Below are 223,519 nucleotides of genomic sequence, written 5' to 3' on the forward strand. Positions count from 1 at the left end.
CAACAATTAATCATTATTAACCCTCAATCAAAACAGTTATGAAAAGAAAACCATCTTTTTCAAAACGCTGCTTAGGGACAATGTTGACGGCCGTATTGTTTTTACTGGCCACAACCGGGGCATGGGCGCAGGATATAGCTGCCCTTTCCCCTTCCTTAGTAAACAAAACCAACCTTGCTGCGGGAAGCGATCTGAAAACAACTTCCCTGCAGGAGTTTATGAATGAATTTAAAAAAACGTATCAAAACATTTATTACAGCTATGAATCAAACACCCTCAAATCGGTAAGCGTAAATTACGATGTGCTGGATGCTTCCAAACAAAGCAATCCCGACATTGCACTGAACAAAGTGCTTTCTACTGCTGGTTTGGTGTTTGAAAAAGTGAAAGAAGTATATGTAATAAAAGAAGCAACACAAAAAAAGAAAGAAGAAAATTTTGCAATTAGTGCTTCGGTGATCACCGCCGCTGCTGATGCCGCTGATTTTTCCGTAAGAGGCAGGATAAGTGATGAAAATGGCAGCGTAGCCGGCGCAACGGTAACAGAAAAGGGTACCGGCAATGTTACTACAACAAATAGTAATGGTGAGTTTGCAATAACTGTAAGCAGTGCCAATGCTGTGTTGGTAATAAGCCATGTTAGCTATGATACAAGGGAAGTTGCTGTATCTGGCAAAGCAGTGCTGGACATTACGCTTGATGCATCAAGCAGGGAATTAGAGCAGGTGGTAGTAACTTCTCTCGGTATAAAAAGGGAGAAAAGAGCGCTGGGGTACAGCATTTCTTCTGTTGAAGCTAAAGATATGGAAACCGGTGGCGCCTCCAATGTATTGAAATCAGTGGAAGGTAAAGTTACGGGAGTACAAATGAACAGCGTTACATCCTCACCCACCTCTTCTGTAATGTTCAACATACGCGGGGCTACCTCATTGAAAGGTATAATGGGGGCAAGTAATATTAACAACGAAACCCAACCCCTGATCGTGCTGAATGGCGTACAGTTGGGTTCCAACACCGTTGGAGCCACCGCAGGTATTGATGCAGGCAACTTTATATCCTCCCTTAACCCCAACGACATTGAGAGCATCTCTGTGCTGAAAGGGGCCAGCGCTGCAGCGCTTTACGGATCCCAGGCAGGTAATGGCGTGATCCTGATCACCACCAAATCGGGTGCGGGAGCTAAAAAAGGGCTCGGTATTTCGGTAAGTAGCGCTACTTCTTTCGACCAGGCTTATAGTGCCCCTCCGGTGCAAAGAAGATTTTTCCAGGGCGATGAAGACGGAAGCGCATTAACCGAAGATAAAAAGGGACTCGGCTGGGCAATAGATGACAAGGTGAACAACAACGAACCTGTGTGGAGGTGGAATATCCTTACACAGGAATGGGAAGAATCGGTGCTGGAAGCCCGCGGAGATAAAAATCCGCTACTGGCTTTCCTGAGAACAGGGGTGATGACCGACAATAACGTAGCGGTAACCGGCAACTACGAAAAGGGTAACTACCGGCTCAACCTCGGCAACCTCGTACACAATGCCGTAATACCTGGCAACAAAACAACCCGGAACAGCGTTTCCTTTGATGCTAAATACAATATAAACGACAGGCTTTCAGTTACTTCTCAGGCATCATGGTCTCATACCTTTGTGCCCAACCAGTCGCACGTTCAGGATAAAAGAGAAGACAACCCACTGGCTCATGCCATGTCTATGCCCATCAATATGCCCAAAATGTCGGAATGGGAAAAGGCTGACCCCTGGATCACCGACTGGGAAGGACAATACCAGAACACGCCTTATTTAAAGGGACCGGGAGAAGATCGCCTGAGGTATAATGCAGTTGGCAAAAACGGACCTTACTTTGCTGCTGAAAACATTATCAGAACCTATACCAAAGACGTATTTTTCGGAAAGGTACAATTGGATTATAAAATAGGTGAGCCATTCCTGCTCACTTTGCGCTCAGGCATCAGCCATGAAAACTTTGCGTTTGAAAGAAAAAGCCCATGGGATGCAGAACGCAGGCCGCAAGGCATATACGAACAACAGCACAGCAACAATCTTAATGTAAGAAATGACCTGTTGCTTTCTTACAACAAGCGTTTTCTTGGCAGCAGGCTGTCGCTTGATGCTTTAGGCGGCTTTTCCTATAACTATGGCGAAAGCAACAATTCCGGGTTTGGCGGCGAAATACTGGCAACTCCCAACTCCTTTAGCTATAGTTCATTGCCTGCGGCAGTAAGGCAGGCTGCCTATTTCAACAGGGGTTACCCCGGTCGCAACTACGGCGCTTATGCCACTGCCAGCATCGGATGGCAAAATATGGTTTACTTAGAGTTGTCGGGCCGTAACGACTGGGTAGGTATACTGGGCCATGAAAAGGATAACCATTTCTACCCCGGTGCATCCTTAAGCTGGATAGCATCTGAAACCTTTGATATGGGTAACGTATTTAACTTCCTCAAACTGAGAGGAGGGTATGCAGAAACCGGATATGGTATTGGACGACCTGTTAACCAGGACAGCTACGGTATTTCAGGAAATACATGGAACGGCGTTGCTATGGGAACCATCGGCGGTGACCCTGTTGACGCGAATATTAAGCCCGAGCTGAACGTAACCAAAGAAGCAGGTATAGACTTCAGAGCGCTTGATAACCGTATATCGGGAGAATTTACCGTTTATTCTAAAAATCATATCAACCAGATCCAGACCCTGCCGGTGGTAACGTCTTCAGGATTTGGCTCGATACTTACCAATATGGGTGCGGTGAAATCAACCGGTCTGGAAGCAGCCTTAACGGTAACGCCTGTACGCACCAAAAACTGGGTGGTAAACCTCACCGGTAACATCAGTACTTTCAAATCTGTTATTGATGACCTGGACCCACGCTTCTCAGAGAGATTCTATAACTATGACGGAGCTTCCTATTTGGCTTTGTTCAAAGGTTCACGCGTAGGAGACATGTATGCACGGCAACCGATTGGCTATATCCAAAGCGGCAAATACCAAGGAATGATGCTGACCGGTATTGACGGTATTATTGAGGAAGCTGTCACCACTACAGACTATATCAAAAAGAACGGGTACTTAGGCAATATGAATCCCAAAGCCATCTATGGGTTTGTTGCGGATGCCAGGTACAAAAACTTCCGGCTCAATGTTGTTGCCAGCATGAGAGTGGGTGGTATATTTATTTCCGAAACGCAGAAGATCATGATTGACGATGGTATGGCAGACATTATGGCGCTCTATGGCGACAAATACAACGAGTACTGGACAGGCGGTCGTTTCGCCGGTGGCTTGCCCAGTATGCCGAATCCCGATGATATGTTCACAGAGCCGGGCTTTGAAAACTACAGGGAAAAAATGCAGGAACTCATGACCATGTACAATGGCGACCCGCGCTACTTCGGCTACTGGAACGCGGTATTTATCAACCCTGCCGTTGACCAGTCTCAAATGACCCCGGAAGAAAAGCTGAGCCTCTCGGATGGGGATTATATCAGGAATGGAGATGATCCTGCCAGAACCCTCTTTATGAACCCTTATAACATGGAAGGACAGGAGTTATGGTCCGGCGCCCAGTTCAGAACGCATGACGCTACTTCCTTCAAGATCAAGGAGATCAATCTCACCTATTCCCTTGATAGGTCGCTGGCGCAGCGGTTGCGTTGTCAGGATGTTTCTCTTACCGTTTTCGCCAAGAACGTAATGTTCTGGGCAAAAAACAAAATGAATGAAGATCCGGAAACGGCTTTCTACGATGGTGTGAGAGGTATGGGTGTAGCAGACTTCGGATTACCTCCAATCCGCACTATGGGCGTAAGATTGAATGTTAGTTTTTAGGAGTAATCAAATTAATTTGTAAAAATATTATGACGATGAAAACAATAAGATATATCATGCTTGGATCGCTGCTACTTGCCGGCGTATCCTGCAGTAAGGATCAACTGCGAATGGACGAACGGGAAACGTCATTCAACGTTAATTACTTCACCTATTCACGATACCAGCTTACTACGGCTATTGTAGATGTTGCATACCAATATGGCAAAGGAGTAATTGACGAGCCGGTTGAAGAAGCAAACCTCTATTTTTTGGAATGTTACAACGGTGGTTCGCAGGCAGCTACGCTCTACACCAACGCCGCCCAGAACTGGGATTACCAGGGCAGCAATCCTTATACACAGCAGTTGAGAACGCTTGGAGCGGTCACAAAACTGGCAACCGATGAAAATAACATGGCGAATGTAGCAGTCGCTAATATCCTGAAATGTGTTGTAGGCGGATCTGTTACCGAAAAATACGGAGATATCCCCTTCAGCGAAGCTATGCAGGGAAGATCCGGTGATCTGTTTCCCAAATTCGATTCCCAGAAAGAAGTATATGAGCAAATGTTTACCCTGCTGGATGATGCGGTTTCTATTTTGTCGGATGCCGGCAGCAAAGGATTGCCAGCCGAACACGATGTTTTGTTCAATGGAGACAGATCCAAATGGATAAAATTTGCCAATTCTCTGAAGTTCAGGCTCATGGTACATTCCTATGAGGCATTCAAAAAAGCCGGCAGGGACCTGAGCGGCGAAATGCAGGCGATTGCCAGTGGCAACAACTATATGTCTGCTGTAGCCGATAATGCAGGGCTTGAGTTTTCGGGCGTTAGCGAGCGGGAATCGTGGTACCTGCAAACAACCTGGGGAACCGGGAACAACTTTACTGAGCAGAAGCCTTCCAAGTATTTGATTGACCAGATGGTAGCCCTCGATGACCCGCGTATGTATGTGATCTTTGCCCCGGCGCTTTCCCCAATATCAGCTAAAGCCACGGAATCCAGCGAAGACATCAAGATAAATGGCTATACTTATAATATCACTTATTACCCTTCTTCACTGTATGAACCCTCGGAAATAGTAGCATCCGGAAGAGACCTGGATGGTAATGTTATATCAGTGCCCTATCCCCTGGATGCAAAATGGGTAGGAGCTCCGAACCCGATAAACGTTCAGACACAGTATGCAAGCTCCACCAGCCTTCCCGGAACCAACAGCTTTTATGACAACCGCCGGATTACAGGACTTTCAAGGCTGGTAGCAGGCACCAACGGCCCCAGCCTCAAAGGAGTGATGATGGAAGCAAGTGAAATGATGTTCCTTCTTGCTGAAGCACGTCAGAAAGGATGGATATCGGCGGGAAACACTAAAGATTACTATGAAAATGGTATAAAACTGTCGTTCGAAAGGTGGCAGATTGAGAACGGAACGAAACCGGCGACCCAAATTGGTTCAGACAAGATAGTGGATAATTTCAGTACCTACTACGCAAAACCTGCTGTAGCATTGGATGGCTCTGCTGCCGATCTTGATAAAATCGCTATCCAGAAATGGCTGTCTATGCTTATGACCAATCACACAGAAGCATATACTGACTATAGGAGAACCGGTAAGCCTGCGTTTGTCGGCAAAATCGTTACGTCATTTTCTACATACGAATACCCCATGCGGTATCTGTATCCGCTGGATGAATCGAGCAACAATAAAGAACAATACGATGCTGCCGTATCCGCAATGGGAGGCAAGGATATAGCCTCTGTTAAGATGTGGATATTACAATAGAGATATTAAAGTATAATTTTTAATAAACCTGCAAGGCTTGCCCAAATAACCTTGCAGGTTTTCTTTTGATTTAATGTTTATGAAAAAAACTGAAGTTTGATGAAGATGAGGAGATTTGAAATTTAAAATTTGAGATCCGCCATATGAATCAAAGCCAATTGCTGATTGCTGACCGCTGATAGCCAGTTACGATTCTTTTCAGATGCGGTCTGACCCTCCTTACGTTGGGTACCGGCCACATCTTTTACATTCATACAATATGAAAAATAAATTATTCTTTTTCTGTTTATTATTCAATGGCATTTTACCATGTACCGCTCATGCCCAGCTATTGTATACACCGGCCAGCATGAAAGACACGGCTTTCTGGCAGGAATATCACGAAGCATACCGCATAGGAAAAAAGCCGGGTGACAATGAAATAAGAAGCATTACTGTTGATCATGAATCGAATGTGTGGGCTGCCACTGCCGAAGGAATATATATGAAAAAGCCCGGAACATCTGCATGGATAAACATGATTACCGGTGATGATAACGGCCCTGCATATGTTGTAACAACAGATGATGAAAAGGCAGTATGGTTAGGAACATGGAATGGTGTTTATTTTTATAAAAACAACACACTAAAAAAAATATCCGGTACAACAGGACCCATTTCTGCATTATGCGCTGCAAAAAATGAGTTGTATGCTTTTGGTCCGAAAGGCGTATGGGTATATAGCCGGAACCAGCTCTTCAAAAAGGATTATGCTATCGCCCGTTCTATACGGAATGCCGTTGCAGGTGCTGACAATAGTATATGGGTAGCCAGTGATGTGGGATTATATCATATAGGCAACAAACAACTGCTGCATTTTAAAGATAGCAGCGCATTACTCAGCGCTTATACAAAGGGGTTAGCATTCGACAATAAACAACAGCTATGGGCAGGTGGTCTCGGTGGTGTAACCATCATCCAAAATAATAAAAAAGTACAGGCACTTCAGCCTTCCAATGGTATGCCTTCCATTTATGTTAACTGCCTGGAGCATTCACCCGATGGAAGTATGTGGGTCGGAACAGACGCGGGTATAGTGCGTTATGCGCCGGATGGCTCACACACATTGCGTTTCAGCAGACGCTGGTTGTTGGATGATAAAGTAAATGATATTGCTTTTGATAAAGAAGGCAATGCATGGGTGGCTACGCCCAAAGGGGTAAGCGCTGTTAAGAAAAGAAAAATGACCCTGGCACAAAAACAGGATTTCTTTTATGACATTACCATGAAGCGGCATGTTCGTGAACCATGGATAGTAGGCCCTGCCCGTTTAAAAGACCCGGAAGATGTGAATAGCTGGCAACCGGAAGATGATGACAACGATGGGGAGTTCACGGCCAATTATTTGGCCATGGAAAGTTTTCGTTATGCGGCAACCAAAAGTAAGGATGCCAAAGATAAAGCAAAGAAGGCCTTTGATTTTTTGAAGCTGTTGCAAACCATAACCGGCACTGATGGCTTTTTTGCCAGAACAATAGTGCCGGTAAGCTGGGGAAATAATGTGCATGACCCTAACAGGAAATATACAGAAAGAGAACTGGCGGAAGAACTGGTGAAAGAGCCACGGTTTAAACCCGTTGAAACGCGGTGGCGAAAATCGAAAGATGGCAAATGGCTGTGGAAAGGCGATACCAGCAGCGATGAATGGTGCGGGCATATGATGGGCTATTATTTTTATTACGAACTGGTGGCCGATGATAAAGAAAAACAAATCATTCGTGAACACGTTGCCCGTCTTGTTGATCATTTGATCACTCACAATTTTAACATGGCAGATATTGACGGTACCCATACCCGCTGGTCTGTATGGAGCCCGGATAAACTCAACCGCGATCCTGAATGGACACCCGATCAGCATCAAAACTCAATGGAGCTATTGGCTTTTTTAAAACTAGCCTATTACATGACCGGGAACGCCAAATACCAGGATCATTATCTGCGGCTGATCAGGGAAGAAAACTACCTGGGAAACATGGCAAAGGTTCCTGAACAAAATCCTGCTTTTTTTATTTATTTTGATGTGATACTCCAGGCCTACCTCTACCCTGTTCTGATTGGCTGTGAAAAGGATCCTGCATTGCTGGCCTTTTACGAAAACCATATGGATAACTGGATGGAAAAACGTAAGGGCGATAAAAGTCCGCTGATCAATTTTCTGTATTGTTATGCACGCAACAAAAAGCTGGAACTGATCTCCTCTGTTGAGTTTCTGAAAGATACACCGCTTGATCTTGTGAACTGGAGATTTGATCACAGCAAAAGAGAAGATGTAAAGATGGTGCGCGAACCTGTGCTGGATGATCTGCAGGTGAATGAATTGCCCCCGGCCAGCATTCGCACTGCAGTGCGGTGGGACAAAAATCCCTGGTCCGCTATAAATGGCCATCCCGATATAGAAAGAGAACCAGTGTTTTGGCTGCTGCCTTACTGAATGGGACGCTATTTGAAAATGATTGAATGAGGTTATAAGAGGCAGGTTACAGGGCACAGGGTGCCGAAAGAATGGGCCAGATTGTGGGTAAAAAAAGGGGAACCTCCTGCATAATTTATTGTATTTTCTTTAGATTGTGATTGCTATAACCCTGTTTGAAAAGATAAAAAACTTGCCATGCAAATCGGTCAGTACCTCTGTGCGTTTGTTATTTTCGCATCCGCTTTATTAACTTCCTACCGCAATGAACATACTGTTTCATTAACCGGCAACAAGGTAAAGCACGGAGCTGTTATCAGGCATCAGTCGTACACGGAAATACCCGATGTACAGTATGGCGATGCTGATAACGATTTCCAACTCCTTGATGCCTATTTACCGGATGAGCACAACAGCAATACCAAAGTGATCGTATATATTCATGGTGGAAGCTGGGTGCAGGGCGATAAAGCCGAATTTCCAAAACCATTGATCGAAGAACTCGTAGGTAACCGAAAATATGCTTTGGCATCCTTAAATTACCGTTTGGTGAAAGATGGGAAAAATATCTTTCCTGCGCAAATAGAAGATATACAAAAAGCATTGGCATTTATTTCAGCAAATGCGGGTGAAAATAAATATGATGGTAATGGTTTTGCATTAATAGGCGCCAGTGCCGGCGCTCACCTGGCCATGTTATACGCGTATGGATACGATCGTTTGAAGCAAGTAAAAACTATTGTGGATATTTTTGGACCTACAGACCTGTCGGATGAAGCAGTGCGTAAACCGGGAATGGAAAGCAATGATATTATTATCAATTTCCTTGGAACACCCGATACTGCTGCAAAGATTGTAAAACAGGCCAGTCCTTATTTTCATCTCACGCAAAAAACCGGCGTACCTACCATTTTATTTCATGGCACGGCCGATGAACTGGTTCCGGTTGGCCAGTCTGAGAAATTGTACAAAAAATTGCAACAATTAGGTATTCCATCGCAAATAAAATTATATCCCGGTGAAAAACATGAATTACGGACACCTATAGCCGCAGATGTATTCTCCGGCATGATTGGCTGGCTGGAGAAGTATTATCCTGCGGGGATACAAGAGGGTGAGTAGTGAGAAGTCAGTAGTGAGTGGCTGATTGGTTATTGCGCTGCATAAGATGTTACCGGATAACCGGGAGGATAATTCACTTTTGCTAAAAACAATCCATGGCCGGGCACTGCAAAATTTGCTTTTGTACAATCCCTGTCCTCAATAATTTTACGAAAAGCATCTATGCTTATTTTACCCCTGCCTGCCTGTAGCATTGTGCCAACCAGTCCTCTTACCATACCTCTCAAAAAACGATTGGCTTTTACATGGTAGACGATATGATCATTCACCACTTTCCACCGGCTTTCCTGCACCTGGCATATAAAATTCTTCACCTGCGTATTGCGTTTGGAAAAACTTGTAAAATCCGTGTACTGTAATATTACTGATGCCGCCTGTTGTAACAGATCAAAATCAATTGTATAGGGGAAATAATATGCCCTGTCGCGCAGGAAGGGGTTTTTAGTTTTGTATACAAAATACATATACTCCCTGCTTATAGCATCGAACCTGCAATGTGCGTTTGCCTGAACGGGAATAATGCGGTTTATTACAATAACGGGGGGGAGTATGGCATTGAGATTATAGATATAGTGCTCCGGTATGGGCTGATCAAAGTCGAAATGAAAAAAATTCTGCAATGCATTTACTTCAGCATCTGTTCGCGATGACCCGGTAAGTAATATATCCTGTTTAAAAAGAACAGTCATCGCCTTTTGAATCTCCGATTGTATGGTAACCGCATTTTCCTGTATCTGAAAACCGGCATACCCTGCTCCTTTATATGCTATTTCAATAAAATATCGTTTCATTCATACTCAATTAAACCGGGTAACCGCAAAACTAAAAGAAAGAGCCAAGAACACAATAACAAATCGGCAGTTGGGCCGAAGCCCTAAAAGAAGCACCAAGAACCAAAAAGCAAGAGCCAAACCTGTCCGCCGTGGCGGATAAATCTCAAACACAAAATCCGAAAGCGGAATGCAATCTCAACGTTCAAATAAAACAGCTATTGCACACACTACTAAAAAATGAGAAACCAGCAGCGAAATAAGGCTGAAACTACTAGTAAAAAAGCTCAACAAGACTCCCGGCCGCGGCGAACAAATTGCCAATGACACACCATGCTGTTGGCTCTTTTTCAACTATTTGGTAAAGTATGATTTTCACATGAGTCACGTATGAAACTGAAATGAGACATTTCAGGACATTTATTGTTCGACCCTTTCAGGGTCGTAATACTTTTTATCGCATAGTTATAAACGTTTAGACCCTTTTAGGGTCAATGCAAGTCCTTATGTGTAAAGTAGTCGGCACTCCGCAATGTCAATGCCGTTTAACCATACTTTTACTGCAGCTTTTCCGTTTCATAAAAGCATTACGTAAAGGGATGTTTCCATTGCGAAATACAGGTTTAAAGCCGGATTTGATATATTTTAATATTTCTTTATGGCTGTCGCTGCCAGGGAGTAGTATATTTGTGTGCGTATTTAAAATCATTCTTATGAAAATCAATAAAGTTCTTCTTTATTTAACCACAGTTCTATTTCTTTTTATTTCAGCTTCCGTTCAGGCTCAACTGCTCAAAAAAGTGCTGGGCGATAAAAAGGACTCCTCATCCTCAACAAATATTCTCAACAATGTTTTAGGTAAAGGCGGTACTTTAAGTACTGACGATATTGCAGCCGGACTTAAAGAGGCATTGTCTGTTGGCGCCGAAAAAGCAGGCAAAAACCTGTCTTCTATTGATGGATATTTTGCCAACGCTGCTATTAAAATATTAATGCCTGAAGAAGCTAAAAAAGCAGAGCAAAAACTGCGGGCCATTGGATTGGGTAAACAGGTAGATGAAGCCATACTTTCCATGAACCGCGCCGCAGAAGATGCAGCTAAATCTGCCACCCCTATTTTTGTAAATGCCATTAAACAAATGAGCATACAGGATGCGGCAGGCATATTAAAGGGAGGCGATTTTGCGGCAACCGATTACCTGAAAGACAAAACCACTTCGGCACTTACTGCATCTTTTCGTCCCGTAATAGAAAAATCGCTCGAAAAAGTAGATGCTACCAAATACTGGAATACTGTATTTACTGCTTATAATAAGTTTTCAGCCAACAAAATCAATCCCGATCTTCCGGCATATGTTACAGAAAAGGCATTAAGCGGAATTTTTTACCAGGTAGCACAGGAAGAGCAGCAGATCAGGAAAAACCCTGTGGCAAGAACATCCGAAATACTCAAAAAAGTATTTGATACAAATTAAGCATTACTGTTTTATAAGGCGCCGTTCGGATCTCCTGTTAATTTTTCTCAATAATAAATGCTGCCGGAACAGGCCTTTGTTTTTTATCCGACGGGCTTATCGTTTCCTTACCATTCACAAGCATACAACTGCTGCCACCGCCATCTAAGTTGAGGGCTTCCAGGCAACCTAATTCTTTAAACAGTTTTGCCTCCTGTATTAATGATGCACCTTCAGCAATTCCTTTATTCCGTCCTTCTATTACCAGAATAATGAGCTTATAGTTTTTGGTGTAGCCCATGCCTGTGCGGGGGTGCTTATCATCAATAGCCTTGCCTGCAAATTTTAATTCCTCGTTATTCGTGATTTTTATTTCCCCATCCTGCAACAATACAGGACCTCCTCCCACAGCCGTTCTCATTTTCCATTTCACAGCGCCTGAATCAAGAATATTCACCGCATTTATTCCGGGTTTATAAAAGTTACTTGAATCAGCGAATGCATTTACCGGGTTTTGTAAAGCCATCACTTTTCCCTTTATGCTATCGGTATACAACCAGGCGATATCCGCCTTCCTGCGCTTGGAGATGCCGATAGCGCTACCGAATGTATGCAGGTAAGTAAAACCATCCTTCCGCTTCCTGGAATGCGCATCATAGCTTACCAACTTCCCGGCCTTGATTACCGGGTTGAGATTTTGATTGGTAGCAAAAGAAAAAAAAGTACAATTAACAACTACAACAGGATTATTATTTTTGGTGTAGAATTGTTGTGGGGTCAGTCTTCTTTTATGAGTTGTATCTGAAGTAAAATTCAATCTCCTGTCTTTAAGATCAGCTTCTACATAATAAGCGATATTGGGTTTGCCATCCAGCGGGTCTGTTGTTTTATAAACATGTACAGATGCCGGCAGAATCCCAAACAGGGAATCCACATTGATCCATTTTATTTGAGCCTGTAATTTAAATGCTATAAAAGCAAGGTAGACAATAAAGCATATTCTTTTCATAGAATGCAGGCATTGTTGTTCACGAAAATTCTCCCGCCGTGCCATCGTCATATCCTATCACTATCCGGGTAGCCATTTTCACAAAAAGGCCATTTTCTACAACGCCGGGTGTATTATTGATTTGCTGTTGCAATACAGCAGGATCAGGAATGGGACCGAATTGACAATCCAGTATATAATTTCCATTATCGGTTATAAATGGCTTCGCTTCTTTTTGCCGCAGTGTTGTTTGGCAACCTAACAATGCCAGGTGCCTGGCGGTATGCTGCCAGCCAAATGGAATAATCTCGACCGGCAGCGGAAATTGCCCAAGCATTTCCACCATCTTGCTTCCATCTGCTATAACAATAAAAGTTTTACTACCTGCGGCTACAATTTTTTCTCTTAATAATGCTCCTCCCCCTCCTTTAATAAGGTTGAGCCTGCGATCTATTTCGTCTGCACCGTCAATATCTATATCAATATGGTCAACAGCATCCATTTCACTGACCTTTATGCCGCATTCCAACGCTAATCTTTCTGTTTCACCAGAAGTTGCTATTGCAGTAATCCGCATACCCTGTTTCACTTTTTCTCCCAGGTACTGAATAGCCCAGTAAGCTGTAGAGCCAGTGCCCAATCCAACTATCATTCCATCCTTAATGTACTGCACAGCCTTATGAGCCGCTGCCTGTTTAGCATTCATATTATTTAAGTTTCCGGTAATATAAATTCCGTGCTTCCACCATCATACCCGGGTTATGGCACTGGATTGCAAATTTTCCTTTTTTATATTCACTATCGCTATAACTCATTACCAACTGATCCTTCACCCAAATGTTTATACTGTCACCTATCGCCCTCACCTTCATCGGGAACCATTCTCCATCTTTGGTGAGCAACGCTGTAGCTTTACCGGTAGGCTTTCCGGGCTTCCACAGCCAACCAGTATACGCTTCCTGGCTATTGCATATTTGTGCTTCGTATCCACGTGGAAAGCCATTGGGGTCATTTTCCGGTTCATTGGCCCGTATATATAAACCGCTGTTGGCGCCTTTACCCTGGTCGGTTATCCGGAATTCGCCTTTCACTTCCAAATTTTCAACTACAGGTGCGGCATACAGGTGTCCCCGTCCGTTTTGCCCGATGATCACTCCGTCCCTCACCTTCCACATTGCATCACCTCTCACTATCCATCCGCCAAGATCTTTTCCATTAAAAAGTGAGATCCATTTGGGTTGTATTGCCCATGAGCCGGCAATAAAAACCATGCAAAGCATTATCAGACCGGTAAAACGATTTTTCATTATTTATTTTATTTTATCTGGTTATAGCATGATAATGATATGAGATAAATTTTACAGCTATATACCGGAATTTGGTCTGAAAATTTCATTCCTGCACAACCTGTTAAGCCGCCAGGTATTTTACAATAATGCCTGTTATTACGGATATGGAAAAGCTGATCAGCGATCCGATTAAAACATATTCGGTTTTCTCTTCCTGCTTGTCTTTTTCACTAAAGCGGAGCAATCCCTTTGCCGTAATTAAAAGACCAATCGCTGCATATTGGTTTTGCAGCAGAAAAGTTAGAATAAGGATACGTTCTAAAATGCCAATCCACTTGCCTGCATTAGCAAGCCCGGCACTGCGGGGCAACTGGTCACTCCATTTACGGGTCATTTGCCCGATCATAATACCTGCCGGGAAACTCAAAGATACATAGGCTGTTGTTACGAGCCAGAAACGATCGTTGCTGCCGGTTGCCTGTAACCATTCTTTTACATCTGCAATGGTGTAAAAAGTATAATACCAGCAGGCTATAATAACCAGCAGGTGCATTAACTGGTCTGCCAAGAAATACAATACGGTTTGTGGGCGATATGATTTCCAGCCATCAATAAGAGTATGCGATATAAAGATGGCCAGGGCAAAATACCAATAGTGAAAGCCTGTAAAAACCAGTGCCAATGCAGCAGCTATCAAAGTATGCAGGTAGAGCCACGGAGATAAAAAATGCCTGGCACAACGGTCATTAACCCATTTCCGGGGTTGCAGTACAAAGTCTGCCAGCAGGTGCGACAGGATCAGTTTTATCAGCCAGATTGTGCTCATGCCAGGTTAAATTGAGTAATCACTTGATTGTATTCGTACAGTAGCTTTTCTATTTCCGCCCACCCTGCCGACTGCGCATGTTTGTTGATGGTAGACTGTTTTATTTTTAGCTTCTTTGATACCTCTGTCTGGGTTTGTTCTTTCAAAAGCTCCAGTACAACTTCGGCCTGCCTTGAGGTTAGCCGTTTCAGAATATAATCCGTGAAATATGCAATAACCCTGAAGGCAACGTTTGCGTTTTCATTTGCCGACTGAATCCATAAACGCTGATCATCCTTTAACTGTTCAAACATTCTTCCCGATAAAACGAATGCTTCACTGTTGGCCGTTCGCAAAGTTTGCACAGTTCTAATCGCTTTGCCTATTCCTATGCTGATGCGCACATCGTATATACCGGAAAAACCTTTGGCAGCAGTTCTTAACCGGATGGCTAATTTTAATACTGCTGAAATATCTTTAGTGTACACCTGGAAACTGTCACCGCGGTAGAATTCGAATTTGTAATTTTTTAAAACAGCGCTGAGCCGTGCTACCAGCTTCTTCCCCATAGCGGTTCCGGCAACTGTGGAGTTAACAATATCAGCGGTTATAACGGCGGCAAGAGGCATACGCAATTCTTTTAATTTCAAATATAGCCTAAAAAGGCGATATTATTAAATTATAGCCTAAAAAGGCTATATTTTTAAATTATAGCTTAAAAAGGCTATAATTACAATTTACAGGATGAAATTAGCGTAACAGGAAATATCATCTGCCTTTCTGTGCGCAGCACTCCTACTGTGCTTTTGCATTCTAATCTTCCAGCCCCCATACTTTTCCTTTCATAACGGCGGGCACTCCTTCGCTCAGCCATTGTGCAGGACGATGTCCTTTCAACTGCCAGTCAAAAAACTGCTGCTCCCTTATTTGCAAATCTTTTCTGTTCTTTCTTTCCATTACATTATGCGCCTCACCATTGTAATTGAGCAGCCATACAGGTTTATTCAAACGCCGCAAGCCTGTAAATAATTCAATCCCCTGGTACCAGGGTACGGCTCCGTCATTATCATTGTGCATGATCACCAATGGAGTAGTTACCTTTGGCAGGTAAAACAAGGGCGAATTTTCTATATACAATTGCGGCTTTTGCCATAAGGTAGCGCCTATGCGACTTTGGGTTTTTTCATATTGAAACTGCCTGTTCATGCCGGTTGACCAGCGGATACCACCATAAGCGCTCGTCATATTACCAACAGGAGCTCCGGCCCATGCAGCTTTGAATAATTTGGTTTGGGTAATAACATAAGCCGTTTGATAACCGCCCCAGCTTTGTCCCTGTATTCCTATCCGGGTACTGTCTGCCCATCCTTTTTTAATCAATGCCCTTGCACCGCTTACAATATAATTATAGGCGCTTTTGCCCGGGTGACCGGTTGTATACGAAATATCCGGAACAAAAACAATATAGCCCCTGCTCACAAAAAAAGAAATATTCAAACGGCTGGGGGTAGGCGCCGGGGGAATATACTGGTACAATCCATCGCTAAGCTTTTCATAGAAATAACAGATGGCAGGATATTTTTTCTTCGGATCAAAGTCCTCAGGTTTATACACAATGCCTGTTGCCCGTTTGCCGTTATAGGCTTTCCATTTAAATAACTCCGCAGTGCCCCAGTTATAATTTGCCTGCTGCGGATTAATAGCACTTAACCTGGCTTCCTGCTGCCATCCTGCATTTACATACAGATCAGGCGGGTGCACATAGCTCTCCTTTGTATAAATATAAATACTGCTATCCTTTGCTTTAGCTATCCTGTTGCTATTAATGGCAAAAGCTCCGTTTACAACAGTAACAGGTTTTGCAGTGCTCAATACCTTATATGTAGCTATACCAGCATGTTTATTATCATCAGCAAACATATGCAGGAGTATCTCCTGCGAAGGCGTAATGAATTTTTTTTCGGGATCGGTACGAACATACCTGTACGTTACTTTATTTTTACGCCCTTCACCTGCCGTGATATTAAGAGGAGCAACAACCCTGTCGGGATCCAATTGCCAGATGTCAAATTTGTCGTATACCAGGACAGACAGATCACTTTGCGTCCAGGCCATTACGCCATAAGAAGATGGATCAGTTGGCATATCAAAATCCTCATCGTATAATTTTGTACGGATCTCTGAAGAAATATTCTTTGTTTTACCGTTTCGCCAGGTAAAATACTGGTGTGCTTTTGCATCATACCACAGCACATACTTACCAGCAGGTGATACAGTAACATACCCCGAAAGATTTTTTTTAATTAACTTCCGGGTTCCGTCTTCCGGCTGTATGATATAAATATCTTTCAGGGTTCTTCCTTCCCATTGCAGCGCAGCACGTTTACCCGTATCCGTAATACCCACAAAGAAATCGCTGTCACCCTCATTCCCGGATATAATATCTTCAACTTCCCGGTCTGCAAGCTGAACGAATTTTTTATTATCCAGGTCAATCATTGCAGTGTAGCTTTTTTTAACATCCTTATCCAGGTTCTTCAATTGTATGGATTGCAGGTAGTCGTCTTTATAATTCCAGATATCAACTTTCACCAGGTCAATATCTATAAGGGATGTATCTTTTGGCGGTTGAACAGGCGCAGATCCTGCAAAGAGCCGTTTCCCCGACTTACTGAAATGCACACCCGCATGCTCACTTACACTCCAGCCTACAGGCATGCCGGCAATATTTTTATCGGCGATCACTACAGCACTGTCATAACCATTTTGCCAATACCACAGCTTGTACATTTTTTGAAGTGCCTTAGCGCTGCTATCTCTTTCAGCAACAAAAGCCAACTGGTACCCCTGTTCATCAATAGCGTAATTGCGAAAATCATTCCCTCCTTTCATAATCGTATCAAACCGGCCTTCAACTGTTCTGAAAATACATACTGCAGCTTTGCGCAAACTGTCTTTTTTTGAAGTTGTCGTTTCTGTTATTAAAATATTTCCGGTTTTGCTCCATACATATTCACTTACAAAATCCAGGGTTTGCTCTATACTATCCCGCAGATTAAAAATAACCAATGCTGTGCCTTCCTCCTTTTTTTCTCCCGAACCAGGTTCGTCCTCAGCCTCGTTATAAGCAAATGCAGGATTGTTTAATAAAATCATCTCATCATCATTTTTAATAACAGGCGGATTAGTGATCCGCTGTCTTTTCTTTGCCTGTTCGGCGGTAGGTTCTGCAACAGATCTTTTTAATGAATCTATCTGCTTCGCTAATGAATCGGGTGCAGCTTTCCTTTTGGAAGTATCCGCTATTGGTTTTTCCATTTGCCAGGCTATCCACTGTGCATTTTTCTCAGGTACTTTATACGATTTAACCCGGGCAGCTCTCACAACTATGCCCTTACCCAATTCCACGATAACCAATGAATCTTTAGGAAACTGATCGGGTGTTTTCTTTTGTATACGGGCCTGCCTTATGGCGGCATAAGGCGGTTTTATTTTAAAAACAGCATACCTGCTGTCTTCCGTAATGGTAATATTATAACCCCTGGCAATCGTTTCCCTGTATTTTGAATCAGCAGATTGTATAACAAGCGTTCCATCTCCTTCCTGAACTTCAATTGTATACACAATCCATCTGCCGTCATTGCTTATCTCTCTTTCACCAATGGATTGCCAGCTATCATATACCGTATGATCAAGAGGTTTTTTATTTTGTGCATTTACCTTTACTGCCAGCAGTATGATTATAATAAAAAATACCTTTCTCATATTCTTTTATATTTTTCTGATCAGTTCGCAAGATAAGATTAAACTTCTTTTATACCTTCCTGTGGTATAGCCTCCGGGTTTGTAAAACCACTGTTAACAGTATCAATGATAATCCATAATAAAAACCACTGCTCAAATACGCATTCTCATTATACACAATAAAGGCGAGTATAATACCATATACCGGCTCAAGATTATAACTGAGATTTACGGTAAAGGGAGATATTTTTTTTAATGCCTGAAGCGACAGGTTAAAGGCAAGGACGGTACAAAACCAACTCAACACCAGCAGCCAAAAAAAATCTCCGGCTGTAGGCAGGATATGATCTTTTGGAAAAGAACTGATATAAAAAGGCATGCCTAAAGTTAATACAATAAGCCCGCCCGAGAGCTCATAAAAAGTAAGACTTTGCGGAGATATGTGTTCAATTAATTTTTTATTGAACACAGGAAATAAGGCGGCAAATAAAGAAGAGATGATGCCCAGCAGTATTCCAAACTTATACTGTTTATCGAAATGAAAAATCAACCAGATTCCTGCAATGGTCAATGCGCCAAACAGCACTTCAATCCAATCCATTTTTTTACGCAATATCAGAGGTTCAAAAAAAGCAGAAAAAAAACCAATAGCAGAAAAACATATTAAAGCAACAGAAACATTGGCATATTTAACACTGCCATAAAAAAACACCCAGTGTAACGCAACAACAGCGCCTGTTCCCAGTATCCGGAAATGGAGAGAAAGCGTAACTTTCTGCAAATGGCCCGTAAATAAGAAAATTATTGCCAGGGTGCATGAAGTGATAAAAAGCCGCCACCATACAAGCAATCCTTCGTTTAGCGTAATAAGCCGGCCCAGTATGCCTGTAAAGCCCGCCAGGAATACAGCTGCATGTAAAGACAATAAAGCCTTCTTCATTAAAAAATTCAAATTAATTGTATACACCGGAAAGCGCACTTTTGTATCATGCACTATACTGTATGATTAAGCAGCACAGGTTTTAACTTAATACTTCAGCGCGGAGCGTTGATGCGGGAATAAAACTATTACGTACTTTTCTGCGGTAATTTTTAAACATACTTTGCCACTGTATCTTAAGCACTCCCAATATACCTTCCTTTACAATATTCTTATTCATTTTTGAAGTACCGAATTTGCGGTCAACAAAAGTGATAGGTATTTCAATAACTTTAAAGCCAAGTTTCCAGGCGGCAAATTTCATTTCTATCTGGAAAGCATACCCTACAAAATTGATCTGATCAAAATTAATGGTTTCCAGCACTTCTTTTCTGTAGCAAATAAACCCTGCGGTAGGATCTTTAACCGGCATCCAGGTTAATATGCGTGTATACAATGCTCCACCTTTGGAAAGTACATTCCTGTAGCGGCTCCAGTTTACTGTTTTACCTCCTTTTACATACCGCGAACCCACAACAACATCGGCTTTGTGCGCACATGCCTGGTACAATCGTTCGAGGTCTTTCGGATTATGAGAAAAATCGGCATCCATTTCAAATACATACCTGTATCCCCTGTCTATCGCCCATCTAAATCCATAAATATAGGCAGTGCCTAACCCCTGTTTACCTTCACGTACCTGCAGAAATAACTGACCGGGATATTCTTTTTGTATTTCCCGTACCAAACCGGCAGTGCCATCGGGGGAGTTATCATCAACAACCAGCACATGAAAATTCAGATCCATTCCTAAAATAGCATGAAGAATGGGTTTTATATTTTCACTTTCATTATAAGTAGGTATGACCACCAGCTTTTCCAACAGATATCGTATTTTTTGTACTATAAAATTACTTTATACTCTTTTTTTTAAAATGATTTTACGCTTTCTTTAACAAGGTTCGGTTAAGTATTTCTGTAAGCTTTTGCTTGGTATGCATAGGAAAATCCCCCTTCATCATCCAGTCGTAATACTGGGGTTCGGCTTTAAGGACTTCGGTTACAGGCTTGCCCTTATGTTTTCCGAAATTAAAGATTTCTACTCCATTTTCCATAATAAAACGCCGGGCGAAATCCACAATTTGTTCCTGCCCTGTAAATTTAATAATAGATTCTACCGTTGCACCCGCCTGGGGGTATCTTTGCAATTGTGATTCCAGTATTTCAAAAGTTGCCATAGCATCAACCTCTGCACTATGCGCATTATCAAGATTCTTCTCACAATAAAATTTATACGCGGCACTTAATGTGCGGGGCTCCATCATATGATAAAGCTTTTGTACATCCAGCAAATGCCGGCTGGTAACATCAAATTCCAGGCCTGAACGCAAAAATTCTTCTACCAGCATAGGAATGTCAAAACGATTGGAATTGTATCCGGCCAAATCGCAATTGTCTAAAAACTGGCGTATTTCATTGGCTATCTGCTTGAAGGAAGGTGCATCCTTAACCATATCATCGGTAATGCCATGCACATCGGAAGAGGCTTTAGGAACCGGCATTTGAGGATTAACCAGTTTCCTCTTCACCACCCGGCTACCATCTGGTTGCACTTTTACAATAGCTAACTCAACAATACGATCAACAGCAAGGTTAATACCGGTTGTTTCCAGGTCAATAACAGCTAACGGACGGGCTAATTGTAATGGCATAGCGTGAACAATAATTATTTAATGTGGCAAAATAGCTAAAAATATAATACTATTGGCCTTCTGTTAACATAAGTCAAACAATTCTGTGTCCAAAGAAAAGCAATTTATAAAATTTGTTTATTCAGCTTAATGTTTGTTTATTTGCACGTCTCTTTACGTGTATTCTGCGTATTTCCAATTCCCCCTTTGAAGAATAACATTATCTCCTACTCCTACGGGCGCCATGCTTGGAAAATGTTATTGTTTTACCTAAAAACTTCAAAAATGAAAAAAGTTTTCGCTATCGCTCTGCTCGTTATCACCCTGGGGGCCGCTTTGGCTTCATGCACCTCCTCAAGAGGCGGATGTAAAGCTACACAAGGAATGGTTGGTTACAAATAAGTTTTTGCCTCAAATATTATTTTATAAAGGTTATCATTGCGATAACCTTTTTTACTTTAGCCTCAATGCAGTTAACAGAAATTAATATAGAACGACTACCGAACAATCAGGTCCCGTAATAAATTACCCTCCTCACATGAGTTGTATCACATAAAAACACCCCGGTTTATTGGCCGGGGTGTTTTTTATCTTCAAAAGTTATATTAGTTATAGTGCAGTTTAAGGTCTACACGACGATTTTTAGCGCGGCCTGCAGCCGTTTTATTATCTGCAACCGGCTGATCCTGGCCAAAACCTGCGGATATAAGACGCGCTGGATCAACACCTCCCTTTGCAGTTAAATAATCCACTACAGACTGGGCTCTCTGCTCGCTCAAAATCTGGTTCTTATCCGGTTTACCGGTATTATCTGTATGTCCCTCCACATCTAATTTAAGATTGGGATCTTCATTAAGAATTTTTGCAACTTCATTCAATGATTTGAATGATTTTGACAACAGTTTAGAGCTGCCTGTAGCAAAAAATACATTTTTCGCTGCCACATCAATACGTTTTTTCACTTCTTCTTTTATTTCGGGACAACCCTGGTTGCTGGCAGGTCCTGCAAGAGCGGGACATTTATCTTCTTCATCATTTACGCCATCACTATCCGTATCCGGAATGGGGCAGCCCTGGTATTTAGCAACCCCTGCTTCATTGGGGCATTTATCTTCTTCATCATGTATTCCATCGCTATCGGTATCGGGTATGGGACAACCATCGTATTTTTCAAGACCCTTTACTTCAGGACATTTATCATTCTTATCTTCAATGCCATCACCGTCTTTATCAGGGCAGCCTTTGAACTGAGCCAGTCCTGCAACATCGGGACAAGCATCAAGTGAATCAACAATACCGTCATTGTCTGTATCGGCTGGTGGCGGAGGAGGAGGAATTACTTTAGGCTCTTTTTTCTCAAACAAAGAACCTGCAACGCCTAAACTGTAAAACAAATGATTGGCAGTAGTACCGGTAGTTACGGCAACACGGTATTGCGCATTAAAATTAATAAAAGCCTGGTCTAATAAATTAACCTGTACACCCAGCCCCAGTGGCACATAAGCACCCCAGTAGCCATTCCATTGCGAGCCACCGATGCCGGCCGTTAAATACGGCGTAACCCAATATCTGTCGCTCAGCAATTTGGCATTGATATTGGCATCCAATTCGGCAAGCAACTTATCATTGCCGCCTTGTGGCTTATCGGGCACCGGATAGTCTGTGAAAGTACCGCCTAAGCGGGCCATAAAATCAAAATGATCGGTAAGTCCCTGAAAATAAGACAGCGCTAAACCGGGACTCATGCGCCCTGTTTTATACCATTGTTTGTCTTTTAAAACCTGGTTAAGTGAAGTGTTCTTTAAATCTTGTGCAGTTTGAAAATCATGAAAGGTAAATGAAAAGCCAAATGCCGGTTTCTTTTTGTAAGGATTTTTTATGGCATTTTCCTGGGCGAAAGCAGTGCTGAGTATGCATACTGCCAATAAGCTTAATAACGGTTTTCTCATAAAATGTAATTTGATTAAAAGTTATGCAAAGGTATAAGGATGATTAATAACGATCCAAATTATTTGCCCTGTTTGTCCTACTGTTCATCAGCCTTTTATGGCTTTTTAATGACCTCAACTTTTACTCTGGTAAGCCCCTTTTTTATAAATCCTAATTTTTTTGCAGCGGCTTTTGAAACATCAATAATCCGTTTGTTTTTAGGATGCATGCGGTCGGTAATTTGAACTATGACGGTTTTTTTATTTGAAAGGTTGCTTACTTTTATCCAGGTTCCCAAAGCGAAACGATTACCCGCTGCCGTCAGTTTATGCTGATCATACTTTCTTCCGTTAGCCATTAATCTTCCCTGGAATTTATCTGCATAAAAACTGGCTACCCCCTGCTGAACTGCAGGATATTTACTGGCTTTCTTTGCCGGAGAACGCTGAGCCGTTGTATATGTACAGATACAAAAGAGAGCGATAAATAATAACAGGAATTGTTTCATTACAACCGGTTTTCTGGTGGCAGAACAAGAATATTCTGCAAAATTGAGACCACAATCTTTTTCACTTCTCTCCTTTCCCTACTTCTGGTGGTCATTCATATACATAAAATAAATAACCGGGTCCATCAATTGATTTACCCGGATATTCACTTAAAATACAGCAGCTATAACGTTAACAGGTTGTATTTATTGCTGAACCAGTTTTGCCTTGCAATCTTGTCTTCGGCATAAACGTCATCAAAAAAAACGACTTTTCCCTCCCTTGCTTCGCAGGTAAAGTAGCGAATAAATATGGGTATTTTACGGGAGAAATTAACGGTATGTTTTTCTTTTCTAGCCATCCATGCAGTAAGGGTATCGGGCTTGTAACGGACGCTGTCATTCTTTACCAGGTAATCAGATAACTTTTGCCACTGCTGCACCCGCACACATCCGTGACTGAGCGCCCTGTTTGTTTTTGAAAAAAGCCAGCGGGCATTCGTATCATGCAAATACACGCTATACTTATTTCTGAAATTAAATTTAATTATACCCAATGAATTGTCATCTCCTTCCCGTTGTTTCAATAAATAAGGGAAATATTTTTTATTCAGCCTGAACCAGTTAATACTGTCGGGTGCTATTATACTGTCGTTTTTGTCAACTACCATCAGGTTTTGTTCATCAAGGTATCCCACATCTTCACGAATTTTAGGCAGCATTTCCTTAAATATAATACTAAAAGGTACCGTCCATTGAGGAAAAACAATAAAATTGGTAAGTGTACTGGTAAGTAGCGGGGTTCTTGTCTGAGACCGGCCAACAATTATTTTTGATTCGAGTTTTAAGGTATCTGTATCCCATAAACGCAACCGGTACGAAGGAATATTTACCCACACATACCGTACCGGCATGGTATCCGGCAATTGCTTGTACCGGTCTAAATTAATGGCAATGGTCTTAAATTTTTCCTGGTCGTTATTGTTGAGTGATTTAACTACCATTGGCCCGGCTTTGCCATCCACCTTCAGATCATTTTGTGCCTGGTATGCTTTTACTGCGGCGGTTAATTCTGCAGTATCCGCAGGCCGGTTATTAAATGCCAGGAACCCACCTTCAAATAAGCGGGTTTGCAGGTTTTTAATAAACGCCAGTGAATCGGACGGAATTTCAAAAGGATAAGACAGGTAAGTGAAATTCGTTCTGTTCATTGAATCAAGAAAGTTTTTCAATGCTGCCTTTAATTGAACATATCCTTCATGCCTGGGCTCAAGTTCCTGAAGCAGTGGCGTTAATTCTTTTTTATCGTGAACGTTTTTTAACAGCGATACATAGAAAGAATCTGTAAGCACGGTATCCTTCCTGAGCGTAACGCTGTCTGCGTCCAGTCTTCCCAATTTTATGTCTTTGGCTATTTGCATAAATGCATCGGTAAATAAAAGATCGGCACGTGCCCACATAGCCGCATCAAACATGGCAAGAGAATCCGTTTTTAGTTTATGATAAACGAGGTTTAACTGACTGAAATGATAATCGGAAGGAAACAAACCATAGTTTTCACTATGCCCGATAAAAGTATACAATGAATCGGCCATCCGCAACCATTCTTCACGGTTGCTCCAGGTGCGCAGTGAATCGCGTGTATTATACCAGGCTTTAACAGCCGGCAGCACATTAAATGATGTGCTGTCATTTAACTTTCCATTATTCTCTGAGGCAAAAGCAATACCAGCAACAATATTTTCATTGGTCTTTTTATTCAAATTTTCAGGCTGACGAACAATTTCTACAGTTTTAGGCTTTTGCGAAGTTTCATTACAGGAAAATAATAATACTGCCGGCAGGAATATCCAGCATATATATATACAACACTTCTTTATCATAAGTCCGGGTGAATTGAAATGAAGGCGCTTTAGTTTGATCACAGCCTGAATGTAAATTGCAGAATAATGTCTGAAATAACAAAAGCCGTTAATTATTATTATATGCAGGTCTGTCTCTTTTTGATGTGATTTCATAATTAGCATTAATCAATCTGCAAAGATAAACCCATTAATTTAACGGGCAGAGCAGATAAAAAGGGGCATTTCAAATTGTCGCACTGCTTTGCTTCTTGTGGGCGGTGAGGACCTGCCTGCCGATAGGCAAGCACCACCCACGGCGGGCCGCCCCGGCTGGTGTCCCCACCAGCCGGCAACAGACACTGGTTCTGAGCAGATAAAATACGGAGATTTCCAAAAAGTATTGTTAGTTTGCTTAAATTCATCAGGTATTTATTTTTATGAGTGAAGGCTGGCTGGCACAAAAAAACATAGTAATTATTGGTGGAACAACCGGTATGGGATTATCGGCTGCCAAAGCTTTTGTTGCGCAGGGTGCCCGCGTAATAGTAGCAGGCAGGAACCAGCAAACATGCGATGATGCGGAGCAACAACTGAAAGGCAAAGGGATTGCCATTTGTGCCGATGCTATTGATCCGTCTACCGCTGCAAATGCCATTCATATTTGCGAACAACAATTCGGTACATTTCACGGATTATATCATATAGCCGGCGGCAGTGGCCGCAAAATGGGTGATGGTCCCTTACATGAGCTAACACTGGAAGGATGGAACAAAACATTTGAGCTAAACCTCACTTCACTCATGCTCTCTAACCAGGCCGCTGTAAAATGGTTTCTGCAGCACAACACCGGTGGCGCCATTCTTAACATGAGTTCGGTATTGGGAGTCTCCCCTTCTCCTGTTCATTTTGCAACACATGCATATGCAGCCAGCAAATCGGCTGTAACAGGTTTTACGAAATCTATAGCAGCTTATTATGCAAAAGATAATATCCGTATCAATACCATAGCCCCGGCACTTGTAGAAACACCCATGGCGCAGAGAGCAGCCAAAAACAATGCTATCCTTTCATTTATCAAAACAAAGCAGCCATTAGATGGAGGAAGAATAGGCCGTCCTGAAGATACAGACGGGCTGGCCTGCTATTTTATGTCGGATTATGCAAAGTTTACTACCGGGCAGGTGGTATATGTTGACGGGGGATGGACAGTAAGCGAAGGTCAGATTTGAATACTTTTTTAAATAATAATACTATGCAGTCAATCGGCATTGACATGGGAGGCACCAATATCAAAGGCGTACTGATAACCGAAGATGGCATCATCCTGCATGAAATGCAATACAAGACCAACGAAAAGGAAGCCTTTCACTGGAAAGGAGTGGTAGCCGACATGCTGCATAGCCTTCAACAAAAATCGGTCAGCAAAAATACGCCTGTAGGTTTATCTGCACCGGGATTGGCAGGCAGCAACAATGATTGCATAAAACTAATGCCCGGCCGGCTGGAAGGTCTGGAAAATTTTGTTTGGACTGATTATCTCAAAACGCAAACATGGGTGCTCAATGATGCGCATGCCGCTTTAATGGCAGAGGCAAAATTTGGCGCGGGCAAAGGATGCAGTCATGTTATTTTATTAACACTGGGCACGGGTGTAGGCGGAGGCATTATGATAAACGGCGAATTACATCAGGGCTTATTAAACAGGGCGGGGCATATGGGTCATGTAATGCTAAACGCAGACAGCGATGGATGTGATGTTACCAATATGCCGGCCAGCCTTGAAGATGCAATAGGCAATTGCACCATAGAACAACGGAGCTTCGGAAAATTTTCTTCAACCTATGAACTGGTTCAGGCATATAAAGGAGGCGATACCTTTGCAACGTATGTATGGCTGCATTCTATAAAACGATTAGCTGTAGCACTTTGTTCATTTATCAATATTGTTTCTCCTGATATTATTATTCTTGGCGGAGGCATAGCACAGGCAGGTGATGATCTATTCAAGCCTCTTGACGGGTTTATGAATATCTTTGAATGGCATCATTCGGGTGTGCGCACGCCTGTTGTGCAGGCCGTATTTGATGAATATTCCGGCGCCGTGGGAGCCGCTAGTTTTGCTTTACACAAATCATTACCACATTAAATTTTTATCATGAATGTTATCTGGGATTATCTGCAACACTCCCGAAAAATTATTGAAACCGTTGAAGCGCAGCAGAAAAGTATACAACAAGCTGCGCAATGGTTTGCAGAAAGTATTTTGCAGGGCAGGATGGTGCATGTATTCGGTTCGGGACACAGCCGCATTATGGTGGAAGAAATGTGGCCGCGTTATGGATCATTTCCAGGGTTTAATCCTATAGTAGAGCTATCGCTCACCTTTCACAATCTGGTGGTTGGCTCCAATGGTCAGCGGCAGGCCATGTTTCTTGAAAATGTAGAAGGGTTTGCAGAAAGGATTTTGCGAAACTTTGATATAAAGGAAAGCGATAGTGCGCTCATCATTTCATCCGGCGGATGTAATATTGTACCTATTGAAATGGCGGAACTATTTCAGCAAAAAAAAGTGAAGGTAACGGCGATCCTTACCCAAAAACACGCCGATGTTTCTTCCAGCAAAAGAAAAGATGGAAAAAAATTGGGTGATTTTGCAGACCTGGTTTTGGATACAGGTGCACCTGCCGGTGATGCCATGATCCGGATCCCCGGACTGGAAACACCCGTTGCACCAGGCTCAACAGTAGGTGGTATTTTACTCATAAATTCCATTAAAGCAGAAACAGCCAGGCTGCTAACCGAAGCGGGAAAACCTCCAAAAGTATTATCGGCCGCATGTGTAGTAGGCGCAGAAAAAGCAAAGGAGTTGTTTGAGAGCGCTTATGACGAACATGCACATCGCCTTGCCGGTTTATATAAAAATGTAGGAAATTAAATACAATACAATAATATGCATACACCCATACGTACAACGGTAATTGGCAGTTATCCTTTCCCGGGATGGCTGGAATTTGCAGCGCAGCACTTAAATGAATTTGGACCCGCAGATATAGAAGAAGCAATTGAAGATGCCGTTATTGCCGCTATACATGATCAAACAACGGCCGGGCTTGACGTAATTACTGACGGGGAACAGACAAGGCTTGATTTCAATTTATCTTTTTATGGCTATATCAAAGGGATATCGCCAGATGAAAGCGAAACGAGGCGTTTTGGACCTGCCGCACACGACCAGAGGGGAAAACACCGGATCACCGAAACACTTTCCGCACCAAAAGGATTGGGCGTGGTGAAAGAATTTTTACGTTTAAAAAAATTAGCTCCGCAGGGACCTGTGCTAAAAGCCAGCATACCGGGGCCGTATACTTTAAGCGGAAGATTATTGCCAAACAATGAATACAAAGACCGGTACGCGATAACCGAAGCCCTCCTTCCATTTATACAAAAGGAGTTAGAAGATTTAGTAGCAGCAGGATGCACTGAAATTACAGTAGATGAACCATCCATGAGCTGCTATGCGTATAAAGAAGACACCAAAAGGTTTGCGGCTATATTCAACAAAACAGTTGAGCCTGTGGCAGGCAAATGCAATCTTTCCACGCATTTATGCTTTGGCAACTTTAAAGGAAGACCCGTAGGCTACAGGAGTATCAAACCGATGATACCGGATTTTCTGGAGCTTAAAGTAAATGAAATACATATTGAAATGGCGAACCGCGAATTTGCGGAGATAGAATTACTCGAAACTTTTTCCAAACGAATGAATGTTGCAGTGGGGATTATTGATGTAAAGAATTACTATATTGAAACCCCGGAAGATGTGGTGGAAAGAATTAAAAGATGCCTGCAATATATTCCCGCGGAAAAACTATCTGTAGCTCCCGACTGCGGATTGAGCCAAACTGCAAGATGGGCTTCAAGACAAAAATTAATTAACATGGTGAAGGGCGCGAAAATGGTGAGGGCTGTGATTTGAGACCTGCCTGCCGGCAGGTAGGTTTGAGATTTGAAATTAGGTATGATGATACAGGCTGTTATAAAAGACGATGCTTTTATTGCGCAGGTGCAGCAGTATGAAAATGATAAAAAATATTTTCACCTGTGGTGGCTGGGGCAAAGCGGCTACCTGCTGCTATGGCAGGGAAAGAAGCTATTGATTGATCCCTATCTTTCGGATTCCCTCACAAAAAAATATGCAGACACCCCTAAGCCGCATACTCGAATGAGTGAGCGGGTGGTGAACCCTGAATTATTAAAAAACATTTCCATTGTAAGTTCCAGCCATAACCACACTGATCACTTAGATGCGGAAACATTAATACCTGTTATTAAAAATAATCCCGGCATCAGCTTCATTATTCCCGAAGCCAACAGAAGTTTTGTTGCCGGCAGAACACAAACGCCGGAAGCATTTCCTTTAGGGCTAAATGAAGGAAAGCATATAACCTCTGGTGATTTTACTTTTCATGGTATTGCTGCTGCCCACAATGCCGTTGACCGGAATGAAAAAGGAGAATGCCTTTATATGGGGTACATTATACAGTTTGGCAATTATACCATTTACCATAGCGGCGATACGCTTTGGTATGCAGGACTGGAAAAAATACTGCGCCCATTTCAAATAAACCTGGCATTGCTTCCCATTAACGGAAATGATCCGGCAAGAGGCGTTGCAGGCAATCTTAATGTGCAGGAAGCTGCAGATTTAGCTAAAGCTGCGGGCGTACAACATGTTATTCCCTGTCATTATGATATGTTTACTTTCAACACTGCAAACCCGGTTGATTTTGCTGCTAAAGCCGAAGCGGTTCAGCAGGCCTATACTATTTTACCTATTGGAGGACATTGGAACAGCGAAGTTTTATAAGCATTAAAAATGCAATCTGTATTATTTCAATTCAGTTGCATGATCTATAAAGAAACAGTGCTCGTGCCGCTTCATTCCAATATGCGGATAATAATGTACAGCAGCAGGAGCCGCCAGCAAAATCAGTTTTGCCTTAGGCGCTTCTAATTGTGTGCGCCGTATCAATTCCTTTCCTATGCCTTTATGCTGGTAATCCTTATCAACAGCGAGGTCTGATAGATAGGTACAAAATGAAAAATCGGTTAATGAACGGGCTACACCAACAATTTTGCCATTATCCCTTGCCGTTAGTATAAGGTTCCCGTGCGCAAGCATACCGGCAATACGTTCGGGATCATTAACCGGCCTGCGCTCCCCAAGTGTGGATCGTTGCAATACCTGTACAAACGCTTCCGCACTTAAATCATTTTCAACCTGGTAGCTTATCATTGCGATTTGTTTAAAAGATATACCTATAGGTGATATGCTTTTTAGAAAAAGTAGCGCCTGTTGCCTCATGCAGCGCAATCATTTTGGTATTAAAATCACCAACCCACGATAATTCCAGCTCTTTATACTGTTGCAGCGGCAAAACATATTCCTTTAGCTTGATGATCATGGCAGCTTCCAATCCATGCTTTTGAAATTTTGCTTTGGTTCCCATAATAATGGCCCGCATCCGCTTATTCTTACGACTCCATTTGTTCACCAGGAACTTTAGTTTGCCCAACAACCCCAGCTTGCCATTCAAATTGCTGATCAGTTCATTGGTGTCGGGAACAATAACCACCAGCGATGCCGGTTCCCCGTTTACATAAGCAAACCAGATCAGTTTTTCGTCCATAATGATCTTTATCTTTTCAAATGTTTCCCGGATAGTAATGTCTGTTATGGGAGTAAAGTTTTCAAAATCTTTCCATGCATCGTTGTATATCTCTTTAAAATCATTAGCAAAGCGCTGAAACTCATTTTTCTTCAGGTGTTCAAAATTATATCCCGGTTTTTTCACCACCCATTCTGCAATCTTGGTAAAGCGCTCAGGAAAAGGTTTATATATTTCTATTGAATTGGAAATTTGCTCATACAGGGGCTCAAAGCCATAGCGCTCAAACAATCTTTTGTAATAAGGCGGATGATAGTTCATACCATAATATGGTACGGCAAAACCTTCTACCAGCAGTCCCCACCACATATCATTCTCCCCAAAATTTACCGGGCCATCCATCGCCTTCATTCCATTTCCGGCAAGCCAGGCTTTAGCCGTATCAAATAACAGGTCGGCAGCATCCTGGTTATCGGTGCATTCAAAAAAACCACAGCCCCCTGTGGTTAGTTCAGACAGGTATGCTTTTTTATTATTAACGAAAGCGGCTATGCGGCCAATTACCCTTCCATCTTTGTCTTTCAATACCCATCGTATACATTTACCGTTTTGATGATAATTGTTTTTGCGGGGATCGAACACCGATTCAATATCGTTGTTTAAAGGACAAACCCAGTTGGGATCATTTTTATATATTTTTCTGGGAAGATCAAGAAAGGATTTTCTTGTGGCGGCACTGTTAACTTCTATAATTTCCATATGTATTACGCTTAGCTACTGCATTTCTACAAAATAACATAAAAAAAGGATTGAAGCCACATATCCTTATTTTTGCAGTCTTTTAAAATGTGGGGTCATGTCCGTTACATCAAGTATTCAGCAGGCTGTTGTTAAAGCATTGGCGCAAATATATAACCATGCATTTAGTGCAAGGGATTTCCAGATCAATCAAACCAAACCTGAGTTTGAAGGCGATTATACCGTTGTTTTATTCAGCTTGTTAAAACCGCTAAAACAATCGCCTGATGCCTTGGGAAAAGGTCTGGGCGAACATTTAATACAAACATATCCCTCCTTATTTTCTTCCTTTAATGTGATCAAAGGTTTTTTGAATCTCACTATCACCGATGGTTACTGGGGCGCCGTGCTGAACGATCATTACATGAATACTGCATATGGCAAAAATGAAAAGAAAGGAAAAACAATCGTGGTGGAATACTCTTCACCCAATACCAATAAACCCCTGCATCTCGGGCACCTGCGCAATAATTTTTTGGGATGGAGTGTATCGGAAATTTTAAAAGCGGATGGATACGATGTGGTTAAAACATGCATTGCCAACGACAGGGGCATACATATATGCAAAAGCATGGTTGCCTGGCAAAAATTTGCCAACGGAGCCACCCCCGAAAGTACCGGCACAAAAGGAGATCATTTTGTTGGAGATTATTATGTACAGTTTGGAACGGAATTTAAAAAAGAAGTAAAGACTTTAACAGCCGCCGGGATGAGCGAAGAAGCCGCGGAAAAAGAAGCGCCTATTATGAAAGCGGCCCAGCAAATGCTGGTAGACTGGGAAGCAGGAAAGCCTGATGTGATTGCATTATGGAAAGAAATGAATAACTGGGTATACGCAGGCTTTGATATTACGTATAAAAGAATTGGCAGCGATTTCGATAAAATGTATTACGAGAGTGATACCTATTTACTCGGGAAAAAATTAGTGGAAGAAGGATTACAAAAGGGCATATTCTTTAAAAAAGAAGACAACAGTGTGTGGGTTGACCTGACTGCCGAAGGCCTTGACGAAAAGATAGTACAACGAAAAGACGGAACAGCGGTTTATATTACGCAGGACATAGGGTTAGCTGTTAATAAATACGAAGCCTACCAATACGATCAGAGCATTTATGTAGTGGGCGATGAACAGAATTATCACTTTAAGGTACTGAAACTGATATGTGAAAAACTGGGCTTACCTTCCGAAGGCATTTACCATCTCAGCTATGGTATGGTGGAGCTGCCTTCGGGGCGCATGAAAACGAGGGAAGGAACAGTGGTTGATGCGGATGATATTATTGATGAGATGATAAAAGTGGCGGCGCAGAAAACGGAGGAATTGGGCAAAGTAAAAGATTTTACTGCCGGGGAGCTCGGTAACCTCTATAATACGATTGGACTTGGCGCATTGAAATTTTTTATTCTGCGGGTTGATCCCAGAAAAAGAATGGTCTTCAACCCGGAGGAGAGCATAGACTTTCATGGCTTCACAGCTTCCTTTGTGCAATTTTCGCATGCCAGGGCAAAAGCCATTCTCAGGAATGAACAACCCGATAACAATTTTACACTGCAACACAACGAAGCCCTGCTGCCTTTAGAAAAGGAACTGATCATTTTATTGGAAAGATACCCGGCTGTTATACAACAGGCGGCGTTTGAACACAATCCCTCCGTAATAGTGAACTATTGCTACGAGCTTGCAAAAACATTCAATTCCTTTGTAACGGAACACCGTGTGCTGAAGGCCGAAACGGATAATAAAAAACAATTGCGCCTGCGCATCTGCCGGATGACTGCTAATGTTATTGCCTCGGGTATGGCACTTGTAGGAATTGAAGTACCGGAGAGAATGTGAAAATTTGAAAATGAAAAATACATTTTGATTACGCCAGACACCTGTGCCTCCATGTTCCAAAAAACGCTTTTAAGCCGGAAGACCCATGTCTTGACCTGATACCTCATACCTGAAACCTCATCCCCGTCCCCGTTCCCGTTCCGGCTGCCTGCGCATTTGTTCATCTACAGAAATAGGGCCGCTGCCGCTTACCAAAAAAAAGATCAGCAATGCCAAAACCAGTATGGACAGCCAAAGCCCCTCATTAGGCGACAAAAAACCCGCGTCTGCATTAACAAAAAAAACAGCTCCTAATAAGATAGGCATCTGCACTAAGCAGGCAAGACGGGTAAGCAGCCCAAAAGCAATCAATGCCCCGCCCACGATATGCGCGAACACTACATAATGCGCCAACACGCCAAGCGACATGGAACCGAAAAATTCGCTTTTAGCCATGAGGGCGCTCAACTGATCCATATTATTGATAAATTCCACACCGCGTATAAAAAGAAATATACCCAGCAACATACGGATGAAATCAAGCCATTTGGGGTGATGGGTGTCTCCCCATCTTTCCATACTGTGAAGGAAGTTCATATGGCAAAGTTTTAGATGAAGAAAGGAGTGAATACAAAATACAAAATTCTTCGGGAATATTATATAGATGATTGGCGGGACAGAGTCCCGGGAGAACATAATTGATACGCAGTCCGGAGAGACTGCGTATAGCGGAAATTATGATACATAGAAACATATAGCAATTGCCGGAAATGGAAATTTACAACTGTTTAACAGGCAGTATTGATAACAACAGCTACAACATATCTTATAATCAAATCGTTTATTAGAAGTATTTACAACCGGCTTTTACGAACTTGTAAGAATATTCTGCAAATCATAAATAAGACATCGTCTTCCGCAAAAAACCTGGAAGCATTGGTATACCTGAAATGAAAGCCCTTTTTTTATCACTGGCTACTTGTTTTTGGATACTTTTTACCGAAAAGGCTATTACGATGCCGGTATGGTGCTGCAGGCCAGTGAAAATATTATTACGCGTGACGGTTCCACGGTAATAACAGGCAGATATACCAACACAGGTGATGGCAAAATAGCTTTATTCATAACTAAGCTCAATCCGTTTGGTGCCGTTGTATGGAGCAAAAAAATAACAAATGGATCATATAATGCCAGCATAGCAATTAAGGGTGTAAAAGAAATGAGCAACGGGAACCTTGTTCTTATATACTCCTACCTGGAAAACACTACCACTCTAAGTATGCATATTATCCTGTTGAATGCGGCAGGCAACCTATCGTGGGCAAAAAAGCTTCCCTTTGCCCACGATAGCTTTCTGAACGCCCAAATGACCGTTACCGATAATAATGACATTATAATAGCCGCTACTATAGTTGTAGAAGAATGGCCATATCCAGGGAACTGGGTACCCCTGATCATCAAAATGGATAATAACGGCAATATAGTATACAACAGGTGGTTTGCCGGCAACACCTGCAGCCAGCGGCTTTAGCAGCTATCTATGGCAGGATGGCTCAACCGGCAGCAGTATGATAATACAAACACCGGAAAAATACAAAGTAACGGTGAGCAACCTGCATGGCTGCACTGCATCCGACAGCATAATCATTACAAAAATAGCACAGACACCCGCCGGCTTCGTGCCTGCAGATACTGCTATCTGTGCATCGGATCCATTTATCATACATCCGCTTAAATTATTCAATGAACATGTGTGGAGTACTGGCGCTTCAGCAAACAGCATTACGGTACAAACGCCGGGAATATACCGGCTACAGGTAAAAGATAATGACGTGTGCATTGGCCGGGATTCTATTGGCATATTTACCAAAGATTGCAGCATCCGTTTTTTTGTTCCCGATACGTTTACCCCAAACAATGATGGCATCAATGATTCTTTTAAGCCGCTGATCAGCGGACGCATAAGCGATTATGAGTTTACCGTGTATAATATTTACGGGCAGATCGTTTTCAACAGCCGCAGAATCAATGATGGCTGGAACGGAATGTACAGGAACCTGCCTCAAAATGCCGGAACCTATGTTTGGATATGCCGGTATAAAGCAACAAACGAAGCAGCCCATCTTTCCAAAGGATCTGTTCTGCTGATGCGGTAGTGGGCAAGTTACAGGTTACAGGGTGCAGGTTTCAAGGAGGCCTCCGTGGTATGTACACCATTTTACTGTGTTTTAAAGCGAAGCACGTGTTTTTCATTTCCACATTTTCAAATTTTCAAATCAAATTAGCTCATTTCGCCAGCTTACTGTTCCTGTACCCATACAAAAAATAAATGGCTAACCCCAATCCCATCCACACAAAAAACCACAGCCAGCTAACGGCGGGTATTTCAATCATGAGGTATAAACAAAACAACACACCCAGGATGGGAATAAGCGAATATTTTCGGATAATCGTTAGTAAAGTGAGTATCAGCGCAATAACAATAAAAAGCAGGAAAAGCACTTCCTGATAATTTTCGTGTCCCAGGTTTTGTACAGCGTCCGCCATACGCTGCCGGAACAGGTAAATAAATACAGCCAGTAATGCGGGTACAATATATCTTCCATTAATATACGGCAACTTAAACCCTGTGTCGGTGGCCGGTCTTGGAGGCAATAGCAATACTCCGCCCGATACCAGCACAAAAGCAAACAGGGTACCTATACTGGTTAAATCGGTAACTACACCCGAAGCAATGAACAATGAAGGTATGCCTACAATAATACCGGTAACTATAGTGGCGAATGATGGTGTTTGATATTTGGGATGAATGGTCTGAAATTTTTTAGGCAATAATCCATCGCGGCTCATGCTCATCCATATACGCGGCTGACCGAGTTGAAACACAAGCAACACGCTGGTAGTGGCTACTACGGCGCTTACCGAAACGATCTTTTCTATCCATGGTGCACGTTGCTCAAAAACAAATGCCAGCGGATCATTAATATCCTTAAAGTTGGAATAATTTTCAATACCCGTTAGTACCAGCGCGATAAGAATATACAATACTGTACAAATGATCAAAGAATAGATCATGCCCCTGGGCATATCGCGCTGCGGATTCCTGCATTCTTCCGCCGTGGTAGAAATAGCATCGAAGCCTATATAGGCATAAAACACAGCGGATACTCCTTTTAACACCCCTTCGAAACCATTGGGCAAAAAGGGCCGCCAGTTATTGGTATCTACAAAAAAAGCGCCTGCTACTATAACAAAGATGATGACAGCAATTTTAAAGATCACCATAAAGTTGGCCATGCGCTTGCTTTCCTTCATGCCTATATAAGCCAGCCAGGTAATAAGCCCTACGATAATAAAAGCGGGCAGGTTAAAAAATAATTTACCGTTTCCAAATGAGGGTGCATTGTTCCAGGCATCTACTGCAAACTGGTATTTACTGTTGTCTGCAGCAGATAACGATCCGCCTGCCAGCGCCCGTGTGGCTTCCGTGTAAGCGCTTTGAGCCGTAGCAGGATCAACCAGCATCCAGTCGGGCAAATGAATATGAAAAAGATGTACAAGAAGATTGTTGAAATACCCGCTCCATGATATGGCCACCACTACGTTACCTATGGCATATTCCAGTATCAGCGCCCAGCCTATTACCCACGCGATGATCTCCCCGAACGTAACATACGAGTATGTATAAGCGCTGCCGGCAACGGGAACACGGCTGGCAAACTCCGCATAGCATAAGGCCGAAAAACCACAGGTAACTGCAGTAATAATAAATAGTACAGATATACCGGGACCACCATTAAAGGCAGCATTGCCGATGGTAGAGAAAATACCGGCGCCCACAACCGCGGCGATGCCCAAAAAGGTAAGATCACGTACCCCCAGTACTTTTTTCAACCCACGATTATGCTCGTCCGCGTCCCTTGCCTGCGCGTCTTCAATAATTTTATTTATAGATTTTTTTCTGAAAAGCGGGTGACCCATACGGATGTGTTTTGGTTATTTCAATCCTCCAAAATAATTTAAAATCGGGTAAGGGAGAGGAAAAATAACAAGAACCAAATGACAAGAACCAAGAAAAACCCGAAAATTAAATTCGAAGTCGGAAGCACGAAATCCGAAGAAAAGCACGAAGAATAAAAATTACAAGAATACCAAACGACAAGAACCAAAAAAAATTCTCCACGGTCTGACGCTCCTTTGGTCGCGTACTGACCGCACATTTCAATGTTCCCTCTGCACCAAAAACAACGCAAGTTCCTGCAATGGTTGTTTGCGACTGCTTATAACAGCGGTATCTTCTAAGTGCTGTAAAGCCAGGCTCAGGTACTTGTCTTTCAAATTTTTTGCCCATACATCTACTTCACAATCCTTGAAAATTTGTAACACGCTATCCACTTTGTCAGGAGGATTTTCTTTCATTAAACGCAACAATTCCTTTTTCTGAACCGGGGTTGCTGCTTCAAGCGCCTGTATGGTAAGAAAGGTTTTTTTATTGGCCATGATATCGCCACCCGGCTGTTTGCCAAATTTTTCAGGATCGCCAAACGCATCTAAATAATCGTCCTGCAACTGGAAAGCGATACCCAGGTTTTTGCCAAAGGCATATAAATGATCCTGGTTGCCTTCACCGCTTCCACCCAGCATAGCGCCCATTTGTAAGCTGGCTGCCAGCAATACCGATGTTTTTAAAGTAACCATATGCATGTATTCTTCCAGCGTTACTTCCTGCCTTTCTTCAAAGTCCATATCCAGCTGCTGCCCTTCACACACTTCCCTGGCGGTTTTATTAAACAGGTGCATGATCTTAGGCAGGTGAAGCGGGGTTATCTTGCTCAGGTAATCATAAGCCGCCACTATCATTACATCACCGGCGAGCAAAGCAGTAGACTCGTTGTACTTTACATGAACCGTTTGCATCCCGCGCCTGAGCGGCGCTTTATCCATAATATCATCGTGAATGAGTGTAAAGTTGTGAAATAGTTCTACAGCATGGGCCACATGCCACGCATCGGGTTGAATAGCATCGAACAATTCATTACCCATCAGGCATATCACCGGACGGATTCTTTTTCCACCAATAGACAGAAAATATTCCGCCGGCTGGTATAAGGAAGGCAGTGTTCCAGGAAAATGCCTGGTATTGAATTTATCAGAAAATTGTTTTGCCAGCGTTTCAAATGAAAACATAATGTTGTTTAATAAACCCGAAGCCGGGAATTCGAAATCCGAAGGAAATACAAAGCACCAGGCCTGTCCGCCGTGGCGGAAACCAAATCACAGGAACCAAATAAATCTCAAATCCGAAATCGTAAATCCCAAATCCGAAGGAGGGTGCACTCCTGTAACCTGAAACCTGAGACCTCAAATCTATCTCCTTCTCTTCCTTCCCTCTTTATTTTTATGCGATTTTATTTTTTCGGTATGATCTCCGTTATCGCCCTCCATATCTCCGGGCTTTAATATCCACTCGTAATCCAATTGCCTTTTTCCCAAATCCGCCGATATGGCTTTTATCCAAACTTTGTCTCCCATTCTGAATGTTCTGCCGCTCCTTCTTCCGGTAAGGCAGTATTCTGTTTCTATCAACCGGAAATCATCATAATCCAGCAGACTTTGAATGCTTACGAGGCCTTCGCATTTATGCTGAACCGTTTCTACCCAAAAACCAAAAGCAGCCACACCACTGATCACACCTTCAAATTCTTCACCCAGGTATTGCTGCATAAATTCAACCTGCTTGTATTTATTAGCCGCCCTTTCCGCTTCCATGGCCGCCCTTTCCCGTGCACTGCTGTGCAGACATTTTTCTCCCATTTTTTTATCCACTTTCGGATGCCCGTCAAGCACTTCCTGCAAAATGCGATGCACTATTATATCGGGGTACCGGCGAATGGGCGAAGTAAAATGACAATAGTTTTCAAAGCCTAAACCATAATGTCCTATATTTTCGGGTGTGTATGCCGCTTTGGCCATTGTACGTATTCCTAATTGTTCAAGCACATGCTGCTCGGGCTTTCCCTGTACTTCTGCAAGCATTTTATTAAATGAAGCAGCTATGCCGGCCGGCGTTTTGGTATCGAAGCGATGTCCGAATTTTTTAGCGAATTCCACAAATGGTAAAAGCTTTTCTTCATCCGGCGTATCGTGCACCCGGTATGGAAACGGAAGCGGCTGTTTATTGACCTTTATTTTTCCAACCTGCTCCGCTACGGTTCTGTTGGCCAGCAACATAAACTCTTCAATTAGCTGATGCGCCTCTTTGCTTTCTTTAACTACTATACCTACCGGCTTTCCATTTTCATCCAATGTAAACCGCACTTCCTGCGAGGAAAAATTAATAGCGCCATTTTTAAACCGTTGTTTACGGAATTTTTGCGCCAGCTCATTCAGCCATATTATTTCATCTTTGTATATACCTTCTTTGGTTTCAATGATCTGCTGCGCTTCTTCGTATGTAAAGCGATGATTGGAATGAATAACCGTTCTGCCCAACCAGAAATCTTTGATCTCTCCTTTGGCTGTAATTTCAAAAATAGCGGAGAACGTTAATTTGTCTTCATCCGGACGAAGGCTGCATAATACATTGGAGATGTGCTCCGGCAGCATGGGCAATACCCTGTCGGGCAAATATACCGAAGTAGCCCTGTTGTATGCATTTTCATTGAGCACTGTACCTGGTTCAACATAATGACTTACATCTGCAATATGAACGCCAACTTCATATTGTCCGTTTTTTAATTTCCTGAAGCTGATGGCATCGTCAAAATCTTTAGCGTCTGCAGGGTCAATGGTAAAGGTGAGTATATCCCGTACATCTTTGCGCTTTTTAATTTCTGAATCGCCAATAGTATCCGGCATCCTTGCAGCCTCTTCCATTGCGTCATCATCAAATTCAAGTGTAAAGCCGGCGTCAACCAATATTTGCTTCATCGCCATATCGTTCTCATCTGCAGCGTTCAAAACACTTACTACTTCACCATTGGGGCTTTTGGCTTTCCTGTCCCACTCGGTTATGCGCACCACTACTCTGTCGCCATCTTTGGCGCCATTGAATTTGCCGGCCGGTATATACATATCAGGCGTTCCCTTTGCTTTATCCGGAATAAAAAAAGCAAAGTCAACATTCATTTCCAAACGGCCGATAAATTCAGATTGTTTTCGTTCAACCACGTCCGTTACTTCGCCTTCCATTTTTCCGGTTCGCGGATTATGCCTGGTAACATTCACTCTAACCTTATCGCCATGGAGGGCGCGGTTAAAATCCTGCGGACGTACGAAAATATCTTTTTCCTGGTTTTCAACTATTACATATCCAATGCCCGAACGGGTAACATCCAGGGTTCCTTCATAAGTATGTGTTTGAGGTTTAGCTTTTGTTTTCCTGTTGTTCTTATGTTTCATAAGTGCAATTAAGATTTTATTTTAAAATCCTGTATAAATTTTTCGATTAAAAAATTGAATCGTTGCGATTCGTTAAATAAAAAATACGTTTCAATAGGCTGCACATACACCGGCATATCTTTCAGCTCCGCAGCAAATTTCACCAATCGTACCGCATCTTTTTCGGTTACAAGGATCATTTTATCCGCTGCTTTAATTTTTTCAAATCTCTGCCGGATCTCTTTCAGATCATCAATAGTAAAAATATAATGATCCCGGTAATATATAGCATCATAACTGGCGCTCTCTTCCTGAATGTATTGTTTTAATGGACCGGGATTGGCGATGCCACAGGCCAGCAATACTTCCGTTTCTTTAGACATGCGTTTGATAGCCCTTGAAATAATATGATAGGGTGCGCCGTACCGGATGCCGGTAAAAAAAAGGTGCTGCCGGGCTAAGGGCTGTATTTCCGATGTGACCTTTTCCTTTTCAGCGCTGCCAAAATTATCGCTGCATTTGGTAACAATTATAATATTGGCTCTTTTATAGCTGCTCCTGCTATCGCGTAAATCGCCGGTAGGCAAAAACATATCCCTTGTAAAAAGATTATTGTAATCGGTAAGCAAAATATTAAGTCCCGCTTTTACCGTCCGGTGCTGCAAAGCATCATCAAGTATAATAACATCCGTTTCGGGCCGGTCGAACAACAATTGTGGAATAGCGATAGCCCGCTCTTCACCTGCCGCCACCGTAACTTCGGGAAATTTAATATGAAACTGCATAGGCTCATCACCAATATCAAGCGCCGTGGTTTTATCATCGGCCAGCACATAACCCCTCGTTTTGCGTTTATAGCCGCGGCTGAGGGTTGCCGTTTTATAGCGGTGAACCAGCAGTCTTAACAGGTATTCCACCATAGGCGACTTACCTGTGCCACCCACTGAAATGTTACCGATGCATATTACAGGGAAATTAAATTCTATGGATTGAATGATCTCATTATCATATAAATAATTCCTCACCTTAACGGCAGTTCCGTATAAAAAGGCAAATGGGAACAATAACACTCTAAACGACCTGAGCCAGACGGAACTAAAATTCATATACCTTTTGTGGTGTTACACAATAGGTTAAAGGTATATCAAATTCGTCAGTATCTTCTATAAGCGGTTCCGCCTCAAAAAAAGACAAACCTACTTTAATTACATCTTTACGGCATTGTGCCAGGAACCTGTCGTAAAACCCTTTTCCATAGCCCACCCTGTTGCCCCGTTCATCAAAAGCAAGCAGTGGAACCAACACCAGGTCAATATTGCTGCTGGCTACCCGATTACCTCCTGCAGGCTCCATAATGTGATGTACATTTTTTACCAAAACAGTATGTTCATCGTACAGGTAATGGATCATAGCGCTTCCTTCAGGATTGGTTTTGGGAACAACAATATTCAAACCCGGATTGGAAAATTTCAAAAATTCCATAACAGGATAGGTATCCACTTCCTTTTGTATATCCATGGGGAGGTATGTATGCAGGTAATGCAGGAAAGGCAGCGGCAATTGCTGAAACTGAATCATTATAAGGTCCTGCATTTTATCCGTCTCTGTTTCGCCCAGCAGGGTTCGTTTTTGTTTGTAGATATTCCGAAGCTCTTTTTTGGTCATACTAGTTTTATGTGTGGTGCAAGTTGCAAGGTTCAAGTTACAGGGAAATGCACCTGAAACCTGAAACCTGTAACCTGCAACTCATGCCTCACTATTTATGAAAATTGAAAATACCGTTGTGCCGTAACTTCTGGCGGTTTTGAAGTGAGGATGTTTTTCATAATTATTCCTGGGTGTATGTTCCAGCACAAACCATCCTTTTTGAAACAACAGGCCATTTTTAAACACTTCAGCCGGCAGATCATCAATATTGCCTAAGGCGTAGGGCGGACCTGCAAAAATAAAATCAAACTGCTCATTGCATTGCCGCATGAATGCAAAAACGTCCATTTTAACGACCTGTATATTTTCAAACCCGAATGATTCAATATTTTTAGCAATAAATGCATGCATCTTAGGGTCTTTCTCCACTACCGTAAGTGATTTTGCGCCTCTTGAAGCCAGTTCATAGCTGATGTTCCCGGTTCCGCCAAAAAGATCAAGCGTTTTTAAAATGCTGATATCGAGGTTATTTTCAATGATATTGAACAAGCCTTCTTTTGCAATATCGGTAGTAGGACGCGTATAAGGCATTTTAGCCGGCGGGTTAAATCTTCTTCCCCCCGCTGTGCCGCTAATTATTCGCATAAAGCGGTATTGAATAAGGAAGTGAAAAAATGAAGTGGATATTCGTTAAACGCTTCATTGTATTTAAAATCCGCAGGACGTTCATCTAACTCAATATTCAGAAAATACTTTTGTAGCTCTGAATATACAGATGAATGGTCATCCAAAAGCCCAGATACCGTAAGTATGATCTGTTCACAATCTGCATTAAACTGCCGGCATGCATTCAGCAAATGCCAGGTTACATCTTCTGCCGTTTCATATTCAAAAGTTTGCATTATTTGCAGTTCACCGTTCCGGAACAATGCAAAAAGAAGCTTATTCGGATAAAAGATCAGGGTGGCTTCATCGCCTTCTGTCTTTTTGCTGATCTGCTCTTTTCTTCTCAATACTACGGTATAAGCGTGGTAAAAATGTCCTTTGGGAAAATGTGCTCCCAATAATTGATGCAATGCCACGGGTACCCGGTACACATTGTATAAATTCCAGCCAGGCAGTTTATCGGTGAGTATTTCGCCCTTATCCAGATCGCCATAGATAAGATCAATGGAGGCTTTATTCAAATTTTCATCATAAACCTGCCCGGGAACCAATATACTTTCGGGAAAATAATATACTACAGTTACCCTGTTATACGACCGTGCAAGCCATTCATTATGATAGATCAGCTCTTTACAATGATTGAAAGCATTGTATTTGTCAAGATTAACATATTGCAATGCAATAAATTCATGCTTATTATTGTCCAAAATGCCAAAAAGGAGATGATCCGCGGCTACTTCAACGTATAAATTACATTGGGCGGCATCTTCTATTTCCGTAACCGGCACCTGTATTTGGTATGCAACATTCACGCTTATGATTTATTGCCGCAATAATAACACATTTTACAGTATATTTCCTTGTTTTCCGCTTTGCGACAATATTCTTATCAGCAAAAATCGTAACTTCGCAAATAGTATAAAACATTTATTATGATCACTGTTTCGGCTTCTGCAAAAGACTATCTGGACCGGTTGATGGCAGAAGAAAAAAAAGAAGAAGAAACCTTTGTAAGGGTAGGTGTAAAAGGGGGAGGATGCTCCGGGCTTGAATATAACCTGCATTTCGACAACCAAAGAAAAGCCGGTGATGAATTATATGAAGACAAAGGTATTAAGATAGTTGTTGATATGAAGAGTCTTTTATATCTCTACGGCACCGAGTTAGATTATTCAGGCGGCCTAAACGGAAAGGGTTTGGTGTTTAAAAATCCGAATGCCAGCAGAACCTGTAGCTGTGGGGAAAGTTTTTCGGTATAGTTTTTTGGTAGTCTGGGATAATACATTATAATTATGGCTAATAACAGTGCTGACATATTAGAGGAATATAGTGACAAAGAGTATGAATTTGGCTTTGTAACGGATATTGAGATGGATATAGCCCCCAGGGGATTAAATGAAGACACCATACATTTTATATCCGCTAAAAAAAAGGAACCTCAATGGTTGCTTGACTGGCGTTTAAAGGCCTACCAGTCATTTTTAAAACAGCCTGAGCCGCACTGGCAGAATTTTGAACTCCCAAAGATTGATTTTCAGAATATATCCTATTATGCCGCCCCCAAATCCAAGGCAAAGTACAAGGATATGAATGAAGTTGATCCTGAACTGATCGCTACATTCGAAAAACTGGGTATCCCTCTTTCAGAACAAAAAATATTAGCTGGTGTGGCTGTTGACGCAGTTTTTGACAGTGTTTCCGTAGCCACCACTTTTAAGGAGACTTTAAAAGAGCAGGGCATCATCTTTTCATCCATAAGTGAAGCGGTTAAGGAACATCCCGAATTGATACAAAAATATCTGGGTTCGGTTGTACCCCATTCCGATAATATATATGCCGCTTTGAACGCGGCCGTTTTTTCCGACGGATCCTTTGTATATATTCCCAAAGGTGTTCGTTGTCCCATGGAATTGTCTACTTATTTCAGGATCAACTCTGAAAATACCGGGCAGTTTGAACGCACGCTCATCATTGCCGATGAAGGCAGCTATGTAAGTTACTTAGAAGGCTGCACGGCGCCGAAGCGCGATGAAAACCAGATGCATGCGGCCGTAGTTGAGCTTGTAGCGCTTGAAAACGCGGAAATTAAATATAGTACAGTACAAAACTGGTATCCCGGCGATAAGGAAGGCAAAGGCGGCATCTACAATTTTGTAACCAAACGGGGAGTTTGCAGGGGCGCTCATGCCAAGATATCGTGGACGCAGGTAGAAACCGGATCGGCCATTACGTGGAAATATCCCAGTGTAATTTTGCAGGGCGATTATTCAAGTGGCGAATTTTATTCGGTTGCCGTTACTAAAAATAAACAGATTGCCGATACAGGTACCAAAATGTACCATATTGGTAAGGGCACCAAAAGCAGGATCATTTCTAAAGGCATTTCAGCAGGACAGGGACAGAATAGCTACCGCGGACTGGTGCAGGTAGGCAGTAAGGCAGAAAATGCAAGAAACTTTACCCAATGCGATTCTTTATTGATCGGAGACCGTTGTGGCGCTCATACTTTCCCATATATCGAATCCAAAAACAAATCCGCTACTATTGAGCATGAAGCCACCACTTCAAAAATTGGGGAAGACCAGATATTTTACCTGAACCAGCGGGGAATAGATACTGAAAAAGCAGTAGCGCTTATTGTTAATGGCTATGCCAAGGAAGTACTGAACCAGTTACCCATGGAGTTTGCTGTGGAGGCACAAAAGCTTTTATCCATTACACTGGAAGGAAGTGTGGGATAGAGAGTGGTAAGTAGTGAGTAGTAAGTGGTGAGAGGTGAGAGGTGGAAGAAAAAAAGATTCTTTGTTCTAATTAAAATATAATTAATTAACGAATTCAGTTCCCAAAGGGGTTATTAAACAAAATAAGAAATACAGCAATATATCATGTTAAGCATAAAAAATCTACAGGCGAAGGTTGAGGATAAACAGATTTTAAAAGGGATTAACCTGCAGGTAAATGCGGGTGAAGTGCATGCGATTATGGGACCAAATGGTTCAGGCAAAAGTTCTCTTGCCTCCGTGCTAACCGGTAGAGAAAATTTTGAAGTTACGGGTGGAGAAGTACTGTTTGATGGCAAAGACCTGCTGGAATTTTCTCCGGAAGACAGGGCCCGGGAGGGCTTGTTCCTTGCTTTTCAATACCCGATCGAGATACCGGGCGTTTCCAATATTAACTTTTTACGAACCGCTTTAAATGAAATAAGGGCTTATCATAACGAGCCGCCTTTAGAAGCGAAAGAGTTTCTCCGGTTAACAAGGGAAAAGCAGAAACTGGTGGAATTTGACGCCAAGCTCACCAACCGCTCTTTAAATGAAGGTTTTTCCGGCGGCGAAAAAAAGCGGAATGAAATATTCCAGTTGGCCATGCTCAATCCTAAATTGTCCATCCTTGATGAAACGGATTCCGGACTGGATATTGATGCTTTGCGCATTGTATCCAACGGCGTAAATAAATTGCGCTCCGAAAAGAATGCTTTTATTGTAATTACGCACTACCAGCGTTTATTAGAATATATTGTTCCCGATTTTGTGCACGTATTATACGATGGCAGGATTGTTAAATCGGGTACCAAAGAATTAGCGCTGGAACTGGAAGAAAAAGGCTACGACTGGATTAAAGAACCCGTTACCACGGCATCGGTTTGATGAATAACGCAACTTCGAAATGATTACTACTACATCACTATACGACCAGTTTATTACTTTATACAGGGAAAAAGAAACAACGCAGGATAATGATTGGTTAAAAGATTTACGTGAAACCGCGTTTGAAGCATTTTCCGGTAAAGGCTTTCCTACAACTAAGCTCGAAGATTGGCGGTTTACCAATGTGTCTCCTTTTTTAAAGGAAGATTTTCGCCTTCAGCCCGGTGCAGCCTCTTTACACGGGCTGCACAATGCGGCGCATATACCTTTGCTGGATGCTTATGAAGTGGTTTTAAAAAATGGAATGCTGAATGAAGATGTAAGGATTCCGGGTGTAAAAATCTCACCCCTTCGCACTGCATTGAAAAACGAAAACCTTCAGTCTTATTTTGGCAGGTATATAAATACCGAAAAGCATTCCTTCGCGGCATTAAATACAGCTTTATTTGAAAATGGTATAGTTATAGAAGCAGATAAAAATATTATTTGCGATAAGCCCGTTCATATCACTCATGTATACAATGCGGAAGAAGCCGTTTTTATTCAGCCAAGAATTTTGATCATCGCTCATAAGAGCAGCAAGATCCAGATCGTTGAATCGGTAGTAGTGATTGGTGATAAGCCTTTATTTATAAACAATGTAACGGAATGCTATGTTGCGGAAAATGCCCAGGTAGATCAATACAACCTGCAAATTGCCCCCTCTAATACACATCTTGTTAATTTTAACCAGACTGTGCAGCAAAGCAACAGCCTGTTTAATAATTACACCTATAGCCTGCCCGATGCAGTATTTGTGCGCAACAATCTTCATCTTGATCTGAACGGCACCAATACAGAAAGTCATTTGTATGGATTGTACCTCGCAGGTGGTAACCAGTTAACAGACAATCACACGGTAGTGAACCATTTGTTTCCCAACTGCCTCAGTAATGAATTGTATAAAGGGGTGTTGTTAGACAATGCAAGGGCGGTCTTCAGCGGCAGAATTTACGTTCATCAGGATGCTCAAAAAACAAATGCTTTTCAGCAGAATAATAATATACTGCTGAGCAATAAAGCGGTGGTGGATTCAAAACCGCAATTAGAAATTTTTGCGGATGATGTAAAATGCAGTCATGGCTCTACTGTGGGCAGCCTCAACAAAGAAGCGTTATTTTATTTACAGTCGAGGGGCATTGGTGAAACTGCTGCAAGAAATTTGCTGGTGAGGGCATTTGCGTTTGATGTTACCAATAAAATTCAGATCCCTGCCGTGAGAGAATATGTTGAAAAACTGATCACCCGTAAAATGGCAGAAGCGTATGACTAACAGTGAGCCGATAACAGACAGTGTACTGGATATTGAAAAGATCAGGAAAGATTTTCCAATACTGCAAACAAAGGTTTACGGCAAACCATTAATATATTTAGACAATGCGGCTACCACGCAAAAACCACGCACTGTTCTGCAATCGCTTGAAACCTATTATACCCAATACAACAGCAATGTGCACCGCGGTGTTCACTTCTTAAGCCAGCAGGCTACTGAAGCCTATGAAGAAGCGCGAAAAAAAATAGCGGCTTATATCAATGCACGTTTTGATCACGAAATTATTTTTACAAAAGGTACTACCAATGGCATTAACCTGGTCGCTTCTTCTTTTGGAAAGAAATTTTTGAAAGCGGGGGATGAAGTGCTGATCTCTGCCATGGAGCATCATTCCAATATCGTTCCCTGGCAATTGATCTGCGAAGAAAAGGGAGCCACCTTAAAAGTGATCCCTATTAATGAGCAGGGCGAATTAAAAATGGATGCTTTTGATGAGTTGCTGAACAGTAAGGTAAAAATAGTAGCCGTTACCTATGTTTCTAACAGCTTGGGTACGGTAAATCCTGTATTTGAAATGATACAGAAAGCGCATGCGCTGAACATACCCGTGCTTATAGACGGGGCGCAGGCCATCCAGCATATCCCAATAGATATACAGCAATTGGATGCTGACTTTTTCGCTTTTTCGGGACATAAAATTTACGGACCAACCGGGGTAGGCGTTTTATACGGAAAAGAAAAATGGCTCAATGAAATGCCTCCTTATGAAGGTGGTGGCGACATGATCAAAAATGTAACTTTCGCTAAAACCACTTATAACGAACTGCCTTTTAAATTTGAAGCGGGCACACCCGATATTTCGGGCGGCATTGCATTAGGCGCTGCAATAGATTATGTTCAGCAAATAGGTGCCGCCACCATTCAGCAGGCCGAAGAAGAAGTAGTAGCCTATGCCTTCGACCGGCTTTCTGCAATATCTTCCCTGCGCTTTATTGGAGATGCCAAGCACCGTTCAGGCGCCATTTCTTTCTTGGTGGGCAATATACATCCCTTCGACCTGGGTGAAATATTAGACAAGCAGTCTATCGCAGTACGAACTGGGCACCATTGCACGCAACCGCTCATGGATTTCTTCCATATTCCGGGCACAGTAAGAGCTTCGTTTGCATTTTATAATACAAAGGCCGAGGTGGATGAGCTGGTGAAGGGCATTGAAAAGGCCAAACGCATGCTGGAATAATTGCTATCTTTTTCTCTCCGCTAAAATCACTTGAAAGTTCGGAACTTTGCAGTAAGGAGCAAATGTACAATGACTATAAAAGAACAACAGGATACGATTATAGAAGAATTCAGTTTTTTTACAGACTGGACGGAAAAATATGAATACATTATTCAGTTGGGCAAAGACCTGCCATTGATTGATGAACAGTATAAGAAAGAAGAAAATCTTATCAAGGGCTGCCAGAGTAAAGTATGGCTGCATGCCGAACACAGGGATGGAAAAATATTTTTTACTGCGGATAGCGATGCAATAATCACCAAAGGGTTGGTAAGCATGGTAGTGCGGGTATTATCGGGGCAATCGCCGGCAGCTATTGCTGATGCTGAAATATATTTTGTTGACGCCATTGGTTTAAAAAGCCATTTATCGCTTACCCGTTCCAACGGGCTGCTGTCTATGCTGAAGCAGATGAAGATGTATGGAGTGGCGTTGAAGGCGAGAGGGATTTGAAATTTAAGATTTCCGATCTAAGCATATCCTGCATTAATAAAAAGATAAGGAGTTGAAGCATATCAAATCTCAAATTTTAAATTTCAAATTCAATCATGCTCTACGATAAAATAGAAGAAGTTTTAAGAACGGTATATGATCCCGAGATCCCTGTGAACATCATGGACCTGGGACTGGTATATGAGCTGCAGGCTGATGAAAATGGTAAAGTAAAAATCATTATGACCCTTACTGCACCCGGCTGCCCCGTTGCAGGCGATATTGTGGCAGAAGTACAGCAAAAAACAGAAGCCATTGAAGGCGTAACCGATGTGTATGTGCACCTTACTTTTGACCCGCCATGGAACAGGGAAATGATGACAGAAGAGGCCAAGCTGGAACTGGGATTTTTGTAGTGAGTAGTGAGTTGACCTGGCAGTTTCGACGCGCATTTTTTCTTGCTTCCGAATAATTCGTTTTTATTTCCGGGATATAATCCCGGAAGAAAACACAACAGTTACAAAGAGTCTGCTTCATACAGTAACGCTTCCCCGATGATCATAGATTTCGCATATCCTCCTCCATACGGGGTATTTTTTCCACGGATTGAATATCGTTTGTTAAGAATAGATTAGGTGTACGCTTGTGCATTCATAAGCGGGATTGTAATTCATTCATTTCATCTCTGGCACTTTTTTGGTATAACCATTAGCATAAAAAACTGATTTATAATTAAACAGAACTTATATGAAAAAGATATTTTTTTTCGTTGCTATTGCCGTTGCTGTCGTTGCCTGCAATAACAATTCCGGGGATGCAGCAATGAGCGGCGATGATACGGCTACACTGCAAACGCCGCCGGCAGATCATACGCATATAGATATGGATGCCACCGCAACGTACCAGGCCGAAGAAGGTGATGTGAGGTGGCAGAACGAAAAATTACTCGCTTATAAAAACGGAACCTGGGTAGAAGCTGAAAAAAATATTACGCTGGATGATGGTACAGTAATTACAGTAAAAGGTGATGCCAGGAAAGAGGGTAAGACCATCACGCTTAAAGAAGGGGAATCTGTAAAAAAGACCGGCCGTTTTTTTGATAAAGCAGGAAAGGCTGTTTCCAACGCATGGGATGCTACGAAGGAAGCTGTAAAAGATGCAGGGGAAGCTGTGAAAGAAGGTGCGAATAAAGCTGGGAAAAAAGCCAAAGAACTGGTTGACTCCGTTAAAAATTAATTTTCCCGTCATTACATATTACCGCCAATTGATCGAAAGGTAGAATTTATGTTTCACGTTATGCGCGGCGACTTCGCCGCTCATTTTTTTATTATCGCCTCCCGGCGATTGAAGTATTTAACTTTTGTTTTTGGGGATGCAGTCCTGGAAGCACATAGCAGGTATTTTGCAGATGCTGCGGTAAAATGAACCGGAATTTATTACTAAAATATAATAATAGCCCATATGTTGCGTTGAAACAAAACGGGTACCTCATTTAATTGCCCTAACACTGCACATTACACAATTTGCACAACCCTCATCTATATTATGAAAAAAATTTTCCTCATCATCGCCTGTATATCAGCCACTATTGTTTTCGGACAAAGTAAAAAATTTCAGTTTAAAACAGGTACTGAATATGGTTTACCCAAAAAAGCAGAAGATCTTTCTTTTTTTGGAAACGACAAGGACGGGATTGTAAATCTCTCTTTAAAAAAAGAAGCGCTTTATATTACACGCTTCAATCCCAAAAACCTGGCACAAACCGGTGAAAAGGTAATTGCGCTATCTGATGCTACCAAAAACATGAACAGTGAAATAGTTGCAGATTTTAACAACAATTATTTTTGGCTGAGAAGCGACTGGGATAAGAATACTCAAAAAGAAATATTATATGCCACTTCAATAGATGTAAAAAATGGCAGGATAAGCGATCTCAACCAGAAAATAATTGAAACACCCAAATTGGCCGGCGATGCCGTGATGACTGGTTTATACAGGTATAAGAAAGTAAATAAATTCGATTTCAATTTTGATGCGGATCATACTAAATTATTGGTAAGCTACAGGATTGCACCTGAATCAAAAAAAGATAAAAACAGCTTTGACAAAATAGGTATTCATGTTTTTGATGAAACACTTCATAAAATATGGGGGAACGAATTTATCATGCCTTATACGGAGGCAAGAATGGACAATGCGGACTTTTCTATTGATTCAAAAGGAAACGCCTACCTGCTGGCGAAAGTATATGACTCCGATGCAAGAAAGGAAACAGACAAAGCCACAGGCAATCCGGCATATCACTTAGAAGTATTTAAGTTCACTAAAGATAATAAGCAGGTTATACATGCAACTGTTTCTATTGATGCGTATTTTATCCGGGAATCAACGCTTATTGAAAACGCACTGCATGATATGATCATAGCCTGCACATACAGCAAAAACGCGAAAAACAAAGGAACGGAAGGTATTTTTCTGGGCATACTCAATACAGAAGGAAAAGTTGACGGCTACATGAAAGGCCATTATAAATTTCCCGTGTCGGAACTGGAAAAATTTGAATCGGCCCGCAAACGCAGAAAAATGGAAAAAAAGGATGATTATGAGATCCCAAACTTAACGGTAAGAGATGTGGCGGTTGAAAAGGACGGCAGTGTGTTTTTAGCTTGTGAGGAATATTACATTCTGCAAAAATCCAGGATGGATGGAAACGGCCGTTTTACCTATTATACTACCTTTCACTATGAAGATATACTGGCCACCAAAATAGATGCTTCCGGAAATTTTCAATGGATAAAGAAAATACCCAAACGGCAGGAAGGCAGCAGAGGTAGGGGAACGATGGGTTTTAAACTGATCAGCGATGCTACAGGATATTATTTTTTATACCTTGATAATTTAAAGAATTTGCATCTTGAGGAAGATGACACGCCGGCTAAACATGTTGATGGACTGGGCGGACAGGTGTTTGTAAGCAAGGTGGATCATAACGGAAACATATCCAAAGAACTGGTGTTTAACACGAGGGAAGAAGATATTATGATCTTCCCTTCCGAGTTCACTAAAATCAATGGCAAGCAATTTATTGGCAGGGCAAAGCTTAAGAAAACACTTTTTAAACCGCTGCTTATTACGGTTAATTAGTTATTGTTTCCTGACTCAGAGCTTTTGCACAAATCTTAAGAGAGGTTTCTTTCTCCGCGGTGTCTCCCCACGAGGCCTGTGCTTTTGACGGGGACGCTGCTGTATGTTATTATTACCACCTCGGTGTCAAATCAATATCCTGTAACAGCATATAATCTGTTACTTCAGAAATACACGATTTAATGTTTATTTAATCACCCATCGCCATCCGTAATATTCCCGCAGCATCGTCTGCCTCCCAATGGCTTTGCACGACAGACACTGCGGAGAATCAAATATAAAGCTATTACTTTCCGAAGGCTATCAACAGTCTCAGTACTTAGCCGGCAACAGGAATCGTTAAAAATCAAATCTCATAATTCTCCATTTGTCAACCGAAACTTTAAGCTGCACCTGTTGAGTTGATGGTATAGGTTTTCCATTGATCTTTTTCGGAGTCCATTCAGGACCTTCTTTCAAATATTTGGTTATCAGATTGGCAATGTAGGGGATGTTATCTTCAATGAGAACAAAGTCTTTTAAATTGCCGGTTTCATCTACCGTAAACTGAACGTTTACAGTACCCTGCCTATTCTGGATGGAGTCCTTATAAAACTTGTCTGCATTAATCAGGCGACTTAGATAGTTTGCCCGTTCCCGCTCCCCGCCAGGGAATGAAGCGTTTACCGTATCCCGTCTCTCCGCGTTAACAAGTTGGGAAACGGAAAACTTATTTTTTTCGGCTTTTGCGGCAAACGCAATTACCAGTAACACGGCAAGCGGTAATAACAGTCTAACGCCTTGCAAATGCGAATCGTTCTTTTTCTGATGAGTAATCATGGCTAATCTTCTTTTTTTAGATGATGCAAAAAAATGACTAACAATATAATTAAACTGGTTGTTGAAAGCAGTTGTTAACAGTAGAAGGGGAAAGTTCTTCCGTTTGCCCGTTTTTCACCGCTTTCTTTCTCCGCACTGTCTCCCCACAGGACTTTGTACGTTTGCCGGGGACGGTGCAATGCGCTATTATTACCCTCTTTGTCAAAATCAATATCCTGCAACAGCAATGCTGTTGCTTCCTAAATATACGATTTTATGTTTATTTAATCATCCGCCGCCATCCGTAATATTCCCGCACGTTGTCTGCTTCCCACTGGCTTTGCGTGACAGACACTGCGGAGAATCAAGCTGTTTAGTTTCATGCCATAATGTTTTCAATCCACTTTCGCAAAACGGAATGAATATACAAAAGGCTCCAGTATTATTCCGGGTGAAAGTTCAGCAGGAGTAGTCCGCTGAACTTTTATCACCACTGTTTTATTGTTTACCAGGTGCAGCGTAACAGATGCGCGGATAGACTTATTAGAACCCTCATTCATTATGGTATCGCCCGACTTTCCTATACCCGGCTGATCTTCTTTTAAAATTTTATAGCGTTGTGTGGCAACTGCAATATCCTCTGCGGTAATTTTCATTTCCTCCTGTAATTTACACGACGCGCAGCCGGCAAACCCATTAAATATGCTTAAAAAAGCAGTGTCGTTTGTTTTAGGATAATAGAACTGAATATAGCTTTTGATCTTCACCTTTTCTTCATCCAGTTCATCTATTTTCAGGTATCCCCTATGCGAGGCGGCCTTGGGTTCCACATCAACTAATTGCCAGTCTCCTCCAAAAGTTTCATTTAAGTTTACTCTTTTTCTTTCTGCTGTTTTATTGCCAGTTCCGGGCTTTATCGTTTTTTTTTCTGCCTCTTCTGTACCACGCGTTTCACTTTTTGCCGGCATTTTGGAATCAATATCCACTACATCTTCTTCACCTGTAGTTGTATCATTCGCATTTACTATTTTATCAGAACTGCCATTTACCGCTTCTTTATTTTTTGCTGAATACATAACAACCGCAGCTATTGCAATAACAAGAAAAGTAATGATTAATATAAGTGATGAAGTTTTTGTAAAAAATGATCTGGCATTTTTTTGTTGCACTTTGCTTTCTCCTGGTTGGAAAAATTCAGTAGCCGCACTACCATTTAATTCTCTTATTAAATGGGTAAGCCCTGCATTATAATCTTTTGTAAAATCTACATGCTGTAACCGTTGCAGCCTGAAAGGCGTTTTGCTGTCATGAAGAATAACCGGTATAACCTTTTTATCCTGATCCAGTGCGTAATACACTTCATCCAGCACATTATTGGAGATTACTGATTTTTCCGTTTCTATAAACAATAAGCAATCACAGGTTTCTAATGCTTTTTCTATTTCAAGGTCCCATTCGGAGCCTGCCCTGATATCCTGCTGATCAATCCATACATTAAAGCCCTCTTTCTTAAGATCGAGTGCAAGCCGCAAAGCAAAGTCCGAGCCATCGGCCCTGGAATAACTAAAGAAGATTTTTTTTAGCTCCATGGAAAAGGTATGTTACCTGAAAATACAGTTTAAAATTCAAAATTTAAATACCGAAGTCTGAAATCCGAAGCGAAATGCAATATCAAATATTAAATCTCAAATCATTCCCTTCCAAAACGATTTTGTGCAACGAAAGCATAACAATAAATCAAAAATCATAAAATCTCAAATCGGGAAATTCCCCGTCTCACTTTCTTCTCTCAACTTTTCACCTTTCACTTCTCTCCTTTCCCCTTTCCCCTTCCATACCTCGCCCCTTCTCCCCGCTTAGGTATCGTTCTCAAAATAAAATCGCACAGGTGCTGATTGCTCGTAGCCAGGTCTTCCTTGCGCAGGTACATCATGTGCCCGCTGCGGTAACCTTCCCATGTCATACGGCTTTGCAACTTACCGCCCGGGTCCATTTGCCACATATTGTATTTGGCATTGAAATAATCGCAGGCGCCATCGTAATAGCCGCTTTGCACCAGCAGGTGCAGATAGGGATTTTGCGCCATCGCCTGGCGGAGGTTTTCGCCGGTTTTGTTATTTTCATTGTCCCATGGAAATACATTGCCGAACATATTGTAAGGCAGGTCTGTTTTATAATTCAACTCATCGCGCAGGTAGATGTTGATGGCGGGGGTAAAGGCATGCAGCCATGCTGTTAGCTCGGCATTGTAATCCGGACGTTCACCACCATCTTTTTTATCTACGCCAAGATAGCGGGAGTCTAATCGTCCTACGGTATAACCTTTATCCCTCAATAATTCTTTCCAGAAAAAATTAGTGGAAATAGAAAGATTATTTTGCAGCACCGCTTTTTCACTCAGCCCGGAATAACGGACTACCTTAGCCGCTATTTGTTTTCTCCCGGCTTCACTAAGCGTACCGCCTTTTGCCAGCGCCGGCAAATATTCATTAATGGTAAAAGCTTCCACTTCGGGCAGCACAGCGCTAAGATCTTTTTGCTGTAAATCGGCGGGCAGCACTTTGTGATACCAGGCTGTTGCAGCGTAATAGGGCAGCAACAGCGCGGCGTCCATCACTCCTCCCCTTTCAATGCCCAGGTCGGTTGGCGAAACCAGTATCACGCCATTCAGGTATATCCATTGTGCATTCTGCAGTTCCAGCGCCAGTCCCGATACCCTTGTAGTGCCATAACTTTCACCAATCAGGTATTTGGGAGAAGCCCAGCGTTTGTACCGGCTGATGAAAGTACTGATCCATTCCGCCAGGTATTTGATATCGGCATTAACACCAAAAAATTTTGTCTTTGGTATATCCTTGTTCACAGCTCTTGAAAAACCGGTATTCACCGGGTCTACATATACAATATCCGCAACATCTAATATAGAATACGGGTTATCCCGCATGCCATAAGGCTGAACGGGGTACCCTTCGTCATCTATTTGAAGTATCCGCGGGCCTGTATAGCCGATCTCCATCCATACAGAGGGCGTACCCGGTCCGCCGTTGAATGAAATGACCAGCGGACGGGATGATCGGTCGTTCACATCAGATCTTTCGTAGTATGTGTAAAACACGCCGGCAAGTGGTTTTCCATTCTCATCCCATACGGGAATCGTGCCTGCGATAACGGTATAGGGCACGCGCTGACTTTTAATGGTTATCGCATTTTTTACAGTAACGGCAGAATCTATATTAAGCTTACGCACCAAAGCTTCCGTTTCCTTAGCTGATGGCGATGAAGGGACTTCAGGCTGCTTATTGTTTTGCTTTTGAGAAAATAGCGCCGGTAAAAATCCGAAGAACAGCAGGGCGAGCAAACATGTTTTTTTCATGCCAGGTAGATTTAAGCGTTAAAAACCGCTGTGCTTAAAAGTATTAAATAAAAATTTATTTTTGAAAAGTTAAGGCTATCCTTCGGGAAGTATAATATTTATTTTTTGTTTCAATTCCATGAATGATAATAACGATGTGTACAGCATCCCCGCCCGTTTCCGGCGTGTAGAAAACCTGCATATTTTATTATGGTTGCTTAAAGATATTTGCTGGGCTTTAGATTTTCACATCATGGGCATGATCATGATCATACCCACGCTTACCGTTGCTATTACCATTACCTGGCAAACGCGCAAGCTCATTGCAGAACTTTTACACAACCTGGCAGTGGTGCTATGGATAACGGCAAATTGCCTGTGGATGACAGGAGAATTTTATGGCTGGGATGAAGGTGCATGGGGCGCCCGCCACCTGGCACTTATTCCGTTTGGCATGGGCTTGTGTATACTGGTTTATTATTATTTCTTTTTAGGTCACAAAAAAAGCTTTAGAAAGAAAATGATATTAAAAGCGGGTGAACTGGCGAGGGAGGAAAAGATATAAAGAATGCAAATACAAAGAACCAAATTATAAGAACCAAATAAAACCTGTCTGCAGTGGCGGATAAAATAGCGAAAGCCCAAAGCCTGAAATCCGAAATTCGAAGCAATACAAAGAAATAAGAACCAAATTATATACAGATGGTTCGTTCCTGCCAATGACAAGCAAAATCCGGAACACAACGCTAAACTACAAATCACAGTCCACAAATCCTGCTATCCTGCTTAAATGATTTACCTTTGCAGTCCTTAAAAAAGCACAGGAATGTACAGGACACACACATGCGGGGCATTAAGCATACAGGATACCGGAAAAACAGTAACACTTGCCGGCTGGGTACAAACCATCAGGAAGTTCGGCGCCATTACCTTTATTGACCTGCGCGACCGCTATGGCATTACGCAATTATTATTCGGCGAAGAACTGAACCGGCAACTGGAAGAACATCCCCTGGGCCGGGAATTTGTTTTGCAGGCAAAAGGAGTTGTTGTGGAACGCAGCAATAAAAATCCTAATCTTTCTACCGGTGAAATTGAAATTAATATACTTTCATTTACCGTTCTTAACCAATCGGCGACGCCACCTTTTACCATACAGGACGATACCGATGGTGGCGATGATCTTCGCATGAGATACAGGTACCTGGATCTGCGCCGCAATGCGGTTAAACGCAATCTCGAACTACGTTATGCTGTGAGCCGTTCTGCCAGGAACTACCTGCACGAGAACAGCTTTATGGATATTGAAACTCCATTCCTTATCAAATCAACGCCCGAAGGAGCCAGAGATTTTGTAGTGCCTTCGCGCATGAATACCGGGCAGTTTTACGCATTGCCACAAAGTCCGCAAACTTTTAAGCAATTGCTTATGGTAAGCGGTTACGACCGGTATTACCAGGTGGTGAAATGTTTCAGGGATGAAGACCTGCGGGCAGACCGTCAGCCGGAGTTTACACAAATTGATTGCGAGATGAGCTTCGTGGATCAGGAAGATATACTCAACATGTTTGAAGGACTGATCAAGCGGATTTTTAAAGATATAAAAGGCATTGATTATACGGAACCGGTGGAAAGGATGACCTGGGAAGATGCGATGTGGGATTACGGTAACGATAAACCCGATATCCGTTTTGGAATGCAGGTGGCCAATTTGAAAGTGCCGCCGCATGTATATCTCAGCAGGCAGCAAACGATTCCTAAAACGCCTGTTGGCGAAGGCGGTTTTAAAGTATTCGATGAGGCCGAAACCCTTGTAGCTATTTCCGTACCGGGTTGCAGCGAATATTCCCGCAAACAAACAGATGAGCTAACGGAATGGGTTAAACGCCCACAAATTGGCATGAAAGGGCTGGCGTTTATAAAATGCAATGCAGATGGAAGCTTTAAGAGCAGTATAGATAAATTTTATACCGGGGAACAATTAAAACTTATCGCTACAGCGGTTAAGGCCAATGCCGGCGACCTGGTTTTAATTCTTGCCGGACCCGAAGAAAGAACCCGGAAAGCCATCAGTGAGCTGAGATTGGAAATGGGTAAACGCCTCGGCTTTAGAAAAGACAATGAATTTAAACTGCTGTGGGTGCTCGATTTCCCATTGTTTGAATATGCAGCCGATGATAACCGCTGGGTAGCGCGGCATCATCCGTTTACCTCACCCCGGCCTTCCGATATTGACACTATGATCGCCCATTCGCCGGCCATTGAAGATGCCGCAAAATACCTTGAGCACCCCTATGCGAATATCAAAGCCAATGCATATGATATGGTTTTGAACGGAAATGAAATTGGTGGCGGATCCATCAGGATCTTTCAAAGGGGATTACAGGAAAAAATGTTTGCCGCACTGGGCATGAGCAGGGAAGAATCGCTGCACAAGTTCGGTTTTTTATTAGGCGCTTTCGAATATGGCGCTCCGCCTCACGGTGGTATTGCGTTCGGGTTCGACCGCCTCTGTGCCATACTGGGTGGCAGCGAGAGCATCCGCGATTTTATCGCTTTCCCCAAAAACAACAGCGGAAGAGATATGATGCTGGATGCCCCATCTACTATTGATGAAAAACAATTAGAAGAATTAGCTATTCAATTAAAGACCATAGATCAAACATCACTTTAATACCAACATGAAAAAAGCTTTAAAAATATCGAATATACTATCCTGGATCAACCTCATCATTGGAGGGATACTGGTGCTTGGCGGTTTACTGAGCATGCTGATGACCCCCAATGCTTCCATTTTGCTGGTATCTATTGTGCTGACCGGGTCTATTGTATTACACAGTTATGCCGCATTGCAATTGCGTAAAAGTATTGTACACCCCGAAATTCCTTTAAATAAACAAACGCCTACAGGCATAAAGCTTATTGGCTTCATGGCTTTATTTTTCGCCGTACTCAATATCGGCAATGCAGTGGTTATCATTCAAAATGCGGCAGAAGTAGTAAAGCAGGTTCAGCTTCCGTTTAAACCCGAAGGTGTAGATCTTGTTGCCGCCATTCGGGGTGCAGGCATTTTTTCGTTGCTCTTTAGCATAGGCATTGCCGTTAATGTATTGCTGAGCATAAGGTTGCTGAGATGTTACCTGGCATCAAATCAGGAGGAGTAACCTAATACCCATACACAGCTATTATAACGGCTGCTCTCAGCTCTCCAAAAAAATGGTTGTCCTAAACTTTTTCGGCTATTCCACGGAAAGAAGCTATTATGCTATTGTGATTTCATGTATCTCATCGACAAAGTTAAACATGGTATAAATTATCCCCCTCCCCCCACGTTCAAATGAATATACCCGGCATTTATTTTCAGCACGCCCGTCTTTCTGCAAAATAAGGGGAAAAAAATTTTTAAAACCCATTTTGTTTAAATATTTTTATAAAAATTTAAACAAAAGAAATGGACTTGTTTTCTATTTCCCAGCTTGCACAATTTTCGGGAATTAAGCCACATACCATCAGAATGTGGGAACAACGTTATAATGCTCTGAAGCCTGATCGTTCTGAAGGAAACACAAGATATTATGACAATGTACAACTGAGGAGGTTGCTGAATATTGTTAGTTTGCAGCAACAAAGGTATAAAGTCTCAGAGTTATGCGCAATGTCCGATAAGCAAATTTATAAACTGATAGGCGATCTGCCCGATAACACGGACAACAATAAGGCAGATGACTATTTTATCTCCCAGCTTATAGCAGCAGGCATGAGCTACGATGAAATACATTTTGAAAAAACATTTTCTCATTGCCTCCTCAAGTATGGAATGAAAGAAGCCTACACAAAAGTGATATACCCGATGCTGGTACGGCTAGGACTCTTGTGGACAAAGGATTCAATACCTCCTGCGCAGGAACATTATATCAGCAATTTACTGCGTCAAAAGTTTTTTACAGCAATTGATGCACTGCCCCCAGCAAAGTCCGGATCGGATTGCTGGCTATTGTATTTACCAGAAAATGAATTTCATGAAATAGGTTTATTACATGCTTTCTACCTGATCAGGCTTTCGGGTTCAAAGGCCATTTACCTGGGAGCTAATTTGCCAGTTGACTCCCTGAATGAAGCCGTGGATCAATTTTCGCCGGAGCATTTGCTTCTCTTCCTGGTACATAACAATTTGCCCCGTGATACGGAAGATTACCTCAATGAGATAGCCCGTCGTTTTACATCGAAAAAAATATTTGTAGCCTGCCAACACAAAATCATCACCCAGGTTAAAACGCCAAAAAATGTTCAATGGCTGGCTTCTGTTGCAGATCTTGAACAGCAACTGGCAAGTAATAGTGTTATAAATTAGTAACCAAAATATAAACAACGATTCATGTCCAAAATTGCAGTCATTGGCTCAGGATTTTCAGGTTTAAGCGCAGCCGCTTATTTATCAGCCTCGGGTCATGAAGTGCATGTGTTTGAAAAAAATGAAACAGCCGGTGGCAGGGCACGGCAATTGAAAACAGATAACGGCTATCTTTTTGATATGGGTCCGAGCTGGTACTGGATGCCGGATATATTTGAAAGTTTTTTCAATGATTTCGGATACAGGGTTGAGGAACTTTATAAATTAACATTACTTGATCCTTCTTTTGATATTGTTTTTTCCGGGCAGCAAACACTAACCATTCCTGCAAACTATAGTGCATTATGCGACCTGTTTGAATCCATAGAGAACGGAAGTGCACGCAGGCTGGAAACATTTATGCAGGAAGCACGGTATAAGTATGAAACGGGAATGCGAAAGCTGGCGTATATGCCAGGTTTATCGCCTCTGGAATTTGCCGATCCCCAATTAATAAAAGGAGCAATGCGTTTGCAGCTATTTTCCAGCTTCAGCAAACACGTACGCAAATATTTTTCGAATCCCAAATTGATTGCCTTAATGGAATTTCCCGTGTTGTTTTTGGGTGCAATGCCCGGGCAAACGCCGGCTTTGTACAGTTTGATGAATTATGCGGGCTTACAATTAGGAACATGGTATCCCCAGGGTGGATTCGGGAAAGTTATCGCAGCCATGGTGCAGGTGTGCCAAAAACAGTCCGTCTACTTTCATTTCAATAGCCCGGTTGAAAAAATTGTGGTTGAAGACAATCTTGTCCGGGGCGTTATTATAAAGGGAACGGAAAATGCGTTTGATGCAATAATAGGCTCAGCCGATTACCACCATATTGAAAGCGCGTTACTCCCTGTATCGCACCGGAATTATACGGAAGCCTACTGGGGTAAAAGAACGCTTGCTCCTTCCTGCCTCATTTATTATGTTGGTGTTAGTAAAAAAATAACATTGTTGCAGCATCATACTTTATTCTTTGAAGAGCCGCTTTTACAGCATGCTGAAGACATTTACAAATATCCAAAATGGCCGGTAAAGCCCCTGTTTTATGTATGCTGCCCATCCAGGACAGATAATGAAGTGGCGCCTTACGGGCATGAGAATTTATTTCTTTTAATGCCATTGGCTCCTGCACTGGAAGATAATAATATCCTGCGGGAAAAGTATTTTGAAATAATGATGCAACGCCTCGAAAAGCAAACCGGCGAGGACATAATGTCATACATTGATTACAAAAAAAGCTATTGCCTCAGCGATTTCATTACTGATTTTAATGCCTATAAAGGCAATGCGTACGGACTGGCCAACACATTAATGCAAACGGCTATATTGAAACCCAGCATCCGGAATAAAAAAATAAAAAACCTCCTGTATGCAGGGCAGCTCACTGTTCCGGGTCCCGGCGTTCCGCCTTCTCTTATTTCCGGAAAAATTGCAGCAGAACAGTTACTAAAATACCTCAAAAAACAAAAGTATGAAGCCGCTATTTGATCATTTGTCCGCCCAGGTAAGCAAAATGACTACCCGCACCTATAGTACCAGTTTTTCATTGGGTATCTACTTTTTGAATAACAGGCTACACAATGGTATTTATTCCATATATGGCTTTGTAAGAGTTGCCGATGAAATAGTAGATAGTTTTGAAGGATACGACAAGCAATCCCTGCTTCAAAAATTCAGGCAGGAAACCAATGAAGCGATAGTAAACCGGATATCGGTTAATCCTATTTTAAATGCTTTCCAGGATACGGTTCATCGGTACAACATAAAACCTGAATTGATTGAAACTTTTTTTTGCAGTATGGAAATGGATTTGGAAAAAATACAGTATACCCCTGAAAAGTACCGGCAATATATTTTGGGTTCTGCAGAGGTAGTGGGTTTAATGTGCCTGCAGGTATTTACCGGCGGAGACAGAAAAATGTATGACGAATTGAAATTATATGCCATGAAACTGGGAGCAGCATTTCAGAAAGTAAATTTTTTAAGGGATATGAAAGACGATTACCAGTTGCTGGAAAGAAGCTACTTCCCTGAGGTAGATATGACAGCCTTTAGCGGAACCCAAAAAAAACAAATTGAAAGAGAAATTGAGCAGGATTTTAAAATAGCCTTAACCGGCATTAAAAAACTCCCCGCTTCCTCCAGGGGCGGCGTTTACCTCGCATATGTATATTACCGGTCTTTATTTAATAAAATAAAAAAATTGCCCCCTCAAAAGATATTCACGGAAAGGATAAGAATTAATAATGGAAAAAAAATTGGCATATTGCTTAATAGCATGCTACAATATAAAATGCATTGGATATAAAGCGGATTATGAACTTATACCGGCTGTAAGCGCCGATATTGCTAACCCCAACCTGAATAGCTTGCTAAAGCGTTAAACAATGAATCCATTTATTTATAGAACAGAACAGTTTTTGCCTGTAGACATCGGCACTGCGTGGGATTTCTTTTCATCGCCCCAAAACCTTGCAGTGATAACACCTCCCGAACTTCACTTTAAAATGCTAACCGTTCCCACTCATAACGGGATTTACGAAGGAATGATTATTGATTATACGATAAGGCCTTTTTTTGGTATTATGCTGCGCTGGACAACTGAAATATGCCAGGTTAGAAAACCGATGATGTTCACCGACAAACAACTAAGGGGACCGTATACTTGCTGGGAACATACACATACCTTTATTAAACAGGAGAATGGCATACTAATGACAGATGAAATCAAGTATAGTTTACCTTTTGGAATACTGGGCCGAATAGCTCATCTGCTGACAGTGAGAAAACAAATTGAAAATATCTTTGCGTACAGAAAGAACGTTTTAAACAAATTATTTACGAATCATGGAAACAGTAATCGCTAAAATACTGATGGTTGTGATTGCCTTTTCCGGTATGGAAACCGTTGCATGGTTTACCCATAAATACATTATGCACAAATTCCTATGGAGTTTACACAAGGATCATCATAAAAAAGAATCATCGGGCTTTTTTGAACACAATGATTTCTTCTTCCTCATCTTTGCATTACCGGGCATAGCCGGCCTTTTTTGGGGTGTTATATATCATTTTAACTTTCTTTTCTGGTGCGGACTTGGCATTAGTTTATATGGCATGGCCTATTTCCTGGTTCATGACGTTTTTATTCACCAACGTTTTAAAATTTTCCGGAATACCGATAATTCTTATTTAAGGGCAATACGCAGAGCCCATAAAATGCACCACAAGCACCTGGGTAAAGAAGACGGGGAAAGTTTTGGGATGCTGTTCATACCATTTAAATACTTCCGGAGTTCCAAAACAAAAAGTGCATCATGAAATCTCTTTACCTGCTGGTTAATTTCTTCTCGGTTATTATACCCCTGCTGTTTTCCTTTCACCCGAGAATAAAATTCTATAAAAACTGGAAGGCCTTTTTTTATGCAAGTATTCCCGTATCTATAATTTTTATAGTATGGGACGTTATTTTTACGCATTACGGAGTTTGGGATTTTAATCCGCGGTATGTTACAGGAATATTTCTTTTAAAACTGCCTCTTGAAGAAATGCTTTTTTTTATCTGTATTCCTTTCTCCTGTGTATTTACCTATTATTGCTTTAACCGATTTTATAATCTTGCCTGGAACAAGAAAGTAGAATTCTTTTTCTGTATATTTTTCTCACTGTTCCTGGTAGTAGCAGCGTATATATTTAAGGAGAAATTGTACACTTTTGTTACTTTTATAAGCACAGCATTTGTTTGTATCCTTTTAAAGTTCGTATGCAGGGTTACCTGGTTTGGAAAAGCCGTAAGCGTATATGCAATCCTTTTAATTCCATTTTTTGTAGTTAATGGGATCCTTACCGGAACTGGATTAGAAGAGCCCGTTGTACGCTATAATGATTCAGAAAACCTGGGACTTCGTGTCTTTACTATACCTATAGAAGATGCTTTTTTTGGATTGGAGCTCATGCTGGCTTACCTGCTTTTTTACATACGGCTGGAAAAGAAAAACGAAGAAGGCGCAGAAGAAACCAATTACAGAACGGTTAAAATGAAAAACATATGACTGCAAAACAATTAAGCATATGCAACGCCGCAGCACTTATTGTCACCATATTCATCAATTACCTTTCCAATACAGGTATAGTCAATAATAACACGATGAAGGATGTATCGGACCGCTATCAAAATCACTTTACGCCTGCCGGATATGCGTTTTCGATATGGGGCCTGATATACCTTGCCTTACTTGCCTTTGTTATTTATGGGCTTGCCGGCACCTTCAAAAAAAAATCAACCGATAGCGGTTTTGTTACTCAAATTGACTGGTGGTTTGTTATTTCCTGCATGGCTAACTGCTTTTGGATTTTTGCATGGCTCTATGACTATACCGGATTATCCGTATTGATCATGATCATACTCCTGGTAGCTTTATTTAGAATCGTTATTGCAACGAACGTGAAAAGGGAACGGAGCACGTTTAAAAAATCATTGTTCGTCTGGTTACCTTTTTCTTTATACTCCGGGTGGATCACCGTTGCATTGATCGCCAATATCGCTGCTTACTTAATCAAAATAAAATGGAATGGCTTCGGAATTACGGAAGTTAACTGGACTATTATCATGATATGTGCCGCCGTGATCATTAATCTTTTTATGACGTGGAGCCGAAGGATGTGGGAATATGCTTTGGTGGGCGTATGGGCACTGGCAGCCATTGCAATAAATAACCAGAGCAGCAGCACACCGGTAGTGCAAACCGCTTTTATTGCATCAGGTATACTATTGGTAAGTTGTATACTGCAGGCATTAAAGCCCCAAAAAGTTGTGCATGATAAATAGTGCTCTCCCGGACGGTATTAAAACTCCAATCAATATATGCTGGCTGCGAAGGGATTTACGGCTGAATGACAACAGGGCGCTGTATCATGCCTTAAAGAGCTCATTCCCTGTATTGCCCGTGTTTATTTTTGATACCCATATCCTCAATCATCTTTCTGATAAAAAGGATAAACGCATTGTATTCATACATGAGACCATTGAGCAAATAAATACCGTGTTAAATGAAAATGGCGCGTCTCTCCTGGTGCTGCATTATGAACCACTGACAGCTTTTAAAAATATCTGCTCCGCACTTGATGTCAGGGAAGTATTTGCCAATCATGATTATGAGCCTTATGCCATTAAAAGAGATGCAGCAATACAACAATTTCTGTTACAAAAAAAAATCCTCTTCCATACATACAAAGACCAGGTAATTTTTGAAAGATCGGAAGTAATGAAACCTGACGGCACGCCTTACACGATTTTTACTCCTTATTCAAAAAAGTGGAAACAAAAGTATGCGGAACAAAAAAACATTATTTACCCAAGTGATAAATATTTACACCGACTCTTAAAAACTAAACCGCTTGCTATCCCTTCTTTGAAAGAAATCGGTTTTGAAAAAATAAATATTCACATCCCTCCTTTGAATATACAGGAATCCACTATAGCACACTATCATAAAACCCGCAATTTGCCTGCAATTAATGGAACAAGCTATGCAGGTATTCATTTGCGTTTTGGAACGGTAAGTGTACGTCAACTGGTAGAACTTGCTTACCGGTTTAACGAACAATGGCTGAACGAACTGATATGGAGAGAATTTTTTATGATGATCATTTTTAATTTTCCTTATGTTGTAAACGGGAGTTTTAAAAAGAAATATGACCATATTCAATGGCGAAACAATGAAGCTGAATTTGAACTTTGGTGCAAAGGCAAAACGGGTTATGCCCTTGTAGATGCAGGTATGCGCCAACTGAATGCTACCGGCTGGATGCATAACAGGGTTCGGATGATTGCGGCCGGCTTTTTAACCAAACATCTGCTCATTGACTGGCGCTGGGGCGAGGCGTATTTTGCTGAGAAACTGATAGACTATGAACTTGCTTCAAATAACGGTAACTGGCAATGGGCGGCAGGCAGCGGGTGCGATGCGGCACCATATTTCCGGATATTTAATCCGGCAGCACAAGCCCAAAAGTTTGACCCGCAACTGGCTTATATTAAAACATGGATAAAAGATTTCAAACCTGGTTATCTGCCTCCAATCGTAGCGCATGAATTTGCACGAAAGAGGGCACTGGAAGTGTATAAAAAATCGGTTAAGGAAATATAAATTACGGGCAATATTTAATGGGGTATTACACCCCCCCTTTGCATTACATATTAACCGTAGCGCCAAGCCAGGCCATCATTCCGGCCCCCAGCGGTATTGCCTCTTCATCAATATTAAAAGTGGGTGTATGCACACCTGAAATAATTCCTTTTGAAATGTTACCGGCTCCCAAACGATAAAAACAACCGGGTATTACCTGCGAGTAATAACCAAAATCTTCAGCTCCCATACGCAGTTCCGATTCTTCCACATTTTCTGCACCTGCATATGCAGCGGCAGCGGCTTCAGCTATACTATTCAGATGTTCATTGTTATAAACCGTAGGATATCCCACATCTATGAGCAGATCAATTTCGGCTCCCATGCTGTGTACCAGTTCGGTAGATAACTTACGTATAAGGTCATGCGCTTTAAAGCGCCATATTTCATCCATCGCCCTGAAAGTTCCCATCAGCTTTACTTCGCTGGGTATTACATTGGTAGTGTGCCCTCCATGAAAAGAAGTAATGGATAACACCGAGGGCGAAAAGGGATTGCGGTTGCGGCTAACGATTTGCTGTAAGGCAACAATCAGTTGCGATGCAACCAATATGGTATCCACGGTCTCCTGCGGTGCGGCGGCATGACCTCCTTTGCTTTTTATGGTAATGTAAATTTCATCGGCGCTGGCCATGATCTTTCCGCCCCTGAAACGAAATTTTCCAATTTCAAGCTGGGGATGTACATGCAGTCCTAAAATAGCAGATGGACGGGGGTTTTCCAGCGCACCTTCCTTAATCAAAAGACTGGCGCCGCCCGGATTCTTTTCTTCACCCGGCTGGAAAATGAGCTTAATGGTTCCCTCCCACTCCTCTTTTAATTCATTCAATATGCGTGCAGCGCCCAACAGGCAGGTAGTATGCACATCATGCCCGCAGGCATGCATTATACCCACATTCTTTGATTTATAGGGCACATCATTTTCTTCTGTAATGGGAAGCGCATCCATATCCGCTCTCAGTGCAATTACTCTTTTTTCAGGATTCTTTCCTTTCAGTAAACCAATTACACCGGTGGTTGCTTTTATGGTATAGGGAATGCCCATGGCATCCAACTGTTGCTGCACCAATTTGGAGGTTTCAAATTCCTTATAGCTCAATTCGGGATGGGCATGTAAATGATGCCGTATTTGAACTAAATCGGCAGCGTACTGTGATGCAAGTCGCTTTATCTTATCTTTTAGCATGCGCCAAAGATACGAAGGAAAAGAAATCTCTATCTTCTTACCGTCATTTCGAAGGAGTAAATCAATGCTCTTCTTTTTACCTCTTTTTAACGACTGAGAAATCTGTTGGGCGGTAGTGCTAATGCCAGGCAGATTTCTCCTTCGCTTTTAATGATTACAAAACACAATCTTCATGTTGCTTCAGTTCCTTATTTATCCATCTGAAATTCAAACGCATCATAGGGCGCTGTACGCCAGGCGAACTGTTGTGTAGTAGGCGATATGGCAAAGAAGGGAGAAAATGTTTTTACTTTAACCGTTTTGCCATCAGGTAAAAATTCGAGTATCCGCAACCAGCCATCACCACCATTTCCATACCAGCCGCCGCCCATCGCCTGGGCATTAAATACCATCTGGTTTACTTTTTTTCCGGCCGCATTTTTATCTGTCCTGAATCCTACATGTCCTTTAGCGTTATTGGGTTCTCCTATGTGCCCCGAAAATACCAACTGAATATTGGTGGAAGGCTGTACCAATTTGTGCCAGATGGCCGCTCCGTAATTGCCATCTGTTATATTATAGTTCTCTTTTTCAATTTGCTCGTTAGCAGAACTAAGATAAGAATGCGTAAGGATAATGCCCGTATGATCTTTGTATTTCTCCATTGCGGTTACCTTTTTCGCCCATGCAATGATGGTATCCCGGGGAGCGAATTCGAGCGTAAGCAATAAAAACCTTCTGCCCTGCGGAGATGTGAATTCGAAAGCGGCATTTTCCATAGTGGGTATTCCCTCCGCATTGAGCCCGGCTTCGCGGATCAATTTTTGCGTTTTAAAATTCTTGTCAACAGGGAAATAGGTATTATAGTTTGAACGCCGTACGCTGATATTGCTATAGCCATAATCATGATTACCCGCCGCAAGCACATAAGGTACTTTACCATCCAGCCTGCCAAATGCACGGGCCACAGAAGCCCACTGCCTTCTGCTCGGTTGATTAACGGTTTTACCATCGGGGTTTATCATTTCATTCTGCTCTACAAGATCACCGGTACACATCACCAATTGTATGTTCAGCCTGTCAATATTTTCGCTTATCCACGCTGTCATTAATTCAAATAGTGGCTGGTTGCGCTCAAACTTCTGGTAGGTTTGCGGATCGGGTAGCATAATGATTGACCAGGAATTGGAATCACTGAGGGCCGGTGGAGTATATTTTTGCTGCTGGGCTACAGCATGGGTTAAACACAATATTGCAACAACAATGCTGCAAAAGAATTTCACATTGTTTCGTTTCATCCGTAGTTTGATTTAGTATTGATAAGAATCTGAAAGATATAATTTCTTTTTTCTTTTTTGCTTGCCAAAAAAGAAACAAAAAAAGGTACACGAAAATCCAGCCTGCCACCTGTCCGGATGAACCGTTCGGACGGGGCTGGCAGGGATTACTGCCCGTTTTCGTGCTTGTTCCCTGATGCAGCCTTAGTACTACTGTGACTTCAACAATAGCAAGTTTATTTCAGGCATCTGGTTCAACCTGCTAACCCAAATCGTCCCTTCAAGTGTTATTGAAAAATACAAAGGGTAAATTGAGATGCAGGACTGCGGCAAGGTTGGTAGTGCTATGTCAAACGTGAAACGTGAGAAGTGAAACACTTCTTTCACTTTTATCCTCTCACTTTTCACGATAATATACAGACATAATTTGCTTGGCTTAACAGTAGTAACAATTGTTGAAACAAAATCACTATTTATAAAACAATTTCACGACTTAAACGTCAAATATTATTTTTTTACTAATGCACTCTTGTTACGCTGGTATAATTGATATAGCTGTATTTACCCAGCATTGTTCTTTCCATCATTAACTTATACTTTACCTGTTTCAATTTTGATTCTGTCAAAATGATCTCTTTTTTGGGTGTCATTGGCTTTATATTATTGTTCCGAAGCAATTCATACATTACCCTGCCCTGCATTTGTGCTGGGGCAGTTATATTATGAATGTGCAAAACAGTAGGTACAATATCAATATTGGAAGTGGGCAAATTGCTTTCAAAGGCAGGCTTAAAGAATGGCCCGTATGCTATTAAAGGAATATGTATTTCATAGGGACTTGAACCGCCATGCCCTGCCACGCCTCCGGCAAAATCCGTTCCCGCATATCCCAAACTGTTTTTATTGTTGTTCCAGTTTTCGGTAACAAGAATATCAGCGGCCCGTTGAGGATGATTCCAGTGAATGGATTCAAAGGACAGGGTTCCTTTTATTGCGCCTTTCATTGATCCTGGTTTGACAGCTTTTGTAAAAATAGCGCCTACCCATTCCTGTTCCTGCAATGCTTCAACAATCTTTTGAATCAGCACAGGGTTATGCGCTTTTACATACAAAGCGCCATCGGCTAATATGATATCATCAGAGTCTTTACTCTTTTTGAATCCCTTTTGTATTAAAAAATCTGTAAAGCCCTGCTTTCCCGTGTGGGTTACAAAACCATGATCGGCTGTAACAATAATATTAAAAACAGGCTCCAATCCCCTTGCCCGGATAGTATCCAGTATTCTGCCAAACTGGGCATCTACTGCTTTTAAAGCGGTTATCGTAATAGGTACGCCAATGCCATGCTCATGCGCGGTGCCATCGGGATCGGAAAACCAAATAGCGCTTACTAACGGCCCATTGGCAACCAGTGTATACCTGCACAAGGCATCTGTGATCCATTGATGCCGCGCAGTATTGGGTGTAGCATCTTCAGGCGGTGATCCTATGGATGCAGTAAGCCCGGCTTTAAAAGCTTCCGGAAGTATAAGATCCGGATTGATTATGGCGCCATTAATCGTATGATTTTGCAGGAATGCCTGTCCTGTTGTGCCCGAACTGTATACGAACATTTTTTCACCTTCTGCCCGCAGCACTTCGCCCAGTGAAGGGGCAGTAAGCAATTTACCGGAAGTAGTATCCATAATATGCCTGAGGTTACCGGCGTTCCCTGTACTTAAACTTTTTTGGGCATTTACCGCCGGCAGATATATCGCATTACCCATTAAACCATGTGCTGCCGGGTAAGAACCTGTAGCATAAGAAGCGGCATTTACTCTTGTAACGGTAGGGAATACACTATGATTATCTTTACCATAGGCCGCTTTTTTTCTGAATGCATACAAATGAGGCATCCACTCCGGTTTAATATAATCCGGCCGCAAACCATCAAATACTACAATAAGGGTGTGTATTGCTGAAGTGTCCTTTTCAGCCACTGACGCTTGTTCTGCATGTGCATTAGTCGAAAAAGAAAAGATGAGTCCCCAAAAGGATAGTTGAAATATGGATTTCATTTTTTAAAAGATTCATTTATAGGCACCGGTAACACATTTTATGGCGGCATCATTACGTCGCAATCCGTTCCTCCTCCGGTTTTCATAGCAACTTCCGGCTTATACAAAATCTGTAAAACTAAATGTAAACAGATCCTAAGATAAGGTTATTTTTATACACAGTCCAATGCCGGTGCATAAAGAATATGCGAAGTAAAGGGGATTAAAGTTAAATCCGAAGTCGGATGCCGCACGTGCGGATAAAAGCCAAATATAAAATTCGAAGCTAAATGCAGTCTCAACTATCGCTGTTCGTGGCGTCCCTGATTGTCGTCAGGAAGGTTCGCCACGAATGATTACAATATCGCCTCCGGGCAATAATACATGAGTGGTCCGCAACGGCAAAGTTTAAATTACAATCGCCCGGAGGCGATAATAAGCAAGTGCCAGGCGAGGACGCCTGGCACAGTTTATGTGAGTGGTGAACGCCTATGAATTAACAAACCCTGGTTTAAAAGGTAATTTCACCCGAACTTTGGTACGATCAAAAAAATATACATATTAAATTATCCCACAACACAATGAAAAATCTTTATTTGCTTTTATTCTTCTTCTTTCTTAGTTCTTATCAGATACCGGTTAAAAAAGAAATTGCAGATCCTGCCAGTTACCTGGATACTGTAAAAACAGCGCTTCAAAAAGAATGGCCAAATAACCGCACGATTAACCTTGTTTTTCACGGGCATTCTGTTCCGGCCGGGTATTTTAAAACACCTGTTGTTAATACACTCGAAGCATATCCCTGCCAGGTGCTGAAGGCGCTCAAGACTGCTTATCCTTACGCAGTTATCAATATTATAAATACTTCCATTGGCGGAGAAAATTCCGAAAGTGGTGCAAAAAGATTTGCAACAGATGTACTGATCCATAAGCCGGATGTGCTGTTTATAGATTATGCATTGAATGACCGGGGCATGGGTTTGGACAAAGCGAAAGCATCCTGGGAAGCAATGATCAGGCAGGCACTGGAAAAAAATATAAAAATCATACTGCTAACGCCATCGCCCGATACAAGCGTTCATATTACTGAGCCCGGCAATGTACTGGAAAAACATGCGCTTCAGATAAAATCCATGGCAAAAAAATACGGCATAGGTCTGGCAGACAGCTATGCCGCATTTAAACAGGTTGTCAATTCAGGTAATAACCTTGATGCTTATATGTCGCAGATCAATCATCCCAATGAAAAAGGACATGCGTTGATCGCGGAAGCGATATTGAAATACTTTCTTAATTGATTACCGCTTTAATCATTACCGGCTGATGGTCGGAAGGGTAACGCTGATCTTTGGCATCGGTAAGTACGCCATACTTCAATACTAAAGAAATTTAACTATCCTTCCTCAATTATCCTTTTGATTTTTTCCAGTTCAATAACATCTATCTGGTCTTTAGGTCGGTTAACAGCTTTCTTATTAGCTATGAGCTGGTTAATATGCAGGAAAGGAATTTTCACATCATCTATAGCTGCAATAGCAGCCATTTCCAGGCTTTCATCAAAGCTGTATTCTTCCAGGCCTTTCATATTAATAATAATATCCAGGCGCAGTCCATTCAATAAATGAAAATCAGTCCAGCCCGGAACAAACTGTATTCTGTCCAACATGAAATAATCGCCCATCCCGCATGCCATAAATGCTGCCCTTAATCTTTGCCGGTTCAGCGCCGTATCTTCGAGCCATATATCTATATCTCCGGTAAACCGGTGATAGCCATGCAGGTTAGCAGCGTAACCACCTACCATTATATATCTGACAGCTTTGTTTTGCAGTGCTCTCCAAAAATTCAGTATTACTTTATCAAATATGTCCACAAAATTTATTTACTCATATACGGCTTATGTGTTATTGCCGCTTTTCGCATCGTTAACTGTATTTTATACAAACGTGTAGCCATTAAAAACCGCTCTTTATAAGAGCGCTTCAGGGCTTCTCTCAAAAGATCATCTCCGGCCTTTTCATATCCGGATACAGGTTCCTTGTTTTTTTTCCCGGCCATTACTTGCTGATTTAATCACAAATGCTGAATGCAATTTAGGAAAAAATATAGCGGTAAGCAATACACTACAACCCCGGTTATCTGTTTATATTTCAGGCTCTGACTGGCATATCGCATAGACCAGCCCTTTGAGACAGCCTCCTAATATCAATTGATTACCGCTTTAATCATTACCGGCTGATGGTCGGAAGGGTAACGCTGATCTTTGGCATCGGTAAGTACGCCATACTTCAATACTTTTATACCCTTGCTTACAAAAATATAATCAATGCGATTCTTCATAGGCGCGGTAAACTTAAAAGAATTGAACGTTCCAACGGGTCCATAAGGAGGATCCTGTGTTACTTTATAGGAATCGTTTAGTATGGTTTGCATTGCCTGGATCTGCTCTGTTTCCGGGGTGGAGTTAAAATCGCCCACACATATCGCCGGTGCATTTTTTGCGATCTCCTGTATTTTTTTAACCATCAGCTTGCCCGATTCCTGGCGTGCTACAACACCCTGGTGATCGAAATGAACACTGAAGAAATAAAATGTTTTTTTGGTTTGCAGATCCTGGAATTTGCCCCAGGAGCAAATACGGTTACAGCATTTGGCATCCCAGCCTTTGCCGGGCTTATCAGGCGTTTCGCTCAGCCAGAAATCGCCGGAATCAAGTAATTTAAACCTGTCTTTTTTATAAAAAATAGCCGAATGTTCGCCGGCTTCTTTACCGTCGTCGCGCCCATGCCCCGTACGTGCATATGCTTCCATTTCCGAAATACCATTCATCTGATCTATCAATCCTTCCTGTGTCCCAAAAATATCAAACTCGTGAAACCGGATCAGGGCTTTTACATTTTCCTTCCTGTTCGGCCAGGCATTTAAACTGTCGTGGGAGTTATTATAACGAATATTATAGGTGGCGATAACTACCGGAGTATTTTTTTGAGCAATAGCGGATTGAATACAAATGCAAACAAGCAAGGTTAAAACGATTCTTTTCATCTTGATTTATTATTTTTTTTAAGAAAAGTAACCACCTGTTTGGGATGGTTACTATTGCTAAGTTAATTATAATGTGTCGCATTGCTTTGTCAGAGGCTGTATTTGCCTTCGTTGAGAAAAAGTTCAATTTGTCTCATTGGTTTGCTTCTGTGAAAAATCACAATACACGAACAATTTGTATGAAACTTGAATAACCTTTGGGGCGCTATGCGGTCTGACGCTCCTTGCGTTGCGTACCGGGCGCATTTCAAATCTCAAATCTCAAATTAAACCGTTTGCTATTCCCACCCCGGATTCTGGCCCAATGCAGGATTCATGGTCCGGTCGGCTTCAGGTATCGGATACAAATACTTTTTATCTAACCATTCTCTTACTCCGGGATTCCATATTACCTCACCTGATGTGCCGTTGGAAAGCTGTATCCGGCCTGCTACAGATGAGGGGCTTACGTCTACAAAAGCAATGGTGGGATTGGAGCCTGCAGGCTTCGTACCCTGGTAAAACACAACATCATTAATTCCGTCCTCATTCAGATCGTATTCACCCAGAGCGGGCACATAAATGCCATTCATAGGAGCGTCCTGGAACAGTTCTCCGATATGCCATCTTTTTAAGTCATCCGGCCGAAGCCCTTCAAAAACCAGTTCAACGGCGCGTTCCCGCATCACTTCTAATAAAACCGGGTCGGTAAATTTGCCTTTATAATAATCCACCAGGTAGGGATCTGCAGTTGAAGGCATTGTGGTGAGCGTTGGCCCTGTAATCCCGGCACGTTTACGCAATGCGCCGATTGTAGCAGTCCAGTCAGCATCGGTCATCGTTCCCAGTTCCGCCATCGCCTCGGCTTTGTTCAATAACACTTCAGCCCAACGCATAATGATATGCGCGTTATCGTTGCGGCTTTCATCATCATAAGGAAATCGCTCATCATAGCACCATTTTATAGGCTGATAACCGGTAACGGTTTGGTTAAAATTAGGAGGCGCGATAACGGGAACCGCATTTTCAGTCCGCTGATAATCACCCAGGCGGATGGTTTGTTTCAATCGCAGGTCACGGTTTTTCACTTCATCGTCAAAAGTTGTTGTTTTATAACCGGGATCATCGGTAAAAGGCACACCATCTAACTTAAGGTAGGTGTTTACAAAATGACGCGTGAGGCTCGGCCGGCTTCCGTAAGTAGGGCTTATGAAGCGACGGTTTGCCGAGCTAAATACCTGCAAACTGGCGTCCAGCGTCACAGCCAGGATGGTTTCATCAGCATAAGGGTTTTTCGTTATAAACAGTTCCCGGTAAGAACGCTCGTCCGTAGCTGCTTTATGCAGTGTGAACCCCGTAATATCATTGGCAGCGTTCACCACCTCCTGGTACCATGTACCGGCAGTACCCTGCATATTGTAGCTGGTATAGTATTTCCGTAATGATGCTTCGTAAAGGCATATACGCGTTTTATATGCTCTGGCTACGTTTTGAGTAATCCGTGTGCTGGAGGGATCCGCGGTGAGTGTGATGTTTTCGATGGCATAATCCAGGTCGGCCAGCACCTTATCCATCACATCAAAACGACTGGTACGGGGGCCTTTCAGTGTAGCGCTATCACTTACTTCTATTGTTTTGTCAATCCATGGCACATCGCCAAAACGCTGAACCTTATCAAAATAAAACAACGCACGAAAAAAGCGGGCCAGCCCAAGATAGTGTTCTTTCCCTGGTACCGTGCCTTTTTCGGCATTTTCAATAAAATAGTTGATGTTACGCAGACTGCTCCAGCTCCATCCGGAACTCGTTACGGGGCTTAATGCTCCCGCGGCCAGAAAATCGTCCACGCCATTGCGGGCTACCAGGTCCGACACATCATCGCCCTGGAACACTCCTACATCCGTATTTGGCAGGATGTCATAAAAAGAATTGGTATACAGTTCCATACCGCTTGTTGATCCAAAGATCGCCTGGTTACTGGCGGTCGCAACAGGAAGCTCTTCCAGGTCACAGGCCGCAAACGACATAAAGCCGAATGCTACTGACAGATAATAAAATAATTTCTTCATAATATTTTATACTATAAGATTAAAAATTTACGGTTAACCCTAAAGAAAGCACTTTTAGCATCGGATAGTTATAGCCGTCTCCGCTGGTACCGCCACTCAAATCACGGTCTGAACCATATATATTGGTTACATCTGTATCCTTTGTCCATTTGTACATAGGCGACCAGGTCCACAGGTTTTCTGCAGAAAAATAGACTTTGATATCGGTGGCATGTATCCCCGATACCAGGCTGTTTGGCAAAGTATAGCCTACCTGCAGGTTGCGTAAACGGATATAAGCAGCATTTTGCAGAAAGCGGTCATTGGGTATATTCAATGCCCTGCCGGTTCCCTGCGCAATATAGCCTACCAGCCTGGGCAGGTAGGCATCAAAGTTCTGGAGATCTTCCCTGAACATGTTATCCTGCTGCCAGCGCGGGTACGAATTATAAGGGCGGTTGTACTGGCCCCAGAAACGCGCTTCGGGAGAAGGATAGTAATCCTGCTTCAGCACACCCTGGAAGAAAACGGATAAGAAAATACCGTTCCAGTCACCATTGAGATTGAATCCATATGTATAGCGCGGTTCTTTATTGCCGATAATGGATTTATCGCCGGAATTACCCACCCGGTTCAGCCCCTGGTAAATCTGGTCATCCCCATCTAAGTTTTTAAACTTGATATCCCCTACATAGTTTTTCCGGGTATTGGTATTGGGAATATTCTTCTGTGTAGGAGATTTAGCAATCTCTTCTTCGGAACGAAATAAGCCTTCTACCTGGTAACCCCAAATGTCCCCTACACGCTGACCTACATAATAATCTGTAAGATTCATTTCGGGGTTGTTGTATTTTGTAATGATAGACCGGGAGTCGGCCATGGTAATGCGGGCATCATAATTAAACTGCTTATCAGCCAGCATAAAATTATCCATCCATTTAACGGATATTTCCCACCCGGTCGTTTTCAAATCGGCGTAGTTGCCTTTTGGAACGGAGGTTCCATAAATAGCCGGAACTGTAGGTCCATTGGTAAACATATCGCTTGTCCAGCGCCGGTACAGGTCGCCCACAAACTGCAACCTGTTATCCAGGCTTGAAAAATCCAACCCGATATTGCCCGTAGTAGATGATTCCCAGGTAAGACCGGCAGGAACAACATTGGGCTGACCGGTTCGCTGCGGGCGAATCCCGTTAAGGATGCGGCCTGACTGGGAGATAGAAAAGTTTTCGGTAAACGAATACGGGTTTATGTTCCCGTTACCCAACGACCCGTATGAAGCACGAAGCTTTACATTCGACAATACCTTTGGGTTTACCTTCCAGAAAGATTCCTGTGAAATGCGCCAGCCAACAGACGCCGATGGGAAAAACGCCCATTGTTCGTTGGAAGGGAATTTGGAGGAACCATCATAACGACCACTTATTTCGACAAGGTAACGTCCTTTAAAATCATAATTCACGCGAAAAAAGCCGCCGGCAATAGCCCATTTCTGGTAACCGCCACTTGTTATAATACTTTGTCCCAACGCCAGGCTAATGTCATCTGCATCTTCATAAACAATACCATTACGCCGTGCCGTCAGGTTTTTATACAGCGACTGCTCATAGTTATAGCCCACCAAAAAATTGAAGTTGTGCGCATCGCTAAAAGATTTTATATAATTGGCATACACGTTGGTAGCAATATATTCGGTAGTCTCCCGGCGCTCCTGTATATCATTGGTATTGGTGCCGGTGTATCCAATCACTCCTTCATAGCGGCTGTACGGTACCTGAACCCGGTTTTGTTGCGATCCCAGGTCGGTGCTCTGAAAAGTGAAATCACTGCGCAATGTGAGGCTTTTTTCAAAAAACTCAGCTTTGGCCGATGCCCTGTTCTTCAGGAAACGCTGCGCGTTATCAATCCCGTTCCTGCCAATGTATTGATCACCTACTGTGTAAGCGGCCGGAAAGGATAATGTTCCATCCGGGTTCAATAAGGGCGCCAGGGGATGTCCTTCATCGGCTATATTTCTCCAGATACCGCTGCCTTCACCCACATTCAAAGGCTGGTGGTAATTCATCCTGGAATACTCTGTATTATTTTCTACCTGCAGCCATTCTGTAAGGCGAACACTTCCTTTGGCCCGCAGGTTATACATGCTATATTTATCCGAATTGTACCGGAAAAGCCCATCCTGGCCATTATAGCGGCCGCTTACATAGAATGTCGTTTTATCGTTACCACCAGACAAGGTAAGGTTGTGATCCTGTGCAAAAAACTGCTTTTTATACAATTCCCTGTACCAATCCGTACTATAGTAATACTCGTATTGACCAGTTGATGGATTTACTTCAATCCTTGGTAAGGAAGGATCTTCCCAGCGCCTCTTTATTTCGGCAAGATAGGCTTGTGAGAATGGTAAAGTTTTATTTACTGCTGTGGGTGTATTGCCATTGTCATTCCACCTCGACCATGCATCACTGAATCCCTGTGCCCAGGGATAAGAATCGGTAATATTGTCGGGTACAGCAGTAGGCGATTTTACCGAAACATTGGTTATATAGCTGATGGAAGTTTTGCCCTTAGACGCAGATTTGGTGGTAATAAGCACCACTCCAAAAGCCGCACGGGCTCCGTAAATGGAAGCCGAAGAAGCGTCTTTCAATACGGAAATGCTTTCAATATCATTGGGGTTCAGCATCCGCGGATCTCCTTCTACCCCATCAATCAAAATCAAAGCACTACCACCCTGCCCAATGCTTGTGGTACCCCTGATATTGAAATCAGGTGATTGTGTTGGTTTTCCATCCAGCATCCGGATATTCAGGTTAGGCACAGCCCCTACTAAGGCCTGGGAAATATTGCTTACAGGCCGGTTTTTTAATGTTTCAGGCGTTACCTGGTCTACAGCTCCCGTTAAATTTATTTTTTTCTGGGTGCCATATCCTACCACTACTACTTCTTCCATTTTGGCATCTACAGGCTTCAGCACAACATCAAATGAGCTGCGCCCGGCTATAGACATTTCTTCTTTAATGTATCCCACGTATGTAAATTCAAGGATACTGTTTTCCGGTACGGAAAGGCGGAAGAAACCATTGATATCCGTTTTGGTAGCTGCTCCGCCGCCTTTCACCTGCACGGTTACTCCCGGCAGGTACTCACCGGCGCTGCTCATAACCCGCCCGCTTACATCTGCATTGGGCGCCTGCGCATTTTCGTGAATCGGTGGAATCAAGGTTCCGTCTTCATTATGTGCGCCGGGAACGGGAAATTTTAAAACATCCTTCCGGATCACGATCTTATTGTTTGAAACAATATAATACAGCATGTAGGGCTGCAGTAATTCGGAGAGAAATTCGCCCAGCGATGTTTTTTTTGCCGTGATATTAACCCTGTCGGCGGGATCAATAATGTTAGTGGCATAAAAGAACTGTATATCATTTTGTCGTCCAATCCTTTCCAACGCGTCAAACAAGGTTTCATTTTTGAGTGAAATGGAAATTTTTTTGTTGAGGATTTCCTGCCCCCTGGCATTTTTTGCCGACAATGACATAATGGAACCGCATATAAAAGTTATGGCAAGGAGAGAGAGGCGCATAAGCTTGAGTATTACAGGTATAGTCCTGCCTATACAATTTTTTTGCATATTTTTACTGAGTTATATGTTAGAGATGCGTAGTGTCCGTTGGCTTTCCACAACTTTCGGGCTACTACAATTTTTGGTAATACGTATAATTTTATGCCCGGATATTTGCAGTATCCGGGTTTTATTTATACTAAGTAGGGTGGCTATGTAATTGTTTCATAAGCATGTTACAGGTTTATTAAAAATGATAATTTGATTGGTGATGCCGGTGGTGTATTTCAGCAGCTTTATTCAGGGCATCCTTTGCCATTAATAAGAAACTCATTATTGTTTTTCCGGAGGCTGCCATTTACCGCGATAGCAACGGGCTCTAATATACCCTGAAGGTCATCGGTAACATAAAAATTTGCCGTAACCTTACATTCCTTTATCGCTTCGGCAACCTGAATATCTGCTCCAAAGTACTCCTGCAGATCATCTATCAGTTTCTGCAACCTCTCATTTTTATATACAAACTCACCTTTTTTTCGTTTCAGCATATTGGGCGCAGCAACAGTATCCGCATCTTCTTTAATAAACCTGTCGGTGTTTTTATCAAACACAGCCTTTTGATTGGCAGCTATTTCTATGTTATCCGTTTTATTTTTCAACGCACCCAGGTTGCTGATCTTTACCTTACCTGTTACCACCATTACCGCAATGTTTTTCTGGTTGTGATAAGCCTGAATATTGAATGAAGTGCCCAGCACTTTTGTCTGAATATTATCACTCGTTATAATAAATGGATGACTGGCATCGTGCGCCACTTCAAAAAAAGCTTCTCCCGAAAGCTTTACTTCCCTTGTATCGCCTTCAAAAACAGAAGGATATTCAAGCAATGTAGAAGGGCTTAACCAAACCTGCGTACCATCGGGCAACTGAATGGTTTTTCTTTGCGCCGTTCCCGTATTCACCTCAATTGTCTGCGTATTTTCAACTTGTTTAGCCAATTCATCTTTCCCATCAAATTTGTAATTAACCAGGTAAGCCGCCAGCATACATACTATTACTGAAGCGGCAGCAATGCTTATCCGCCGCAGCCTGTATCTTTTACTCGCCACAGGTATATACATGCCGGGATTGTCTTCCTTTCCCAAAATGGACTGCAAAATAGTTTCACCGGAATCTACAGGCAGTTCCATTTCTCCATGGGTTTCAGCTATCATACTGTTGATTAATGATTTTACTGCTTCATCATTATCTTCCTGCTTTACCAACCGCATCAGTTCCTCTTTGTCCATTGGCGTATATTCCTTATTTATATACTTATGAAATAAATACGCTAACCTGGAACTGGGCATATAATTTTTTAAAAATTAAAATATGGGTTAAACAGACTGCATTTCTTTAAGAGACTCTTTTATTGCAAAAAAGGGTTAGTGTCGCCGCAATTTTATTACAAAAAATAAAAAGCAATCAATGCCATTGCGGGACTATCCATATGAGCAAGACAATAAGCGCGGATATTTTTCATGGCTTTGGCAAGGTGTATTTTCACGGTTTCCGGGGAGAGGTTTAAAAATGCCGCAACCTCTTCTTTTTTATACCCCTTTTCTTTAATGAGATGATATACCTTATTTTGCTGAGGCGGCAGGGCATGCAATGCCTTTTTTATAATCGTTTCCGTTTCTTTTAATAATATTCTTTCTTCTGCATCATTGGTAAAAAAATAAGCCGGGTCAATCTCACTGATCCCGCGGCAGGCACTTACAGCCTTGCGCTTAAATAATGTAAACATGTGATTGCGGGCAACAGTGTAAAACCAGGCACTAAAATGTTCTACGCCGGGAAGGTCCTTTCTTTTTATCCACAATTTCATGAATATTTCCTGCACTGCTTCTTCGGCCATGGCAGGCGATTCCGTGAGCTTATATGCTATCGTGTAAATTTTATTTTTATAATAATTGAACAGGCAGGTAAAAGCATCCGCATCGTTATGGGCAATACGTAAGAGCAATTCTCTTTCATTATGTAAACAAGCAGTCAGCAATCTGTTGGAATTTTGGGGTGAAGCAAAAAAACATTGCTGTAATCCTGTACAATATTAACAAACAATACATTGCTTTTGCCAGATTTTATTTTTTCTGTTTGGTCTGCAAATATATCAGCCCAATGTTAATACAATATTATTTAGCAAAAGAAAACATGTAACAGGTTGAAGTCACACAAACAAACCCCATTCATCTTCATATTCATCTTTTCTAAATGTGGCCACCCATGTTTTAAACAACTCGCGGAAGATATCCATTTCCCGTTCAATAGCTGCCGCATATTCTTCTTCGCCTGCGCCCACCATTGCAGTAAAATTAACCTGCTCCATTAATTCGCGGCAGTTATTGCGAATGATGGAAGCGTTTTCCATTTTCGATACATACTCATCAATACCTGCAGCACCTATAATTTTAGGCGCTACAATAAACAGGTTTTGCCAGATGAGCTCTTTATTTTTTTCGGCGTGATCGTATTCTTTTGAATCCTGCAGGGTTTCACAATACGATTCAACAAGCAAAAAAATATCTCTCCATTTGTTGTATAAATTTTTCGCCGCTTCAAGCTGGGTAGCCATTTTCCACTCCTCTCCTTCATACCGGCGTTGCAGCATGCGGTGATCATCCCATTCGGGCAAACTATGCATGTCGGTAATATCCATATACCACTATTACTGAAGTTAGATCATTTGATCGCTGATGCCGTAAATCTAAAAATCAGAAAATCAAAAATACTATAGAAATATCTCCGCAATCTCTTTCCAGCTATTAACTCTTTCATATCCTTTTTCACCGGTATTGTGCGCCGCGCTGTATAAATAGGGCTTGCCCTTAAAATGAACAAGGTTACGCGTATGATCATCAATCATATAATCGCCTGCAATCATGCGTTTATCCCCGCAAAATACCACTTGCCGCCAGGTTAAAAAAGGCAGGTGCTCATTCAGCCAGTCTAATTTGTCGTTTAAAGAATTGGGGAATTCCATTGCTGCTGATACAATAAATACCTCGTATCGCTCATTCAGTTGTTTTATCACTTCCACGCATCCCTCCATTACAGGCAGGTTTCTGAAAAATCCACGGCTGTACAGTCTTTCCCGTATAACCATTATGTGCTGCTCAGGAAAACCGGTCTGCCACGATCCTTTCATTTTAGTATAATCCACTTCCAGGCCATATTCCTTTTTATACCAGGTAATCATTGCACCCATTGTATCGCACATCACTTCATCCATGTCAATAATTATTCTTTCCATATTTATGCTGCTATAAGATACAAATTAGTTTACCTATATTCAACTTTTACCATTCAGTTCCTCTTTCAAAAATATGCCGGTATAGCTTTCGCCGCATTCAATCAATGCTTCCGGCGTTCCTTCAAACAATATTCGCCCACCCCCGTTGCCGCCTTCTGGACCAAGATCAATAATGTGATCAGCAACCTTAATTACATCGAGATTGTGTTCAATAACCAGCACGGTGTTGCCCCTGTCAACCAGTTTATTCAATACAACAAGCAGATGCCGGATATCTTCAAAATGCAATCCTGTGGTGGGTTCATCTAAAATGTAAAAGGTTTTGCCGGTATCTCTTTTTGCGAGTTCGGTTGAAAGCTTAACCCTTTGCGCCTCACCGCCACTGAGCGTAACCGCATTTTGTCCTAAAGTTATATACCCCAGCCCCACCTCCTGCAACACTTTTATTTTACGGTACAGGTAAGGCACGTTCTGAAAAAATTCAACCGCTTCATCTACCGTCATATCCAGCACATCACTGATGGATTTGCCTTTATAGCGTATTTCCAGGGTTTCCCTGTTGTACCGTTTACCCTGGCATTTTTCACAGGGCACATACACATCCGGTAAAAAATTCATTTCAATTACCCGCATACCGCCGCCTTCGCACACATCGCACCTGCCGCTTTTTACATTAAAAGAAAAACGCCCCGGATTGTAACCCCGTATTTTGGCTTCCGGCACCGAAGCAAATAACTGGCGGACCTCTGTAAAGAACCCGCAGTAGGTAGCCGGATTGCTTCGCGGCGTTCTGCCTATAGGCGACTGGTCAATTTCAATTACCTTATCAATATGCTCCAGTCCTTTTACAGATGCATACTGGAGTGGTTGCATTCTTGAACCATAGGCATGCTTACTCAGAATCGGATATAAAGTTTCATTGATAAGCGTTGATTTCCCACTGCCGCTCACCCCTGTTACCACAATAAATTTCGCCAGCGGAAGCTTTACATTCACGTTTTGCAGGTTATTGCCATTCGCGCCTTTTAACTCGAGTGTTTTTCCATTGCCCCGCCTGCGTTCCTCCGGAATTTTAATATACCGGTGACCGTTAAGATAGGAAGAGGTTAATGTATCTAACTTTAGTAATGCTGAAGGTATGCCCTGCGCAACTATTTTTCCGCCGTGAAAACCTGCCCGGGGGCCTATATCTACCAGGTAATCTGCTGCCAGCATAATGTCTTTATCATGCTCCACCACCAGCACGCTGTTGCCAATATCGCGCAGGTTTTTTAAAGCCACAATCAGCCGGTGATTGTCGCGCTGGTGCAATCCAATAGAAGGCTCATCTAATATATAAGTTATGCCCTGCAACTGCGACCCAATCTGTGTAGCCAGCCTTATCCTTTGCGATTCGCCCCCGCTCAGCGTGCGTGAAGGACGGCTGAGCGTAAGATAAGTGAGACCTACATCCAATAGGAAACCCAGCCTTTCCCTTATTTCCTTTACCACGTCTTTGGCAATGGCATTTTGTTTATTAGACAACCTTTCTTCAATTCCTTCAAACCATTGCACCAAAGCATCCAGGTTGAATTCACATAATTCCGCAATGTTTTTGTCATCTACTTTAAACCAAAGACTTTCTTTTTTAAGGCGGGCTCCATTACAGGCATCACAGCTTTTCAATTCCATGAATTTTTCTGCCCATTGCTGTATGCTTTCACTTGCGCTGCCGGTAAACCATCTTTTTAACTGGTTAACAATGCCTTCAAATGTTGTCGCATATACCTGTCCGTTACCACTGGTATCATCAAAATTAAGATTCATTTCCACGGGGCCGGCTTCGTCTCCGTATAGCAGCAGGTTCATTGCTTTTTCCGGCAGATCTTTTACCGGCTTATCAAGACTGAATTTATTTTTTTTAGCGAGTTGCTGCACCTGCTTAAAAACAAAGGCTTCTCTTTCTTCGCCCAAAGGAGCAATAGCGCCTTCATTAATACTACGGTTATGATCAGGTATTACTTCATTCATATTTACCTGGTATACCGAACCCAATCCTTTACATACCGGGCATGCTCCGTATGGAGAATTAAAAGAAAAACTATTGGGGGATGGTTCTTCATAAGAAATGCCCGTGTCTTCGCACATGAGCATTTTAGAATAGGAAGCTTCCGGCGCTGATGTTTTTGAGCCTGCATCATTAACGGGACTTACAAACAGCAGGTCTTTTCCCAAACGCAATGCCTGCTGTACACTCTGGCTGATGCGTACTTTAAATTCATCATCTGCTTTCAACCGGTCAATCACCACTTCTATATCATGAATTTTATAACGGTCAACCTGCATTTTAGGAGCCAGATCCTTTATTTCACCATCCACTCTTACTTTTAGAAATCCTTTTTTGCGTATTTCTTCAAACAGTTCACGATAATGTCCTTTGCGTCCCCGTACCAATGGAGCCAGGATAGAAATTTTTTGTCCTTTGAAACGCTTAAAAATGTTTTCCACGATCTCCTCCTCACTCCATTTTACCATTCTTTTACCGGTATTGTAAGAATAGGCTTCTCCTACCCTTGCATACAGCAATCGCAGGAAATCGTATACTTCTGTTACTGTACCTACGGTGGAGCGGGGATTTTTATTGGTGGTTTTTTGCTCAATAGAAATAACAGGCGACAATCCCGTGATCTTATCTACATCGGGTCTTTCCATATCGCCGATAAACTGCCTGGCATAAGCGCCAAAGGTTTCCATATACCGGCGTTGCCCCTCGGCATAAATGGTATCAAATGCCAGCGATGATTTGCCGCTTCCACTGATGCCTGTAATAACCACCAGTTGATTTTTAGGAATGCTGATATCTATATTTTTGAGGTTATGCACCCTTGCGCCAAATACCTCTATATATTCATGCTCTGATGCCGCAGTATCAATAGCAGGTACTGCTTTTTGCTTTGCTTTTGCCATAAAAGATAGCGAAGATACTAAAAAAAGTAGCAAATCCCCTCACCTTCTTTTCTTCTCCACAGCGGAGGCACGGTACAGCAGAACAGTTCCGAACATTTTATTCTACCACATCAGCTTTAGAATATATCCTTGACCTTATCCTTACGTTATTTACATTTCCACACCAGCTTTCCGTTCGCCAAGATAAGCCCCGCCGGAATGATTCTTCCGCACGCACGGATGACACCCGTCGGACGGAGTATGGTATCCGGAAGGAGCTGGCAAGTCTGCACATTTATCGTACTTCCACATTCTCAAATTTCAAATCTTAAATCTTAAATTCTCTCATCTCATCATCTTGAACACCACTGCATGCTTACCACTCCACTTATTTCTAACCAGCGAAGGAATTTCAATGATCGTATTGCCGTTTTCTACTTTCCATTTGAGCTTTGCGCCACTGCCCAGTAAACTGATCTTAGCTTTGGCGGGGGCTTCAAATTTTTGCAAAGTCACTTGTGCCGGAAGTGCAACATCATCTTTATCTGATAAGTAAAAAGCGTATTGCGTTTTTTCATCATCAGCCTGGGTAAAATGTATATTGCCCGATTCATATGGCGCTAATGGTTTGGAGCCATGTATCGCTTCGCCATTTATTTTCATCCATTCGCCAATTTCCTTTAATCGTGCATAGGCTACCGGATCCCAGTCGCCATCCGGGCCGGGACCAATATTTAACAATAGGTTCCCACCACGCGATACGATCTGTATAAGCATGTGGATGATTTTGTGCGCAGACTTATATTCATCGTTGGGCACATAGCTCCAGGAGTTGCCCATGGTTATACAGCTCTCCCATGGATAGGGCAATAATTGATGTGGTACTTCCTGCTCGGGCGTAGTGTAATTTTCATAAGGACCTGTTACGGTTCTGTCTACAATTAATAAACCGGGCTGATAGCTTCTTGCCATTTCAGCGATCCGTTTCATATCTATATCCTGGTTGGTTTTTATTCCCCGCTGCCATTCTACTGTGGTATCCACTGTAGACAGTGGTCTCACCCAACCGCCATCTAACCAAAGGATATCCACTTTACCATATTCGCTCATCAGTTCTTTGATCTGGTTATAGGTAAAGTTTTTAAAAGATTCCCATCGCTTAGGATATTTGGTGGGTTCATAATTTACATTTCTGTCTTTGGGCGGAAAATAAGGCCACCAGTAATCTTTGCTGTGCCAGTCGGGCTTGGAGAAATAAGCGCCGATGGCAAAACCCTGTTTCCTGAATGCATTAAAAATTTCTTTGGTTACATTGCTTTTCGGGTTTTTTGAAAAGGGCGTTTTACTGTCTGTAATCTTATAATCGGTTTCTTTGGTATCGAACATACTAAAACCATCGTGGTGCTTGGTGGTGAAGATCATGTATTTCATACCTGCATCTTTGGCAGCGTTCACCCATTTTTGCGGATTGAATTTTACAGGATTAAAAGTGGTTTGCAGGTTTTCATATGCTTTCACATATTCAAAATAATTTTCAGCGTATGGTCCTCTCCGTTGTGTCCATCCTTCATCTTCCGGACAAATGCTCCAGCTCTCCACAATGCCCCACTGGCTGTAGGTTCCCCAGTGCATAAACAAGCCGAATTTCATATCCTGCCAGCGGGCAATGCTATTCAGCACAGCGGTATCGGTTGGCTGAACATATTTTTTGTGCTGGGCGGTTGCCGAAATATAACCGGCAAATAATACAACAGTAAATAAAAAATATCTCATCTCGTATATGTTGTTTAAAATGGAGGGAAATCGGTAGCGGTCAAAGATAAAATTAAAAAGGACAAGACCGCAAATTCCAACATATAGATAGATTTACATAGAGTTGGGTTTACTTTTTCTCTTAACACATAGGATCATAGGCACATAGGTACACATAGTTTTTCTTATTCTTTCTATTGTGTTCCTGTATTTCTACTGTGTCTATGTGTTTTTCCCTTCTTTGCAGGACGCATTTTCAGGAATAATATTTTATATTGCGTTTTCATTAAAAATTATCATAACCCATGAGCAGTCAGAAAAGAAGAACATTCCTTAAACTTTCGGGTATGGCAGTTACCGCAGGCGCTTTGCCATTCAATATTATCAATGCAACGCCTGCTTATAAAAAGATGAATGCGGATACGCTTAAAGTAGGGTTAATCGGCTGTGGCGGACGCGGTAGCGGAGCAGCCAGCCAGGCTTTAACTGCCGATCCCAATGTAGTGCTGCACGCTATGGGAGATATATTTAGTGACCAGTTGGAAAAATCACTTAACAATCTCAAAGAAATACATGCCGATAAAGCAAATGTTAGTCCTGAACACCAGTACATAGGATTTGACGCCTACAAAAAAGTACTGGCATCGGGTGTAGATGTAGTGATATTGGCTACGCCTCCGGGGTTCCGTCCTTTGCATCTTGAAGCCGCTGTAGAAGCTGGTAAACATATTTTTTGTGAGAAACCGGCTGCTGTTGATGCACCTGGTATAAGAAGGATACTGGCAGCCGCCAAAAAAGCAAAAGAAAAAAACGTGAGTATTGTTTCAGGATTTTGCTGGCGTTTTCATGAACCTAAAAGAGCCACTTTCGGAAAAATTGTTGATGGCGCCATCGGGGAAGTATCGGCCGTGTACAATACATATAATACAGGCGCCACCTACAGAAGCTGGAAACCCGAAAATCCACAGCTTCAATCGGCTGAATGGCAGTTAAGGAATTGGCCCTTTTTCAACTGGCTTTCGGGTGATCATATTGTAGAACAGGCGGTACATAGCGTAGATATGATGAGTTGGGCTTTTGGCGACAAATTGCCTTTAAATGCCATAGGCACCGGTGGACGCCAGGTGAGAACGGCTCCGCAATACGGGCATATCTTCGATCATTTTGCCATTACATACGAATATCCCGGTGATGCAAGAGGATATCATTTCAGCCGCCAGCAGGCAGGATGCCAGGGCGGTTACGCTGCAGAAGCCTGGGGTAGTAAAGGCCGGGCCGTTGCAGATGTTTCACGTAACCTGCATGAAATAAAAACAGGAAAAAAAGTGTGGACATACAATGGCCAACAAAATGATATGTACCAAACGGAGCACAATGAATTATTCGCCGCCATACGAAAAGGCAATACCATCAGCCAGGGAGAATCCCTTGCCCATAGTTCCATGCTTGCTATTATGGGCAGAATGGCCGCCTATACCGGTAAAAAAATTACATGGGAGGACGCATTGAATTCAACCGAACAGTTAGGGCCACCTGCAGATACGTATAGCTTCGACCTGGCAATTCCTGTAGCTGAAGTAGCTATGCCAGGCATCACCCCATTCAAATAATGTTTATGCAAAGAAGAAATTTTATCAAAAACACCGCATTGTTTGCGGCTGCAACAACGATTGGCGTTCCTTCCATAGCAGAACCCAAAGCCCTGAAGCCTAAAATTAAAAAAAGCCTTAAGATTGAAATGGTGAAAGAAGGCAACACCATAATGGACAAATTTAGGCTGCTGAAAGAACTGGGTTATGATGGTGTGGAATTGAGCTCACCACACAAATTTGACCATCGCGAAATATTAGAAGCAAAACAAAAAACAGGATTGGAAATTCCGGGGGTTGTAAATTCCCAGCATTGGAAATTACCCTTGTCGCATCCGGATCCTGCAATCCGGAAACAATGTTCTGATTCGGTTATTGAATCCCTGAATGATTGCAAAATGTATGGCGGCACAACCGTGTTGCTTGTAGCCGGTGTTGTAAATGAAAAGATCAGTTATGCCGATGCTTATAAACGCACCCAGGAAGAAATAAAGAAATTATTGCCGCATGCCGAAAAAACCGGTATTAAAATAGCCATTGAAAATGTATGGAATAATTTCCTGATCAGTCCCATTGAAGCGGCACGTTATGTAGATGAGATCAACCATCCTTTGCTGGGCTGGTATTTTGATATTGGCAATATATTGCGCTATGGCTGGCCCGAACACTGGATTGAAACGTTAGATAAACGCATTATGAAATTAGATGTGAAAGAATACAGCCGCAAAAAACAAAATGATGAGGGGCTGTGGAAAGGTTTTGATGTGGAGCTGATGGAAGGCGACAACAACTGGCCCGTAATCATAGAATCCCTTGAAAAAATTGGTTACAATGGCTGGGCTTCCGCAGAAGTGCCGGGCGGGGACAGGGAAAGGCTTAAAGTGATCATTGACCGGATGAATAAGATATTTGGTTGAGATTAAAATCCGGTCGGCACCCGAGGCAGGAGGGTCAGACCTCTTTTCAAAAAGCACCAAAAGACAAATTACAAGAAACAAATAAATCTCAAATCCAAAATCCGGTAGAAGCTATCGGCCGTCAGCTATCAGCAGTACAAAGCAGGAGTATTCCTCCTATGGTTAGTAGTTACTCACCTGGTGCCTGACTGCTGATAGCTGATCGCTCTTTAATGAAAGAACAAATATCCCACAGCGATGGCGGTAATAACCCCGGCAAGATCGGCCAGTAACATTACAGGAATAGCGTACCTTGTATTTTTGATAGCAACCGCTCCGAAATAAACCGCCACCACATAAAAAGTGGTATCGCTGGTGCCCTGAAATATGCTGGAGAGCCTTCCAATAAACGAATCGGCGCCATGGGTATTCATCGCATCCACCATCATACCCCTGGCACCGGCACCACTCAACGGCTTCATGAATGCCGTAGGCAGCGCCTCCACGAAATCAGTATTCATACCCAGGAGCGTAAACAAATGACGAAACCCTTCTGTAATATAGCCAAATACACCTGAGTTGCGCAGTACGCTTATAGCTACCAGCATGGCAATAAGATAGGGAATAATGCGGACAGCAATTTCAAATCCTCCTTTAGCGCCCTCCACAAAAGCATCAAACATATTTATTTTCTTTCTCCACCCACCCAATAAAAAAGCAAGGAAGATCAGTAAAATAATTCCACTGCTTAAGGTAGAAGAAAATAGTTCAAGACTGCTTTGACTAAGCGTGGTAAGATACCATACAAGCGCTGCTATTAAAGCAGATATCCCTCCTATCCAGGCCAATATCACCGGCTGAAACAAACGGATCTTCTGCCGGAAAGACACGATCAGCAATGCCGCCATCGTTGCCGCAAACGTTACGATCATACAGGGAACAAATATATCGGTTGGATTGGCGGCAGGCACTTTTACGGAAGCACGCATGGCCATTACACTTACCGGTATTAATGTTAGCCCGCTGGCATGCAAAATTAAAAACATGAGCTGCGAATTGCTGGCTGTCTCTTTATTGGGATTAAGTTCCTGCAAACTTTCCATCGCCTTAATTCCGAAAGGTGTGGCGGCATTATCCAATCCGAGCAGGTTGGCCGAAAAGTTCATCATCATATGCCCCGTGGCCGGATGGTTTTTGGGTACTTCCGGAAACAGCTTTGAGAAAAAAGGAGCCACCAGCCGGGAAAGAAAATTTATAGCTCCTGCCTTTTCACCAATCTTCATAAAGCCCAGGAACAGCGACATAATACCCACCAATTTCAGGGAAATATCAAAACCATCATTGGCCGATTTGAATATTCCATCAACCAGCAACTTAAGGATTTCCATGTCTCCTAAAAAGGCCCACTTGATGAAGGCAATGACAAAAGCCAGCAGAAAAAAGGCCATCCATATGTAACTCAACGCCATAGTTGAAGATAAATGGTAAAATGTAAATAGCAAAAAATGATATAACGTGGCTGCAGGGTACAGGTTACAGGTTACATGGAGGAAAGTGAAATTGCATTAGGCTTTGTATTGAAATTTCTTTGGTTCTTGTTATTTGTCATTTGGTTCTTTTCATCCGATTTAGAGCTTTCAGCTTCGGATTTGAAATTTCCCTCCGGAATGCTACCTTTGCCGCCTTTAAAAAAGGCTGAAGCCAAACAAGCGGCCTTGCAATTAAAAATCAAACATGGCATTACAAGCAGGTATCGTAGGGTTGCCCAATGTGGGAAAGTCAACTTTGTTCAACGCATTAAGCAGCGCCAAAGCTCAGGCTGCCAATTTTCCTTTTTGCACCATTGAACCCAATGTGGGTGTAATTACGGTTCCCGATGAAAGACTGATAGAACTCGAAAAATTGGTAAAACCACAGCGGGTAGTGCCCACTACTGTTGAAATTGTAGATATAGCCGGGCTGGTAAAAGGCGCCAGCAAAGGAGAAGGATTGGGTAACCAGTTCCTGGGCAATATCCGTAATACAGATGCCATCATTCATGTGCTGCGCTGCTTCGATGATGATAATGTGATACATGTGGACGGCAATGTAAACCCTGTAAGAGATAAGGAGATTATTGATACCGAACTGCAGTTAAAGGACCTTGATAGTGTAGAGAAAAAAATAAGCCGTACTGAAAAAATTTCCCGCACCAGCGGAGATAAGGAACAGGTAAGAGGACTGGAAATTTTGCAGCAATTAAAACAACACCTGGAACAGGGTAAAAACGCAAGATCATTTAACGTAAGTAAAGAAGATAAGGAAAAATTTATTGCCGATACTTTTCTGCTCACACTTAAGCCCGTTATTTACGTTTGTAATGTAGATGAGAAAAGTGTAATAACAGGAAATAAACATACGGCGGCTGTGCAGGATATGGTAAAAGATGAAAATGCCGAAATATTGTATGTTAGTGCTGCCATTGAAAGCGAAATAGCAGTAATGGAAAGTTATGACGACAGGCAGATGTTCCTGGAAGATCTTGGACTGCATGAAAGTGGGGTTACAAGGCTCATCCGCTCTACCTATCATTTACTGCACCTTATTACTTATTTTACAGCAGGCGTACAGGAAGTAAGAGCGTGGACCATTACCAGGGGCATGCTGGCGCCGCAGGCTGCCGGTGTAATACATACCGATTTCGAAAAAGGCTTTATCCGTGCTGAAGTGATCAAATACAATGACTTTATCCAGTACAAATCGGAGGCGGCCTGCCGCGATGCCGGCAAATTAGCCGTCCAGGGAAAAGATTATGTAGTAGAAGACGGGGATATCATGCACTTCAGGTTTAATGTATGATGAGAAAGTGGTAAACAGTAAGTAGTGAGTGGTAAGTTTAGTTGCGTTTGCGTTCATTATCGCTCTGCCTGATGGTTTCCAGCAAGGCGGAAAGTTCTTTTACGAGCGATGGTTTTTTTACAGCAAGATTATTCTTTTCACCAATATCGTTTGAAAGATCATACAATTGCGGCTGCATGGCATTGCCCAGTTCAATATTCACATCATTATTTTTCGCAGCTCCGGATTTGGGTTCGATATATTTCCAATGGCCCTTTACAACAGAAAGCGCATTGGCCTGTTCAACAATATAAGGCCTGCCTTTTTTAGACTTACCGAGTAAAGCTCCAAGCATATCAAAACTATCTGTTGCCTCATCTTCTGCCAGCGATTGCTTCGTAAGCGCCGCAAAGGAAGCCAGCATATCAACCTGGCTGAACAAGGCATCTGATACTGTTCCTGCAGCTATAGCAGCCGGCCATCTCACTATAAGCGGCACCCTTGTTCCGGCCTCAAAGGCACTGTATTTTCCACCCCGCAAATTCCCGGAAGGGCGATGTTTGCCCAATTTCTCAACAGCGTTGTCCTGGTAACCGTCATCCACTACCGGCCCGTTATCGCTACTGAAAATTACAATGGTGTTCTCCGATAAACCCAGGCTGTCGAGCGTTCGGGTAACCTGCCCTACTGTAGCATCTAATTGCAGGATCACATCGCCCCTGTCGCCCATGCTGCTTTGCCCCGCAAACCTGCTGTGCGGCGTTCGCGGCACATGGACATCATGCGTTGTTAACAGCAGGAAAAAGGGCCTGGACTGGTGCTGAATAATAAATTGCTTTGAATGGGATGCCAGCTCATCTGCTATGTCTTCATCTTTCCATAAGGCGTTTTTGCCGCCGGTCATATAGCCGATACGGCTGATGCCGTTTATGATCGTTTGATCATGGCCGTGAGAAGGCTTCAGCTTCAGCAGTTCAGGGTGATCTTTACCCGTAGGCCAGTCTCCCACCTTTTCTTTATAGCTCACCTGTATCGGATCCGCCGGGTCAAGTCCTGCCACGTAATGATTTTCTACATACACGCAGGGAACCCTGTCAACCGTGGCGGGTAAAATAAAAGAATAGTCGAATCCAATTTCCCTGGGACCAGGTTTTATTTCACCATTCCAGTCCGGGCCTTCAGGACCTCCCAGTCCTAAATGCCATTTACCTATAATGGCTGTTTGATAACCCGCTCTCTTAAGAACAGCGGGAAGTGTAATCTTATCAACCGGTATAATCAGCGAAGCATTGCCCGGCGCTATGCCGGTTCCTTTTTTCCGCCAGGCATAGGTACCGGTCATCAATGAAAACCTGGAAGGCGTGCAGGTAGCGGAAGTGGCATGCGCATTGGTAAAACGAAGCCCTTGTTTGGCCAGCTTGTCAATATTGGGTGTCTGAATTTGCGTAGCGCCATAACAACTCAGGTCACCATAACCCAGGTCATCGGCATAAATCAATACAATATTAGGATTCTGCTGGGCAAATATGCTCTTCAATAAAAACACTGCTGCTACAAGGAGAATGCCTTTTTTCATCTGTTGTTGTCTTTATACGGAGAAGAAATATTTAATTTAATGATACAACAGCGGCCGTTCTTCTGCCTTCCCCTTTTATACCTGTAAGATCATCCCCCAATTCTTTTCTATACCGGTCAGCTATCGTACTCAGTTGTTCTACCACTTCAGGATGTTGTGTTTTTACATCCAATGTTTCGCCAGGGTCTGTACGCAGGTCGTACAAAGCCAGGTGAACAGAATCGCTGGCATATTTGCCCGGCCAGCCATCGGTGCCCATTACCGTTTTTTTATAGGTTTGTGAAATGCACGGAAAAACCAGTTTCCATTGTCCCGCTCTAATACCCTTCAAATTATTCGCATCGTAGTAGTATGCAAATTCATTCCTTGGATTGGCTTCATTATTATGCCGCAGCAAGGGCAGGATATTTACACCGTCAATTTTACCGGCCGGTTGTTTGGTCTTACATATATCCGCAATAGTGGGCAGCAGGTCAATGGTGGAAGCAATATTGTTACAAATGGTTCCGGCAGGTATAACTGCGGGCCAACGCATGATGCAGGGTACTCTTTGTCCGCCCTCCCATGCGGTTCCTTTGCCTTCCCGCAACCCGGCCGTATTGCCGGCATGATTACCAAAAGTGAGCCAGGGGCCATTATCACTGGTAAAAACAACCAGGGTATTCTTTGCCAATCCCTGTTCATCAAGGGTACGCATGATTTCGCCAACGGACCAGTCTATTTCTTCTATCATATCGCCAAATAATCCTGCTCCGCTTTTCCCTTTAAACGCCGGGGATGCGGCAATGGGCACATGCGGCATGGAGTGTGCAAAATAGAGGAAAAAGGGGCGGGTTTTGTTTTGCTTTATAAATCGTATAGCCCTTTCCGTATACAAACCGGTTAACTCCGCCTGGTCATCTGATGTTTTAATTTCCCTGATCTTTTTATTGCCATCCATAAGGGGTAAAGGAGGAAAGCGGGATTTACGATTAGCCGTATCCGTTATTGGCTTTCCATCATAGTTTACCGGCCACATATCGTTGGAGTAAGGAAGTCCAAGCCATTCATCAAAACCCTGCTGCAGTGGAAAGAAGGGTTCTTTTTGCCCCAGGTGCCATTTGCCCACGATACCTGTTCTGTATCCCTTTGCTTTCAACAATTCTGCGATCGTTTCTTCTTCGGGATTGAGCGCTATCTTACTCCAGGGAAAGAGGGCGCCGTGAATGCCGATCCTGTTGGGATAGCAACCCGTAAGCAATGCAGCTCTTGAAGCGCTGCAAACCGCCTGGGCCGCATAGAAGTTGGTAAAGCGCATACCCTGCACCGAGAGTTTATTAATATGGGGTGTATGATATGGGAATCCACCATAGCATTCAAGATCACCATAGCCCATATCGTCCATAAAGATGATAATGATGTTTGGCTGCGCATTATTGTGCTGCGCTAAACCGGAAAATGGCCGGAATATGAATACAAAGGAAAGCAGGAGGAACAGAAATTTCAACAACCGGGAATTGAACAATTGCTTATTCATACAATATTGATTCTGGTTAAAAAATTCATTTTCTGCAACATTAACCTAAATCAAAAATACTGAAAGCAGGTTGCGAATGTTTGAATAATACTTATAAAAATAAACCCCGACGCCATTTATCTGAGGCACCGGGGCTTTTTTTAGTGTGTGTTTTTTAAATAACGCAGCAGCTTAGAAAACATTGTATGCAAAGTTCACATAATATAATCCCCCTATTTCAGGGTTACCAAATCCATTCATATAATATTTGTTCAACACATTGGTAGCGCCCAGCTTAACCAGCGAACCGATAGCCGGAAACCGGTAACCTATCATAGCATCCATGGTAAAAAAAGAAGGAACCGTACCGGTTGCAAAATCGCCTTCCCATAAGAAATCTGTTTGCCAGCGCCCGGTAATATTAAATACCACGCGTTTACTTTTTCCAAACCCGGCATGTCCCACACCAAAATTGATACGGTGATCGGGCGTATTAAAATTGGCAATGAAATCGGCAGGTACATCACCCAGTTCATCGTGAAAATAATTGGCAAAAGCAGAAAGTCCGCTGCTTAAACGGTAATCCAGACCTATGCCATAACCTGATGTTTTTACTTTAATGGGATCAATTTTTACATCGCCTCCACCTGATGAAGACATGGTAGCCGCATTTTCTACAATGGAATAGATCTGGTTTTGCTGGGGAGAGACCTGTCTTGCTACCAATGTTCTTCCTATAAAATTGTCGTACTGGCCTGTATAATAATATACATCAACCAATAATTTTTTTGCTATCAGCCCTTTATACCCTATTTCATAGGAAGCAACACTTTCCGGTTTTAATTCCCGGGGATTGTAGTTACCCAGCGGCTGCGCGTTATTATCCAAACGTACTGAAGTTTGAGCGTTCAGGTTGGGACCAGGTTTGCCTCCCGGCAGGGTAGCATCGTGTATCCAGGGTAATCCGCCAATCAAAAATTGTCCGCCGCCTATTTCCAGGTTGATGTATTGCTGTTGTGTGGAAGGAAAGCGGTAAGCGGTTTGATAGCTCAGGCGAACATTGTGATCATCTGCCAATTTCACTACAGCCGAAGCCCTTGGAGTGAACCGTCCTTTGAAATTATCGTTCTTATCGTAGCGTCCCGAGACGCTTAAGGTTAAACGATCGTTGATCAACTTTTTGGTAAGCTGGCCGTAAGCGCCGTATTCATTAATAGCAATTGGTCCTTCATAGTCAATGAACAAGGTGCCTTTTGAATTCAATACATACTGTTTCCATGATGCGCCAATCACCAGCTCAACAAATGGAATCACCTCTTTAAAATTATATTGCCCTTCTGTCATCCACAGATCGCTGCGGTCTAAAAATAATCCACCTGTGGGTATAGGAGTAGAGCGTACCTGGTCGAACAATTGTTTAAACTGCGCAGAGCCTGCTGCCGGGCGGCCCTGATCGGCAAAGGCCCGTGCGGCAGCATGTGCGGCGGTTTCATCGGCTCCTGCTCCCCTCGCCTGCACAAAAGCAGCCACATATTCGGGGAACCATTGTGTGCTGGGCTTCCATGCTTCATTTAAACGACGGGCGGTTATGGTAGCATTATAGGCTTCGCCCGCGTCTTCCTGTGTGGTATAACCGCGTACGAACCAGCTTTTACTCCGCAGTTCCAGCTTATACTGTCCTATTTTAGCATCTTTCAGAGAATACCTGTCGCTTCCGGTATATACAGTACTCCCGGTTCCGAAATAGCCGGTAAGCGAAGCTTCAAGGTTTGAGGTAATTTTATAATGCAGGCTTCCCGTTAATTTAAAATTTACGGTGTTGGGATTTACCATATCGCTTTCCGCGTAACCCGTACGCGATGCGCTGGCTTCCGGAATAATATCATTTCTTAAGCCAAAATAAAAAGGAACCATGTTGGTAACCGGGCCCTGCAAGGCTTCCGGCAGGGTCCCGATAAAACCTCCGATTTGAGCCGGTGTTGCATTGGGAGGCAATACCGCATTCATGATCTCAACAATATCTACCGTGCCACCTGTTGCCGCCAGCACGCCCTGCTGTGTTTGACCCTGTACCAACTGCGCAAGACTCTTCATGCTAAATCCATTATCCCGCATATTGGTTTCATCGCCATATACATTTATACCATCGTAATTGGGATCTGTTTGCCGGTTACCAGGTAATGTTTTGCGGGTAAGCCGGTCATAATCCTGCGTACTATTGGCAATCCAGTCTTTGGCCTGTACCAACTGAAAGCCCACTTTAAAGGCGAATTTATTATTAAAGGCTTTAGCCCAGCGTGCCGACCAGTCGTTATACCAACCGGGATCACTGCGCTGGCTTTTGTCTACATGATTCATCCCGGTTTTGACCTGAAAACTCAGTCCCTGGTATTTAAAAGGATCTTTACTATTGATAAGCAATGTGCCGTTCACACCTCCTGATCCGTATAATGCCGATGAAGCACCGGGTAACAATTCCATATTGTCAACATCCAGTTCAGTAAGCCCTGTAAAATTCCCTACGGGAAAATTAAGTCCCGGCGCCTGGTTATCCATCCCATCAACCAACTGGTTAAGCCGGGTATTACCGGAGAAGTTAAATCCGCGGGTACTCGGTGTTTTAAAAGTGAGCGATGAGGTAGTAACGTCAACGCCCTTTAACTGAGCTACCATGTCGTAATAGCTGGTGGCGGGTGTATTGCGGATATTGGCCGCGCTTAGTCTTTCAATGGTTACAGGCGACTCCATAGCTTTTGTAGCTGTTCGGGTGGCCGCAACCACTATCTCTTCACCGAGTACGGAGGAAGGTGTAAGTTCCGCTTCAACAGGATCTGTTCCTGTAACCTGCAGTTCTTTTGTTTCGAAACCAATAGATGAAAAAACCAGGGTTAGCGGCAATGGTTGGCTGGTGGTTAATTTAAAATTACCCCTCGAATCGGTAAAAGTACCTTCGGTAGTTCCTTTAATGATTACAGAAACGGCACTTACAAATTCCTTGCTGTTATTATTCCTGACACTGCCAGAAACAATAACGTTTTGTGAAAAAGAAGGAAGTGTGTAAAACAATAATGACAAAGCAGTTACGTAGCGGTAAGTTTTTTTCATAATAAGCAAATTGGTGAAAGATGTTATTAGCAAATTAACGATTGTTAGTAGATATCAAAAACTTTACCGGCTTTTTTAACTAACAGTTTTCCGCCTATCTGTATACCATTATGGATTACGCGGGGATATATTTAGAAGCCTGCGTTTCCATGTTCGTTCCCTGTATCGTGGTAACAAAAGCAATGACGAGTTGTTATAATAAAAACAAACAGGCTTTATTTAAATTAGTCTTCTAAAAATTTCTTTTTGTTAAAAAACTTTTCTATGTTTAATACCGGTTTAAATCTGTGCCCACTTTAATTCTGCTTACTTTACTCCACAAGTATAGTACCCATATTTAAAATCCAATTATTAAAATCTTATCCCAAAGCATTTTTTAATCATTCTGCTGCATAGCATATCTATGCAAATCCAGTTATCCCCATTGCTTACACCATCCTCCAATATCCAATATGCAATGTATGACCAGTCTGCAGGAAAGATTAGTATACAGCAAACTTTACAAAACTGATCCAATATATTTTGAAACCACATGGTGCTTAAGACCGAAGTAGCGGATTTTTCAGACAATCTATTATCCATCTAATAAATTCTCTATGAAAAGTTTTTCTGGGAATACCGTTATTATACCCACTCCCGGGTATTGCAGCCGGAAGTTTGGCCGGGCTAAAACTTTATTAATCATCGCTATTCTATTCTTTTCTCCCGGTATATATGCATCCCACAATTATCCCCTGTCTTTACCGGAACAAGACCTGAACTGGCAATTGGATAAAACGGTTAATGGCGTGGAATTTTTCTATGCCCTGTCTGCATGTAAAGGCAGCGATGCCGTATTTCTGAAATTGAATAATAAGAACAAATACCCGGTTGAAGTATCCTGGAAGGAAACTTTTCAAACACAGGTAGAAAAAGATGCTAAAGGAAACGGAGACAAGAAAAAAATGATTATTCAGTCAGGCGAAACATTTGAAACGGACTGCATTAACCCAATTCATAAAGAATTGGTTGTTCTTGCTTCGAAAGCCGTTCCCACATATGTAGCAGTAATTTCTAAATTCAGTTATAAAGACGTTGCCGTGACTAATGCCAACTAAAAATTTCATAACCAACAATCCCAACATGTATGAAACAATTTCACTTCCTGCCATCTTTGAAAAAAGTCTTTTTGCCATTTTGGCTTTCTCTCTTCTTAAGCACTTTTTTCATCGTTGCCAATGCCCAGGCACCCGACAGTAAGGGTAAGGATTTCTGGCTTACATTTCCGGGCAACTATAGCCCCGGGGCACTCTCTTTTTTTATTAGCGGGGATGAAAGCACAACAGGCACTGTTTCCGCTCCCGGAACGGGTTTTAGTGCAAACTTTACAGTTACACCCGGGGTGGTGACCACCGTTAATTTACCCACCGGAACACTCGAGCTTAACTCCTCGAACGTGATAGAAAACAAAGGTATTCATATTGTTGCGGGGAAGGAAGTTACGGTGTATGGACTGAACAGGTATACTGCAACTACGGATGCCTACCTGGCTTTACCAACGGATATTTTAGGTACATCTTATATTAACCTGGGATATAAAAACACCAATATAGTTAACAGTACCCAGTTTGGCATTGTGGCTGCACAAAATGCTACCACGGTTACCATTACCCCTACGGTTACTACCAGCGGAAGACCCGCAGGCGTACCGTATAACATTATACTCAACCAGGGACAAACCTACCTTTTACGAAATACAGATGCAGCTCCACAGGATCTTTCCGGCACGCTGATTACCTCCAATAAACCCATTGCTGTGTTTGGGGGCATGCAGTGCGCTAATATTCCCATGGGATATGTAGCCTGCGATCATATTATAGAGCAACTCCCCCCAGCCACTGCATGGGGCAAAAACTTTATTTCTGTTCCTTTAAAAACACGTACTAAAGGAGATACTTTCCGTTTCCTGGCATCGGCCAATGGTACTACGGTTGAAGTGAATGGTTCTATTGTTGCCACCTTAAACAAAGGGCAGCTATTTGAAACTATTCTTACTGTTGCATCCCAGATCAAATCCAACAATCCCATCCTGGTTGCACAGTATTCCAATAGCAGCAGCTTTGACGGCGTTACATCAGATCCTTTTATGATGCTGATAACCCCCTATGAACAGTTTCTCGGAAACTATACTTTTTCCACTCCCGCATCGGGCTTTAGCGGCAATTATGTAAATGTAGTGGCGCCGGCTGCAGCAGTGGGAACATTAAAGTTAGATGGTGTGGTTATACCAGCCGCATCATTTTCACCTATTGGAACTACCGGGTTCAGGGGAGCACAATTGAATATCTCCCTGGGTTCGCATACGATCAATGGTTCAAATCTTCCTTTCGGAATTTTTGTTTATGGATACGACAGCTACGACTCCTACGGGTATCCGGGTGGTCAATCCCTGGCTCCTGTAGCCAGTGTAACCAATTTAAGTGTTACCCCATTAACCGGTACCGGCGCTGTGGGCACCGAACATTGTCTTGAAGCTTTGGTAAGGGATCAGTTCAATAATCCACTGGTAGGCGTTCGCGTAGACTTTACAATCACAGGCGCTAACCCGGGCAGTACGGGCTTTGCCAATACCAACGCAAGCGGAATAGCTAAATTCTGCTATACCGGTGCCAATGCAGGCGATGATAATATAGTTGCCTCCGTAGGGACCATTTCTGCACCCGCTAAATTTACCTGGACAAAAACCGCAAGCAACATATACTATTCCAAAGCGGCCGGCAATTTGCATGATGTGCTTACATGGGGCGTAAACCTCGATGGAAGTGGCGCCAACCCAACCGATTTCGGCGATGGTAAGATATTTAACCTCGCTAATCGTTCCGGATCCTACACTATGACCGGCAACTGGACGGTATACGGCACGCTCAATAATCCATCGGGCAGCCAGTTAAAAATCAACGGGTATACTTTATCAATTACTACTTTAACCGGTGCAGGAACCTTAACGGGCTCCACCACGTCAAATCTTTCTATTATCGGCACCAATGGCGGCAGCCCCGGTAACCTGAACTTTACAGCAGGCGCCGGCAGCAGCCTAAAAATGTTAACGCTGAACCGTACCGGAACCGGCGCTTCTGCAACTATTGGTACCGCATTAAATATTTATGATGTACTGATGGTTACAAACGGAGTACTCAATACAGCCAATAAACTTACGCTCAAGAGCAATGCAACCAACACAGCAAGGGTTGCGCCTGTAGGCGGAAGCATTAACGGTAATGTTACTGTTGAACGCTATATACCTGCACGCAGGGCATGGCGGCTCATGAACGCTCCGGTAGGCGGCACGCAAACCATCAACCAGGCTTGGCAGGAAGGTGTAACAACTGCATCCCCCAACTCCAATCCTAATCCGGGATATGGAACATTCATAACCGTGGGATCGGTTGCCAATGGTTTTGATCAGAATATCCTTGGTCAAAGCACATCATCACTGAAAAGCTTTACCTCCGCAGGTGCATTGCAGGCTGTTACCAGTACAAAAACGGCAACAGTTGCCAATAAGCCTTATTTTCTGTTTGTAAGAGGAGACAGAAGCATTACGATGAAAGACAATACAGTTCCGGCCAACAATACAACACTCCGTGCGAACGGGCCATTGCTGACCGGTAACCAAACCATACCTGTTGGTGCCACAGGATTTACAGCCGTTGCCAACCCATTTGCTTCGCCCATCAATTTTGCAACCATTAGCAGAACGAATGTGAAGAACAGCTTTTATGTATGGGATCCAAAAATGGGTGGCACTTATGGTGTAGGCGCTTATGTAAATATCAGTTACAATGGTACAGGTTATGATGTGACACCGGCTTCGGTTAGTCCCGAAAGTCAGTATATCCAGAGTGGTCAGGCTTTCCTGGTACAATCTACCGGTGCAGCCGGAAGCATCATGATCAAAGAATCCGACAAGTCGGCCACGCCTGCTCAGAATGTTTTCCGAAAAGCTGATGGTACGGATGCTCCGCTGTTTGCTCCTGCCAGAAACGCGCAGGGATTAAGGATCAACCTGCAAACCATCAATGATGCCGGAACAAATATCTTAGATGAAGTGTTCACTTCTTACAGCCGGAATTTCTCCGGTACTATTGATGATATGGATGCCATTAAGATGCCAAATGAGCTTGAAAACCTGGCCATCGTAAGGCAGGGTCAATCGCTGATGGTTGACAGAAGGTCGCCGATAAGTGACAACGGCGATACGCTTTATCTTAATCTTTCCAATACAACGCAAAGAAGTTATATCCTGGAGTTCAATCCCATTGATCTTACAGATGTGGTTTCGGCTACTATTGAAGACAATTACCTGCATACTTCCACAACGATCAATACATCTGAAATATCGCAGGTATACTTCCAGGTCAATTCCGATGCGGCATCTGCAAGCTGCGACAGGTTTAAAGTAGTTCTTTTAACGAAGAAATCAATTGCCAACGCCGGTATATCGGGCAGATCACTGATCAAAGCCTACCCCAACCCGGTCATCAATGGAAACGTGAACCTGCAGTTTGAAAATTCAGCAGCAGGAATGTACAGGGTAGAATTGCTGAACAGCGCAGGACAGGTTGTATTGCGCAGGAATATTCAGCATGCTGGTGGCAGCCTGAGCCAGAAACTTGACCTGGAAAGAAGATTACCTGCCGGTATTTACCAGTTAAGGATAACCGGAAAAGATACGCGTACCACTATTAAACTTTTGAACAAATAAAATCTGTAACCACTTTTTTAATTCTTATAAAACGTTTATTATGAAACTAAAACCCCTTTTGACAACTGCAGTTTTGACCATTGTATGCTTTGTAATGTATATCCCCTCGTTGTTGGCCCAGCTACCGGGCGATCCGGGAACGGATCCTGATGAAATACCCATTGACGGGGGGCTAAGCCTGCTGATTGCAGCCGGAGTTGCCTACGGAGCGAAGAAAGCATACGACAAAAGGAAAAAGGAACCTAAAGCACAAAATGATCTGAAAAAAGTTGAATAAAGCAGTAGCGCTCTGTTGATATATTAAATGCCGGTTACTTTGGAGGGTTGTCGCCCAGCATACTCTTCAAAGTAACTGGCTATTATAGCGTTTACCCTATCATTCACTGAAACCACTGAACACAATGTTAGTTTTTATCAAATCCGTAAGTAAGGAAATAAACCACTATTTTGATCTCTCCTTTCTTTTGAAGTTCATTGCCTTGTTTGCATTGTTCTATTACACCAATATGTTTTTTGTTGACCTTACCCTGCCCGAAAAAAGATACAATGCCTGGTTTGTTGACCATTTGAATTATATCAACTGGATCACCGGGAGCATTATGCACACTGCCAACCTGATGACACAGGCAGTTGGATTGGATACCCATGTTGTTAACACCAGGTATCTTGTAGTGCCCGGCGGGCACAGCCTTTTTATGAACTGGCAGTGCGTAGGGCTGGGCATATTCAGCTTTTGGGCCGCATTTGTGCTTGCCAACGGCATGAGCTGGAAGAAAAAGATCAAATGGGGCGTTGGGGGATTTCTGGCCATTTGGTTCCTTAACTGCTGCCGCACTGCCCTGCTGATGATCGCGCTTGAAAACAACTGGAAAGAATGGAAACAGGGCTGGAAACACGGGCGAACACTTGACCACCACGACCTGTTCAATTACGGCTGCTATATTGTGCTACTGGGCATGATCTGGTTCTTCTACAAAAAGTTTAAAAACAAGGAATCTGGCGAAGATGAAGGTAAAATAGGGTGATGACGGTTTGCGATTTAACTTCGCAGTTGGACATATCGAGCCTGCAGTTTATTTTCGCGTATGGGCAAATTTTTGTTTCCGCAACAAACCGCTTTTTACAAAGGCAAAGTACGTGATGTATATACCATTGGCAATGGCCTCCTGGTTATGATTGCCAGTGACCGTATTTCCGCATTTGATGTTATTCTTCCCCGTGCTATACCCTATAAGGGACAGGTACTGAATCAAATTGCTGCCCGCATGCTGGAAGCAACAGCCGATATTTGTCCGAACTGGCTGCTGGCGGTACCTGCACCCAATGTTGCTATAGGTAAAAAATGCATTCCTTTTAAATTAGAGATGGTCGTCAGAGGCCACCTGGTAGGACATGCCTGGCGCACATACAGCAGTGGCGAAAGAACACTATGCGGCGTGAAACTACCTGAAGGATTAAAAGAAAACGATCCGTTTCCTTCCCCCATCATAACGCCGGCAACAAAGGCTGAGCAGGGGCACGATGAAGATATATCCAAAGAAGAAATTATTGCCAAAGGGCTGGCAACCGAAGAAGACTGGAATACGCTCTCTTCCTATACCTTGCAATTGTTTGAAAGAGGTAAAGCCATCGCCGCCAAACAGGGACTGATACTGGCAGATACGAAATATGAATTTGGCAAGACGGGCGATACCATATGCTTAATGGATGAGATACATACCCCCGATTCATCCAGATATTTTTACGCCGATGGATTTGAGCAAAGACAGCAAAAAGGAGAACGCCAGAAACAACTGAGTAAAGAATTTGTGCGGGAATGGCTGATTGCCAATAACTTTATGGGCAAAGAAGGACAAACCGTTCCGGATATGAGTGATGAATGGGTACAAACCATCAGCAACAGGTATATTGAATTATTTGAAAAAGTAACCGGCGAAAAGTTTAAACCGGAAATGTTGAGTGAGGAAGAAACCTACAACCGGGTTGTAAAGGGACTGGAAGAACTAAATATGTGATCATTATGCAAATAAAATCAACCGCATTAACTATTTTATTATCCGCTTTATTTTTTACCGGCATGACACAATCCAACCCATTGCATTATCTTATTACCGGCACTTATACCGGTGGCAAAAGTGAAGGTATTTATGTATTTGAATTTAACAGTAAGGATGGAAGTTTTAAAGTAGTCAGTCATATTAAAAGCTCAAACCCGTCTTTCCTGGCAGTTTCTCCCGATGAAAAATTTGTTTACGCCACAAATGAAAACGGGAACAATGATAACGGTGGTGAAGTGAGCGCTTTTTCATTCGATAAAAAAACAGGCAGGCTCACGGCGATCAACAAACAATTGTCGGGCGGCGATGCACCCTGCTATATCCAGGCAGACAAAACCGGCAAATGGGTAATTGCAGGCAATTACAGCAGCGGAACGCTTTCCGTATTCCCTGTAAGCGCTTCCGGCAAACTGGGCGATGCCACTACTACCATACAGCACAGGGGTTCCGGTGTAAACAAAGAAAGGCAGTCAAAGCCGCATGTGCATTGCACCATACTTTCGAAGGACAACAAATGGTTATTTGTGCCCGACCTGGGTATTGATAAGGTAATGATCTATGCTTTCGATTCAAACACGGGGAAATTAAAACCCGCCCTTCAGCCCTTTGCTAAAATAAAGGACGGTGGCGGACCCAGACATCTCACATTTCATCCTAACAATAAGTACGCCTACCTGATTGAAGAAATGGGTGGCGCGGTAGATGCATTCCAATACAACAACGGGAAACTAAAACCCATACAGCATATTGCTTCAGTACAGGACAATGACACGGGTTTTATCGGCAGCGCTGATATACATGTATCGGCAGACGGAAAATTTTTGTACGCTTCCAACCGGGGCGGGTTCAATACCATTGCTATCTATGCCATTAACCAGGAGAACGGAACCCTTACTTTGGCCGGGCACCAGTCATCCCTCGGAGAAATTCCCCGGAATTTCACGATAGATCCATCGGGCAATTATTTATTAGCCGCCAACCAGGAAAGCGACAATATTGTGATCTTTAAAAGGGACAAGCAAACAGGATTGCTAACAGATACGGGTAAGCGCATTGAAGTGGGCAAACCGGTTTGTTTAAAATGGGTTGGAAAGGATTAAAGCGGTTACAAGTTACAAGTTGCAGGTTACAGGGTACAAGTTGCAGGGTGCAGGAAGATGTTTCAAGTTACAGGGTACGGGGTGTGCAGGGTGCAGGTTTCAAGGTACAGGGTGTGCAGGGTACAAGTTTCAAGGTACAGGGTGTGCAGGGTGCAGGTTTCAAGGTACAGGTTGCAGGGTGTAAGGACGTGTTGCAAGGTGCAGGGAAATACACAATACAACCAAAATGTTTGTTTTGTATTTTTATTGAAATATTTAACCATGAAAAATTATCATGATCTGCAGATATATGCAGAATCAAAACAATTGGCAATTGACATTCATAAGATCACGTTGACGTTACCCAAATTTGAATTGTATGAGGAAGGCTCTCAAATAAGGCGTTCTTCAAAATCCGTAACATCAACAATAGTAGAAGGCTACGGCAGAAGAAAATATAAAGCAGATTTTCTTAAATACCTTATATACGCTCATGCCGAATGTGATGAGACCATGATTCATTTAGATTTTCTTTTTGAAACGCATTCATTAATGGATAAAGATGTTTACGATGAATTAAAAAGCCGTTATGAAGCTTTGAGCAAAAAGATAAACAGGTATACGCAATGGGCTATCCAAAATCTTAATGAATTTCCCCGAACTCTGAAACCTGTAACCTGTAACCTTACCCTCTCTCCCACAGCCTGGGTCTGAGCCTTGCTTTGGCTTTATTAAAAATATGCTGTCCCTTATCTATCCCTTTGCGCAATTGTTTTTGTTCCTCTAAGGGAAGCTGGTAAACCGTGCTGCATTCCACGCTGCAGCAGCCACGATATTTTTCTGCGCATTCTTTGCATTGAATAAAAAGCAGGTGGCAGGCCTCATTTTTACAATTGGTATGGGTATCGCAGGGTTTTCCGCATTGATGGCAATGGGCGATAACATCTTCGGTTATGCGTTCGCCCAAACGGTCATCAAACACGAAATTCTTCCCGGTGAATTTACTTTCTAAGTTGCGCTCTTTTATCTCTCTTGCGTAATTAATGATACCGCCTTCGAGGTGAAATACATTTTCAAAGCCGTTGTGCAGCATATAAGCGCTTGCCTTTTCGCAGCGGATGCCCCCGGTGCAATACATGATGATGTTCTTGTTTTTATAAGGTTGCATCATTTCAACTGCCATAGGCAATTGTTCCCTGAATGTATCGCTGGGCACCTCTATCGCATTTTCAAAATGACCCACTTCATATTCGTAATGATTGCGCATATCAATAATGATGGTATCCGGATCCTCCGCCAAAATATTCAGCTTTTCTGCATCCACATATTTCCCTTTTTTGCTCATATCAAAAGCGGGATCATTAATACCATCCGCTACGATCTTTTCCCTGATCTTTATTTTTAATACCCAGAAAGATTTTCCGTCATCATCCACGGCAATATTCAAACGCATATCTTCCAAACCCGTTACGGAATACAGATAAGTACGAAATGCGTCAAAATGCGACTGCGGAACACTTACCTGCGCATTAATGCCCTCGTGAGCCACATATATGCGGCCAAATACTTTTAAAGCATCCAATGCCTTATACAATTCATCCCTGAAATGCTGCGGGTCATTTACTGTAAAATACCTGTAAAATGAAAGAGTAGTGCGGGGTTCTGTTTCCCGGAGCATAAGCTCCTTCAGTTCCTTTTGTGAAATGCGATTGTGTAATACTGCCATAATATTGAAATTTTATGCCCGGGCTATAGCTCAGGACGGGTCGTTTGCATGACGAACAAAATTTCTTAAACGGCGCAAAGATAGGGAGAGTTTGGGAGTTTGGGGTTTCCAGTTCCAGGTTACAGGATACAAGTTGCAGGGTACAAGTTATAGCTGCAATCAGCTATCAGCCTTCAGCAGTCTGCCAAAGTGTACTAACAAGGGCTATCAAGACACTATTCATTCTTCTCACCTTTCTCATTTCACGGCTCTCGTTTCACCTTTCTCGTTTCATTTCTCACTCTTACCACACACTTACCACTTACTTCTTACCACTTACTACTCTCTTCACTCAATTTCCTCCCAATGCTCCCCTGAAACCAATGCGAAGCCCGGAACTCTGAAATCCCTGGTTGCCTAAACCCCATATATAATCAATCCTTATAATTTTAAGAATGTTTTCTATACCGCCAAATGCCTCATAATAATAATTGTTTTTATTCACTACAAAAGCGTTGGCTCCCCCAACAAGATGCAGGTTGAGTGTTTTAATGAAAGGTATTTTATTGGTGAGGAACCCGTTAAAATGATGCTCAACATTTAATGTAGCATACAACCTTTCGGTAGTAGAGCGGGCATAATAGGGCGCCAATTGAAAACTATTCAGGTATTCCGTTGCTACAAGCATCCGGTTACCATTGAAATGCTGATAATCGGGTATCTCCAGTCTGCGGTTATTAAAAAAGCCACCTACCGAAATATTATAATCAAACATGCCGGCCAGCCTTACATTAATATCATCCTTTACAGAAAATTTCCAGCGATCGTAATCCACATCGCTGCCCAGTACGCCATTTATCCCTTTAGCATAACTTAGGGTGAACATTGGATATTTGGAACCCAGGTTAATTTTACGTTCAGGCAACTGTACGTACTTTGTGCCGGGCCGGTAACTTACAGTAAATGCCGCGAACAAAGCCTGGTGTCGCTGAAAATTTTCTGAAACCAGTTCTATTGGGTAATTGGGTGTTCGCTTGCTGAGGTTTTTAGCGTTGCCCCAATAGGTATCATCGGTATTTGACAGTGGGATCCTGTCCTGGTAACTGATATTCGCTTTAATGGTAGTGCCCTCTCCCACTCCTCTTGTAAATACGATCTCTGCAAATTTTGCTTCATAAATTTTCAAATAATTACTTCCAAACAAAAGGGTATTGTATGTATTTACAATCGGCTTAACCGGATTGTCATTATTGATTTGAAATATCTTTTTACCGCCGGCAACCGCAATCGAATTGATACGCCCTTTTCCGAAAGTATACCGGGCAGCCATATCGGCGTTAAAGTGCTGGTTGGTAAATCCGTACCGCAGTGTAGGTGTAACAGAAACAGACCGGTTCTCTGTAAAATTCCTGGAATACGTTGGTCCTAAATTGATATTAAATCCTTCCACCGTATTAAAATTGGTTACTTCGATCAATGGCGGATAACTGAACGATGATTTTTTACTTTGCCTGTTGAATGTTTGTCCGAAAATTAAAATACCCAGGGGGGTAAACCTGTTTTTTCTCCTGTCAACAGAATCAAGGTATTTAGGATCGCGCCGTACGATTTCGAGACTATCTTTTTTCAGGTAATCCATTATTTCATCGTCCAAAAGCGGTATTGGCCGAACGGTATCCCAGTAAGCACGGGGCTTTTTATTGGATCCCGTATCGTATTTTAAAATGATATTATTGAAGAAATTTTTATCAAATTCAGGATCAAGTCTGTAATCCGAATAAACAGTAACGAAACTACCTTTGGCGTCAAAACCAAACATTTTAACTGCGGGATACACTACCTGGCTGTGGATCATCCATACATCTTTGGTAACAGGCACATACAGGTGTTCAATACGCAATGTGTCGGCCAGTTCCATTTGCGATTTTTTGGTAAGCATCAGATCCACGCTATGGATCCGCCATTCATCCTCAACAATATTGATATAACCGCTGAACAAAGGCTCATAACTTCGTTTGGGCGTAACCTTTATGTGATTGATCAGTCGCCCGTTTTCGGTAAAGCTCCCCATGAATTTGTAGTGGTAAAAATTCAGGGCATTTTCGGCAATGGGTGATATGAAGCCCCGCGGATTGAGGGCGTTGCTGATCTGTATATTGTTGTCATAAAAAGTTACATACCTCGGGCTGCCGAATCCAAAACCCTCTGCCTGGCCGCTTACTCTTGTTGAAGCAACTTCTACTTTTTCTTTTTCCGGCTTTTGAAAAGAATAGGTAGCTATGGTTTCGGAGAGGTAGATCATTTTATTTTTGCTGGTGTCTCCGTCTGAAAAGTCAACCTTCTGTCCAAAGATCGTTTCAGGATAATCCTGGAGCCTGAGCTGTCCTTTAATATATACCTGGCACTGAAAAGCATCCACCTGGTTTTTATAAAAAGATCGTTTTTTTATTGCCTGCCGGATAATTTCATAGGCCGGATCTTCCACATTATCCCCTATCACTATTTCCTTTAACATGAGTTCCTGCAAAAGAAGGATAAAATCAACTTTCAATCCCTGCCCCTGTATGGTTATTTCCTTTTCCTGCATTTTATATCCAACATGCATGCATTGGAGCGTGTAGTTTCCGGGAGGAAGATTCAATATATATTTACCGTCATTATTAGCGGTAGTTCCTATTACACCACCCTTAACAACCACCGAAGCAAATGGAAGAAGATTCCCTTTATTGTCTTTTACGGTTCCAGTAACAGGAACAGCAAGCGCAAATAAACGGAAACCGGCAAGGAGAACGATAAGCAGCAAATATCTTTTCATGCAACAACATTACCCTAACGAAAATAAGGCTTTGTAAGTAAATGCAATCACAAACCATTAGAATAAGCGGCGAAGCAACGAGCCGCTAAGTGCTGCAAATGCTGCTACTACCGCTCCAATTAATGCCGTTAACCCGATCAGCAAAAAAGGGCTGTCGGCTTTTATTACCAATACAGAAATTTTATGGGCAAGCAGATCATCGTTGGCTGTACTGATCCACCAGGCCAATCCTCCCCACAGCAACAGGAGAGAAACAAACCCGGTTATAAACGCCATGTATGGTTTTTGAAAAATGATCATCGGAATTAAAAAAGATACTACGGCAATACTCCACCAGGGAAGGTACAGGCAGGCAACAAAACTAAGCAATGCGGTTAGTACAATGGAAACTATAAATTTCATGTTGTTGATTGTTGGTTGATTTGTAGTTGACTGGTAGCTCTGAGCCGTCAGCTTTCGGCTTTCAGCTTGAGCGTACTAACGATTGCCTGATAACTCATTGATGCATTCACTATTCACTACCCAGCGGTCTGACGCTCCTTCGTCGCGTACCGACCGCACTGTTTCACCATCCACTTCTCACCATTCACTCACGGCCAAACTCCATTTTCCACACCAGTTTATCTCCTTCCTGTTCGCCTCTTTTCATAAACCATGCCTTGTAATATTCACCTGCCGCCCATTTATCTACAAACGAGTCGTAATAAGGACTGCCGGGATTGCCCGATTGTCCGCCGGGGTATACAACATAAGCCGCTGTTTCGTTTGTTAGCTCAACTACCATACGCCAACTGGGACCGTGATTGTGTTGCATGGCATTAATAATATGCGCACCGCCGCCTACAGGCAAACCCGTTCTGGCAAAGGGCATCATAGCCGCGCCCAGCAAATGATAGATGGATGTATTTTTATTGGCGCCCCAGGTTAGCTGATTGATAGCGCTGAGCGAATCCGCAGTTTTTGCAGCCTGCTGATATGCGCTTGTTATTACATCTGCAATGGTTTCATGTTCAGGTGTATTGATATTATCAATGTATTTAAAAGCCGTATCGCGGAGCAAAGCCTCCGTTAATGTTTTTTCGGACGGACGCAGTGCTGTAACACCGGCTTTTTCAAATTCATCATCCCATACCTGCTTTTCAAGATTATCGTACCACAATTTAAAAATAGTAGCTCCTCTTTCGTTGATATTGTTGTAGAGCGACCACCCGTTTACGATATCAAGATATTTCCTTTCATTTTCATTCAAAAGACTATCCTTAATATATTTGAGCAGTAAGGGTCTTGTAGTTTCCGCAAATACATTGTAGTTGTCATTTTGAAGTTTCATCATATCGTCTGCTGTAATGCCATGCATAGCATTCAATTTCCGGTTAATGGCTATGCCCCTGTACAAATCGTAATAACCGGGAATAAAATAAGGATAGGTACTGTCGGCCGGACGCTGGTTGGCGCTGCTCACGAATCCTCTTTCGGGGTTGAGGATATGCGGATTTTCATCCATGGGAATAAACCCCTGCCACATATAACTGCTGTCTTCTCCGGGCATAACATATATGCCCTGCCGGTTCCAGCGGGCAGGTAGAGCGCCCTGGTGCCAGATGGCGATATCGCCGGATTTGGATGCAAAAACGACATTGTGCGCTGGGTTGGTGAAATACTGCAATGCATTTTTATAATCACTGTAATTGTTGGCACGGTTCAAATAATACCACATCAGCAATTCATTCGAAGGATCATGTGCTTTCCAGCGTATGGCAAGAGCGGCACCGGGTTCATCGGCTGAAGGATAACTGTTATCATATGCAACAGGACCAAAGATGGAATACGCTACCGTATCATACACCACAGGTTTGCCTTTCACTTTAATTTCTTCTATCCTCAAATTGCTGTTCTTCCAGCTACTGTCGAACCAGTACTGGGTTTTGGTTTCATCTTTAAACCGTATAGCATAATAATCCATTACATCTCTTTCTGAACTCGTAAAGCCAAATGCGATACTGTCATTGAATCCTATAATAATGCCGGGCGCGCCGGGAAAACTTACACCGTAAGCATTCATGGTGGGCGTCGTTACCTGCATTTCGTACCAGATAGCAGGAAAAGAGAGATCAAGATGAGGATCATTGCAAAGTATAGGAGCGCCGCTTTGTGTTCGCGAGCCACTTACCGCCCAGTTGTTGCTGCCATTGGCAGGATTGGGCTTTTTGATTTCCTGTACTGTGCCGGTAGCTTTACTTTTATTGAGATACAAAGAGTCTGAAGCTACGGGTGCGGCGGGAGTTACCGTTGGCGCCGGAAAAACCGTTTCTTTGGGAATAACGGGATCTAACGAATCATCTACCTGCGGAAAAAGAATACGCAATGCTTCATCACCAAAAAAAGCTTTGGCTTTTGTTAAAGGCAGATCATCCGAAAAACCCGAAAGGGTTTGGGCCATCTGTTTTACAAAAAGAGCCGTTTTGAGATTATTCCATTTTTCCGGTCTATACCCTAATAATTTGTATTCTACAGGCAGCCTGCTTTCGGGTAGTGACGCAATATATGCGTTTACTCCTGCCGTATAGTTATCTACCTGCGCTTTGGTAATGGGATTGGCTTCCATTTCCTTCAGCATATTTTCTGCTGCATATACCATTCCCAGCCTTCTTCTGCCTTTATCGTACTGTAACGCCTTTTCACCCACGATCTCACTAATACGGCCAGCCGCTGCATAGGTTTGAAATTCCATCTGCCATAAACGGAAACGGGCATGCAGATATCCCTGTATAAAACAGGCATCATCATCATTATCTGAAACAATATGGGGCACCAAACGATCATCAATGTATACGGTGGATTTACCTTTAAGCTGTGGAAATTGAAGATCATCATTAAAATCCTGCCCCAAAGGTTCCGCGTTTTGCCATATTCCATGCTGGGGGCTTAAAAAACTGCCCAGCGGAACCGGAAGCCAGGTGCGGGTGCCCAGGGCAACGATCAGCACAATAGTGACGATAAAAGAAATGCAGAAAAAGACAATTCTCATGGTTTAAAATTACAGGGTTGGGGCGAAAATCAGTAAATTATTTATGCTATGAATAAAGTATGAATCCGGGGAAAGAACCAAATCGCAAATAACAAGAAACAAATAAATTCAAATAACAAATCCGAAGCGGAGAATACCGAAATCCGAAGATCAATACAATTTAAAATTTCAGATCTCAAACTAAAAGGCAGGGTGGTTTAAAATCCATATCTCGCCACTATCCAAAATCTAACCCTGAAACTTGTAACATGAGACCTGAAACCTAAGGCCTTGATCCGAAACAGATTCAATTTTAAATCTCTTAATTTTATCCCATGAATGAAGCGGATGTAAAAAATATTCTGGGTCTGCAATTGCCTACCGATCCGCGATGGGTGGATCTGGCAAGTATGAGTCTTGAAAATATACTAACAGATCACGCTTATTGCGAGCAAAAAGCGGCTACTACCTGTATAACCCTCATTCAGCGTTATTCCGATAAAGAAAAATTGGTTACCGAACTAGCTCCCATTGTTACGGAAGAATGGGGGCATTTCAGATTGGTGTTGTCCGAATTGCAGAAACGTGGACTGGCTTTGGGCAAACAGCGCAAAGACATATATGTAAACAAACTGCTTGAATTTCAGAAAAAAGGCGGCAGTCCTGAAGAACGGTTTTTGGATCAACTGCTCACCATGGCCCTGATAGAAGCAAGAAGCTGCGAACGTTTCAAGCGGCTTAGTGAGGGATTAGATGATGCCTACCTGCGCAAATTCTACCGCCGCTTTATGGAAAGCGAGGCAGGGCATTATACTTTGTTCATTGACCTTGCAGAAACCTATATAGACAAGGAAAAAGTGAGAAAGCGCTGGGCGGAATGGTTAGATTATGAAGCCGAAATAATGCAAGGCGCCGAAGTACGGGGCGACAGGATACATTAGCAATGTCAAAACCTGTTAGGTTTTGCTCAATAATTTAGCAATTCGTATATTTGAGTTCTGAACCAACTTTATAATGGAATTTCTTATATACCTGCTTACAGGATTGTTCATTGGAGGATTGATTGGATATTTCGTTTTTAAATCAACAATCCAAAAAAACCATATCCCCAAACCCGATTTTGAAAATCTCCGGCAACAGTTTACCGAACTCCAGGTTGATCATGCCAAACGAATCAGCAAAGAAGAGTTGAATCAGCAATATATTTCCAAAACATTATTTGAATCGGTGAACGCAACCCTGTCCGCCACAAAAAATGAATTAACAAAAAAACAGGAAGAAGCCGCAACACAACAGGAAACTATTGTAAAGCTAACAGGCGAATCTGAACAAAAACTCTCCAAAGCAGCAATTGAAAAAAACTACGTAGCTAAAGAAAGTTTTGATATCATCAGCCGCAAATTGTATTCGGCGGAAGCGGAATTAATATCAAAAGAACAAACCATACTCAGTTTGCATACCCGGCTTACCGGACTGGAACAAAAAGAGGAACACCTGAATGAAAAATTAGACCTTTTTAAAACTGAGATCGAATCGCTCCACAACCTTTCAAAAGAACAGTTCAGGAACCTGGCTACGGATATTATGAAAGAAAAAAAAGCCGAGTTTGTGCAGGAAAATAAAAAAGAGCTGTCGTTTGTAATTGACCCTTTCAAAAATGATCTGAAAGCATTTAAAGAAAAAGTAGAAGCCACGCGAAAAGAAGACATTCATGATTTAACCTCCCTGAAAAAAGAATTAGAACTGTTGCAGCAATTAAATACGCAACTAAGCGATGACGCGAAAAATTTAACCTCCGCATTAAAATCGGAAGTAAAAATGCAGGGTAACTGGGGAGAAGACAGGTTGAATATGATATTAGAAGCGGAAGGCCTGCAAAAGTACATTGACTATACCAGGGAAGAAATGTACAGGGATACCGATGCGGAAATAAATCGCAAACCCGATTTTATTTTAAACCTTCCCAACGGAAAACATCTGATCATTGACAGCAAGGTTTCATTAACCGCCTACGTTAATTATTTTAATGCTTCGGACCCTGAAGAGAAAAAAATATATTTAAAACAACATTTGCGAAGCGTAAACGATCATATTGAAAAGCTGGCAGACAAAACCTACCAGTCGCTCGCCGGGCTTACCACACCAGACTATGTATTTATGTTCATGCCCGTAGAACCGGCCTTAACGCTGGCTATAAATCAAAGCCCGGAAGTAATCAATAATGCTTTAAAACGAAAGATCGTTTTAATTACACCCACTACTTTAATCGCCACGCTTAAAGTGGTAAAAATAATCTGGCAAAAAGAAAACCAGGTTAAAAATGTGGAAGGAATATTTAAGCAATGCGGCGCTTTATACGATAAATTTGTGGGCTTTGCCGAAGACATGATAAAAATCAAAGCAAAACTAAAAGACACTTCCGATACCTGTGATGATGCCATGAATAAGCTGAAGGACGGCAAAAAAAGAGGCGATACCATCATTGGCCGGCTTGAAAATATTAAGAGATTAGAAGCAACAACCAATAAAACCATTCCACAGGCGCTCTTAACGGAAATTGAATTGCTGGAGGATGATGATGTTAAACTATTGGATTAGATAAAGTTAAAAGCCTGAGAAAAAATGCTTTAAAAAAATCAAACCAACTTCCTGTCCTTTTTTATACAAGTCTCCCCCGGGCGCAGTACCTTAGCGCCACGTAGCAGGAGCATAATCGCTATCTCAAATCTTTTTTCAGTTGCGGTACTAAAAAATGCCCACCTTCCATAAACCAATAACCCAACAAAAACCGCTATAAATCTGACCTGATAATTAATTGAAATTCATTTTACTATCACTACGCTATCAGAAAACTGTTTTGAATGAAGGTTACATATTATCTTTTAATTGCAACAACTTTAGTAAGTCAATACGGTTATACCCAGGACTGGAAAATATTTCCCTACAAGCCTGCCGGAAGTGCAATATCCTTTCCAAAGGATGAAGGGCGGCACGGTTCGGAACCCATTGAATGGTGGTATAATTCGGGGCAGCTTAAAGGCGCCACTTCAGGCAAAACCTATAGCTATATGCTAACTTACTTTTACTATCCGGCAAGCACTTTTGATGGTTTCAGAATACTCAATATTACGGACGATGCTACAGGAAAGTTTTATGAAGAATCAAGGCCGCTTAATTATACCACCTTATCTGCCACACACCTTGATATTGAGGCATTGGTTTATGGCAGAACCAAAGAAAGTTGGAGTAATAAGGTAGATGGGAATGGAAAATTAATCCCATTTGAATATACAATCAAAGCATCGTCGGCGGCTGGCGGATTGAATTTGGAGTGTAAAAGTTTAAAACGCCCGTTACTACCCGGCAATGATGGCTACCTTGATCAGGGCACTGATAACTACACCTACTATTATTCTCAAACCAGCAACGCTGTTACCGGAAAATTGACCCTGAATGGAGTTACCGAAGACGTAACCGGAACGTGCTGGATTGACAGGCAATATGGAAATTTCAACCCGCTTACCGGGGAAAAATACGAATGGTTTCAATTGCAATTATCAAATGGGATGGATATAAATCTATGGAATATTTTCACTGTTCAAAATACTATTCCCGATAATGAAAGGTACCGGATATTGGCAGCTTACGTTGATGAATCTACACAATACACTATTAGTGATTTTAAAATTGAGCGCCTGGCCTTTAACTGGATGGACGATAGTGCCATGTGCTATTCGGCGAAATGGAGGCTTACCTCTTCAAAAAACAACCTTGACTTAACCATCACATCAAAAAATGATGATAGTGAAATTACATTGCCTTTTAGATTTTTTGAGGGAGCCACCACCGTTTCCGGAACGGTGAACGGGCAGGCAGTTACGGGAGTTGGCTTTGCGGAACTGTTACATTCTTATGAACATCCCACACTCACCATCGAAAAGCCCGCGGGCGAGACATTTGACCCTACTTTGCCCATTTCGTGGCAATTGCTGAATCCCGATGCGGGGCGACCGGTTGCCTATGATATTGAATACAGCGTAGATGACAAGACAACGTTTACGCCAATTGTACAGGGAGTAAAGGATACTTTTTATTTATGGAATAATTCCTCCCTTTCTGACGGTGATAATATTTGGTTTAAAATTACCGCTAAGTCAACAGACGGAAAACTGAAGGGCGTTGCCATTAGTACATCTCCCTCGGCGGTAATGCCGGGAAATGCTGATAGCTTCAACATAAAAGTGTTCCCCAATCCTGTAAGAGACAATTTGTTTTTAAAATCCGGCTTGCCGGCGAATGGTACACAAGGTAAAATCATTGATGTAAACGGGCGCGTGGTTCGCGTAATACCAGGCAATTTAATTTCAAATAAGATTGACGTAGGTTTTTTACAACCAGGAATATACTTTCTCAAAATAGATTTGCCAGGAAAGCCCGTAGTATTGAAATTTATAAAAAAGTAGCTTTTCTCTTCCACATATTAAATCCTTTGAGCCCGTATTAATTTATCTTTGTTCCTGTTTATGCACTACCAGTACCAGTTAAAAATTTCAAACCACCCATATGTCAATAACCAAAGAGAGTGAATTTACGGGCATGCAAAAAATCAGCAATGCTGTTGCCGTAACTTTAAACAAAATGAGGGCGTATGCTAAGCCCGGTATAACAACAAAGCAGTTGGATGATTATGGCGGATCAATATTAAATGCGCTTGGAGCCAAATCGGCGCCTAAGCTCACTTATGGTTTCCCCGGGTGGACATGCATCAGCATCAATCATGAAATTGCCCATGGACTTCCTTCTCAAAATAAAATTCTCCGGGAGGGCGATCTTATCAATATTGATGTTTCGGCCGAACTGGATGGCTTTTGGGCCGATAACGGCGGGTCATTTGTACTGGCACAGGATTTGCACAACCACCTCCCACTGGTAAATACTTCAAAGCGCATCCTTTATAAAGCCATACAGCATATAAAAAGCGGGGTACGGATTGCTGAAATAGGGCGGCTTATAGAAACCGAAGCAAAGCAATCGGGATACAAAGTGATCAGGAACCTCGCGGGGCATGGAACAGGAAGAAGTTTACACGAAGCGCCCAAAGAAATTTTAAACTGTTATAACAAATTTAATACTGCACGCTTCAAAAAAAATTCCGTTGTTGCCATTGAAACTTTCATTGCTACCGGTTCAACCATAGCCCAAACAGCAAGGGATGGCTGGACTTTGACGGGAAACAAAGGCGGCTTTGTAGCGCAGCATGAACATACGATTGTAGTTACAGATCATGCGCCTGTAATTCTTACGGCAATGAATGGTATATGGAATTGAGTGTCTGAAATGATATGCCTCTCTTTAATATAAAACGGTCGGCACCCGATGATGGAGGGTTAGACCGTTTTAATTGTGTTCGGCAGTGAATACAATTTTAAATATCAGCCATTCGTTTTTATTGCATCAACCATTATTTTCATTTCATCTACCAGCTTATCCGCATTTCCATCAAAGCCAACAATTTTAAAACGGATATTTCCATTTCTGTCTATCAGGAATTTTGCAGGAATGCCATCAACGGCATAATTCTCAATTACCTTATCATCAGTATCCAGCAGAACCTGGAAATTATATTTATTCTCTTTAATAAATTTAACTGCTTTCTGCTTCATTTCCTCAGGCTTTAAACCTTCACGGGTATCCACAAAAAGAAATTTTACTCCGTTGTCATTCTTAAATGAATTTTGCGCGGTTTGCATACCAGGAAAAGAGGCTCTGCACGGCCCGCACCATGTAGCCCAAAAATCTATTATAATAATTTTCCCCTTCATTGCTTCAAGAGAAACAGTATTGCCTGCAAGGTCTTTCAATGCAAACTTTGGCGCAGGTTCTTTTATCATTTGTTTCTGAAATTCTTCTTTCAGTTTGGCGAGATAGTTTTCCTGCAACTTATTCATATAATTTACAAATCCTGCCTCAGACTTATTGTTAGCCAGATAATTTTTTTTGAGCATTGCTTTTATGGCCGGCGAACTTTTCCCTTCCTTTACTGTTTCTTCCAGTTCCTGTTTTACTGCATCTTTACCTTTTACCGCTTCTTTAAAAACGAGATAGCGTTCTATTATTTCAAAATTCTTTCTGCCTGTTTTCTCCAGGGCTTCTTCCTGCACTTTGAAGGCTTTTTCTTTGTTGTTCAATTTCCATAGAATAAGCGCATAAGTGTCCAGGTAATTGCCGTAACCATACTCAAGATTCTTATTGTACTCCTGGTTTGTATAAAAAGTTGGTTTTGCAGAGGGTTCTTTTAGTTCTCTTCTCATATATTCAAGAGACTTTTCTGATAATTCTTTTGCAAACAGCAGGCTATCGCCTTTTCCTTCCAAACCTTTTCCTGTAAGCCCCCATGCCGCTTCGTTACAGGCTGCAGCGATGGATGTATTTTGCTTAACATTGGCAAGATATTTATTAAAATCGGCCCACTTTTTTGCTACCCCTGCGCTTAAAGCCAAATTTCCATATAAGCTGCTCAATGTATTTTCGTATGATTTTATGTCGGCTTCATTCTGAGCGGGAAACTCTTTTTTCAATTCCTCAAATAACTGCAATCGCTTTTGTGGATCTTTCTCTTCAAACACCTGCCGCATCTTTTGGTTTTTCGCAGTAATACCTCCAGGGTATTTTTGCACTATCTCCTTTTTTATTTTTTCCGCATTCTCAGTATCCTTTAAAGCAACGTATATTGATTGTATTGCCTGGTAGTCTTCTTCAGTTTTATCCGTCTTTTCAATCAATTCCCGAATAAAGGCATTAGCCTTTTGACTACCATTCTCTTTATCTGTGGCCAGTAAACTGCTGGCATACCGGGCTCCGTATTCAGTCCTCAACCCAGGATTCTTTTTGAATTCCTTTTCCAGCAAAAGAAGATTGGTTTCCGGCTTTACTTTCATTTGGAGCAAAAAGCCACCCAAATTGTTTAAGCTAAAGAGCCCGGCTCTTGCTTCTTTAACCGGTTCGCCATTCTGCTTTAATATTAATGAATAACCTTGCTCTTTATTATTATCAATAATTTCATCATGCTTAAAACCAACAAGTACAGCTTTAGTTGTATCATTGGTTGGTATCGTTCCTTTCCATTTATCTCCATCCTTAGTTAGCATCAGTTCAACAACGCGTATCCGTCCATCAAAAATGTAAACAGCAGGGGTAACTTCTTTTGCTTCAGCTAATGGAGTGCCTGCAGGATTGTATTCAAATTCAATAACACTGCCGGGTGCTGCATCTGCAGGAGTAAAAACAAGATTATTATTTTGTGCGAAGGCAAGTAAATTAAGGAATAGCAGAGCCGGCGTGAGGAACAATCGCAGTTTCATAAATGAGTGTTTTAATTTTTTAAGGAGATTACAGGCGGATATCTATAGTAGATGTTTTAAACTCAGTTTTCCATACAAATGTTGTGAATTTAATTTACAACTACAAATTTAGTTATAACAATGATTGATCTCAATTCTGCTTTTATTTATACATTTAGCTTCAGTTAGCCGCATATTTCTGATCCCCATATGACACTGTATTTAACGTTACCACATCACAAACCTGAAACTGATCACCAACATGCCCACATCATCTCCAAAAGCAACCACCGGCAAAACCGCTGTAACGGCAAGGCAGTTTATAGACCAACTGTTTGCATTGCCGGTAAAACCGGGCGCAGACAACTCAAGGTTTTTTAAGGGTGATGACAAAAAGAACAAGACTTTAAAGGTTCGTATGGCGGATATTTTCGGGCTGGCAAAGCAATTTACGCCAATGCCGCTCAACGAGATCGGAAAGCTGCTCGACAGTAACTATTACGAGGCAAGATTAGGCGCCATAAGCATCATGGACTTCCAGGCAAGAGACAAAAAAGTTTCGGAGGAGCAGAAAAAAGCATTGTACAACCTGTACATCTCCCGGCACAACAGGATCAATAACTGGGACCTGGTAGACCGCAGCGCACCTTTTGTTGTGGGCGGCTATTTGTTCAACAAATCACGGGCGCCACTTTACAAACTTGCCAGATCAAAAAACATATGGGAACGCCGGACTTCCATAGTAGCCACCTGGTTTTTTATTCGCCAAAACGACACGGAAGATACTTTCAAAATCGCCAGGTTGCTGGTTCACGACAAAGAAGACCTGATCAATAAAGCGGTGGGAAGCTGGATCCGCGAAGCGGGAAAGCGCGACAAACAAAAACTGCTCGCCTTCCTGGATGAGTTTGCCGCCACCATGCCACGGGTAACCCTGCGTTACGCTATTGAAAAACTGGACAAGAAGCAAAAAGCTATTTGCATGAATGCGGCTAAATAAACCGGGATTATTCCACCTACTGTCTTCACCAGATGGAGATGTCTATTGTACCGTATGATGAAATTGCTACGCAAAAAAATTCTCCAAATATTTCTTTTTAAAAAAAAGAATGAATAGATTTAATAACAATTTCAATCCGTCCTGTCAAACATCCCATACGCTTGAATTTCACTTCCTCTTTCATTATCTGTTGCCCCGTGTATTATTGGTTAACAATTATTCATACGCCTCTTCAAGTCTTGTGAAAGCTTTACATATTATTATCCAATTCTGAAAACCCGACATTTAAAATTAAAGCGTTGTATTTATGTGATCTGTAGAACAGTTCTATGGAGTTCCTTTTGAATACCCCAGGGAGGAAATGTATAGCAGAGGGATATCCGTTTATAAGCGTTTACAAGTACTTGTAAGTGTTTAAGATAATTATGAAGTATGAAAGTGTTGCGCAAATCAAAGTGTTGGCAACAATTAAGCATAGTAGGATATAGAAAACTAAAAACACATGCTCACGGGAAAATAATTAAATATTTATTTAAAATTTTGACCCATGTTAGATCAAATAACAATTCAGGAATTTTCGCAAACCTTAAGTCAACCATTAATTATGCCTTTCGATGCAGGGTATGATGAAGGTCGTTCTGTCTGGAATGGAATGGTTGACAAACGACCAGCAATGATATCAAATTGCAAAAATGCAGATGATATAAAAAAGTGCTTGAATTTTGCTCAACACCATGATTTATTGGTCTCCATTAAAGGAGGGGGACATAATGTTGCAGGAAAGGCAGTTTGCGATGGGGGGCTAATGATTAATCTTTCGCAAATGAATACTGTCATTGTTGATCCGGTTAAAAGAACAGTCAGGGTTGAATCGGGAGCGACAATTGGTGAGCTGGACAGGGAAACTCAAAAATTCGGTTTGGCCACTCCGGTTGGTATTGTTTCAAAAACCGGAATAGCAGGTCTGACTTTGGGAGGGGGCTTGGGCTATTTGGGGCGTAAACACGGCCTTACTATTGACAATTTAATATCCGTAGAACTGGTTACTGCTAAAGGTGATTTAATCTCTGCAAATGAAACTGAAAATCCTGATCTGTTTTGGGCACTTCGCGGTGGTGGAGGAAATTTTGGAGTGGTTACCTCTTTTGAGTTCAAACTTCATGAATTAGGTCCGGAAATCATGGCTGCACAGGTATTTTATCCTATTGAAGATGCGAAACAGGTGCTTAAGTTTTATAGGGAGTTTACATCAAATGCGGCAGATGAACTTGTAGGAAATGCTTACGTTTTAAGAGTTCCACCCGCAGATCCGTTCCCGGAAGCGCTTCAGGGAAAAATAGCAATCGCACTCGTGGTATGCTATGCAGGTAGTTTGGATGATGGTAAAACGGCTCTGGAACCACTTGAAAATTTTGGAAATCCAATTCTTCGGGTAATAATGCCCATGTCATTTTTAGCACTACAAACAATTTTTGATCAGGGTGGCCCCAAGGGAGTGCGATCTTACTGGAAAACACATTATATAGATCATGTTTCAGACGAAGCAATAGATGTTTTTGTTAATCACACCACTCATATCCCAGGACCACTTTCAGTTGTTGGATTTGAATCGTTTGGAGGTGCGATCAATCGGGTAGAAGAAAATGCTACAGCCTTCCCTCATAGAAGTGCCTCTTATGTTTTTGGGATATATTCAGGTTGGACAAAGGCTGAGAATGACGAAAAAATCATCAGTTGGACTCGTGAATTATATGATAAAATGACAGCTTTTGCTTCTGGTGGTGAATACAGTAATTACCTTGATCATGATGATAGCGATAAGATAAGAGCTTCATTTGGTTCAAATTATTCGCGCCTGCAACATGTTAAATATAAATATGACCCTAATAACTTCTTTAAAATTAATCAAAATATTATACCAAACCCTGATTTATGAGTGTACTAAAAATGGATTAATAATGTCTTAAATGATTGAGAATTTTATTAATGAAAGTGAAAGCTGTGGCTTTTAAAGAGGTGTTGCAAACAATTGCATTAGCATGGCTGTCAATATCCCGGCGTAACAAAAAACACACCCTTCATCTACTATTATCGTTATTGCTCTACAAAAGGGTGTCAATAAAAATATATGGGTTTTCTTTGCCTTGTAATGAAAAGTTCATCATGAAAAAGGCTAAATTATTATCCGCGGCGGTCTTCGTGTTCTATAGTGTTGCATGTAGTCAAACCGAACACAATGTGCAGGCAATGCCGGTAATTTTCGTTGCCAGTACGCCCTGCACTGTCGGAACCCGGCCATTGCCCGGGATGAGCTTGACAGGAAAATGTGAACTGATAAAATGGAAGCTGCAAATTTTCGGTATTGCGGGAAGTAACAGCACACGCACTTATATACTCGATTGTGATTATGGTATGGCAAAACAAGGCACCCGCGGACTGGTAGATGGCGGAACACATTTGCACCGGGACGGAAAATGGGCAATGCAAACCGGTATGCCAGGGAATCCCACTGCTGTAATTTTCTGTCTTGATCCCGGTAAGCCAAAAGAATCTGTGTACCTGCTCAAATTGTCTGATGAATTGCTTCATCTGCTCGACAGTGACAGGCAACTGATGACAGGAACAGCCGCGTGGAGTTATACCTTAAACAAATTGCCATGAAAATATTTTATACCATATCATTGGGGGCGGTGCTTCTATTGATAGTCAATACACAGTTGAGTGCCCAAACTGCAGCCAAAGACAACATCATATCAGAAAGCATCACTTTCAAAGATCCGCCAACAGGCGCAGATATCTATGGCATATTCGAAGGAAGAACACCCTGCAGTCCCATCAGTAAGCAACTGGGTGCAACTGTTGCCCCGGACTGCGATCATTTGAAATGGCAGGTTATTTTATACCGGGATACCCTAACCTTGGCACCCACAGCATTTACACTTACTACTGAGCTTTTTGATCGCCGTCCACTGAAAGGAAAATGGGAAATCGCAGAGGATAAAGAAAATACAGCAGGTACTTTATTAGTCCTTTATTATTCTCCAAACAGAAAGCCGCTCTACCTGTTAAAGGGAGATGATAATGTACTTTTTATTCTCAACGACAACAGGCAAATGCTCACCGGGAATGAGGATTTTAGCTATACATTGAACAGGGTAAAAAAGGTAAGGCGGCTTTCTAATCCCTGACTGATTGTTCACTGCCCCTGGTGCTCGTGTGTTGGCTATTAATTCATAAAATAAAGCGCTGCGGTGTTCATAATCCGTATAGTTGCTCACCGATTGCCACTTTAATAATTTTCCTATTCGCCGGGTTCTCGCTCCACACACAATAGCTTGGCTGTGAAAACCGATGAAACAAAAAAAAGCCAGGCTTATAAACAAACAATCAACTTTTATTTATACATTCAACTTCGGGTTTTGGCAGACCGGATTTCAAATATCTCACCTGATCAAAGTTGTGACGCTGGGCGAAGGCTGGACAACTTCTTTGAATTGAAGTTTATCTGTTTAAACAATGTATAATGTCAATGCAAACAACCCACACTTCCCCAAAAAAGTATGCACGACTGGGTGGTATCCTTTATTTAATTAATATCGTTTTTGGATTCTTTGCCATTGCTTATGTGGAAAGTAAAATAATGGTTGGCAATGATCCTGCAGCAACGGCAAATAATATCATTGCGCATAATTTCTTATACAGGCTTGGCATAGTTGCACACATAATCATTCTTCTTACCAACGTTCCGCTTGCCCTGATTTTTTACCGTTTATTCCGGATTGTAAATAAAAACGCCACGCTGCTTGTGATATTTTTTACATTGGTTGGGACTGCCATTGAATCAGGCAATTTGTTGAATCAATTTGAGCCCCTGCTTCTCTTAAGGAATGGTTTGCCGGCCGGTTCATTCAACCGGGAACAAATACACGAGTCGGTATATACCCTGTTGCGTTTGAAAACGGTGGGATTTCACCTGTCCCTTGTTTTTTATGGATTTTATGGACTCTCAGCAGGTTATTTGATTTTCAGATCTGCATTTCTTCCCAAAGTTATAGGCATTTTTCTGGCAATTGGCGGTCTCTGTTATATTACGTATAGCTTTACAAGTTTTTTAGTTCCAAAGTTCGCAGCTTCATTGGTGCCCTATATACAAATTCCGTCAGGGCTTGCCGAATTAACCTTTTGTTTATGGCTGCTTATAGCTGGTGTGAATTCAAAAAAATGGAAAGAGCAGGAACAAACTGCTATATCCTGATTTAAAGACTTCGCACAATATTTATGACCCTCCGGACCTTTATTAAAAGCCATGCCGACAGCCGTGAGACCGGCGATGAAAGAAAACCTGTTATATCATGCTCCCGCATCTTTGTAATGCGATGGTATAAAATGATTGTGGACGTTAACTCATAAAATGAAGTTCTACTAATTCATCTTCAGCACTTTCTGTGTTATCGTTTTATCGGTGTACAGCAATTGCACGATGTATATACCCGAAGCCATGTGGCTTAGATTAATGGGTATATAATTCAATGCCGTGGAAGCGGTGTATTGCGCCTTCCATATCAACTGACCGGTGCTGCTGTATACAGCCACGCCTCTTAAGGAGGATGAAGCGGGATAATGCTGTATGGTTAACAGGCCTGTTGTAGGATTGGGTGCAATCAGATATCCTTTCTCTTTTAAATGCTGCGACAAGCTGCGGGTATAAATATTGATGTCGTCTATATATACATTGTTGCCATAGCCGTTAATGTTGCGAAACTGCACGATAATATTATCATACCGTCCCTTTACAAAAGCCGTGATATCGGCGGTATCCGCTACCCATTCATCCGCTGTGGGAATATATTCTGCCGTTGTAAAATCCGGACGCGTTTTTAAGTCTGCCCCTCCTTTTTTATATACCGATGTAAAGGTTTGGCCACAATCGGATGAAAACAAAATTTCCAGCGTATCGGAATTGATACTGCTGTATTGCGCTGCCGCCCGCCAGAATGCAATCTTAACCGAATCGGCAGTAAGCGGTATAGCCAGTTGTGGCGTAACGAGCATAGTGCTTTTCCCGAACAACTGGTAATTATAGTTATCAAACTTTACAGATGCCGTACCGGAACGCGCAGCATTGGTTGCCCGCACAGGATTGTATTCTATAACGTCGCTGTTATTGGCTATTCCCCAGCCCTGTGGCGGAAAAACAGTGGACTCAAATCCATGCACCAATGGTTCATTCGCATTGCCAACAACAGAAAAAACCATGGTTGCCGTATCATTAAAAGGCTGCTGGTCTGCCGCTCCGTTAGGAAGTGTAGTATAAATTTTTACGGAATGATACCCGGCGGTGGCTGCGATGGCATTACCCGGCAGGGTTGTTTCCTGCAAAGAAGGAAGATTAAGGTTCAGGTTGGTAACAACAGGCTCACCACCATCTATAGCCACATTGAGCCTGATGCTGGTTAAAGGCGAAGCGCCTACGTTGCGGATGGTTAAGCGGGGAATAATATTTGCAGCGCAACGGATACCGGCGTTTGAAGGCGATACAACAGCCAGCGCCTTTACATCATTATTGTACAACACAGGCGGTACACAACCATTTGAGCTCATCAGTTGCATACGGTCCGAAAAAGTACTTAACGCGGTTTCCATACGGTCGGCCTGCCCTGCGGTAAACAGGCACATGGCAGCATCATCCGTGTAATCCATAAAATTCATGAACATTATACCAGGAGCTGTACCGGTACAGGCATCGGTTAAAGGATAAGACGGTGTGCCATATGTGCATGTGTTCTGGTTGGGAGTATCATCCACAAAATCTGAGTCAGCACAGGAAGCCTGGCATTCATTAGAACCCCAGGTATGCGAAAGATTAAAGAAATGACCTATTTCATGTGTGGCGGTACGACCTTTATTGAATGGCGCCGCTGCCGACCCAATGGTTCCAAAAGCATGATAGGCAGTTACCAGTCCCACATCCGAAGCTGACAGCCCGGGTAAGCCGGGCATAAAAGAGTAACCCAGGTCGTTGTCTCCCATCTTACACACCCATATGTTCAGGTACCTGTTTACATCCCAGGCATCCACCCCACCCATTGTGGTGTATTTAACGGGATCGCTATCGCCGGGAATAGATATGGTAGAAGAAGTTTTTCGCGTAATACCGCTGGAAGGTTCGTTGGAGGGGCTGCGCTGGGCAAGACAAAAACGAATATTACCTTTACCGAATAAAGATTTAAATGCGGCCGGAATCTTCACTGAATCCGCATTTTCGCCGGCGTAATCCGCATTCAGTACATCCAACTGGCTCTGTACCTGTTCGTCTGTTACCAATGACGGATCATCCATTACAATATGCACCACCACGGGTATGGTAACGATGGCGTTTAAACGCTGCTGTGCAGGGTTATCTTTTTTTGCACGCCTGAATGCTTCATATTTTTGCTGGAATGCCTGTTGGCTTTGGTCGAACGCCACTTTATCGCGGGGATATTTCTGAAAATATTTTTCCATCACGGAACCTGTAACACAACGCACCGGCCGGGACGGCTGGTTTTGCGCAAAAACATTTGAAGCGATGCAGAAACACAGGCTAATTGCAATAAAACGTAACGAAAAAATTGCGTTCACAAAAGAAAAGTTTAATAATACATTCTCCAAATGTATTGCAAGTGCGGATAAAAAAAATGCTTTCCTCAATTTTGCATTATTTAAGCAGGAAAAATATAGTGCAGACCTGTCAAACTATACGTATTATACAATCATTTGGTTTGAATGAACTGAACCTAATATACCATTAGTACGTATTCATCGCTAAAACAGCATTCCCGCTATACAACCGCACATCAGGCAGGCTATGGTTCCTCCTATTAAAGCTTTTATTCCCAATTCGGTAAGGTTCTTACGCTGGTTGGGCGCCAACTGGCTGATGCCCCCGATCTGTATGCCTATAGACGCAAAATTGGCAAAGCCGCAAAGCGCATAAGTTACAATAAGCAAAGATTTCGGATTGGTGATCACATTGTTTTGTTTCATTTCGGCAAGAGAAACATAGGCATAAAACTCGTTCAGGATCGTTTTTTCACCCAGCAACTGTCCTATAGCAACCATATCTGCTTTTGCAACACCGATAAGCCAGGCAACGGGTGCGAAAATATAGCCTAACAGCATATTCAATGAAAGGGCTTCATACCTGCCCTGTGTAGCCAGGCTGATCTCTTCATTAAGATGCGTAATGCCTCCCAGCCAGCCTAACAATGCATTTGCCACCCACATCATAGCTGTAAATACCACCAGCATGGCGCCTACATTTACCGCCAGCTTTAATCCATCGGTTGTTCCTATGGAAATGGCATCTAAAAAATTATCTCCTAATTTTTCCTTTGGTATGGTAAGATCTTTGGCTATGAGCCGGTGATCGGATTGAGGAAAAAGGATCTTTGAACAAACGATAGCCGCAGGGGCGCTCATAATAGACTGGCTGAGCATATGCAAGGCAAAATAATGCTGCTGTGCCACGTCATTCCCACCAAGAAAGCCTACATAGGCCGCCAATACGCTGCCAGCAGTGTTGGCCATCCCTCCTACCATAATGCACAGCATTTCACTGCGCGTCATCTTTTCCAGGTATGGACGGATCATCAGCGGCGCTTCTGTTTGTCCCAAGAAAATATTAGCGGCGGTAGACAAACTTTCGGACCCGGAAATATTCATCTTGTTTAACAGGTAAGCAAATACATATACTATTTTTTGTAAGATGCCCAAGTAATAGAGGATGGAAGAAAGTGCGGCAAAAAAAATGATATTGGGCAACACCTGCACGGCGAATATATAGCCCCAGCTTTGCTTGTCGCTTGCCAGGCTACCGAACAAAAACTCCGTGCCTTTATGACTCAGGTTGATGAGTTCTACAAAAGCGTAAGAAATATTTTCTAAAATAACTTTGAAAATACCGGGGTTACAAACCCTGGTGTAAATAGAAATGGTAAGTATGGCCAGCGAACATAAAACAGACCATTTTAATATTTCAATAGTACGGGAAGCGAGCCATTTGATGATAAAAGCGAGCACAATAATACTGAGCAAAACAGCCATGCCACTATTGGCGAATGTACCATTCCGGATCATCCCGAAAAAGAAAATGCATTGCCAGGCTATGGCCAACACAATACTCAGTCCATCAAAAGCAATAACGGTATTGTTTTTTTGTACTCTTATAATCCTGTTGATGATGATATATGATAAGATTATTCCAAAAAATACCCAGAAAACAGGCTGCCCCGCAATTTTTGTATTGAGCACTCCCATGGCAAACATCAACTGGGCAAAAATACCCATGCCTACTAATTTCCAGTTAATGGCTCTTTTGTTATTGCTGAGGAGATAACAAACAAGGATCAGGAAAATCATCCCTAATGTTCCCCTGCTGATATTTTCAAGCTGCAATGACATAGAGCCGTTTTGGTGCTAAAAATTTTATGCAACAATATACAACAATGTGGAAAGGGGAACCTCAAAAAATAAATGACTCTCTGCTTTTTGGAACAATAAAAACCTTATACTGGTTTATGCCGCAAATTCCATTGTCCTGCGTGGGCAAGATGATTTTTGTATACAACAGTTTGCTGTACAGGACAAAGCCGCCACGGATACCCGAATAAATCTTTCTTCGGTTAGTCTTCCATTCGTGTATCCGTGGCTATCTTTTTCTAAAAAATATCAGGATTATAATATCCCGTTCAGGATAATTTTTGCAACAGGAATAATTTGTTGTACAGAATGCCCGCCTTAACGGACATCCACCCGGACCGACACGCCTGCCTGAACTGCCGAACGATAGGCAGGGACCGGGGGGAGGCACGAAATATTAATTGGGCTTCGGTAAACCTACACCAATTCGTGCATTCGTGGCGTATAAATCGAATAGCCGGAACCTACAACCATGTCTCACCCCTGACACACAAAAAAAGCAGGCGTTTCCACCTGCTCTTAAAGCTCACACTAAGAAATATTATCCGATATGTTGTTCTATTTTTTTAACAAAATTAGCTTTAGGCTGAGCCCCTACTAATTTATCTACTACTTTACCGCCTTTTACAAATAAAATAGCGGGAATAGAAGTAACCCCATAATTAATGGATAACTGCGGATTATGGTCTACATTCACTTTGCCCACATTTATCTTTCCGGTATATTCTTTACTTAATTCTTCAATAACCGGACCGATTGCACGGCAGGGACCACACCACTCCGCCCAAAAATCAACAACAGAAAGTTTATCAGAATCCAAAACCTTTTCCTGGAAGTTCGTGTCTGTAAATTCGAGTGCCATAGTAACTTAATTTTATTTATAGTTTATTGTTTATTGTTCACTGCATATTGGATACAATAAGCATGCAAATTTAAGTCCATTACGCCAAATAAGTTGATATGTCATTATCCACACATGTGCATTAGACAATTTGGCTTTTTATTATTTTTCTAAAGTGGTCACTTTCACTTCCATATCAGGATTGGCTTCAAGGAAAGCAGCCATTTCGTCATTCATTTCAAAGCTTTTTTCTAATGTGTACATGCTTACTTTCCAGTTTAGCCTCGGTTCTGCTAATATAAATTTGATACCCGATTTGCCGGGAAATGTCTTTACATTATGATCTATAAAAGCTACCACTTCGTCTTTTAACAATTTGGGGTGCAGTTCAACCTGCAGTTGCCGCGTTAACAATCTTTTCACAGTTTCCAGCAGCATTACGCTGCTCAGCTTAAATTCAAAATCTGTTGTACTGTTCCATCGTGCTTTAAAATTTCCCGTGGCAAAAAGTACATTGCCCAAACTGAAGTGATCTTTAAAACGCACATAATCTTCTCCAAAAAGCGCCAGTTCGGTTTTACCGGAATAATCTTCTATGGAAAAAACACCAAATTGTTTTCCATTACGCGTAGTGCGGTGCTGTGCATCGGAAACCAATCCTGCTATCCGGAATTGCCGGAAAGGATTGGGATGGATCAGCAAGGTTTCTTTAAATTCTATAAACTCCGAAATGGTAGTGATACCATAATGTTTCATTTCAAATCTAAAATGATCTAAAGGGTGACCGCTTAAAAAAATGCCTGTAATGCTTTTTTCATGATCCAGCCATTCCGTTAAAGTCCAGGGTGCGCAATCCGGTAATTTTGGCGGCATTACATCAGGCATCTGCAAATCACCAAATAAGGTATTGGTAGTGTTAACCGACTGGCTCTGATAAATATTGCCAAATTTGATGATCTTCTCCAGTCCCGTGGAAGTATCACCCTGCGGGGTATAAAAATACTGCGCCCTGTGCATATCGGTAAAGCAATCGAATGCACCTGAATAAGCCAGGCATTCCAATGATTTTTTATTTACCATTCGCTGGTTAACCCGTTTTACCAGGTCGAATATGGATTTGTAAGGACCTTTTTTCCGTTCTTCAATAATGCCTTCTATAGCCGCCTCTCCTACTCCTTTCAATCCTCCCAGTCCAAAGCGTATTTCACCCTTTGCATTAACGGCAAAACCTTTCTGCGATTCATTGATATCGGGGCCAAGCACTTTCAGTCCCATGCGCTTGCATTCTTCCATGAAGAAGGTTATTTTTTCAATAGCGCCGGCATGATTCAATACCGCAGCCATGTACTCCGATGGGTAATGTGCTTTTAAATAAGCGGTTTGATATGCCACGAAAGCATAACAGGTAGAATGTGATTTATTGAATGCATACTGTGCAAAAGCTTCCCAGTCTGTCCATATTTTTTCCAGTACTTTTGCATCGTGTCCTTTTGCGGTAGCGCCTTTAATAAACTGCGCCTTCATTTTATCCAGTACAGATTTTTGTTTTTTCCCCATGGCCTTGCGCAGCACATCTGCATCGCCCTTGCTAAACCCACCCAACTTTTGAGAGAGCAGCATCACCTGTTCCTGGTATACAGTAATACCATAGGTATCCGATAATATTTCCTCCATTTCCGGCAGGTCATAGGTAATAGGCTCACGCCCGTGCTTACGGTCAATAAAATCGGGGATATAGGCCAAAGGACCGGGCCGGTATAACGCGTTCATTGCAATGAGGTCGCCAAATTTGTCCGGTTTCAGTTCACGCAGGTATTTTTGCATACCCACGCTTTCAAACTGGAAGGTTCCGTTGGTGTCGCCGTGCTGATATAACTGGTATGTTTTTTCATCGTCTAACGGAATGGTATCGAGGTCAATTTCAAGCCCATGATTTTGTTTGATGAGCTGCAATGCTGTTTTAAGAATGCTTAGCGTTTTTAATCCCAAAAAGTCCATCTTAATTACTCCGGCTTCCTCAATTACGCTTCCTTCAATTTGGGTAACCCACAAATCAGAATCTTTGGCAATGGCCACCGGTAATAATTCCATTAAATCTTTGGGGGCTATAATAATGCCCGCCGCATGTATGCCCGTATTGCGTACAGAGCCCTCTAATATTTCGGCCTCATGCAATACCTTCGAGTGCATATCGGTGCCATTGTAGAACTGGCGCAATTTCTTTACATTTTCAAGGTCATCCGCCGACAGTCCTTCCTTTTCTTCCAGCGACTTCTCCCCGTCTTTTATATTAAGCGGTGCATGCAACACCCGTTTTAATACAATGCCCGGCCTGTCGGGCACCAGTTTGGCCAATGCATTGGAGTCGGCCAAAGGCAGATCCATTACCCGTGCCACATCCTTGATGCTCATTTTAGCGGCCATGGTACCATAGGTGATGATCTGCGCTACCTGGTTTTTTCCGTATTTGCCAACAACATAATCAATCACTTTCTGCCTGCCTTCATCGTCAAAATCCGTATCAATATCGGGCATGCTTTTGCGGTCGGGGTTAAGGAACCTTTCAAACAGCAGGTTATATTTTATAGGATCAATATTGGTAATGCCTATGCAATAAGCCACTACCGAGCCCGCTGCCGAACCACGGCCGGGACCAACAAAAACGCCAATATCCCGGCCTGCTTTAATAAAATCGCTCACGATCAGGAAGTAGCCTGCAAAGCCCATGGATTTGATGGTGAACAATTCAAAATTGAGCCGTTCTTCAATTTCCGCCGTTAACGGATCATACCGTTTATGAGCACCCTCATAAGTAATGTGTTTCAGGTATTCCCATTGGTTAAGGTTATTATCGGCATGTACCTGGAATGCTTTTGGTATGGGAAAATTGGGGAGCAGGATATCCCGTTTCAGGTCCAGCAGTTCTATCTTATCCACAATTTCGCCCGTATTATATATTGCATCGGGCAGGTCATGGAATACCTGTTTCATTTCCTGCGTGGTCTTAAAATAAAACTGGTCGTTAGGAAAGGCGAACCGTTTGTTTTTTACAGCAATATCATCATCCGAAAATTCACGCAAAGCCGGTGTAGCCTGCTTTTCGCCGGTATTGATGCACAACAGAATGTCATGTGCATTAAAATCCTTCTGGTCTACATAATGAGAATCGTTGGAAGCGATAACCTTAACGTTGTATTTTTTGGCATATTTCAGCAATACGGCATTCACTTTTTCCTGATCGGGTATGCCATGCCGTTGTAGCTCCACATAATAGTCCTGCTGAAAAATATTCAGCCACCATTTAAATTCATTTTCCCCTTCCTCCTCTCCTTTCTTTAAAATGGTTTGCGGCACCAGGGCGCCGAGGCAGCAGGTTGTGGCAATGAGCCCCTCATGGTATTTATGGATAAGCTCTTTATCAATACGCGGGTATTTGCTGTACAGGCCTTCAATAAATCCCAGCGATGTGAGTTTAATAAGATTGCGGTACCCGGTTTCATTTTTGGCCAATAATATCTGGTGATGCCGCGGGTCTTTTTCTTCCTTTGAAAATACTTTGCGGTGCCTGGTTTCTGTAATATAAAATTCACAACCCACAACGGGTTTTACTTTTAAGGGGCTTTTTTTATCATCGGGGTTCACTTTATGCTTATAGGCTTCGGCCACAAAAGCAAATACGCCAAACATATTACCATGGTCGGTAATGGCCAGGGCCGGCATTTCATCTTTAATTGCCTTCTGGTATAAACTACTTATGGATGCCGCACCATCCAGTAAGGAATATTGTGTGTGAACGTGAAGATGGGAAAACTGGCTCATTGGGCAAATTTCGTAAAGTTGGGGCAACATTTAGCTTTGCATTTTCCACATGTATATAAAATTGCGGATACCGCATTGCGATTTTGTTTATCACTATGATTAATGAAATGCTAATATCATTTTTTAAAAGCTGCTAATAGCTTGCTGGTCTGGTTTTTGTGTACTATTTTGCAAAATTAAAAATCACACGGTTTTGCGTTATCTTCTATTTCTCGCGGGGATTGCTTTTGTTGGCAGCAGTTGCAGCAGTTTAAAATCCACATCCAGGTCTTCGCATGGGGCTTCCCGTGATAATACAAAGCATACATCTCCAAAGTTCCTTAATGATATTGCTATTGGCAGCGATCCGTCTCCTGCTACCGGGCGCAGTGATGAAGCAGTTCCACACATGCCGGAAAATTATAAATCACCCCGGGTATATATGTTCCCTGCTTTTAATATTGAACAGGGCGGACCACTGCAATTCAAGTATGCCATAAAAATGAATGTGGAGGTAGAGCGGCTGGCGAACAGGGATCTGTATAAATTTATTGAAAGCTGGTGGGGCACGCCTTACCGCATGGGAGGTTCCACACAAAAGGGAGTAGATTGCTCCGCTTTTACGCAAACCTTGATGTCGGTGATTTACGGGCTGCAAATTCCGCGAACTGCCAGTGAACAAAAAGCATTCAGTACTGTTGTGGATGAGGATGAACTCCGGGAGGGTGACCTTGTTTTTTTTAATACCCGCGGACGTGGCGTGAGCCATGTAGGCATTTACCTGCTGGATAATCAATTTGTACATGCCTCCTCTTCAGGTGGCGTGATGATCAGTAATTTGAACGACAATTACTGGCACAAAAGATTTATGAATGCGGGCCGGGTAGTAGACGAACAAACTGCCGCAGCGGTTTCCCTGAAAAGCAGGTAAAATTTCAGCACTTCGTCATTTGATGCTACATTACAATTGCTTTGTTCTTATATAAAAATTCCTGTCCGCACTAAACTCATTTTCCTCTCCCTTTTTTATTTTTATCGTCTTCCATTTTTGTGTTGGGCTGATCCATTTTTCACCGCCAAAATTTATTTTCAAAGGCATATTAAACCCTTTCACACAATCTGTCCAGCGATAACTCAATTTATTGCCGCTTATTTTATATTCCAGTACCGGTATTTGTGTTGTTCGCACATACTGGTCAAATACTTTTGAAAAATCAATACCGGATGTTTTACTGATGTATTCTTCCACCTGCTTTCCGGTAACCGTTTGATGGTAGAAAGTTTCATTCATACCCCGAAGCAACATCCTGAATGATGAATCATTGTTTATGATCTGCCGGATCATATGCACCAGGTTGCCTCCCTTATAATACATATCACCCGATCCTTCCTGGTTAACCCCATAGGGACCTTCAATGGGTTTGTCATTTTGAATTTTTTTTCTTGTCCCGATAACATACGCGTTGCCCGCGTCGGTACCATATTCGCAGCCGGTAAAAATCGTTTCGGAATAATTGGTAAATCCTTCGTGTACCCACATGTCGGCCACATCTTTGGTAGTAATATTATTGCCAAACCATTCATGACCGCTTTCATGCACGATAATAAAATCCCACTTCAATCCCCACCCTGTTCCGGAAAGATCTGTTCCTTTATACCCGTTGGCAAATCCGTTGCCGTAGGCTACTGCGCTCTGGTGCTCCATTCCCAGGTGGGGTGCTTCTATTAATTTATACCCGTCTTCATAAAAAGGATAAGGCCCAAACCAATGCTCAAAGCAATGCAGCATCTGTATAACCTGTTTAAATTGCAGTTTCGCTTTTTCCAAGTTGTAATCCAGCACCCAAAAATCACAATCCAGCCGCCCCTTTTCTCCCATGTAATCCTCATGCCAGTGTGCATATTTTCCAATGTAGGGAGTGATGTTGTAATTGTTGATGGGGTTCCTGACCGCCCACGTGTAAGTGGCAGTACCATCTCCGTTTTTTATTTCGCTTCTTAATCTGCCATTAGCTATTGCCGTTAGTGTATCCGGTACAGTCATGCTTAAGGAAGCACTGTCGGGCTCATCGCTTTGGTGATCCTTGCAGGGATACCACACACTGGCGCCCAACCCCTGACAGGCCACGCTGATCCAGGGATTGCCATTGTCGTCCTTGCTCCAGATCATTCCCCCGTCCCACGGCGGGTGTAAGGCCGGGCGCGGTATGCCATGATAATACACCGTAACCTTATTTATTTCCTGTTCGTTTTGAGTGGATGGTACTGCAACGAAATAAGCGTTCTCTTCCCTGCGGAAAGAAAGGTTTTCATTATTGTATAGTACACTGTCAATATCTAATCCCAACTGCAGGTCTATCTGCATTTCTTTTGCGGCAGCCGATACTATTTTATAGGAAATGATATTATACCCGGAGATGCTTCTTTTGGAAAAATCGAAATTCACGCTCAAACTGTAATGGGTAACATCCCACCATGCCCGCTCCGGCGTTATTGTTCCACGTAAAGTATCGGCATGGGTAAACTCCTGCTTTTGATGCAGCGGCTGGGCCCGGGAGGTGAATGATAAGAAGTGGAAAATCAAAAGTGAAAGAATAAAACGATATGGTATTTTTTTCACGCCGGTTTATTTTAAAAGCTAAATTTAGGACGTTTTAAGAACTATGGAGTTTAAATTACATTAATGAAGATATACAAAGTGGCAAGTGGTAAGTGGTATGCGATAAGTAGGCCGTTTGTTGCTATAAAGCTGTTTATTATTATTGCATCGGGTTGTATGCTGGTTTCCTGCGCCGGCCGGAAAGAGGCGGATAAAAAAATATTTCACTATAATCAACCCGAAGGTATCAGCTCCCTTGATCCTGCTTTTGCCAAAAACCAGGCTATTATGTGGGGCGTACACCAGTTGTTCAATACATTGGTGGAAGTAGATGAAAAACTGCACATCAGGCCTTCTTTGTGTAAGCGATGGATCATGTCGGATGACAGGCTTACCTATACCTTTATTTTACGGGATGATGTTTATTTCCACGATAATGCCGTTTTTCCGGGTGGCAAAGGCCGCAAAATGATTGCCGCTGACGTTGCCTATAGCCTGCACCGCATCATCAATACAACTACCGCATCGCCCGGCGCCTGGATATTTAATAACAGGATAAATAAGGCTGAGGGATTTACGGCATTAAATGACACTACTTTTCAATTAAAGCTCATCCGGCCCTTTCACCCCATATTGGGCATTCTCAGTATGCAGTATTGTTCTGTTGTACCCCATGAAGCGATAGAAAAATATGGAGCCGCTTTTCGCAGCAACCCCTGTGGCACAGGGCCATTCAGGTTCACACGATGGGAAGAAGGGCAGGTATTGCTGCTGGCAAAAAATGAAAAATATTTTGAGCGTGACAGCGCGGGTAACCGCCTGCCCTACTTAGATGGAATCAAGGTTTCCTTTTTAGACAATAAAGCCACTGAATTTCTTGAATTCACCCAGGGCCGCCTGGATTTTATTAATGATATTGATGCATCCTTTAAAGATGAAGTGCTCACCAAAAAAGGAGAGTTGAGAAAAGAGTGGAAGGGAAAAGTTGTATTGAGTAAACATAATTTTTTAAATACCGAATACCTGGGTATACTGGCAGATACCACGAATGAGCTGGTTAAAAACCATCCGCTTAAAATAAAAGCGGTGCGCCAGGCGATCAATTATGGATTCGACAGAAATAAGATGATCATGTACCTGCGCAATTCCCTTGGTACACCTGCAGAAAGCGGGTTTGTGCCGGCAGGACTGCCTTCATACGACAGCTCAAAAGTGAAAGGCTATTATTATGATGTTGCCAAAGCAAGACAATTATTGAAGGATGCAGGCTTTGCCGAGGGCAGAGGCTTACCTGAAATTAAACTGCTGACCATTCCGGTATATGCTGAACTGGGAAGCTTTGTAGCCAAACAACTCGAAGACATTGGCGTGAAAGTTCAGGTAGAAGTAGTACAGAAAAGTTTATTGCTGGAGCAAACCGCTAAATCGCAGGCCCTGTTCTTCCGGGGTAGCTGGATGGCAGATTATCCGGATGCTGAAAATTATCTCAGCGTGTTTTACGGCAAAAATCCAGCGCCTCCCAACTATACCCGTTATAAAAACACGGCATACGACAATTTGTACGAAAAAGTCTTACTGGAAGAGAATGATTCCATACGATATAATATGTACAGGCAAATGGATAAAATGATCATCGCCGATGCTCCTATCGTTCCTTTATGGTATGATATGGTGATCCGGCTAATACATCCCTATGTAAAAGGTTTCCGGCCCAATAGCTTAAACCTGCTCGAATTAAGAACAGTACAGATCAAAAAGTAAAAGAGAAACAATAACTTTATGAAACAGGACACATGTGGTTAGGTGATGTCCTGTATATGATCACTATCCTAAACAGATCTGCGTTATGAGAAATCTATTATTACGCTCACTGGCATTTATCGTTTTATGCAATACCTTTTGTTACACTGCCACAGCCCAGCAATTGGATGGATACCGGTATAATCCTTCTTTTCAGCCTCAACAGCATACCGTTGTAAACAAAATACAATTCAATGGCTATACCAATCACTGGCGGGATGATTATAAAAAATGGGTGCGTTACGGCAACCTGTTCAAAATGAGCGTGCCGGATGTATCATCCACCATTATTCAAAGCAAGATTGATATAGCCGAAGAGTTGCATGTACCCGGGTTGTGGATGCAGGAAGGGTTTATGCATGCCCTGCTCGCTTCCAGTTACACTACGCTTGAAAATCCTTCCGCCACACAGGCCGACCAGGCGATGGCACAGGGCAATGTGCTGATTTTTACAGACTCGGTGTATGATGTAGCTGATCAATTCCATAAGATTCCTGCACAGGATACCATATGGGGTGAAAAACTAAAGAGCCACCAGTATAAAGCAAAAGACTTTGAAAAGATCAATGCTTATTATCTTGAAAAAGACAACAGGAAAGTATTTGTTGTTGCCGGCCAAAACAAAACCTCAACCAAACGCTTAAAAGAACTTATAGCCAATACTGTTAGCATCGTACAGCAATACGATCTGCACAAGGGATGGTTTGGTGCTGAAACCTTATTAAAAAGCGTAACCTGTACGCCCGGTCATCCGTTAGAAGTGATAGGAAAAGGGATGAATGAGGGCAACGACTGGTTTGTGTTTGATGGTTATATGGATTTTTTGATGAAAGATGAACTGGAAGGGTGGATCAAAAAGGCGAACATTCCCGTGGTGGCCGATGTTGGCTTTTCGCCTATATACGGATGCAGCGATTACCGCGGTTTACAGGTCCAGGATATGGGCGGCAAAGAAGCATGGATCAAATATGCACAACAAAAAGGCGGCTATGTTTTTCGCCCGGTATATGCACCGCAAAGCGATGCCTGGCATTATGATGGCTATATAGCCAGTGCAGGAAACAAAGAGCAAATTGACAATGAAAACGTTCCTTTTATTTCTACCACGGGGCCGCTGATCGGCGATGCACTATCCAGTATGGTATTATTCGTAAAAAAAGGGGAAGCCTTTACCAAAGAAAAAATGTGGGAAGCCATTTTGCAAAGGCGGGCGGTAGCTGTGCTGGATGAAGGTAAGATGATGGGACCAGCCCGCTTCAGAAATGCATTGCAAATGCTTTTATTAGACCGCGTTTTCACTGAAGACTATTTTGGCGACCGGATTGATCTGCAGGCTAACACCGAAGGATATACGTTGCAGGTAACGGTTTCCAACAACTATGATCATTCCGTATCGGGCATGCTTAACATTCAGCTTCCTCCGGAAATTACCGGGGATGAACCGATGATGGCTTCAGCCATCGCCTTGCCGGCGAACAGCACAAAAACCATTACACTTAAAATACGGCCCACTGCAGCGGGCATGGACAAAACCAATCCCATTGCCATAGCTTATAAATGGAACAATAAAACAAAACGTACGCTGGCGATACTGGATCTGCCGCCGGCCATTTCGGTAAACCGCTTGTTGTATGGCCATGCACCTGTAGTTCAATACCCGGTAACGGTTCATAATTTTTCGGCGGAGGCTTCATTCCCTGTGCAGGTGCAGGTGTTTGAAAAAGGCAAAACCGGCAAAGCCGTTTTTTCCGCTACCCAAAAAATAAACACTGCTCCCGGAACCTGGCAGGAAATTGTTTTTGACCTGAAACTGGCTTCCGGAGATTATGATGTTAAAACATCCACGTTAAACGTTGCTTATACCAGCCAGTTAGGCGTTGGGAAAAAAGAGGGACATGCTTATGCATATGAACTTGACCTTAACGCGGATAACGTAAAAGAATACCGCCTCGAAAACGACAGCGTGCAGGTAACGCTCCTGGCAACAGGCGCCCGGATAATTGAATATATTGTAAAAAGCAGGAAAGACAATGTGCTCTTTAAACTATGGCCCGACAAACCGGAGGATGATAAACGTCCTTTCAGGAAATATGGTTTTTATCCCTATGGAGGCTTTGAAGATTTTTTGGGGCAGGCCAGCATGGAAACACACCAGGTATATGATGCAAAACTGGTGAAAAAGGAAGGCGATTATGTGCAGGTGATCATGACGGCGGATTATTTTGGGAACAGGCTACAGAAAACATTTACACTATATAGCAATTCGCCTTTATTAGAAGTGCGTTTTGCTTTGAACTTCATCAATCCTGAAGCGAATGTAATAGGTCCCCAGCCTATTTTGGAACTTGGTAAAACACATGGAACGGAAGATGTTTTTATTGCTCCGGATAAAGACAGCATGCTGCATGTAAGAATGCGTCCGGAAGAATATTTTGGCAGGGTGATCAACTTAAAAGAAGGATGGAATGCCGGGTATGATACCAAAGAAGACATTGGTTTTGTTGGCGCTTATCCTGTTACCCAGCCTTTATTCCTGCACATGTGGATGAACCATCCCAGCAATGGAGAATCGCGTTATTATTATACCGAATTTCAGCCCTGGGTGCCCATCATTCAAAAAACAACCATGTATTTTACCTATTATCTCTGGGGCGCCGGCGGCGGATGGGAAGAAAGTGTAAAAGCATTAAGAAAAAGAAATTTAATTACCGAACGATAATCATTCAAAACCAATGAAACGTTTACTGCTGAAAATAATATTAACCGTTGCTTTATTGCCCGGCATATGTACCGTAGCAAATGCGCAGGCCCTGAAGCTTACGAATCTTGAATTAAATTATCCCAATCCCGCTATTCCTTATTATCACATTAAAGCGGATATCAATCTGCCTTCCGCATCTATGATTGAAGTGGAAATGACGGTAAACGGAAAAACTTTGCGGTATACGGATCTTCGGTCCGAACACGATCTGGGTGATCTTAACCATCCACATCTCACCAACCGTCCTCCATCCGGGTCCGGACTTTCGCAGGACAATGTTTTATACCTGACCCCATCTGTTATTGGTTGGGTAAAGTGGAATCCCGGCCAGCAATACGATGTGAAGCTAACGGTTCGAATGAAAAAAACTTTGCAGCATGCTAAAAACGATGTATTGCTCACCGTTAGTAAAAAAGTAACTGCGCCCTCAGCGGCTGTATATGATACCGCATGGAAAAAATACAAATCGGTGGTGCTGAGTGAAACGGCGGGTATAGACAGGAAAGCTGAGCCGGTAGAATTGCTCCTCCCCTTTTACCCCGATGAAGTACATGATCTGAAAAGGGAGATCCGCGTGGCTGCTTTTGATCCGCAAACGCACAGCGTTACCGAAGTACCATCGCAGGTATATGATATACAGGAATATTTGGTTGAAGATGATCTGGCACCGGGAAAGGATGGCAAGCCTACCCGCGATGTACCCGTATGGATGCCGACCGTTACGGCAAGGGTAGCTTTTTTAGCCGATGTACCAGCCAGGAACAGCCGCGTATTTTTTGTGTTTTATGATAACAAAGACGCCATGGTGAAAACGTATGCCACCGATCTGCGGGTGCAGGGAGAAGCGCCCGGTTTGCAAATAGATAATGATTATTTATCGGTTGCATTACATCCCAAATCGGGCCATTTTGACCAGCTCACCTTAAAAAGCAAGCCGCAATTTCCCTTTTATCACCGCAAAGAAACCAATGGGGCCATTCACTGGAACCCTGAAATATATACCCCGCCCGTACCATGGACACATACTTCGGACTGGGATCCGCCGCAGCATGTGCAATCCTTAACCGGGCCCGTTATTGCCTTCAGTGATGTATGGGGAAATTTGCGTGAAATTCCCCAGGTCGACGCCTCCGTTAGGTATGAATTTTTTCCCGGCAAACCCTATTTCATCAGCACTACCAATTTACGGATCAATGAAACGGTGCAAAGTCTTGCGTTGCGCAATGCCGAAATTGTTTTTAAACGTGAACTCATTACACATGCCGCCTGGTATGATGTGGTACGCGATTCGGTTATTGAATATGATGTAACCAAAATGCCCGATCTTACTGATGTAAAAATGCAGGATGATGTGCCATGGATCAGCTTTTATAACAAAGAAACGGGTGTGGGTTTTGCCGGCATACAACTCAATTATTCCAATGCAGGACTGGAAAACAGGACAAGATTATTAAATCCATTCTTTTACATCACCGGCGGGCCCTGGATTTACTGGGCAAGAGCATTATCATTGAGCTTTCTGTCATCGAACATGCAGCAAATGATCCCCGTAATGAAGGGTAATTTCTTTACTGAAAGATGGGCGTACCTGCTGTATGAAACAGAAAAAGGCGCCCAACCTTATGCACCTGTACTGAGCTGGCAAAAAACGCTTACACATCCCTTGCGCATACAGTTGGTAGAGGAAGTGGATGATCGTGTATCCAAAAGCGTTACTGAATTGTATATCGAAAAGGGCAAGACCGGCTGGGAAGGAAGAGAAACGGGGAGACATTGATCAATTTGAAAATTTGAAAATGTGGGAATTTAAAAATGTAGCAGTTTGCACGCAACAAAAGGAGCGTCAGACCGCGGATGAATGTGAGAAATGTGGAAATGCGAAAAATGTGGAAGATATAATATAAAGCACCAGGAAATCACAAAAACAAACCCGTCCTCCGTGTCGGATAAATCTCAAACCCAGCGACCGGCACAGGATATCATCATTCAGCCGTCAGCTATGAATACACTTAACCTGTGAACTGAAACTTGTAACCTGTAACCTGAAACATCTCCTAATCTTTTACTTTTTTTATGAAAATATACATATTGTTCCTGCTCCTCTTTTCCTGTCATAATATATTTGGACAGGAATTTGCCCATGGCCCTGATCCCTTGCCGGTGAAACCTTGTACAGATTTTGCAATAACCGGTAAAGGAGAAAATGCTGAATGGCAAAAAACCAACTGGATAAACCTTCATCAAATAGATGAGGGAAAAAAATATGAAACGAAATATAAAATCCTTTACTCTGTAAAAGGGATATATGTATTGTTCAGCGGAGAAGACGAAAAAATAACCAGCACATTTGAAAACGATTTCGATAACCTTTTTAATGCCGATGTATTTGAAGTATTCTTTCATCCGGATCCCTCAACACCCTTATACTTTGAATACGAGATCAGCCCCCTGAACAAGGAGCTTGTATTGTTAATTCCCAATTTAAAGGGCGGGGCCTACGGCTGGACGCCCTGGCATTATAGCGGAGAACGAAAAGTAAAGAAGAACGTGCACTTAGAAGGAGGACAGATGCAACCTGGCGCGGTTATCCGTTCATGGAGCGCAGAATTGTTTTTCCCCTACTCCCTCCTCAGCCCTTTAAGCAATATTCCGCCTGAAAGCGGCACGATATGGAACGCCAATTTTTGCAGGCTGGATTATGACAGTGGCAGCATGATCAAATGGTCATGGTCGCCGGTTGAACGGTCTTTTCATGAATTTAAAAAATTTCGTTCTATTCGCTTTGAATAATGCCTATAGGCTATGCTTCAATATTCCAAAAAGCCTTACATTTGCAACCGCTTCAAAAGCAAGCGGATGCCCAGGTGGCGAAACTGGTAGACGCACTACTTTGAGGTGGTAGCGCTGGAAACGGCGTGCTGGTTCGAATCCAGTCTTGGGCACAAAAGTGGGCAAATCGAAAAATGACTCGGTTTGTCCATTTTTATTTTGGCTGAAACCCTTATCCAGACTGTATATTAGCTCAACTGCTTCGTTCAGTCTAGCGGTTCGATATTGGAATCCGTCAAAAACGAGTTTTTCAGGATATATCGAACCAATTATCTCCCGCTTGCCCTTATTATCGGCTTTTTCGTATAGCATGTCAATGATATTGGTTTACGCTTTTATTATCCCTAAAGGAATCGGCAAGAATCTTTACGATTGCGTCCCGGTCATTATTTTGGGCTCGTTTCATATTCTGGCATAGAAAGAAATATAAAATATTGACTACAAGTAATGTACCGGTTTTACCGCTAACTGTGGTCTAATAAAACCACGAAAAGACCTCCCGTTAAGGGTTTTGGCTTAACGGAACTCATATAAGAAAGTTCTTGGAGGCTCTTTAAAAATGGTTTGATAAATTGCCATGGTAGTCTCACATAGTGCTTTTTGCCACAAATAACGCCAGGTAACAAGAATTAACCCTGCTAATTCGTGTAATTTGTGGCAGCAAAAAACGACACTGGGATTCAGCATTCTATTTTTAGACAGCTTCTTACAGAAAGAAAGGATAACAAAAGCTCTAGTTAAATGTATTCATCAGCTTTATCTCATTCCGGTATAAGATGATCTTGCCGTCATTTTCTAATTGCTTTAACAAACGGGATATTACCACCCTTGATGTAGCCAATTCATCTGCTATAAGGTAATGAGATGCTTTTATAACACTGGAGCCGGTAAGGCGTTGTTTTTCTTTCAGGTAATGAATGAGGCGTTCGTCTAATTTATGAAAGGCAATACTTTCAATAGATTTTAGCAACTCTAAAAAACGTCCATTAAAACTACGCATGATGTAGTTTTTCCAGCTTGTATATTTGCATAGCCATTCTTCAAGCTTAATATGCGGTATCGCAAGCAACTCAACATCATCTTCAGCAATCGCTCTTACTTCACTTTTTTTTGCTTCCACACAGCAGCTATAGGCCATGGAACAGCTTTCATTGCTGGATAGATAATACAGCAAAATTTCTTTGCCATTTTCATCCATTCTAAATACTTTGACGGTGCCTTTTATAATCAATGGCATCATACGGATATACTTACCATAATCCATAATAATGTCGCCTTCCTTAAAAAATTTATATTCACCAAATTGATGCATTTCCTTTACCAGGGCTGGTTCAAATATTGCATCAAAAGTTGAGGGAGTAGTCATGATTTTTAAAAACGGTAATTAAAAATATAATTTGGCCGCACGATATAAACCTTACTAAAATAGACTTATTGATATTGTAAGTTTAGTTATAAGTAAGGATTTACTACCATTCAAAGCGCTGTACCAACCCGTTCAAGGGTATTTGTAAAGATACGCCATATATCGGCGTTAACTGGAATGTTAGCCAAGCTTTATATATCACCTGAAAAATGATTTCTCCCGTGAAGTTGTACCATAGGAGCCCGATGATGCGCTCAGCAAAATTTCAAATCCGGAAAGCAACCTCCCGTGTTAACTGTTTAGCTTATCAAACATTAAATAGTTTATATGCTAACAAGACTTCCCTTTTTCTACACCCGCTGCGTCCAGTATCTTTTCCAGCGGGCAAAACTTTGTAAAAGAAGACTGTAATAAATTAACCCCAACAAATACACCCAGCCAAAGCCATTTGATACTTACATACATGGCAAGTGCAATACTCACTAAAACAATAGTGCCTGCAACAGCACGAACAATTCTTTCTCTCATGATTATTAAAATTTAAGTTTAGTAATTTGATTTTTCTACGGGTACAATAAATGCCCTGACCGGAAAATTGATTTCACTTTGCTCATTGTATTTTTTGATCAGCTCAATTCCGTTCTCTGCATTTTCATTGGCAGTGAAACTGAACATCATCATAGAATCAAATTTTTCTTTGCCGGCAGCAAACCATTCTTCCAAAAGATCAGGTGACTGGCTATCTTTGAATCCAATTACATCTGTTGCGCTGAAGACATGAATATTAGCCTCTTTGAATATTTTAGTAACATCATCCTGGTATTCTTTTAAACAGGTTACAATGAAAAGTTTCATAACTATAGATTTAGGTTATTTTTTTAGGGTATTTTTTACGTATCATTTTATAATACAATAGCGGCACAACCAATAAAGTGAGAAATGTTGAAGTGATCGTTCCACCCATCAATGAAATAGCAAGTCCCTGGAATATTGGATCGAACAAAATAATAATCGCACCCAATGCTACTGCCCCGGCAGTTAATAAAATTGGTGTTGTACGAACTGCCCCTGCTTCTATGATAGCCTGTTTTAACGGAATACCTTCTCTTAAACGGATATTGATAAAGTCAATGAGCAATACCGAGTTTCGGACCATCACACCTGCCAATGCTATAAATCCAATCATTGATGTAGCGGTGAAATAAGCACCCAGCATCCAGTGGCCTAACACTATTCCGATTAATGATAATGGTATAGCAGCCAGCATTACCAACGGCACAGTAAAGTTTTGAAACCAGCCCACTATCAATATGTAGATTAGTAAAATAACCACTCCAAATGCAATTCCCAGATCCCTGAATACTTCAAAAGTGATCTGCCACTCGCCATCCCATTTCAGAGTATAGTTGTCTTCCAATTCTGGTTGATGTGTATATTCTTCTTTTAAAGAGAAGCCTTTTGGAACAGTTATGTTTTTTAAGCTGTCAGAAATGCTTGCAATAGCATAAGAAGGACTTTCAAGTTTGCCCGACATATCGGCCAGTACATACACTACTTCTTTTTGATTCTTACGATAAATATTTTTCTGTTTGATTTGCCTGGTTACAGTCACCACATCCCTGATGGGAACACTATTGCCTTGCATTCCGGTGATTCTTAAATCAAGTATATCATCTATATTGGCTTTGTCAGCATCACTTAACTGCAATTTTATAATGGTCTGACTGAAGGATGCAGGTTCATATACATTGCCTACCGGCATGCCCGAAAGGGCAGCATTGATTGTGGCTGTCACCTGTGCAGTAGCAACACCGTGACGCATTGACTTTTCTTTATCCACCTCAAAGTGGTATTCAGGCTGGTCATCTTCTACCATCCAGTCAGCATCTACCACATCTGCTGTTTTATTAAAAAGCGTTTTTACCTGCTTCGCAATTTTTATCTGCTCATTATAATCCGGGCCATAAATTTCTGCAACCAGTGTAGATAATACTGGTGGCCCTGGTGGCACTTCCACGATCTTTGCGTTGGCATTGTATTTTTTAGCAATTGCCTGGATAGGGGCACGCATTTTTTTGGCAATATCATGACTTTGAATACTGCGATCTTTTTTATCAACAAGGTTTATTTGTATGTCCGCCACATTATCGCCTCTGCGTAGATCATAATGCCTCACCAAGCCATTAAAACTAATTGGCGCTGACGTGCCAATATAGACCTGGTAGTTTTCCACCAATGGCTGAGCTGCAACATAACCCGCTATATCTTTTGCAACGGCTTGTGTTTTTTCCAGTGTAGTTCCTTCGGGCATATCAATTACTACCTGGAATTCATTCTTATTATCGAAGGGTAGCATTTTTAAGGCCACTGACTTAGTGTAGAATAGCATCATTGATCCTAACAGTATCACAACTATACTGAGAATAAATGTCCAGCGTTTCCAGCGTGTTTCCAGCATGGGGTTAATGAAGGCACGATAAATTTTATAGATACGGCCTTCTTCCAGAGCATGCACTTTACTTTCTTTATGAGCGCCGCCTTTCTTTTCTTTTTCACGAAGAAATATATAACCGAGATAAGGAGTAAGTGTTAATGCAACTATCAATGATAACATCATGGCAATGGATGCTCCAATCGGCATCGGACTCATGTACGGGCCCATCATTCCGGATACAAATGCCATTGGCAATACCGCCGCAACCACAGTTAACGTTGCAAGTATTGTAGGATTGCCTACTTCATTGATCGCATAGATAGCAGCCTGCAGCGGCGGCAGTTTTTTCATCTTAAAATGCCGGTGCATATTCTCCGCAATGATGATAGAGTCATCTACCACAATACCCGTAATAAATACTAGTGCAAAAAGGGTAATACGGTTTAAAGTATAATCCATCATGTAATAACTGAACAGTGTAAGTGCAAACGTTACAGGTACAGATAAGAATACGACAAGACCACCACGCCAGCCCATGGCGAGCATTACAAATAACGTAACCACCACTATTGAAATAAACAAATGAAACAACAGTTCCGAAACTTTATCCGATGCAGTTTCCCCATAGTTTCTGCTAACAGTCAATTGTACCTCACTGGGCAGTAATTCTTTTTTAAGGTGCTCAACTTTATTAATGATTTGTTCTGACAGTTTCATTGCATCTGCACCTTTCTTTTTAGCAACGCTTAAAGTAATGGCAGGGTAATTTGATTTGAAAGCATTCGCTTTTGAAGTATCTGCATTGCCATAACCAAACAGTACATACTGACTGGCTGTTTCAGGCCCTTCTTCAACCTTTGCTATTTGTTTTAAGTAAACAGGTTGTTGCTGATTGATACCAATCACAAGATTGGCCACATCATCGGAGGTTGTAAGAAAGTTTCCTGTTTCAACAGAAAATGCGGTATCCTGCTGTAATAAGTTGCCAGCCTGAACCTGTACATTACTGCCCTGTATTTGTTTGCTGATGGATAAAAAATCAACATGGTTTTCTGCCATTTTGTTTTTATCCAGCAAAACTTTTACTTCCCGGCTTCTGCCACCTAAAATATTAATGTCCGCAACGTCGGGTATCTTCTTTACTTCATTCGTCAGTGCCTGTGCAATTTGTTTCAACTGGTAGTCATCATACTTTTCACTCCACAGTGTTAAGCCTAATACGGGTACATCATCAATTGCTCTTGTTTTTATCAATGGTAGTGTAACACCCTGCGGCATTTTATCCATGTTTTTCATCAACTCACTGAACAATTTTACCAAAGAACGCTCCACATCTTCGCCCACTTTAAACTGAACAATCAGCATAGCCTGCCCTTTCATGGAAGTAGAATACACATACTCCACACCCTTCACATTGGAGATCATTTTTTCCATAGGTGCCGCTACTTTTGTTTCCACATCTTTGGGTTCAGCACCAGGGTAGCCGATAAAAATATCCGCCATCGGAACTTTTATCTGCGGTTCTTCTTCCCGTGGAATTAAAAAAGTGCTGTAACCACCAATCAGCAAAAAGGCAATCATTAACAGTATCGTTAATTTAGATTGTAAGAAACCTTTGGCTATATTTCCTGAAAGACCGTTTTTCATTGTGTGTATTAATTCGTTTATAATCTTCGTGGCAGTAGTTGAAATCTTCCTTCGCTGCTTATTTAATTTTTATTGGAATACCATTGTATAATTTTCCGTCCGCAGTTACAACAAACTGTTCATTTTTTTCCAGGCCACTCAATACTTCTACTTTATCGCCGAAAGTTTTTCCTAAACGCACCCACCGGAGCAAGGCAGTGTTATTACTGCCGATAGTGTATAAACCAGTTAACTGGTCTCTATGCTCAATGCTGGAAACCGGCACCATTACCGAGTTTCCTGTTGTTGTAACAGCTACCGGTTCTTTTACAGGGATCGAAACTGTTGCGTACATACCGGCATACAACCCCTTTTTATCTGCATCAGCAATATTTACTTTTATGATATACTGGCCACCTGTAAATTGTGACGATGGATTGATTTGAACAACAGTGCCTTTAATTGTTTTATCAATTGATTTGATAGTTACAAATGCTTCTGCGCCCTGGTGAATTTGATTGATGATATTTTCCGGCACGGATGCACTTACCTGGTAGCTTCCACTTTGTTCGATAGTTAATATCGGCATACCCGGATTTGCCATACTTCCGGCATCTGCTAATTTTTGTGTTACAATTCCGGAGAAAGGCGCAGTTAAGCTGGTGTAACCCAGGCTTGCATTTACTTCATTCCGCATCTGTCTTGCACCTTCTAATCTTGATTTCGCTGAGTTATATTGGAGTGTAACATTGTCCAACTCTTTTGCAGTAGCACTTTGTTGTTTATATAAAGTAGTAAACCGCTCATAATCCTTTTGCGCACTGTTCAAAGCAGCCTGCGCCTCAGAAATCATTGCATCAGTTTGCCCTCTTTTTGCTATCATATCCTGGTTACTGATAGTAGCCAGTAACTGGCCTTTACTTACATGATCGCCCACTTTTACTTTCAGCATTGTTATAAAACCCATCACTCTTGTGCTGATATTTGCGGTTTGCGATGCTTCAATTTGTCCGCTTACATTTATTCCCTGTTGACCTGTACCGGATGGAGTAGCAACTGTTACCATTACTGCTGCATCTGTGTTTGCAATAGCAACTTCTTCTTTGTTAGAAGAACAGGCGCTGAAAACAATCAGTCCGATACCTGCAAATATTTGTGAAGTCGTTTTTAAATTAATCATCTTGCTTGTATTTAAAGTAGTTTATTTATTAGTTGAAGTGGTTAGTAATTGTAAATATGCTTTGGTAACATTGGTTGTAAAAAGTGCCTGCGCCAAAGCAAATTTTTGTTGCGAAAGTTGTGTGGCTGCCTGTAACACGTCGGTAGTATTTACAAGACCCTGTTGAAAGCGATTTTGTAAAATTTGTAAAGCTTCAGTAGCCTGTTCGATAGACAACTTTTGCTGCTTAATATCAAATTGAGCGTCCGCAAGATCACGGTAAGCTTTGTTTATTTCTAATTGACTTTGCTCTTTTTGCTGCGTTAGTTGTTCAGACAATTTATTGCGTTCTAATTTTTGTGTCGCAATCTTATTCTTAGTGCTGTTTCCTTTAAAAATATCCCATGATAATTGCACGCCTGCCAAATAAGCATTAGCACTAAAGCCAAGCATCCGGTTATCATTTAACTGGTAACTTCCAAATGCGTTTAGCTTTGGATAATAACTCATTTTATTGGATTGAATCATCAGGTCAGATGCTTCAATCGCTTTTTGCATGGCTACAAAATCTGATCTTGAAGCAGCAATCTTTGTAATCGTATCGCTTGCTAAACTTTCTGCTTGCATAGCATTATCTACTTTATAAATAAACCCATCTCCCTGCCCCATCAGCAGGCTGAGGTAATCAGATGCATTACGGATATTACTGTTGGCTTTTGCAAGATTGGTTTCCACTGTTGTTACTTGTACCTGTACGTTCAATACATCGGATTTTTGAATTAATCCCTGCTTAAAATGGTTATCTGTAAATGTGTAAACAGATCTAGTTGTTTGCAATGCATCTTCTAAAACTTTCACTGCATCATAGGTCAGTTGGAGTTGCAGGTAAGCTTTTTGTACTTCAAAAGTTAGATACTCCTTGGTACGTTGTGTTTTGTATTGATATAATTCAGTTTGTTTTGCTGCCGCTTTTCTTTTGTATAACAAATCCATATTTACCAGGGGCTGCTGTACTTCCAGCTTTGTTGTAAAATCGCCGGTTGCTCCGGGGCTGTTTAACAATGCAGGATTGAAATCATTTTGAGTGATTGATTTTTGCTGCAGTTTAAATCCAAAAGCATTGAGTGGGTTATTGGTGCTCATGGCAGTGTAAGAAAACCCTACCTGCGGCAAATAGATAGCTTCTGTTTGCTTATAATTGGATGCTGCTATACTTTCATCCAGCTTAGCCAGTTGAACGGCTTTGTTGTTATTTAGTGTAGCTTTAATGGCCTCATTTAGGCTTAAATGTTTTGTACTGTCCTGAGCTAAGGCGACTGACATGATACTGTTTAGAATGAGGGCTACCCCAACAACCTTTAAAACGAAATTTCTTCTTCTGTTCATTAGCTTTTTTATTTGTAGCAAAACTAACTGCATAAAAAAGGTTGAACTGTAACATTTGTAACTTACCACAGAGCTAATTCCTTTCTCGTCAACATGTAACAGGCGTTCGCCTTTCTTAGGATCCTGTACACCTTTTTGTATTTGTCCTTTTTTTTCATGCTGCAACTATTTTTGACTGATAAGTATTGTATCAGGAAGTAAAGGTTAGTTTATCATATCTGTGAAGTATTACACAATAGAAGAAATGACTTGTATCATTCACACATTTGAATAACCGTATTGCCTATTAGAAGAATATTACAAGAAACACAGGCAAAAGATTACAAATCAAAATAATTGCCGGCCCAAGCGTAGGTTATTCTTGAAAATATTTCATTAGCTGAAAGCCGCCAAACAGCATAGAATTAGTGGAAATAAAAAAGTACTGTTCCGATATCGAATATCAAAACAGTACTCATTCAATCAATCTCTTGGTTAATTAATTTACATACTGGTTCACATTATTCCATGTACCGCCATTTATCACATTGGTAAAACCATTTTGCTCCAATATGGATTTTGCCTGGCTGCTTCTGCCACCACTAAGACAAAAAACAATAATGTTTTTCTTGTTTTTGAATTTAGCTAACTGCGTTGGTATAGTATTCAAAGGAATATTAACCGATCCTTTTACATGACCTCCGGCAAATTCTGCGGGATTTCTTACATCTACTAAAAATGCACCTTCATCTATTGCGGCTTTAATATCTACTTTGTGGCCACTACCGAATAATTGCTGTAAAATGTTCATAGTTATATTTTTATATTGTGAATTTTTTGATTACTCCAACCAATCCTGCTTTCGGTACCACCCCGCTTTGTCTCCACAGCGGTTTGCCGTTTTTAAAAAGTATCAGTGTAGGCACACCCTGTACCTGGTATTCCTGTGCAGCCTGCGGGCTTTTGTCCACATCTACTTTGATGATGGTCACCGCATCCCCAACTTCTCTTTTTACATCTTTAAGAATAGGTGCCATCATTTTGCAAGGGCCGCACCACTCTGCAAAAAAATCAACCAGTACCGGCTTATCTGAATTTATGATCTCGTTAAATGTCATTTTCCAATCTATTTTTTGTTTTAAATGATTCTCTTCTATTCTCTTTTTTAAACATACCAAACAACAATGTACCCATGATGGCTCCGTAAATTGTACTGTTGATTGGTTTGGATGTAATCAAGCAAGTGCCGGTTGCACAGCCAATTTGATGATAGTATACATATCCTGCAATAGCTCCGACAAATGCACCTACAATATAGAGCAGGTTGTTTTTACACCACTTCTTCATAATTGATATCTTTTGTAGTTTCAGAATTTCTTTTTGGAGGAGCCGTAGCACAACCCCCAACCCCACAACAACCAATATTAAATACGGGCATGATGGTAAATAATAGTCCTAAAATTCCCATTGTCCAGTCTTTTACAATTACAGATTGAACTATGATAAAAATTCCTAAGCCCAATCTCAAAAACCTCATAAAATTCCAGTTGCTGAATATTGCCTGTTTCATAAATTTATTTTATTGTATTGTACCTGCCTACAGCGCAGCTTACAAATGATTTTGCTTTACTTATTAAATTGTTACTTCCTTTTTCAGGATAGCCGAGAGCAGCCAGTTTCACCGCAAGGTCATTTCTTTCAATTGTAACGCCAGATACACATACTTTATCTTCAGCTTTATCAATTTCTACTGCCGTAACCCCTTTTAGTTTAAGTAAGGCTGTCTTAATGCTATTCATACAGCCGCCACATTTTATGTTTTCTACAAATATTTCATGTGTTGTCATTACTAATCATTTAATAGTGTAAAATTAGGATTTGTACGATTCCTCTTTGGTAACAAAGGTTACAAATGAAAACGTCTGAAATATTATATAACCCGGTTTCCTAACGAGGAAATTAACATCGTTAATTTCCGGGAATGTTGCAAGCTATTTGATCGCTGGTTTTTGTTTGGTAACATTTGATACTTACTACTATGATTATAATCGGTTATAGAATTTCATTAACCATTGGAGAAAAAAAAGTCTTGTAATGACTGTTACCTCACTTACATAAAACAGCCTGTGTGTAAATCACCGGCCGCCATGTCTCTTCGTTAGAGTAAAATCAATTGGTAACTTATATCACTTAATGATGGTATAGTTAAGTACAAGGAAATTTACATGTTAAAGGCAGCAATACATTTATATGCTATCAATAAGATAAACGATCAGGAAAACACTTACTAAAAAAATAAATGCAGTAGTAACAGTAATAAGTATGGAGGAATGTTTGTAATAACCAAGTGTTATCTGTTTTTCAGAACGCCTGTAACGGATATACGAAAGTACTGCAGTAACAGTGCCTACAGCGACTAAAATTATTCCTACGATGCCAGAGTACCCCTTTGAAGGAATTACATTTTCCTTTCCGAGTATCACGGAAGGGTATTGTTCAGCCGTCTTTTGCCATATTTCAGCTAAAGAATAAATTTTCTTCTGCGCATGAGCATCAAGGCTTAGTATCAGGCACCAAAAGGTGGCTGATATAATTATTTTATATCTCATTTTTATTTTGTAAAATGTAAAATCATTTACCTGAAAAGGCGATTAAGCCATCAGATATTAGGAGTAGTGTGAAAAAGAAAAAGTAATCAGATTAGGAGGCTGCGATGCTGAAGGAAGGGGGAACAGGAGAATGATAAAAATGGGAAACTACATTGTAACTTAGTCTGGTAGTGTTTAAAAAAGACTGGATATAGTATCCGGTATGATTGGAATTATTTGATGTGTGAGCGGGAGGATCTACTTGCTTGTGCTGAGATTTATCATCTTGAAAAAGAGATACTTTATTTTTAGCTGAATAACAATTACTATAGCTGCCAAATAGATGTTTGGAATATTGGGTACTACTTGTTTGATTAGATTTGGAGGGGATAGATGTTTGCGAAACAGAATTATTTATAAATAAACGTTTCAGCGGACAGGAAACAACCAATACCAAAATAGCCAGTGCAAACAGGGATGCACTGCACATTTTATTTTGATAAATAGTATTTCTTTTTGTTAGCATTTTTTCAAAACTAACTTTTAGCGTTAATATCCTATCGATTATTTTGACAATTATAAGTTAATAAAAGCTTCCAACACCATAATTGCACAAAAATAAATGGCTTGAAATTATAATATGACATCTTCTTCTTTGGATACTTTTGTTGCTTTCAAAATTTGCGTGTAAAGAAATTAACTAAAAAGAGAAGGCAACCTTTTACAGTTGCCTCCTGGTTTCCATCATGCTTGAATACACTTTATTGAACCTTAAAGCAGACGCTTTTTTTATGCTGTCATTACTTTACTCTGGCACACAAAATCTGTTTTAGGAATTGCTGTTTCGCTGATGGCTTTAAAGCCGCCTCCTATTTCAGTAAAATTTCTGTAACCTCTTGCCTGAAGAATAGATGCTGCCATCATGCTCCGGTACCCCCCTTCACAATGAAGAAAAAAATGTTCTTGGGGGTTTATATCTTTTATCCATTCATTAATAGCAGCAAGGGGCCTGTTATAAGATTCGTCAACATGCTCTGCAGCATACTCAGTTTCTTTACGAACATCAAAAACTTTGTCTTCACCTATTATCAGATCTTTTGCAAATTGCTCGGCAGATATTCTATCAACTACATCTGCCTCTTTACCTTCCGTCAGCCAGGCTTCAAAGCCGCCCTTTAAATGTCCCAATATATTATCAAAGCCTACACGGCTTAAACGGGTTACAGCTTCTTCTTCAAATCCTTCATCAGTAACCAATAACAAGGGTTGTTTTACATCTACAATTAATGCACCAACCCAGGGCGCAAAATCTCCATTCAATCCAATATTCACGGATTGCGGAATAAAGCCTTTATAAAAATCTGTATTGGCTCTTGTATCTAAAATTAATGCGCCGGTATTTTCTGCGGCTACCTCAAATTCATCAGGTGTTAAAGCCCTCATGCCATTATTTAAAACTGTTTCAAAACTTTCGTACCCCTTTTTATTCATGGCTACATTCAATCCAAAATATGCAGGTGGTGGAAGCAAGCCATCGGTTACTGCTTTTACAAAGGCTTCTTTATCCGGTTGATTTAATGCATAGTTCATTCTTTTTTGATTGCCCAATCTATCAACCGTTTCTTTCATCATGTTTTTACCACAGGCACTACCTGCACCGTGTGCAGGATATACTATTACATCATCAGCCAAAGGCATTATTCTGGTCATTAAACTTTCATATAATAAACCAGCCAATTCTTCCTGTGTCATATGTACAGCTTTCTGTGCCAGGTCAGGACGACCAACATCTCCGAGGAATAATGTATCCCCACTGAATATGCAGTAATCTTTTCCAGTGCCATCCTTCAGTAAATAGGTAGTGCTTTCCATGGTATGCCCTGGCGTGTGCAATACTTTAATGGTAACATCACCAATTTTAAATATCTGATTATCTTTTGCGACGATAGCTTCATATTCAGGACTTGCATTGGGACCGTACACAATTACGGCTCCGGTCTTTTTACTCAAATCAACATGGCCACTTACAAAATCGGCATGAAAGTGTGTTTCAAAAACATACTTTAATTTAACGCCATCCTTTTGCAACCTTTTTATATATGGCTCTGTTTCACGAAGCGGATCAATGATGGCAGCTTCGCCATTGGAGCTGATGTAATAGGCACCTTGTGCTAAACATCCGGTATAAATTTGTTCTACGTTCATACAATCGTTTTTAATTTTATCAATTGCACAAATATGCTTAGAGTTTTTGACCAGTTGGGTAACATTTGTTGCATTGAAGTTTGCTTTTTACAAACCCATCGTTTGGATCATCGTCTTGAAAACAAACAGTATTATGAACAGTTGGATATAAGGTTAAAAATGATTGGGGAGTATAAGGAGCTTTTATCAACGTTAAACAATACAACACTACTGAACAAGGCCCTTTCATTGGGACAAATAACCATTATTCAATATTTCTACGATGAAAGTTTCTATTTCGCAGCTTATGATAAATACCTGCAGACAAAATGAGAATATCAGCAGGCGGTGGCAAGGTTGTATAAGTTTCAGTTGTAGTACAAACCTGGTTAAATAACAATTAATCATTTTACATTTTCAACCACGTACTTTAAGAATTCATGATTTATGAACTTGCCTGCATACTGAATAAACAATCAATTGTGTCGGTAGCTATGTGCACCCGATGCCAATGATCCTTGTTTTTGGATATATTAACCCCTAATACAAAATAATTAGTGATCACCAATGGGAAATGAGATGCAAAAAATAATGTACATTTAGTAAGTATAGTTTCACAGCAATTACAAATATTAAAAATCCTGCCATGCTTTACGAATAAACACGGCAGGAATAAATTGTAAACCAACCTTTTTAGGATTGTAACCGGTAAACAAATTCATCAAGAATAATTTCTGTAACTCCATCGTGCTTTACCACTCTTAATTTTGTTGGATACCAGCTTGTTTTCTGAACCCTGGCTGGCTGGGGAATACTCCTTATATAATTAGTGTTATTCTTTAAAAACTCCAGCGTTATCATTGGTTCGTAAAAGTTGACTTTACCATCATATGAGCCATAGATAAAGGTTTGGGTAAAAGGCTGACCATTGAACTCTCCTGAAGTAGGATCAACCCAATGCGCACCCATTTGCGGGACGCCGCCCCCGGCATTAAAATACGCAGGTGGCAAATAAGCCGCAGCCGGAGCGTTATCAAATTTATCTTTTGCCATTTCATATGCAGGGATAGCAGCAACTTCCTGTGCTGTCATCATATAAAAATGAAAATCAAAATGCGGTTTTCCATATACAGGCTCAGGTTCATGACCGATCGGATTCCAGCCCATTCCTACATGATTAAACGGAATTATACTTGCTTTAGGATGAAATTTTAAGACCCAGTTATTTTCCGTATTGCCGTGGTCATGCTCACCCTCATCACCATTCCCAACAGGCACACTATTGAGCGCTGCATCTGTCAAACTAATGGCTAAACGTAAAGGATCCCCTTTTTTATCCAATTGTATCCATGTCGATGCTTTCCCATTATGCACCTGAACTTCAGGCCCTTTAAAGATTCCACTTTTTTCATTGTCTTTATCTTTTTTACAGGAACTGAATAAAGCAATTAATGCTAAAGAAGCGATTAAAAATTTTTTCATGATTAATGTTTTACTGATTTTTTGATAAAACAAAGATGGTTTAATCACCTACTTTTAGAAATGGAATAGTAAACGAATTGGTTAAAATGATGAATGAAATGCTTCTATCCAAGGGAAAAGTTATGTGAGAATACTTAATACCGCAATGATTCAAACCTTGCAGCTTATTATATCTTCAGCTATGGGATTATCAACAGTACCCATTCAGCACAGAAGATAATGTAGCCACCAATCCCAAGAACACCATCTCGTGTCCTCCCGGCAGCAGTAAATTAGACACTGCCAAAAGAGAGCAAATAACAGGCATGAAAGGTGCAGAGAAAAATGGCGAATATAAAATAACTGTACCTCAGAATGATCTGAATATAGCATGGCATTCCCGTAAGCCTGGTTCACGATGTTGACGGAATATTTCCGCCGCTGCTACAAACATGCCGCTTTGCATCATCAACTGAGCTATGCCAATGCTGCGCAGAAAGGTGGATTTACCGCCCTGATTTGCGCCGGTAATAATCGCGAGCCTGCGGTGTTTGATTTCCACCGCTTATAGATCATAGTAAGACATGGGTATTGGGAGTTGTGCAGTACCTGCAAGCTTCCCCCGTTTCATTATCTTGCCTATATTACCTCAGATAAGTTATAAAGAAGTGGGAGCTTAATTGTTAAGGATTAATTTTCCATACAGCTTCTGCACCCGCTTTTCTTTCATCGGTTGCACGAACAACCAAAGTATCTCCATTTTTAAGGTCACCGAAAATTTCAATACCTTTTTCTGTACTCATGCCCTGGCGTACATCCACCCATTCTGTCTTACCATTTCTGACAGCTATCACGAATTTCCTTTCCTGGTTAGTAGCAATTGTACCCGGTGCCACCACAAAGGAGGGCGCATCTCTTTGTAAATTAAGTTTTACATACGCAAAGCTCCCGGCTTTGAGCTGATTGTTCTTATTCACGAAGAGATACTCCCAGATTTCGGTCCTGTTTTTCGGATCAATTGCACCACTTTTTCTGACAAACTGTGCTGCAAAACTTTTGTTAGGATTACTTTGAACGCTAAACTGAACTTCCTTACCGGCAGTCCCGGTGGACACATACAATTCGGGAACCGCTACCCGCAATCTTAGGGTCCTTGTATGCTGCACCGTAAATATCGGGACCGTTTGACCAACCAATGCACCTCTATCAGCATTCCGGGCCGTCACAATACCATCGAAGGGCGCAGTAATTAAAAGATAACCGGCTACTTCATTATAAGATTGGGCAAGACTTTTGGCACTCTCATACGCAGCACTATCCGCCAGTTTCTGGTTACGGCTTTTCTCCAGGTCAACAGGGGCAACGATGCCCGCCGATTTTGCCTGAGAGGCGTTGTATAACCGATCGTAAACATCTTTACTTGACTGGTATCTCGCCTTTGCAGAAAAAAGCGCGGATTTGTATTCGGCCGACTTTGTTCTTATTTCAGGTGCATCCAGCACAGCCAGCGTTTGCCCTTTCCTTACTTCGTCACCGATATCTACCCGCATTTCTTTAACATATGCCTCAACTTTTGCTGTCAGGTCTGCTGTTTCGTAAGGCAATAACTCAGCCGGAAGTTCGATGGACTTACTCACATCGGAGCTTGTTAGAACAAACACGGGAACGGTATCTCTTACCTCTCCGGCAGTCTCTGTATTTTTTGAGTTTTTCTTTTCTGTACAGGCTGTAAAGAATAGTATAACTAATGAAAATTGGGCTATTGATTTTGTCATCTTATTGTTTTCGGCTAATTTTTATTCAATAATTCCGGATCATCGGGATCCAGCGATATTACTTTAAACTTTCGGTTTCCCGCTGCCCATTGATATACTGCCGGCAAGAAGAATAACACGCTTATGGTGGAAGTGATCAGCCCTCCAATAACCGCTATGCCAAGCGGTGCGATCTGTCCTCCCCCTAATGCCATTGGGATCATGCCGGCGATCATTGCCATACTGGTCATCAGGATTGGACGGAGGCGTGTTTCGGCAGAAAGCAAATGGGGATTTTGCGTGTTGCCACTTTTCCGAAGAACCTCTGCATTGGTTACAAACAACACGGCATTGGCAATGGCAACGCCTATCGCCATGATCGTTCCCATATAGGACTGAATATTCATGGACTGACCAGTGAGCAGCAATAACATTAAAGCGCCTGCAATAACGGCCGGTATAACAGCCAACATAACCGCGGCAATCCGAAACGATTGGAAAAATACTGCCATCAGCAGAAAAATGACCACCATTGCTACCAATAACCCAAACTGTAAACTGCTTAGCGTTTGAGAAAGTAGTTCTGATTGTCCCCTTAATAATATTTTAGCACCCCTGGGCAACTCAGATCGTATGCTTTCAACAATTTTTTCAGTTTGCTTGAAAGCCGATCCCAGATCTTTGTCGTGAACATTTGCAGTGACTGTAATATATCGTTGCTGGTTTAACCGGTCATACTCCCCAGGCATAGTGATCATTTTCCAGGATGCCACTTCGTTTAACAGGTGCGAATTACCGTTACCTGTACTTACAGGTATCATTTCTATCTGTGAAGTAGAATTCATCCGGTATTCCGGATATTGGACCTGGACAATATAGGCCGTTCCGGTCGTTTTATCGAGCCAGTAACCAGGCGACATAAAACGTGTGCTCGATGTTGCAGCAACTATAGAGCGTGTAATCTGTTCAGCGGTTAAATTAAGCTGTCCGGCTTTAACTCTGTCCACATCTATTTTTATAGCAGGATAGTCCAGTGGGGTTGCAATTTGTACATCACGCATGTACGGCAATGCGGACAATTCATTAACTATTTTTTTGGCAGTAACTTTTCCCTGTTCCAGATTTTTATTCACTACTGCAATCTCTACCGGATTGGTTGTTCCCATATTTAACACCTGGCTGGCAATGTCACCGGGTTCAAAAGAAATTATTGCATTGGGCAGTTCCTTTTTTACCTGCGCCCTGAGTTGTTCCTTAAAATCTTCTATCGGTATTGATCCGCTGCGTAGCTTTATTTTTGTTACACTTTCATGTGGGCCACCTGTCCATAAATATATATAGTTGACCGGAAAACTGGATGGTTGTGTGCCCACAAAAGCAGAGGTAATTTCTACATTCTCTTTGCCTGCTATTTTCGAAGATAATTGCAGCAATTTTCTCGTGGCATCTTCAGTTCTTTCCAATCTTGTTCCAACCGGCAGCCTCAACCTCACCTCTGTCTGCCCGGTATCAACTGTCGGAAACAGTTCTGTACCGATGCTGATAAAAAATAAGACAACCAGGCCAATGGACAGGGCAGAAAACAATAAGGTAACAAGGGCTGTCTTACGGGACAGCCGAACTATAGCGCCTTTATATCTTTTTTTTAATCGTTCAAAAAGATTATTGGAATGGGTGTTAGCAAGATGGTTTTTCATCATCCAGTTACTTATTACAGGAACAAAGGTTTGAGATAACAGGAAGGAAGCAATCATCGCGAAACCAACAGCTAATGACAGTGGCATAAACATGGCCCGGGGAACTCCATTCATAAATAAGGAAGGAACAAACACCGCGAGGATGCTCAGCAGGATCAATAATTTTGGGGTGGCGACTTCTTTACAGGCATCAGCTATTGCCTGGCGCTTTTCTTTCCCCATTTCCAGGTGCCGGTGTATATTTTCTATCGTAACTGTTGCTTCGTCCACTAAAATTCCTACCGACAAGGCCAACCCTCCAAGGGTCATGATATTAATGGTTTGACCGAAAAGATATAATACCGTAGCTGAAGTCAGTAACGCTAACGGGATCGTCATGACCACTATTAAAGCGCCTCTCTTGTCCCCTAAGAAAAGCAATACCATCAGGCCCGTTAAAACTGCGCCTAATCCACCTTCAAATAATAAACTTTTTAAAGCACTGACTACATATCCGGATTGGTCAAACTCATAAGATACTTTAATATCTTCCGGTATTGCAGCCTGCATATCGGGTAAGGAAGCTTTTACCAATTTAACAACGTCCCAGGTCGAAGCGTCGGCCCGTTTTGTTACCGGAATGTACACGGAGCGTTTTCCATTAACCAGTGCATAACTGGTAGTAACATCAGATCCAATACTGACGGTTGCAATATCTTTTACAAATACTGATGTGCCGCTTCCTTTTTGCAGGGGTGTATTTTCCAGGTCCTGCAAATTTTCGATCACACTATTCTGAGGCGTTAGGTACGTGCTGTCTCCAATCCTGACATTGCCCGCAGGAGATATGGTGTTGGAAGTAGCTAAAGACTGCATCACCTGCTCGGGAGAAAGTTGGTAATTCCGGATTTTATCAGGATCTATATTAACAATAACGGTTTTGTTATTTCCACCGAAAGGCGGCGGGGCGGATACTCCGGGCAGTGTAGAAAACATCGGTCTCACTCTGAACAACGCCAAATCGGAGATTTCGCCCAATGATTTGGTTTCCGAACTGAATACCAGTTGACCTACCGGTACACTCCCGGCATCAAAGCGGGTGATGAAGGGAGGAACAGTGCCCGGAGGCATGAATGCCCTGGAGCGATTCACATAACCAACAACCTCTGCCATGGCCTGCGCCATGTCGGTACCTTCATTAAATTCGATCTTGATAATGGCGGCGCCCTGTATGGATTTGGAGTCAACATATTTTACACCGGTTATATACAAAAAATGATATTCGTAATAGGAAGTAACAAAGCCCTCCATTTGTTCTGGTGAAAGCCCGCCATAAGGCTGGGCCACATATACTGTAGGTAAGCCCAACGTGGGAAATATATCTATTTTACTGTTGCGAATGGAGAGATAGGAAAAAAAAGCAATCCCCATAACCGCCACAAGAACAGTTATTGGATGCCTGAGTGCTGATACAATAAGTTTCATGTTGTTTTCTAACGATTAAAAAATAAATTCAAATCTCCTTTCGCAACACTGATTTCAAGCAACGAACGCTGTAAGATCAATTGTGCGCCTGCATTGTTTATTTCGGCCTGCTGCAGTTCATACTGGGATTGTGCCAGGCGTGTAAAATCTACCAACCCAGCCTCGTAACTCAATTTTAAACTATTAAAAGCATCTGAAGCACTTTTCTGGCGTATGGCCATCTTTTTAGTTACTGCCAAATTTGATAGGTATTGCTGTATGGCCATATCAACCTGTTTATTCAGATCCAGTTCAATTTGATTTATGCGGTATTCATCTGCTTTTAGCAATTGCTCATATTGTTTTTTCCTGGCATTCAGTTGATAAAATTGAAGCAGAGGAAAACTTAACTGGATGCCGATGCCTATGTTGTTTCTGTTAAGGTTAAATCCCTCCGGTTTGTTAATATTTCCTGTCGCATCAATTCCTGAGCCTCTACGATACACATTTCCCCAAATATCCAGTTTGGGCCGCCATGACATATTAACTTCTTTCAATTGGGCAGCAGTAACATCTTTTTGTGCTGCTGCTGTCAGATAAAACGGATGGCCAGAAATATTTATGGCTGTATCTATCTCCGTGTTGCGGCTATCAAGACTATCAAACACGGTGTCAATAAGAATGATGTTATAATCTTTGTTTTTGCTTCCAATAAGTGCAGACAATTCGATTATTTTTTGCTTATAGTTATTTTCACTTTGCAACAGGTCAATTTCTGCCTGAGCTATGGAACTTTGAATTTGAAGGGTGTCTATTCCCGGCTTTAAGCCATTCTTCGCCAGGATCAATGACTGTTCCAAATTGCTTTGATACCTGCTGATATTGGATTTATTGCTGGCGATAATTTGCTGAAAGTAAACAGCCTCTATATAGGCGTTAACCGCCGCAAACTCATATTTGAACGATTCTTCGTTGTAGTCTGCATTAGCTAGTTTATATTGTGATGTCGCCCTTTGTATAGCTGAGCTTCGCTGTCCGAATGTAATCGGGTGCCAGGTTACAAATGCAGTTGCCGCCGATCCCGGTACGAAATTAATATCGTTATTTGCAGAGGGCGGCCCGCTGATAGGCATGATCAACCCGGGATAGCTCATACCTGTGATATTATTGAACGTTGCCAGATTAGCCTGGTAGGCAACAGACACATCGGGCATTAAACTTCTTTTCTCATAATCAATTAATGATTTGCTTGCCTCTGTGTTCGCTTTAGCCACATGGAGTGCAGGCAGATTAGTTCGTACAAGTAAAGGAATGTCATTTAATGACAATCGTTGCTGGGTATGCCCTTCAATGGGAATAAAGAAATTGACTATAAATAGACAAATTACACACCGTATTCTTAATACCGTTTTATTCATCGAAATGTGTTCGTTTTACAATCCGACTAAAATATAACTATCGGATTCACATTCGCGGTATATTTGAAAATAGTGTGGCACTAACAATGAGCCATTCTAAACAATCGGGGAGTGAAAGTGGTGAACCGTTTAAAGTATTTAATAAAGTGAGAGGAGTCGTTAAAATTAAGGTTAAATGCAATTTCCGCAATGGTATTATCTGTATAGATTAAATGTCTTTTTGCCTCACTGATTATAAACTCTGATAAAACGTCCGTTGCAGATATATTGCCGGATTTCCGGCATGCTGCGTTCAGGTTTTGAGGTGAGGTATTTAACTGTGCTGCATAATAAGCAACATTGTTTCTCGGCGCTGTCTCCTGGCTAAGTAATTCCCGGTATAAGCTGTAAAGATTTGCGTCTTGATGAAAGCTGACGCTGGAAGGCGTTTCCTCTTGCAATAATTTGGCTAATAACGATTTTAACAATCCTTCAATTACAGCCTGAGAGAAAACGTGGTCAACAAAGCTTTCAATTGTTAACAATTGAAATAAATTATCAATAGTATCAGGTTGTTTCAGCCGGATTGCAGAAACCCTGCTCAATTTGTATAATAATGTCTTTATTTCTTTATCCAGACTTCTATCAACAAAACTCTTTTTAATAATAAGTACATGTCCTGCCGGTTCCGAAGTCAAATCCCAAAAATGGACCTGTTCTTTTCTTACAAAAAACACGGTAGGTGGTTTTACTTCGAAGTTTTGCGAATCTATAGAGTGTATCCCGCTTCCCTGAGTAAGAAAAATGATTTCAAAATAACTCTTATGCTTATGGGGCGCAGTAGTTCGCACGCCTTTTTTAAAAGGAGCTATTTTTAACGATTTACCCGTCTCCATTTTGTCCTTAATAGCAATTGCACTATTCATTTCTTCCTGATCATTTCTAATTCAGCTACCATCATAACTTCAAATATACCATAAAAATCGCCTTTTGCGGTGCTAAATTTGTATGACGGCTGCGAAAATCTCATTGAAAATGATACCCATACTGCGTATTGCCATTGGCCAGTATTTAATAATCAGGATGAAGATATTGAAAAGGAATTGGGTATTTATGACCTGGATCAATTTACACCCAAAATATAGAACCCTGTAGTGGGATTGAAGTATTGATAAAATAAAAAAAGATTATGGAATACGCAAATAGTAATAATCCGCTCGGGCATACGGCTAATTTGAAAAGCAAACTTTCCGAGCTTATAGAACATTTACGCAAGGATATTTTAATGGTGGACGATATAGCAGCCAAATCGCTATTTGAAGTTTCTGCTGAAGTGCTGGTTGGCCTTCATAAAGCGTTTACACATTATGAAGAGGGAAAAGAAGATGCCTGGAAAAAATAATGCATGATTTAAGTCGAAGATGGCAGCGCTTCTTTCAAATGACTATTTCACCTGCCTGATCGTCTTCTTTTCGGAGTTAACTGCTTATGTAATCTCCACGTTGCCCGGAGGCGGGGGCATTGCTACTTCATTTAATTCCGCTTTTGGTATAAACTTTCTGACTGAATAGTTCACTTTACGACATAGATTTAAAATTAAGGCTTTCTGACGCAAACTCCCCCTTAAACTGTCACATCTGCCACCTTTAAACCTCGCCGTTTGTATTCATCTTTGTGACGTCAATTAATTATTAAACCATAAAATTTTAGAACATGTCAACTAACAACGTAAAGCTGCACAGAGTGTTTGCAGCACCACCGGAAAAAGTATTCAGGGCCTTTACTGATGCAGACGCATATGCTTCATGGCTGCCACCTTATGGGTTTGTTGCCAAAGTACATGAGATGAATGTAAAAGAAGGAGGCGTTTACAAAATGTCTTTCATCAATTTCTCAACCGGGAATGGCCATTCATTTGGAGGGGAATTTTTAGAAATCAAACCCAATGAATTGATAAAATATTCAGACAGGTTCGACGACCCAAATCTTCCCGGTGAAATGATTACTACCATAAAACTCAGAGCGGTATCATGTGGTACAGAATTAATCGCAACTCAGGAGGGAATCCCTTCCGCAATACCGGAAGAGATGTGTTATTTGGGATGGCAGGAATCATTAGAAAAATTAAAAAAACTGGTGGAACCGAATATACCTGATGCGTAGGATAAGCGATGATGCAGTGCTTTAATTAGCTGACTTAAAAGCAATGGCCGACATTGACATTAAAGAAACACCCCGCTATTAAACAGAATAAGGACACAACAATTCAATAAAAATTTCAAAATTTAAAACAATGTCAAAACAAGTATTTATCAATCTGCCGGTAACGGATTTAAAAAAATCTATGGCTTTTTATGAAGCAACCGGATTTACCAACAATCCGCAGTTTACAGATGAAACCGCTGCCTGTATGGTATGGAGCGATGCCATCTTTGTAATGCTGCTTACACATGATAAGCTCAAACAATTTACAGCTAAGGCTATTATTGACGCCAAACAAACCGTTGGAGTAATTAATGCACTCTCGCTGGAGAGCAATGAAGAGGTGAATTCTTTTCTTGAAAAAGCAGTAAAAGCAGGAGGCCGGGAATATGCCGAAGCGAAAGACTACGGCTTTATGCAGCAGCGATGTGTGGAAGATCCGGACGGGCACAATTGGGAAGTGCTGTATATGGACATGAGCAAATTTCCGGGCTAAAACATTCATTCTTTTAAAACATACGAAAATGGCAAAGCAAAAAATAACGCCCTGTTTGTGGATAGAAAAAGATGCTAAAAAAGCAGCACAATACTATCTGTCCATTTTTAAAAACGGCAAACTAAAATCATATAAAGCCTATAAAAATTCAGGTACTCCCAGTGGCGATTTTGATATGGCAACTATGCACTTATTGGGAATGGATTTTCAGATACTGGCTGCCGGGCCGCTGTTCAAATTCAACGAAGCTGTGTCGTTTGTCGTTACTTGTAAAGACCAGGCAGAGGTGGATTACTATTGGAAGGCCCTCACCGCTAAAGGCGGCAGCGAAGGCCCCTGCGGCTGGCTGAAAGATAAGTACGGACTTTCCTGGCAGATAGTGCCGGAGCAGTATTTCAAACTGGAATCGCACAAAAACAAGGCGAAACAGGAATATGCATTCAAGGCATTAATGAAAATGAAAAAAATAATCATTTCCGATTTGGAAGAAAAACAATTGAAGGTTTAAAATACGATAATGAAAAAATGTATCCTGCATGCTGAATTACGAAATGAAAATAGGGTACTGATGGCTTCTGATATGGTTAGCGAAACAGGGCTGTTAAAAGGCAATGCTGTTTCCCCGCTGCTTAATTGTAAAAGTGAAAAAGAAATAAAAGCGTGTTACAAAAAGCTTTCAACAGGCGGTGAGCAGACACACCCTTGAAAGGAATGGCAAGAGTACAATTCCTGCAAGTCATAAATGAGCCCCGGCTTGTTTAACAATCAGCCTCCATTACGCACCTGTTTGCCAACAGGCAAGCAATTAAAAATTTTAAAGCCATGCGTAAATTAAAATTACAAATGACCGTATCGCCTGATGGCAAATGGGACCAGGGCATGTGGGATTTTTGCACAGAGCACCTCAGCAATGCAGACTGTATATTGCATGGCAGGAAAAGCAAATCATAAAAACCTCATAAGCATGGACAAGAAATCATTAAAACAAAACATTGAAAATGCTTTTGCCAATTTTAAAGCAGCTATAAACCAACATCAGGATATAAATATAAAGAGAGCCGATGGTGGATGGAGTGTAGGAGAAATTGCCGGCCATATTGTAAAAAGCACTGGTGTTAATTTTGGAGCAACTCAAAATACAGACCGGCGCTATGACCAGCACGCTGCTGCTGTTAAAGAATTGTTTTTAAATTTTCAAGTGAAGTTCCCGGCTAATCCCATGTTACACCCTGATGCAAAACAATATTCAAGTGATGAACTATTTTCTTCCATAAATAAGAATCTGGAAGCCGTTCTTAAAATGATAGACAATGATGACCTCACAAGAACATGTATTGACATTGCGTTGCCTGTTTGGGGCACGCTTACAAAATATGAATGGCTGATTTTAATGGAAAACCATATCATCCGGCATACTCATCAGGTAGCTGATTTTAATAAATAATATAATTAATATCATTTACTATGGGAACAAATCCAAAACTCAAATTCAGCACAGTTCTGCTTACCGCAGGCAAAACGGCGACAGGGATAAAAATTCCTGATGAAATAATTGAAAAGTTAAATGGAGGAAAGAAGCCATTGGTAAAAGTAACCATCAACAATTTTACCTACCGCAGTGCGGTGGCGGTAATGGGCGGTGCTTACATGGTAGGCGTTAATGCCGAAAACCGTGAGGCTGCAAAAGTAAAAGGCGGGGATAAAATTGATGTAACCATTGAGCTTGATACAGAGGAAAGAACAGTGGAAGTTACTGCCGGATTTCAACAAGCTTTAAATAGAAATGCAACGGCAAAGAAAATATTTGAAACATTTTCCAACAGTAAGAAGAAGGCATTGACAGCCCCCATTGCCAATGCTAAGACAGAAGCAACAAGGAACCGGAATATTGATAAAGCGATGAAGGCATTAACCGGATAATAATGAGATTCAAATTTTATATGCTTTTCGACTTACCGGCATTTCATTCACCGGCAATGTACATTGACATGTAATGGTGGTTAACAGCACCAAAATTGAAGTAAGAATAAAAATAAAAGAGAAGAATACACTGCAGGGTTTTTCAATTGCACTGCATAGCATCCTTTATATGCTTAAACAAATTTTCCAATCTGATAGGCCTTTCAGGAACAAAAATCATACAAAACAGGAAACCTTAACTTGCATCGTCTGTGAGTAATATAGTTATTTGAAACTTTTTTAAAGCTTGATGTTATTAAAATCCTGTTATATGAGATTCAGTTTATTAGTCATTACAACAATTATTGGAGCGTCATTTACAAGCTGTGAAGACGGAAAAAAACAAGACATCACTTCCGAAGTAATAATAGGCAACGGTCAGATGCCAAACGCAACAAATGATATTACCGGTAATTTTCATATCGTTTTTGGCAGTGGTGACAGTATCATGTATGCTGCGTCAACAGATCACGGAAAATCGTTTTCTCCTCCAGCCTTAGTTTCAGTTTTACCAGGGCTTGCCGCTTCGCATATGCGCGGGCCGCAAATTGCTGCCACATCAAATGGATTAACTATCATCGCCTGCAATAAGGAAGGTGATATTTTTTCATATAATATGACAGATTCAGGTAACTGGATAAAATCCGCCAGGGTAAATGATACAGATACAGTAGCAAAAGAACAATTGATGGCGCTAAGCGGTGACGGGGAAAATATTTATGCTGTATGGCTCGACCTGCGGGATAAGCATAATAAAATAGTTGGTGCAGGATCAAATGATGGCGGCAAAAGCTGGTCAAAAAATGTGATGATCTACGCTTCTCCGGATACAACAGTTTGTGAGTGTTGCAAGCCTTCCGTGGTTATAGAGGGAAATAATGTTCATGTTATGTTTCGTAACTGGTTAAATGGAAACCGGGATTTATATTTAATTCAATCCAGTGATGGAGGGCTTACTTTCAGCAATGCGCAAAAATTAGGGAAGGGAAGCTGGGCTTTAAATGGTTGTCCTATGGATGGCGGCGGTCTGGTAATACAGAATAACAAAGTACAAACGGTCTGGAACAGAAAAGGGAAGATATATGCCTGTGAACCGGGGAAGCCTGAGCAGGAAATCGGGGAAGGAAAGAATTGCACTTTGGAAACAGCAGATGGGAAAAATGTGTATGCCTGGATAGAAAAGGGACAGGTTACATGCCTGTTACCACAGAGCGGGAAAAAAACATTGGGCAAAGGTACTACTCCGCTCCTGAAAGCTATAGGGAATAAGCAGGTTTTGTGTGTTTGGGAAAATGAAAATGAAATATACTCATCAATTTTAAGCTTGTAAATTCAATAAAACTGTATCTCTATAAAAACATGGTTTGCAGCCGCTGTATAACGGCGGTAAAGCAGGAACTGGAAAATCATTGAGAAGATTAAAAATATTATCATAAAAACTACCCATTATTTTGAATTGGAGGATCATCAACGATTTTCGGAATTATTAACCGATACAATACCGATCAGGAGCATGTTGAAATATTTACCAATCAGTTTTACTTTCTAAAAAGCAACGCCTACGTTTGCCTTGAACCTGATGGAAGAAAGAGTCAACCTTTTATACTCAGTTTTACAAGTCTTTTTATTGTTGGTAGCTCCTTAACTGAACTTAATCCTTACTTTTATTCAAAGCATCGGTTTCGGTATTTGTAATTTATATGAGACAACTAATCCCACTTTGCATTGTATTATACCTGCTTGTTTCATGTACAGCTAAAAAGCAAAATGACACAACCCAATTTGAAGAGCCACCTGTTTCCGGGCGCTCCGGGAAAGAGCTGGCTGTAGCGCATTGCAGCCGGTGTCACGGCTTTGTGAGCCCTGAATTGTTAACAAAAACCATTTGGAAAGAAGATGTGCTTCCGGCCATGGGATACCGGATGGGCATATACAGCAGCGGAATAAGACCCGACAGTTTGTTTGATGCCGGCATAAGCGGCAATATGGTACGTGATGCCAATATCTATCCCGAAAACCCGGTGCTGGCAAAGGAGGATTGGCGTAAAATAGAACAATATTTTATGGAGCATGCGCCCGATACCATTCCGCCCCCGCTTCGCAAAAGTCCAATCCGGATGGGACTGCAGCATTTCAAATACAAAGAAGCGTCCTTCTCTCATCGCCCCTCGCTCACCACTATGGTCAAGATTCTTCCTGGTAACAGGGGTATCGCATATGGTGATGGAAAAAGCAGGCGGAATGTTTTAACTTTTCTAAGCCCCGATCTTAAAGAAAACTACAGCATACCGCTGCAATCAACGCCTCTTCAGTTTGATGAAAAATCAAACGAGCTGTACCTCACAACTACCGACAACGGAATTTTTCCAACGGATGCTCCCTGGGGTTCTGTGCAGCGATGGGTAAAAAATGGATCGCAGCCAGGATATAAACCCGGAAACATCGTTATTCCAAATTTACAGCGGCCGGTTTGTATAGCATACGGCGATTTGAATAAAGATGGATTTGAAGATGTTGTGGCCTGTGAATTTGGCAACCAAACCGGGCAATTGGCCTGGTATGAAAATAATGGGAAAGGAGGGTATAACAAAAGGATCCTGCGCGACAAACCCGGTGCGATCACCGCCATTATCAAGGATGCCAATAACGATGGGTTACCTGATATTTATGTGCTCATGGCGCAGGGTGATGAGGGTGTTTTCTTTTATGAAAATCAGGGATCGGGTAAGTTTAAGGAAAAGCGACTGTTATCCTTCCTGCCCCTCAATGGATCTCAATATATTGCACTGGCGGATTTTAATAAAGACGGGTTTGATGATATCGTATACGTTTGTGGAGACAATGCCGATAAAACACCGGTATTAAAGAATTATCACGGTATTTATATTTTTTTGAACGATGGGAAATCCAACTTTAGGCAATCGTATTTCTACCAGATGAATGGCGCTTATAAAGCGATGGTACGGGATTATGACATGGATGGCGACCTGGATATAGCTGCTATTTCTTTTTTCCCCGACTATCTTCGCTATCCGGAAGAAAGTTTTATCTATTTGAAAAATAAGGGGAATTTAAAATTTGATGACTATTCATTTCCCGAAGCGCCCGGGGGAAGATGGATCGTAATGGATGCGGGCGACATGGACGCTGATGGGGATATTGATCTTGTTCTGGGTTCTTTTGTGTATTTTTTACCGCAGGGTGACACCACCGGACTGGGTAAAAAATGGCTGCTTACCGGTCCTTCTGTTGTTCTTTTGGAAAACACGATCCGATAGTGCTGGGTGAAACGTGAGAAGAGAGAGGTGAATGGTGAGAGGTGAAGTACCCGGTTATTACCACCAGGCAATGTATATCCGGCAATGGAGCAATCGTAAAAATACAAGAGATTATCAGTTTGTCGTATTTCTATTACAAAACAAAAACATCTTATTCTATTTTTCTTACAGCCCATGTGTCTTTCCTTTGAGGAATCCAATCATCCAAAAAACCAATTCTTATGTCCTTAACCGTAGCTCAATTTTCCGCACTGTCTGAAGTTCAACAACTCGAACTCATTGTTAAATGCGCCGTAATACTCGGCGAGAGAAGAGATAATATTTTTGAATATATTCTCTATGATATTGATGGTTTGTATGTAGAAGAAATACGTGGAATTCATTATTCCGACTGGTATCAATATACTGCCATTGACAACATGGACCTCGTGCTCCCATACACAGAAGAAATACAGGTGGTTTTTGAATAATCTTTTACCTACTGTAAAATCAATGTTTCATTCAGGCGCAGGTCTCACAGCCCCGGCTCCCCCGCTTTGCCAGACCTGTGCTTAATACAATTTGCTTTTGTTCATATATCGTCAGTAACCATTGCGTTGTTGACGATTTGTCTTTTCAAGATTAGCAAATAGCAGGCGCTGGCCTCAACTACCTGTTGCTGCCGTAAAACCAACGCCAACATTCTATCGCAGGTCTCGTCGCTCCGGGCTCCGTCGCTTAGCCAGACCTATCTTTATTAGGGCCTCCGTAATTAATTGATGATATCAACATGATACTTTTTATTATTTTGCGATTGCTAAAAAAACAATATGAACCGGTATATAATCCTTATTTCAACTTTAAGCCTTTTTTACGTTAACGCATATGGGCAAAATTTTTCCGGGAAGATACAGTATACAAACACGTTCACAGACCTGAAGAATAACGACATCACAGACCGTATGTCTTCTTTTTTTGGAAAGGAAACACACTACTTTATTAACGATAGCAATTATAAGGCGTACAATCAAAATAGCAGGCTTGCGTATCTTTATAATAGTTCCACCAACACATACTATTCATCCGGCGCCGGTAATAGTAAAATGAATAAAACAGATGCTTCAATCAAAACAACTAAACAATACAGCACCAAAATGCTTCCGGAAAAGATAACTATATGTGGTTATGAATGTATTTCCATGGAAGAAAACACAGAATCCTCGACAACGGTTTATTTTTTCAGTCCACTTGTCCGCGTAGATAAAACCAGTTATGCCAAACATAATTTTGGGAACTGGAATGCTTATCTGGCAGCCACTAACGGTGCACTACCATTAAAATACATATATACCGATAAAAAAAATGGCTATATATGGACCTGTACTGCTCGTGAAATAAAAGGACAGCTATTTACGCAAAGCGATTTTGATATTGACCGCGAAAGCGCGGCACAGCAGGACAATATCCCGCAGGCTGATTGGTTGGTATACAGCGCAAAAGACTGGAAGGTCAATTTTCCGGACGCTCCCGTTCAATCCACAAAAACAATTCCGACTGCTATCGGAGATCAAACTATGCACATATATATGTACCAGGTACCTCAGAACGCAATAAAGGATAACATGGTGTATTCCGTTATACAAACGATGCTTCCTGACAGTCTTGTAAATCCCGTTAAGACGGCTTTTCTGGAAGATTTTTTTCGAAATTCGGTGGATGGCGCAGGGAAAAATGTGCAGGGAAAATTATCATCTGAGTCCTCTATCAGCTATAATTCCTACCCTGGAAGGGAAATTAAGATAGCGTTTCACAATGATGCCGCAATAATCAATGCGCGTATTTACCTTGTGAAAAATTCAATATATTTCCTGCAGGCGATCTGTGAAAAAAGCCAGGATAATAACGAGTCTGCAAAAATATTTATGGAATCATTCGCACTAAAGAATTAGTGTCGTTCCTCACATTCGGCACAGGTCTTGCAACCCCGGCTCCGCCGTTTTGCCAGTCCTGTGCTTAATTGCAATTTACCCTTGCTCATTTAATCGTGTAGTCATTCTTCAATCTCCATGGCTTTTTCAAGAAGTTCATCCCGTCCTTCCCTTATACCTTTTATAGTAGGATTGATTTTTATATCCGGCACTATCCCCACACGTTGTGTTTCCCTCCCGCCGGGATAGTAAACTCCAATGCTGCTTATTCTTGTCCTCACTACTCCCGGTAAATATATTTCAGCTATGTTCCCGTCACAACCACCCGTGGTACCACCTATTACAATTGCCCCGGGGAATGCCCGGAACGCCATAACATTATACTCCCCCGCACTTTGCGTTTTTTCGTTCACCAAAATGATCAGCTTGCCCTGGTAGCCATTCATATTGTCCCTGCCGATTAACATGCTGCTGTCACGAAATTCAAATCTCCCTGGATACTTAATATCCACACCAGTGAACCTGGCAAAAGGCATTGGCTTCCAAAACAGCAGGTTTGCCAGATTATAGTATAAAAACATATCGTTGGGATAAGCCCGGTAATCAAGGATTAATTTTTTTGAAGACAGTATCTTCTCTTTGATCTTAACCAGGTTCACGCTTTGAAAACTGCCCATATCCATGTATGCAATATCGGGAGATAACATTTTAAATGAGGTGTCCTTCTCGGCCGACTCCATCATCCTGAACAGGGTTGGCTGGTCTACGCATCTGATGGTAGCAGTATTACTGTGGCCATTGCGTTGGTATTCGACCGTCAGTACAGTATCGTTAGATTTGAAAATTTGGTATGTCAGTGCATATAATTTGAACTGCCGGTTTGAGCCTGAAACAAACCGGGATTTTGTTTCTATGATTTTCGAAATGTCTTCTCCATTTATCCGTTTAATGATATCTCCTGTTTGTAATCCGGATTGTTCAAAGATTTGTTTATCAAAATAACCTGTCAAAATGATTTCGTTTTCCACAAAAGAGAAATTCAGGGGAGCCGTATTGCGGCCAAAGTACGCCTCCAAAACCGGATAGGATCCCCATATTCTCGCATGACCATCTCTGACCTGATCAAAAAGGGACATCAACACAAGTTTATATTCGATCTCATCTCTGGCATCTATTATTTCAGGAATAAAATCAGCCAATACGGTATCCCAATTTTGGTCTAATAAATATTTATACGGATAAAAATACTCAACAATATTCCAGTACCTGAACAAAGACAATAATCTAAGCCCCACGTCCGGATAACTCACAGTTGAGTATGTGTCCTCGTTTTGAAAGATAGGTGCACCGGAAATAGAATCCAGTCTTACATAATAGTTCCTGCCCGTTCTTCTGCTGCTTCGTATTGCCTCAAGCTCCGCAGATAATTTTTTGTCAATATCACTTTGAAACCAGCCAAAATCCGGCTCAAGCTTTACTTTCCTGCCAGGATTTAAGTATGGTCTTTCCTTTATCGCTTCGTATTCAAATTTCTTAACCCATGCTGCCAGTGAATCCTGACATGCAGATATACTTTCACTTTTACAGGCTACTGTCAGTATTGGGAATAATTCGTAATCCCAATTGTAATGTCCCTCTGCAACAGCAGGATGATAGTATTTCAGAAAGCCCCATACTTTGGCAACCATTGCAAGATTTTGAATTTTCTCTGGTGACAGGTCTTCAATTTTGCTTATACCGGAGGTTGCGCCAGTCTTTTTCCCATCGCTATTTTGTATTCTCGCCTGTCGTAGTCCCGGAATGGGTTTGCCGTCCAGGAATAATTCAAATTCGTCTACCCATAACTTTCCCTTGCCGGTCAGTATTGCTCCAATATATATTTCACGGGCATTTTTCGGGAAGGGCAATTTTATAGAATAGGTAGACCAATCCCGCGTTCCCTGGATATTTTTCTGTAGCATATTATCAAAAGCCAGGACTTTATGTTGTCTGTAAAGATGTTCCTGACCGGGAATATTGGAAAAAGAATTCCGTCCATCAATTCTCAATAATAAGCCGGCAGCCCCTCCTTTAACTTCCTGCATTTTCATTTTTGCTCTTAGCTCCAATGCTTTGCCTGAAAAACCAGTAACCGGAATTTCTGTGCCTACGCAACCAAATACACTCAACGAGTCGGCACTATTATTACTTCCATCTATCAAAAATGAATATTTGCCTTTGTAAGACACCAGGGAGTCTCTCTTTAGGATAAACTGTCCATGATTTAGATTACCGGTTTCAAACCAATAATTTGGAAATGGGTCATTTCGTTTTTGCTTCTCAAATCCCAGATTAGTCTTTTGTGCCTTTTTGCTAATACAGGCAGGTGTGTGAGCAATAAATAAACTGTACATTATGGCTATCAGAAGATTTCGACCAGACATAAGCTTTGGTTTTGATTGATGAAAGTATGTCCATAATGAGTATGCAATAAAAATACATCGGGCCTATTGATTCGTAGCTACCACTCATAAAACATATAATAAACACCGGCCAGCTTTCCTCCCTCCCACCCCAATCCACTATATTTGTTCCACAATGCTGCTGTATGAAACGATCCATCAAACGCCTTGTTGCTTTTGTCTTTTTATTTCTGGCACTAAATAATACAACCGCGCAAAGCATTCCTGACTCTCTTGCTCAAAAAATAGACAAGCTTTTCAGCCAGTGGAACAATCCCAACACACCCGGCTGTGCAATTGGCGTGGTACGGAACGATTCGCTGATCTACGCCAAAGGGTATGGTATGGCCAATCTTGAGTATGGTATCCCCATAACGCCCGAAACTATTTTTCATATGGCTTCGGTATCCAAACAGTTTACGGCCTACAGCATCGTGCTGCTCGCCAGGCAGGGAAAGCTGCGGTTAGATGATGACATTCATCAATACCTGCCCTGGTTTCCTGACCTCAAAGAAAAGATCACGATTCGTCACCTGCTCAATCATACCAGCGGCATCCGCGATCAATGGCAGTTGCTCGCCATTGCAGGTACCCGTTTAGACGATGTGATTACCCAGGATCATATTGTAAAAATATTAAGCAAACAGCAGGCATTGAATTTTAAGCCGGGAGAAAAATACAGTTATTCCAACAGCGGGTTTACCATGCTGGCGGAAATTGTGAAAGCAGTTACAGGTCAATCTCTACGCAGGTTTACAGACTCCGCTATCTTTAAACCACTGGGCATGAAGCAAACGCATTTTCACGATGACTATACCGAGATCGAGAAGAACCGTGCTTACTCTTACCAGCGGAAAAATCTCTTTACATTCTCCAACAGTGTGCTCTCCTATTCCAATGCAGGCGCCACCAGTTTGTTTACCAATATCAACGACCTTTCAAAATGGGTGATGAACTTTTATACGCCTGTTGCGGGCACAGCCGCGGATATTGATCAACTGGTGCAGAAAGGAAAGCTGAACAATGGTGTGGAACTAAACTATGCGCTGGGCATTAGTTCCGATACATACAAGGGCTATAAACAATATTCACACTCCGGCGGGGATGCAGGGTTCAGAACATATCTTACCGTATTGCCGGAACTGAAAATGGGTTTTATGGTGTTCAGCAACCTGGCAGAAGTAAACACATATGAAAAGACTTACCAGTTGGTTGATCTGTTTATCAAAGACACATCAGCTAAAGTAAATGCAGACATAAGGATGGACAGCAGCCGCGCTATTATAAAAGATGAAGGGCGTGCAAAAAATTTCACCGGTGATTTTATTTCCGAAGATGGCGCGCAGTTCAGCTTTGTGCTGCGCAACCGCAAATTGTACTGGGAGCGTTATGGGAACTCGGATCTGCTGTACCCCGGGTTGAAAGACAGCTTTACTGTAGCCAGATCACCGGAGATAAAATTCGTATTCAGTACAACACCTGGTAAAAGCGTGCTGGTAAATCAATATTGGCCCGACAATAAACGATTGCTGGTAAAATATGCTACAGACAGTATTCAAACGGATAATCAACTGCAGATGTACGCAGGCCTGTATTACTGTCCGGAACTGGATTGTAAGTATACCATCGTTGCAAAAGATCATGAACTAATATTAACCAGCAATAAGTATAACGACAGCAAGCTGAAGCTGGTGGGAAAAGACCATCTTTTTACCGATTACTGGTGGATGAGGCATTTAAAAACGATCTCAGGTAACAATAAGAAAATAATTGGTTTCGAGGTAAACGATGGCAGGATCATGCACCTGCGGTTCAATAAAATACAGTAAGGAACAATCACCGATCCCTGCTTTTGACCCAGGGTAAAGATTTATATTTTGAACGGCACATTGAAATCTTGCTTCACATGACTAAAAAAAGTGCGGGTATTCTTTTGTATCGCTTCCATAATAAGGTGCCGGAAGTATTGATCGTACATCCCGGGGGGCCTTTCTGGGCAAAGAAAGATTTGGGTTCATGGTCAATCCCCAAAGGAGAGCTTGGCCCGGATGAAATTCCATTGGATGCAGCAAAAAGGGAACTGGAAGAAGAAACAGGAATAGAAGCAGCAGGAGATTTTATTGAATTAACGCCGGTTAAACAAAAAAGCGGAAAGCTGGTTTATGCATGGGCATTGCATAAGGATATAGATCCGGCTATCATAAGGAGCAACAATTTTGAAATGGAGTGGCCTCCAAAGTCGGGTAATAAAAAAGCATTCCCTGAGATAGATGCAGCAGCATGGTTTAACATGGATGAAGCCAAAAAGAAAATGATCAATGAACAGGCTCCCTTAATTGATGAACTGAAAGCTAAACTTGATGCTATGGGATAAAGTAATTTGTCTTTTTTCTTCCGGGTTGACTCTCCTTTGATTCATTCTCATTCTCAAATTAACAGGGGCCTATCTAAACCCAAAGCTTGCAGAGAACGGCACATTGATTATCTTCCTGCTGAGCTTTGCATTGAGCATCTGGTTAAATATAAGGGACCGCTATCATCGCAAAAAACAATGAAAAGGAGGGTATGACAAATTGCGCGGGTGTATTTCAATTTGTCAAATAAAAGCATGGCTCCGGCAGAAGAAAATAGATCTAATCAAAACATTTAATCCGGAGATGAAATTCCTGATTAATGAATTGTATGACAAATGGCCTCCGCCGGTTTTGTTTCACCGAAAGAGTTATGATTTCCAACGCAATGAATTGATTGGTGCGGAGATAGACCCTTCCCTACCTGCCGGCAGGCAGGCCGCGGTCAGGGTGACAAGCAATAGTGGATGGTTGAGCTGTAGTACCAAAGCTGAACCATATTCCCTTGTTTGTCATGCATCTAAAGGGATAAGCATCTGTGCACCATATTCCGTTCTGTTCACTATGGATCACATCCTTCTCTGCCTGCTCTTTAGTCGTAACCGCCCACACGAAGCAAAGCAGTGCGGCAATCCGAACTTTTCTCACCGAAGGCAAATGCACCCAATTACAGCATTAGCAAAGAAAAGAAAGCGGTAGATTACATACAGAAAAGTTGAAATTATTATGCATAGCCTTTTAAAAATTATTTTCACCTGCTTTTTGTTTATCTCCTGCAAACAACCCGGCGGCTTACCCGTTAAGCAACAGGATCTTCAGCGTGTTAAACAGATGGCTGATCTGCCCCAACCCCTTGAAATCATAGATTATCAAAAACTGGCCCTGAAATTTGATAGCACAGTATATGATTTTAATGCCAATGGAAAATTTTGGCCCCTGGTGTGGAAAGACAGCAGTGAAAAGAATTTCCCCCAAACGGTGGTTGGCCTGTATACGGCCATAGGTGATGTGCGGCAGGGGCCGGCCAACAACAAAGGCATGTTTCATGAAGCGCTGGCAACAATGGGGGCTGTTATGAGCGCCACATTGGTGGGTATTGACAAGAGCGATCAGCAGGGCCTCAATTATGCGGGCATGCTGAAAAATTATTTTAACCAGGAAACCGGTTGGGATATTATGATGAACAACACCTGCCCCGAAGTGGCGCTCCTGGGCGGAGGATACGGCCGTGACTGGTGGTACGATGTATATCCCAATGTGCTGTTCTACGCTATTTATGACCAGTATCCCAATGAACCGGGGTTTACAGCAATAGCAAAGCGTATTGCAGAAAAATTTTACGCAGCCGATTCCATTCTGGACGGAAATTATAACTGGTCTTATTTCGATTATGGTAAAATGATGCCCATGAAAAACAATATCTGTGCACAACCGGATGCAGCAGCAGGTCATGCATGGGTATTGTACGCAGCATATAAAAAATTTGGTGATGAGCGCTATTTAAAAGGGGCAATGAGCGCATTGAAAGCATTGCAATCCCAATCGTTAAACCCTACCTATGAACTGCTGATGCCTTTTGGCGCCTATTTATCTGCAAGAATAAATGCGGAGCAGGGAAAGCAATATGATGTAAATAAAATGCTGGGCTGGACCTTCGACGGCACCCCCCTTTGCAGGGAAGGCTGGGGCGTTTTAACAGGCAACTGGAATGGCATGGATATATCCGGCATTGTGGGCAGTACTGTTGACCATGGAGGCTATGGCTTTTTAATGAACACCTATGATGCTGCATGGCCCCTGGTACCTTTAGTACGCTATGATCAGTCGTATGCAAATGCTATTGGTAAGTGGATGCTGAATGCCGCCAATGCGGCAAGATTTTTTTATCCGCAGTATATGCCCGATGAGCATGAAACCATTCCGCAACTGGACGATGTTACCAAAGGTGTGATCGGGTATGAAGGTATGATCCGCAAATCATCTTACCCGCAATATGAAAATATACCTGCGCCTGTTGCGCAGGGCGACGGACCACTATGGGTACCCGGCAAAAATCCACCGGAATCGCAGTTCAGTGTTTATGGAAGCGCCCATGCGGGCATATTCGGCAGTATTATCCGTGCTACCAATGTTCCCGGCATTTTACAATTAAATGTGCTGTCCACAGATTTTTATCACGATAAGGCTTATCCCTCTTATTTATACTATAATCCCTATGCTGAAGATAAACTGGTTTTAATAAACATAGAGGGTAAAAGTGTTGATCTGTACAATACCGTGTCGGCACAGTTTATTGCCCGAAATGTTTCATCTTCCGTACAAATAAAACTTCCTGCGCAGCAGGCAGCCCTCATCGTTAGTGTACCCACGGGCGGTAAAATCAGTTATGAAGAACAGAAAATGAGTGTAAATGGTGTTGTTGTGGACTATAGATATCGTCAAAAGTGAGAAGATAAAGCCCGCCCCCGTCCGACTGGTGTCATCCGGGCGGGCGGCTGAACACCGTTCGGACGCAGGGTCAAAGAAGTGTTTCACGTTTTGGCATAGCAACTGTACATTGAATTTGGGGTTATAGAACATCCATCATATTATTTTTTATACCCATGCTTAACACTGCGTGAATATTGCCATGTTCCGCCCGCTCTTTACCCGGAACCGAGGCTAAAAAAGGCATAAAAAAGGGGCAGCATAAAAATGCACCCCGTTTTTAAAATCCAATATCCTATGAAAAACCTGAACAAATGTATCCTGCTATTTTGAAAGCAAAGAGGGTTTGTCGTTCTTTTTAGTAATCGGTATTATTCTCCGTGTAATTAGCAGAAAAACGGGTATCATTTTCTTTGCCCTGGTCAGAATTTGGAGAAAAGCTCCATGAATTCCTGCCGGCGGCTGCGGGAAAGCGTAATGTTATCGTCATTATCCATAACAATATACCCTCCCTCTCCCCGGATAAACTTTTTTACATGATTGATATTGATGAGAAAAGAACTGTGTACGCGGTAAAAATCAGCACCTCCCAGCGTTTCGTCCAATTCTTTGAGCACTCTTGATACCATGATCTTTCGGCCGCCGGTAAGGATTACATTGGTATAATTGCTTTCGGCTTTGCAATAAATGATCTCCCCCGTAGCTACAAATATTAATCCATCGCCAGCCGTAAGTGCAATGCGGGATGGTGTTAATTTTGGAGACTGGTTAATATGCTGTAGCAAGAGGGCAAACTGCTCCCTGCTTGGAATAGCCTTTTTTTCTTCTACCCTGTGTATAGTGGCCTTAAGATCATCCGGGTCAACCGGCTTTAATAAATAATTCAGCGCAGCGTACTTGAAGGCTTTTATTGCAAACTGGTCATAGGCGGTACAGAACACTACATCAAAAGATAAATTTTTAACCTGCTCCAACATGTCAAAGCCATTCATCCGGGGCATTTCAATATCAAGGAATACTACATCGGGCTTATGTTTGTAAATGGCTTCAATACCCTTTTCGGCTGTATTGCACAGGGCCACGGTCTCCGCCTGCGGGCAATAGGTTTTGAGCAGCCACTCCATCATTTCAAGCGCATTTGTTTCATCATCTACCAGCACACATTTTATCATATCATATATTTTTTAAGTTTCATCTACAGGAATATTCAGGATCACTTTTGTTCCCATTGCTTCACCATGCTCGTTTTTCATGTCTTCAATTCCAACCGAAGCATCAAACCCTGCCTGCCGGCTCAGCAACACCAGCCTGCTTTCCGTGAGCTGCATACCCAGTGATTTTCTTGAAGACGCCGTTTTACTTTTCAATTCCTTTGCTTTCTCCCTCCCTACTCCATTATCCTCAATGATACATTGCAGTATATCATTTCCTTTACGGCTGATATGAACAGATAAACAGCCTTCTGTTGTTTTATGCAAGAGCCCGTGCCAGATGGCATTTTCAACATAGGGCTGTATAATCAGCGGTGGTACATATATGCTTTCGGGATACACTTCTTCCGTAAAACTAATATCACAGGTGAACTTTTTTTCAAACCGGATGCTTTCCATTTCAATATATAGCCTTAATGCTTCCAGTTCACTGGCCAAGGTAATAGACTTGTTATTGGAATTATCTAATATCAATCGTATAAGGCGGGCAAACCTGGTGAGGTACAATGATGCTGTTGCCTGGTCGCTTTTTACAATGTAGCGGTTAATGGAGTTAAGACAGTTAAAAATAAAATGAGGATTCATTTGGGCCCGTAAAGCCTGCATTTCAGCATCTGCCATTTTTTGCCTTGTATCCATAAGAATGGATTCGGCTCTGGCCTTTTCGCTATCGGCTTTTGTTTTTATAATTTTATTGGCGCATAGTGAAGCAATGGTGGTAAGTATAGACAAATGTTTTTGCGTAAAAAACCCTTTTTTAGAATGCCCGCAATATATAACCCCCCATACTTTTTCATCGGTAATAATGGGAACGGCAATTTCTGAAAAATAAGTGCCGACATTATCCTTATAACGGGGATCCTTGGTTGTATCATAAACAATTTCAGCCCGGCCTCCTGCAGCCACAGCAGCGGCAATTCCTTTTCCTGTTGTTATCTCAACGGGTTGGCTTGTTGCAGCGTCTGTCTTGTGTGCCGCTTTTTGCCTTAATACATTCTGCATCCTGTCTGTAGTGTAAATAATACATTCTTCAAAGTGAAGCCTGCTTATGGCATTTTTAACGATGTCACGGAGAATAGCGCCTATATCGTTTGTTTCATAAATACTGGATGAAAAATAATTGATTGCCTGCGCTGCTTCAAGCTCATCTTTATGGCTGTTTATTTTGCGCCTGTGATTTAAAATCACCCTTGCTGCTATTGCCGCCGCCAGCAGCACACACAATGCAATAAACCACCAGGTCATCCAGAAGGGGTTCAGTATCTGGAAAGCCAGTGTGTTGTTTGCTTTTTTCCAGTCAACCTGGTTCAGGCTCGCTTCCATTTCAAGTAGATACTTTCCCGGCGCCAGCGATGAAAAACGAACAATATTACCATTGCCAATTTCTTTCCATTCTGTATCCAGCCCATCTAATTTATACCGGTATCTCACTTTTTCGGGATTATTGAAATATACGGCTGCAAATACTACCCCCATTGACCTGTCTGAATAATTGATGGGCCCCAAAGTATCAAACGCATACATGGAATAGTCCATGTTGCCGATCCTCGCTTTGCTGATATACGCTTCAAATGACTGGTAAGGAGCAGAGAATGTTTCGGGCTGCCAGTAATTAATGCCGTTCAATCCCCCAAAATACAGGATGCCTTCCCGGTCCCTGAACCAGCTATTGCTGTTAAAGCCATAGCCCTGGATATTATCCGAGCGGTCAAAAAGATTCAATTTTGAAGTATTGGGATCAAAGCGGTAAATGCCATTTTCGGAGCTGGCCCAAATGATTCCGTTCCTGTCCTGGTAAACTGTATATAAACCTATATTGTCGAAAACAGTGGTAAATTTTTTAGTGGTTACTTTTCCGTTATTATAATGGAGGGTGTACAAACCTTTGGTACTTGAAAACAATAGTCCGTTATCCTGCATTATAAAACCACTGAAGCCATGGGTTATTACGTTGCTTGTAAAATCCTCGGGTACTTCCAGCAGGTAATTCAGTGATGCATCAAAACAGTATACACCCGTTGTGGTTGCAATCCATACTGTTCCATCCGTTCCCTGGGCGCAAAAGCTCGCAGATGCATTGCGGATTGCCGGATGATTAAGCCGGCGTAACCGGTATGTTTTTCCATCCAGTACATATACAGCATCCCGTGCAACAATAACATGATCGCCATTGAGAAGTGTTATAATATCATTTACAAAATCTCTCTCGCTTATCCGCCGGGTTTCATACGTGTCGTACTCCGGCCGCCTGTATTTTTGTGTTTTGATATCAAACAGCCACAACCCCTTATTAGTAGGACCAAGTATCAGGTATCTTCCGTCATACACCATTCCTCTTATAGACTCATGGCTTAACCTGCTGTTATCATCCTTTGCGGGTGGAAAAAGAATCCACTTGCTTTCGGTTTTTTGCCAGCATGCAAAACCATAGCCGGTGGCTATCCACAGATCGCCTCTCTCATCCTGTACGATCTTCCGGACATCATTAATGTTGGCAGATATTTCATCATTCATCTGCCTTATCTTAATCAGCCCCATTGGCTGGTTCCTGAAAGCAAAACGCGCAATTCCATCTGTTGTGGCTATCCATGCATAACCTTCCGTTTCATCGTAAAAAATAAAACTGGCATATTCATTGGTAGCCACTTTTCTGCCATTCAGAAAAAAATTCTGCTTTAAAAATTGTTTTTTTGCCGCATTGTATTCAAATATACCATCGGATGAAGCCACCAGAAAACGGGAAGGAGAAATGGCTGCCATGCTTCTTAAGCTAAAGGAACCCCGCATACCATTACCGAGTGTGGCAGTGGTAATTTTTTTTGTTGAAAACTGGTACCATTGCGCCATAGCATACCTTGTGCTCACAAGCGCACTGTCTTCACTCACGGGATAAATACCGTAAATCCGCCCCCCGGCCAGACTGTCTGTTTTACCCGTTTTAAAATGATAGCGATAAATAAACTCATTATTGTGTACGAACAATACATTTTTGTACAGCACACAAACATCAGTCTCCAGATCAGTGACCGGCTGCGGCAAATTTTCAATTATGGTAAACTGCTGCGTGGAATGGTTGAATTGAAAAAAGCCCTTATTGGTAAGCAACCAGGTACTCCCATCCGGCAATTCAGTAACAGGCCCCATTTTAAGTCCTTTTTTTCCGCCTTCAATGGCCACCGGGTTAAAGGTTCCTGTTTTTTCTGAAAAAAGAAATACCTCTTTATCTGAGCAAACCCAAATATGACCTTTCTTATCGCAGAGCATACTGTTCACCCTGGGAGAAGGCCGGAAGTTTTGCACTTCTTTCCCGTCAAAGCTCTGAACCTGCGACCGGTATAAGATCCAAAGCATCCCTTTTTGATCCTTGTCCATAGATGTTATGGCATCGGGGCGGATGCCACTCGGGTAATCAAAAATCTGGAGATGATACTCTGGCAATTGTGCTTTTGCCACAACAAAAAAAAGCAAAAGGACTATCGCAACACACACGCTTCGGGTATTAGTGCTCGTTATCAAATTATTGCTGTATTAGTCTTTAAAGAAACAAATCGCAGGTTTTCCAACTCCGAAAAGTAAATGTTTGTTATGTAACCTGCAATATTTTTTAGTATTTAACCTGTTTATTGAGTAATCCGGCAGTTTATAAATTCGCAGTACCATTAATTGTAATGGTTTTTCCTGCACTACGGGGTCCAGCTTCATTTTGTCGCCACAAATTCCTCCTTCATCTACCCAATTCCCTGCAGCATGCATATGAAGCGTAGTTTGCAGCCATACCGGTTCCCTTACCCTGTTTTAAAATAATTTAGTTGAACTTTGAACCAGAGCAATGACACAAAAGAATTCACCATATTTTATTCCCGGCATACATATTTTTATATGGGCAGTGCTGCTGGCCATACCTGCCATTATGTTTTCCGGCGAAACCGTTATAGGATTACCTGAAAACTTTTTCCTGCTCACGAATATCTACAATATAGGATTGTTTTACCTCAACGCGTATATCCTATACCCCCGCCTGTTCAACCGGAAATACTGGTGGTTGTATATGCTTTCCATTGCAGGCTTGCTTGCTTTTTCATATTATGCAAAGCTGTTCCTGTTAAACCTTAGTCCCGGCTTTCAATTAACAGAACAAAATATACGGGTGATCTTTTTCCCGCCCGTTCCTTTTTTCATCGCCAGTTTTATTTTTCGCCTGGTGAGTAACCGCATCCGGTTTGAAAAATTAGAAAAAGAAAGAAGAGCGGAACGGCTTAGCTCCGAACTAAAGTTTTTACGCTCCCAGGTAAGTCCTCATTTTTTGTTCAATATGATGGCCAATATGGTTGCACTGGCACGTCAAAAATCGGACCTGCTGGAACCGGCATTAATAAAACTGTCCGACCTGTTGCGCTATATGCTTTATGATTCCAATGAAGAAAAATTTCCGGTAAGCAAAGAAATTGACCTGCTTAAAAATTATATTGATCTGCAGCAATTGCGTTTTGGCGAAGATGTGGATGTGAAGCTGGAAATAAAAAACGAATGCCCCGATTGCCTTATTGAGCCCCTGCTGCTGATCCCGTTCATTGAAAATGCGTTTAAACACGGTATTGGTATGGTAAAAGATCCTTTCATTTCCATACAACTTGAAGTAAAAGCAAAGCAATTGCTTTTTAAGATAATAAATAACTATAACAGCAATAATTTCTCGAAAGATAAAAACTCCGGAATTGGCATGGTAAATGTAAAAAACAGGCTGGAGCTGTTGTATAGCGGAAAATATAAGCTCCAAATCACAGATCAGGACGGGATATATGCTGCTCAATTAAATCTTATGTTGCTATGATGAACTGTATTGCAGTTGATGATGAAAGATTGGTATTGGATCTTTTGGCCGACAATATCCAAAAAGTACCTTTCCTGCACCTGGTGCAACGCTGCAAAAATGCCATGGAAGCAGCAGACGTGCTGCATAAAGAACAGGTGGATCTCATTTTCCTGGATATACAAATGCCCGGACTCAACGGGCTGCAATTCATTCAGTCGCTGCAACAGCCACCCATGGTAATTTTTGTAACTGCCTATAAAGAACATGCTCTGGAAGGGTTTAATCTTAATGCAGTTGATTATCTTTTAAAACCCGTTTCTTTCGAAAGATTTTTAAAAGCATGCAACAAAGCTTACGAACTGTTTAACCTTCAGCAAAAGCCAGCAGCAAGGGAAAACCTGCCAGACTATTTCTTCGTTCATGTAGAATACAACCAGGTAAAAGTGAATATCCCCGATATATTGTACATAGAGGGAATGAAAGATTATGTAAAAATATTTCTTGCTTCAGCTTCCCGGCCCATCATCACCAAAATGAGCATGAAGGCGCTGGAAGAAAAATTATCGCGCTACCGTTTCGCCCGTACGCATAAATCCTATATCGTATCTGCCGACAAAATAACCGCTGTTAAACGCGATCTCATCTGCATTGATAAAATTGAATTACCTCTCAGCGAAAGCTATAAAGCCAATGTAGAAAAAATCCTCCCGCTCTGAAGTCTTCGCATTCTCCCAACATATCTATTCATATTCCCGGCTCATAGATTCATGAACATGCTGCGCAGTATCGTCAAATATTTTTGTGGTACAAAACACATGTATCATGAAATCATTCAGCAAAAAACTGGTAACCCCTGCCCTGCTGTTAGCCCTAATGGTGATGCAGGCAAATGCCCAAAGCATCATTACCGGAAAGGTGGTCAATAAAAAGGATGAGCCCATTGTTGCAGCCACCATTGGCATCAAAGGATCCGGCGCAGGCGTAAAAGCCGATTCATTGGGGAACTTTCGTTTATCCACTGCAGAAAAAGGCAACCAAATACTGCAGGTGTCATCTGTTGGATATGCCGCCAAAGAAACGGGCATATTCATTATGGATTCTGTTTTGCATTTGCGCATTGTTTTAAAAGATGAAGCCAAAGCAATGGGTGAAGTGGTAATAATCAGTGCCGGCGCATTTGAAGCGAGTGATAAAGCCAAAGGCGCTTCCCTCACTCCTATGGATGCAGTAACCGTTGCAGGCAGTGGTGGCGATATAGCCAATGCATTGCGTTCCCTGCCCGGCGCACAGCAAATTGGCGAGAAAGAAGGATTATACGTGCGCGGTGGAACCGGTGAAGAAACCAAGCAGTTTGTTGACGGGTTGCTGCTAAAACAGCCCAATTTTTCAAGCATCCCCGGTTTGCCGCAACCTGCCCGGCTTAATCCCTTTTTATTCAGGGGCATCCTGTTCAGCTCAGGTGGTTATTCGGCATTGTACGGACAGGCATTGAGCAGTGCGCTGATATTGGAGACCATAGATCTTCCTGAAGAATCATCCATTGGACTTCATCTTTTTCCGCAAAGTATTGGCGTTGGTTTGCAGCAGTTGGCCAAAAACAAAAAAAGCAGCTATGGCATCAATACCAGCTATAGCAATTTAAAAGCCTATCATTCGGTGATCACACAAAAACCAGACTTTTTTCATGGACCTGAAACCTTTAGTGCAGATGCCAATTTTAGAATAAAGACAAGCGAAGCGGGTATGCTTAAATTTTATACCAACTACGGGTACAGCCATACCGGTATGAGAAACCCGGATATTGACAGCAGCGACCTGCTTTCTTTATACGAATTAAAAGGAAGGAACTGGTACAACAATCTTTCTTACAGGGAATCGCTTGGAAAGCAGTGGAAAATAGATGCAGCAATAGGCTATAATTATTACAGGGATGCTGTTAACACGGCATTGCAAAACGCTAGTAAAGAAAACATCAGTCTGACCGGATACCCGTTTGCTGAGAAAAACACATTCACACATAACCAGTCCCATTTTGCCCAGGGCAGGCTGGTGTTAACTAAGGGATGGCGTTATAAACAGGCAGTACGTTTCGGAGCGGAATATTTCTACAGCAAAGACAGCTACCTTTTTAATGATTCCGCCGCCCTGCTGAAAGACAATATAGCAGCCGCATTTGCAGAGGCAGATATCCGGTTAACGCACAGTATAGCAGCAAGGGCCGGACTTAGAGCAGAACATTCTGCACTGCTGGATCAAACCACGCTGGCGCCACGCATCAGTTTGGCCTACCGGCTGGGCAAAGGAGCGCAATTCAATATGGCCTATGGCATTTTTTATCAGAAACCGGAGAATATGTATGTGCAGTATTCGGGTGAAACCCATTTCACCAGGGCCACGCATTATATCATCAACTTTCAAAAAAAGGCAGGCAACCGTTTGTTAAGGATTGAAGCCTATTATAAAAAATACAAAGACCTTATTACAACAATACCCCAAATTAAAAATGAAGGAGATGGTTATGCAGGAGGCATTGAATTGTTCTGGAGAGATAAGAAAACCTTTAAAGGATTCGACTATTGGGTGAGCTATACGTATTTAGATACAAAGCGCAGGTACTTAGATTATCCGTATGCGTTACGACCCAATTTTACTACACCCCATTCCGCTTTTGTGGCCATCAAGAAATTCTTTCCCGGCATCAGTTTCAATGCAAATCTTTCCTATACCATTGCTACAGGAAGACCTTATTACAATATTCAAACCAGCGATGGGCACAGCGTTATACAAGACGAGGGACATACCAATACCTATAATGCCATGAACCTCAGTTTTGCTTATATGTTTTCCATTTTCCCCAAATGGAAGCACAGGGATTTCTCGGGGATCGGCTTCGGCATCAACAATGTATTTGGCAGCCGGCAGGTTTTTGACTACCGCTATAGTTACAACGGCGTAAATAAAACACCCGTAACACAACCCGCTGCCAGGAGCTTTTATATAGGTCTGTTCATGAGCTTCGGCGTTGACAGAACAGAGGATTTTATTGACCAGAATTTGTAAACCACATCTTAAAACAAAAAATACAAAACAATGAAAAAAGCAATGCTATCAGCAGTAACCGTATTGCTGCTGCTCCTAACCGCAACAGCACAGGATGCATACAGGCAGCAACTGCAATCGGCAGTATCGCAATTGGATAAAGCCGAAGCGCCAGGCGATTACCAGCAATTGGCCAGACAGTTTGTACAGCTTGCAGAAACGCAAAAAACAGATTGGCTTCCTTATTATTATGCAGCCTTTTGCAATGCCAAAACCGGCTGGCTGTATGAAAATGATGGGGAGAAAATTGAGCCATTTGCCAGCAAAGCCGATGAACAAATTAAAAAATCAATTGCGTTGCTGGATACAGCAAACCGCAAAAAGGAATTGTCGGAAATATATTGCGTGCTCAGTATGATCAATAAGGCAAAGGTGTTTATCAATCCTCAAACTTTCGGTCCCAAATACGGACCGGCCGGCGCACATTATATTCAACTGGCAAAAAAAGCGAATGCGAATAATCCCCGGGCCATTTACTTAGAAGGATGGGATAAATATTACGCACCCAAAATGTGGGGTGGCGATAAAAAGGCAGCGAAAGCAATGCTGGAACAATCGCTTCAGCTATTGAATAACAATAAAGTGGATGCAGATGCTACTCCACACTGGGGTAAGAAGGAAGTAGCCGCTTTACTGGGCAGGTACAAGTAAACCATTTTATTAACATTAAAATCTATCATTATGTTTTTTGGAATCATTTTAACCAGGATATTGTTTGTAGCCTGTATGGTGTTTATTATCGGTTATGTATTTGGCTCTTTTTCAAAAAAGAGAACACTTACCACTATTACCAGGATAGCTACCATATTAATCATTGTGCTGTTTATTGCGGCCAATGCATTCATGATGTGTTCCGGCGGAGCGCGGCATGGCAACTGGAGGCACGAACATTACAATGGTCACTACCAGCCCGCTGATACTATAAGATAAGGAAGAAAATCTGAAGACCACCATATGATCTTTGCATCTTGTTCAGCAGGTTAAATAGTGAGCTATGTTCACAATAAAAGCTGTCTCAAAACAAATGGGGCAGCTTTTTCTGTATCCTTTCAGGAATATTAACAGGTTCCGGGTCCTTCACTTTTATGGAGGAAAAGTACACCCATCCAATAAAAAAAAGTTGCAGCGGTACCCGGTACCACAAATAACGTAACCCATCCCCGTTAAACGTTGCGGTTTCCATATTTACGTTGTGCATGGCGGCATAGATGTTTACAGGAAGTATAAAAATAAAAAAAACGATCAGCAACCACCCGGTCAGTACCCTGAATTTTGGTAATTGCAGGCCGATTGCAGCCGCTATTTCTACAAATCCTGTAAAATACACCAGCTCCGTTTTGAAAGGAATAACTGCAGGCATCATCATCGCCATACCTTTGGTGAACATAAAATGACCGATGGCTGTAAGCACCAGCATTGCCGACATGCCGATCCTGGCCGACAAAGCAAATTTATATTCCTTCCGGGTAAGCTTTATAATAAAAAGCGATAATACAAACACCGTGAGCAAAGTGATTTCGATTTCCATATCTTTTTTCTGCAAAGCTCTGCAACTAAAGAAGAAGAAACAATGAACCCGGGTTAATAAATTCGTTTGCGGATCCTGCTTAAGGCCTGGGGAGTAACACCAATATAAGATGCGAGATATTTTAAAGGGATTTGCTGAATTAAACGGGTCTTTTCGGTAAACAATTTTAAATACCGTTGTTCTGCTGTATCGCTTAACAGCGAAAGCTCCCTTTTAAAACTATCTAAGTACAAATGTTCTCCTGCATGTCTTCCAATAAAATTCCCAATTTCCGTTTGCTGGTAAATTTCCTGGAGGTCATTATACGTTATACGCCACAGCGTAGTGGCTGTAAGCGTTTCAATATGATACACAGAGGGCGTTTGTGTGAGAAAAGAATCATAGCCGCTTACAAATTCGTTGGCGAAAGCAAAATAAAAAGTCAGATCATTTTCTTCTTTTGGCATATAGAAACGTATAATGCCCTTTTCTACAAAGGAAAGATGGCTTTCTGTTTTGCCGGCTTTTAAAAGCAAATGGCGTTTGGGAAACTCCTGCTGAATAAGCCTGGAAGAAAAAAACAGCCAGTCTTTGTCTGTAAGAGCGGTTATGCTTTCAAAGTATTTTCTGATCTGTTCCATTTGCTGCTTTGTATTTTAAGTACTAAAATTATTGTATATGAAACGGACATGCTGTATTCAGTATACAAAATATTGTAAAAACCTTTCGTGAGTCTGGTCAATGATGAACACAGATGCTTCCCTGCCTGGCGGTAGGCAAGCTTCGTTAGCATGACAGGCAAGGGAATAAGGGTTCAGCTTTTGCACTACTGTTCAACCACCCACTATTGCTTGTCACCCTGACCGCGGCCTGCCTGCCGGCAGGCAGGGAAGGGTCCATCTTCGCTGCAATCGTTGCAGATGCTTGCTTCGCCGCCGCAACAAACAATACTAACAATTCTTATGTAATTTAGCGCCAGCAAACAAATACAGCAACTGCCGGATACGCGAAAAAACACAGCCCATGCGAACAAGATCAATGTTGAACCGTGTTCTTTTTATTGCACTTATTACAATGAGCCTCATCTCCTGCCGGGAGGGAAAAACCAAACAGGTTGCCGCCATCGTACCCGACATCGGCGCCATGAAGATCAGCGGCGCCATTTCCTGTACAAAAGGACTAACACCCGGCGACAGCACCATCTTCATGAATGGCGGTGGCACGGCTTTTATAACAACAGTGGAAAATGAAATACCGGCTGATCCTGAAAAAATTGCAGGCATGGCATATATCCCCGGCGGAACATTCAGCATGGGCGGCGTAAACCCCGTGGGCATCACCGAAGGGGGACACGAAGCCATGGACGACGCCCGGCCCATACACCAGGTATACGTTGATCCTTTTTACATGGATGAAACGGAAGTAACCAACAAGCAGTTCGCGGACTTTGTAAAAGCAACCGGTTATATTACGGTGGCGGAACAAAAACCCACAAAGGAAGAATTTCCAGGCGCACCGGAAGAAGCGCTTGTTGCCGGCGCGGTGGTATTCACGCCTCCCGCGCATGAAGTGCCATTGAACAATCACCTGCAATGGTGGCAATATGTACACGAAGCCAACTGGCGTCACCCATCGGGACCTAACAGTAATATTACCGGGAAAGAAAACTATCCCGTAGTGCAGATCGCTTATGAAGATGCGGCGGCTTATGCAAAATGGGCGGGCAAGCGCTTACCCACGGAAGCCGAATGGGAATTTGCCGCCCGGGCAGGCAAACCAGGCAACCTCTATACCTGGGGCAATGAAATGAAGGATGCCGGTAAATGGCAGGCCAATACTTTCCAGGGACAATTTCCCAATGCGGATATCGCCGGTGATGGCTTCGCGGGCATTGCACCGGTTAAACAATTCGCGCCCAACGGCTATGGTTTATACGATGTAGCCGGCAATGTGTGGGAGTGGTGCAGCGACTGGTACCGCCCCGATTATTACGCCGGACTTGCAAAAGCAGGCGTTGTTAAAAATCCCAAAGGACCCGACTCATCCTTCGATCCTGCCGAACCCGGCCAGCAGAAAAAAGTACAGCGTGGCGGCTCGTATTTATGCACCGATCAATATTGCACAAGGTACATGGTAGGCACCCGCGGCAAGGGCGAATGGCGCTCCGCCACCAACCATATCGGGTTCAGGTGTGTGAAGGATGTGGAGGGAGAATAGCTTTGAGCTGTCAGCGGTCAGCGATCGGCTGTCAGCAATACCTCTCACCTTTCAACCTTTCACCTTTGACCTCTGACCGCTCCCTTGTACTTCCTTTCCGCTATGCGGCAAATCTGTTAAGCCCGAAGCCGGATCCCGCACGTGCGGGACTAAATCCGAAGGGAAGCACCAAGCCTGTCCGCCGTGGCGGAAACCAAATCACAAAAGACAAACCTGCGGAATATCAAATGCAAATCCGAAGACTAAAATTCGAAATCAGAAGACAAATGCAACCATAAACCACAAACTATAAACAACAAATTAAAATCCGCGTCCTCACCTTTCACCTCTCACCTTTCACCTCTTTACAATTTAATTTTAACACCGCCATTTATTACAAATCCATCTACCGGAGCATAAATGTCTCTAAAAACCGGATTGGTAACGGAGCCTGTGTAAATGGTGTCAAACCTGGTTTGCCGGGTATCAAGGAAGTTTTCAAAGTTTATGAATACAGAAAATTTCTTCCATAGCTTTTCTGCCATCAAACCATTTATCCAGTAAGGCTTTCCTGTTGCGCCATCGCTCAACCTTTGCGGACTGAAATAATAGGCTTCCAAACCAATCTTTAGTTTGTCTTCCTGCTCATACATTAATACATTATTCAACCTGTGCTTTGCCGTTAATGGAAACCAGCTTCTGGTATTGCTGAAGTAACTGTTCACATCTGCATAAGTATAGCCAATGAACAACTTAAAATCGCCGTAAGTGAACCGCAGGTTTGTTTCCATTCCTTTGGTATCTATATAACCATCTGCATTTACAAATTCATAATTGCTGCCTGCCGTATTGGTTAACACCAATGGCTTATTCAGTCTTGTATAAAAGAATAGCTGGTTGATGCTAAAACCTACATCACCAAAATTTGTTCTGTAGTTAAAATCAAGATTACCACCTGCTGACCTTTCGTTGTTTGCTGATTGCCCGTTGATGGGCAGAATGTTTTGAAACTGTACTTTCTCCGCATCTTCATTAAATACAGTAGGTGTTTTATAACCTAAGCCGCCGCCTAACCTTGCCGTTAGTTTTGGAGTTGCTTTTAGCATGGCTGAAAATCTTGGCAATAATTCAAAACCATATTGCTTTACATAGTCGCCTCTTAAACCTGTTTCCAAAGTAAATTTGCCTGTTGGCGACCAGGTGTTTTGCACAAATGCACCAAAGGTATTGTAGTGATAATTTCTTAATGGGTTGGTGTGGTGCCTTTGTTCGCTGAAATCATCGGTTAAGAAATTCACTCCGGCTATCCAGAATGTCTTTTCGCCTTTTGTATTAAAGTTGAGCTCCGAATAAGAAGATTTTTGCACGCCCTCAAAAATGCTGGCAGGCACCGTAATTAACCTGTTGAAGTTTGAATAACTGCTTTTAAACTGAAGATTGCTGTTATCACTTAATTTATGCCGTATATCTGCCTGGCCTGTAAAACGACCGGTATTGTTCTTTTCAAAATAACCTGTTGTTCCGTGCCTGATATAATCCATGCTGCCGCCTGTACGGTCTTCTGTAACGTAGCTAAAACCAATATTGGCATTTGTCTTTTCACCATAAATAAATAGCCTGGGATTAATGGTGTATCGCTCAAACTCCGGAATAGCGGTCAATCCAATATCTGCCGGGTCGTAAGCACGGCCTGTGTTCCTGGAACCGAAAACAGTTAGTCCGGTGTTCCTGAATTTTTGACTGTAAAAACCACTAAGGTCCAAGCCCCTGGCTGATGTGGCATTTGCCATAAAACTCAATTCCCTTTCGGCTGTGGGTGTTTTAGAAACGAGGTTTACCAAACCGGCTATCGCCCCGCCACCGTATAATGTAGATGATGAACCTTTAATTACTTCAACCTGCCTCAGATCAAGAGGGGCAATCTGCATTAAACTTAATCCGCCCGAAAAGCCTGAATAAAGCGGGAAACCGTCTCTTAATATCTGGGTGTACCGGCCATCAAGTCCCTGTATGCGGATGCTGGAATTATAAGAAGTGGCTGAAGTTTGCTGTGTTTGAATACCCGTACTTTCGTTCAGCAGCATTCTTATGTCGCCCGGCTTCATGTTTCCTTTCTCTGTTAGTTCTTCGCCGGAGATCACTTCCACCCGTGTTGGAATATTGGCAATGGTTCTGCTTATACGGGTTGCTGTAATTATTATTTCTTCTTCGTGTTCCTCCCCTTCTTCCAAAAGCACCTCAAATGTTGTGTTGCCGGGCTGCGGCACCTCAACGGTTACTTCCTGTTCTTCCAAATCCACATACGACACTTTAACCTGGTACCTGCCTGCTGCAATGTTTGTAAAGATTGCAATGCCTGCACTATCTGCAACTGCTGTTTTGTTTAATGAAACGATGGTAGCTGTAGCGCCTGCAAGGGGTATCTTTTCTTCGCTGCTTTTAATCAATAATGTAATGGTATGCTGCGCATAAATAGTGAACGCACATAACACTGCTATGCTTAGCAATAGTATTTTCTTCATATTGTGTAAACGGTAATGTGATCAATAAATCCTGCCTGTCCTGAAGCTGTTAACCTGCACGCGGGGGCTGAAAGAGACTGGAATAATACCCTGATTTGAAAGAGAAACAATATTCGCTATACGCCGGTGAATTATTAAATGCAACCGGTTCAAAAGACGTGCTTATCGTATTAAGGGTAAAGCCTGGTGCGGATGAACAAATAGAAAATGGCGAACAGTTGCTACAGTCCTTTTTATGATCTGAACCGGCACTGCCTGCTGTACTTTGCTCTTCCTCACAATTGTCAAAAAAGGAGCAGGGAACGACTGCGCTGAACAAAATATAAATAGCTAATATGCAGGCTATACAATTTTTCACCAGGCGCAAAGGTAATCAAATTGATGGATGGAAACGATGTGATGCAAGTTCCGGCTCTTTCGCAAGTTGGCTTTTGCGGGATTTCATTCCTTCAGCGGCGCTATCGCAACAGACCGGAATACCACCTTGCCAAACTTCGCATACAACCACAAAAAATGGCCTTTGTGGTTTATAACACGGTTTACAATACAGCGGCGATCGTTAATGCTTACGTCAATAATATCATCCTTCATCACAATGTCGAGTTTGACCTTACCGCCCAATCCCTCAACCGCAGTAATTCGTGTATCCGCAAGCGTTACCGATGATTCGTTTGCCGATACAGCCAGCTTATACCCTTCTCCCGCATCTTCATTGGCGCGCAGGTACAATCCATATTCATCATAATTGCCCGATGGTTCAATCTCCATTGTGATCCTGCAGTTAACCGGTACATCTTTTATAAAAGAACCGGTTAATCCGTATGTAGCATTAAATGTATAGCTGTCGCCCGACCGGGAAACCCATTCATTTTTACTCAGCACAAAAGGGATCTCCGCTCCCGTGGCAGGGATCATTTCGGGAACGAACTTTGTACACAGCGTGCCGTCTTCCTGCTGAATGATTTCACGTAAAACCGTATTCCCTCCAAATATCTCATGTCCTTCGTCTTCATTGTCTTTGCGGGAGGGTACCCAGCCTGCGGCTATCCGTCTTCCGTTTACAAAGGCTGCGGTCTTTACCACGTTCGACCATTGTTCTTTAAAAACCTGTGACGCCGGGTATTGCCATGGACCATACGGCTGCCCCGACATTACATAGTAAGTGTCGGAGCCTGTGCTGTACAGCAGGTAATACCACCCGTTCCGGTAAAAATAATCCGGGCACTCCGGTACATCGCTCATGCCGGTAATGACGGGTGCTTTTACTTCCCATTTTTTCAGATCTTTGGAAACCATGTGCACCAATGCGCCATTATTATGGAAGCTACTGTTTTCTACAGCACTTGATACAAACAAATGAAAATTACCTGCGCTGTCTATGGATACTTTTGCATCGCGGAAATGGCGTTTGCTGTATCCCGGCGCATAGGTATAAAAAGGGTTAGGCTGTTGTTTTTTAAAATGAATGCCGTCTTTACTAACGGCATAGCTTAGTTGTTCGCTCCATTCGCCCGAAGAGTCTATCAGCCGGGTAGCATAAAACGCGTAAAATGTATTGTTGTAATACACTACAGACCCGGTGCAGATGGATTTTTCCCAGTCTTCGTCAATACCAAGCACAACAGGATACTGCTTCCAGGTTTTAAGGTCTTTGCTGGTGCTCAGCACCCATTGGTGACCACCCATTCCGTTCAACGCAGAATGATGCCCCGAATCGAGCAGCCAGTACAGGTAAAAAGTGCTGTCGTGGTAAAACGGGATGCAATCACCAACAAACAGATTGCCCTCCGGCTTAAAATAATTCATGGCGTTGGTAGCCTGTGCCGAAGGATCATAGTTAAGGTGAAATGTTGTTTTTTTGGATGGCTGCGCGTGAACGTATAGCATCATTGCACAACATGCGGTAAAAACGGTCAATCTTTTCATTGTAATAAATAAGTGCCTCAATTTACACATTATTAAGCCCGAAATCACAAATCCTAAATCCGAAGGAAACCCACCCAGCTCTGGGCTATGAGCCATCAGCTTTCAGCTTAAGCATACTAACGATGATCTGATTCCTTCTCACTTTTTACTTTTCACATTTCTCGCCTCTCACGTTTCACCCCTCATCATTCACTATTCACTATTCCCTTATACGGCACAAGAAACCATCGCTCTCTTCCCACTCCTCATTCTTTGGCCAAAATGGGGGCAACTCCATAAAATTAGCGGCACAAAAAATTCCTTTTAATAGCTCTTTCATTGTTCGTTCTGCGGACGCAACGAAAGCTTAATTATTAGGTAGGCATATTATATTTTGTCGGCATCTTTAATCTTTAAAAAGTTAACTGGTATGGTCAATTCATTAGATTGCTCGATTGATTTTTTTCGTTCTTCATCATAAACAAGAAACGAAAGATACATAAGTGCAGAACGACTTAATTTTAGAAGCTTAAATGTTTTGTCATAAAATAATTGACGGTCTATTTCAAAAGTTTCTGTTTTTTTAGTCCAAGTTTCATTAAACGAGTTAATAATTTTGAAAGATTTGTGCTCAATAAAATTTCTGATTGTTGCAATTTCTTTGGCATCTGGGTCTATCGTAGTGTCAAATTCTTTTTCATGAAGATCTTTACTCAACCAAAATAACCCTCTCATTGCCCAATTTTTGGTCGTCAATAGTTTTGTATTTAATCCTTTGTTTTTGTCAAGATTATTATACCATACAGTTCTGAAACTTACACGATTCTTATCTAAACCGAGATTGAGATAAATATTTATAAAGTAGGAAATTTTGTCAAATATTGAATAACAAACTCTAAATGCGATTTTAATTTTTTCTAAAGTAAAAGAGTAGTCTGAATAATCTAACGTGTCCATTAGTACAACTTCTTTGTCAGAAAAATGAGGTTTGGGGCTATTTACACTTTCATAAAAAAGAAACCTGACACTTACAAATTCTTGCTTTAATTGATTAAACATACTATGAAAAAATAGCTTGTCATCAGATTTCAATATCATTGTAGGAATAAATAGATAGTCGTGTGCAACGACACTTTCGGTTAAAATATCATTTAATGGGTTTATAAATAATTTATTTTCCGCACTCCATTTTTTATAGTTTATTTCTTTTTTGTCTAATTTTTTATAAAAGTCTTTATACTTTTTGAAATCATTTAATTCTTTTAATGGATATGCACTTTCAATTTGTTTAACCATTCCAGCAAACGCATATTTAGCTTCGTTATAAACTTGATTTGAAGCAATTGCGTTTAAAAGGTCTTTCCTCGCATATTGCATAAAAATAAATTGCTGTGTTGCGTCAAAGACCACTCTTGCGTAGTAGTATAAACCAAATCCTCGATTGCCAATTGCCATTTCAAAATTTTGATCTATTTCTAAACACTGGTTAAAGTATTCTTGAGCTTCTGAAAATCTTCCTATATGACTAAATAAATTTCCTAGATTGGTTTGTATTTGACACTTTTTAAAGTTATCATTTGTATCCTTTAGCAACCTGTTGGCAATCCGCAAATGAATAATTTGCTTTTCTAATTCAGGTGTTTCTAGCGGAAATTCTTCATCAGGAAATTTTATTCGTTGAATGTAAGACCAAACATTGGCTAAAAAATAGTTCAAAATTCCTATTTCTCGTTGATTAAATCTGGCGTTGTCGATTAAGGTAGAGAGTATGTCAATTGATTCTTCAAGCTTCAACAAATTATTTTCTTCACGAGCCGCTTCAATAATTTCTCCAATTGTTTCAAGGATGTCAATCGGCCTTCTTTCGTCAAAATTCATTAAGTTCATTGATTGAAACGTTGTTTGAAATGCTTTCACCTAACGGACAGGGCTTTCCACTATGTTGATATTTCGTGATTCGTCCGATCCGAAGTTGGGTAAAGTTAATGCAGTGGATTATATTGTATGGCTGAAATTTATTCGTTCAGTTCGGACTACCGATATTAGCGCAAGAATGAGGTAAGGCACAGTGCCCGGCCTTCTTGTGCTATATTTATGAATTATATTTTAAATCAATTAATCCTTTCGATCCGCAAAAATTACGGGCGCTACTGTACTTCCAATCTTCGTTTAAGTACTATGCACTGGTCCAAAAATGCTGAAAATGGAATGATACGGGTTGATTGCCGGGTTATAGTAGTGCGGATTGAAACTATTTCAAACCTATCCATTTTTTATTAAAACGGTAGTTTTTTTAGTATTTGGCGTGTTTTGCAATGCGGATGGCGGATTAGTTTCGTTCGCTGTTCAAAAACTTCTTTTGATAAAATTACAGCAAGCGTAAAGTCAAGATAATAGCGTTCCGTCCCGCCGGGTATACAACAACTGATTATTTAGCTAAAGTACAAGTCATAGATATTTGCCGATTGCATTTCATCTGCCAGAACAAAAGCTAAAACAAAGAACCAAAAGTTAAAGAACGTTTTCCGTCCGCCTTTATGCCTGCCTGTTATAGGATGTCTATTGTTGTCCCGCACTTAAAATTAATACAGCAGCCAGGTTTACGCCAAATGCAATGCCCCAATTCCTCCAAACTTTACCTTGCTTAATTTTCTTAGCCTTGTGCGTGTATCCATCATAGTAGTCGGACATTTTCATCAAATCAGGATTGGGATAATTTAGGTTTTTGTCGTTAGGTGGTGTTGAAGAGCAAGCTATTGCTGGTATTAGCCCAAGAAGTGGGGATACCAGCCCTGTAATTAAAGTTCCCGTTGCAGCACCTTTATATCCTTTGTAATATTGCGTTGCATCAGTTTGTCCCTGTATAAACAAATCTTTGCTTGATTTAGCTATAGATGAAGAAATATTTTCGGGCTCTTTATCATTGTTAAATATATCCTTCGTCCCATTTTCATAACGGATCATCAAGACATCTTTTTTGGATATAATGAAAATCGGGCCATCCAGATTATCAAATTTTTTATACCTAATTTCATTTGCGCTTATTTCTAAAACCTTCGCCTGAATATCATCACCCGATTTTTTAGTTATTAGATCTTGCGAAAAACTAAGTGTCAGTGTAAAAATAATTGTCAGTGTTGTAAGGATAATCTTCTTCATTGTTTTTCTAAGTTTAATTTTTCCCATACTTGTTTGGCTTGGGGATTCGCCCCGTTTTTTGAAATGGTTCCTGGTCTCCATGTATGATTATAAAAAGTTAATGTGAGATCTTAAATGCTGTCACGACAAGCAGAAAGAATTGACAGATGGCTTTCTTAAATAACGATTTGCTTCTTTCTAGCCCTGAGCTTGTCAACCTTAAGACCGCTTTGAGCCCATGCATAATTTTAAACTTTTTTTATACGGTACAAGAAACCTTCGCTCTTTTCCTACGCCTCATTCTTGCGCCAAAACGAGGCTTTAGTCGACAATACTGTGTACTTTCTGAAAAAGGTCTGTCAGTATTTGAATTTTGTTAAGTTCTTTCGCTGTTATTACATCTGCTAATTCAGTTGCAAATTCTGGTTTCTTATAAATTTTTTTATGATGAGTGATGTGTTGCTTACTTGCCTTGAAAAATCCCTTTGAAAGTTTTGGACATGTGGCTCTTAAATTCTTAATATGCCCACTAGTCCACTTACCCTTCGTCGGTCTTTCGTAAAGTCGATTAAAGACATCTCGAATTACTGAATCTGGAAATATGTCTTCAAACTCTTGTATGCCTGCAAAAAATACATTTGAAGTTAAGAATGCTCCACCAAATCCAATTTCGTTTAGTTTGTCTACAGTTACATTGGCTCCACAGTTCGGGTTTTGAGTATCCGTATCAAGTAGCATAACTGTTACGTCTTTCTTATTCCTATGCAATAGTTTTAGAAAATTATACCAAGCTCCATTCGAATTCAAGTTTATGAGTACAATTCCGCTTTCAGAAAGTGTCCTATTAAATAGCTTTTTGTAAATTTTGGGGATAGCTGATTCTTCACTTTCTCCCTCAACTAACAAAAAGCACTTTTCATAGAATATACTGCTGTTTTTGATTCCGCCAATAATCGAAATTTGATTTAAGAAGTTTATTATATCCTGGTCACCATCAGAATGCAAATAGTCAACGCTCGACACTCCTGTATTTTGAATTACTTGAATTATTGAGTTAGAAGGTGCTCTGTCAATCATAGCAATTGAATGAGTTGCGATTATAGACTGAACATTTGAATTTGTGTCGTTTGAAACGTCTGTTATTGCATTAAACATTTTTCGTTGAGCATCGTAATGCAAATTAGCATCAGGTTCGTCATATGCCCTAAAAACAGCTCTGCTATTCACCAAGCCAGACTGAACTTCTTTATCCCACTCTAATATTGAAAGAAATAAACGTTTTTTTGAGCCTTCCCCTTTTTGGTCAATTAGTTTGAAACCAGTGCCTTCATCTAGTTCCAAGCCCTGAAAATCTAATCCCCTAGAAAAGTCTATGTCGAGTCTACCCTGAATTTTCAGAACATTTGGATTGTATAATTTAATTTTTGCGAGCAGTTTCTCTTCAATATCTTTATTGAGATTTCGAAAGACTTTTTCTTTCAACCTTTTTATTGAAGACAACTTTAAATTTCCAGATTCGTCGTAAAAATGCGAAGAATAGATATTGTCCAATGTTTTTTTAACTAAGGCTTGTGGATTCCCATAAATATGACTTCCATAGTATTGGTAAATGGGAAGGTGGCTTTGTATATCATTAAAGTTTATCTCTACTTCTGCTGTAGATTTAGGTATTGTCTCCCAATTTTCCTCAATATATTTTTTAAGTGCAGCTCGTCTTTCTTCTTGATTGGGAAGTTCATCAATGCTCAATTCTTCAAGTAGTTGTTTAGTATTTTCAGCATTTAAAGTCTGGTATTGTTCTAAGTTATTATTTTGAAAGACGGGCTTTAGAACAAAGGTTTTAAACGCTTCTTGCTTTTTATACTTTTTTTTGACAGAAAGATTATTTCCAATTAGGTAAGTCTTTAAACTATTTGCATCATCTTTTTGAGTTACCTCAAACTTTGCTTTGATTTCGAACTCATCAACTGAAATGTTATTCAGAGAAAAGTACTCTTCTAAGCTTGGATTTTGTTTTGTTAGAAGTAATTCAATAGCTCGCAAGATTGATGATTTTCCAGAATCATTTTCGCCTATCAAAACAGATATGTTTTGGATTGGAATAACAGTATTGTTTTGAAAACACTTAAATCCCTCTAGTTGAATTTCAACAAGTTTCATAGCTCGCAATATATTATCGTCATCCCTTTATCACCTTTCACGTAGTCTGGTCTTGGGCTAAAAAATACTTCCTCAAGTAGAGTTAAGGACGCGACTTTAGCTATGTCATAAAGCTTCCAACCCATTTTCCCCGTTGAAGAATATCCATCGACTTGGAATGCTCTAACAATTTCGTTGCCCTTCGAATTCTTGCCAAAACAATGAGGCTCAACTACTCGTCTGCCACCATCATAAACAAACTCAATTAGTTTTCGCTTTTCTATTGCTTGTGTAATAAGCAGTTTCATTTTTTAGCTTTAGGGTGTCAAATAGAATTGCCGCTAACTCATCGCTTTGCGCAACCTGCTTTATTTATAAATAATTTTTATCGCTTACAAGCACTCATAAACGCTCCTAAGCGTTTACAACCGGCTGACAGCAATATTCCTTCACTATTGCACTGGTCCAAAAATCCTAAAAATGGAATGATACGGGTTGATTGCCGGGTTATAGTAGTGCGGATTGAAACTATTTCAAACCTATCCATTTTTTATTAAAAACGGTGTTTTTTTTAGTATTTGGCGTGTTTTGACATGCGGGTGGCGGTTTTATTGCGTTCGCGGTTGAAACCAGGTATTAATAGATTTGCAGCATGCATTGTTAGCGCGGGCTGATCCGCCGCGGCGGATACCGGCCGCATCGGGCAACTTCGGATCAGCACAAAAGTTTAATAGTTTTATAGCGTCAGGGTCTCGCCGCCACACAGTTGCCCGGCTGTGAAGACCCCGGCGCGACAACTCCTTCGTCGGATGCCGACCGCACCAGACAGATTTATGCTTCCACCAAAAAACAATGATCTACTTCTTTCCCGTCTTTCTAAAGTTATATGCTTCCTGTATGAGCGGCTTCAGGTCGGCAATGCCGGTATTTTTTAAATCTGCTTTTAGTCCTACAAAATACTTTCTGTTTCTGCGAACCAGCTCAAATTTTTCAGGTTCGCTGTTTGATAAGGACTCAGCCAAAAGCTCCGGCAAGGCCATAATGGCCGCGTCTTTCTGAACCGTTATAAATCCCCTGTCTCCCACTTTAAAAGTAGGCAGCCTGAAGTGTAAACTTTCAGTAACCGCCGGCAATGCCAAAGCTATTGCCCTTATTTGTTCTAATGTAACCATGACTGCCTGGGTTTCAAAATCATCAGGATAAGAACAGCAAAAACAAAGGTCAAAACAGCAAATGATTGCTCAAAGTTTGTTTTTGCGAAAAGATTACCAACCGTATTCAGAACAAATAAAGCAAGAAAGATCCATAGTATTACGTCTATTGCTTTTTTCTTAAACCGGAATTTTATATAGCTGGCTTTCATGAGCAGAACAAGTCCCAGAAATAAGTTGATCAAAATGGAGATGGCTTCAAAAACATACATTTCCTGATCATTTTCAAGTCGCCCGCCCCAGGCGATCTTATAAGGAATTGCTTTAGCGATCACAGCGATATGAAACAGAATTACCGCAACAAGCAATCCCAGCAAAATATTTATTGATGTTTTAAACTGCATTTTATTTTTTAAGCAAGTATTAGGTTTGGAGCTTGTCAGACGATTAAGGATGAGCGATGAGCCGGTTGAAGAACAAAAGATGAAGTAACAACAAAAAGATGAACAAAGTGTGTCTGCCGGATAAATTATTTAGCGGCAAATACAGAGATTATTCGCCGAAAGTTCAAAGTGTCAGACTATGTAAATCCCATTCGCGCGTTTTCTTTACTCAATTTCCAAAAGGTGCGAAACGTTAACGATGGGCTCCAGATTGGTGGGCGCCGTTATGCTACTTTGGAACTGAATGTTTTGATAGATTGAATCGAAGAAGCTTTATTGGAAAGCTCTTCTTCTATATCAAAATCGGCTTGCATACCAAGCCAGAATTTTGCAGAATTTCCAAAATATTTACTGAATCTCAGCGCAGTACCGGCAGTAATCCGCCGGTTACCTTTTATGATTTCAGAAATACGGGTCTGAGGTATTTCAACATCTTTTGCAAGTCTGTATGCAGAAATATTCAATGGTAACAGGAACTCTTTAAGAAGTACTTCACCCGGATGTATATTTTTAAGTTTTGCCATTTTACTTTGTTTAATGATAGTCAATTATTTCAGCTTCAAAAGCATTGCCTGAATTCCATTTAAAAATTATTCTCCACTGATCATTTACCCTAATGCTATAAAAATCTTTAAGCTTTCCGGATAATTTTTCAAGTCTGTTGGAAGGAGGAATTCTTAAGTCTGCAAGATCAGCGGAGTTATTAAGCATTCTCAATTTTCTTCTTCCAATGTTTTGAATTTCAACCGGCAGTTTCTTAACTCTAATACCATTCCAAATTTTTTCTGTATCCGAATTGCCAAATGAAATGATCATGCTATTTCCGTTACTAACGCCAAAAGTAAGTATTTTAAATGAAAATGAAAAGAGGCTTGAGTTAAAAAGGTATTATGGCGCCCAATTCATCCCTTTGTGCAACCCGCATTATTTATAAATAATTTTGAGCATTTATAATTACTTATGGGATGAAACGGGTTGATGCCGGGCGTTAAAAGCTGAGGATCTTCTCCAGCAGTTCAATGGAAAGTTCATGCGTGGGATTGAATTTTTCTCCTGCCGCATATTGCAGTAAACTGGCTTTCAGTTGCCGCGCCGCAGGACGCTTGCCGGCATCCGTATCCAGGTCAAGCGCGCAGATCAGGAGCTTACCCTTTCCCACACGGGTTTCAAAAATGATCCCCAGTTTATAATTCCTTTCGTAATTATCAATCACCTGCACAATAGGACTGTAATCCGCCGGTGTTTCATTCAGTACAACCGACTTCGACCTGTTAAACCGGTCGTCCCATTCATGCATTGCTTCATCGCCTGCAATACCGTACGATGCCTGCGCCGTATACCGGCCCAGCAGGTCGGCCCATTGCCAGTCGCTGTGCGCTTCCGTAGGAAAGCCGGCCAGCGCCGGGTGTTGCGGATTGCAGAGCACGCTGAGTGTGCCGGCCTGGTTAAAAAGCCGCATGTTCCAGAAAGCGGGCATATAAGTGCCGGGTATTGCGCTCCTGCCTTTGGATACAGGAGGAAACTGCCGCACACTATCGGGCCCCATAAACGCAGTTTTAATTTCATATAACCCTTCAGCAGGCGAAGAAAACAATAGCACACGCTCTCCATTTGCCAGGTCTTTGCGGGCCGCATCATCAAAAGCATAATGCACACGCACATCAGGCGCTGCAGCAGCCTGCTTTGCAGGATATACCCATATATTCCAACTGTTGGATGTGCCGCCTGCACTAACGGTAACCAGTAAGCGGGAAGGGGAATGCGCCTTTTTTAGGGAGGCTTTAATATCCCCGATGAAAGTCACTTTTCCCTGCTGCATTGTGCTGCTGGCGAAACTTCCGGAGGCGATTGTATTATTTTGTTCATCGGTTATCTTCCATTCGGCAGCAGATCGCAGCGCCGCAGGTCCGTAATTGGAAAGCATGGCTTTTGCGGTAAACAGCTCATCGCTGGTATAGATCCGCTGCGGCATGCTTAAAAGACATACTACCGGCCCGCAAAAACGACGGAACTCAGCCGGCGTTATCAATCCTTTTGAATCCCAGAATGCATCCAGCCAGCCAATGATGGCACATCCTTCGCCCGGAAAATCACGTGCTTCCACAACCTGGAAACCACCATAAGGATAGGAACGCAAGCATCCTTCTATCTCATCTTTATACAGCGACACGGCGAACTTTCCGCTTGCCTGTGCAAACGCTTTGTTCTGATCGGCCATATTATTTTGTGCGAGTGAATGCCGGAACCCTTCGTAATTGTATGGTCTGAGCGTTCCCGTAAACTTTTCCAGTTGGTCAAAATCAGGATAGCTGGCCCATTGACCTACTTCGTGTGCAAAGGTTGGCAATGACGACAACCTGTATTTTTCCGTCTCCGCAGTTTTGATCAGCGACCACCTGTCCCAGTCGGTACGCGGACCTTTAACGCCACGCTGCCCGATCTCCGTTCCCCTTTCCGCGAAATCGCCATTGGTAATGGTATCTCCGTTCTGACAGCGGTACAACATACGGGTATCTATACTCCTGCCTTTATTAACCAGCACTTCAAATGGGCCCGGCGATTCATTGCCCATTGCCATAAACGCAAAGGAAGGATGGTTGCCATAGGTTTCAAGAATGCGCTGCAGTTCATCAAACAGGAACTGGTCGCGGAGCGGGTGTTCGCCAAACACAGGCGCATCTATTGACCAGAAAGGAAGCTCCACCTGCAAATAAAAGCCAAGTTCATCCGCTGCTTCAAAAGCCGCTTCGGGCGGGCACCAGGAATTGAAACGCATAAAATTAAAGCCGTATGATTTACAAATGCCCAGCACACGCACCCACGAAGCTCTATCCATGGGCGGGTATCCTGTTAAAGGATAAATACATTCGTTCACCGGGCCACGCATGAGCACAGGCCGCCCATTAACAACAAACTGGCCTTTGGCAGTTGTTAACTTTCGTATGCCGTACTTCATGCTCTTTTTATCTTTGAATCTCCCCGAACTAAGGGTAACCGTAACCGTATGAAGGGCAGGTGAAAATTCATCCCATACAGGTGCAGCGGGTTTGAAGGGCAGGTCTATGATAGCTCCTGCAGCAGGTACGGTTACCTGTCTGTTCTGCAAAACAGCCTGGTGACTCTTCCCTGTGATATTTCCCAGCTTCACCTGCAGGCGGTCTGCATATACCTGTATATCGCTGATCCATATTGGGTCGGTAGCCCGCAATTCCATCCGCCCGGTAATGCCGTTCCAGTTTCCCTGTGTGTCATCTGTAATGGCAAAGCCCCAGGTGCCAATAGGAATGCTGCCGTAAGTATTGTCTATACAGATTGCTATAGTATGTGTGCCGGGGTTCAGCAGGCCGAGATCATACACATGCGGGGCGGAAAGACTGTTCCGCAAACCATAGGGAATGCCGTCTATCCACAACGATGATTCCCAATGGCATCTTTCTAAAAAAAGTGCTGTTCTTTTTCCTTTCCATGATGCGGGTACTGTTATTGTGCGGCGGTACCAGGCTTTGCCTTCGTATTTTATTGCTCTCGTTAAACGGTGCGGATCTTTCACTGTGTTTTTAATACCAAAGCCCCGCTCTTCGCAGGAGCCCGGCAATTCAATGCTGTCGGGCAGTTGCGCATCAAACCACCTTTCTTCCAAACCTTTATTATTAGCGTCAAGCCGAAACTTCCATTGTCCTGCAAGGTTTTGAACCTGGCTGTGTAATGCTCCCGTCATTATTGTAACAAGAATAACAAGAAAAGCGCATTTTACTTTTGTCATAAAAAAGAAAAAGATTGGGAAATAAAAACCGCGGGCTCAGGTCAGCGCTATACTTTCTATTGCCTCAAAAATCCTTGATTTGGGATCTTTCATAATTTTACCTTCCACCTGGTTCCATAGTTTTCTTAATGCATTCTGCATTTGTTCCGCCTCCTGTACAGTATCAAACTCAAGCGATACCATTACGTAATTGGTATTGCCGATGGGGTGTAACACCTGGTAACGGCGAACGCCCGACTGTTTGCGGTTTAACGGATCGCTGTCGAAAGCCTTTTTCCATTGCTTAAAATCAGGCACAGGGTGTTCAATTTGAAGGATGATCATAATAAGCTACTTTAAGTTTTAACCAATTCTGTATTTACTGCTTTAAAAGCATTTTGCCTTGCCTGTTCAATGGTAAGACCGATGCTGTCAAGTAGCTGGTTGTATTTATTTGAAGCTGGCTTCATGTTTTTTATTGACCTGTAATTTTTTTTGTACTTTCCCGCTAAACTTAAAGTTTATTAAACTGTATCCGCGGTTATGCAGCAAAAACTTAGCCGTTGTTCCGGCTTTCGTTATCACTTTCGGGAACCGGAGCGCCGCTTGCTGCCTGAACGGTGTTGCACCATGCAGATTTCGCTCCTCTTATTAAAGCATTATCATATTCCGCGTTTGTATTCATAGTATAAATGGCTTTGGGAAGATCATCGAGCAGCTCACTGATCTGCGATATATCCTTTTTATTTAGTGTCTCTAATAAACAAAGTGATTTTTGCGCCCACATGCCGCTTTCATACGCTTCAACAGAATATAAAGTGTACCCCAGCATTAGTGCTATCGTTCGCCAGTCCTGTATTTCTTTCAGCGGTTTTTTTGATTTTTTTTCAAGCAGCATTATCCAACTGGCCAGCGCAAAAGAAGTTGTACTGCACAAAAAATCCTCCAGCTTTTCCTTATCGCCCGAAATGCCCGCGGTTGTGCGCTTAGAAGCATTGCTGAAGAGTTTATCTTCATTTATAATTTGTGCTTTAACTACAAAAACTCTTAAAGTAGCGATCAATGCTGCAATGTCTGATTTTACTTTTTGCGTAGCCTGGAAATCACTGCTGGCTAATGTACGGGACAGTGTATCCTGCTTTTTGAGCGTATACAAGCTAACGCATATGGCAATGGCGGCGATAACAGCAGCAATAAAATTTGAATTGTTTATAAGCCAGTTAAGAATATCCATCATATTAATGGTTTAAAACCCATTGAAAATATTATTCATAAACCATTGCATAGGATAGAAAATGAAAGAACAAAATATTGGGGTGGTTTGCAACGGGCTACAGGATGGTTACCAAACCTGGATGCCGGCATGGTATCATTTCGAAGGTTTTACCCCTACTCCTTTCATCACCTGCTTTACAGCGCCCTGTATCCTTTCTTCCACATTGTCTGCAAAGGGACCCGGCAGTACATAGTAGATCATGCTGCTGTTGGCTTCATAGCCGCCTTCGCCCAATATTCTTTTAGTGGGAATATAACACATCACTTCATTGCTGTACCCGCCTACAAATAAATTTTCTTTTTTAAAGGTTTGCTTGGCCCATAGGGCGTAATCCACCACCACTTCTCCCGCCATGGCTAAAATAGTAAGGTCTTTGCCGAAGCGTATACACTGAACAGGATAATTGTATTTGCTTACATCCCATCCTTTGTTATAAGCCTGCAACATCAGCTTCGCTCTTCTTTGCACATATTCATCACCGGTTACCATATCATTTTGGTACAGTTGCAAATCAAAAGGAAGGAATTCCAATTCCACCGTTTCATAACGGGTAGTGATAGGCGCACGAACCGGTTGCAATGTTCCTGTGAGCACTTTTTGTACCGATTCGGCCAGTGATTTTCCATGCTGCATGGCGTGTTCTACTGTACCCCGCGGATTGGGATTGATATCGCCGCAACAACCCTGGAAAAACAAAGCCGTAATACCGGGATACATTTTTTCCAGTTCAATTTGCGCATAACCTGCATAATCGCCGTTCACTTCGGTGTAATCGCCGGGTAACGTTGTATTGTGACAGGCATAACCAAACAATACAGCTTTCAGCTCACCGCCGGGTGTAGCAATTTTAAGTACAGGCACATCGTGATCCACGGGACGGATTGTTAATTTAGGGTCGCGCCTGTTGAAGGCAAAGTCTGCTTCCCCGTGCCCGCTCCATACCTGCATGGGCGCAAGACCGGCCATCGCCATATCTACGGCCGCTATAATATCTTCCACCAGTTGCCGGGTGTATTTGTATACCGTTTGCATATCATCGGGCTTGTAATAAAACATACCGGCTGCCGGCCAAACCATGGGAGCCGAATGGGTATGCGATGAATTCAATAATAATTGTGAACGCTGGATGCCGTATTTATCGCTCAGCCTTTTAGCGATATCCACCGATATTTCGTGCGACAAGCCAAGCAGATCCGTTGTAACGATCACTACCCTGCTGGTGGGGGATTCCTCAAAAACAAGCGCCTTGGCCCAAAGATCGTGCGCAATGCCGGTGGCGGGTTTTAACCTGGCGGGGTTGGCGTAACCATTTAACCAGGCATCTCCCTGCGGCGTAATGGCTTTGCGGCCAATACCCACTTTCATATCACCGGCCCACAACTTAGCCGTTATTAATATAAAGGCCACGGTAAGTATAGGGATGAGTATTTTTTTCATGCGCGCATTTTTTATTAAATCTAATCAAAATTCCTTTTACTGTCGTTTGTCATTCCTACGAAGGAGGACTACCGGCGGGCAGGCTGGTAATGATAACAGTAGTAGAAATGTTGAGCATTTAAAACAAAGCCAAAGCAACAACCCACTGCCTGTCACCCTGACGCAGCTTGCCTACCGACAAGCAGGGAAGGGTCTGGATCGGTTCAACCATCGCAGATGGTCCGTTCCTCACCATGACAATACAGAGAGGTACAGATGCTTCCTGCGTCAGCATGATAAAACAGCAGTAAAGCCGTTGAGCATTTAAAACAAAGCCAAAGCAACAACCCACTGCCTGTCACCCTGACGAAGGAAGGGTCTGTAATGACTACCGACCATTCACTTTTCACCTCTCACCACTCACAACCCTCACCCCTTACCCAACGCCGCCGCGTTCTTTTGTATTTTACGGATAGCCGCGGCAATCTGATCCATATCCGTTTTACTGCCCAGCAACATGTTCTGGAAAAACCATATCGCCTGTTCGGTGCTCAGTATATCGTTTTGCGGACATTGATTGCGCGCTAACCATTCCTGCATGGTTTTTTCACCGTATATTTTAAGATAGTGTTTGTTTTTGGCGAGACCGGTAACATAGCTGTCTTTGTTGATCATGCCATAACCTCCGGAGCAGGGAATACCTTCGGCACTCAATGCTTCGAGGAATTTTGCACGGCTTAAGCCCGCGAAATGCTCTTTATTATAGCGGAACATATACAGGTGATAAGCACTTGCGGTAGTGCCTTCATACAATTTAGCCGGGGTGATGCCCGGAATATCATTCAATAATTTGCTGAGGTAATCAGCGTTTTCCGTTCTGCGTTTCGACTGCTCCACAAGACGCGTCATCTGCGCCAGCAAAATACTGCCCTGGAATTCGGTAAGCCGCATATTGGTTCCGCGGGTACCCACGCCCGGGTTGTATGCGGCGCGCTGGCCTCCCTGCCCCTGGTTATGAAAAGAATAGCAGGTTTTGGCAAATGACGCATCATTGGTAACAATAGCCCCGCCTTCTGCACAGTTTAAATTCTTCGACGACTGAAAGCTAAAGCCGCCCGCCAATCCGTAAGTACCCACTTTCTTTCCGCGCCATTCTGCCAGGTGCGCCTGGCAGGCATCTTCTATTACAGGAATTTTTTTTCGGTCAGCAATCTCCATGATCATGTCTATGTTGGCAGGTGAACCGCCGATATGAACGGGCATGATGATCTTAGTTTGAGCGGTGATGGCGGCTTCAATTTTACCGGCATCAACCTGGAAGCTTTCTATATCGGTATCTACAAATACAGGCAGCGCATAATTGAGCACCACCACATTGTAGGTGGCAATAAATGTATACACGGGAATGATCACTTCATCGCCGGGGCCAATATCAAGGGCGCCCAGCATGGTATACAATGCGCTGGTGCCGCTCGACACGCCAAGACAATGCTTTGCGCCTAACTGTTTCGCATATGCGCTTTCAAAAGCCGGCATCACATTGCCATCTAACCGTCCCCATTTTTTACTTTTCAGCACATCCATCAGTCCCTTTTCTTCGGGTTGGCCGTATACCGGCCAACCCGGGAATGCCGGGGGAAATGTTTTTGTGCCTCCCAAAAGCGCGGGCTTTGCATTGCCTGCACGTGCAGATGCAATATGCGGCGCTCCAATGGCCAACCCCGCTCCCGCCATAGAAAGGGTATTGATAAATTTCCGGCGGTTAAAGTTGCTTTGCATGCGTATAGATTTAAAATGTATTATTTAATAAACTGGGGGGTTGAAGCCTCACCCCAACCCCTCTCCGCCCGGAGAGGGGCTAATAGATTTACACTAGTCAGCATATCCCTATTTACCCGCCAGTAAATACCCTGCTACATCTGCCAGTTCCTGTTCCGATATGCCGGCAACAGCGGGTTCCGGCATGAGGCTTTTGTTTTGCTTTTGCCTTGAGCTGATCTTATCCGTTGCAATGGTATGTTGCTGCCCGGCTACATCTTTTACAATTACAGCCTGTTTATTTTCACTGATCAAAAAGCCAAAAAAGGAACCCCCATCTTTTGTATTGATGAGCCAGGGTTCATAACCCAATAGTATAGCCGCACTGGGATGAATGATGGCATCGAGCAAACCGGTCTTATCAAACTTTTTTCCAATGCTGGTTAATTCCGGCCCAATGCTGCTACCGGTTTGCCCAACCTTATGACAGGAAGCACAATGGCTGGCGAAAACGGATTTTCCATTTTTTTCATCGCCCTTTATGCCGGCAATATCAGTTATGGAATAATTTTTTTGCACGCCGGCCTGCTTAAAATACTTCCCTGCCTGCACCCTTACTGTTAGGTCGGGGTTTTTGAAAATGCTTTCTTCCATAGCAGGGACCAGTTCTTTTGGAAATTTATTTTCCGAAGCAAGACCAATCAATAGCTGGCCGCCTAATGAATCTTTTGCCATTTGCTCCAGCCGCCCTTTTCTTGCGCCTAATGAAAGGTGTTCATCCTGCACAGCCAGCAATCTTGCTTTCATGGCAGCCAATTTCCGTTCATAACCGGTATTGATTTTCAATTTCTTCCAGTCTAACAACGCATACCAATCGTTGCCCTGGCGGAAGGAAAGCCAGTAGGAAGCCTGTTCGGCCACATCGGGTAACTTATTTTTGCTTAGCGTCAGCATGGTTTCAGCCGCCCCTTTATCTTTTATAAACGCAATGGCGGTAACAGCAGCCCTTCTTTCCTTAGCATCAAGCGCTGCATCACCGGCACGCAGCAAAAGATCGGGCAAAGCCACTGCCGGGTGCAAACGCCAGGCAAACATGCTCATTTTTTTATCCCACTCAGCAGGCGTTTTATCATTTGCCAGCAATTGTTTTATTTCGGGATATATTTCTGCTTCATGCCCGGCCATTGCTGCGGCCACAGCATTCAGGTACCAGCGGTCTTCGCCGTCAAACTGCCCGGCCAGTTCCATTAACACGGGTTTGGTTTTTTCAAAAGGCAGATCCCGCAGCGCAATGGCAATTTCCCTGCGCACAAATGCCGAAGGATCTTTTTGCAATTGCACGGCATAGGGCATTATATCGGGAACGGCTACACGCAAAGCACGGAAAGCCGTAGCCCTGGTCATTTCATTATCGCTTTTTAATAGGGCTGCGGTTGCCGTTACGCCTTTTTGTCCCAATTGTGCCAACAACCATATCGCCCTTGCCTGTATATATGGATTTTCATCTTTTAATAATTGACTAACAGGTTCAACAACCCCTTCGCCCTGCTGCTTCAATTGCTGAAACCCAAGGTGGCGCACATTGATAGCCGGATTGCGGAGTGCTGCTATTTGTCCTTCGGTTGTCCCAAGATCAATTTTCGGGGAACGGAGTGTTTTGTTTTTAGGCGTTACGCGATAAATTCTTCCGAAACCTTTTTTATCCTGCATCTGGTGTCCGCCCACAACCGGGTCGTACCAATCCGCTATATATATCGCACCATCTGTTCCTATAGCCACATCGCTGGGACGGAACCATTTTTCTTTATGCGTATTGGCGGCACTGTCGTTCCATACATACAATGCATTATCCCCGCTTAAAGAGGTGATGAAGTTCTTTCTTTCGCCGGGCACCAGCCCCGATTTTTCCTGGTGCGGATGATAACCGAAGATGACATTCCTTCCTGCATCGGCGCTTAATAACAGTCCGCGGTATTTTTCTCCCAGCGCATCGCCTTCATTTAATACCACACCTGTAGGCGCTCCTGCCCCGCTCCGGTCGCCCACGGGCATTACGCCGGGATCTTCCTGGTGCCAGTGTGCTGTAAATATCTCCTGGTCGGGCCGCTGATCGGCCTGCCAGGTTCTTGTTCCGTCTGTACTGAAGTAGCCGGCATTTCCGCCTTCGGCCAGCCACGATACACGGCAGGCCGCCACTTCATCGTCATTATCGTTCTGCCAGAAATTGCCATACGAATCGGCAGTGAGTTCATACGCATTCCTGAAATTATGCCCCATTACTTTTAATCCTGTACCATCCGGATGAATACGCAGGGCCAATCCCCCAACCCATACTTTTCCGTCATCACTTTTTAAATTGCCTTCATTTTTGGTATTATAGGGCGTTCCGCCTGTATATATACTGCCCGAACGCAGGCTCCACCCACTTTTATCGGTTACCATATGCGGACCTGCATTGCCCGTATTGAAATACCAGTTGCCATCGGCGCCGGCCAATACCGCATGCAGCGAATGATCGTGATCCTTTCCGCCAAAACCAGTCAGAAAAATTTCTTTTTTATCGGGCTTGTCATCACCATCTTCATCGGTATATATAATAATACTGGGAGCACATGAAACGACCACCTTATTCCCCATTACGGCTATGCCTAAGGGTGATACAAGGCTGGTATCCTGCACAAATAATTTTGAAGAATCGGCAACACCATCGTTATCGGTATCTTCCAGTATCATTACCCTGTCGCCTTTAGGATGATGAAAGAATGCAGTGGAATCGTTATTGAAATTGCGGTAGTTCACCGCTTCGGTTACCCACACTCTGCCACGTGCATCTATATCCATATTGGTGGGATTATAGAACATAGGTGTTTCAGCCCATAGGGTAACTTCCAGGTCGTCAGGAAGATAAAAGGGGAGATCGGTTCTGGCTTTTTGGTTTGATGGCTGGCAGGCCGTAAAAAAAAGAATACAAAAGCAAATGCCTGTAAAAGCGCGGGTTGATTTCATCCGTATATTTTTTATTTTTTTAATGGTGGGTTAGCCTGTCCGTTAAAAGAGGGAACACTCCGCATATGCATATCCCTGTGTGTAAAGCATTTACCATGCTCCATTCATTTATTAAACAATTTTTGTAAGTAGGCAAGATTGTGACGGTAACTTTCAACTGTATCGCCGCCTTTGGGTATGGCGCCTTCTATCTGCATCCAGCCATTACCCTTATATCCTGTTTGATAAATGGCTTCGCTTACGCCTTTCCAGTTTACCGTTCCTTTATCCAATAAAAATCCGTTTTCTTTCATATGCAGCTCACATACCAGATCTTTTCCCAGCTTTTTAAATTCAGCAATAGGGTCGTGACCCGCATCGGCCGTATTGCGGAAATCGAAATACACTTTCAGGTTTTTTGATCCCACCTTGTCAATGATCTCCATATGTTCTTTTGCGTCAAGGTAAGATTCAATGCCAAGGACAATACCTTTGGCCTCTGCATAAGGCATTAATGCCCGCAAATGTTTAATGGCCGCTGCTTTCCTGGCATCATCATTACGCAGGTCGCTGGCATTAAAAAAGGCCAGCAGCAAAACCTTTACCTTAAGATTTTTGGCCGCATCAATGGAACCCTTTACCCATTCCTGTACCCGGTCATCGGAATGAAACGGCACCCGGTTATATATACCCATTGCCAAACTCGAAATAGCAATTCCGGTTTGAGCCGAAGTTTTAAGATAAGCGTCCTGAATTTCTTTTTGCCTGATGTGCAGGTTGTTTTCCACACTGCCCATATCTACCATAATGCCTTCCAGGCCAATGGTTTTAGCTACTTCAAAAGCACCGATATTGCTTCCTTTTCCTATAGACCAGTCGCAGGCTCCGATTTTAAAACGGCCCGCACCATCAGCCGCCATCAACGTTTTAAAAACACCCGTTTGCAGCAATGAAGTAAGTACCAAAGATTTTTTTAACAGCAATCGTCTTGTTATCATACCTGTTTTTTTTGAAAACTAAATATATTGATTTTTTAGGGGTTTTGTAAACTTGCATAAATTTAGATAATGGCTACTGAAATAAAATGTCCCAATTGCGGTCATCAATTCCCCATGGAAGATGCAGTTTCTGAAGAGTATAAGAAGGAATTACGTGAAAAGATGGCTACTTATATAAAACAAAAAGATGAAGAACTGCTTAAAAAGCAGGAAGCCTTTTTGCGCAAAGAACAAATGCTGTTGCAACAGGTGCAGCAGAAAGAAGCGGAATATGCCGGTAAGTTAGCCGATGAAAAAGTGAAGATGCAAAAATCGCTTGAGGAGAATATACGGAAAAGCATAAGCGCAGATTTTGAGAACCAATTACAAATGCTGCAACAAAACAACAGGGATAATGAAACAAAGCTGCAGGAAGCCCGCAATAAAGAACTGGAATACCTTAAAAAAGAACAGGCCCTGAAAACGAGAGAGCAGGAAATGGAGATTAGTATTCAGCAAACACTATTGACGGAAAGAGAAAAAATTTCAGCAGAAGTAAGAAAACTGGAAGAACAAAAGGGAAGCGCCAAAGAAACCGAATACCAGCTAAGGATGAAGGAGATGGAGAAACAATTAGAAGACCAGAAAAAGCTGGTGGATGAAATGAAACGCAAAGCGGAACAGGGCTCCATGCAAATGCAGGGTGAAGTACAGGAACTGTTGCTGGAAAACCTGCTGAGAGGCAGCTTTCCATTTGATGTTATAATGGAGGTTGGTAAGGGCGCGAGGGGTGCAGATTGCATTCAAACCATACGCAACCAGTTTGGACAGGAATGCGGTAAGATCATTTATGAAAGCAAAAGAGCACAGCACTTTGCAAACGACTGGATTGAAAAGCTGAAAGCGGAAATGCGAACACAGGGCGCCGAGGTAGCCGTAATTGTTACCCAGGCCATGCCAAAGGATATGGAACAGTTTGGAGAAAAAAATGGTGTGTGGATCTGCAGTTTTGCTGAAGTGAGGGCTCTGGCTCATATTTTGCGGGATGGTATCATTAAAATATATAACGCTACACGGTCGCAGGAAAACAAGGGCGATAAAATGCATTTGCTCTATGATTATTTGACCGGGCAGGAATTCGCTGAACAATGGAAAGCCATAAGGGAAGGATTTCTCTCTATGCGGATGTCCATTCAAAAAGAAAGAGATGCCATGGAGAAATTATGGAAGGCCAGGGAGAAACACCTGGAAAAAGTATTATTGAATGCCGCACATATACGCGGCTCTATTGAAGGTATTGCGGGACAGGACTCCATTGACCTCAATTTGCTGGAAGAGGAGGAAAAGGATAATTTATTGGGGGGCTAAGACGTTATATATTGTCCCCAAGCAAATGGAATGATTACCTGGATAGTAACAATCATATTAGTTATTGCAGTAATCTGGCGACTCACACGGTCTGCCAGGCATACCCTTACCGATTCAACCGATCAGCAGGGGCATGATAAAATTGCACAGGAGGAAGCGCATATTAAATGCCCTTTGGTATATAATGGCAACGAACTTGAATTTCCGGATGAAGTATTGAATGCTGTACTTACCAAACATTTTTCCTATTATAACCGCCTTTTAGACATAGACCGCGAAAAATTCATCAGCCGGCTCAGAAAATTCATTAATACTAAAATATTCATTATACATGATAAAAAAGGGTACCGGGAGATGCCCATCCTGATCAGCGCTGCTGCCATTCAGCTTACTTTTGGTTTAAGAAAATACCTGCTGTCGCATTTCAATATCATACAGATCTTTCCCGAAGCCTTTGTTGGACTGGAACCTTTCAGGATACTTATCGGTAACGTAACAGGCAATACCATTAATATTGCGTGGAAACAGTTCCTGGAGGGATACAAAAACAAATACGACCTCCAGAATGTTGGGTTACATGAAATGGCGCATGCTTTGTATTACCAGAATTTTGAAACGGAACTGAGCATTGACAGGGATTTTAAAGATTCCTTCAGCAAGTTCAATTCCATTGGTGATAAAATTTATCACGTAGAAAAAATCCTCACAATTGGTTTGTATTCCGAATATGCGATCAAAGATTTCCAGGAATTCTGGGCGGAAAGCATAGAGATCTATTTTAAAAGTCCCGATCGTTTGCAACTGCACTACCCGGAGTTGTATAAGGTGTTGTGCGATCTGCTCAACCAGGATCCGTTGAACTATCCCAATCATTTATTCGAGAAAGTGTAGCATTAGGTTTCCCTTCTTCTTCGACCCCGTTGGGGTCGAAATTCATTTCTATTATTAGGATTATAAACCTGAGACCCTTTCAGGGTCACATACAAATTCCTGCGGCCAATTTCTATGGAGGGGTTCTCCCCATCCCAAAGGGATGCAAGGTTTATAATATATACAGACAGAGAATCTGCGACCCCAACGGGGTTGAACAATTCATGTCATGCCACATGTATTTCAATCCAACCAGCCAATAGCATTTTAATTAATGCTGTATTCCATCCCAAAGGGATGCAAGGTTTATAATATACACAAACAGAAAAACTGCGACCCCAACGGGGTTGAACAATTCATGTCATGCCACATGTATTTCAATCCAACCAGCCAATAGCATTTTAATTAATGCTGTATTCCATCCCAAAGGGATGCAAGGTTTATAATATACACAAAC

At 42.1% G+C, this 223,519-nt stretch carries 180 protein-coding genes and 1 tRNA gene; 83 read left to right on the forward strand and 98 right to left on the reverse strand.

The window, feature by feature from the left end; genetic code table 11:
- Positions 1-80 precede the first annotated feature (80 nt).
- From FRX45_RS15990 to FRX45_RS16005, 4 genes are all read left to right on the forward strand, one after another.
- Positions 81-3,845, forward strand: coding sequence for a SusC/RagA family TonB-linked outer membrane protein (locus tag FRX45_RS15990; RefSeq protein ID WP_193311734.1), 3,765 nt, complete (start codon positions 81-83; stop codon positions 3,843-3,845).
- Positions 3,846-3,880: 35 nt separating this feature from the next.
- Entirely contained in the window at positions 3,881-5,611 is a 1,731-nt protein-coding gene (locus FRX45_RS15995) for a SusD/RagB family nutrient-binding outer membrane lipoprotein (RefSeq protein ID WP_193311735.1), read from the forward strand.
- Between the two features lie 259 nt (positions 5,612-5,870).
- Positions 5,871-8,081: a ligand-binding sensor domain-containing protein gene (locus FRX45_RS16000; protein WP_152269462.1), complete on the forward strand. Its 2,211-nt coding sequence runs from the start codon at positions 5,871-5,873 to the stop codon at positions 8,079-8,081.
- A gap of 177 nt (positions 8,082-8,258) precedes the next feature.
- Complete coding sequence (locus FRX45_RS16005) at positions 8,259-9,182, forward strand: alpha/beta hydrolase (protein WP_152269463.1); 924 nt, start codon at positions 8,259-8,261, stop codon at positions 9,180-9,182.
- A 29-nt stretch (positions 9,183-9,211) separates the two neighbouring features.
- On the opposite strand, the gene truA is transcribed toward FRX45_RS16005, so the two are convergent.
- Entirely contained in the window at positions 9,212-9,973 is a 762-nt protein-coding gene (gene truA, locus FRX45_RS16010; protein WP_152269464.1) for a tRNA pseudouridine(38-40) synthase TruA, read from the reverse strand.
- A gap of 692 nt (positions 9,974-10,665) precedes the next feature.
- On the opposite strand from truA, the gene FRX45_RS16015 reads away from it, so the two are divergent.
- The gene (locus FRX45_RS16015; protein ID WP_152269465.1) at positions 10,666-11,427 is read left to right on the forward strand and encodes a DUF4197 domain-containing protein; all 762 of its coding nucleotides are present in this window, start codon (positions 10,666-10,668) and stop codon (positions 11,425-11,427) included.
- 37 nt (positions 11,428-11,464) lie between these two features.
- Here FRX45_RS16015 and FRX45_RS16020 read toward each other — a convergent pair whose 3' ends face one another.
- The 13 genes from FRX45_RS16020 to FRX45_RS16080 all read right to left on the reverse strand — a co-directional run bounded on the left by FRX45_RS16020 (position 11,465) and on the right by FRX45_RS16080 (position 25,524).
- Complete coding sequence (locus tag FRX45_RS16020) at positions 11,465-12,415, reverse strand: phosphodiester glycosidase family protein (RefSeq protein ID WP_193311736.1); 951 nt, start codon at positions 12,413-12,415, stop codon at positions 11,465-11,467.
- Positions 12,416-12,434: 19 nt separating this feature from the next.
- Complete coding sequence (gene rpiA / locus FRX45_RS16025) at positions 12,435-13,100, reverse strand: ribose-5-phosphate isomerase RpiA (RefSeq protein ID WP_152269467.1); 666 nt, start codon at positions 13,098-13,100, stop codon at positions 12,435-12,437.
- Between the two features lies 1 nt (position 13,101).
- Positions 13,102-13,701, reverse strand: a complete 600-nt coding sequence (locus tag FRX45_RS16030; protein ID WP_152269468.1) for a 3-keto-disaccharide hydrolase — start codon at positions 13,699-13,701, stop codon at positions 13,102-13,104.
- Between the two features lie 103 nt (positions 13,702-13,804).
- Complete coding sequence (locus FRX45_RS16035; protein ID WP_152269469.1) at positions 13,805-14,509, reverse strand: DUF3307 domain-containing protein; 705 nt, start codon at positions 14,507-14,509, stop codon at positions 13,805-13,807.
- Positions 14,506-15,117, reverse strand: coding sequence for a hypothetical protein (locus tag FRX45_RS16040; protein ID WP_152269470.1), 612 nt, complete (start codon positions 15,115-15,117; stop codon positions 14,506-14,508). Before FRX45_RS16040 ends, FRX45_RS16035 begins: the two co-directional genes overlap by 4 nt.
- Before the next feature lie 184 nt (positions 15,118-15,301).
- Positions 15,302-18,253, reverse strand: a complete 2,952-nt coding sequence (locus tag FRX45_RS16045) for an alpha/beta hydrolase family protein (protein ID WP_152269471.1) — start codon at positions 18,251-18,253, stop codon at positions 15,302-15,304.
- Between the two features lie 49 nt (positions 18,254-18,302).
- Positions 18,303-19,172, reverse strand: coding sequence for a DMT family transporter (locus FRX45_RS16050; RefSeq protein ID WP_152269472.1), 870 nt, complete (start codon positions 19,170-19,172; stop codon positions 18,303-18,305).
- Positions 19,173-19,254: 82 nt separating this feature from the next.
- Complete coding sequence (locus FRX45_RS16055; protein ID WP_152269473.1) at positions 19,255-20,034, reverse strand: polyprenol monophosphomannose synthase; 780 nt, start codon at positions 20,032-20,034, stop codon at positions 19,255-19,257.
- A 58-nt stretch (positions 20,035-20,092) separates the two neighbouring features.
- A complete protein-coding gene (locus FRX45_RS16060) occupies positions 20,093-20,863 on the reverse strand; it encodes a 3'-5' exonuclease (protein ID WP_152269474.1) in 771 nt (256 codons plus the stop codon).
- Positions 20,864-21,447: 584 nt separating this feature from the next.
- Positions 21,448-22,791: an OmpA family protein gene (locus FRX45_RS16065; protein WP_152269475.1), complete on the reverse strand. Its 1,344-nt coding sequence runs from the start codon at positions 22,789-22,791 to the stop codon at positions 21,448-21,450.
- Positions 22,792-22,886: 95 nt separating this feature from the next.
- Complete coding sequence (locus tag FRX45_RS16070) at positions 22,887-23,279, reverse strand: septal ring lytic transglycosylase RlpA family protein (protein WP_152269476.1); 393 nt, start codon at positions 23,277-23,279, stop codon at positions 22,887-22,889.
- Between the two features lie 164 nt (positions 23,280-23,443).
- Complete coding sequence (locus tag FRX45_RS16075) at positions 23,444-25,141, reverse strand: L,D-transpeptidase family protein (protein ID WP_193311737.1); 1,698 nt, start codon at positions 25,139-25,141, stop codon at positions 23,444-23,446.
- Positions 25,142-25,284: 143 nt separating this feature from the next.
- On the reverse strand, positions 25,285-25,524 hold the full coding sequence (locus tag FRX45_RS16080; protein ID WP_152269478.1) for a hypothetical protein: 240 nt from the start codon (positions 25,522-25,524) through the stop codon (positions 25,285-25,287).
- Positions 25,525-25,539: 15 nt separating this feature from the next.
- Here FRX45_RS16080 and FRX45_RS16085 point away from each other — a divergent pair, with 15 nt between their 5' ends.
- From FRX45_RS16085 to FRX45_RS16105, 5 genes are read left to right on the forward strand one after another with little or no spacing between them, the layout of a single operon-like run.
- Entirely contained in the window at positions 25,540-26,331 is a 792-nt protein-coding gene (locus FRX45_RS16085; protein ID WP_152269479.1) for an SDR family NAD(P)-dependent oxidoreductase, read from the forward strand.
- 23 nt (positions 26,332-26,354) lie between these two features.
- Positions 26,355-27,248, forward strand: coding sequence for an ROK family protein (locus tag FRX45_RS16090; RefSeq protein ID WP_152269480.1), 894 nt, complete (start codon positions 26,355-26,357; stop codon positions 27,246-27,248).
- A gap of 9 nt (positions 27,249-27,257) precedes the next feature.
- A complete protein-coding gene (locus FRX45_RS16095) occupies positions 27,258-28,037 on the forward strand; it encodes a sugar isomerase domain-containing protein (protein ID WP_152269481.1) in 780 nt (259 codons plus the stop codon).
- Between the two features lie 15 nt (positions 28,038-28,052).
- Entirely contained in the window at positions 28,053-29,078 is a 1,026-nt protein-coding gene (locus FRX45_RS16100; protein WP_152269482.1) for a cobalamin-independent methionine synthase II family protein, read from the forward strand.
- A gap of 42 nt (positions 29,079-29,120) precedes the next feature.
- Positions 29,121-29,969, forward strand: coding sequence for an MBL fold metallo-hydrolase (locus FRX45_RS16105; protein ID WP_152269483.1), 849 nt, complete (start codon positions 29,121-29,123; stop codon positions 29,967-29,969).
- Between the two features lie 21 nt (positions 29,970-29,990).
- Here FRX45_RS16105 and FRX45_RS16110 read toward each other — a convergent pair whose 3' ends face one another.
- Complete coding sequence (locus FRX45_RS16110) at positions 29,991-30,398, reverse strand: GNAT family N-acetyltransferase (protein WP_152269484.1); 408 nt, start codon at positions 30,396-30,398, stop codon at positions 29,991-29,993.
- A gap of 10 nt (positions 30,399-30,408) precedes the next feature.
- Positions 30,409-31,530, reverse strand: a complete 1,122-nt coding sequence (locus FRX45_RS16115; protein WP_152269485.1) for a GNAT family N-acetyltransferase — start codon at positions 31,528-31,530, stop codon at positions 30,409-30,411.
- Positions 31,531-31,627: 97 nt separating this feature from the next.
- Between FRX45_RS16115 and argS the strand changes: the two genes are divergently transcribed.
- Complete coding sequence (gene argS / locus FRX45_RS16120) at positions 31,628-33,406, forward strand: arginine--tRNA ligase (RefSeq protein ID WP_152269486.1); 1,779 nt, start codon at positions 31,628-31,630, stop codon at positions 33,404-33,406.
- 117 nt (positions 33,407-33,523) lie between these two features.
- Here argS and FRX45_RS16125 read toward each other — a convergent pair whose 3' ends face one another.
- On the reverse strand, positions 33,524-33,982 hold the full coding sequence (locus FRX45_RS16125) for a DoxX family protein (RefSeq protein WP_152269487.1): 459 nt from the start codon (positions 33,980-33,982) through the stop codon (positions 33,524-33,526).
- 388 nt (positions 33,983-34,370) lie between these two features.
- On the opposite strand from FRX45_RS16125, the gene FRX45_RS16130 reads away from it, so the two are divergent.
- Entirely contained in the window at positions 34,371-34,916 is a 546-nt protein-coding gene (locus FRX45_RS16130) for a hypothetical protein (RefSeq protein ID WP_152269488.1), read from the forward strand.
- On the forward strand, positions 34,885-35,541 hold the full coding sequence (locus tag FRX45_RS16135; RefSeq protein ID WP_152269489.1) for a gliding motility-associated C-terminal domain-containing protein: 657 nt from the start codon (positions 34,885-34,887) through the stop codon (positions 35,539-35,541). Before FRX45_RS16130 ends, FRX45_RS16135 begins: the two co-directional genes overlap by 32 nt.
- A gap of 130 nt (positions 35,542-35,671) precedes the next feature.
- Here the strand turns inward: FRX45_RS16135 and FRX45_RS16140 are convergent, their stop codons facing one another.
- The 7 genes from FRX45_RS16140 to FRX45_RS16170 form a co-directional block, all read right to left on the reverse strand.
- Entirely contained in the window at positions 35,672-37,366 is a 1,695-nt protein-coding gene (locus tag FRX45_RS16140) for an amino acid permease (protein WP_152269490.1), read from the reverse strand.
- A gap of 240 nt (positions 37,367-37,606) precedes the next feature.
- Positions 37,607-38,572, reverse strand: a complete 966-nt coding sequence (locus FRX45_RS16145; protein ID WP_152269491.1) for a polyprenyl synthetase family protein — start codon at positions 38,570-38,572, stop codon at positions 37,607-37,609.
- 180 nt (positions 38,573-38,752) lie between these two features.
- Positions 38,753-40,786 carry a ribonuclease R gene (gene rnr / locus FRX45_RS16150; protein WP_152269492.1) on the reverse strand — a complete coding sequence of 678 codons (2,034 nt, stop codon included), beginning with the start codon at positions 40,784-40,786 and terminating at the stop codon, positions 38,753-38,755.
- 8 nt (positions 40,787-40,794) lie between these two features.
- Positions 40,795-41,871: a tetraacyldisaccharide 4'-kinase gene (gene lpxK, locus FRX45_RS16155; protein ID WP_152269493.1), complete on the reverse strand. Its 1,077-nt coding sequence runs from the start codon at positions 41,869-41,871 to the stop codon at positions 40,795-40,797.
- Positions 41,861-42,430: a 5-formyltetrahydrofolate cyclo-ligase gene (locus FRX45_RS16160; RefSeq protein ID WP_152269494.1), complete on the reverse strand. Its 570-nt coding sequence runs from the start codon at positions 42,428-42,430 to the stop codon at positions 41,861-41,863. The genes lpxK and FRX45_RS16160 overlap by 11 nt, the downstream gene beginning before the upstream one ends.
- 81 nt (positions 42,431-42,511) lie before the next feature.
- Positions 42,512-43,057, reverse strand: a complete 546-nt coding sequence (locus FRX45_RS16165; protein WP_152269495.1) for an RsmD family RNA methyltransferase — start codon at positions 43,055-43,057, stop codon at positions 42,512-42,514.
- Entirely contained in the window at positions 43,048-43,890 is an 843-nt protein-coding gene (locus tag FRX45_RS16170) for a DUF3822 family protein (protein WP_193311738.1), read from the reverse strand. Before FRX45_RS16170 ends, FRX45_RS16165 begins: the two co-directional genes overlap by 10 nt.
- Before the next feature lie 120 nt (positions 43,891-44,010).
- Between FRX45_RS16170 and FRX45_RS16175 the strand changes: the two genes are divergently transcribed.
- From FRX45_RS16175 to FRX45_RS16215, 9 genes are all read left to right on the forward strand, one after another.
- On the forward strand, positions 44,011-44,337 hold the full coding sequence (locus tag FRX45_RS16175) for a HesB/IscA family protein (protein WP_152269497.1): 327 nt from the start codon (positions 44,011-44,013) through the stop codon (positions 44,335-44,337).
- 33 nt (positions 44,338-44,370) lie between these two features.
- Entirely contained in the window at positions 44,371-45,819 is a 1,449-nt protein-coding gene (gene sufB / locus FRX45_RS16180; protein WP_152269498.1) for a Fe-S cluster assembly protein SufB, read from the forward strand.
- A 144-nt stretch (positions 45,820-45,963) separates the two neighbouring features.
- Entirely contained in the window at positions 45,964-46,725 is a 762-nt protein-coding gene (gene sufC, locus FRX45_RS16185) for a Fe-S cluster assembly ATPase SufC (protein ID WP_152269499.1), read from the forward strand.
- Between the two features lie 19 nt (positions 46,726-46,744).
- Positions 46,745-48,037, forward strand: a complete 1,293-nt coding sequence (sufD, locus tag FRX45_RS16190) for a Fe-S cluster assembly protein SufD (RefSeq protein WP_152269500.1) — start codon at positions 46,745-46,747, stop codon at positions 48,035-48,037.
- Positions 48,030-49,277, forward strand: a complete 1,248-nt coding sequence (locus FRX45_RS16195) for an aminotransferase class V-fold PLP-dependent enzyme (RefSeq protein ID WP_152269501.1) — start codon at positions 48,030-48,032, stop codon at positions 49,275-49,277. The genes sufD and FRX45_RS16195 overlap by 8 nt, the downstream gene beginning before the upstream one ends.
- A gap of 69 nt (positions 49,278-49,346) precedes the next feature.
- Entirely contained in the window at positions 49,347-49,769 is a 423-nt protein-coding gene (locus FRX45_RS16200) for a SufE family protein (protein WP_152269502.1), read from the forward strand.
- 95 nt (positions 49,770-49,864) lie between these two features.
- Positions 49,865-50,164, forward strand: a complete 300-nt coding sequence (locus tag FRX45_RS16205; protein ID WP_152269503.1) for an iron-sulfur cluster assembly protein — start codon at positions 49,865-49,867, stop codon at positions 50,162-50,164.
- A gap of 331 nt (positions 50,165-50,495) precedes the next feature.
- Positions 50,496-50,984 carry a DUF6799 domain-containing protein gene (locus tag FRX45_RS16210; RefSeq protein WP_152269504.1) on the forward strand — a complete coding sequence of 163 codons (489 nt, stop codon included), beginning with the start codon at positions 50,496-50,498 and terminating at the stop codon, positions 50,982-50,984.
- Positions 50,985-51,293: 309 nt separating this feature from the next.
- The gene (locus tag FRX45_RS16215) at positions 51,294-52,892 is read left to right on the forward strand and encodes a hypothetical protein (protein WP_152269505.1); all 1,599 of its coding nucleotides are present in this window, start codon (positions 51,294-51,296) and stop codon (positions 52,890-52,892) included.
- A 339-nt stretch (positions 52,893-53,231) separates the two neighbouring features.
- Here the strand turns inward: FRX45_RS16215 and FRX45_RS16220 are convergent, their stop codons facing one another.
- The 3 genes from FRX45_RS16220 to FRX45_RS16230 form a co-directional block, all read right to left on the reverse strand.
- Positions 53,232-53,711 (reverse strand): energy transducer TonB, encoded by a 480-nt coding sequence (locus FRX45_RS16220; protein WP_152269506.1) that lies wholly within the window; start codon positions 53,709-53,711, stop codon positions 53,232-53,234.
- A gap of 374 nt (positions 53,712-54,085) precedes the next feature.
- Positions 54,086-55,279 (reverse strand): toll/interleukin-1 receptor domain-containing protein, encoded by a 1,194-nt coding sequence (locus FRX45_RS16225; RefSeq protein ID WP_152269507.1) that lies wholly within the window; start codon positions 55,277-55,279, stop codon positions 54,086-54,088.
- 215 nt (positions 55,280-55,494) lie between these two features.
- Positions 55,495-57,063 carry a S10 family peptidase gene (locus tag FRX45_RS16230; RefSeq protein ID WP_152269508.1) on the reverse strand — a complete coding sequence of 523 codons (1,569 nt, stop codon included), beginning with the start codon at positions 57,061-57,063 and terminating at the stop codon, positions 55,495-55,497.
- 118 nt (positions 57,064-57,181) lie between these two features.
- Between FRX45_RS16230 and FRX45_RS16235 the strand changes: the two genes are divergently transcribed.
- From FRX45_RS16235 to FRX45_RS16285, 11 genes are all read left to right on the forward strand, one after another.
- Positions 57,182-57,607: a hypothetical protein gene (locus FRX45_RS16235; RefSeq protein ID WP_193311739.1), complete on the forward strand. Its 426-nt coding sequence runs from the start codon at positions 57,182-57,184 to the stop codon at positions 57,605-57,607.
- 261 nt (positions 57,608-57,868) lie between these two features.
- A complete protein-coding gene (aspS, locus tag FRX45_RS16240) occupies positions 57,869-59,716 on the forward strand; it encodes an aspartate--tRNA ligase (RefSeq protein WP_152269509.1) in 1,848 nt (615 codons plus the stop codon).
- A 7-nt stretch (positions 59,717-59,723) separates the two neighbouring features.
- A complete protein-coding gene (locus tag FRX45_RS16245; RefSeq protein ID WP_152269510.1) occupies positions 59,724-60,206 on the forward strand; it encodes a hypothetical protein in 483 nt (160 codons plus the stop codon).
- A 287-nt stretch (positions 60,207-60,493) separates the two neighbouring features.
- Entirely contained in the window at positions 60,494-61,393 is a 900-nt protein-coding gene (locus tag FRX45_RS16250) for a MerR family transcriptional regulator (RefSeq protein WP_152269511.1), read from the forward strand.
- Between the two features lie 24 nt (positions 61,394-61,417).
- Positions 61,418-62,914: a phytoene desaturase family protein gene (locus tag FRX45_RS16255; protein WP_152269512.1), complete on the forward strand. Its 1,497-nt coding sequence runs from the start codon at positions 61,418-61,420 to the stop codon at positions 62,912-62,914.
- The gene (locus FRX45_RS16260; RefSeq protein ID WP_152269513.1) at positions 62,898-63,734 is read left to right on the forward strand and encodes a phytoene/squalene synthase family protein; all 837 of its coding nucleotides are present in this window, start codon (positions 62,898-62,900) and stop codon (positions 63,732-63,734) included. Before FRX45_RS16255 ends, FRX45_RS16260 begins: the two co-directional genes overlap by 17 nt.
- 79 nt (positions 63,735-63,813) lie before the next feature.
- Positions 63,814-64,293 carry an SRPBCC family protein gene (locus FRX45_RS16265; RefSeq protein WP_152269514.1) on the forward strand — a complete coding sequence of 160 codons (480 nt, stop codon included), beginning with the start codon at positions 63,814-63,816 and terminating at the stop codon, positions 64,291-64,293.
- Complete coding sequence (locus FRX45_RS16270; RefSeq protein ID WP_152269515.1) at positions 64,274-64,747, forward strand: sterol desaturase family protein; 474 nt, start codon at positions 64,274-64,276, stop codon at positions 64,745-64,747. Before FRX45_RS16265 ends, FRX45_RS16270 begins: the two co-directional genes overlap by 20 nt.
- Positions 64,744-65,478, forward strand: a complete 735-nt coding sequence (locus FRX45_RS16275) for a lycopene cyclase domain-containing protein (RefSeq protein ID WP_152269516.1) — start codon at positions 64,744-64,746, stop codon at positions 65,476-65,478. Before FRX45_RS16270 ends, FRX45_RS16275 begins: the two co-directional genes overlap by 4 nt.
- The gene (locus FRX45_RS16280; RefSeq protein WP_152269517.1) at positions 65,475-66,254 is read left to right on the forward strand and encodes a tryptophan-rich sensory protein; all 780 of its coding nucleotides are present in this window, start codon (positions 65,475-65,477) and stop codon (positions 66,252-66,254) included. The genes FRX45_RS16275 and FRX45_RS16280 overlap by 4 nt, the downstream gene beginning before the upstream one ends.
- Positions 66,244-67,575 (forward strand): cryptochrome/photolyase family protein, encoded by a 1,332-nt coding sequence (locus FRX45_RS16285; protein WP_226805417.1) that lies wholly within the window; start codon positions 66,244-66,246, stop codon positions 67,573-67,575. The genes FRX45_RS16280 and FRX45_RS16285 overlap by 11 nt, the downstream gene beginning before the upstream one ends.
- 43 nt (positions 67,576-67,618) lie before the next feature.
- Here the strand turns inward: FRX45_RS16285 and FRX45_RS16290 are convergent, their stop codons facing one another.
- The 3 genes from FRX45_RS16290 to FRX45_RS16300 all read right to left on the reverse strand — a co-directional run bounded on the left by FRX45_RS16290 (position 67,619) and on the right by FRX45_RS16300 (position 72,113).
- Positions 67,619-68,800 carry a M20 metallopeptidase family protein gene (locus FRX45_RS16290; protein WP_152269518.1) on the reverse strand — a complete coding sequence of 394 codons (1,182 nt, stop codon included), beginning with the start codon at positions 68,798-68,800 and terminating at the stop codon, positions 67,619-67,621.
- A gap of 188 nt (positions 68,801-68,988) precedes the next feature.
- A complete protein-coding gene (locus FRX45_RS16295; RefSeq protein WP_152269519.1) occupies positions 68,989-70,077 on the reverse strand; it encodes a metallophosphoesterase in 1,089 nt (362 codons plus the stop codon).
- Positions 70,078-70,574: 497 nt separating this feature from the next.
- Positions 70,575-72,113 carry an alkaline phosphatase family protein gene (locus FRX45_RS16300; RefSeq protein WP_152269520.1) on the reverse strand — a complete coding sequence of 513 codons (1,539 nt, stop codon included), beginning with the start codon at positions 72,111-72,113 and terminating at the stop codon, positions 70,575-70,577.
- A gap of 560 nt (positions 72,114-72,673) precedes the next feature.
- Here FRX45_RS16300 and FRX45_RS16305 point away from each other — a divergent pair.
- Positions 72,674-73,390, forward strand: a complete 717-nt coding sequence (locus FRX45_RS16305) for an SGNH/GDSL hydrolase family protein (RefSeq protein WP_152269521.1) — start codon at positions 72,674-72,676, stop codon at positions 73,388-73,390.
- 95 nt (positions 73,391-73,485) lie between these two features.
- On the opposite strand, the gene FRX45_RS16315 is transcribed toward FRX45_RS16305, so the two are convergent.
- The 11 genes from FRX45_RS16315 to FRX45_RS16365 form a co-directional block, all read right to left on the reverse strand.
- A complete protein-coding gene (locus tag FRX45_RS16315; RefSeq protein WP_152269522.1) occupies positions 73,486-73,965 on the reverse strand; it encodes a hypothetical protein in 480 nt (159 codons plus the stop codon).
- Between the two features lie 5 nt (positions 73,966-73,970).
- Complete coding sequence (locus FRX45_RS16320; protein WP_152269523.1) at positions 73,971-74,150, reverse strand: hypothetical protein; 180 nt, start codon at positions 74,148-74,150, stop codon at positions 73,971-73,973.
- A gap of 147 nt (positions 74,151-74,297) precedes the next feature.
- Entirely contained in the window at positions 74,298-75,137 is an 840-nt protein-coding gene (locus tag FRX45_RS16325; protein WP_152269524.1) for an endonuclease/exonuclease/phosphatase family protein, read from the reverse strand.
- A gap of 278 nt (positions 75,138-75,415) precedes the next feature.
- Positions 75,416-77,185 (reverse strand): RagB/SusD family nutrient uptake outer membrane protein, encoded by a 1,770-nt coding sequence (locus tag FRX45_RS16330; protein ID WP_152269525.1) that lies wholly within the window; start codon positions 77,183-77,185, stop codon positions 75,416-75,418.
- A gap of 19 nt (positions 77,186-77,204) precedes the next feature.
- Positions 77,205-80,798 carry a TonB-dependent receptor gene (locus FRX45_RS16335; RefSeq protein ID WP_226805418.1) on the reverse strand — a complete coding sequence of 1,198 codons (3,594 nt, stop codon included), beginning with the start codon at positions 80,796-80,798 and terminating at the stop codon, positions 77,205-77,207.
- A gap of 227 nt (positions 80,799-81,025) precedes the next feature.
- Complete coding sequence (locus tag FRX45_RS16340) at positions 81,026-82,078, reverse strand: FecR family protein (RefSeq protein WP_152269526.1); 1,053 nt, start codon at positions 82,076-82,078, stop codon at positions 81,026-81,028.
- 95 nt (positions 82,079-82,173) lie between these two features.
- The gene (locus FRX45_RS16345; RefSeq protein ID WP_193311740.1) at positions 82,174-82,734 is read right to left on the reverse strand and encodes an RNA polymerase sigma factor; all 561 of its coding nucleotides are present in this window, start codon (positions 82,732-82,734) and stop codon (positions 82,174-82,176) included.
- Between the two features lie 204 nt (positions 82,735-82,938).
- Positions 82,939-83,427 carry a hypothetical protein gene (locus tag FRX45_RS16350; protein ID WP_152269528.1) on the reverse strand — a complete coding sequence of 163 codons (489 nt, stop codon included), beginning with the start codon at positions 83,425-83,427 and terminating at the stop codon, positions 82,939-82,941.
- 72 nt (positions 83,428-83,499) lie between these two features.
- Positions 83,500-84,021: a 5' nucleotidase, NT5C type gene (locus FRX45_RS16355; RefSeq protein WP_152269529.1), complete on the reverse strand. Its 522-nt coding sequence runs from the start codon at positions 84,019-84,021 to the stop codon at positions 83,500-83,502.
- A 39-nt stretch (positions 84,022-84,060) separates the two neighbouring features.
- Positions 84,061-86,967 (reverse strand): excinuclease ABC subunit UvrA, encoded by a 2,907-nt coding sequence (uvrA, locus tag FRX45_RS16360; protein ID WP_152269530.1) that lies wholly within the window; start codon positions 86,965-86,967, stop codon positions 84,061-84,063.
- Positions 86,968-87,291: 324 nt separating this feature from the next.
- Positions 87,292-88,719 carry an alpha-L-fucosidase gene (locus tag FRX45_RS16365; protein WP_152269531.1) on the reverse strand — a complete coding sequence of 476 codons (1,428 nt, stop codon included), beginning with the start codon at positions 88,717-88,719 and terminating at the stop codon, positions 87,292-87,294.
- Between the two features lie 284 nt (positions 88,720-89,003).
- Between FRX45_RS16365 and FRX45_RS16370 the strand changes: the two genes are divergently transcribed.
- On the forward strand, positions 89,004-90,308 hold the full coding sequence (locus tag FRX45_RS16370) for a Gfo/Idh/MocA family protein (protein ID WP_152269532.1): 1,305 nt from the start codon (positions 89,004-89,006) through the stop codon (positions 90,306-90,308).
- A gap of 5 nt (positions 90,309-90,313) precedes the next feature.
- Entirely contained in the window at positions 90,314-91,204 is an 891-nt protein-coding gene (locus FRX45_RS16375; protein WP_152269533.1) for a sugar phosphate isomerase/epimerase family protein, read from the forward strand.
- 209 nt (positions 91,205-91,413) lie between these two features.
- Here the strand turns inward: FRX45_RS16375 and FRX45_RS16380 are convergent, their stop codons facing one another.
- Positions 91,414-92,652 carry a nucleoside recognition domain-containing protein gene (locus FRX45_RS16380; protein ID WP_152269534.1) on the reverse strand — a complete coding sequence of 413 codons (1,239 nt, stop codon included), beginning with the start codon at positions 92,650-92,652 and terminating at the stop codon, positions 91,414-91,416.
- A gap of 265 nt (positions 92,653-92,917) precedes the next feature.
- Between FRX45_RS16380 and ychF the strand changes: the two genes are divergently transcribed.
- Positions 92,918-94,021, forward strand: a complete 1,104-nt coding sequence (gene ychF / locus FRX45_RS16385; RefSeq protein ID WP_152269535.1) for a redox-regulated ATPase YchF — start codon at positions 92,918-92,920, stop codon at positions 94,019-94,021.
- Between the two features lie 37 nt (positions 94,022-94,058).
- Here the strand turns inward: ychF and FRX45_RS16390 are convergent, their stop codons facing one another.
- The 3 genes from FRX45_RS16390 to FRX45_RS16400 form a co-directional block, all read right to left on the reverse strand.
- Positions 94,059-95,576, reverse strand: a complete 1,518-nt coding sequence (locus FRX45_RS16390; protein WP_152269536.1) for a sulfatase family protein — start codon at positions 95,574-95,576, stop codon at positions 94,059-94,061.
- A gap of 31 nt (positions 95,577-95,607) precedes the next feature.
- Entirely contained in the window at positions 95,608-97,092 is a 1,485-nt protein-coding gene (locus FRX45_RS16395; protein WP_152269537.1) for a sulfatase family protein, read from the reverse strand.
- Between the two features lie 171 nt (positions 97,093-97,263).
- On the reverse strand, positions 97,264-100,176 hold the full coding sequence (locus FRX45_RS16400) for a TonB-dependent receptor (RefSeq protein WP_152269538.1): 2,913 nt from the start codon (positions 100,174-100,176) through the stop codon (positions 97,264-97,266).
- 596 nt (positions 100,177-100,772) lie between these two features.
- Between FRX45_RS16400 and FRX45_RS16405 the strand changes: the two genes are divergently transcribed.
- From FRX45_RS16405 to FRX45_RS16435, 7 genes are all read left to right on the forward strand, one after another.
- Positions 100,773-101,273 carry a hypothetical protein gene (locus tag FRX45_RS16405; protein WP_152269539.1) on the forward strand — a complete coding sequence of 167 codons (501 nt, stop codon included), beginning with the start codon at positions 100,773-100,775 and terminating at the stop codon, positions 101,271-101,273.
- Positions 101,274-101,302: 29 nt separating this feature from the next.
- Positions 101,303-104,920 carry a T9SS type A sorting domain-containing protein gene (locus FRX45_RS16410; protein WP_152269540.1) on the forward strand — a complete coding sequence of 1,206 codons (3,618 nt, stop codon included), beginning with the start codon at positions 101,303-101,305 and terminating at the stop codon, positions 104,918-104,920.
- Between the two features lie 40 nt (positions 104,921-104,960).
- Positions 104,961-105,197, forward strand: coding sequence for a PID-CTERM protein-sorting domain-containing protein (locus FRX45_RS16415; protein ID WP_226805419.1), 237 nt, complete (start codon positions 104,961-104,963; stop codon positions 105,195-105,197).
- 124 nt (positions 105,198-105,321) lie between these two features.
- The gene (locus FRX45_RS16420; RefSeq protein WP_152269541.1) at positions 105,322-105,945 is read left to right on the forward strand and encodes an exosortase/archaeosortase family protein; all 624 of its coding nucleotides are present in this window, start codon (positions 105,322-105,324) and stop codon (positions 105,943-105,945) included.
- Positions 105,946-106,005: 60 nt separating this feature from the next.
- Positions 106,006-106,935 carry a phosphoribosylaminoimidazolesuccinocarboxamide synthase gene (locus FRX45_RS16425; protein WP_152269542.1) on the forward strand — a complete coding sequence of 310 codons (930 nt, stop codon included), beginning with the start codon at positions 106,006-106,008 and terminating at the stop codon, positions 106,933-106,935.
- Positions 106,936-106,940: 5 nt separating this feature from the next.
- The gene (locus tag FRX45_RS16430) at positions 106,941-108,077 is read left to right on the forward strand and encodes a lactonase family protein (RefSeq protein WP_152269543.1); all 1,137 of its coding nucleotides are present in this window, start codon (positions 106,941-106,943) and stop codon (positions 108,075-108,077) included.
- 261 nt (positions 108,078-108,338) lie between these two features.
- Positions 108,339-108,770 (forward strand): four helix bundle protein, encoded by a 432-nt coding sequence (locus FRX45_RS16435; RefSeq protein WP_152269544.1) that lies wholly within the window; start codon positions 108,339-108,341, stop codon positions 108,768-108,770.
- On the opposite strand, the gene trhO is transcribed toward FRX45_RS16435, so the two are convergent.
- From trhO to FRX45_RS16455, 4 genes are all read right to left on the reverse strand, one after another.
- Positions 108,742-109,782, reverse strand: coding sequence for an oxygen-dependent tRNA uridine(34) hydroxylase TrhO (trhO, locus tag FRX45_RS16440; RefSeq protein WP_152269545.1), 1,041 nt, complete (start codon positions 109,780-109,782; stop codon positions 108,742-108,744). The genes FRX45_RS16435 and trhO overlap by 29 nt on opposite strands.
- A 331-nt stretch (positions 109,783-110,113) precedes the next feature.
- Positions 110,114-112,576 (reverse strand): DUF5686 and carboxypeptidase regulatory-like domain-containing protein, encoded by a 2,463-nt coding sequence (locus FRX45_RS16445; protein WP_152269546.1) that lies wholly within the window; start codon positions 112,574-112,576, stop codon positions 110,114-110,116.
- 57 nt (positions 112,577-112,633) lie between these two features.
- The gene (locus FRX45_RS16450; protein WP_152269547.1) at positions 112,634-112,978 is read right to left on the reverse strand and encodes a hypothetical protein; all 345 of its coding nucleotides are present in this window, start codon (positions 112,976-112,978) and stop codon (positions 112,634-112,636) included.
- Between the two features lie 184 nt (positions 112,979-113,162).
- Positions 113,163-115,604 (reverse strand): penicillin acylase family protein, encoded by a 2,442-nt coding sequence (locus FRX45_RS16455; RefSeq protein ID WP_152269548.1) that lies wholly within the window; start codon positions 115,602-115,604, stop codon positions 113,163-113,165.
- A gap of 314 nt (positions 115,605-115,918) precedes the next feature.
- On the opposite strand from FRX45_RS16455, the gene miaE reads away from it, so the two are divergent.
- The 4 genes from miaE (at position 115,919) to map (ending at position 120,911) form a co-directional block, all read left to right on the forward strand.
- Positions 115,919-116,524: a tRNA-(ms[2]io[6]A)-hydroxylase gene (gene miaE, locus FRX45_RS16460; protein ID WP_152269549.1), complete on the forward strand. Its 606-nt coding sequence runs from the start codon at positions 115,919-115,921 to the stop codon at positions 116,522-116,524.
- Positions 116,525-116,597: 73 nt separating this feature from the next.
- On the forward strand, positions 116,598-118,181 hold the full coding sequence (gene rmuC, locus FRX45_RS16465; protein ID WP_152269550.1) for a DNA recombination protein RmuC: 1,584 nt from the start codon (positions 116,598-116,600) through the stop codon (positions 118,179-118,181).
- 263 nt (positions 118,182-118,444) lie between these two features.
- Positions 118,445-120,046, forward strand: a complete 1,602-nt coding sequence (locus tag FRX45_RS16470) for a lipocalin-like domain-containing protein (protein ID WP_152269551.1) — start codon at positions 118,445-118,447, stop codon at positions 120,044-120,046.
- Positions 120,047-120,146: 100 nt separating this feature from the next.
- Positions 120,147-120,911: a type I methionyl aminopeptidase gene (map, locus tag FRX45_RS16475; protein ID WP_152269552.1), complete on the forward strand. Its 765-nt coding sequence runs from the start codon at positions 120,147-120,149 to the stop codon at positions 120,909-120,911.
- A 104-nt stretch (positions 120,912-121,015) separates the two neighbouring features.
- Here the strand turns inward: map and FRX45_RS16480 are convergent, their stop codons facing one another.
- The gene (locus tag FRX45_RS16480; protein ID WP_152269553.1) at positions 121,016-122,944 is read right to left on the reverse strand and encodes a TlpA family protein disulfide reductase; all 1,929 of its coding nucleotides are present in this window, start codon (positions 122,942-122,944) and stop codon (positions 121,016-121,018) included.
- A gap of 241 nt (positions 122,945-123,185) precedes the next feature.
- Between FRX45_RS16480 and FRX45_RS16485 the strand changes: the two genes are divergently transcribed.
- The 5 genes from FRX45_RS16485 (at position 123,186) to FRX45_RS16505 (ending at position 128,178) form a co-directional block, all read left to right on the forward strand.
- Positions 123,186-123,923: a DNA alkylation repair protein gene (locus tag FRX45_RS16485; RefSeq protein ID WP_152269554.1), complete on the forward strand. Its 738-nt coding sequence runs from the start codon at positions 123,186-123,188 to the stop codon at positions 123,921-123,923.
- Between the two features lie 547 nt (positions 123,924-124,470).
- Entirely contained in the window at positions 124,471-125,859 is a 1,389-nt protein-coding gene (locus tag FRX45_RS16490) for an FAD-binding oxidoreductase (RefSeq protein WP_152269555.1), read from the forward strand.
- Positions 125,860-126,086: 227 nt separating this feature from the next.
- The gene (locus FRX45_RS16495; protein WP_152269556.1) at positions 126,087-126,584 is read left to right on the forward strand and encodes a hypothetical protein; all 498 of its coding nucleotides are present in this window, start codon (positions 126,087-126,089) and stop codon (positions 126,582-126,584) included.
- The gene (locus FRX45_RS16500; RefSeq protein WP_152269557.1) at positions 126,581-127,111 is read left to right on the forward strand and encodes a hypothetical protein; all 531 of its coding nucleotides are present in this window, start codon (positions 126,581-126,583) and stop codon (positions 127,109-127,111) included. The genes FRX45_RS16495 and FRX45_RS16500 overlap by 4 nt, the downstream gene beginning before the upstream one ends.
- 341 nt (positions 127,112-127,452) lie before the next feature.
- On the forward strand, positions 127,453-128,178 hold the full coding sequence (locus FRX45_RS16505; protein ID WP_226805421.1) for a DUF4386 domain-containing protein: 726 nt from the start codon (positions 127,453-127,455) through the stop codon (positions 128,176-128,178).
- Between the two features lie 167 nt (positions 128,179-128,345).
- On the opposite strand, the gene FRX45_RS16510 is transcribed toward FRX45_RS16505, so the two are convergent.
- From FRX45_RS16510 to dnaE, 4 genes are all read right to left on the reverse strand, one after another.
- The gene (locus tag FRX45_RS16510) at positions 128,346-130,544 is read right to left on the reverse strand and encodes a zinc-dependent metalloprotease (RefSeq protein WP_193311741.1); all 2,199 of its coding nucleotides are present in this window, start codon (positions 130,542-130,544) and stop codon (positions 128,346-128,348) included.
- A gap of 183 nt (positions 130,545-130,727) precedes the next feature.
- Positions 130,728-132,365 carry a nucleoside transporter C-terminal domain-containing protein gene (locus tag FRX45_RS16515; RefSeq protein ID WP_152269560.1) on the reverse strand — a complete coding sequence of 546 codons (1,638 nt, stop codon included), beginning with the start codon at positions 132,363-132,365 and terminating at the stop codon, positions 130,728-130,730.
- 559 nt (positions 132,366-132,924) lie between these two features.
- The gene (gene trxA, locus FRX45_RS16520) at positions 132,925-133,245 is read right to left on the reverse strand and encodes a thioredoxin (protein ID WP_152269561.1); all 321 of its coding nucleotides are present in this window, start codon (positions 133,243-133,245) and stop codon (positions 132,925-132,927) included.
- 141 nt (positions 133,246-133,386) lie between these two features.
- Positions 133,387-137,043 carry a DNA polymerase III subunit alpha gene (gene dnaE / locus FRX45_RS16525; RefSeq protein WP_152269562.1) on the reverse strand — a complete coding sequence of 1,219 codons (3,657 nt, stop codon included), beginning with the start codon at positions 137,041-137,043 and terminating at the stop codon, positions 133,387-133,389.
- A gap of 193 nt (positions 137,044-137,236) precedes the next feature.
- Between dnaE and FRX45_RS16530 the strand changes: the two genes are divergently transcribed.
- The gene (locus FRX45_RS16530; RefSeq protein WP_152269563.1) at positions 137,237-137,953 is read left to right on the forward strand and encodes a C40 family peptidase; all 717 of its coding nucleotides are present in this window, start codon (positions 137,237-137,239) and stop codon (positions 137,951-137,953) included.
- 30 nt (positions 137,954-137,983) lie between these two features.
- Here the strand turns inward: FRX45_RS16530 and FRX45_RS16535 are convergent, their stop codons facing one another.
- Entirely contained in the window at positions 137,984-139,642 is a 1,659-nt protein-coding gene (locus FRX45_RS16535; RefSeq protein WP_152269564.1) for a M1 family metallopeptidase, read from the reverse strand.
- Positions 139,643-139,705: 63 nt separating this feature from the next.
- On the opposite strand from FRX45_RS16535, the gene FRX45_RS16540 reads away from it, so the two are divergent.
- The 5 genes from FRX45_RS16540 (at position 139,706) to FRX45_RS16560 (ending at position 147,124) form a co-directional block, all read left to right on the forward strand.
- Complete coding sequence (locus FRX45_RS16540; RefSeq protein WP_226805422.1) at positions 139,706-141,382, forward strand: ABC transporter substrate-binding protein; 1,677 nt, start codon at positions 139,706-139,708, stop codon at positions 141,380-141,382.
- A gap of 85 nt (positions 141,383-141,467) precedes the next feature.
- Positions 141,468-144,140, forward strand: a complete 2,673-nt coding sequence (locus FRX45_RS16545; RefSeq protein ID WP_152269565.1) for a COG1470 family protein — start codon at positions 141,468-141,470, stop codon at positions 144,138-144,140.
- Positions 144,141-144,153: 13 nt separating this feature from the next.
- Entirely contained in the window at positions 144,154-145,959 is a 1,806-nt protein-coding gene (locus FRX45_RS16550; RefSeq protein WP_152269566.1) for a hypothetical protein, read from the forward strand.
- A 296-nt stretch (positions 145,960-146,255) separates the two neighbouring features.
- Positions 146,256-146,972, forward strand: a complete 717-nt coding sequence (locus tag FRX45_RS16555) for a carbohydrate-binding family 9-like protein (RefSeq protein WP_152269567.1) — start codon at positions 146,256-146,258, stop codon at positions 146,970-146,972.
- A 68-nt stretch (positions 146,973-147,040) separates the two neighbouring features.
- A tRNA-Leu gene (locus tag FRX45_RS16560) sits at positions 147,041-147,124 on the forward strand.
- Positions 147,125-147,744: 620 nt separating this feature from the next.
- Here the strand turns inward: FRX45_RS16560 and FRX45_RS16565 are convergent.
- The 13 genes from FRX45_RS16565 to FRX45_RS16625 form a co-directional block, all read right to left on the reverse strand.
- Positions 147,745-148,377, reverse strand: a complete 633-nt coding sequence (locus FRX45_RS16565) for a Crp/Fnr family transcriptional regulator (protein ID WP_152269568.1) — start codon at positions 148,375-148,377, stop codon at positions 147,745-147,747.
- A 330-nt stretch (positions 148,378-148,707) separates the two neighbouring features.
- Positions 148,708-148,905 (reverse strand): YgaP family membrane protein, encoded by a 198-nt coding sequence (locus FRX45_RS16570; protein WP_193311742.1) that lies wholly within the window; start codon positions 148,903-148,905, stop codon positions 148,708-148,710.
- Positions 148,906-148,923: 18 nt separating this feature from the next.
- Positions 148,924-149,232 (reverse strand): hypothetical protein, encoded by a 309-nt coding sequence (locus tag FRX45_RS16575; protein ID WP_152269570.1) that lies wholly within the window; start codon positions 149,230-149,232, stop codon positions 148,924-148,926.
- 10 nt (positions 149,233-149,242) lie between these two features.
- Positions 149,243-152,458 (reverse strand): efflux RND transporter permease subunit, encoded by a 3,216-nt coding sequence (locus tag FRX45_RS16580; RefSeq protein ID WP_152269571.1) that lies wholly within the window; start codon positions 152,456-152,458, stop codon positions 149,243-149,245.
- A 58-nt stretch (positions 152,459-152,516) separates the two neighbouring features.
- Positions 152,517-153,617 (reverse strand): efflux RND transporter periplasmic adaptor subunit, encoded by a 1,101-nt coding sequence (locus FRX45_RS16585; protein WP_152269572.1) that lies wholly within the window; start codon positions 153,615-153,617, stop codon positions 152,517-152,519.
- Positions 153,618-153,638: 21 nt separating this feature from the next.
- The gene (locus FRX45_RS16590; protein ID WP_152269573.1) at positions 153,639-154,982 is read right to left on the reverse strand and encodes a TolC family protein; all 1,344 of its coding nucleotides are present in this window, start codon (positions 154,980-154,982) and stop codon (positions 153,639-153,641) included.
- Between the two features lie 478 nt (positions 154,983-155,460).
- Entirely contained in the window at positions 155,461-155,772 is a 312-nt protein-coding gene (locus FRX45_RS16595; RefSeq protein ID WP_152269574.1) for a rhodanese-like domain-containing protein, read from the reverse strand.
- Positions 155,773-155,782: 10 nt separating this feature from the next.
- Positions 155,783-156,079: a thioredoxin gene (trxA, locus tag FRX45_RS16600; protein WP_152269575.1), complete on the reverse strand. Its 297-nt coding sequence runs from the start codon at positions 156,077-156,079 to the stop codon at positions 155,783-155,785.
- Positions 156,069-156,308: a DUF6132 family protein gene (locus FRX45_RS16605; protein ID WP_152269576.1), complete on the reverse strand. Its 240-nt coding sequence runs from the start codon at positions 156,306-156,308 to the stop codon at positions 156,069-156,071. The genes trxA (FRX45_RS16600) and FRX45_RS16605 overlap by 11 nt, the downstream gene beginning before the upstream one ends.
- On the reverse strand, positions 156,292-156,531 hold the full coding sequence (locus tag FRX45_RS16610; RefSeq protein WP_152269577.1) for a hypothetical protein: 240 nt from the start codon (positions 156,529-156,531) through the stop codon (positions 156,292-156,294). Before FRX45_RS16610 ends, FRX45_RS16605 begins: the two co-directional genes overlap by 17 nt.
- A 4-nt stretch (positions 156,532-156,535) precedes the next feature.
- A complete protein-coding gene (locus FRX45_RS16615) occupies positions 156,536-156,808 on the reverse strand; it encodes a heavy-metal-associated domain-containing protein (RefSeq protein WP_152269578.1) in 273 nt (90 codons plus the stop codon).
- 399 nt (positions 156,809-157,207) lie between these two features.
- The gene (locus FRX45_RS16620) at positions 157,208-157,570 is read right to left on the reverse strand and encodes a YidH family protein (RefSeq protein WP_152269579.1); all 363 of its coding nucleotides are present in this window, start codon (positions 157,568-157,570) and stop codon (positions 157,208-157,210) included.
- A 768-nt stretch (positions 157,571-158,338) separates the two neighbouring features.
- Positions 158,339-159,754, reverse strand: a complete 1,416-nt coding sequence (locus tag FRX45_RS16625) for an MBL fold metallo-hydrolase (RefSeq protein ID WP_152269580.1) — start codon at positions 159,752-159,754, stop codon at positions 158,339-158,341.
- 33 nt (positions 159,755-159,787) lie between these two features.
- On the opposite strand from FRX45_RS16625, the gene FRX45_RS16630 reads away from it, so the two are divergent.
- Positions 159,788-160,066 carry a hypothetical protein gene (locus tag FRX45_RS16630; protein ID WP_152269581.1) on the forward strand — a complete coding sequence of 93 codons (279 nt, stop codon included), beginning with the start codon at positions 159,788-159,790 and terminating at the stop codon, positions 160,064-160,066.
- A 360-nt stretch (positions 160,067-160,426) separates the two neighbouring features.
- Here the strand turns inward: FRX45_RS16630 and FRX45_RS16635 are convergent, their stop codons facing one another.
- The 6 genes from FRX45_RS16635 to FRX45_RS16660 form a co-directional block, all read right to left on the reverse strand.
- Positions 160,427-161,215: a hypothetical protein gene (locus FRX45_RS16635; RefSeq protein ID WP_152269582.1), complete on the reverse strand. Its 789-nt coding sequence runs from the start codon at positions 161,213-161,215 to the stop codon at positions 160,427-160,429.
- Between the two features lie 349 nt (positions 161,216-161,564).
- A complete protein-coding gene (locus FRX45_RS23860; protein WP_226805423.1) occupies positions 161,565-161,756 on the reverse strand; it encodes a MutS-related protein in 192 nt (63 codons plus the stop codon).
- A 121-nt stretch (positions 161,757-161,877) separates the two neighbouring features.
- Positions 161,878-162,969, reverse strand: a complete 1,092-nt coding sequence (locus FRX45_RS16645; protein WP_152269583.1) for an efflux RND transporter periplasmic adaptor subunit — start codon at positions 162,967-162,969, stop codon at positions 161,878-161,880.
- Positions 162,970-162,983: 14 nt separating this feature from the next.
- On the reverse strand, positions 162,984-166,109 hold the full coding sequence (locus tag FRX45_RS16650; protein ID WP_152269584.1) for an efflux RND transporter permease subunit: 3,126 nt from the start codon (positions 166,107-166,109) through the stop codon (positions 162,984-162,986).
- An 8-nt stretch (positions 166,110-166,117) separates the two neighbouring features.
- The gene (locus FRX45_RS16655) at positions 166,118-167,506 is read right to left on the reverse strand and encodes a TolC family protein (RefSeq protein ID WP_152269585.1); all 1,389 of its coding nucleotides are present in this window, start codon (positions 167,504-167,506) and stop codon (positions 166,118-166,120) included.
- Positions 167,507-167,586: 80 nt separating this feature from the next.
- A complete protein-coding gene (locus FRX45_RS16660; RefSeq protein WP_152269586.1) occupies positions 167,587-168,411 on the reverse strand; it encodes an AraC family transcriptional regulator in 825 nt (274 codons plus the stop codon).
- A gap of 263 nt (positions 168,412-168,674) precedes the next feature.
- Between FRX45_RS16660 and FRX45_RS16665 the strand changes: the two genes are divergently transcribed.
- From FRX45_RS16665 to FRX45_RS16715, 12 genes are all read left to right on the forward strand, one after another.
- Entirely contained in the window at positions 168,675-168,887 is a 213-nt protein-coding gene (locus FRX45_RS16665) for a hypothetical protein (protein WP_152269587.1), read from the forward strand.
- Positions 168,888-169,198: 311 nt separating this feature from the next.
- On the forward strand, positions 169,199-169,648 hold the full coding sequence (locus FRX45_RS16670; RefSeq protein ID WP_152269588.1) for an SRPBCC family protein: 450 nt from the start codon (positions 169,199-169,201) through the stop codon (positions 169,646-169,648).
- 130 nt (positions 169,649-169,778) lie between these two features.
- Positions 169,779-170,183, forward strand: a complete 405-nt coding sequence (locus FRX45_RS16675) for a VOC family protein (protein WP_152269589.1) — start codon at positions 169,779-169,781, stop codon at positions 170,181-170,183.
- 28 nt (positions 170,184-170,211) lie between these two features.
- Positions 170,212-170,691 carry a VOC family protein gene (locus FRX45_RS16680; protein ID WP_152269590.1) on the forward strand — a complete coding sequence of 160 codons (480 nt, stop codon included), beginning with the start codon at positions 170,212-170,214 and terminating at the stop codon, positions 170,689-170,691.
- A 9-nt stretch (positions 170,692-170,700) separates the two neighbouring features.
- Positions 170,701-170,889: a VOC family protein gene (locus tag FRX45_RS16685; RefSeq protein WP_152269591.1), complete on the forward strand. Its 189-nt coding sequence runs from the start codon at positions 170,701-170,703 to the stop codon at positions 170,887-170,889.
- A 116-nt stretch (positions 170,890-171,005) separates the two neighbouring features.
- Positions 171,006-171,134 carry a hypothetical protein gene (locus FRX45_RS23735; RefSeq protein WP_262884214.1) on the forward strand — a complete coding sequence of 43 codons (129 nt, stop codon included), beginning with the start codon at positions 171,006-171,008 and terminating at the stop codon, positions 171,132-171,134.
- Between the two features lie 13 nt (positions 171,135-171,147).
- A complete protein-coding gene (locus FRX45_RS16690) occupies positions 171,148-171,627 on the forward strand; it encodes a DinB family protein (RefSeq protein WP_193311743.1) in 480 nt (159 codons plus the stop codon).
- 20 nt (positions 171,628-171,647) lie between these two features.
- Entirely contained in the window at positions 171,648-172,103 is a 456-nt protein-coding gene (locus tag FRX45_RS16695) for a YdeI/OmpD-associated family protein (RefSeq protein ID WP_152269593.1), read from the forward strand.
- 310 nt (positions 172,104-172,413) lie between these two features.
- Positions 172,414-173,472, forward strand: coding sequence for an exo-alpha-sialidase (locus FRX45_RS16700; protein WP_152269594.1), 1,059 nt, complete (start codon positions 172,414-172,416; stop codon positions 173,470-173,472).
- A 370-nt stretch (positions 173,473-173,842) separates the two neighbouring features.
- A complete protein-coding gene (locus FRX45_RS16705) occupies positions 173,843-175,420 on the forward strand; it encodes an FG-GAP repeat domain-containing protein (protein ID WP_152269595.1) in 1,578 nt (525 codons plus the stop codon).
- 221 nt (positions 175,421-175,641) lie between these two features.
- A complete protein-coding gene (locus tag FRX45_RS16710; protein ID WP_152269596.1) occupies positions 175,642-175,890 on the forward strand; it encodes a hypothetical protein in 249 nt (82 codons plus the stop codon).
- Between the two features lie 339 nt (positions 175,891-176,229).
- On the forward strand, positions 176,230-177,348 hold the full coding sequence (locus FRX45_RS16715) for a hypothetical protein (RefSeq protein ID WP_152269597.1): 1,119 nt from the start codon (positions 176,230-176,232) through the stop codon (positions 177,346-177,348).
- Between the two features lie 101 nt (positions 177,349-177,449).
- On the opposite strand, the gene FRX45_RS16720 is transcribed toward FRX45_RS16715, so the two are convergent.
- A complete protein-coding gene (locus FRX45_RS16720; RefSeq protein ID WP_193311744.1) occupies positions 177,450-179,528 on the reverse strand; it encodes a S41 family peptidase in 2,079 nt (692 codons plus the stop codon).
- Between the two features lie 386 nt (positions 179,529-179,914).
- Between FRX45_RS16720 and FRX45_RS16725 the strand changes: the two genes are divergently transcribed.
- Both FRX45_RS16725 and FRX45_RS16730 read left to right on the forward strand, forming a co-directional pair.
- Complete coding sequence (locus FRX45_RS16725; RefSeq protein WP_152269599.1) at positions 179,915-181,597, forward strand: serine hydrolase domain-containing protein; 1,683 nt, start codon at positions 179,915-179,917, stop codon at positions 181,595-181,597.
- Positions 181,598-181,674: 77 nt separating this feature from the next.
- Positions 181,675-182,142, forward strand: a complete 468-nt coding sequence (locus FRX45_RS16730; RefSeq protein WP_152269600.1) for an NUDIX domain-containing protein — start codon at positions 181,675-181,677, stop codon at positions 182,140-182,142.
- 397 nt (positions 182,143-182,539) lie between these two features.
- Here FRX45_RS16730 and FRX45_RS16735 read toward each other — a convergent pair whose 3' ends face one another.
- On the reverse strand, positions 182,540-182,767 hold the full coding sequence (locus tag FRX45_RS16735; RefSeq protein WP_152269601.1) for a hypothetical protein: 228 nt from the start codon (positions 182,765-182,767) through the stop codon (positions 182,540-182,542).
- A gap of 78 nt (positions 182,768-182,845) precedes the next feature.
- On the opposite strand from FRX45_RS16735, the gene FRX45_RS16740 reads away from it, so the two are divergent.
- On the forward strand, positions 182,846-184,567 hold the full coding sequence (locus tag FRX45_RS16740) for a glycoside hydrolase family protein (protein ID WP_152269602.1): 1,722 nt from the start codon (positions 182,846-182,848) through the stop codon (positions 184,565-184,567).
- Between the two features lie 401 nt (positions 184,568-184,968).
- On the opposite strand, the gene FRX45_RS16745 is transcribed toward FRX45_RS16740, so the two are convergent.
- Positions 184,969-185,718, reverse strand: coding sequence for a LytR/AlgR family response regulator transcription factor (locus FRX45_RS16745; protein ID WP_152269603.1), 750 nt, complete (start codon positions 185,716-185,718; stop codon positions 184,969-184,971).
- 12 nt (positions 185,719-185,730) lie between these two features.
- Positions 185,731-189,210: a histidine kinase gene (locus FRX45_RS16750; RefSeq protein ID WP_152269604.1), complete on the reverse strand. Its 3,480-nt coding sequence runs from the start codon at positions 189,208-189,210 to the stop codon at positions 185,731-185,733.
- Positions 189,211-189,586: 376 nt separating this feature from the next.
- Here FRX45_RS16750 and FRX45_RS16755 point away from each other — a divergent pair, with 376 nt between their 5' ends.
- The 5 genes from FRX45_RS16755 to FRX45_RS16775 all read left to right on the forward strand — a co-directional run bounded on the left by FRX45_RS16755 (position 189,587) and on the right by FRX45_RS16775 (position 194,599).
- The gene (locus FRX45_RS16755; RefSeq protein ID WP_152269605.1) at positions 189,587-190,588 is read left to right on the forward strand and encodes a sensor histidine kinase; all 1,002 of its coding nucleotides are present in this window, start codon (positions 189,587-189,589) and stop codon (positions 190,586-190,588) included.
- Entirely contained in the window at positions 190,585-191,286 is a 702-nt protein-coding gene (locus FRX45_RS16760) for a LytR/AlgR family response regulator transcription factor (protein WP_152269606.1), read from the forward strand. The genes FRX45_RS16755 and FRX45_RS16760 overlap by 4 nt, the downstream gene beginning before the upstream one ends.
- Before the next feature lie 106 nt (positions 191,287-191,392).
- Positions 191,393-193,630 carry a TonB-dependent receptor gene (locus FRX45_RS16765; RefSeq protein WP_152269607.1) on the forward strand — a complete coding sequence of 746 codons (2,238 nt, stop codon included), beginning with the start codon at positions 191,393-191,395 and terminating at the stop codon, positions 193,628-193,630.
- Between the two features lie 30 nt (positions 193,631-193,660).
- Positions 193,661-194,320, forward strand: a complete 660-nt coding sequence (locus FRX45_RS16770; protein ID WP_152269608.1) for a hypothetical protein — start codon at positions 193,661-193,663, stop codon at positions 194,318-194,320.
- A 30-nt stretch (positions 194,321-194,350) separates the two neighbouring features.
- Positions 194,351-194,599, forward strand: coding sequence for a hypothetical protein (locus FRX45_RS16775; protein ID WP_152269609.1), 249 nt, complete (start codon positions 194,351-194,353; stop codon positions 194,597-194,599).
- 85 nt (positions 194,600-194,684) lie between these two features.
- Here the strand turns inward: FRX45_RS16775 and FRX45_RS16780 are convergent, their stop codons facing one another.
- A complete protein-coding gene (locus FRX45_RS16780; protein WP_226805424.1) occupies positions 194,685-195,197 on the reverse strand; it encodes a DoxX family protein in 513 nt (170 codons plus the stop codon).
- Between the two features lie 53 nt (positions 195,198-195,250).
- Positions 195,251-195,817, reverse strand: a complete 567-nt coding sequence (locus FRX45_RS16785) for a Crp/Fnr family transcriptional regulator (RefSeq protein ID WP_152269610.1) — start codon at positions 195,815-195,817, stop codon at positions 195,251-195,253.
- 382 nt (positions 195,818-196,199) lie between these two features.
- Here FRX45_RS16785 and FRX45_RS16790 point away from each other — a divergent pair, with 382 nt between their 5' ends.
- Entirely contained in the window at positions 196,200-197,393 is a 1,194-nt protein-coding gene (locus tag FRX45_RS16790) for a formylglycine-generating enzyme family protein (protein WP_226805425.1), read from the forward strand.
- 344 nt (positions 197,394-197,737) lie between these two features.
- Here FRX45_RS16790 and FRX45_RS16795 read toward each other — a convergent pair whose 3' ends face one another.
- From FRX45_RS16795 to FRX45_RS16875, 18 genes are all read right to left on the reverse strand, one after another.
- A complete protein-coding gene (locus FRX45_RS16795) occupies positions 197,738-199,894 on the reverse strand; it encodes a TonB-dependent receptor (RefSeq protein ID WP_152269611.1) in 2,157 nt (718 codons plus the stop codon).
- A gap of 49 nt (positions 199,895-199,943) precedes the next feature.
- Positions 199,944-200,252 (reverse strand): DUF6660 family protein, encoded by a 309-nt coding sequence (locus tag FRX45_RS23865; protein ID WP_394350034.1) that lies wholly within the window; start codon positions 200,250-200,252, stop codon positions 199,944-199,946.
- Between the two features lie 83 nt (positions 200,253-200,335).
- The gene (locus tag FRX45_RS16800) at positions 200,336-201,820 is read right to left on the reverse strand and encodes a family 43 glycosylhydrolase (protein ID WP_193311746.1); all 1,485 of its coding nucleotides are present in this window, start codon (positions 201,818-201,820) and stop codon (positions 200,336-200,338) included.
- 366 nt (positions 201,821-202,186) lie between these two features.
- A complete protein-coding gene (locus FRX45_RS16805) occupies positions 202,187-203,677 on the reverse strand; it encodes an LA2681 family HEPN domain-containing protein (RefSeq protein ID WP_152269613.1) in 1,491 nt (496 codons plus the stop codon).
- A gap of 681 nt (positions 203,678-204,358) precedes the next feature.
- Positions 204,359-204,985: a hypothetical protein gene (locus tag FRX45_RS16810; protein WP_152269614.1), complete on the reverse strand. Its 627-nt coding sequence runs from the start codon at positions 204,983-204,985 to the stop codon at positions 204,359-204,361.
- A 273-nt stretch (positions 204,986-205,258) separates the two neighbouring features.
- Positions 205,259-207,097 carry an ATP-dependent nuclease gene (locus tag FRX45_RS16815; RefSeq protein WP_152269615.1) on the reverse strand — a complete coding sequence of 613 codons (1,839 nt, stop codon included), beginning with the start codon at positions 207,095-207,097 and terminating at the stop codon, positions 205,259-205,261.
- On the reverse strand, positions 207,094-207,384 hold the full coding sequence (locus tag FRX45_RS16820) for a hypothetical protein (protein WP_152269616.1): 291 nt from the start codon (positions 207,382-207,384) through the stop codon (positions 207,094-207,096). The genes FRX45_RS16815 and FRX45_RS16820 overlap by 4 nt, the downstream gene beginning before the upstream one ends.
- Positions 207,385-207,933: 549 nt before the next feature.
- A complete protein-coding gene (locus FRX45_RS16825) occupies positions 207,934-208,248 on the reverse strand; it encodes an MmcQ/YjbR family DNA-binding protein (protein WP_152269617.1) in 315 nt (104 codons plus the stop codon).
- Positions 208,236-208,631, reverse strand: coding sequence for a hypothetical protein (locus tag FRX45_RS16830; protein WP_152269618.1), 396 nt, complete (start codon positions 208,629-208,631; stop codon positions 208,236-208,238). The genes FRX45_RS16825 and FRX45_RS16830 overlap by 13 nt, the downstream gene beginning before the upstream one ends.
- Before the next feature lie 263 nt (positions 208,632-208,894).
- A complete protein-coding gene (locus FRX45_RS16835) occupies positions 208,895-209,194 on the reverse strand; it encodes a HigA family addiction module antitoxin (protein WP_152269619.1) in 300 nt (99 codons plus the stop codon).
- Between the two features lie 10 nt (positions 209,195-209,204).
- Positions 209,205-209,486, reverse strand: a complete 282-nt coding sequence (locus tag FRX45_RS16840) for a type II toxin-antitoxin system RelE/ParE family toxin (protein ID WP_152269620.1) — start codon at positions 209,484-209,486, stop codon at positions 209,205-209,207.
- Between the two features lie 172 nt (positions 209,487-209,658).
- A complete protein-coding gene (locus tag FRX45_RS16845; protein ID WP_152269621.1) occupies positions 209,659-212,433 on the reverse strand; it encodes a sugar-binding domain-containing protein in 2,775 nt (924 codons plus the stop codon).
- Positions 212,434-212,469: 36 nt separating this feature from the next.
- Entirely contained in the window at positions 212,470-212,757 is a 288-nt protein-coding gene (locus FRX45_RS16850; RefSeq protein WP_152269622.1) for a DEAD/DEAH box helicase family protein, read from the reverse strand.
- A 211-nt stretch (positions 212,758-212,968) separates the two neighbouring features.
- Positions 212,969-213,649 carry a hypothetical protein gene (locus FRX45_RS16855; RefSeq protein WP_152269623.1) on the reverse strand — a complete coding sequence of 227 codons (681 nt, stop codon included), beginning with the start codon at positions 213,647-213,649 and terminating at the stop codon, positions 212,969-212,971.
- Positions 213,650-213,781: 132 nt separating this feature from the next.
- Complete coding sequence (locus FRX45_RS16860; protein WP_152269624.1) at positions 213,782-215,125, reverse strand: neutral/alkaline non-lysosomal ceramidase N-terminal domain-containing protein; 1,344 nt, start codon at positions 215,123-215,125, stop codon at positions 213,782-213,784.
- Between the two features lie 408 nt (positions 215,126-215,533).
- Positions 215,534-216,883, reverse strand: coding sequence for a DegT/DnrJ/EryC1/StrS family aminotransferase (locus tag FRX45_RS16865; protein ID WP_152269625.1), 1,350 nt, complete (start codon positions 216,881-216,883; stop codon positions 215,534-215,536).
- Positions 216,884-216,991: 108 nt separating this feature from the next.
- The gene (locus FRX45_RS16870; protein ID WP_152269626.1) at positions 216,992-219,868 is read right to left on the reverse strand and encodes a PVC-type heme-binding CxxCH protein; all 2,877 of its coding nucleotides are present in this window, start codon (positions 219,866-219,868) and stop codon (positions 216,992-216,994) included.
- A 104-nt stretch (positions 219,869-219,972) separates the two neighbouring features.
- Entirely contained in the window at positions 219,973-220,845 is an 873-nt protein-coding gene (locus tag FRX45_RS16875) for a sugar phosphate isomerase/epimerase family protein (RefSeq protein WP_152269627.1), read from the reverse strand.
- A gap of 69 nt (positions 220,846-220,914) precedes the next feature.
- On the opposite strand from FRX45_RS16875, the gene FRX45_RS16880 reads away from it, so the two are divergent.
- Both FRX45_RS16880 and FRX45_RS16885 read left to right on the forward strand, forming a co-directional pair.
- Entirely contained in the window at positions 220,915-222,192 is a 1,278-nt protein-coding gene (locus FRX45_RS16880) for a DUF2130 domain-containing protein (protein ID WP_152269628.1), read from the forward strand.
- 30 nt (positions 222,193-222,222) lie between these two features.
- Complete coding sequence (locus FRX45_RS16885) at positions 222,223-223,083, forward strand: zinc-dependent peptidase (protein ID WP_152269629.1); 861 nt, start codon at positions 222,223-222,225, stop codon at positions 223,081-223,083.
- Positions 223,084-223,519 lie beyond the last annotated feature (436 nt).

It is taken from the genome of Agriterribacter humi (assembly GCF_009192765.1).
Classification (GTDB): domain Bacteria; phylum Bacteroidota; class Bacteroidia; order Chitinophagales; family Chitinophagaceae; genus Agriterribacter; species Agriterribacter humi.

Coding starts and splice junctions, on each gene's coding strand:
- FRX45_RS15990 (WP_193311734.1), top strand. CDS start 81: ATGTTGACGGCCGTATTGTTTTTACTGGCCACAACCGGGGCATGGGCG.
- FRX45_RS15995 (WP_193311735.1), top strand. CDS start 3,881: ATGAAAACAATAAGATATATCATGCTTGGATCGCTGCTACTTGCCGGC.
- FRX45_RS16000 (WP_152269462.1), top strand. CDS start 5,871: ATGAAAAATAAATTATTCTTTTTCTGTTTATTATTCAATGGCATTTTA.
- FRX45_RS16005 (WP_152269463.1), top strand. CDS start 8,259: ATGCAAATCGGTCAGTACCTCTGTGCGTTTGTTATTTTCGCATCCGCT.
- truA (WP_152269464.1), bottom strand. CDS start 9,973: ATGAAACGATATTTTATTGAAATAGCATATAAAGGAGCAGGGTATGCC.
- FRX45_RS16015 (WP_152269465.1), top strand. CDS start 10,666: ATGAAAATCAATAAAGTTCTTCTTTATTTAACCACAGTTCTATTTCTT.
- FRX45_RS16020 (WP_193311736.1), bottom strand. CDS start 12,415: ATGAAAAGAATATGCTTTATTGTCTACCTTGCTTTTATAGCATTTAAA.
- rpiA (WP_152269467.1), bottom strand. CDS start 13,100: ATGAATGCTAAACAGGCAGCGGCTCATAAGGCTGTGCAGTACATTAAG.
- FRX45_RS16030 (WP_152269468.1), bottom strand. CDS start 13,701: ATGAAAAATCGTTTTACCGGTCTGATAATGCTTTGCATGGTTTTTATT.
- FRX45_RS16035 (WP_152269469.1), bottom strand. CDS start 14,509: ATGAGCACAATCTGGCTGATAAAACTGATCCTGTCGCACCTGCTGGCA.
- FRX45_RS16040 (WP_152269470.1), bottom strand. CDS start 15,117: ATGCCTCTTGCCGCCGTTATAACCGCTGATATTGTTAACTCCACAGTT.
- FRX45_RS16045 (WP_152269471.1), bottom strand. CDS start 18,253: ATGAGAAAGGTATTTTTTATTATAATCATACTGCTGGCAGTAAAGGTA.
- FRX45_RS16050 (WP_152269472.1), bottom strand. CDS start 19,172: ATGAAGAAGGCTTTATTGTCTTTACATGCAGCTGTATTCCTGGCGGGC.
- FRX45_RS16060 (WP_152269474.1), bottom strand. CDS start 20,863: ATGCCATTACAATTAGCCCGTCCGTTAGCTGTTATTGACCTGGAAACA.
- FRX45_RS16065 (WP_152269475.1), bottom strand. CDS start 22,791: ATGAGAAAACCGTTATTAAGCTTATTGGCAGTATGCATACTCAGCACT.
- FRX45_RS16070 (WP_152269476.1), bottom strand. CDS start 23,279: ATGAAACAATTCCTGTTATTATTTATCGCTCTCTTTTGTATCTGTACA.
- FRX45_RS16075 (WP_193311737.1), bottom strand. CDS start 25,141: ATGATAAAGAAGTGTTGTATATATATATGCTGGATATTCCTGCCGGCA.
- FRX45_RS16080 (WP_152269478.1), bottom strand. CDS start 25,524: ATGAATTTAAGCAAACTAACAATACTTTTTGGAAATCTCCGTATTTTA.
- FRX45_RS16085 (WP_152269479.1), top strand. CDS start 25,540: ATGAGTGAAGGCTGGCTGGCACAAAAAAACATAGTAATTATTGGTGGA.
- FRX45_RS16090 (WP_152269480.1), top strand. CDS start 26,355: ATGCAGTCAATCGGCATTGACATGGGAGGCACCAATATCAAAGGCGTA.
- FRX45_RS16095 (WP_152269481.1), top strand. CDS start 27,258: ATGAATGTTATCTGGGATTATCTGCAACACTCCCGAAAAATTATTGAA.
- FRX45_RS16100 (WP_152269482.1), top strand. CDS start 28,053: ATGCATACACCCATACGTACAACGGTAATTGGCAGTTATCCTTTCCCG.
- FRX45_RS16105 (WP_152269483.1), top strand. CDS start 29,121: ATGATGATACAGGCTGTTATAAAAGACGATGCTTTTATTGCGCAGGTG.
- FRX45_RS16110 (WP_152269484.1), bottom strand. CDS start 30,398: ATGATAAGCTACCAGGTTGAAAATGATTTAAGTGCGGAAGCGTTTGTA.
- FRX45_RS16115 (WP_152269485.1), bottom strand. CDS start 31,530: ATGGAAATTATAGAAGTTAACAGTGCCGCCACAAGAAAATCCTTTCTT.
- argS (WP_152269486.1), top strand. CDS start 31,628: ATGTCCGTTACATCAAGTATTCAGCAGGCTGTTGTTAAAGCATTGGCG.
- FRX45_RS16125 (WP_152269487.1), bottom strand. CDS start 33,982: ATGAACTTCCTTCACAGTATGGAAAGATGGGGAGACACCCATCACCCC.
- FRX45_RS16140 (WP_152269490.1), bottom strand. CDS start 37,366: ATGGGTCACCCGCTTTTCAGAAAAAAATCTATAAATAAAATTATTGAA.
- FRX45_RS16145 (WP_152269491.1), bottom strand. CDS start 38,572: ATGTTTTCATTTGAAACGCTGGCAAAACAATTTTCTGATAAATTCAAT.
- rnr (WP_152269492.1), bottom strand. CDS start 40,786: ATGAAACATAAGAACAACAGGAAAACAAAAGCTAAACCTCAAACACAT.
- lpxK (WP_152269493.1), bottom strand. CDS start 41,871: ATGAATTTTAGTTCCGTCTGGCTCAGGTCGTTTAGAGTGTTATTGTTC.
- FRX45_RS16160 (WP_152269494.1), bottom strand. CDS start 42,430: ATGACCAAAAAAGAGCTTCGGAATATCTACAAACAAAAACGAACCCTG.
- FRX45_RS16165 (WP_152269495.1), bottom strand. CDS start 43,057: ATGCGAATAATTAGCGGCACAGCGGGGGGAAGAAGATTTAACCCGCCG.
- FRX45_RS16175 (WP_152269497.1), top strand. CDS start 44,011: ATGATCACTGTTTCGGCTTCTGCAAAAGACTATCTGGACCGGTTGATG.
- sufB (WP_152269498.1), top strand. CDS start 44,371: ATGGCTAATAACAGTGCTGACATATTAGAGGAATATAGTGACAAAGAG.
- sufC (WP_152269499.1), top strand. CDS start 45,964: ATGTTAAGCATAAAAAATCTACAGGCGAAGGTTGAGGATAAACAGATT.
- sufD (WP_152269500.1), top strand. CDS start 46,745: ATGATTACTACTACATCACTATACGACCAGTTTATTACTTTATACAGG.
- FRX45_RS16195 (WP_152269501.1), top strand. CDS start 48,030: ATGACTAACAGTGAGCCGATAACAGACAGTGTACTGGATATTGAAAAG.
- FRX45_RS16200 (WP_152269502.1), top strand. CDS start 49,347: ATGACTATAAAAGAACAACAGGATACGATTATAGAAGAATTCAGTTTT.
- FRX45_RS16205 (WP_152269503.1), top strand. CDS start 49,865: ATGCTCTACGATAAAATAGAAGAAGTTTTAAGAACGGTATATGATCCC.
- FRX45_RS16210 (WP_152269504.1), top strand. CDS start 50,496: ATGAAAAAGATATTTTTTTTCGTTGCTATTGCCGTTGCTGTCGTTGCC.
- FRX45_RS16215 (WP_152269505.1), top strand. CDS start 51,294: ATGAAAAAAATTTTCCTCATCATCGCCTGTATATCAGCCACTATTGTT.
- FRX45_RS16220 (WP_152269506.1), bottom strand. CDS start 53,711: ATGATTACTCATCAGAAAAAGAACGATTCGCATTTGCAAGGCGTTAGA.
- FRX45_RS16225 (WP_152269507.1), bottom strand. CDS start 55,279: ATGGAGCTAAAAAAAATCTTCTTTAGTTATTCCAGGGCCGATGGCTCG.
- FRX45_RS16230 (WP_152269508.1), bottom strand. CDS start 57,063: ATGAAAAAAACATGTTTGCTCGCCCTGCTGTTCTTCGGATTTTTACCG.
- FRX45_RS16235 (WP_193311739.1), top strand. CDS start 57,182: ATGAATGATAATAACGATGTGTACAGCATCCCCGCCCGTTTCCGGCGT.
- aspS (WP_152269509.1), top strand. CDS start 57,869: ATGTACAGGACACACACATGCGGGGCATTAAGCATACAGGATACCGGA.
- FRX45_RS16245 (WP_152269510.1), top strand. CDS start 59,724: ATGAAAAAAGCTTTAAAAATATCGAATATACTATCCTGGATCAACCTC.
- FRX45_RS16250 (WP_152269511.1), top strand. CDS start 60,494: ATGGACTTGTTTTCTATTTCCCAGCTTGCACAATTTTCGGGAATTAAG.
- FRX45_RS16255 (WP_152269512.1), top strand. CDS start 61,418: ATGTCCAAAATTGCAGTCATTGGCTCAGGATTTTCAGGTTTAAGCGCA.
- FRX45_RS16260 (WP_152269513.1), top strand. CDS start 62,898: ATGAAGCCGCTATTTGATCATTTGTCCGCCCAGGTAAGCAAAATGACT.
- FRX45_RS16265 (WP_152269514.1), top strand. CDS start 63,814: ATGAATCCATTTATTTATAGAACAGAACAGTTTTTGCCTGTAGACATC.
- FRX45_RS16270 (WP_152269515.1), top strand. CDS start 64,274: ATGGAAACAGTAATCGCTAAAATACTGATGGTTGTGATTGCCTTTTCC.
- FRX45_RS16275 (WP_152269516.1), top strand. CDS start 64,744: ATGAAATCTCTTTACCTGCTGGTTAATTTCTTCTCGGTTATTATACCC.
- FRX45_RS16280 (WP_152269517.1), top strand. CDS start 65,475: ATGACTGCAAAACAATTAAGCATATGCAACGCCGCAGCACTTATTGTC.
- FRX45_RS16285 (WP_226805417.1), top strand. CDS start 66,244: ATGATAAATAGTGCTCTCCCGGACGGTATTAAAACTCCAATCAATATA.
- FRX45_RS16290 (WP_152269518.1), bottom strand. CDS start 68,800: ATGCTAAAAGATAAGATAAAGCGACTTGCATCACAGTACGCTGCCGAT.
- FRX45_RS16295 (WP_152269519.1), bottom strand. CDS start 70,077: ATGAAACGAAACAATGTGAAATTCTTTTGCAGCATTGTTGTTGCAATA.
- FRX45_RS16300 (WP_152269520.1), bottom strand. CDS start 72,113: ATGAAATCCATATTTCAACTATCCTTTTGGGGACTCATCTTTTCTTTT.
- FRX45_RS16305 (WP_152269521.1), top strand. CDS start 72,674: ATGAAAAATCTTTATTTGCTTTTATTCTTCTTCTTTCTTAGTTCTTAT.
- FRX45_RS16320 (WP_152269523.1), bottom strand. CDS start 74,150: ATGGCCGGGAAAAAAAACAAGGAACCTGTATCCGGATATGAAAAGGCC.
- FRX45_RS16325 (WP_152269524.1), bottom strand. CDS start 75,137: ATGAAAAGAATCGTTTTAACCTTGCTTGTTTGCATTTGTATTCAATCC.
- FRX45_RS16330 (WP_152269525.1), bottom strand. CDS start 77,185: ATGAAGAAATTATTTTATTATCTGTCAGTAGCATTCGGCTTTATGTCG.
- FRX45_RS16335 (WP_226805418.1), bottom strand. CDS start 80,798: ATGCAAAAAAATTGTATAGGCAGGACTATACCTGTAATACTCAAGCTT.
- FRX45_RS16340 (WP_152269526.1), bottom strand. CDS start 82,078: ATGCCCAGTTCCAGGTTAGCGTATTTATTTCATAAGTATATAAATAAG.
- FRX45_RS16350 (WP_152269528.1), bottom strand. CDS start 83,427: ATGGATATTACCGACATGCATAGTTTGCCCGAATGGGATGATCACCGC.
- FRX45_RS16355 (WP_152269529.1), bottom strand. CDS start 84,021: ATGGAAAGAATAATTATTGACATGGATGAAGTGATGTGCGATACAATG.
- uvrA (WP_152269530.1), bottom strand. CDS start 86,967: ATGGCAAAAGCAAAGCAAAAAGCAGTACCTGCTATTGATACTGCGGCA.
- FRX45_RS16365 (WP_152269531.1), bottom strand. CDS start 88,719: ATGAGATATTTTTTATTTACTGTTGTATTATTTGCCGGTTATATTTCG.
- FRX45_RS16370 (WP_152269532.1), top strand. CDS start 89,004: ATGAGCAGTCAGAAAAGAAGAACATTCCTTAAACTTTCGGGTATGGCA.
- FRX45_RS16375 (WP_152269533.1), top strand. CDS start 90,314: ATGCAAAGAAGAAATTTTATCAAAAACACCGCATTGTTTGCGGCTGCA.
- FRX45_RS16380 (WP_152269534.1), bottom strand. CDS start 92,652: ATGGCGTTGAGTTACATATGGATGGCCTTTTTTCTGCTGGCTTTTGTC.
- ychF (WP_152269535.1), top strand. CDS start 92,918: ATGGCATTACAAGCAGGTATCGTAGGGTTGCCCAATGTGGGAAAGTCA.
- FRX45_RS16390 (WP_152269536.1), bottom strand. CDS start 95,576: ATGAAAAAAGGCATTCTCCTTGTAGCAGCAGTGTTTTTATTGAAGAGC.
- FRX45_RS16395 (WP_152269537.1), bottom strand. CDS start 97,092: ATGAATAAGCAATTGTTCAATTCCCGGTTGTTGAAATTTCTGTTCCTC.
- FRX45_RS16400 (WP_152269538.1), bottom strand. CDS start 100,176: ATGAAAAAAACTTACCGCTACGTAACTGCTTTGTCATTATTGTTTTAC.
- FRX45_RS16405 (WP_152269539.1), top strand. CDS start 100,773: ATGAAAAGTTTTTCTGGGAATACCGTTATTATACCCACTCCCGGGTAT.
- FRX45_RS16410 (WP_152269540.1), top strand. CDS start 101,303: ATGAAACAATTTCACTTCCTGCCATCTTTGAAAAAAGTCTTTTTGCCA.
- FRX45_RS16415 (WP_226805419.1), top strand. CDS start 104,961: ATGAAACTAAAACCCCTTTTGACAACTGCAGTTTTGACCATTGTATGC.
- FRX45_RS16420 (WP_152269541.1), top strand. CDS start 105,322: ATGTTAGTTTTTATCAAATCCGTAAGTAAGGAAATAAACCACTATTTT.
- FRX45_RS16425 (WP_152269542.1), top strand. CDS start 106,006: ATGGGCAAATTTTTGTTTCCGCAACAAACCGCTTTTTACAAAGGCAAA.
- FRX45_RS16430 (WP_152269543.1), top strand. CDS start 106,941: ATGCAAATAAAATCAACCGCATTAACTATTTTATTATCCGCTTTATTT.
- FRX45_RS16435 (WP_152269544.1), top strand. CDS start 108,339: ATGAAAAATTATCATGATCTGCAGATATATGCAGAATCAAAACAATTG.
- trhO (WP_152269545.1), bottom strand. CDS start 109,782: ATGGCAGTATTACACAATCGCATTTCACAAAAGGAACTGAAGGAGCTT.
- FRX45_RS16445 (WP_152269546.1), bottom strand. CDS start 112,576: ATGAAAAGATATTTGCTGCTTATCGTTCTCCTTGCCGGTTTCCGTTTA.
- FRX45_RS16450 (WP_152269547.1), bottom strand. CDS start 112,978: ATGAAATTTATAGTTTCCATTGTACTAACCGCATTGCTTAGTTTTGTT.
- FRX45_RS16455 (WP_152269548.1), bottom strand. CDS start 115,604: ATGAGAATTGTCTTTTTCTGCATTTCTTTTATCGTCACTATTGTGCTG.
- miaE (WP_152269549.1), top strand. CDS start 115,919: ATGAATGAAGCGGATGTAAAAAATATTCTGGGTCTGCAATTGCCTACC.
- rmuC (WP_152269550.1), top strand. CDS start 116,598: ATGGAATTTCTTATATACCTGCTTACAGGATTGTTCATTGGAGGATTG.
- FRX45_RS16470 (WP_152269551.1), top strand. CDS start 118,445: ATGAAGGTTACATATTATCTTTTAATTGCAACAACTTTAGTAAGTCAA.
- map (WP_152269552.1), top strand. CDS start 120,147: ATGTCAATAACCAAAGAGAGTGAATTTACGGGCATGCAAAAAATCAGC.
- FRX45_RS16480 (WP_152269553.1), bottom strand. CDS start 122,944: ATGAAACTGCGATTGTTCCTCACGCCGGCTCTGCTATTCCTTAATTTA.
- FRX45_RS16485 (WP_152269554.1), top strand. CDS start 123,186: ATGCCCACATCATCTCCAAAAGCAACCACCGGCAAAACCGCTGTAACG.
- FRX45_RS16490 (WP_152269555.1), top strand. CDS start 124,471: ATGTTAGATCAAATAACAATTCAGGAATTTTCGCAAACCTTAAGTCAA.
- FRX45_RS16495 (WP_152269556.1), top strand. CDS start 126,087: ATGAAAAAGGCTAAATTATTATCCGCGGCGGTCTTCGTGTTCTATAGT.
- FRX45_RS16500 (WP_152269557.1), top strand. CDS start 126,581: ATGAAAATATTTTATACCATATCATTGGGGGCGGTGCTTCTATTGATA.
- FRX45_RS16505 (WP_226805421.1), top strand. CDS start 127,453: ATGCAAACAACCCACACTTCCCCAAAAAAGTATGCACGACTGGGTGGT.
- FRX45_RS16515 (WP_152269560.1), bottom strand. CDS start 132,365: ATGTCATTGCAGCTTGAAAATATCAGCAGGGGAACATTAGGGATGATT.
- trxA (WP_152269561.1), bottom strand. CDS start 133,245: ATGGCACTCGAATTTACAGACACGAACTTCCAGGAAAAGGTTTTGGAT.
- dnaE (WP_152269562.1), bottom strand. CDS start 137,043: ATGAGCCAGTTTTCCCATCTTCACGTTCACACACAATATTCCTTACTG.
- FRX45_RS16540 (WP_226805422.1), top strand. CDS start 139,706: ATGAAGATATACAAAGTGGCAAGTGGTAAGTGGTATGCGATAAGTAGG.
- FRX45_RS16545 (WP_152269565.1), top strand. CDS start 141,468: ATGAGAAATCTATTATTACGCTCACTGGCATTTATCGTTTTATGCAAT.
- FRX45_RS16550 (WP_152269566.1), top strand. CDS start 144,154: ATGAAACGTTTACTGCTGAAAATAATATTAACCGTTGCTTTATTGCCC.
- FRX45_RS16555 (WP_152269567.1), top strand. CDS start 146,256: ATGAAAATATACATATTGTTCCTGCTCCTCTTTTCCTGTCATAATATA.
- FRX45_RS16565 (WP_152269568.1), bottom strand. CDS start 148,377: ATGACTACTCCCTCAACTTTTGATGCAATATTTGAACCAGCCCTGGTA.
- FRX45_RS16570 (WP_193311742.1), bottom strand. CDS start 148,905: ATGAGAGAAAGAATTGTTCGTGCTGTTGCAGGCACTATTGTTTTAGTG.
- FRX45_RS16575 (WP_152269570.1), bottom strand. CDS start 149,232: ATGAAACTTTTCATTGTAACCTGTTTAAAAGAATACCAGGATGATGTT.
- FRX45_RS16580 (WP_152269571.1), bottom strand. CDS start 152,458: ATGAAAAACGGTCTTTCAGGAAATATAGCCAAAGGTTTCTTACAATCT.
- FRX45_RS16585 (WP_152269572.1), bottom strand. CDS start 153,617: ATGATTAATTTAAAAACGACTTCACAAATATTTGCAGGTATCGGACTG.
- FRX45_RS16590 (WP_152269573.1), bottom strand. CDS start 154,982: ATGAACAGAAGAAGAAATTTCGTTTTAAAGGTTGTTGGGGTAGCCCTC.
- FRX45_RS16595 (WP_152269574.1), bottom strand. CDS start 155,772: ATGAACATTTTACAGCAATTATTCGGTAGTGGCCACAAAGTAGATATT.
- trxA (WP_152269575.1), bottom strand. CDS start 156,079: ATGACATTTAACGAGATCATAAATTCAGATAAGCCGGTACTGGTTGAT.
- FRX45_RS16605 (WP_152269576.1), bottom strand. CDS start 156,308: ATGAAGAAGTGGTGTAAAAACAACCTGCTCTATATTGTAGGTGCATTT.
- FRX45_RS16610 (WP_152269577.1), bottom strand. CDS start 156,531: ATGAAACAGGCAATATTCAGCAACTGGAATTTTATGAGGTTTTTGAGA.
- FRX45_RS16615 (WP_152269578.1), bottom strand. CDS start 156,808: ATGACAACACATGAAATATTTGTAGAAAACATAAAATGTGGCGGCTGT.
- FRX45_RS16620 (WP_152269579.1), bottom strand. CDS start 157,570: ATGAGATATAAAATAATTATATCAGCCACCTTTTGGTGCCTGATACTA.
- FRX45_RS16625 (WP_152269580.1), bottom strand. CDS start 159,754: ATGAACGTAGAACAAATTTATACCGGATGTTTAGCACAAGGTGCCTAT.
- FRX45_RS16630 (WP_152269581.1), top strand. CDS start 159,788: ATGCTTAGAGTTTTTGACCAGTTGGGTAACATTTGTTGCATTGAAGTT.
- FRX45_RS16635 (WP_152269582.1), bottom strand. CDS start 161,215: ATGAAAAAATTTTTAATCGCTTCTTTAGCATTAATTGCTTTATTCAGT.
- FRX45_RS16645 (WP_152269583.1), bottom strand. CDS start 162,969: ATGACAAAATCAATAGCCCAATTTTCATTAGTTATACTATTCTTTACA.
- FRX45_RS16650 (WP_152269584.1), bottom strand. CDS start 166,109: ATGAAACTTATTGTATCAGCACTCAGGCATCCAATAACTGTTCTTGTG.
- FRX45_RS16655 (WP_152269585.1), bottom strand. CDS start 167,506: ATGAATAAAACGGTATTAAGAATACGGTGTGTAATTTGTCTATTTATA.
- FRX45_RS16660 (WP_152269586.1), bottom strand. CDS start 168,411: ATGAATAGTGCAATTGCTATTAAGGACAAAATGGAGACGGGTAAATCG.
- FRX45_RS16665 (WP_152269587.1), top strand. CDS start 168,675: ATGGAATACGCAAATAGTAATAATCCGCTCGGGCATACGGCTAATTTG.
- FRX45_RS16670 (WP_152269588.1), top strand. CDS start 169,199: ATGTCAACTAACAACGTAAAGCTGCACAGAGTGTTTGCAGCACCACCG.
- FRX45_RS16675 (WP_152269589.1), top strand. CDS start 169,779: ATGTCAAAACAAGTATTTATCAATCTGCCGGTAACGGATTTAAAAAAA.
- FRX45_RS16680 (WP_152269590.1), top strand. CDS start 170,212: ATGGCAAAGCAAAAAATAACGCCCTGTTTGTGGATAGAAAAAGATGCT.
- FRX45_RS16685 (WP_152269591.1), top strand. CDS start 170,701: ATGAAAAAATGTATCCTGCATGCTGAATTACGAAATGAAAATAGGGTA.
- FRX45_RS23735 (WP_262884214.1), top strand. CDS start 171,006: ATGCGTAAATTAAAATTACAAATGACCGTATCGCCTGATGGCAAATGG.
- FRX45_RS16690 (WP_193311743.1), top strand. CDS start 171,148: ATGGACAAGAAATCATTAAAACAAAACATTGAAAATGCTTTTGCCAAT.
- FRX45_RS16695 (WP_152269593.1), top strand. CDS start 171,648: ATGGGAACAAATCCAAAACTCAAATTCAGCACAGTTCTGCTTACCGCA.
- FRX45_RS16700 (WP_152269594.1), top strand. CDS start 172,414: ATGAGATTCAGTTTATTAGTCATTACAACAATTATTGGAGCGTCATTT.
- FRX45_RS16705 (WP_152269595.1), top strand. CDS start 173,843: ATGAGACAACTAATCCCACTTTGCATTGTATTATACCTGCTTGTTTCA.
- FRX45_RS16710 (WP_152269596.1), top strand. CDS start 175,642: ATGTCCTTAACCGTAGCTCAATTTTCCGCACTGTCTGAAGTTCAACAA.
- FRX45_RS16715 (WP_152269597.1), top strand. CDS start 176,230: ATGAACCGGTATATAATCCTTATTTCAACTTTAAGCCTTTTTTACGTT.
- FRX45_RS16725 (WP_152269599.1), top strand. CDS start 179,915: ATGAAACGATCCATCAAACGCCTTGTTGCTTTTGTCTTTTTATTTCTG.
- FRX45_RS16730 (WP_152269600.1), top strand. CDS start 181,675: ATGACTAAAAAAAGTGCGGGTATTCTTTTGTATCGCTTCCATAATAAG.
- FRX45_RS16740 (WP_152269602.1), top strand. CDS start 182,846: ATGCATAGCCTTTTAAAAATTATTTTCACCTGCTTTTTGTTTATCTCC.
- FRX45_RS16745 (WP_152269603.1), bottom strand. CDS start 185,718: ATGATAAAATGTGTGCTGGTAGATGATGAAACAAATGCGCTTGAAATG.
- FRX45_RS16755 (WP_152269605.1), top strand. CDS start 189,587: ATGACACAAAAGAATTCACCATATTTTATTCCCGGCATACATATTTTT.
- FRX45_RS16760 (WP_152269606.1), top strand. CDS start 190,585: ATGATGAACTGTATTGCAGTTGATGATGAAAGATTGGTATTGGATCTT.
- FRX45_RS16765 (WP_152269607.1), top strand. CDS start 191,393: ATGAAATCATTCAGCAAAAAACTGGTAACCCCTGCCCTGCTGTTAGCC.
- FRX45_RS16770 (WP_152269608.1), top strand. CDS start 193,661: ATGAAAAAAGCAATGCTATCAGCAGTAACCGTATTGCTGCTGCTCCTA.
- FRX45_RS16775 (WP_152269609.1), top strand. CDS start 194,351: ATGTTTTTTGGAATCATTTTAACCAGGATATTGTTTGTAGCCTGTATG.
- FRX45_RS16780 (WP_226805424.1), bottom strand. CDS start 195,197: ATGGAAATCGAAATCACTTTGCTCACGGTGTTTGTATTATCGCTTTTT.
- FRX45_RS16785 (WP_152269610.1), bottom strand. CDS start 195,817: ATGGAACAGATCAGAAAATACTTTGAAAGCATAACCGCTCTTACAGAC.
- FRX45_RS16790 (WP_226805425.1), top strand. CDS start 196,200: ATGCGAACAAGATCAATGTTGAACCGTGTTCTTTTTATTGCACTTATT.
- FRX45_RS16795 (WP_152269611.1), bottom strand. CDS start 199,894: ATGAAGAAAATACTATTGCTAAGCATAGCAGTGTTATGTGCGTTCACT.
- FRX45_RS16800 (WP_193311746.1), bottom strand. CDS start 201,820: ATGAAAAGATTGACCGTTTTTACCGCATGTTGTGCAATGATGCTATAC.
- FRX45_RS16805 (WP_152269613.1), bottom strand. CDS start 203,677: ATGAATTTTGACGAAAGAAGGCCGATTGACATCCTTGAAACAATTGGA.
- FRX45_RS16810 (WP_152269614.1), bottom strand. CDS start 204,985: ATGGGAAAAATTAAACTTAGAAAAACAATGAAGAAGATTATCCTTACA.
- FRX45_RS16815 (WP_152269615.1), bottom strand. CDS start 207,097: ATGAAACTTGTTGAAATTCAACTAGAGGGATTTAAGTGTTTTCAAAAC.
- FRX45_RS16820 (WP_152269616.1), bottom strand. CDS start 207,384: ATGAAACTGCTTATTACACAAGCAATAGAAAAGCGAAAACTAATTGAG.
- FRX45_RS16825 (WP_152269617.1), bottom strand. CDS start 208,248: ATGGTTACATTAGAACAAATAAGGGCAATAGCTTTGGCATTGCCGGCG.
- FRX45_RS16830 (WP_152269618.1), bottom strand. CDS start 208,631: ATGCAGTTTAAAACATCAATAAATATTTTGCTGGGATTGCTTGTTGCG.
- FRX45_RS16835 (WP_152269619.1), bottom strand. CDS start 209,194: ATGGCAAAACTTAAAAATATACATCCGGGTGAAGTACTTCTTAAAGAG.
- FRX45_RS16840 (WP_152269620.1), bottom strand. CDS start 209,486: ATGATCATTTCATTTGGCAATTCGGATACAGAAAAAATTTGGAATGGT.
- FRX45_RS16845 (WP_152269621.1), bottom strand. CDS start 212,433: ATGACAAAAGTAAAATGCGCTTTTCTTGTTATTCTTGTTACAATAATG.
- FRX45_RS16850 (WP_152269622.1), bottom strand. CDS start 212,757: ATGATCATCCTTCAAATTGAACACCCTGTGCCTGATTTTAAGCAATGG.
- FRX45_RS16855 (WP_152269623.1), bottom strand. CDS start 213,649: ATGATGGATATTCTTAACTGGCTTATAAACAATTCAAATTTTATTGCT.
- FRX45_RS16860 (WP_152269624.1), bottom strand. CDS start 215,125: ATGAAAAAAATACTCATCCCTATACTTACCGTGGCCTTTATATTAATA.
- FRX45_RS16865 (WP_152269625.1), bottom strand. CDS start 216,883: ATGCAAAGCAACTTTAACCGCCGGAAATTTATCAATACCCTTTCTATG.
- FRX45_RS16870 (WP_152269626.1), bottom strand. CDS start 219,868: ATGAAATCAACCCGCGCTTTTACAGGCATTTGCTTTTGTATTCTTTTT.
- FRX45_RS16875 (WP_152269627.1), bottom strand. CDS start 220,845: ATGATAACAAGACGATTGCTGTTAAAAAAATCTTTGGTACTTACTTCA.
- FRX45_RS16880 (WP_152269628.1), top strand. CDS start 220,915: ATGGCTACTGAAATAAAATGTCCCAATTGCGGTCATCAATTCCCCATG.
- FRX45_RS16885 (WP_152269629.1), top strand. CDS start 222,223: ATGATTACCTGGATAGTAACAATCATATTAGTTATTGCAGTAATCTGG.